This window comes from Bacillus sp. FSL K6-0923, from assembly GCF_038630825.1.
Classification (GTDB): domain Bacteria; phylum Bacillota; class Bacilli; order Bacillales; family Bacillaceae; genus Bacillus; species Bacillus pumilus.
In genome coordinates this window covers 115,343-346,028 of the sequence record NZ_CP152044.1, presented here as the reverse complement: position 1 = coordinate 346,028, position 230,686 = coordinate 115,343, and the positions used below count along the sequence as shown (strand labels likewise).

Below are 230,686 nucleotides of genomic sequence, written 5' to 3'. Positions count from 1 at the left end.
GGCACAAGCAGAGACACTGAATTCCCTGGACACTCCATGGTGATTGATCCACTTGGCCGTATTTTACTTGAAACAAACCATGAGGAAGATATTTATTATGCGGACATTGATCTTCAGCTAGTGGATGAAGTAAGACAGCAGATTCCTGTGATGACAGATCAGCGTCTGGATATTTATTAAAAAGCAGGGTGCTCCCCTGCTTTTTGCATTTAATTAAACGTTTGTTTAAGCTTTTTGATAAAGGTCCATTAGGGCTCGAGCGGCTTTCGTTAAATACCTTTCTTCCACATATGCAAACACAAGTGTACGGGTTGGACATGAATCAATTTTCAAATAAGTGACTTCGTTTCTTTCCTCTTGTGCCAACATTTTCGGCACAACTGTCACACCTAGTCCATTTTTGACCAATGCCTGTGCTGTTTGAATATGACTTGTTTCAAAGGTTATCTTCGGCTGAAAACCATGATGATGACAAAGTTCTGTGACCACTTGTCGAAAGCCATATCCCTCTTTCAGCATAATAAATGCGGCATCTTCCAAAAGGCGAAACGGAACAGTCCCTTTCTGATCTGCTTGATTGATGATATCGTTCAATTCCGCCTGTAACCAAGGTTGAGCAGATGGCGGTACTGCAAGAAGAAGCGGCTCTGTCAGCATGTGTTTCGTTTTCAATGATTCATGCTCGACCGGCATAGATAAAATAGCCAAATCCAGCTGACCAGCCAATAGAAGTTTTTCTAGCTCACGAGGTGATTCTTCTATTAGTTGAACGTGAACATGAGGATACGTTTGGCAAAAGGTTTTTAATAAACCGGGCAAGACATATCCCCCTGTGACGGCTGGCGCCCCAATGTTCAGCTCTTTCCCCACCTCATAAGCTGCTTCTCCCATTTCACGCAGCAAATCATCTCTTTCCTTCAAAATGTTCTCTGCCCTTTTAATGAACCGGCTCCCTTGAGGTGTGGGTGTGACTTGTCCATACTTTCGAATAAATAGGGGTGTGTCTAATTCCTCTTCCAGCTTCTTTATTTGTTGGCTTAAAGAAGGCTGTGCAATGTGAAGCTGGTCCGCTGCTTTTGTAAAACTTTTCTGCCGGTAGACTTCCATGACATATTCCATCATTCGTATATCCACTTTCATCACCTCATAGGTTTTAACTATTCATGCCATATCTTTTATGTCTTAGACAAATAACAAAAGGAATTTTACGATAAAGAGACAACAAAAGGGGGAGAAAAAATTGAATCCATATGCTAAAGCCGAAAACCAATTCTCACAAAATGCCGAGAACTATCGAGATTCACCTATATTTGCAGCCGGAGAAGAGTTGGAATGGATAAAAGAGGCAGCAAATACGAAGGGTCATGAGCATTTACTTGATATCGGCTGCGGAGCAGGGCATACCGTTTTTTCCTTTTCAGACATTATTTCTAAAGGGATCGGCATTGATGTCACGCAAAAAATGATCGAGGTTGCAGCAGCACTTGCAAAAGAACGCCAGCTGGAACATATTACTTTTGAACGGGCAGCCGCAGAAGCATTGCCATTCGCTGATGAATCATTTGATATCGTGACGTGCCGGTTTGCCGCTCACCACTTTCCAAACCTTCCCGCAGCCATGTCTGAAATCAGCCGGGTCTTAAAAAAAGGCGGCGCATTTCTGCTCGTCGACCATTATGCACCTGAGAATGCGGCACAGGATTCATTCATTAATCACTTAAATAGACTCAGAGATCCTTCTCATGTGCGAGAAAGCTCTTTATCAGAATGGGAAGAGCTTTTCGCTGCCAACCAACTAACTCAAAAAGAGATTCGTTTCTGGGATCTGCAAATTGATTATCAGGACTGGATCATACGTGGACGCACACCAGAAAATGTCCAGCAGGAGATCGTTTCCCATCTTCAAGCCGCAGACCCTGATACAAAGCAGCTATTTCAGCTTCAATTCGATGCACAGCAGCAGCCTATTTCCTTCTGCTTAAAAGCTGCACTCATTCAAGGAATCAAGAATTGAACTTATAGAAAAAGTCTACCTTCATCGGTAGACTTTTTATTTCGGATATACATCTTCACTATCTCACAGGTATGGCTTTTCATGTTTCTATTATATGATAAATGAACGGAGATCGGTTAGGCATTTTAAAAATTGTACGTAGATCCTCTGAATAAAAAAGAACCTACCCTCTTTGGAATAAGTTCTTCACTGCGTGCGTCAATCACGGTGCAATATCCTCTAATACTTTCTCGCGCGTTTCGATCATTTTAAAAGCAAGAATTGCTCCCACTATAGTCACACTTGCGAAAAGAATAAAAATAGTTGAAACACCGCTCACCTCTAAAATAAAGCCTATCATAATAGGAGCAATCGCTGAGGCCAGCCTAAGCCAAGCAGTAGCAAATGCCGTTCCAATCACCCTCATACGAGTTGGATAAATTTCAGGTGTATATAAATAGAGAAGAACTGTGATTGTCCCCATCATTCCGTAAGCAGCGGACCCTAAATAGATCACACTTTCTGGAGAACTCGCTCCGCTGATCCATAAAGCAGTTAATAAAGCACCTGTTACAATAAATGCAATGGTTGCCCAGCGCTTTCGTCCTACTTTATCAATCAAAAATGCACAAGCGAATACACCGACAGTCTGTAAAATATTTGTCAGAGAGGCTGCCCTTAATGAATCTCCAACTGGCAAATTGTAAACCGTATTATAAAGACTTGGTAACCAGTTATTTAAACCATTCGATACAAAGTAGGCAGAAAACCATAGTCCCCATACGATCAATGTTCTTTTACGGTAGAAAGTTGAAAAAAGCTCTTTCCAGTCGCCCTTTTCAGTACTATTAGATACTTGTTTTACAGGCATTCGTTTGTCAGTACTAGCTTCAATTTCTACAATAATTCTTTCGGCCTCATCTAATCTGCCTTTCGAAATCAGCCATCGTGGAGATTCACGTAACATAAAAAAGAATACAAAGACGATTAAACCTCCAATACCTCCAATTAAAAACATCCACTTCCACCCAAAACTAGGTACCACAAATGCGCCGATTTGAGCTGAGATCATTAAACCTAAAGGAAAAATCATCTCATAAAGCATAAAAAATCTACCTCTCCCTTGAGCTCGGGATAGCTCATTGATATATGAGGCTGCTACCGGCACCTCTCCTCCTACCCCAATCCCTTGTATAAAACGAAAAATAAACAGTGCCATAAAATTACCTGAAAACACACATGCAATACTCATGACGGACATGAGGAGTACAGTCCACTTTGCACTAAAAACACGGCCACGCCTTTCTGCTAACCACCCAAAGAAAATGGCACCAATCGCTTGTCCTATATAACCAGACCCAATAAGAAGACCAATTTGAGCAGGTGATAAACTCCACATGCCGATGAGAACTGGGAGAACAAACGCTAAAGACAGAGCATCAAAAGCATCAAAAAAGGTGGCAGATCCCATAATGATACGAGGCTTTAAATGCCATCTAGAAAAAGGTACACTTTCCATTCTCGTCAATAGTTGTGAAGCTCTATCAACAACTTGCCCATCATGAGAATTTGAATTTCCGCTGACTTCTAACGTCATGATATCTCCTCCTTATTAGAGGAAATGATGCAAAAGTACATGCCGAAGAGCACTAAAGAAATCGCTTACATTTCAAATCAAGAGACATTCTAAAGCGTTCATACGAGTTTTCAGCATCTATCATTTCTTTTTTGGCGTTCCCGTGGTGCCCCGATCTATATAGTACATAGGGAAGATATGCTCCATTTCCTCTATCAGATCTCCATCTAATACCTGTGTTAATAAAGAAACAGCTTTTCTCCCCATGCCAACTAAATCAACATGAACTGAAGATAAAGAAGGGGTTAGAAAGCTTGCAATGGGCACATCATCGGCACCAACGACAGACAAGTCATGAGGTATAGACACATTTGCGTGATCTGCAGCTTTCATGACCCCCATCGCCAAAAAATCTGAAGAGCAAACAACTCCAGTCATGTGCTGGTTTCCTTGGAGAAATTGAGAAACCACTTCTACTACTTTTCCCCCATCAAATTCATCTAACTCAAACACAAGTTCTTTGTTCATTGTTAACCCTAAATTTTTAAGTGTTCGCTCATATCCATTGTAATACCTGACACTATGCATCGAACTCATTGGACCATTGACCAGCCCAATGGTTCGATGACCTTTCTCAAATAAGGCCGTTACAGATTGACACACACCTTCTTCATCATCTGGTCTGACACATGGGAAAGGAGAATCCTCTAAGTAACTTCCAACAACAATAATGGGAATCGCTAAACTTTTTAACCAATCCATGCTCAATTCTTCATTTCTTGGCGAAAATAAAATCGCACCATCTACAGCTTGCGTTTCAAGTAATCGCTGCTGCTGTATAGATGTAAATGACATCAACATATTGAATTCAGTTTCATCTAACTCTTTCGCTATACCATCTAAAATCGTCGAAAAAAATGGATTATTCAAAATATATGAGCCACGCGGAACCACGACCGCTATATTCCCAGTCTTTCTTTTAACGAGCCCTCTGGCTCCTAGATTAGGACGATAGCCTAACTCATCAATCACTTGTTTGATTCTTTCAGCCGTTTGAGCACCTACTCCTGGTTTACCACTTAATACTCGGGAAACAGAGGCGATAGACACTCCTGCTTTCAATGCGACATCTTTAATACTTACTGACACATTTCATACCTCCGGGAGTCTGTTGTTTTATACACTATTATAACCTGACTCACCTTCATCATGAAATCAATGGTCTGTTATCTACCGACGTTTTCCTTAAGCAAACCAACACTTTGAAGGCCCTGGCGAATTTCTTCTTTTTCCTCATCAGTTAAAGGTAATACCGGCTTCCTAGCAAGCGAGCTGCTGATCAAACCTCGCTGATACATCGCTTCTTTCATGCGCAGATGAGAAGTAGATGAAGGTTCATCCATTTTATACACAGCATGCTTTAATTCAAAGATTCTATCGTAAACTTTATTAGCCGCTACAAGGTCTTTTTCTTCCACACATTTCACAAGTTCAGCGATCAAATCTGGCACGAAACAGCCGAAACCTACAAGTGCTCCATCAATGCCTTGAACCAATGTTGGCAATAAATATTCATCATGACATGTGAGTAACGATACATCTGGTGCATGTTTTTTCAATGCCCGTACATCGACCTCGTATTGTGCCATGTCTCTTTGACCAATTTTAAACGAAACAACATTCTCAATTTCCGACATTTCTAGTAATTGACTGGTTGTATATGAGGTTTTTGTCCATGTTGGATATTGATGGACAATGATTGAAATATCAATCGCTTCTGCAACATCTTTAAAGAATTGGACAGGTGATTCAGGCTGCATACCGAATCTTAGCCATGAATGTGGCGGCATGAGAAGTATACCTTCACCACCAGCTTCTTCAACGGCTTTTGCATGCTGGATCGCTTCAATTGTCCCTTCTGCAGAAACCCCAGAAATGACAGGTACTTCCCCTTTTAATTCGTCGGCTGCAATGCGCACTGCTTCAGCTCGTTCATGTGGCAGTAAAGTCATAATCTCGCCAGTATGTCCATTGACAACGATCCCGTTAATCCCTTTGTGATCCGCTACCCAACGGACAAGCTTACGAAAAGCAGGTTCATCAATTGAATAGTCATCTTTAAAAGGAATTAAGACAGCCGGGAATACACCGCTCCATTTTTCTTTATTTTTCATAAACAAATTCCTCCCCACTCGTTATAGTAAACGTTTACGGTAAGCGTTTACGTAAACAATCATAGAATGATATCGCCGAGGGTGTCAACATTATTTTTTAAAAATTATAATAATTCAAAATACTATTATTGAATTTTAGATACTATTTTATTTTTCCAAAAAATAAAATGAGGGGTATATTTTGTTTACTATATCAACCAAAAAACCTCATCATCATGATTTGGTTGATGATGTATGATCACTTTTTCCAAACAGTCACACACCAAAAAAAGGATAAATAAATTTTACTGTCAAAACATCATCCTATCTACGAAGAAAAAGGCATCAATAGAAAAAAGTCTACCCTAAACGGTAGACTTTTTTATTTCGAATATAAATCCCAGCCAAGCTTGAGTGTGTCCACAATATAATTGGCGACTTCCTCAGCCTCTAAATGATCTGTTTCCACTCTGGAGTTATGAAGAGAATATATCTCACGGCGTTCTTCAAACAACTCTTTCATTTCATCAAGTGACCGGTTGTGAAGAACAGGACGGTTTTCAATTAAAATATCAAGCCGCTGCTTCCAATTCTCCCAAGAAAGGTCAAGGAAAAGAACCGTACAATGCTTCAAGCAGGCACGTTTGATTTCTTCCTGTTTGAATGCACCGCCTCCAAGTGAGACGATCTTGAGCTGTGTATGTTCGCATAAATCGACGATATAATCCTTTTCAGCCTGTCTGAAGAATGCTTCTCCTTTTTGCTGAAACATCTCTGGAATCGTCATGTTGTATTTTTTCTCAATCTCCTGATCGACATCAATAAAATCTCGATATAGCTTTTTGGCAACTAACTGACCAATGGTTGTTTTCCCAACACCCATAAAGCCAATGAGAACAATATTCCGCTGTCTTACAGGGATTTCTCTATTGATTTTCATGATCGTGACACGTCCTCCTTACGACAAGGAATGCTACATAATGTTTCTATTATATGATAAAAAGAGCGCGAAAAGATAGGCAATCTTAAAAATTGTGTTTGACGACGTAGCCGAGCTGTTCAGAAAGCCTTTGTGCCTGTTCTTTCACTTTTTGCTGCAGCTTGGGAATGACTTCTTCAGTAAACCGGTGGGTTGGACCAGATATGGATAAACAAGCCTTCACTTCCCCATGAATGTTAAAGACTGGTGCCGCTACTGCCGCAGAGCCTACCTCTCGTTCATCGATGCTGCAAGAAGTATACGTGTCAAGAATATGTTTACATTCCTTTTGCCAGTCATCTCTCATCACATGATCAGCCTCAGACGCTAATACTTTTTGTTGAAATTCTTCACTTTGAAATGCCAATAATACCTTTCCGCCTGCACCTGCGTACAATGGCAGCTTCTCACCAATTTTGACAAGATGCCGAATCGATTGCAGCCCTTCCGCTTGTTCAATACAAACCCTGCTTGTTGCATCCAGTACATACAGGTTGACGGTTTCTTTTGTTTCATCACGAAGTGCGTACATGAGTGGTTTAGCCAGTTCTCTCAATTTAATGGACTTCCCCGCAATGTATCCAAGGAGATAAAGTCTTTGACCCAACCTATATTTCATTGTGTCTGGATTCTTTTCCACAAAATGATTCATTTCAAGTGCTTTGAGCAGTCTCGTTGTAGTAGACATTGCTAAATTCATCTCTTTTGAAATATCCGTTAGCGTCAGCTCTTGCCGTTCTTCACTAAAACAATAAAGAATATCCAAAGCGCGCTGAACCGTACGCAGTCCTGATTCTTCTTTTGACTTCTTATCAGCCATGTTCACTTTCTCCTTTTCCCCTTTGATTTCTTATCGACACAAACGATCGATTTTGTTATAATCCATTTTAAACGTTCCACTATGAGAAAACAAATTCCGTCAGACGGAATAAAATCAATTGAAGATTTGATGGAGGTGGCATTTGAATGTACCTGCTCGTTTTTACACTTTTGATTAGCTTATCTATTGTTCATCAGCTATTTCCCGCTGCCATACTCTCCTATTTTGTTGGTCTGCTGGCTGCTGCTTCGCTCACCATTTCTTTTAAGAAAGCAAGTGGGCTTTATTTGAAAACAGGTGGTATGTTTCTCATGATTGGCTTGTTCTTATTCTTTTTATCCGACCAGCCATTGCACACTTTTTTTCTTCACTTTCATTCCATGCTAGGCTTGCTTTCTCTATTTTTCATGCTGCCTTTTATTCATTCTCTCATACATGTTGGACATTTCGATACACAATTAAATAAACTGCTTACACTACATACAACGAACACAAACCAGCTATATCGCAAGAGTTCATTTGTCACTCATATTCTTGGCATGTTTTTAAATATCGCGACGATCCCCTTACTATATACATCGCTCAAACCGTCGCTGGAATCCCTAAAAGAACAAGTGAAACAACATCTTTATACACGCAACCTTTTAAGGTCATATGCATTATGTTTAAGCTGGAGTCCTGTTGAAGTGCTCGTAAGCGTCACCATTGATGCAACCAAACTCAAATATTATCAAATTGCACCTGTTACTTTTGGTTTAATGGTCATCGTGCTGGCGACAGATTGGCTGCTCTTTTCTCGTCAAAGCAAACGATTCCCAAACATCATTCAGTCCGCAGAAACAAACTCCAATCCTCGTCGAATTAAGCGAAAAACCCTTCAGCTTGCTTTCATGCTGCTGAGTTTTATGACAGCCGTCTCACTTGTCGATGCATGGATTGGGAAAGGCTATTTATTCGCTGTTGTGCTGACCATTATTCCATTTGCTCTATTATTCTCTTCTGTCATCAAAAAAAGAAAACAATATATAGCCGTCTCTGTCCCTCATTGGAAAGAAAGAACCCGTCAGCTCTCCAACTATATGTGTCTATTTTTAAGTGCTGGCTTCTTTGTCGATATGCTGCTTGCCACAAACAGTATGCAGCCGATTCAAGCATTTATTGTCAGTATATCAGACCATACCATTTTGGTTTATTGTGTCATTGGGTTATATTTTCTGATCACCGCTCTTTGCGGCTTTCACCCGCTCGTTTCGCTTGCTTTGTTAGTCAGCATGATGGCACCTGTCATCCAAGAACTGCCTGCTCTCCCTATTGCCATCATGCTGATCGTTGCTGGAACATCAACTGTCATGTTTAGTCCTTTTAATGTTTCTGTCTCCCTGTTAGCTGATTTGATGAAGGTCAACCCTTACCGTATCACACGCTGGAATATATGGTTTGCTGGCTTTTATATCAGCATGGGTATCGCATGTGCAACGATCATCACCGTTCTTTTTTATTCATAAAAAAGAGAACTCACCTTGGTTTGAGTTCTCTTTTGCTTTCTCACTCTGGTTTTAATTGAATACGTTCTATTTTCCCTACGATAAAAATGTACGACAATGCCCCTCCTAATGCGACTAAACTGACGAATAAAATCCCCCCGTTGTAAGAGCCTGTCGCCGACACGATGAATCCGATAATAAGCGGAGTGATGATCCCAGATAAATTAGCAAAAAAATTAAATACACCGCCAGCCAGCCCAACCATTTCCCTTGGTGCCACTTCAGACAGCATCGTCCAAGAGATATTAGACAGTCCTTGTGCAAATGAAGCGATGGATAAAATGGTCAGCACAAGCGGGATATTCGTTGTAAAGTTTGCTAAAACAATGGTACTCGTCAGAAGCAAGCCAACCACTACCGGCAGCTTCCTCGCTACATTCACTGATACGCCCTTTTTAAGCAGCCAGTCAGACACATAACCTCCAAACAAGACCCCAAAGAATGCAGCAATATAAGGAAGAGAAGCAGCAAAACCTACCTTAAGAAACGCCATATTTTTCGCCTCTGCTAAATAGGTCGGAAACCATGTTAAAAAGAAAAAAAGTGTAGACGCAACAGAGAATTGACCAATATAGAGCCCAATCAATTTACGATATTTTAGAAGGGCGGCAAAGTCTGCCCATTTCAGTTTCTCCTGTGATGCGACTGTCATCCCTTCGCCTTGCCGGATGAATTCTAACTCATCTTCATTCACCTTTGGATGCTCTTTCGGTTCGTGATAATACTTGTACCAAAAGAAAGCAAATATAATACCGAGCGCACCTGCTGTAATAAAGACGGTTCTCCAATCGAAAGTCGTCATGATCCAAAAAAGAAGAGGTGTCGCAAATGCAAGACCCACATACTCTCCAGCAGTATAAACACCTGTTGCAAAAGCCCGTTCCCGCCTTGGAAACCATGTGGTGACAATGCGGTTATTCGCAGGAAATGCGGGAGATTCTGTAATCCCAATAAACAAACGACAGCCGAATAAAAAGGCAAAGCTGTTCGCAAACGCCTGCAGGCCTGTGAAAATAGACCAAGTAATGAGTGATATCCCATACGTTACCTTTGAGCCAAATTTATCGAGAATAAAGCCGCCTGGTATTTGCATCGCTGTATATGTCCAGCTAAATGCTGAAAAGATCAGGCCTAATAAGGCAGGATTTAATTGCAATGAAGATTGAATAGCAGGTGCAACAATGGATACACTGGCTCGATCAATATAATTAATGGCGGTAATAAAAAACAACAGAATCAATATGCCAAAACGGGCTTTCGTTGGCTTCATATAAGCGGGCCGCAATTCATTCCCCTTCAGTTCTGAATGCACTTTCATAACCATCCTCCTTTGTTTCCGCAGCGTGCGGTTCGGTTGAGCGCCTTAAATAACCCCTTTTTCTTCCAATCGTTTGCACTCTTCTTCTGTTAAGCCAAGCATATTTGTTAAAATCTCAAAATTATGTTCGCCTAAATCAGGTGCAATGTGACGGATACTTCCGGGTGTTTTTTCAAACTTCGGAATGATCCCAGGCACCTTTACTTTTCCAAGACGAGGGTGATGTACCTCGACGATATTCTCTCGTGCTTTAAATTGCGGATGCTCAAAAATATCCTGAATACTTAAAATTGGGCTCACAGGAACGCCATGAGTATCTAGAATTTCTAATACGTCATCCCTTGTTTTCGACGCGATCCATTGAGAGACGATCGCATCCATCTCTTTGTTATGCTTCAGCCTAGATGCATTGACCGCGAATTTTTCATTCTCTAATAAATCTAATCGATTCATCGCCTCTGCCAATCGATTGAAGGTCGAATCGGTACTCGTCACAAGAACCAAATAGTGCCCATCCTTTGTCTCATAGGTGCCGGCAGGGCTTGAATGACCGCTTAGCCCCGGTGAACGCTCACGCACCTTCCCAAGCTTGTCATATTCTGCAACCAAAAATTCTAACATACGAAACACAGATTCATAGAGGGCCAAATCCACCATTTGCCCAGTTCCTTCTGGATGTGTATCTCTGTAATACATCGCTGTCACGGTAGCAAACGCCACATATATGCCTGCAATATAATCAGTTAAAGAAAAGGAAGGACTGACTGGATGCCGGTCTGGAAACCCTTGAATATATGTAAAGCCGCTAAACGCCGTCGCAGGTGTTCCAAATCCAGCCTTGTCCTTAAACGGGCCCGTTTGTCCATAACCCGAAACACGAATCATAATTAATTGAGGGTTGATTTCTTTTAATACATCGTATCCTACGCCCCATTTTTCAAGTGTTCCAGGGCGGAAATTTTCAATCAACACATCGACCTGACCTGCAAGCTTTTTAAAAATGTCTTTTGCTTCGTCTTTATGCAGATCGAGTGTGAGAGATTTCTTATTCCGTGAGAGACCTGACCATCTAAGTGGTTCGCCTTCTGCAAAAGGGCCAACATGCCGCAGCGTATCGCCTTTACCAGGAATCTCGACTTTGATGACCTCTGCACCAAAATCCCCTAGAAGCACCGCGCCATAGGGTGCAGCGATCATCGTAGAGACGTCTAATATTTTCATTCCTTCGAGCGGTGTATTCATATTCATTGCTTGACTCCCTTTCATTCAAATGATGAAGGGCTAAATAACTTTCTATTTTAGCCCTTTTCATCTTTCTGATTGACTCGGAAGGCCCTGATAGTTCAAAAGGAGGGCTTACCGGTACAGTTTTTTTAATCCTTCGGAAGCTGCCCTTGCGGTGTGTAAAGCCAAATGAGCCATAAAGGTTCATCTCCTGTATTTACATGCTGATGCGAGACACCATCTGGAATGAACATGAAATCATTTTGTTTAAAGGACTGCCTTTCTCCATCACAAATGACTTCACCAGATCCTTTAATCACATAATCAAATTCCTCTGAACCCGGGTGATTGTGCACTGAACTTGCTTCTCCCGGTTCAAAAATGGTGAGACCCGCCATCATATGCTCTGACCCAACAGTATCTGGTGTAATGGTTTGAAATACCTTTCGAATCATTTGCTCCTCTGGATGATCTAAACCTAACCATAATGGGTTCCCATCTTGAAACGGATTTAATACTTTAATTTTCATTGTTCATTCCTCCTCGTTATGTTTAATTCACGCTGACATGTGAGCGCTTTGAATTTGGTGAATAAATATCATTAATATTCCAATGTCCATCGGTAGGGACAGGATCATTTTTCATTGCTACATCGATGACGCAAGGCTCTTGAGATGCAATGGCTTCAGCTAAAGCTTCTTTGAATTCAGAAGCAGAGGTGATTTTAATCCCCTTCATTCCATAACCTCTTGCAATGGCTGCAAAATCCGGAGAATAGCTTTCTCCACCTTTTCTGAAAACTGTACCGTACGTCGTTTCATAGTGCGCCATTTGCAAGCCGGCTATTGTTCCAAATGCACTGTTATTCATTACAATCCACACAACAGGAATGTTCTCTTCAACGGCTGTTGCGAGAACAGATGGATTTTGACCGAATCCGCCGTCCCCAACGAGTGACACAACGACACGGTCAGGCTGGGCAATCTTTGCCCCAAGCGCAGCAGGGGCTCCAAATCCCATCGTTGCAAAGCCTCCCGGAGTTAGAATGGTCCCTGGCGTGAGCACAGGAAATTGCTGTCCAACCCCATTTTTATTCCAGCCAACATCCGTTGTAATAAAAGCATCTGGCGGCAATACTTCTCGCACTTCCTGCAAAATACGCTGCGGCTTCATTGGGAAAGATTCATCTTGAATGTTCGTCAGGTTGCCCGCCTGAAAATCCTTACGATATGCCGCAATTTCCTTTTTCAATTCAGGTCGATTCAGCCCTTCTGGCAATCTTTCTCTCGCCACTCGATTGAGTACAGTCAAGGCCTGCTTAAGATCGGCTACTGCTCCAATGTCAACCGGATAGTTACGTCCAATTTCATTCGGATCAATGTCAATATGAATGAGCTTGGTTGACGGGAAACGGAACGTATAATCTGATTCCCATGAACTCGCATCAGCTTCAGCAAAACGGGTGCCTAAAGCCAATATATAGTCCGCCGCTTTGCACTGATCATTGATAAATTTTGTCCCCCAAAATCCTGTCATTCCAAGGGTCATTGGGTGATCATCCGGCATGGCTCCTTTCCCCATCAAAGAATGGGCGACAGGGATACTGAGATGGTCAGAAAATGCCTTTAATTCTTCAGCTGCATCAGCTAGTAAAATGCCTCCCCCTACATATAAGAGCGGTTTTTCTGCCTGCAGCAATCGATCTAATATCCGATTGGCTGTTTGATCATCAATTGAAGGTTTTTCAATGGTCTGTGTATGATGGTTGATTTGTTCAAACAAGGACACATCTAGGTCCTTTGAGAACACATCCATTGGAACAGATATCAGCACTGGACCAGGACGGCCGCTTTCAGCTAACTGAAATGCTTTTGATAAAATCTCTGGAAATAATGCTGGAATATCGACTCTCCATGCTCTTTTCACAAACGGCCGGTAAATTTCGTATTGAGAGGCATCGGAATGAAGATTGATCTCTTGATGTGGGTGCTTTCCGTAGTAATGACTTGGGACATCGCCTGCAATAACAACCATTGGAATGGAATCAAGTGCTGCATTCGCTACCCCTGTTGCCGCATTGGTGAGTCCAGGACCTAGATGACTGAGCACAACAGCCGTCTGTTTCTTTGCTCGCGCATAACCATCTGCTGCATGTGCCGCTATCTGTTCATGCCTGACATTTACAAATTGAATCGAGCTTTTTTCAAGCGCTGATAAAAAGGCAATATTCGTATGACCGCAGAGACCAAAAATATGCTCGACTCCCCGATTTTCTAAGTACTGAATAACCTGTGTAGAAATATTCTTCTTCATGTTTCTCTCCTCTCACGGTGCAGCTATGAATCTGCTACTCACTTATTCTTTGAAAAACAATAGATAGAACGGTGTTCAAATCCTGTATCGCCACTTGCCCGGGAGCTGAGCTTTCTTTCCCTACAGCAAAGGTCATGACAGATCCAAAAAGTCCGCCAATCATTCTTGTAAAAGCCCCGTATTCCCCCATTGCCATCGAAATAACGGGAATTGACAGCTGCTTTTTCGCATGGCTGGTCGCTGAGAGCAGTGTTAATGCATCGTCATAGGAATGCGGCATCACTGCGATCTTTGCGATGTCGGCGCCGGCTGATTCTGCATTGACGAATAGCTGCATGAGACGATCTACCTCAGGGGTACGCTGGAAATCGTGATACGACACAATCAAGGTAACCCCATTTCTTTTAGCCGCCTGACTGACTTGCTGTATATATGTCACATCATGCATCAATTCATAATCAACGGCGTCCACAAGCTGAGTGGAACAAAGCTCGGCAAGCAAAGAAACCTTCTCAGATTCCGAGAGTGATATACTTTCGCCGCCCTCCTTTTCAGAACGAATGGTGAATAAAATGGGATGCCCTTTGCCCTTTCTACCATTCCCTTAAGGGTTTCTATCACTTGTTCCTTGTCATGAAGGTGATGAAAAAAATCCGCCCGCCACTCTATCACATCTGGCTTTTTCTCAGTTAATACCTCGACCTCATGAAACAATTCTTCCTTTGTTTGTCCGATGAGCGGCGTACAAATCATTGGCTGAGCGCCTGTCTGCACACTTTTTACCTTTTGCTGAAATGCATTCACATCCAAACGCCCCTTTCACAGACCCTGTGGAAGCACGACCATTTTGGTTTCGGTCATCTCCTCGATGGCGAAACGCGGACCTTCTCTTCCAAGACCGCTTCGCTTAATCCCACCATAAGGCCAATGATCCAGTCTAAAATTCGATGTCCCATTGATGACAACCCCGCCAGTTTCAAGCTCTTTTGCTGCGTGTAACGCCACATCCAGCTGATTCGTAAAGATCCCTGCCTGCAAACCATATCGACTATCATTTGCTTCTTTAATTGCCTCTTCCAGCTCCGCATAAGGGAGAATGCTGACAACTGGGCCAAACACTTCCTCACAGACGACCTTGGCCTGTTTCGGAGGGTTTAGCAAAATAGCCGGTGTGATGCTCGCTCCATTTCTTTTTCCCCCACATAAAAGCTTTGCCCCCATACTCTCTGCCTCTTGTATCCATGCCTCAACTCGCTGCGCGGCCTGTACATCGACCATACAGCCGATATCACTCTCACTGGACAACGGATCTCCAACGACAAGCTGATCTACTTTTTGTTTTAATACCTCAGTAAACGACGGCATAATTTCCTGGTGGACATAAATTCTTTGGACAGAAATACAGCTTTGACCAGAATTACTAAAGCCTGTCTTGGCACAAAGGGATGCGGCTTGTTCAATATCAGCATCGTGATGAACAATCGTCGCGCCATTCCCTCCGAGTTCGAGCAATACTTTTTTTAATCCCGCAGAAGTTGTAATATGTTCTCCTCCGGCAGCCCCGCCGGTAAAAGAGATGAGATTTGTTCTTTCATCAATAACTAACTGTTTCCCAGCGTCGACTCCGCCAATCACAAGCTGCAAACTTGCCTCAGGAAACCCTGCTTCGAGAAGGAGTTTCACAAACGCTGTAGCAACAGCTGAAGTTTGCGGTGCAGGCTTCAAAATAATGACGTTCCCTCCCGCAAAAGCCGGGCCAACTTTGTGACAAATTAAATTGAGCGGTGCATTAAAAGGAGTAATCGCCAGCACAACTCCGACTGGTACTTTAAATGTCATGGCCATTGCTCCCTGTCCACGCGATGATACATTGCCAGGAATGGTCTCACCTATTAATCGATTCGCTTCTTCCGCCGATTGCGCCAGCGTCTCAATTGATCGTGAGACTTCATCTCTTGTATTTTTAAGCGGTTTGCCTAATTCTAACGAAATCAGTTTTGCAAAATGGTCTTTTTGTTCTTCAAGCAAGGCGGCTGCTTTTGTTAGAATCTTTGAGCGTTCAATTGCCGATATTCCCGCTATTTGTTTTTTAGCCTGCTGCGCAATAGAAAGTGCCTGTTCTATGTCTTCTGGTGAGGCGAGATATGATGTACCGATCCTTTCTCCTGAGTAAGGATTTGTGATATCTGTTTTCACACGACCGGAATCCATCCACTCGCCGTTTATATATGATAACGCTTTCAAATGGCTCAAATTTTCTCTCCCTCCTTCAAGTGCCGCGTTCCATGTCCTGCATAACGAACCAATCTTTCTTCGTTCGGACAAGGTCCCTTCACGAGGGCTCCCTTTGTCAGTTCCTCATATGCATGCGCCACGATGCCCATTCCTCTGGATAAGGAAAAAATGCCTTTTGCTGCTTCTGCTGGAATGTTTAATTCACATTGGATGGCAGCAGATACACCGTCTATATTCATCGTGATTTTCTTCCCTTTCAGGTGTTCAAGCTCATGTCTAATCGCTTCGGCTAACCTTAAATATATCCCACTGATAAGACCTTGCTGGACATATGTGTGACTCAACTCATATAGACGTCTCACCCTTGGATCATCATCATGAAGCTGATGGCCGATCCCCGGAATTTTTTCCTTGCGAGTTAACCATGTGTGACATACTTGCTTGGCCGCAGACTGTATATCTTTTTGATCATCGTAGATCGATTTGGCTTCGTATAACATACGCATGGCCTTCTCACCGGCTCCCCCATGAATATCACCTAATAGATTCACCCCTGTTGCAACAGATGAATTAAACGAAATGCCGCAAGTCACCGCCATTCTGGCTGCTGCAATAGATGGCGCTCTTGGTCCATGGTCCGCACCTGCGACAAGAACACTTTCAAAAAGAGCTGCTTTTGATTCATCCAATAATTCACCAACAAGCAGTAAATAAAGCATTTGTGGATACGACAGTTCACCAATCAGTTCTTCAATCGGATAACCTCGAAGTTCAATTGAGTTTTTTTGAATATGACTAATCTCAGTTTCCCACCAAGCGCCTCCCTCTTTGTAAATTTCCAGTGCACTTCGATTTTTCATTGTGTCAATCATTCCTTTAGCTTCTTATTTGGAGTGAACCACCCCTTTATTCCATACAGTGGAATCTAATTTCACTTTTCGGAATGTGTTTTCATTGTAAGCGCATTCTTTTTCTTCGTCAATCATTTTTTCTGAAAATACTGTCAATAGAAGTGAAATTAAGTGAATCGAACTAATGATGTTTGCTTTTTTTAATCAAAAAAATTGATATTTAGTTAAATGGACTTAAGTAGATCGTTCTACTAATTTAATGAATTTTTGGTTGTTTTGTCAAACCCTCTTCGACATAAAAAAAACTCTCCTTCTTCTGGAGAGGTCTCAGTATGATGTGAAATTGAAGTTTCCGACTGATAAGTATCCAGAAACAGCACGAGACATAAAAAATGCTATAAAAAAGGGCGCTTCTGCCGTCTGCACGATTGATAAAGAAGGTGCCGATAAAAATAGAGAAGAATCATTGAAAAACATACCAACAAAAAGGGGATATGATCGAGATGGATTCCCTATGGCTATGTGTGAAGAAGGCGGTGCAGGTGCCGATATAGAATAAATATCTCCTTCAGACAATCGAGGTGCGGGATCTTGGGTGTCCCATCAACTAAATGAATACGAAGATGGAACGGCCGTACTGTTTGTTGTTGATTAGGGTTATGCAACTTTGAATTTGATCGCAGCTTATTCAAAAAATCCCTATCCAATTGGAAGGGATTTTTTCTGAGTGTCTGTTAGTGCATTGGTGTTGTTCCAGAAGAATTTCCAAATAGACAGACCCAAAAGGTCTGCCATTTTTCATGTACCTAATCGAATAGCCAACTCCATAGCAGTCTCGGTATGATTCAGATATGAACCACCAACCAACATCATGATCGCAAGACCAGCTAAAACAAAGCTTTTTCTAATGTTCATACAAACAGTCGCCCCTTCGAATTTGTTTTTGAGCGTACACCATTTGCTGATACAAATATACAGATTCCTCCATACGCTCACATTTAGTATAAAATTCTGCGGACTCTAATGCCAGTTCTTCTAAATATGGATAACCCCTAATGTTATCAAATCGTTTCAAAATATCCTTGAGATCATCAAGATTAAGTGGCTTTATATATAGGTTTACAAGAAAATCGTACAAAGATTCGAATAATTGATCAGGGTTTGATTTTAGATAATCTATGCCACGCTGCAAATATTCCTTGGCCAATTCATCGTTACCCAATTTAAAATGGATCAGAGCCTGCTGATAAAGGATTGCTCGATAAGTTTGATGAACTTGGGTCACTGTTATTCTAGTTTGGAAAAATATCAGTTGGCATTAGATCATTTGGAGGAAGCTGAAATTTATTTGAAACGTCATTCTCACAGAAGCAGCCTAGCTCTTTCTTTTTCGTTTTCGTTCCTCATTAGCTTTGATTAAAAACAAAACTGAAACACCTAGAATGAGTAATCCTATCTCAAACAGGTTTATTCCTACTTCTACCTTCACATGATTTACCTCCGCAGTGACTGGATTTTATCACAAAAAAAATCCGTCAAAATGAAGCACTGAAAAATAAAAGAAATGCTTGCGGACACCGCAAGCAAAATGGAATCTTTCAACAAAAACAAAATATTAAGAAACAAAAAAACAGGCTCTCCAGCCTGTTCATTAGCGATAATTGACAATCTAATTCTTCTCTATTCGAAATTTCTCCTCCCAATTAAAAGAACCTTAATTGCGGACACCGCAACTGAAAAATAAAATTCCCACCATATTACCAATTATAAAGAAATAAATGGTAGCATTGGAATATATCAAAGAAAGTGAGTGATTTTTATAAGCCCATGTCTCTTATGACTCTTTTTGCAACCATTTTTTAGACTCTCTTATGATCCCCCAAAATAGGAACCTGTACAGAACTACAAGCAAGAAAAAAGTATAAACAAACTCAAAGGGAGAGAATGGTTCATAATCAATTATGTATGTATTAATAAACACTATTACCAAAGAAAACAATTCCATCAAAGAATCTATAAATCTGTTTTCTTTGAACACGTCCCTTGTCTTTTTGAAATTAAAGATGTCTTTAATTTCCCCACTGGAAAGTCCTTTGATTAAAGCTAAACCTATCAAGTACACACCAAAAGACATCTCAAAGGAAAAACTCAACATCTGTGTGATTACACAATAAATCAAAGTGAATAAGAATAAATACATTTTATTACTCTCCTTAACCTCTAAGTATTCCACTCCAATAGAAGGAAATATCATGTATGCGTTACCCCAAAAAACAAATAGGAGTGGTACGTATGTTTAAAAAATTTCTAGTAGTGTTATGTGTGCTTACTATTACATTTGGTTTCTCTTCTCCAATGATTAGTCATGCCAGTCAAGGTAATAATGAGACCCCTCCAGTCAGTATAGATAAAAAACAATTGGAATTAGCAGAGAAACTATCTAATTACTTCGAATTAGATAAGGATGGAAATATTCATTTTACAGCTGATAAAGAAACCCTTATGGAAATGGGAATTTCAGAACACGACAGTCTACTAATGACTTCAATGAAATCAGAAGAATTTAGCTTTGAAGAGAATGAGAAAAAAGGTGACATGCAGACATTAGGTTTTGTAGGTTTACACCTCAAATTAGGACCGAAAGTTAGAAGCATGAATGCCATAGTAGCAGGTGGATTTGCAGCCGGATATATCGGTTGGTACACAAGTCGAATTGCTGCTGCTGGACCATGGGGTGCTGGAGCCGCTGCGGCTATTACTGCTGGAACTTCTGGTGCTGTTGCATGGGCAGTTAAAAACAAATATAAGAAAGTTGATGTAGGCGTAAATATTATGTTTGTTGATTTAGCATATACTGTAAAAATACCTTAAAAATTACTGCTAAGCAACAATAAATAAAAAAGGCCTCCCACAGACCTAGCCTAGCTTGGCTTGGTCTGTGGCAATCTTTTTCATGTTCTGGCACGCAGCTGTGAGAAGAACTTGCACACTCACATTCTGTTTTCCCCTCAACCAACAGTAGCGAAGCCCATGCAGTTGTTTTGAATCTGCAAAGCTTCGCTCTATTTTTTCTTTTCTCTTTTTATATAACTTTTTTCCAAAGATAGACAGACGATTTTGTCTAATCTTTTCTTTTTGTTCCTCCCATACATGTCTTGAGATCACATTTTGATGATTTTTCGATCTTGTACAGCCTTCAAGGAAAGGACAAGAAACTCATTTTTAAGGGTCTGATTTATAGTACCTATAACCTTTTCGGTCAGTTGTCGTATATGATAGCTTTTCACCATTTGGGCATATGTAATGATCATGTTCAAAATGATACTGGAATTTCCTCTTGTTCGATGAAAGCGTCTATGTGCGATGACACCAAAAATGCGGCGATCGGATAAATCCTTTACAGATTGATGTTGTCAAATAACCAGAATCAATGGCAACCGCTTCTACTTGAAAATCAAATCGGGTGATTTGGTGATCCAATCGATCAAGATACGGAACGGATACCGTACAGGTATGCGATAAATATCATTTTAAACAAAATAAGTTGATCAAGAGAAGGACGACCTTTATCCTCACTATAATATGGTTTGACTTTGTCTATGATAAATGAAAAATCAATGTACTGATCAATTTTACGAAGCAGGTGATCCTCTTCGACCAGTTGATCTAGTAATACAAATTCGGCTTCGTGCTGAGAAGAATTTCTAGTGTGGAACATAAGAAAAAGTGGACTTATCTCTATTATAAAATTTGGAGATGGAAACTTTAAGGAAAAAAATAAAGCTGTCGAGATTTTTCTCGACAGCCTGAAACCTCTCCATCTTCTGGAAGACCTCCTTTTTATTTCCACCAGTCATCAAACATGGAAGCGGGTACTTGGCGTTTATGCTCTGATTGAACATAGCGCTTTTCAATCGCTTCTGCTGCTTGTTCTGATACGGGCTTACCTTCTAAGTAATCATCAATTTCATTGTACGTAATGCCTAGTTCTGTTTCATCCGTTTGCTGAGGTTTATCATCAAGCAGATCGGCTGTTGGTTTCTTTAAGTATAGGCGCTCTGGTGCTTGCAGCGCTTCTAGCAGCAGCCGGCCTTGGCGTTTCGTCAGACCTGTGAGCGGGAGAACGTCTGCACCGCCGTCACCATACTTCGTGAAGAATCCAGTGACTGCTTCGGCTGCATGATCTGTACCAATGACAAGTAACCCTTCTTCTCCTCCGACAGCATACTGTGCGATCATTCTCATGCGCGCTTTAACATTCCCTTTATTAAAGTCAGACAACGGTCCGCCCATGTCTTTTTGATATTGTTCACTGAATGCCTTCACAGCAGGCGCAATATCATATTTCCACGACTTGTCCGGCTGAATAAATGATAAAGCGAGCTGTGCATCATCTTCATCCTGCTGCACACCATGCGGGAGACGCACCGCAATAAAGACTGCGTCTTCTTTTCCTTCTTGACGCAGTTCAGATGCAGCGAGCTGTGCAAGACGGCCAGCGAGCGTTGAATCCTGTCCGCCGCTAATGCCGAGAACGAATCCTTTCGCACCGGTTTTTTTCAAGTAGTCCTTTAGAAATCCAACCCGTTTTTCAATCTCCTGCTTTGGGTCAATTGAGGGCTGCACATGCAACTCTTGGCTGATCTTTTTTTGCAAACTCATACACTTTTCCTCCTAAGCATCCTCTACATGAAGAGAACAGGTTTTACTCTGAATTCATTGATTTGACAACGTTTTTTGAATCTTCATTATACCATGTTTTCAGGAAGAACATTTTGTTAGACGTTCCCCTATTTCATTCATGATCAAACATTCATAAATGAAAAAGACCATGTCTATATGGACTGGCCCTTTTCTTTTTCAATCAATTTCTACCCGTATCGATGTACAGTTTGCACCATTACACTTCCCAATATCAGCAGGACATGCGGATACGGCCACAATGAGATCCATTTCGGCTCGCAGACGAATGTAATCACCGGGAAGAGATTTTGGCAGCTCCACAGACAGCTTTCCTTTTTCATCAATGACTGTATTCATAAAGGCATTAAAAGGGTAGTACATATCCTCCTTCGGAATCCCAAATGGTTCAAAGGCATTCCGCAAATTATCGTAGCATGTATGCATGACCTCTAAATGCGTCCGTCCATATAAAAGCTGATACATTTCTTGCCGGCAGGCGGGCATGTATAAATCATGGCATTCGACAGTGTCTTCAATGATCGTAAACATCGGTTTGTATAAGTTAGAATAGAGTTTATCGCCTTTTTTCACTTTTGATGAAAATAGGCTGTCCATTGTCGCGCCTTGGTCAAATTTTTCATAAAAATCCTTTTCGTGATAAGCCATCACATCTGCTACTTGCTGACCTTCAACATCAACCACCCGCATACATTGGCCTTTTCCTAAACGAAAGCCGAGTCTGCCCTTTGGTAAAATGACATGTTCTCCGTTCATCACATGCACTCCTTTCCTTGACAGTATGCCCAAAACGTCCTCTTTCTTGATCATGTATAAAAAAAAGAGGCGGTCACAAGCTAATGTCATTGAAACAGAAAGGTGTTGCGCATGCATTGAAAGAAGAACAAACTTTATCTTGGTGGCAGCTTTCTCTCATCGGAGTCGGCTGTACGATTGGCACTGGTTTCTTCCTTGGTTCCAGCATTGCCATTACAAAGTCAGGTTTTTCCGTCTGCATTTCTTTTTTACTTGCTGCGGTTGGAACCTATCTCGTCTTTAAACATTTGGCTGCGATGACAGCTGATAACCCTGATAAAGGGTCGTTTTGCTCCTATGCTCGTAAAGCATATGGACGCTGGGCAGGGTTTAGCAATGGCTGGGTGTATTGGTTTGCAGAAATGCTGATTACAGGAAGTCAGTTAACAGCGATTTCTCTTTTTACCCGCCACTGGTTTCCATCTGTGCCGCTCTGGGTGTTTTCTGCCATTTATTCCGCACTTGCCCTGCTCGTGATAATCATAGGGCTCTCTTCTTTTCAAAAGACAGAAAATGTCCTTGCGGTACTGAAGACAGCGGCGATTTTTCTATTTATGATCCTGGCAGTGCTGGTGTTATTCGGCATTCTGACAGATCATAAACCGACCCTGCATCTGCCAAACAAAGATCACGAATGGATGCCGCTCGGTGCACTTGGTCTTTGGAATGGATTGATTTACGCATTTTATGCATTTGGGGGAATTGAGGTCATGGGGCTGATGGCGGTTCATTTAAAAGACCCGAAGGATGCAGCAAAGTCTGGACGGGTCATGCTGATGATTCTAGCGGTCATCTATATCGTCTCGATCGGACTTGCTCTCTTGCTTGTCCCAGTAACAGCCTTTAACGAGAACAGCAGTCCATTTATTACATCATTAGATCCATTTCATTTATCGATCTTTCTTCATATCTTTAATGGCATTTTCATTATTGCCGGCTTTTCGACATTGGTTGCCTCACTCTATGCAGTCACGACGCTGCTTGGCACGATGTCGGAGCATCAAGATGCACCTGCTTGTTTTAAACAAAAAGACCCTTCTCATGTCGGATGGCCTTCGATTATTTTAACTGCTGCTGGATTAATTGTCTCGATTTTGCTTGCACTCTTTTTGTCCAAACACATCTACGAGCATCTCACAACAGCAGCCGGTCTTACCCTTCTGTACACATGGGTCTTCATTCTGTTCTCAAGTAAAAAACTATCAAAGCCATCCACTCGCCAAACGTGCGAAATGTTTCTTGCGCTTCTCTTGATTGGAGCCGCCATTTCAGGCACTTTAACAGAGGCAAGCGGACGACCTGGCTTTTTTATCAGCCTTGGGATCATTGCAGTGATTGCCATTATGGTGCTATTTATGAGAAGAAAGTGGAAGCAGCAAGATCAGACCGCATCATAATTTCATCATGTTTCTTAATGCAGTAAAAGGACATTTGGCGGAGGCTGGTTTCTCCGCCTCATCATCTGAGAGAAAGTATTGCTTCCATTCATGATTGGTCGGATCACCGTACCATTTTAATGATGGATGAATGCTGACCTCATCATATGCTTTGAGCCGCTTGCGAACGAGCTGGCTCATTTTTTGACCAAACTTGGTCGATCCATTCAATTTCTCAAACACCCATCTAGGCTGAAATGCCATTAAGACATAAGGGAAGTGGCGGCTTTTTCTGAGCTTATGAGCCGGTGTGGAGCATAAAATAAAATATGCTTCCCCGTGAAAGCAATACTCCCACTCATGATGATGAGCATCTAGTGGAATCTCCTCAGGCCATGGCACTTCATCTTTCTGGTGCAGTCGTTGAAGTAATGACCAAAACTGCTGCTCAAACTCTTCAAGCGAACTTTCCTTTAAATCCTGCGGTGTTTCAAAAAAACAAATAAATGATGCATATTGACCCGTTTCTTTCGCACAGCTTTGATATTCTCTCAGCAGCTGCGCTAATTCCTCAACAGCCTCCTCTTCCCTCGGATCACCCACAAACCCATAGCGTAAATGATCGAGAAAAAATCCCTGTCTTCCGGGGACACAAGGGAATGTATCTGCCTCATCTCCTACCATCTCTCCAAATAGCGTAAAAGCATCCTGCTTCCATTCTTCTAGTGATCGTAGATTTTGATCAAGGCAACTTTTTGCATACAACTGGGCCATTTCCTTCCACCTCGTTTTAGCGTCTTCTCCATAGCCTATGAGAAAAAAAGGCTGTGGTGACTGTCCCTAAGCGACTTTCATTGCGCATTCAAGAGGTGGATGTTCTCGTTCAAATTGAGCATGTATGTGTGTCTTTCACGCCATGCTGCTTCTTTTCATAGAGCACTTTTGTATCAACCCTATGATTGGTTCTTCATTAAAAAGACAGAATCGAGCACCCAATAAATGAGGGCTGAGCAAAAGCAAAACAGATAGACTTTGTAGCTAATGAACACAACCAGTCCATAATCAATCCATAACGCTAACGCAGAGCAAATCACCCACGCCGCAAGAAAATAAACAAGTAAGTCACGGCCTCGAAACTTTCTAGGATGCCTGTGTAAAACAAGCTGAATCGGTGTAGCAAACACTACATAAGCAATCAAAATGAGCAGACTTGTCATCTCCACATAACCAAAGCCTGCTTCAGGCGGGATAAATAGCAGGGTATATACGAATGTTGCTGTGATGACTGATAAGATCAGCATGCACAAATAGTTGAAGACTGGAAGAAAAATACGCATGGCAAAGCTCCTTGAATCCATTTTATATCTCACCATTATTCAAGAATGTGTTATGTCTGTCAATCCTTACAAAAAAAGCAGACTGACATGTCAGTCTGCTTTTCTACCCGATCAACGCCATGATCCCTTGATACCCAAAATAGACGCCGAAACCAAGTAAAGATAAGCCTGCAAGAACGGATAAGCCATGTAAGACACGTTCACTTAAATAGCGCCTAAACGAACTAGCCAACAGCGCCATGCTGAAATCCCAGATCAACATGCCGATAAAAATAGCTATGCTGTACATCAGCATTTGAGATGCCCCATACTTTTCGATCGTATTGGCCAAAATACTGCCGTAGATCCCAAGCCAAAATAAAATACTGAGCGGATTGGAAAGAGAAATGAAAAATCCCGTCATGAACGAATGCCCGATCGACGTGTTTCCTCCATCCTTCTTTGGACTTTCCTGCAAGTTGATTTTACGAAGGCTTTCAATTCCGGTATAGGTTAGAACGAAAAAACCGAACAGCCACAAAAAGGTTTTCACAAGAGGTGCAGTCAAAAGCTGGGCGACACCAAAATAGATGAGGAGCATGTAGACAATATCCGCAGCCATTGCCCCCACACCAAAAATCCACGCATGCCAAAAGCCACTTTTAATCCCTCTATCAATTTGGGCAGCATTCACTGGCCCAACAGGCGCTGAAAGTGACAACCCTAAAAAGATATACCCAAAAAACACCGCCACATAGACGTCCTCCTTTTGATGCTGACTTGTACATATTATTCAAACGTTCTATGGTTTAGTACAAGTCCTTTGTCATCTTTTCAGGCGGACTCAAGGGCATTGATATCGCTTATCGATCCGCTTTCAGTGCCGACTGCTGCGGGAGAACGGTTTCTTTTTTCTTCATACGATTCATTTGAATCGCAGCTGCAAATAGGAGAACAGCTAAGAAGGCGAAAACAAAGATGGCACTTGCTGCTCCTGCCCATTCAAGACTAAAGCCGATCAAGAAGGACAAGCAGGCTCCGCCTAAACTTGCGGCTGCAATAAAGTAACTCGTGGCCTCGTCGATGGCATTTTCAATCATTAATGCAGATGCAGTCAGTGCGATTGGGAACATACCAGCTGCGCACAAGCCAATGAAAAAGATGAGAAGCAGCTGAGCGGCAATGTGGGTGGTCAAAGCAAAGACCACGAGCAGCAGAATCATGAGTGCTGCGCTTAGCTTTAAAAAACGCAGCGGGTGCAGCTGGTCTGCTTTTCTCGCAATCACGGTTCTGCCGATGACAATGGCTGTCCAGAAAGTGGAAACTGCAAAGAGACCCCAATTGTCTCCCCCCTTCTCCAGCATGATCGACGGCAAAAAGTTCGCAAAGTTCGTTTCAATCCCTGCGTAGAAAAAGGCAAAGCAAATCATGATTACCACAATGATTCGATTGTTTCGATCAACAAGTAAGGACGGTTTTCTCCCCCCATTGGAAGGAGAAGTCATCTGTCCACGAGGCAATTTGTTCATAAAGGCAAGCCAGAGCATAAGGAAGAAAGTCAGTGCACCGACTTGAAATAAAAACACATAGTGCCACGTCTGTTCATTGACAGTCAGTAAAATCACAAGTGGAAATAACAGCGCTCCTAACCCAAAGAAGACCTCCATGATGCTGATTCGCTTTGCACTGTTTGCCATCGAAATCACATACGCTCCGGCCGTTGTCTCAAGACTGCCTGCACCACTCCCAAGAAAAAAACCTGCAAGCACAAGTGTTGACCAGCCCGGCACCAAAAGCCCAAGCAGAAGTGACCCAATCATCAGCAAAAGACCCATAGTCAGAACAGCGCCATAGCCTTTTTTCCTCACAAGGATGGGGGATAACAGAACCCCTGTCAAAAAACCAATAAACTGAAAAAAAATTAAAGATGATAATTCCCCTGGACCCTTATCGTAACTAGACAGTAAATAAGGAGTTAAACTGCCAAAAAACACATGAATGGTCCCAATAAAAAAATAAAAGACACAGCCAAAATAAAATACTTTTTTCATCTTTTCACTTCCTCTAAAAAGGAGCGGAGTTTTGACATCCTCCGCTCCACCTCTTTAATATGCCCGAGCAGACTCGACAGCCTCTTCCCTCTCGAAGCATGTATTAAGCGCAGCCTGTGCGCGATACCCGTCTACAAAATCAGCAACTTTCATATGAGATGGATATGGATCTGTATTCACCCAGTGCATCAGCTGATCACGGAACGTATCAGACCATCCGTAAAATTCATTTGGTGGATCTGTCAGCAGAGTTTGCGGCATTTGATGACGCTCCACACACAAGCCATCGCTGATCTCATATTCGTTTTTCATGTTCGTATGATATTTGAATACCTTGTCATGACCAACGACTTCTACACTAAATCCGCATTCCTCCGGCTGCGTGCTTTTGGATGTGACCAAATGAAAGAACACTTGATTCTCCATCTGACCGAAAATTTCGGTATGATCATCCACCTGTACCTTTTTCTCTTCCTTTTCCTTTACATGCGTCAGCATCTTGGTATTTAAGGAGTCTTTCTTCATGTCACTGCCAAATAAGTACCAAAGCATATCAATTAAATGAATGCCAAGATCCCCTAATGCACCGCTCGTACGCAGACTCTCCCCGCTGTCTCTCCATGAAAATGTCTTTCTTCTGAGGGCACTGTTTTTCTTAAAATGAGTCCTGACAGTTAAAATCCGACCTAATTCACCATTGGCAATCAAGTTCTTCAAAATATTCACAAAGGATAAATAACGATAGTTAAAGCCCATACTGGCTTCAACCTGGAACTGTTTGGCTGTCTCCACCATTTCCTTCGCTTCCTTCAGCGACACAGCCATCGGCTTTTCACATAAAATGGGCTGTCCTGCTCTTAGTGCTTGAAGGGCATGGTCTTTGTGACAAAAATTCGGGGAAGCAATGATCAACCCATCGGATGCATCTGCTAAAGTTTCGATACTTGAATACACACGTCCGCCATACTGTTTAATGAATCCCTGTGCAACTGACTCGTGTAAATCATAGACACCTGATAACTCTGCACCTTTGATCGTTGATAATGCTCTTGCATGTGCTTTTGCAATATTCCCTGCTCCAACAATTCCAATTTTCTTCATGAATGTGCCTCCTCATGTTTATACATCACTGTTTTCAGTGTTTCATAGATTCCTTTTGCATACCCATGATGACAAATTTGATGATGGTGCCGCTTGGCTTCGGCCGTCGCATTTTGGACGAGGAAACCGTGCGTGACGGATTGAAGCATCCGCAAATCGTTCCCACTATCTCCAAAGGCAAAGCCTTGACCTTTCGATAAATCATATTGCTTCAGCATAAAGCGGACAATTTCATCCTTCCCTGTGCCAACTGGTAAAAAATCGACATCATAGCAATCCGCAGGGTCTCCTGCGAGCGGATTGCATTTGTTGATGTTGACCGCCACCCCGCGCTCTTTGGCAAGTGTTTGGATGAATGATAGATGATGAAGATCTGTCCGCTCATCCTGCTCCTGATAATAGAAATTCTTCTTATACCCTGAGCTGCCCAGCTGCGTTTGCGGTCTGAGTTGAATTCCCTTTTCACGTATGGTTTCGAGGATGTCTTCAATTTTTTCATCTGAAAAGCCCTGTGCATCCAGACGCTTCATCCACTCCGCATCTGGCTGTCCAAAATGAGCATTTGATGTATACACAATCTCAGTCCCTAAGTTCGACGCAATGAAATGCGGGAATTGATGAAAACCGCCTTTTTCCATTTTGCTTGTCACAGAATCAAGGCTGCTCCCTGTCACCCAGCCAAGCATAAGCTCTCCTGCTTCGCTCTTTTCTGCCACAAAGGCCTCCAGCCGCTTGACATCCTCTCGCTGCTCCTCTGTCATTTCGTGAGAATAATAGGTTTCATCAAAATCACAAAAGACGATCCACTTCGGATTTTTCGGCTGATTCAGTAGTTTTTTATTGAATGGAAGACTTGATAACATGTTGAACCCCCTCGATGACCTTCTCCTGATCTTGCAGCGGCATGCCTGGATACAGCGGCAAGTGAAGTAATTGCTGTGCTGCTTTTTCCGTATGTGGAAGTGATGTACGTTTATACTTTTGAGAAACAAGATCTGTTTGATGCTGATGCGATAGGATTGGGTAATAAACATCTGTCTCTATGCCCATTTCCAACAATTTCGCTGCAAGCTCATCTCGTTCTCCCTTCAGCACCCTGATCGGGAACAGATGCCAGACATGATCATCCGTCAGCTTCGGAAGCTTCAAGTATCCTTCATCCTCTAGCGTTTGCAGCTGGTCAATGTAGCGCTTTGCTAAGTAGAAACGTTTAAAGTTTTGTAATCCTAAATACTTCATACGTTCGAGTCCGATCGCTGCCTGCAAATTATCAATTTTCGAATTAAAGCCATAGTCACTGCGTTTGACATTTTTCTTTCCTACTTCAAAGCCGTGATAGCTGATCTCCATGCATTTCTCCGCTAAGGCTTCATCATTTGTTGCAATGGCTCCTGCCTTGCCGCAGACACCAAGATTTTTGTATGGATTAAAGCTGAGAACAAGCCCATCTCCATATGCTCCGAGGCCGGTGCTGCCAATTGCCTGACAGCCATCTTCAATGATTTTCAGCCCATGCTTTTTCGCAATCGCCGAAATGGCCTTCATGTCCGCTTGTTTTCCATATAAATGAACCGGAAGAATGCATGCCGTTTGATCTGTGATATGCTTCTCTATTTCACTCGGTGCCAGGCAGTAAGTATCTGGATCAATATCGGCGTAGACCGGAACAGCCCCAATCGCAAGCACTGCATTTTCTGTTGCAGCAAAGCTATTTGCTGGCAAAATGACCTCATCTCCTGGATGGACGCCTGCTGATATGAGACTGATCATTAGGGCATCTGTTCCACTTGACGTGGCAATGACATATTTCTTCCCTAAGTACTCAGCGAGCTGCTTTTCAAACGCCGGAATATATGGCCCTGAAGTAAAACGGCCAGAGCTCAATACTTCTTTCAGCACCTGCATAATGTCATCGATCTCATCCTCTGAAATCAGTTTATCGACTGGCAGAAACGGTATCTTTTTTTCCTTATTTTGTTTATAATGGAAGAGAATTTTTTCCAAGCCAGTGCGTCTTATATCTTGTTCGAGGAACGTCACCAGCTTTTCATTTGCTAGGTGCTTCTCAACTGAATCAGACTTTACTTGAACACCTTGATTGATCATATCCAGCAAAGGGAGATAATCCTTGCTTTTACCTGATATCTTCGTCAATATTTGCATTCCATTCCCTCCAATTAATCAATTCCATTTGTTAATATTTAACTTGTTTCACATTGTAAATGATGTTATCGATTTCAGAACAATAACTTTGTGTAAAGGATTTGTTAATATGTGTACAATTTATGAAATTGCCAAACGCTGCGGGGTTTCAACCACCACCGTTTCCAGAGTGCTAAATCATCATCCATATGTGTCAGAGGAAAAGCGCCAGCTCATTTTACAGGTGATGAAAGAAATGGAATATACACCGAGTTCAGCAGCTCGCACTCTACGTTCACATCAGACAAAAACCATTGCTGTGTCTGTGCCGGCTGTGGACCATCCTTTTTTTGCACAATTGATTAAAGGCATTTCAAAAGAAGCACTGGATCAAGGCTATAAAGCGATCGTGCTTCAGACGTTTTATCAGGAGTCGTTAGAGCTTGAAGGTCTTCAATTATTAAAAAGAAGAGAAGTAGATGGGGTCATTTTAGGGGCATTAGAAAATCCGTGGGAAAAGATCGAGCCATTTTTAACGAACGGCCCTATTGTCATGGCGAATGAATATCATCAAACAGCAGACATTCCGATTATTGGATACGATGAGCGAGAAGCTGCCTATAAAGCAGTTGACTACTTGATTCAGTCGGGGCGAAAAAAGATCGGGTTTTGCTTTGATACAGAAAGCAGTGAAGCACAGAAACAAAGGAAACAGGGCTATCTTGATGCTCTTTCTGCCCACGGCTTGCCGCTGCATGACGATTGGCTGTTCGGGGAGGCCTTCACCATTGAAGACGGTTTTCGTTTAATGGATGTCATCCATGACATGAAGAATGCACCTGATGCCATTTTCACCGGTAATGATCAAGTCGCAGCAGGGTTCATTAAACAGGCCATTTCATATGGTTATCACATTCCTAAGGATCTAGCGGTGATCGGCTATGACAATCAAGACATTTGCGAGGTGACAGCTCCAACGATCACCACAATTGACATCCCGATCGTAGAGCTTGGCCACCGGTCTGTGCAGCAACTGATTGAGCTCCTGCAAGACCAAAAACCATTACAGCGTGAGCATATCCAGCTGCCTACCCGGCTCGTGACAAGGGAATCGACATAAACAAAAAAAGACTGAGAGCTGTCTCAGTCTTTTTTAAACCTATACAAATTGAGCAAGAATGAATGTCCATATACACACTATGCCGAGCAGGATGAAGCTGTACTTCACAGTCTTTTGGAAGAGCTCAGATTCTTTACCTGTTTCTCCAACTGCTGCTGTAGCAATGGCAATAGATTGTGGAGAGATTAATTTCGCCATGACCCCGCCCGTTGTATTTGCTCCAATTAACAAACCTGCCTGTGAGCCGATTTGAGAAGCAGTGACCGCTTGAAGGTTGCCGAATAAGGCGTTGTTACTCACGACAGATCCTGTAATAAACACCCCGATCCAGCCAAGCACTGGGCTGACAAGCGGGAACAAATCGCCTGTTTTGGCAAGTGCAAGCCCAATGGCTGAACTTAGACCAGCGAAGTTCGCCAAATTGGCAAAGCCCATGACAAAACAAATGGTAAGAACTGGTACCCAAAGCTCTTTCACTGATGCTTTTAAGCAGGCAGCGCCTTCTGTTAATGTAATATGTCTGCTAAACAAACCAGTCAGCATCACCGCAATCAGAATGGCCGTACCCGTTGCACTGATCACATCAATTTTAAAGATCGCATCAATAGGTGTTGCTGTTTGTGCAATTGGTGGTAATTTCACAATTTGCTGATGCAAAAATGGCATTTTCACTAAAATGGTTGTCCAGTTGAGCGGGCCTCCTACAGCAAACAATGCTTTAAATGCTGGCAGACTCCATACCGTAATCACGGCGGTTAAAATATAAAACGGAGACCAAGCTTTTAGCACTTCAACGCCGCGATACGTTTGTTTCTGTTCAATGGCTGGTGCTCCTTCTTCACGATAAATGTGTTTCGGTTGCCATTTTCGAAGAAATAAAGCCAAAATCCCCATACTTGCTAATGCTGAAATAATATTGGCAAGCTCAGGACCCATTGTCACCATTGTGACAGCTTGTAAAATGGCATAGCTTCCACTCACAACAAGCAAGGCAGGGAGCGTTTCTTTAATCCCTTTGAATCCGTCCACAATGAGAATGAGTAGGAACGGAATACAGAATGAAATAAACGGAATCGTAAACACAAGGATTTGAGATAATGCAAGCGGCGTCATATTGCCCATTTGCGCCCCTGTGATGACTGGGATCCCCACCGCACCAAATGCGCCAGACGCAGCATTGGCAATTAAGCAGAGCATAGCAGCTTTCAGCGGTTTAAACCCAAGCTCTGTTAAGAGAGCGGCACTAATCGCAATCGGTACACCAAACCCAGCGGCTCCCTCTAAAAATGCGTTAAAACTAAAACCAATTAATAAGAGCTGAAGACGTTGATCTTGAGAAATTCCTGCAATACTAGAACGAATAACATCGAATTTACCAGATTTCACAGCTATTTTATAGAGCCACACCGCCATGATGACGATATATCCAATCGGCCACAGCCCATTAGATATACCGAGCAGCACAGCAGACAATGCTTTTTCAATTGGCATATGAAAGAAGAAAACCGCTGTTACAAAACTGACGATTAAGGTAAAACAAGCGGCTAAAACACCTTTTAACTTAAATACGGTTAATGCAAGTAGGAAAAACAAAATTGGAAGCATTGCTACCAATGCACTCACGAACTCATTACCAAACGGATTATATATTTGCTGCCACATAGTGATTCATCCTTTTCTGCTCAGATAGATTGCTTTTGATTAAAAATGAGGAGCCAAGATCTCTTTTAACACATTCACACTGTGCGCGAATTGTTCTTTTTCTGTATCATTCAGTGCAAGCTCTATCACTTCTGTTGCGCCATTTCGATTCACAAGGGCAGGTACACCAATGTAGACATCTTCTGCTCCGTACTCTCCATCTAAGTAAGTGCTGACAGTCAAAATACTGTTTTCATTGTGCAGAATCGCTCTTGTTATGCGGGCCAAACTCATCGCTACGCCGTAGTAAGTAGCGCCTTTTTTCTCAATGATTTGATAAGCGGCATGACGGACATTTTCCATCATCTCATCTAAATCTTCTTGTTTGTATTGATCATTTTTCTTCATTAATTCTGTAATCGGTACACTTCCGATATTCGCATGACTCCAAACAGCAAGCTCTGTATCGCCATGCTCTCCAATGATGTACGCATGCACATTGTGTGCCGCTGCGTCAAAGTACTCACTGAGCATGTATCTAAATCTTGCAGTATCAAGTGTAGTTCCACTGCCAATCACTCGTTCTTTTGGCAGTCCACTGAATTTCCAAGTCGCATATGTTAAAATATCAACAGGGTTTGTGGCGACTAAGAAAATACCATCGAATCCACTTTTCATCACATTGTCTACAATGCCTTTAAATATATTTAAATTTTTCTCAACAAGGTCAAGTCTCGTTTCACCTGGCTTTTGATTCGCTCCAGCACAGATACATACAATGTCTGCATCCTTACAATCCTCATAATCTCCATACCATGTGTTCACTGGGTGCGGAGCAAATGCTTTCCCGTGGTTTAAATCCATGACGTCACCCATTGCTTTATCTTGATTCAAATCGATGACAACCAATTCATCTGTGATCACTTGATTTATTAATGTAAAGGCATAACTGCTACCTACAAAACCTGCTCCAATAAGTGCTACTTTGTTTACTTTTTCGTTTGTCATTTATCTCATCCTCCTGAGTAAAACTAGGTTGTTTTTTGTATGTGAAGTATTTCACATTCTTATTGTGCAATACTTCACAAACTTTTGCAAGGGGGTTGCTCAAAAAAAATATGTAGCGAATTTGTGAACACACTTATTGTGCTTTCAAAGCGCTGTCTCCATGCATATTTCCACAAGAAAAAAGCTGCCAAACGATTGTCAGCAGCTTTATACATGTTAATAAGGTCCCCAGTTGATCATCACGCCGATACAAATAAAGACAAGTCCAATGACAAACCAAATGAGCGCAAGCGGCACCATAAAACGAAGCCACTTCACATAAGGAATACCACTTGCAGCGAGCACAGCCATCAACACACCTGATGTCGGATTGATACAGTTAACCACCCCTTCGCCAAGCATAACCGCTTCTACAGCGACCTGTCTTGTGATGCCCATTAAATCAGCCAGCGGCGCAAGAATTGGAATAAAGACAACCGCTTCTCCTGATCCTGATGAAATCAAAAAGTGAAGAAGTGCACTCGCAATATACATCCCGATCGCACCAGCAATTGGGCTAAATCCTGTCAACATACTCGCCAAGCCATTGACCACGGTATCAAGCAGCTTACCGTTTTCCAAAATGACAGAAATGCAGCGTGCCATCCCAACAATGAGTGCGCCGTAAACAAGGCTTTGACAGCCGACGATAAACGTTTTTGCAATATCATTGGCTGCTAATCCGCCAAGTAATCCAGCAGCAATGGCCATAAAAATGAAGACTCCTGCCATTTCCTTATCGGTCCAGCCAAGCTGAAGCGCGCCATATAAGAAGCCCCCAAGAGACAATCCACACACTGCTAAAATCAGCTTATGTCTGCTCGTAAATTCAGGCTTGTCCACAGATTCTGCATCAGATCCGCCAAGTCCCTTCGCAGGAAACCATTCATCTCCAAGAAGACTTCCCTTTTCTTTATTCTTTAAGCGTCTTGTATATAAATAGATGTACACAATACTAGATATAAGAAAACAAAGATAAATAATGACACGAAGACCAATGCCAGAAAAAATCGGCAGTTCTGCAATTGTCTGAGATAACCCCAGTGGAGATGGAGACAAAATGGTCGCGTTAAACCCGGCATAACAGCCAATATAAATGACCGCAGCTCCTGCCACAGCATCCCATTTCAAGGATCTTGCCACAATAATCCCGATTGGAATAAATCCTATAACGGAGTTCACGACAATCCCGGTCGTTCCAAGCACTGAAAATAATCCTCCAACAATACAAATAAACAATAATTGCTTTGTTTGAAATCTGCTGATGACATGGTGAATCATTCCGTTAATGGCACCTGTTTTCTCCAAAATGGCAATGGTTCCGCCAGTAAATAGAATGAGAAAAATAATAGAAGAAGACCCTACCATCCCTTCCTGAATGGCTGTAAAAAAGCCCACTGGACTTACGGGTGATTGATCAATGCGGTGATAGCTGCCAGGAACAGCTGTTGTGATTTCCCCCGATGTCTTTCGGTCAAACTCACCCGCGGGTACAAAATATGTTGCAATGGTACAAATGAGCGCAATGATAAATAAGAGAACATACGCATCTGGCATTTGAAGTTTTCTTTTTTGTTTCTCTGGTGGTGATACTGCTGCTGTTTTCATGTGTCAAAACCCCTTTGTCCCGATCGGAATTTCACTTAATTTTCTGAATAATCAAATGATGTGTTATATTATAAACACTGATGATATTTAAGATCAATATTATTTCACTAAAAGAATATTTTGACAGATTTTCTGTCAGCAAGGAGGCTATTCATGACAACTTTGACAAACGACATGCAGCAAACGGTGAAAGACATCTTTGATCACCTGCACGCTCACCCAGAAATCAGCTGGGAAGAAACGAATACGACGGCTTATCTTGAGAACTTATTAAAGAAAATAGGTTGTCAGACTAGAACATTTGACGACTGTACAGGAGTGATCGGTGAAATTGGAGAAGGTTCACCAGTGGTCGCGGTGAGAGCAGACATTGATGCACTTTGGCAGGAAGTAGATGGGGAATTTCAAGCCAATCATTCATGTGGTCACGATGCACACATGACAATGGCTCTCGGCACCTTCATGGCATTAAAAGAAAAGGAGCTCCCAAACGGCACCATCCGCTTCATTTTTCAGCCTGCTGAGGAAAAAGGCGGCGGTGCGCTGAAAATGATTGAAAAAGGTGTGCTAGCAGACGTTGATTACTTATACGGAGTACATGTTCGCCCAATTCAAGAAACATTAAACGGACGCTGCGCACCTGCGATCTTGCATGGATCGAGTAATCATTACATCGGCACAATTATTGGTGAGGAAGCCCACGGTGCACGCCCGCATCTAGGGGTCAACGTCATTGAAGTGGCTTCTACCCTCGTGCAAAGACTCGCACATATCCATGTCGACCCAAGAGTTGCACATTCTGTGAAAATGACCAACCTACATGCTGGCGGAGGCAGTTCAAACATCATCCCTGGCAAAGCTTCTTTTACACTAGATGTCAGAGCACAAACAAATGAAGTGATGGATAAACTAGAAAAAGAAATTGAAAGAGCCGTACATTCTGTAGCGGATGCCTTTGGCGCTTCCATTACCCTTTCAACTGATCATCGTCTGCCTGCCGCTACCTTGAATGAGGAAGCCGTCCAGATGATGTCTCATGCCATTGAAAAGGTTTTAGGTAAAGAGCAGCTTGATCCTCCGCTCGTAACGACAGGCGGAGAGGATTTTCACTTTTATGCAGCAAAGGTTCCGCATATCAAATCCACGATGCTTGGTTTAGGCTGTGATCTAAAGCCCGGTCTACATCATCCATATATGACATTCGACCGCTCTGCTATGTTTACCGGCATTGAGATTTTGACTGAAGCTGTTTATCAGACTCTTCAGCAGCATTCATCATAAAATAAAAAAACCACCCGTTTTTTTAGCGGGTGGTCTCAGATTGTTGACAAAGGGCTAAAATGATCTTTATTTTAGTCCTTTGTCTCCTTTTCAGCGTGATAGAAAACCTTTGAAGTCTAGGAAGGACGAGTACTGGCGCGAAGCGAATTTGACATTCGTGAGCACCAGCACGCAGGACTGACAACGAATGCGAGGGTTTGTCTACACGCTGAAACCACCCGTTTTTTAGCGGGTGGTCTACTTGATATTATGCATTCAAATCTGTCATGGCTGGGACGTTGATTTCTTTTACACAGGATACCCTTGATAAATGAATCACACATCTCGCAAGCTCTACTATATCCTGCACAGGAATTCTTGTTTCATCATATAGAGCGATGGCTTTTTCGGCTCCATCTTCATATGGAACCTCTGCCGCCAATTCTCCTGGATTGATACAGGTGACGGATATTTTATCTTTTCTCACATGCTCTCTTAGTGCATTCACAATTCCGCGCAGGCCGAACTTAGATGCGACAAAAGAAACTTGCGGCAGGTTTGTATGATCGAGTCCCGCAGTTGAGCCAACCACGATAATTTTTCCATTCTCCGATTTCCTGACATGCGGAAGCAGTGCTTGGATGTATGTAATCGTTGAGGTGACATTCACATTGATTAAACGAGCGATATCCTCTGGCTGATCGTGATCAAATGAATAATCATCTTCAAAGCCTCGTTTTTCCCATAAACCGACGTTGTAGATGAGGACATCAATGGTTTTGTTCCCCAATGCTTCGATCATGTGTGGAATATGAGATTGGCTTGATAAATCAATTTTCAGCCAAATTCTATGTACACCGTCATCTAATTTCAAACTGCTAGGTTCACTTCGAGACACAATCCAAACTGTATCTCCGCTTGAAGGAAGACCTTTCACAAAAGCATCCCCTAATCCTTGACTTGCACCGAATATGATATAGTTTTTACTCATAGCTCCTCCTTCTACGTCTCCTGAGCTTTCAGTCAGACAGCAGCTCATCTGTAAGCGTTTTATACCTCTATCATATCGGTTCTAAGATCTGGCTGCCTCTTTTATGCCTGTCTTTACTTTCGGTTACTTGATTTCCTTTAACTCCACTGGTAACGCACGTTCCTCTATAAAGCATTGAACCATATCCATAAACAGTTCCTTCTTTTCAAACGTAAATGTATGTCCGATAGCCGGAACGATGACACCTGCTGCCTGCGGATGTGAATTCGTTATTTTCTTTGCTGACCGTTTCATAATACCTTTTTCCTTTTCTCCCACTGTGACAAGAATTCGTGCCTTCGCTTGTTGAAACGTGTTTGGGAGCTTGTAATGGAGATTTTCTTGAAACATCGTCAGAAGGGTTTTCTTCTGTAAACTTTTCGAATCAGCCACATAGTGATTGAGTACATCGTTTGGAAGCCCCATCTTTTCAGCTTGGAGCTCGATAAACCAATCTTTCTTTAATAATGGATACGTAAGAGGTAAAAGAGGTCTCACCATCAAGTAAAGCCATGGCAGCGGCATCACAAGTGCGCTGTTGATGACGGCTATGTCTACGATGTCAGGCTCTTTTGATAACACCTCAACGGCAACCTGTGCACCTAGAGAGAAGCCAATAAGTATCACTTTACGTCCATGCGTATGCTCCTTGATCCACGAGATGACTTCAAGAGCACTTTCTCGCATGGAATATGACTGTTCATCTGCTCTTGTCCCGTGACCAATGAGATCAGGCGTATAGCATTCATACGCTTCCTTGAATGTTTTTATCTGTTCCTGCCACATCCAGCTGCTTACTCCTCCGCCATGCAGAAAAATCATGATTGGCTTAACCATCATCGACAACTCGTCCACCTTCCTTATATATAAGAAAAAAGCAGCCGCTTCTTGAGCAGACTGCTTTTTCATATGCTCCCTCCTATTATAAGGGAACTTCATCATAATTGGCTATTTTTTCAAATCCTCAATCGAGTTGACGTTCTTCATATATGTCGGAACAACTAGACCCATGCGAAGACCTTTCATACTTGTGCCTAGATCATCATATTTCCCTTTAAACTTCGCTGCATACGTTTTATGCGTATTTGGCAGCCAAGCAGATAACGAGGCATCCGCACTTCCAGTTGCAATTGCTGTCCACATTGGACCTGCTTCCACCTGAGTCAAGGTCACTTTAAATCCGAGCTCACGCAGTACTTCTGCAGCAACATTGGTACTTGCAATCTCACTATCCCACGCAACGTAGGCAAGATTGACTTTTTCACCATTCGACTTTTTCACGCCTTTTGTCCATTTCGCTACTTGGTCTTTATGTTTTTTCACATATTTAACGGCGGCATCCTTTGGATTGATACCATCTTGGATATCCATCATGACTTCGCCCATGTCATCTTGAGACCATTTAAACTGACCAAGCATTTTGGCTGCATCCGGCTGATCCTTTGCAAACCCTTTACGTGAAATCGTATGAATCTCTTCCGCTTCACCGTAAGATTTCTTTGGATCATCTAAATATTTTAAATCATAACGAGAAAACATCCAGTGTGGATTCCAGCCAGTAATGATGATTGGCTTTTTACGGTCGTAAGATTTTTTGAGCGTTGCAGTCATGGCTGCACTTGATGCAGACACAACCGTCCAATCCTCTAAGCCGTAATCCTTTTTCGCTTGATCCGTGAGCGCCATAATCCCTGAACCCGGATCAATGCCGATAATGGTTTTATTCACCTGCTGTGCTGCACTCGCATTTGAATCTGACTTTGCACCACAAGCGGCTAGTAAAAAGACAAGCAGGGCGGTCATCCCAATGTAGAGAGACTTTTTCCACATTAAGCATTCCCCCTGGTTTTTTTCGTTTTAATGTTTTGTGTAATACGGTCAAGTGTAATTGCCACAATAACAATGGCAATACCCGCTTCAAAACCAATTCCTGTTTTTAGCTGCGTTACCGCACTATATACTTCTGAACCAAGTCCTGGTGCACCTACCATTGCCGCGATGACGACCATTGATAGAGCAAGCATGATACTTTGGTTAATACCAGCTAAGATGGTTTTTGTTGCAAGTGGAAGCTGAACTTTGAACAAACGCTGGAATGTCGTTGAACCAAAGGCTTCTGTTGCTTCAATTAAATCAGATGGTACTTGTTTAATACCGAGAATCGTCATACGAATCGTTGGCGGCATGGAGAAAATAACGGATGCCACAACTCCAGGTACAACGCCAATGTTAAAGAAGAAGATTGCTGGTAATAGATAAACGAATGCAGGCATGGTCTGCATTAAATCTAAGATAGGTGTCACAATTTTACGCACAGTTTCCTTCTGTGATGCCCAAATACCGATCGGAACCCCAATCACGATAGAAATGACCACAGCTGTTAAAACGAGCGCAAGTGTTTGAAGCATTGGCTGCCAGTAGCCTAAATAGTCGATCAGCAAAAATCCAATAAGTGTGAAAAGAGCAATTCCTCTTGTACTGATCCACCAAGCTAGCCCTGCAAAAATAAGTGTCAAAATAATAGATGGAACCACGCCAAGTACTGCAACAATTCCATTTACAGTTCCTGCCAATCCATTTGTGATCCCATCAAAGAAACCACCAAAAGTTAATGTTAACCAGTCAACAAATTGATCGATGTAATCCGCGAACGGAATTCTAGGTAAATCACTCATACTAAACATCTTATTCTACCTCCTGTGCAGAAGGCTCTTGTGTTTTAATTTCCTCAAGCTTGTTAGAAGACATGTTGATATACTCATCATTACCTGATAACGCACCAATTAATGCACCTCTGACCACAATACCCTTCATTCTGTTTTTCTCATCGACAACGGCAATTGGAATATTTGCCGCATCAGACACTGCATCAAAGATTTCTGTTAAATACGTAGACTCCAATACAGTTGTAAATTCTTTATCAAGAACAGTTTCGAGCGACGTATTCGTTTCTGCCGCCTTTTTCGCCGCTTGTGCAGAAATAACACCTAATAAATGCTTTTTCTTATCGACTGCATAGATTGACGAAATTCCAAGGTTTTTCATGAGCGTAAGTGCAACACGAGCCCCTTTGTCGATCTGAACTGTTTCTGCACGTTTCATAATATGACCAGCGGTTAATACTTTAGAAAGGTCAACATCTTCAACGAAACGTTCAACATATTCATTCGATGGGTTCATCAAAATTTCTTCTGGTGTTCCGATTTGAACGATATTTCCGTCCTTCATGAGCACAATGCGGTCGCCAATCCGAAGCGCCTCATCTAGATCATGGGTAATGAAAATGATCGTTTTCCCTACAGATGTATGAAGCTCAAGCAATTCATCCTGCATGTCTTTACGAATTAATGGATCGAGTGCGCTAAATGCTTCATCCATTAATAAAATGTCAGGATCATTTGCTAATGCACGTGCCAATCCAACACGCTGCTGCATCCCACCACTTAATTGGTTTGGATATTGCTCTTCAAAGCCTTCAAGTCCAACAAGCTTTAAAGATTCAAGCGCTTTTGAGTGACGCTCTTCTTTGTCTACACCTTGTAATTCAAGACCATACTCTGTGTTCTCAAGAATGGTGCGGTGCGGGAACAATGCGAAGTTTTGGAAGACCATGCTGATCTTTTTACGTCTAACTTCACGCAATTGATCCTTTGACATATTCGTTATCATATCCCCATCAATATATATTTCTCCGGAGGTTGGTTCGATTAACCTATTTAGCAGCCGCACAAGTGTGGACTTTCCGCTCCCTGATAGCCCCATGATGACAAATATCTCGCCGTCATACACATCAAAATTTGCTCGATTGACACCAACTGTTGCGCCGGTCTCTTTTAGGATCTCTCTTTTTGTTTTCCCTTTTTCAAGCATTTGAGATGCTTTTTTAGCATTTTTACCGAAAATTTTAGATACATTATTTATCTTGATTTTGATATTTCTCTCTTCAGAATTCATATTTTCCCTCCAAATTAGCATCTTAATAACCGTAACATAAGCGTTATGATGCGAACAATCTTTAGAATTCGCTTATTTCCGCACAATATGTATGAATTCCATATAAGAGGTCTGGTGATTAGAGTTTATACGCCGTATTACTCGTAAATCCTATAGAATGCTTCATAAACAACATATTTTACGGGGTATTTCCTCTCATCAGACAATATTTTACTTGAAATTCCTAATTGTGCTAAAAAATAACTCAAATCCTCACCATAGCGGACTTTTTCAAACATGGGTGAACCATTCCCCTGAACAGGATTTACCCGAAAATGGTCACATAGAAACCTTTTTCATTCAAATTTTAATTAAAATATTAAAAAACTGCCTGCAACTTTAGTTACAGACAGCTTATTTTTTAGGACTCTAGTGCAGCTCGCTTAATATTATCTTGCAATTCAAGCATACGCTTTGTTCCATCTTCGCGTAATCGTTTGTTTTCTTCTTCGATCTGTTTCGTCTCTTTCATCCCTTGTACAATCGTATTAAAGGAAGATTCGATCGTTTCAATGTCGATACTTGGACGTCCAGACAATTTGGCAATCTCCACACTTTGGCTTGAGATGTTTTCAGCATTTCGTTTCAGCATTTCATTTGTTCTTCTATCCAGTTCACTCATTGAATCAGCCACAAGCTTTTGTCTCTTCGCTGTCACAGCTTGAATGATGCCATTTTTAAAGATCGGAATCGTGATGATGAACGCTGAGTTGATTTTACCGATTAGTTTCGTATTACCACGCTGCAGCAGGCGAATTTGCGGTGCCGTTTGAAGAGCCACCATCCGTGCCATATCAAGGTCATATACACGCTCTTCCAACGCTTGAATGCCGTTACGAAGTGTATCAAGCTCCATTTGTGCTAGCTGGTTTCCACTAGCTGCTTTTTCTTCATAAGAAGGAACCAATTGCTTTAATTCCTCGATTTTCATTTGACCTGCAACGACATACTTTTCAAGCTCCATATAGTATTGAATGTTATGCTCATACATTTCTTCAAGCGTCACAGTCGATTTGGTCATTTCGTCTTTATATTTACTGATTTCTACATTAATTTTTTCAATCTCTGCACCGAGCGTTTGGTATTTACTGAAAATCTTTTCAATCATGCTGCCGCCGCGCTTAAAGATTTTTGACAGTAAACCACCCTTTGGCTCGTCAAAATCATTTTTATCAAAACGATCCATAATTTTTCCAAGCTGTGTCAGCATCGTTCCTGAGTCAGTGACACTAGTTGAGCGCATCATCGAAAGAATACGATCAGAGAACTTAGAGATTTCAACGGCTGGCTGTTTTCCGTATTCAAGCAGCTCCAGTTGATTTTTCGCATCGATCTGTCTTGCAATATTTTGCACTTCTGGTTCATTTCGAAGCTGAACGCGGATATCGTCTGCCTTCTCAATGGAGATTTCCTCTTTATCAATTGAAATGATGTCATTTCCGTTTGTATTTGTCATAAGCTTTGATCTCCTTATCGGTTTTTAATGGATTGAAATAATTTTCTGACGATGGATGGCTCTTTAAACTCCTGGTTCATGACCATCTCATCAAGCCAATGGGTATCAAATAATTGGTCATCTATATACCGCTCGATACACTGGTATCCCGACGGATGATACACGAAGAGATCCACACCCATTTCATTTAGAAAAATGAGGGCAGCCGCATCAGAACGAGTCAGCTCACCATTATATTCCGTATGATATAAAATCACTTTCGGTACGGTTTGTGCATAATCAAAAGTTTGAATGAGTTCAATGAGCTCCTGGCCGATATGCAGTACCTGTTTGAATAAATAAATACGGACATCTGATTCAGTCTCATTGCCTTCTTTTAATAGCTTCGGATGCTGACAGATTCGAGATACCGCCTCTGCTATCGCACGCTGCGTCCCCTCATATAGATGAGAAAACTGCCACACATTGCTTTTCATTAATAATTCAGGATCAATCTCTCCAGCAGACGAAAGGGCATGCTGATAATGAAATTGATAATTCGAAGACACTTCTTTCGTAAAAGGAAAATGGCGAATGGTCTTCGTCTCTTTCCATTCCATTAACGTGTGGATACGATCCCAGTATTCACGCTTGTCTCGTGTGACCCCCATCATTTTCGCAAAGAGATTCGGAATCTGTATCGTATCACGGTCTGCTTGAAAATTAGGGCGGATAAAGGAGCGTTCCTTTGCAATTAAAAACAGCTCATCATACGTTGTCTTCAGCGTAATAGAATGAGGGGTATGATCTCTGAATTGCCACGGCTTATACAGCATTGAATCTTCCGTATGGAGCACCTCTTCAAGCTCTCTAGTCGAGCGGTACGCCACCGTTGATTTCCTCTCAGGCTTTTCAGTAGGGAACGGTTCCAGCTTTGAAGTCCCCGGATACTGATCAATAAAAGTCAGCTTTTCTTCTGGATCTAGTTCGCGGAATGAATCCTCGCCCTCTGGATGAAATAGCACAACATCACAGCCAATCAGCATGACATAGTAAAGAAAATAAAGCTGACTTTTATTCGCCTCTCCATACCAAATGACAGCCGGCATTTTTTCTTCTATATTGACTTCCTTCAGCCATGGACCTAGATGATTATTTGAGAACTTTACTACATCCAGCAAAACCCGGCGAAAATCGGGATGCTGAAATCCCCCTTCATGCAGCTGTTTGAAATGCTCAAACACCTTAATCAATGAAAGGCGGATATGCCGGTTCATCACAGGATTTGGATGGCGTACAATCAGCTGTTCACCATCTAAGAAAGCCACAAAGCGATTCACAGACAATCCTTTTTCTTCTTGGTTAATCAAATGAATGCGTTGAAGCGCTTGAAAATGCTCCGGCTCAATATGACGATTGAGCGTTTCACTTAAAATATGAATGCCATCTGTTTCATATAATTCATGTAAATAAATAAAATAATCGGTTGCATCATGTGGAGTTCCAAGGACCCGGGCGGCGAGACGCGGCAAGGACAATGTATGCTCGTCCTTTACATAACCGTCTCTTTCAGGGAGCGGCTTTTTCAGCACGTTTTTCCAGGCTTCCTGCTCCGCCCGTGTTTGGTTAATATTGATTTCTTTATAACTCACGCCGCTCCTTCCTTTCTCCTATATTTTCTTGAAAGCTACTACTATCATATCATTCACCCTTCTACTTCTGCTATCGAATCGAAGGCTTTTTTGCGGTTGTCATCTGCTTCATGACACAAGCCGTGATTTCATCTGCTGCTGCCATGCCAGATGCTGCTGTCGGCTCAAGCAATGGATCAAAGTCGAGCACTTCTCCATGCCTTGGGGCAAAGCCTATATCTGCCTGTCGAATGAGTCCTGCATCTAAGAGGGAATCACCCGCACCATATACATATTCAAGCGCCAGACGTTCCTTTAGAAAAGCAACAGCATCCCACTTATTGAGCGGTGCCGGAATAAAATAAAGCTTTCGCCCTTGTAGAGACACCTGCCAGCCTCTCTCCTCGCCCCACTGCTTCAATTCAGCAAGTGGAATGCGAGACAGATACTCATCCTTCATAATCAAATAAAGAAATCTTCCCTCGGCTGTCCGGGTACGCTTCACCCATGCCGCAACTGGCAGTTCGGAGATGGCTCTTAGCATCTCTCTGACTGACATACACGCTTTGAGCCTCTCATCAACAATGACCTGCCAATCCTCAAGCGGCTTGCCGTGATGAAGGATACAGCCCCCATTTGTCGTGACGGCATACTCCGGTTTGATCTCTTGCTGAAAGAAGGTGATCCGTTCATACTGAGCGGTCGTTCTTGTCGTCACTGGAATGAACCAGCCCAATTGATGAATCGTCTGTAAGGACTTCTTCGTTTCAACCGACATATAGGAAAGCGGACGTTCATCTAGCATCTCAACTAATTCATAATCTCCTTCATACTCATATTGATCCAGCACTCGATGTGAGTAAATCAGTGTCCTGTCTAAATCACTGGCAAACGCACTTGTCTTCATGACATCTGCTCCAGCGGACGAATGAGTCCACAGCACGTATAGGACATATTTTCATATTCAATGACAGGAACGCCTCTGTCCTCTGCCAGAAGCAAAATATGCTTTAGCTTCTCCTGAGATCCAGGCTGTATCAAGATTTTCCAAGGGATTCTTCTCAGCAGCACACGGGTCGTCTCACCAACACCGGGCTTAATCAAATGGGTGTTTTCAATTTGAAACTCCTGACCGATCGCTTCAATGGACGCCATCCCCCGCCAATCCGCAGGCATTCCTTGCGTGAGGATGGTCTCTGCTTTCTCTTCTATATTTGGTTCGAGGCTAGAAAAGGCTTCTTCAATTGTATCCACATACAGATTGGACACATCCTCATCAAGCAGCTCTTCATAATATTTTGCCCCATGGAAATCATCGGCATTGATCCAGCGGTTGTTTAGTACCGTCCGACTAACAAGTCCAGATACAGTCGAATTCAGGCAAGCACTAGGAATGAGAAAGTCCTCTCTCGTTCCGTAGACATGTGTACAATAGCCAGGATCAGCGAGTACAGCCAGTTCACTAGAAAGACGAATCCCGTACTTTCTTTCAAAATCAAGCACCGCTTTTTGGAGCTCTCTCGAAATCGCACCTTTTCCGGTCCATCCATCAATAAAGGCAATCTCATAGCCCGGATGTTCCTTGAGCATATAATGCAGCGCATTCTCATCTATTCCTCGATCACGAATGATAGAAATGCTGTAATGAGGCAGTTCAAGACCATATGTCTTTCGAATATATCGTTTGATGAGCACCCCAATCGGCGTTCCCGCTCTAGCCAAACTGCAAAGCACCGTTTGGAAGCCTCGCTTTTTCACAATCTGTTCGGCTACTACAGCTACTGCTTCTGCTACCTTTTCCTTACTTTCTTTCAGAGATTCATAGAATAAATCCATATAAGATTCCGTTGGTTTATATTCAATCGGCAGCATTTCTGAATAATGCGCACCACTCTGAATGGAACGCTCCCGCTCCTCTGTACTTTTCTCCATCTCAATGGATGATAAATCTTTGAGTAAGAAGGTTACATCCTGCTCTGGATAGCTTCCCATTTTTGTATACACATTAGCCATTCACCTTCACCTCGTCTGATAAAGTCACAATATGCACATGCTTCACAAGCCGCTCAGCAAATAAATGAACAAGCGGAAGCAATGCCTCCTGAGAGACCTTTTTCTCAAAGAAGAGAAATACATCATCATATTGACCTTTTGGTATGTTGTACACGTAGTGCTGAATTCGTGCATCCTCTGGACTTACAAAGGTGAACCCATTTTGAACAGCGTAACCATCCTTTTCAACGGGATGAATTGGGCTTCTCGTCGTTGAATGAAAGAGAACGCCCTCTCCCATATATGCAGCCAGTCTCATCGGTACATACATCAGCTCACCTGTTCCTAAACAAAGTGTCTGCTTTCCTTTGCGTTCCTTCTTCAGTTTCAGTCCAGCCTCTGCAGCTGCTTGGTCGATGGCTGCTGTATCTGCTGCGTTTAAACCAAAACGACCCGTTTCATGTATATATGGCGAATGACCAGCCGAATTGGTTGCATGAGAACGTGCATACGGCACTTGCTGAAAGAAAGATTGAAGAGAGTGAAAAGAGAGATTTGGCAGATCCTTTTGCTCAGCAATCTCATACGAATAAGCTGGTTCATCCAGCGTTTTGCCCCGAAAGACCAATTGCCCTTTTAATAAAGACAATGAAGTGATGTGAATACCAAGTTCCTTTTCAAGCTCACACATGGCTTTCTCGTGCTCCTCTGTCCGCCAGTCTAAAATAGACAGAATCGTGTAAGAATGCCGCGGGTGCTTTGCATGAAGATCCCGAATGATATTGATATTCGTACGGCCTGTCGTGACTTCATCATCAACTAGCACGATGGGACGGTCTGTGCGAAGTAATGCTTCGTCTGCATAACAAAGCTGATCCGTTGCATGCGAATGCTCTTCTTCAAATACCAATGAAGGATCAAGATCCAGCAGCTGTTCACGTGTTGTATGAATGTAAGATGCACCTTCTAATACGTCATACACACCGTGCCCAAGAGCTGTGGCTGTTTCTGCAAAGCCGATCACGATCGGCTGTTTTCCTACTGAGAGCTTCTCTTTTTTGAGCGCTTCATAGGCTTTAGTTAATACCGTGTGGTCATCTGTCTTGAGTGCTTCTGCCAAAAGGTCTTGATGTGGAGACGTCTTGCCTGTTTGCTCTTTGGCATACGCCATGGCTAAAAGGCCCGAGACAAGGAGCGGTTTTACTGGATGAACAGGAATGTGCTTACCAAGCACCTTACTAACGAATAAAAAGGCTCTTTTTTTGTTCACCCTTGCAGCCATGTCAAAAAGATGCTCTTTTTCTAGCTGGAGCGCACCTTCTTTGAGATCAAGCTCAACTTCCATATGTTCCAAGATGCTCAGCGTATGCGGCTTCTGCTTCTGTGAGTATGTCGATATAGCTTCTATTTTCATGAAACACCCCGTAAATATCTGACTTCATTAAAATGTGCTCTGCCCACCTGTAATGGGGCTTCGTTTCATTCATTTTATTAGAGAAGGTACTCTTCATTACGCCAACTGTGCCGTCTGCATGTTCAAGAATGCTTAATGCATCCATATACTCTTCCTTCGTTACAACATACATGCTTTGAACCGGTTTGAGATGTGTTGGATGAATGACCGTCTTTCCATGAATGCCGTTAGCCACATCGAGTTTTGTCTCCTTGAGTAAACCTTGTACGTCATCAAATTCAGATGAAGACGATTCACCACTCTTATGAGAAAGTGCCCGTATGAATGGCTTTTGTTCCTTTCGTGTAGGGCCAAAATGCTCCCACACAGCACCTGATACCACAAAGGAACGGCCAAAATAATTGATGATATCTGTGATCAAATCAGCAATCAAATTGATCTCATAAATGGTCGTGTCACGATCACGGCGAATCCCGTACAAACCGCAAAGATCCGTTGCCCCAATGCGAATATTCAAAATATATTCCTCGTCATTCAGCAAGATCTGCTTTAATTCTGACAACACCGTATATCTCGTTTCTTTTTCTAGTAAATCGGGTGTTTCCAAAATGGGCAGCCCATAAAGTGCTGTCTGCGTTTGGGACGATGCCTGTTTCAGACTGTCCAAATAATCCTTCGCATTATGGACCGAGCACTTCGGGAACACAAAACCGGTAAGTAATTGAAGAGAGGAACCGAGCAAGTCTGCCATTTTAAGCAGCTGTTTCGGTGAACGAACGCGAATAAATATAAGAGGCAAATGTGCAGCCGTTTCAGGAGCTTGCGTGACTTTCTCTTTGAGACTGGTCAGTTGTGCCACTAGATTCTGTTCAGCCATGTCCACTTCTTGATCACCGATGGCATCCTCCAAGCAAAATACAACAGAGCAAAGCGCTTCATATTTCTGCGACAGCAGCATATCTGCTATATCTTGTCGTGTCGCAGGCATATACAAAGTAGCACCTAATGCATGCGCAAGTACATGCCTCGGTGTCTGTGAATGCATCGCCCCCGGCCGCTTGAAAAAAAGATCTTGCTGCCTCGCCTCTGATAAAAATCGAAAATACCGCATGCTGTGCCACCTCCTGTTGTTTAGAGAAAATCAATAACCTGATAATTCAAAAAAGGATGGAGCCTGTAGTCAACTCCATTCCTTTTTGATCATCCTATTCTTCTTTTGAAGCCGCAGCTTCGTTTGTCACATCTTGATGTTTCTTCTTATTGATTTTGTGAACAATAAACGTCCCGATAAACGCTAGAATAATAATCGCAAAGAATGCAAGATGCGGAATTTCAATATGTGCAGCACTTAAGCCCATTTTGATGGCAATAATCCCGATGAGAATAAACGCGGTATTCTCAAGCTCTGGAATACGGTCAATAAGGACAAGGAATAACTGTGCCACTGTACGCATCATGAGAATACCAAGCATTCCGCCTAAAAGCAGAATCCATACTTCCTCAGATACTGCGAATGCCGCAAGAATACTGTCTACCGAGAAGGCAAGGTCCATAATTTCCACAGAAATAACGGTTGCCCAGAACACGCCAAATACACGAATCATCCAGCCTTCTTTTTTCAATTCCTTCGCTTCGTCATCGCCGTCACCTAACCAGAAGTGCTTAATGACAAGCCATGCTAAGTAAGCAGCTCCAAGGATTTTCACCCAAGCAAACTTAATAAGCAGCATCCCTACGCCAATGAATAGAAAACGGAAGAAATAAGCGCCAATTAATCCGTAGGTTAATGCCTTTTTACGCTGCTTTTCTGGTAAGTGTTTCACCATGACAGCTAATACAAGTGCGTTATCTGCTGATAACAATCCTTCAAGCACAACAAGGGTCCCAATGAGTCCCCAAGAGACAGGGTTTGTTAATACCTCTGCCCACATATGCCAATCAAAAAACGAGGCATAGGTGTCCAACATATGTTTCAAAATGTCCAACTGGTTTTCCTCCTATAAGTGTAGAAGCATCAGCAGGCTTTCGCCTGCTGTTATTCTTGATCGCTGTTTCTTTCTCACTTTGGAAAAGGTCCTCATATGAGTCATTGGCAGCGCCTCTTGAATCGATTGATTTCTCTCGTTTATACTTCTAACCCATAATTTTGACAAAGAGCTGCAAGTCCGCCAGAGAATCCGCTTCCGATGGCGTTAAACTTCCAATCGCTTCCGTGGCGGTATAGTTCACATACCACAACAGCTGTTTCAATTGAGAAGTCTTCCCCTAAATCAAAGCGAATCAATTCTTCCCCGCCCTCTTCATTTACAACACGAACAAACGCATTTGAGACTTGTCCAAAATTCTGGCTGCGCGTCTCTGCATCATGAATCGTCACTGTAATTCCGATACGATCAATGTTAGCAGGAATTTTCGAGAAATCAACGAGAATTTGCTCGTCATCTCCATCTCCTTCACCCGTACGGTTATCACCTGTATGAGTGACACTGCCGCTTGGATGCTGAAGGTTATTATAGAACACAAAGTCTGTATCTTGCTGACAACGATTGTTTGCATCCACTAAGAAAGCCGAAGCGTCCAAATCAAATTCGGCTCCACCAGAATATTTATTCGTATCCCAGCCAAGTCCGATCATCACCTTTGTCAGCCCTGGATTGGTTTTCGTTAAATCGACACGTTGTCCTTTTGAAAGCTGAATTGCCATATTCGTATCTCTCCTGTCTCCTGAAAATATGAAAACGGGTCGTTACCCGATATCTAAACCGAAGTCTGTTGCAATGCGGGCAAGTCCGCCTTGATAGCCCGATCCAACAGCCGAGAATTTCCATTCTCCGCCATGACGGTATAATTCACCTACAATAATCGCTGTTTCAATTGAAAAGTCTTCCGCCAAATCATAGCGAATGAGCTCTTCATTTGATGCCGCATTTAAAATACGGACGTAAGCGTTAGAAACCTGTCCAAAGTTTTGGCTGCGTGCTTCTGCATCATGGATTGTAATCACGAAGGAGATTTTCTCAATACTCGCTGGTACAGTTGAAAGATCAACATTGACCTGCTCATCATCTCCATCTCCTTCACCTGTACGGTTATCGCCTGTATGTACGATACTTCCGCCACCGCCAGTTGTTTGATTGTAAAAGACAAAATCAGATGGAGAGTTTGCTTTCCCTGCTGCATCTAAAAGGAATACGCTTGCGTCTAGATCAAAGTCATGTCCGCCATCATACTTGTTTACATCCCAGCCAAGACCTACTACCACTTTTGTTAAACCTGGATTCGTTTTTGTTAAATCAATTTTTTGACCTTTCGCTAAAGAAATTCCCACTAGGAATCTCTCCCTTCTGATTAGATATAGTTTCTCGTAATATCGGCAAGCTTCGCATCATTTGTACCGTTTCCAACAGCCGCAAACTTCCAATCATTTTCATGACGATAAAGCTCTCCAACGATTAATGATGTTTTCCCTGCATACTCATCTTTTAAATTATATTTTACTAATTCTTGATTGTTTGAACGATCAACAATGCGAATGTACGCATTTTGAATCATACCAAAATGTTGATTTCTTCTAAGTGCATCATAGATGTTCACAACAAACACCAATTTATTCACATTGCCTGGCACCTTGCTTAAGTTGACGAGGACTTGTTCATCATCTCCGTCTCCTTCACCAGTCAGGTTGTCACCTGTATGCTCGACACTGCCGCATTTGCTTTTCAAGTTGCCAAAATAAATCAAATCTTTATTTTCCGTAAATTTATCATTTTTCAGCATGAGCACTGAAGCATCACAATCAATATCAGCGCCGCCTCCACCGCCAAACAACTTACCTAAAAATCCGCCGCCTTGTGATACAGGGTCCCAGCCAAGTCCAACAAGAATATTCGTCAGCCCTGCTTTGCCTTTTGTTAAATCAATACGTTGACCTTTTTCTAATGTAATCGCCAAATCAATCACTCCTCAAGCATAATAAAAATCTATTTATTAAGCGATGGACTCTATTAAAATCATCATACATGAAAATTCGACAAAATTCATGAAATGACCTTGGAGCCTCTTACTCTTTTTTCTATTTACTAGTATATACGATCTACGTTCAAGATAGGTTTCAAACAGATGATATTTTTTTAACGAAAGATCCATGTTGAAAATAGTTTATGTCGTAAATGAAGTGTTTCATGTGAAACATTGTCGAAAATTCCCGTCCACAGCTCTTGCTGATAAATAACGTATTGATGTGGTTTCATATGTTGATATAGAAAAGTTAAAGCATGAGATCAAAGGATAAACCCTTTCGTTTCCTTCTATTCAAGGATTTCTTTATACTTAAATTCAACGTATTACCGAAAGGATGTTGATGATGCCATCACTTCACATATTAGATCAAGTCGCTATTCCTAATGGTCAGACAGCACAAGAGACATTGATTCACACAACGAAGCTGGCTCAGCTTGCAGAAGCTCTTGGGTATGAGCGTTATTGGTTTGCTGAACACCACAGCACAAGAGGGCTCGCTAGTACAGCACCTGAAATATTAATGGCACATATTGCCGCTCATACATCGACCTTACGTACCGGGTCTGGGGGCATTTTACTTCCGCAGTACAGCCCCTTTAAAGTAGCAGAGGTCACGCGGCAGCTTGAGGCTCTGTATCCTGGACGAATTGAAATCGGTGTCGGCAAATCTCCGGGCGGGATTGAAAGGACGAGACTGGCTTTGACAGACGGCGTGCATAAAGATCTATCTCAGTTTGATCGCCAGCTGAAAGATCTTCTATTTTACTTATCAGACAGCCTGCCTTCTGGACACCCGCATGCTGGGGTCAAAGCTTCTCCGCATATTGATACTCATCCGCCGGTTTGGCTGCTTGGTTTAGGAGAAAATAGTGCCATGCAAGCAGCGGAGCTTGGGATCAACTATATTTTTGGTCACTTTATTCACCCTGCACGCGGCAAACAAGCATTTGAGACGTATCGGTCTCACTTTTCTCCATCTGTCTTTTCCACACAGCCGCACGCAATGTTTGCCGTGTTTGTCATTTGTGGTGAAACCGATGAAGAGGCCGAACGGATCGCCACCAGTACAGATTTATGGCTGCTGCGTGTTGAAAAAGGACTGGACAGCCGCGTACCTTCTATAGAAGAAGCCAGTACCTATCACTACACCTCGCAGGAAAAGAAAAAAGTGTTACTAAACCGCCAGCGGATGATCGTCGGCTCAAAGGCAACGGTGAAAGAGCAATTACTTAGCTTGATGGACCGCTATCAAACGGATGACATCATGATTCTCAACAATTCATTTGATCCGATAGAAAAACAGCGCTCCTTCAAACGAATCGCAGAACTATTTTGAAGCCAATTCCCTTGGCTTCTTTTTTTACATTGTCATAAAAAATGGGAAATGTAACATAGAGATGTTAAAATCCTTCCGCCTGTCATCTAATCGCAAATTTGTCTTCTAATCGTTAGCGAACTGTAAACGCATAAGGGGTGTACCTTTTATATAGTAGAGGTACATATAAAAGAACCGTTTACGACGCTAGAAGGAAGGAGATGACAGGTTATGAATAAGAGACTCGACTGGGTCGATGCGGCTAAAGGGATTGGTATTCTTCTCGTGGTCATGGCGCATGTGCCCATTCCAGATCCGCTCAAGCAATTCATTTACTCTTTTCATATGCCGCTTTTCTTTTTACTATCAGGCATGATGTTTCGATCATCCTCACGCCCTGCTCTGTCATTTATTCAGAAGAAAGCCAAAAGCTTACTCTTGCCCTATCTCTATTTCTCCATCATTACGTATGTTTTCTGGTTCACCGTTACTCGTTTTTTTGCCTTTAAGGGACAAACGGATATTGACCCTTTCGTTCCGTTTACAGGTATTTTTATATCCAATGCAGATGAAGCTAGACTCACACATAACCCAGCCATCTGGTTTTTAACGACGCTCTTTTTAGTGGAAATAATCTTTTTCTTTATGCACCGTCTGACAAAAGGGAAACCTGCTGTCTTGAGCTTACTGACCCTTCTTTGCGGAGGTGCTGGATATGCCTCTACCTTGCTTTTAAACCAAAGTCTGCCGTGGAATGCCAATGTCGCCTTGACGGCTGTTGTGTTTTATTCCATCGGATTTTTGGCAAAGCAATGGTTTGTGGAATTAAAAACAGACCCAACCCTTCTTCTTTGTACAGGTCTGCTTGTACTGACGGCTTACATGCAAAGCTTTAATTCGCGGATCGATATGCGCGTGAATGACTATGGTGATCTTTTTCTTTTCTATGCATGTGCACTGCTCGGTTCAGCTGCTGTGATTTATTTAAGTTTCAAATTCAAAACGTCCCCTATTTTGACGTATCTCGGTCGAAATTCCATTGTTATTCTTGTCTTGCAGTTTGCCGGCATCGATATCATGAAAGCATTTGTTTATTATGGACTTGGCATCAATATTGCAGATACAGCGCAGCTCTCTTGGACTCTCTTTTACACGATTGGGACATTGCTGCTTATGGTGCCGTGTATCTCCTTCCTGAGCAAGTACCCGATGCTGCTCGGCAAACCAGCCAAAGCCGCACACCGCTACGAACAAAAAACATCCGCCGGCTGATCGGGCGGATGTTTTTTGGATTAATCATTGATTTGAGAAGGGTAAAGCGTCATTCCTCCATCTACAAATAAAGTGGTGCCTGTGATATACGAAGCTTCCTTAGATACGAGGAATGCAGCAGCGGACCCAATCTCCTTCGGTTCGCCAAATGCTCTCATTGGAATCTTTTCAAGCTGCTTTTGTTTTTTCTGTTCATCCTGCAAATCATCATTCGATTCGGTCGCCATTGTACCTGGTGCAATCGCATTGATCCGAATACCTGTTTCCGCATAATCAAGAGCCAGCGTTTTTGTCATCATGTTCATTCCGCCTTTGGAAGTGGAATAATGAACATTGAACGGGCGCGGTATTTCCTGATGGACACTGGATATATTTAAAATAGACCCTTTGATGTCATGCTCCATCATATAGGCGATTGCAGCCTTTGCCCCTAAAAAGGCGCCTGTGATATTCACATCAATAACTTTTTGCCATTGCTCGAGCGTCATCTCATGCGGCATCGCTTCTTCACCATTAAAGCCTGAATTATTGACGAACACATCGACTGTACCGAAATGCTCCAGTGCTGTATCCATGATCGCTTGAATTTCTTCCTCTTTGGAGACATCCGCGTGTACTTTCACCGCCTTACCTCCATTCTGTTGAATGGCTTGTACCGTTTCTTCAGCACCCTCTTCATCACCTTTATAGTTCACAACCACATTCATCTGCTCTTGTCCAAATCGTAATGCGATGGCTTGTCCGATTCCTTTTGAAGAACCTGTGACAATGGCTGTTTTTCCTTTTAAATCTTGATACATCTTTATTTCCTCCTATCACGTGCTTCATCTAGTTGATACACAATGGTTACCCATTTTGAAAAAAAGAAAAACACAACCCTCTGCAATCGTTGACTAAGAGGATTGTGCTGTTCATCAAGCTAAAAGGTGTTATAAACATTTTCACATGTTTCAGCGGTTGGCTGATAAAAGCAATGCGACTTATACCTTGCCACAAACGGCTGATTGTACCATGTCGGTGGACAATTACCAGGCGGCTTAAAATACCAAAGGCTGAATTTTGCTGGCCAAAATCGTTCTCCGTTAATATTCCTACGCGCAAGTGTTTTTTCCGTTTCTCGTGCTCGTTGATAAAAATAACCATGTGTGACTGCTTCAAATGCATGCTCTTGATAAATCATTTGTGGAATCGTACGCAGCCCTTTAAAGTCAGAGCAGTTGGCACGCAATCGGTTAATGCCCACATTCCCTACGAGCAGCATCCCTTGCTTCCCTTCACCTTCTGCCTCCGCTCTCAGCAGTCTGGCCATGAGATCAATATCAGAGCTTGTCGCTCTTACCACTGCCATACATCCACCTCCATTCGTTTCTCTTTTATTTTATGTAGGGTTTCTGTGTAGATGACTGCCATTTTGACGGGAAAAGACACATTCAATGTCGAGAGCCTGTCTAAATACCTCAATATTTTGCTGGACATGTGTCTCTCTGGCAACAACACACAAACCAAGTAATCATGCGCATAACAGGAAAAAATATTCATTACTATAGACTCATTTACAAGTCATAAAAATCCTTCTAATTGCTACACCATTATCAAAAACAGTCATTTGAACCTATTCAACAATCCGACTCAAAACCTTAAAATATAAAATGTTGAGTTTTTACAGGAGATATCAAATCATAATTTACAAGTTTCTCCTTTCAACTTAGTGTCATTTTTACTATTTGAAGCTGTGCAACCTAAGAAACGCACTGAAGTATTGACAGTACTTTCGCTTCATTCTACAGTAAAAAACATACAGTATTTTTCTTTTTGTGCAAAAAGAATGATATGAACTAAAGATTTCCAATGAAATTCACCATAAAACCCGAGGAGGAAAACATCTCATGTTTAAAAAGAAATTATCCCTGTTTCTTCTGATTTTGTGTGTCACTGTTGTCGCTGCTGCTTGTAGTGGTGGAAAAGAAAAGTCAGCTGCAAAGGAAAAAGATACAAAATCCCTTGATGCAGCAGAGGTAAAGGTAGAAAGTGCTGAGTACACATTACCACCTCAATACGATACATCTGTACAGGATGATCAGTATGTACTAAAAGTGAACGTATCTGTAAAAAATATCAGCAAAGAGCCTCTAAATGTTGATAAAAGCAACTTCACGCTTTACCAAGATGACTCACAGGTGTCTACGATCTCTCCAGATGACTACAACGAAGTATTATCTTCTAGCTCTCTAAATGCAGGCAAAGTATCAAAAGGCGGTCTTTTCTTTGTTGTTGACAAAGAAAAAGACTATCAGCTTGTGTACAATGAGCCAGGTAGTGGTTCTAAAAAAGATGACAAAACACTAGAATTCGATATTAAAGGTAAAGACTTAATGAAAAAAGCAGAAACACTTCAAGCATCTGCAAAAGCTCTTTCTTCTTATATTGATGTCATGATTTTTGGCAAGAATAACGACGAGTTCGAAAAACTAACAGGTGATAACAAATCAACTGTTGTAAACCAATTTGATAAATCATTCAAACAAGGCTACATCACGTCATCAGGTATTTCTTCTAGCTCAGCGAAGGACGAAAACCTTGATAAGCTTTTAAAAGCTGTAAAAGAAACATTAGCTGAAAAATCAAAAGTATCAACAAAAACAAAAGCCATCAGTGGTGATAAAGCCGTTGTGACTGTAACTCTTACACCAATTGATGCAAGCCCGCTTGTCGATCGTCTAAAAGAAAAAGCGACTGAGTTCTACAGCAAAAACCGTACTGCGTCTTATGATGAAGCACAAAAATATTTACTCTCGATCTACCCAGAAGAGTTCAAAAAATTAGGACCTTCATCTTCTGAAGAAACAGTAGAAGTCAACATGAAGAAAAATGACATCGACCAATGGAAACTTGATTTGAACGATTACAAAACAAGCTCATTAGTTGAAAAGTTCATCAAGAACTAATAAAAACCCCCGGCATCGGGGGTTTTTTCTTATCGTTTTTCGTTTGATAATTACAGCCAAGAAAGTAAGATACGGTCTATTACGAGGGATTTTCTTTTGCTGCTTCATACTCTTTTATCACCTCAACCGGATCAACCGCATCCTCCTCTTGTGCGTATTCCTCTACATAAGGATCCATTAATTTCTCAAACTTTTGCTCATCGTCTACTAAAGCAATATACGTTTCATATCCTTCAAAATCAGATGGATATAAATGTGCAACGGAACTACCCGTTTCTAATGCCTCATCTATCGCTTTTCTTAATTCCAATAATAATTTCCTGTTCCCCAAAATAAACGCTTCAAAATGGTGTGTTTGTTGAGCATATATATTACATAGCTCTAGCACATCATCGTCTTCTGTTTGATAAGACATACACGAATCACCTCTTTTAAAAAATTAGGATAATAATGTAAGTTCCACCTTCCATTATGCCATTCCTTTCACCCGATCGTGAATCTCTTTTATATAAATCTCTGGATATAAAAAACTTGCAGATAAAATCTACAAGTTTTTACTTTCTTTATTTCGCAAGCATCCATTTTTCTTTCATAAACAAGCTTCTCACGATCACAAACAAGATGACGACTGCCAGTGCTGAGGAGCCGAGTGTCAGAGTGATTGACATTGGATCGATGATGCCAAACATCAATTGCTTACAAAGCGCGTGAATATTAAGGAATGGGACAGCAAAGTAATACGTATCTAGCTGCGTAGCACCTGCTCTCATGGTAAAGAACATTGGGATCACACCTAATGTAATGATCATGGACATGTACGATTGTGCTTCTTTTACTGAGCTTGAAACGACACTGAGTAGCAGTTCAATCATCGATACCATGAATGAGAAGATGATAAGCGCCGCAAACATGACGGCGATAATGCTCCACATTTGATCACCAAAGTTCAGTGCTTGTTTTAGCTTTTCTGTAAAGAGCAGCGTGGATAAAAGCAGCATACCGATCGCCACAATCCCACTTAAAATCCCGAACATGGAGACAGCCAGCCATTTTCCGATGAGAATTTGGAGTCTGCTGGCAGGTGTCAGGAACAACGCTTCAATGGATTTTCGGTCTTTTTCACCCGCTACAATATCAAGCGCAGCAGGCAAAGCACCTGAGATAACGGAGGTCACCAAAATCATTGGAAGAAGAATCGACAAAAGCATAGAGGTCATGCCATTTTCTCCTTCTTCGCCCTCTTCTACATCAACGGCCTGCACCTGAAATGGGTGAACAACAGACGTATTGATTTGATCAGCGGCTAAACGCTTTTCTACGACTTGGTTTTGATACTGCTCCAGTAAGGATTGCAGCATTTGAACCGTGATGACCGAATCATCATCTGTTGTATACCCATGAATTTTAATTGCAAATGATTGTTGATGCTGAAGCATGTCGTCTGCCTCTTTCGGCATTTCCAGGTAAGCATTCGCCTTTCCATCTTTGACAGCTTGCTGCGGGTCATCAAATGTTTCAAGTGTGAGGTTTTTGACCTCTTTGACCATTTGATTCATTTCAGTTGGAAGCTTTTCATTCACTGCGACCGTATAGGTTTCATCTCCTGGATCTGCAATCATGCTTTCATAAAAGAACACCAATCCAAGCATCGTCAAAAGAGGAATCAGCACTGTTAAGAGCAGCGTTTTCCGGTCTCTTAGCGCATCTGTCATTTCTTTTTTAAATACGGTTTTCCACATTATGAAATCCCCCTAGCGAGCTTCGACATAAAGATATAGTTCAAGTCATCACTTTGTTCCTGTGTATATAATTCTGGAAGTGTCCCTTTATACACAAGCTCTCCTTGATGAATCATCATGACACTGTCACAAAGCTGGCTGACTTCTTCCATGATGTGGCTTGAAAAAAGGATGGTTTTATTTTGCTGCTTGAGCTGATGAATAAAGTCTCTGAAAATATTACTTGATGTGATATCCAAGCCTGTTGTCGGCTCATCAAATAAAATAATGTCAGGATCATGAATCAAGGTTCTGGCAATCGCCACCTTTTGTTTCATTCCTCTTGAGAATCCTTTCACCTTGCGATCCATGTATTGTCTCATCCCAAAACGCTTTGCCAAATCCTCTATTCTTGCTTTGATTTCATGCTGATCTAAGCCATACAATTTGCCAAAGTATTCAAGGTTTTCTCGTGCCGTCAAACGATCATAAAGTCCCGTCTCACCGCCAAACAAGACACCAATTCGCTTTTTCACTTCTGTTGATTCTTTCACCGTATCAAAGCCTGCGACAGTGACTGTTCCGTGCGTAGGTTCTAATAATGTGGCTACGGCGCGTAATAATGTAGTTTTCCCTGCACCATTTTCTCCTAGGATGCCAACAACTTCCCCTTCCTTCACGGAGAACGTCATATGCTTCATCGCTTTTACGACCTTTTTCTTATCTTTAAACCAGCAGCTGCAATCGCTGAGAGTAATCATGTGGTTCGCCCCTTTCAACTTTCTAAGTCTATGATAGAAAAAATGACGCTTCCTTGACATAAAAATGTCGCGAAACGTCCTTTTTCTGTCTTGAAATGATCTATTTTAAAAAAACAAATGGTAAAATAGACAAATAATAAGAAGAGTCATAGGTGATTTTTATGATAAAAGTAGGTCTCGTTGATGATTACCGAGTAGATTTAGAAAAGCTGCATGCCATTGTAGGCAGAATGGAGGCTGTGGAGATTGTCTTTGTCACACAGTCAGCAGAGGATGCATACGAGAAGGTCAAAAAAGGAGATATTGATCTGTTGTTCGCAGACATTGAAATGCCCGGAATGTCCGGTTATGAATTAGCGGATCTCATTCACTCTCATGCACTGAATGTCGATGTTGTATTTGTGACAGGAAACAGCGGATATGCGGTCCATGCGTTTGATTTAAATGTTCACGATTATATTATGAAGCCCTACCAAGCCGATCGAATTGCCAAATCCTTAGAGCGCTACTTGTCCACCAAGCAGGAGAAAAGCATTCATGGACGGCTTCTCATTAAGCAGCAGTCAGATATTCACGTGCTGCAAAAGAAGGATGTCATTTTTGTTGAGCGAACAGGCAGGTCAACCACCATTGTCACAACAACAGGAGAAATCCAGACATATCAGACACTAAACGAGTTAAAGGGCGATCTAGCTGAAAAAGATTTTATCCGCTCTCACCGATCGTTTATCATCAATATTCATTACATTAAGAACTTCTCGGCGTATGCCAAAAATTCATTTATCGTGTCTTTTGAAGGTACAGATAAAAAAGCCATGATGACCAAGCAGCAATTAGAATACTTTAAGAAATACTATTTTTAAGGAGAACGAACGTGAACGCTTTCTATGTTGGATTCCGCATGTATGCTCTCATATGCCTAGGTCTTGCGTTTCATGCAACAGCTGAAGCTTTTCTGCCGCTATCATCAGGAGTGCTGTGGCTCCTCACTTTTTGTGTGATTTGTCTTTATATATTTTTCATATACAAAAGGTTTTTGCCTCATGTGAGTAGTTATGTGATGTTGGGCGCTTTTGTGCTCTTTACCTGTGCAGGTCTATCCCTTTTTCTGACGCAAGGAAATGGATGGAGCCCTCTTTTGGCTTTTGTGATCATCATCACAACAGATATCCTTGCATTGAAGATGATGCAGACGGAGAGACGATTAAACGGTCGGCTTCAAGAACTGATCAACGCAGAATCAAGAACCAATGAATTGCTGCTTGAGCTGCGCAGTAAACATCATGAAACAGCTAGACATTTAAATGCCTTTTCCGCGTCGAACGACGAGCATGAGATCAAGGATTTGATTCAGCAATACGTGAAACATTTCCCTTGGATTAAAGGAGAAAATGCTTATTTGGCCTCAACCCTGCATTCCTTTTTCCAACGGGCTGAAAAAGAGGACATTGCCCTTTCTCTAGACCTTCAAGCACCTTTTTCATCGCTTCCCTTTTCTAAGGCGGATCAGGTTAGTTTCACTGGAAACTTGCTTGATAATGCCCTAGACGCAGCGATTGAAGCGAAGCAAGCCGGGAAAGAGGGCAGCATCTCGATTGCGACCTCTATTCGGAGCGGGCTCTTTTTAATCCATTGTGAAAACAGCACAAAAGGAATGGAAAAACACGTGTTAGACCATTTGTTCAAAAACTTTGGCCGCTCGACAAAAGGCGGCGATCATCAAGGAATGGGGACGTATATCATTCATCAGCTTGTTGAAAAGGCAGACGGTACTCTTGATTTTACTTACCGTTCTCCACATTTGCGGCTCGTCATCAAAATCCCCCTCACGATGTCATAAAAAAAGGTGCAGCTAAGCACCTTTTTTGATTAAGAGAAAATGTGGTCAATTTGATTGATTTCCTCTTTTGTTAATTGAACTTCGTTTGTTTTTAGGTTTTGCTGAACTTGCTCAGCTCGTTTTGCACCTGGAATAATGGCGTCGATGCCGTCCTGCGCTAAAAGCCAAGCGAGTGCGACGTGTGCCGTTTCGGCGTTCTTTGATTGTGCAATTGCCTTTAGCTTGTCTACTTTTTCGAGGTTTTGAAGGAACGCCTCGCCTTGGAAAAGCGGATCTTTTGCTCGAATATCATCAAATGTCGCATCCTTCGTAAATTTACCAGTCAACAAACCTGACGCCAACGGGAAATAAGGAATAAAGGAAATACGATGCTCGACGCAGTATGGGAGAAGATCCTGCTCTGCCTCACGTTTCAGCAAAGAATACTCTGACTGAAGCACATCTAAGTAGCCATCTCGATTAAAAGCTTGAAGCTGTTCAAAATCAAGGTTAGATGCACCAATAGCCCTGATTTTCCCTTCATCCTTCAATTCCTTTAATGTGCCTGCTACTTCTTCCAGCGGCGTCCGGCCGTCCGGGAAATGCATATAGTATAAATCAATATAATCTGTTTGCAGTCGTTTCAGGCTATGTTCGACCTGCTCTCTTAAAAAGTCCCGGCTGTTATCCAGCTCAATTTGTCCGTTTACTTCTTTATGAGCCCCCTTTGTCGCAAGGACAAGGTTTTCTCTACCGCCTCTTTTGGCAATAATCTCACCGATCAATTCCTCTGAACGGCCCAGCCCATAAATAAAAGCAGAATCTAAGAAATTGACACCTTGATCAAGAGCTGTCTCCACAAGCTCTCGTCCGGCATCTTCACTCAGGTTCGGGAACAAATTATGTCCACCTACCGCATTCGTACCAAGCCCTATCGGATTCACCTGTAAATTAGTTCGTCCAAGCGTTACCTTTTTCAAAAGCTCATCTCCCTTATCTGCTTAATCATCCTTATTTTCCCATGAATCCTTTACAACATTCAAGTATCCTGCTCTCTGAAGCAGTAACACCCTCATTTCAAGATTTTTACCTAAAAAACATTTAAAACTGATAATAAATCTATAAATTAATTCTTATTGACCAGTATATTAGACTTACAAATTTCCTTTTATTAATGATTTTTATGTAAATTACTTTCAAAGATAGGGATTAAAACCTATTCCTCATCATGATTGAATTTCGATAGAATGAAAAGTGCAAATCGTCATAAGGAGATTTTCCCCTGTAACACCCGAATATACCATCCTATCTGTTTCTTTTTTCATAGTCAGATAGCGGGAATGAAATGACGAAAGAAAAGCAAAGGAGCATCAACTGTGAATCTTAAAAAAATAAGTGCACTCCTCATGATTTCGTTCGTGATGATCATCTCTGCAGCTTGCCAGAGCTCAGCAAAATCAAGTAACGCTGATCAAAAATCAACAAAAACAGCAGAGGTAAAAGTCGATAGCTACGAATATACGTTACCAGAAGACTCAACAACTACGCTAAGAGACAATGAATTGGTGCTAAAAGTCAACCTGACGATTACAAACAAAGGTGACAAAGCTCTATCATTATATAGCTCTGACTTCTCCCTTTATCAGGACGATGCCAAAGTATCTGATTTAAAATTTTACGGCAGTAAAGACCGTCTTGACCTCGGTTCATTGAACAAAGGAAAATCTCAAACAGGTGCTCTTTATTTCCTAGTAGACAAAGGGAAAAAATATCAGTTCGTGTACCAAGACAGCATCAAGAAAAACAGTGATTCGATTGAAATCAACCTAGATGGAAACAAAATATTGGATACAGCGAAAAAGCTGGATAACCCTGCAAAAGCGCTATCCGCTTATACGGATATCATTGTATTTGACAAAAAGAACGATCAATTTGCAGATTTAACAGGTGACAACCAATCTGATGTCGTGAATAAATACCACGACATGTTCGTAAAAGACTTCAAAAGAACCGCCGGCATGTATGGCAATGAAGTAAGTGACCGTGATATTCTGTCAATGTACAAACGGATTCAAGACACCATGAAGGATAAAACCAAAGTAGAAACAAGTGTAAAAACCATCTCTAATGACGAGGCGAAGGTTGTCGCTCAAGTAACAGGTATTGATGCCTCTAACTTAAAAGACAAGCTAGACAAGCAAAGAGATGAGTTTTACAACGGCAAGATCCGCTCTAAAGAAGAATTGTATAAGAAAAGCTTAAACTTGTACGCATCTGAATTCGAGAAGCTTCCCCCAGTCTCCAGCCCGGCTGAATACGAAGTGAAAATGAAACGTAATGGGGATGGTCAGTGGAAAATTGACCTTAACGATTATAATACATCACAGTACATGAGCGGTTTTATTAAAACAAGATAATCTTGAACTAAAAAAAGACGCTGGCCCAATGAAGGTGCCGCGTCTTTTCTTATGCTATACCGTCGCCTCTTGCTCTTCTTTCACCGCTTTTTCAATATCTTTAAAACGGCTTGATACAGTAGACGCACTAATGCCATACTTTTTCGCTATTTGCGCTTGAGAAAGCGGGGCATCACTTGCAAGTGAATGAATGTAATATTCGATTCCCGCAGCAAATGATGCTGCTTTACGGATCACAGGTGATTTCTGATCACAATAGGCCTTCCACACGGTTAAAGCGCCATCAGTCAGGCTTTGGTCCCCGTGTTCCTTCATTCCGTCTTCAATCAGCTTAGCTGTTTCCAGTTGAACGTCACTTGCCCAGTCCATGCGATCTGCTGTTAGACCTGTATCGCCTTCTGTTTGAGCAGATGTTTCTAATTCTTCTACTTCTTGCTTCGCAAACAAACACTTCAACACATCAGGGAATGATTCTCTCATAAATGTGCTGCGCGTTCCTCCATTTGCCTCATATGCTTCAACAAGCTGACGAACTTGAAGAAGAAGCGTATCTGTAAACTCTTTCGCAAACATCGTATATTGAATGAAAAACTCTGCTTTTTCTTCAAATTGAACAGGGAATCCAAGTACGAGACTTCCCTTTTCAGGCAGCACTGTTTGATCAGGTTTTACATCTACTTCAACCTTTTCGGCTGTCACCATATTCTCAAAGTAAAGAGACTCGTCCGTTTTTTCATTTAATAAAAGCAAAGATGGCTCCATACCTGTCCATGATTGAACCACTTGTTTTGTTTTCGGACGGGTAATATCTTCCGCTTTCTTTGTCAGGAATTCTTGGAAGATGGTTTCTTTCTGATCGGTTAATGGACGGAAAAAGATGCCCCATACACTCAAATGAAAGACTGAGATTTGTTGCGTTTCTTTATCCATATCTGCAAGAAAAGAAAACTCATTAATGAATTGATTGATGGCTCTCTGATGTTTAGAGAATGCGTAATTCATTAAATCCTTTTGAACTTGTACAGCTTCCTTAAACACAAGCTCAGACGTTTGTTCTCCGCCTGACTTTTGACCACAGCAATGTTTATATTTTTTTCCGCTTCCGCAAGGGCAGAGCGCATTTCGTTTAATTTTTCCCAAAATAAAACCTCCGACATTCTAGTCTAACCTCACTATTTTAACAAACGATTGCACAGGAGAGTTTTATTTTCAAGAAAAAAGAAAAATCAGAATGATCAGTTAAATAATAAAGATACTTGAAGATCTCGATAGATCATAGGAATAGCAGTCTTTTTCTGTTTATTTTCTCCAATCATTCCAATAGATTTTCTTCAGCTCATTCCCTCAAATAACTGCTTTGCTTCAAAATAAAAGATTTGAACAAACTTCTTCGTATTGACTCTGCCAGTTGATCCTGCGGATGAAGAGGTCTTCTGCATTTCTTTCATTCTTTGGCTGACATCGGTAAAGTCAAAAAACTTCGACGCATAGTGCTCAAACTTAGGATTCGAGAAATCTGTTAATCCTAGTGAAGCAAAATGATTCAAGGAATGATGAATAGCGCGTCTAATCCGCTGCTCTGCCGCTTTCACTTCCCTCATCACTTCTACATCGGTTGCCCCATGATCCAGCTTCCTCTCCGCTGTTTTGATAAAGAGCTGTTTTAGCGGCGGGAAATTGACCTCATGAGAATTGGCTGACTGTGTTTCATGTAAATAGATCAGGATCTCTAGTAAATCCTTAGATCCGCTCTCTCCAACAATTCCTAGTTCGGATAAGAGAAATTCCCCCGCCTCTTTCATCGTCCTTTTCTTCAACCCAGCACCCGTCGTATTATGAGAAATCACTGGCTCTAACGGCAGCACATGACGAAGGGAAGCTTGAATATCGTAAATCGATTTCTCAAGCTTAATCCGCTCCATGACTTTTCGAATCACACTGACAATTTCAATTCGATTGACAGGCTTATGAATATAATATTCGATCCCTAATTCATAGGCCTCTGCCATCATTTCTTTCGCCTCTACTTGAGAAATCATCATGATTTTGCCTTTGAATTCAGGGTGAATATGACGTATGGTTTGAATGCCATCTCTAACAGGCATTAAAAGGTCAATCAGAAGGATGTCTATTTTTTTTAGGTTCAATGAATGGGCTTCTAATCCAACTCCATCATCGGCTTCATCCACGACCTCTCCCAAATCTTCATCCTCAATGATTTGTCCTAAAATCGAGCGTATTGCACGATCATCATCTGCAATGAAAAACCGCATACACTCACCCTCTCTGTATTAAATTTTGTATAGGAAGGATTAGCTGAAAAGCTGTTCCCTTTGTTTCTCTTTGTTCGATTTTAATTGTACCGCCAAGCTCTTTAACCAGCTCTTTCACATAGGATAAGCCAATCCCAGTTGATGGTGTTCCATATGCATCAAATTTGGAAGTATAGCCTGGATCAAATACGATGTCTCTCATTTTTTCTGGAATTCCCGGGCCATCATCTTCAATCCGAATCTCTATTTTATCATGACTTCCTTTCAATACGAGTGAGATCATTCCGTCATCCTTTATGGCTTCAACCGCATTTGCCATTAAATTATTAATGAGCGATAAGAAAATGAACACATGGTAATCATGCAAATGAATGCCTTTTATATCAGATGTAAAGGAGATGTTTTTCCCTAGAGAGAGCGCATACTTTTCTTGAATGCGGAGGACAATTTGAACGAGCTCTTCCGCATTCATATAGTCTTGCATATTTTCCTTAGAAATCAGCTTCGAAAGCCCAGCATAAATACGCTGATTGTCCTTTTTCACTTCATGGATTTCTCCTGCGAGCTTCAACAGTTCCTGACTCACTTCCTTGCCTGCTTCATGTTCATGCATTAGACGATAAAGCCTGTATGATTCTTGCGTAATATGCTCTGTATGTTTTAACGTTTTCTTTAAATGAACCGTTTCTTCATATAAATTAGAAATGACCAGCATCATATGTTCATTTTGTTTCATGATCTGCTTCTCTCTAGATTGTGCCTCATACAGCTTCATCATATTAAAAAAGCTGATCACCACAAAACTGTGAGCAAACGCAATGAGAAACATATCACTCAGCTTTGATAGCGTCATCGTCGTATCAAATACTAAATATTGCACAAACAACTCAACAAAATCAGCCACTAATTCAATCTTCAGACCAATGATCCCAATAAAAATAGAGCGCTGTTTAAAACGTCCCGTACGGACGGCAAAGAACAGGAATGCATATGTAAAATAGAAAAAGAAACTTGGGAATTGCTGATAAAATGATGCGGCGAAACCAGCATGATGCTGAATTAGATCTAAGCCTACTCGAAAAAGCACAATGGCTGCGCCTGTTAAAAACCCGGGCAAGAACGGCCTAGATTTCCTTAATAGTAATAAACAAAAGAAAAACGCAGGTGCGCCAAAGCTGATCCGGAACGTCTCATTCACAGGATAAAACTTCAGTTCTCCTGCAAGCGGCACAATTACCACCATAAAAATTAATATGAATGCGTCTTTTTTAACAAGCTGGTTTAAACTCAAATGACTAACATCCCTTCCCCTTTTTGCATAGCCACAGTATACAAGGAGACTCTTTTCTTCACAATGTACAAAAAAATAATTTTCACAGCTCCTTATTTCCCCAAAATCCTTTTTTATGACTATTCACCGAGATGGCATGGTGACCTTTCAGCTATTCAGTATTTTGGTGATTGTCTACAATAATGGGAATTGTTTAGACAATGATCGACAAACTGATTTTTATTTGTAAGTTTTTCTGTAGATTTTCGTCAGATTGTGTAGTTTCCAAGATAAATTGAATGAACAATTTTAGTGAAACTATATGTAAGCGTTTTCTGAATTTTCACTAAAAACCCTTTTTGTTTTTTCGCCGCCAAAGCCTTCATTTGAACATATATTTAGGTGTAAAGGAGTGGTACAAGCAGCGCATGACAAGTTCTTTGAAGATGTGTAACATGTTTTCGTGCCTATTTGATCGCATTTTTTGTCATCCGCCAATTCAATAGGGTACTTTTTGATTTTTGATTGGAGGAATCGTATGAAAACAGCAATTTCTAATAATACACAACACGCATGCCAGTCTTCTGTTGATCAATGGGCAGAAGAAATTCGTCCGTATTACAAAAATGGACAAAACGCTGGCTACATTCCAGCACTCGGAAAAGTGAATTCCTCTCAACTTGGTATCAGCGTGATAGGCCCAGATGGATCATCTGTACGATATGGTGATTGGGACGTTCCCTTTACCCTGCAAAGTATCTCAAAAGTCATCAGCTTTATAGCTGCCTGTTTAGGAAGAGGCGTTCCTTACGTCTTGGACCGGGTAGATGTAGAGCCAACTGGTGATGCATTTAATTCCATCTACCGTCTTGAGATGCATAAACCAGGGAAGCCCTTTAATCCAATGATTAATGCTGGAGCTATTACCGTATCCTCCATCCTTCCCGGAAAGACTTCTACAGAAAAGCTAGCATATATTTTCGATTTAATCGAAAACTTAATAGGAAAGCGTCCATCTGTTAATGAAGAGGTTTATCAATCAGAATGGGCAACTGCGCACCGTAACCGTGCTCTTGCTTATTACTTAAAAGAAACCAATTATTTAGAATCAGATGTCGAAGAGACATTAGAAGTGTACCTAAAGCAATGTTCCATCGAGGTCACAACTGAGGACATCGCCTTGATTGGACTCATTATTTCAAGTGATGGCTACCATCCCTTTAAACAAGTCCAAGTCATCCCAAAAGATATCGCAAGACTAACAAAGGCATTGATGCTGACATGCGGCATGTATAATGCATCTGGTAATTTTGCTGCTTTCGTAGGCGTACCAGCCAAAAGTGGTGTGTCTGGAGGAATTATGGCTTGCGTTCCGCCAAGCGCAAGAAGAGAATTCCCGTTTCAGACAGGCTGTGGAATCGGTATTTATGGTCCCGCCATTGATGATTGTGGTAATAGCATTACCGGTGTCATGATGCTGAAAAAGCTCGCCAAAGAGTGGGATCTCAGTATTTTTTAAAGAAATAGGATGAATTAGAAGAGGTGATGTTATGAATGGTTTATTAACAACAACAAATGGTTTTCTATGGTCATATATTATTGTTGCACTATTAATTATTGTCGGCCTTTATTTCACATTCAGGTCTCGTTTCCTTCAAGTGCGTATGCTGAAGGAAATGGTGATCGTTCTGAAAGAAGGAACAAATAAACAAAAATCTGGCGTATCACCATTCCAGGCCTTTGCTATTAGTATGGCGGCTCGGGTTGGAACTGGGAACATTACTGGGATTGCGATCGCAATTGCCATGGGTGGTCCTGGCGCTATTTTTTGGATGTGGATTCTAGCCATTATTGGTTCTGCGTCAAGCTTTGTTGAAAGTACGCTTGCCCAAGTGTATAAAGTAAAAGATCCATCAGGCTTTCGCGGTGGTCCCGCCTACTATATTGAAAAAGGCTTAAAGAAACGCTGGATGGGGATTTTGTTTGCTGTATTAATCACCATTTCTTTTGGTATTGTCTTTAACGCTGTACAGTCGAACACCATTACCATTGCTTTTGAAAATTCATTTGGCACAAATCGTTTGATCGTAGGCGTGATTATGGCTATTGGATTTAGTATCATCATTTTCGGCGGGGTCAAGACGATTGCCAAGATGGCTGAATACATTGTGGTCTTCTTAGCTGTCGCTTATATTGGTATTGCTCTTTTTGTCATGATTACAAACATTACTGAACTGCCTGGTGTGATCCAGACGATTATTTCACATGCATTCGGTATTGAGCAGTTTGCAGGTGGTACCATGGGTGCCGTCATTATGGAAGGGATCAAACGGGGTCTATTCTCAAACGAAGCTGGGATGGGTAGCGCACCAAACGCTGCTGCAGCTGCCGTGACGAGCCACCCTGTAAAGCAAGGATTGATCCAAGCATTTGGTGTCTTAATTGATACACTGATTATTTGTACAAGTACTGCCTTTATCGTTCTTTTCTCAAGTGCATATAAAACGACAAAATTAACAGGTATTGAGCTTACTCAAGCATCTTTGAGTGAACACATCGGTCCTTGGGCTTCTGGTGTTCTTGCCATTATGGTTTTCTTATTTGCGTTTAGTACGCTGATCGGGAATTATTACTATGGTGAAACGAACATTGAGTTCCTTAAATCAAGCAAAGCCTGGTTGATTGGATACCGTATTGCGGTCATTGCCATGGTTTTATTCGGTGCTGTAGCAAGTGTTCCTTTTGTTTGGAATCTTGCCGATCTGTTTATGGGCTTAATGGTCATCGTCAACCTCATTGCCATTACCATGCTGTCCAAAGTCGCCTTTGCAGCATTAAAGGATTATTCACGGCAGAAAAAAGAGGGGAAAGATCCAGTCTTTTATAAAAATGCCGTTCCAAACAATGAGAACATTGAATGCTGGGACGATGAACCTGCTTCGTTGAAAAAGAATCATATTGGGTAAATCACAAAAGCTCTGGTCCCCTGACCAGAGCTTTTTTCTTTAGTTCAAAAATTCGAGTATGAGTTTGTTCACTACTTCTGGTTTTTCATGATTGATCCAATGAGAAGCATCATCGACAAAAATCAGTTGACCATTAGGGCAAATCTTCATCGTTTCCTTTGCCAGCTTTCTGCTTAAAAACTTGTCTTCCATCCCCCAGATCATGCGAACAGGTACTAAAATACGTTTAGATATCGGCTTTTCAAAGCCGCCCTTTTTGATCGCGCGATACCAATTAAGCATCGAGGTCATGGCACCTGGCTGCGTCCAAGCCAGCTTATAGCTTAATACATCTTCTTTCGAGAACAAATGTGGTCTTGCAGTCAGTCCTATGGCTTCATCCAGCTTTTGAAAGTGATTTTCTTGGAGTGCTGCCTCTGGCACATTCGGAAGCTGAAAGAAAGCGATATAGGAGCTTTTCTTCCACTGTGGCGGATAAAACGGAAGAACCTTCATCATCACCCGCGGATGCGGCATGTTGACAATGATTAGTTTCTCTACATATTGAGAACGTGTGGATGCCAAATGCCAAGCAACTGCCCCGCCCCAATCATGCCCCCCCACAATCGCCTTTTGATTCGGACTAAGGGTCTTAATCAACCCTACGATATCATCCCTCAGTTGATCTAATACATAGGATTCGATTCCTTCTGGCTTATCACTTAGATGGTAGCCTCTTTGATCAGGAACGACGACACGATATCCTGCCTCGGCTAGGGGCATAATTTGGTTCTTCCAGCCGTACCAGAACTCAGGAAATCCATGCAGCAGTATAAGCAGCGGACCATCCTCAGGTCCAGCCATTGCTGTGTGAAGTGTTACACCATTTGTTTGGATTGATTGAAATTCAATTCGCTCCATCGCTTTGCCACCTTCCTCCTTGTTCTTTTATTCTTCCAACATAGCATATTTTCCATTTTTCAGAAAATAAAAGCACTCCCAAAAAAACCTTCACGAAGGTGAAGGTCCAGATTGTTGACAAAAGGCTAAAATGATCTTGATTTTAGCCTTTTGTCTTCTTTTCAGCTTGATAGAAAACCTTTGCAGTCTAGAAAGGACAAGTACTGGCGCGGAGCGAATTTGTCATTCGTGAGCACCAGCACGCAGGACTGACACCGAATGCGAGGGTTTGTCTACACGCTGAACCTTCACGAAGGTGAAGGTCTTGGATTATTTCATATAATTCAGCACCCAGATCAACCCATTTTTGCGGTCCTGTACTTGTCCGTGAAGTGCGCCAAAGAACGTATCCTGTAATTCGACCAATACATCTCCATCAGCTTCCAGCGCTTCATATACAGCCTTTAGTTCTTCTTCATTGTCAAACTGCATAATCAATCTGAGATGTTCAGGCTTTGGTGTGCGGCCAAACGTATCTGAAAAGTGAAGCAGTGATTCTCCAAGGTGCAGTTCTGCATGCAGCACACGGTCTTGATGTTCATTTAAAATATGAATATCCCCGCCAAAAATCCCTTGATAATATTGAAGAGATTCCTTCACATCGTCTACCACAATATAAGGACTAACACTAATCATACCCCTCATCCTCCTCTTGTTCCGTCCATCTTCTCTTTTATAGCTTATCCCAAATCGTATGAAAAAAGGCACAAATCGTCAACGGATTTGCACCTTTTTCTCATGAGGATTTCGCTAATTCACTATGTTTGTTTGAATACGCTGCGTACATGACGACACCGATTAACAGCCAAACACCAAAGTAAAGCCACGTCCGGCCTGGTAAGTTGAGCATAAGGAACAAGCAGCAGCCCATTGAGATAATCGGTAATACCGGCACAAATGGAACCCGGAATCCCCTCTCAAGCTGCTGATGTGTCTTTCTCAAAATAAGCACAGATAAACTCACCATCGCAAACGTCAATAAAGCACCGATATTCGCTAAATTGGACAAGTCCTTTAAATCAATAAACCCTGAAATAACAGCTGTCATGCCGCCAATCATCCATATGCTTGCAACAGGCGTATCGCTTTTGTTTGTTTTCGAAAACATTTTAGGCAAAAGACCGTCTCGTCCCATCGCATACGCAATTCGAGTTGCTGCATAATTATTGGCGAAAATCACAGCCATCAATCCAATGACCGCACCGACAGAAATAATACCGGCTACGCTATTTTGATGTACACTTTGCAGCACATAGGACATAGCCTCTGTGACATTCAGTTTTGTATAGTGCACCATACCTGTCATAATCAAACAAACGACAATGTAAATGATCGTGCAAATGAGTAATGAGCCAATAATGCCAATTGGCAGGTTCCGCTGCGGATTTTTCACCTCTTCCGCAGAAGCAGAAATCGCATCAAATCCTAAGAAGGCAAAAAACACAGCAGCAGCACCGGCAATGACACCTTCTGCACCAAACGGCATGAATGGCTGCCAATTGGCTGGCTGTACATAAAACCCGCCTACTACAATGAAAAGAACAATAATACCGAGCTTCACAAACACCATGATATTATTGAATTTTTTACTTTCCTTCGTTCCTCTAGATAAGATCCACGCAATTAGTAAGGCAATGATAATGGCTGGCAGATTCATATATCCGCCTTGTTCCGGCCCCGCTAAGAATTGATGGGGAATCGAAATTCCAAACCCCTCAAGCAAGCTGTTGAAATAGCTCGACCAGCCACTGGCGACAGCTGAAGCAGTCAGCATATACACGGACAATAACGTCCATCCCATTAGATGACCGACAAGCTCACCCATCGTTGTATATGAATAAATGTACGCACTGCCGAAAACAGGCAGCGCTGAAGCCATTTCTGCATAGCAAAGTGCTGCCAAACTGCACACAATCGCTGCAATGGCAAAGGAAAAAATGACAGCTGGCCCTGCATCCTTAGCCGCTGTAATTCCGGTTAACACCATGACCCCCGTGCCGATCACTGCCCCTATACCAAGGAGCGTGAGATCGAGCCCGCCCAGCGTTTTCTGTACCTTTTGCTGCCTGCTCTGCTCTAACAAATCGTGAATGTGTTTCTTACGAAGAATATGTCGCAAACCCTTTCCCTCCAAAACGTTAGAAAAACAAAAAATCATTCAAATTTCATTATAGCAGAATAGGTACTACGCATTCACAACCAATTCACGTAAATCCTTCTTCATGATTTTACCAAGCTTATTTTTTGGCAGCTCCTGTGTGAAATGAATGGAGGGTACTTTGTAATCTGCCAAACGTTCCTGACAATAGTTCACCACATCTTCTTCGCAAAAATCGGCGGAATCGTCTTTTACGATATACGCACTTGGCACTTCACCATATAATTCGTCCGGTACCCCAATGACAGCTGATTCAATCACACCTGGAATTTGATCAATGACTTCTTCTACTTGGTCAGGATAGATATTATCCCCGCCGTACAGAATCACATCTTTGTATCTGCCTGTGATGAAAAGAAAACCGTCTTCATCTAAATAGCCTGCATCTCCCATATGGAACCAGCCATCTTTGAGTACCTTCTCTGTAGCGTCAGGCTGATGATAGTAGCCTAAGAAATAAAATGGGCTTCTCATGACGACTTCGCCGATTTCTCCAGCTGGCAATGTCTCGTCTGTCTCAGGATGCACGATTTTCACTTCTACATCCGGATCTACTTTACCGGCAGAGCCCATTTTATCCTCGCCCATCGCTGGATGCCACGCACTCACAACCCATGCTTCTGTACTACCGTAGCCATGCATCATCTGAATGCCTACTTCTTTGTAATCTTTAATTAAGCGCACCGGCACCTTCGTACCGCCAGAAATCGCAATTTCAAAAGATGAAAGATCATACGAACCGCGTTTCATTTCTTCTAGCATGTACGTGTAAGCTGATGGAAAAGCCATCATGAACGTAATTCTTTCTTTCTCAATCGTTTCTAAAATGCGCTTCGGTGTTGCATCATGTAAGAAGACAAGTGTATATCCTTCAATTGCAGCTGCGATCAGATGATTAATTGAACTCATATGATACAGAGGATGACTCGCCAAGTATCGTTTTCCTTTCAGATCGAATCCTCGATTCCCACGTCTTGTTAAAAATTGATAGATTCGTCCATGTCCGACCATACAGCCCTTTGGATTGCCCGTTGTCCCAGAGGTGAATAAAATCATCGCTAGATCCTCTTCTGATACCTCTTCAGCAAGGTTACTTCCATCATTTGAAGCTAAAATGTCTTCAAACAGCTGTGTTGTTTTCGCATTGACACCTGATTCCACCATCAGGCAATCTTCTAAAGACACATTCACTGCCGCAATGATGTCACGGAATTCACGATCAAAAAATAAAGCCTTTGGCTCTGCTTTTTTCAAAATACCTTCTAGCTCAAAGGAAGTAAGCTGCCAGCTAAGCGGAACTGCGACTGCACCTGCTTTGATGACTGCCAGCATAATCGTAGGGAAGTGATGATGGTTTTGACTAATAAAGCAAACACGGTCCCCTTTTCGAATCCCCTTTTGGTGTAAGTAATGAGCGAGCTGGTCAATGCGCTTTGCATATTCTTCAAATGTATAAGACACACCCCCGCCAGTTACCGCTTCAATTTGTGATGAGCGTTCCATTCTGTCGTTAAGTAATGCCTGTAGTGTATTCAATATCTTCATCTCCAAACGTTTGATTTACAATAGCCAATTTCCAGTGAATGGGTTGGCAGATTTTATCTCATTCACATTCTAAAATAAAACCAGCTGAAAGTAAAATCATTTCAATTTGGAATTGTTCTTTATATTAATTGATAATATAGGTAATTTTATATCCGTCTTCCATTTTGGTTTAAATGATGATAACTATTATGATAAGATAGACCTAGTAATTGATCGGAAAATGCGAATGCAATAGGAAAAGAGGTATGGAGAATGCAACATTTCGAGCTAGAGGCAAGTTTATTAGACCATGCGCTGACAAAGTATTTAAAGGCGACGAAACAAATAGATGAAGAGAACATCCCGAAAAACGTCACGAATGTGAAAGGGTTTATTTTACGCATCATTTATCGTCATCAATCATGTACTGTGAAAAATATTCTGCAGGAAGTTTCATTATCTCCCTCTGCAACAACAACCGCTCTCAATCACTTAGAAGATGAAGGGCTGATTATCCGCTCTCGAAATAATAATGACCGCCGTACTGTATGGATTGAACTCTCTGAATCTGGTGAACAAATTGCAAAACAAATGATCGACAACCGCCAATTGCTTGTTAATCAACTGTTCAACCATCTTTCAGAAGAAGATAAAAAAACATTTTTTGAATTAATTGAGAAAATGATGGACGAGCACACATTAAAGGCTTAGGAACATTCCTAAGCCTTCTTCTTTACGGCTTTAAGATGACCTTTATACAATCATCCTTCTTATCATTAAATATGTGATACGCATGAGCGGCATCATCTAACGGCAATTGATGTGTGATGATCGCCCTAGGATCAATTTCACCAGTTGTCACTTTTTGATAGAGCTTTGACATGTAGCCTCTAGCCGGAGCCTGACCCATTTTAAGGGTGACGTTTCTTGCGAAAAAGGCACCTAACGGGAACATATTGTATAGACCGCCGTACACACCCGTCATCTGCACCGTTCCACATTTACGGACGGCTTTTGTGGCAATTTGAATCGGTCCGATCGTTCCACCTTGCAGCTTGAGTTTCTGCTCAATTTTTTCAAGCGGCGACTTCTTCCCGTCCATTCCCACACAATCGATCACAACATCGGCACCACCCTTGGTCAGCTCCTTTAACGTTTCTCCCATGTCGGGATCTTCTGTAAAATCAAATACTTCTACGCCGCTCATCCGTTTTGCATGTCGCAGACGGTAATCAATGTAATCGACCGCAATCACACGGTCTGCCCCTTTTTGCCATGCAAATTGCTGCGCCATTAGCCCAACAGGTCCACAGCCTAACACAATGACCGTATCACCTTTTTTCACACCGGCGTGCTCCACACTCCAATAAGCAGTTGGGAGAACATCAGATAAGAACAGCAATTGTTCATCCTCCAGCTCACAATCATCAGGGATCTTAAACGGGGTGTAATTGCCAAAAGGCACGCGTAAATACTCTGCCTGTCCTCCTGGGTAGTTCCCATATTTCTCACTATATCCAAAAAGTCCACCCGAATCGTAGTGCGGGTTTGAGTTGTCGCATTGGCTTTCTAAGTGGTGATGGCAATATTGGCATTGACCACATGCAACGGTAAATGGAATAACGACACGGTCTCCCTTTTTTACTGCCGTGACATCTGGGCCAACTTCCTCCACAATCCCCATTGGCTCATGCCCAATCACATAACCGATTGGAAGCGGGAAATTCCCCTGATACAAATGTAAATCAGATCCACAAATTGCTGTTGATGTAATTCGAATGATCACATCTTCCCGATCTTGAATTGATGGTGCATCTACTTTCTTCACTGCGATGCTATTTTTCCCTTGGTAAGTAACAGCTCTCACATGCATTTCCTCCTTTAGCGAAAATCATCTGTACATAGCTTCACCTTGAGAGGATGGTTCATGCATCAAATCATGAATATGAAAAAACAAAAAAGCCTGTCGATCGGTTCGACAGGCGCTTATTCAATCATGTGTGTAACGCGTTACATCTTTATCCTTTATCGATAAAGACCAAATCATATTGAGAGGAAGTCTCTCGATCGATCATCAAGTTCCCTTCTTGAATAAAATAAGGACATATACTCGGACTTTGTGATTCTTCAAACTGCTCATACAACTGCTCAATCTTTCCAGGGAGCAGCAATAGCAAAAATTTATTAGAATGAGACACGAATTCATAAGAGTGAATTGTATCCGGCGGTATATAGGCAAAGTCACCCGGCATCAGGCATATATCCTCACCGTTCAATTGAAGATTCATTTTTCCCTCAACACAATAGAGTGCTTCTGTATGTACTTGATGATAATGCGGAGGAAAATACTTTCCCTTCGCGCCTTCAATCACAAAATGACTGAACCCGCCTCCAGTTGTTTCTGTTGTTGCGATCAGCTCATGGAGCTGACCATCCACGATATATTGCTTCCCTTCACCAGCCTCTAATACATAGGGCTGCACCGCCTGAGGAAGCTGACTATGAAATAAAACGGAGGGCTTTGTTGTATTTGACAGCTGCCGGATACCATGCATCAAAATGAGATCGCTTTCTTTTTCAGCTTGTTCAAAGCTGGCTGCATCGAAAGCATGATCAGTCATCGGCCATTCGTTCAGCTGAAGCTTTTTCCCGATTTGCTGATAGACATCTGTCATTTGTCCGCCCAACGTATATGAAATAAATCTTGTTTTGTGACTATGCATTCTGTAGCCATGGATCGTTTTGGGCGGAATATGAATATAATCGAAGGCTGTGACCATATATTTTTTACCATCCAAAATCACTTCAAGCTTTCCTTCCAGCACAAAAATGGTTTCAAATAAGTGCTCATGACAGTGAAGTGGAAAATAAGCTCCTTTCCCACCTGTGATTAAGACAAGCTCAAACAGCTGATTCGTTCGAGTTGCTTCTGCCAGCACAAGAACAAGCTGATTTTCCAGCCCATACAGCTTCCCTGAACCAGACAAGGTATAAAAAGAGGTACCTTCGGATTGCTTGATCGATTGCGGTTGCTCCGACATCCCATCACTCCTCATGACGAATTGACTATCTTTATTATATAGACCAATTGATATAATAGATAGACAATATGCGAGAGATTTTACTCTTCTCGCATAAATAAGTGTCTAAGGTAACATTTCACATGTTCTAACGGGGTCGTTTGTTTGAGTGCTGTGGTCATCGATAGACCCCCAATCACCATTGAATGAAGGAGGGAAGCCAGCTCATCCGCTTTGTTTTCTTCATAACCACTGTTCATGAGCTTTTCTTTCACAAGCTTTTGCCAGCGGATCATTTCTTGTTTACATGCAGTATGAAGCTGCGTATGTTCTGGCTTGGATTCTGCCGCCAGCAAGACAATCGGAATCCCTCTTTCATTTTCCTGCTCCGTAAATCCCCGGATGATGTTTGTCATAAAACGGTCGATGGCGATATAAGGATCGTTCGAATAGGCAAAGCTTTCTTCTATTTGATTGATGACCTTTTGACTAATATATTCAACGGCTGCTATGGCTAGCTCTTCTTTTCCGTTTGGAAAATAATAATAAAGAGATCCTTTAGGTGTGCCGCTCTCTCTAATGATTTGATTCAATCCTGTCGCATGATACCCCTGTTTGCGTAAAAGAAGTGCGGCCGTTTGAATAATTCTATCCTTCGTACTCACGTGTGACACTCCTTTCCCTCCATAGACAAATGTCGTTTCAACGTATGAGTTGATTTGTTCCTTTCCAAATCGAGGATGTCTCCATTTCTGCTGCAAGCCGAAGCAGCCAATCCTCTTTCCCCTTAGGTGCTGTAACCTGGACACCTAAAGGCATGCCCTCCTCAGTGAGATGAACAGGAACGCTCATAGAAGGCTGACCCGTTAAGTTGGCAAGCTGTGTAAATGGTGTGTAGGTCAAACTCTTTAAGAACATGTCATAAATGAGATCCTGCTGCGCTTGCATTGAGAGAGATGACACACGTAAAAGTTCAGTGATTTCTTCCTTCGAATGCATCAACTCACCAACCTTAGGAGCTGAATAGGCTGTCGCTGGTGTCACAAAGAGATCATAAGTTTGATGAAATGACGCCATTTGTGCAGCCGCCATATCCCATGCATCAAGACTTTCTGTGTAAGCAGCAGCGGTTACGTTCTTGCCAGCCTCCGCCAACACCCATGCCACGATGTCTGTTTCCTCCGGATTGACTGGACGTCCTAATGAACGAGCCAAGGACGTGAATAATGCAGACATTTCTCCGCTGTTCATGACGTAGTATTGCTGCATCAGATGAACCCCATCGATTGCAGGCCCTGCTTCTTCTACTTGGTGCCCTTGATCACTCAGCCATTTCACTGTTTGCTGCACCGCCTGCTTCGCTTCCTCACTGACCTTCGTACCAACTGGAGATTGTACACTGTAAGCAATTCGCATAGAAGATGTACGTTTCACTAGATCTTCTTGATAGCTGCCGTCGTATAACGGCGTTTGGAAAGCCGCTTCAGGCTGAATGACTTGAAGCAGATCAAGAAGGGCTGCACTGTCCCGCACTGTTTTTGTGAGTGTAAAGTCAATGGATGCCCCTTGCCACTGCCTTCCTGCGCCTGGTCCTACCGGCGTTCTTCCTCTTGTTGGCTTGAGACCAAACAAACCTGTAAAGGATGCTGGAATCCGAATCGACCCTCCACCATCACTTGCTCCTCCAGCAGGCACGATGCCGCTTGCAACAGCTGCTGCCGTCCCGCCGCTTGAACCGCCAGGGGAATAGTCAGGATGCCAAGGGTTCCTCGTTGGACCATGTAAAGCAGGTTCTGTTACATTTCTTAATCCGAATTCTGGTGTGTTTGTATGCCCCATCATGAGAAATCCAGCCTGCTTCAATCGCTGGACAAAGTGGGAGTCCGTTTTTGCCTTTACATCCTTTAACAATGCAGCACCTGCTGTCAGCGGTTCATTTTCCAGCCCTTGCGATATATTTTTCAGTACAAATGGAACGCCTGCAAACGGCTGATTCGTATGTAATGTCTTGATTTCTTTTAATACTTGATCTTGTCTTGTCTGAATCAACGCATTTAATTCAGGATTGACCTCATTCAATCTAGCAAATGCAGCTTGTACAAGCTCGTCTGGCGTTACCTGCTTATTCCGTACAAGTGCTGCCAAGCCTGTCGCATCATACGTCATATACTCTTTTACGTTCATCAGCATATCCTACTTTCTCTTATTATGATATTTCTATTGTCTACTAGATTTGTATGAATTTCAATTTCAGGTTACTTGTAAAAAAACTTTCTGACAAACAATATGATTCTTCTAACCATCCCTCTCATTTCTCCGATATAATAGAGAAAAAAAGACGGAGGTCATCGTATGCAAGGGGCTATCGCCTTGAAAAAGAAAATTGTCGTAGTCATCGCGTTTCTTCTTGCGTTGACAACTGCCTTGCCTTACCATTCGCAGGCAGCTGCACCGCCAAAAGAAACAGATGTCATCATCGTCTATAAAAACCAAAAAGGAAAGCAAACAGCGATTGAAGAAAGTGAAAAAGTGAACGAACAGTACATACATCTTCCCGCTGTCGCTGTGACAGCAGATGAACAAGCGGTCACGTCACTCAAAAAAGACCCCAACATCGCGTATGTTTCAAAAAACATAAAGGTCAAACTCGCTTCTTCTACGATGAAAAAAACCGCTGCCTCTACGAATCAGGATGCATTGGTTCAAAAATCTTACAACCTGCAAAAGCTGAATGTAAAGCAAGCGATAAAAGAAGGCGTCACGGGGAAAAATGTGAAAGTCGCCATTTTAGATACTGGTATTTCTCCACATGAGGATTTAAAGATATCCGGCGGTAAATCATTCGTGAACTATACTTCCTCCTATAAAGATGATGAAGGACACGGCACACATGTCGCAGGAACGATTGGTGCCCTCAATAACGATTACGGCACAGTCGGCGTCGCTTCTGGCGCGAAGCTGTATGCAGTGAAAGTGTTAGATAAAAAGGGAGAAGGCGACTTGTACAGCCTGCTTCGAGGAATCGATTGGGCCATTAGCAACAAGATGGATATTATGAATTTAAGTTTAGGTTTTGAAGACAATATCCCTATTTTGCGCTCAGCAGTGGATGAAGCATATAAAAAAGGTCTGCTTGTGGTCGCTGCAAGCGGGAATGATGGGAAGAAGAATCATATTAGTTACCCTGCCGCTTACGATAGTGTCATTGCCGTTTCTGCAACGACGGACAAAGACAAACTTGCGTCTATCTCAAATACAGGGAAAGGCATTGAATTTTCTGCCCCTGGTCAGAACGTCATCAGCACTTATTTAAAAAATGAATATTGGTATGCAACAGGTACATCACAAGCTACGCCGCATGTCACAGGCATGCTGGCACTGTTGAAACAGCTTCATCCGAAGAAAACAAATGTACAGCTTCGCACCTTATTGCGCAGCTATACAGTGGATCTTGGCACAAAAGGAAAAGATCCACAATTCGGGTATGGCCGCGTGCAATATATACCGCAGTCCACCTTTGTAAAAGCTGCGACCAGCGCTGTTAAAACAGCCGAAACTTCTAAAAAGCAGGCAGATGTCAATCAAGCCAAAACAAGAATTGGCCGACTCACTGCAAGTAAACAAAAAACAGCACTCACTGAACGGGTGAAAAAGGTACAAGGAACCATTGATATCCGCTTGGCACGTGCTAAGGTTCAAACAGCCGAAAAAAGCAAAACACAAGGCGCCATGAAAAGCGCTCAAACAGCCATCAAAAAGCTAAACAAAGGCAAAGAAAAAACAAGCCTGCAAAACCGGCTCGACAAAGTCAAAAAACAGGTAGCCTATCAAAAGAAAGTGACTGACGCCAAACAAAAGGTGAAAAAAGCGGAATCAAAACGAACGAAGAAAACAAAAGCAGCAGCGCAAACCGCTGTCAAACAGCTAAAAGCTTCTAAAACGAAAACCAGTTTACAAAAACGATTAAACCGTATCAAGGTTTAACAGAAAAAACGATTCCTCGCTGAAAGGAATCGTTTTTTTCTATTTTAACAGCGGCGAAAATAAGCTATGATGATATTTCCCTTCAGTATCTGCCCTCACTTGATCAAGTATGCTTTCTAACGAAGCCATCACACCCTCTAATGCTCGGCGCACTGAACCTTGTTCAAAATCCGCTAAACTCTCTGGCAACTCATCTTCATCCAATACAAAAAAATCACCATTCGGTAGAACGAGAAGATCAACAATGAGGTCTTCAAACATGACCAGCTGGCCGTTCAACCATGTATTCCCCACAATATTAAAATAAGAACCTAGTTCCTTCCCTTGATCATCTCTCCAGAAATACATATTGTAAGGACGATCCTTCCAATAGTAGGCGGTCGTATAGCTCCCTTTTGGAATTGTCAGCGTATCATCGCCTGCACTCATCGAAAACGTCTCTTCAATCTTGTGAAAAAGCACAGCTTTCTGTCCCTGTGCATCTAACAGCTGACACGTATGTTCCACAACCTTCTGATCGTATTTGATTTTTCTCTCGATTACTTCATCCCACCGATCCGCATGTAGCGAAAACAACATGTCACAACTCCCTCTTGCATCTAGTTTCTCTCTTTCCAGTATACATCGTTTTTTTATGAAAAAATAAAGGGTTGCTTCATTCACATATGGAAGACCTATGATGAGGTGAAATAAATGAACGGAATCACGATTCTTGAAAACCTTACACAGCTTGGACAAATCATCCTCATTTTTTGCGGCTATGCCCTTTATTGGCGGCTGGTGAAAACGAAGAGAGAACGAAAGCTTTCTCCTTATGAGCGCATGTTAAAATTCTTTGTTATGTTCGGTTTAATCTCGTGGGGATTATCCTATTGGGCGCTTATACTGTGGGCGTAAATTGAAAAAGGAAGAGCTGTCCATAGAGGACGTGCTCTTCCTTTTATTACGCGTGATGTGATGAACCTGCCGGCTGTTCTTTCTGGATGACATATTGATAGCTCTTGACATGCGTCCCATTTTGATTCACAAATTCTTTATCTAGTGCACGCTCAAAGCCCATTCTTTCATAAAGACGAATGGCAGCCTGCATTTTATCAGATGTATGAAGGTACAGAACATTTTCGCCCCATGATTGCGTGAGTTCAATACTTTTACGTAACAATGACTCTGCAATTCCTTTTCCCCTGACATCGGGATCTACTCCTAAAAACCGGACGATGGCTGATGTAATGCCCATTTCGGGTTTGTCATACGCTTGCTCTGATGACCGGAACATTTGAAGCGTCCCCACGACCTTGCCTTCAAGCTCCGCCACAAGCATCAGCTCCATGTTTGGATTATCTACAGCTGCTGCAAGCGCAGCAGAATAATTTTGCCAGCCTTCCTCCGTAAATTGAGGCTCATACTGTGAATAGGATTTGATTAGTACATGTCTGATCGCTTCATGATCTTCTTTGACTGCTTGACGAATGATCAGCTCTTGCTGCTCCATGTCAGCACCTCCTGTTGTTTAATGCTAGATATACGTATCTTGCAAATACTGCATGTCGTTGACCTTGTCCTTTTCTCTACTCATTCAATGTAAAGAGTCTCATTCGAAAGATCAATCATTTTGCACGCAATCCTCTTTGAAAATTTCCATTGAAAAAGAACGCTTGATTCATTATGCTGTTTTGAGGAAGTATACGAGGAGTGTAATGATCATATGAGTTCTTTATCTTATCCCCAAGAATCGAAAAAAAACCGATTTCTCCTTGCCGCATTGCTTGGTTCTTTAACCGCCCTTGCACCGCTTGCAATGGATATGTATTTACCTGCATTGCCTCATATTGCGCGAGATTTTGAAGCAAGCACTGCTTTGTCCCAATTAAGTCTGATGGCTTGTCTTATTGGACTGGCACTTGGACAACTGATTGCAGGGCCTATTAGTGATACGATCGGTAGAAGAAAACCGCTGATGATCGGCTTAATCATTTTTATCGCCGCCTCTCTTTTATGCACGGTGGTCTCGTCGATTTGGATGTTCATCCTCTTAAGATTGATTCAAGGACTCGCTGGTTCAGCAGGCATTGTCATTGCACGAGCCATTGTGCGAGATCATTATGAAGGCTCAGAAATGACGAAATTCTTTGCACTGCTCATGTTGGTCAACGGGGTTGCTCCGGCAGCGGCACCTATTGTGGGCGGACAGATGTTACGCTTTACCACATGGCAGGGTGTATTTGTTCTATTAGGAATTCTCGGGGCTTTGATGTTGCTGAGATCTATTTTTTCACTTCAGGAAAGTTTACCTGCGGAGCGCAGACAAACAGGAGGCTTTCAACAGATTGTTGGCGCCATGAAAATTTTAGCGAGTGATCGTCTCTTTGTAGGATATGCCCTCTCGCAAGGTCTTGTATTCGCAGCGATGTTTGCTTATATTTCTGGCTCACCGTTTGTGCTTCAGGAGCTTTTTCACCTTTCTCCACAAGGATTCAGTGCTGCCTTTGCGGTGAATAGTCTTGGAATCATCACAGCTGGACAAGTATTTGCCCGTGTCGCTGCGAGAATCGGCGAAGAGAAGGTTCTTCGCATTGGATTGCTGACAGCTGCCTTAGGCGGCGTCACCTTATTTTTGATGATCTCCATTGATGCAGGATTGTATGGTATTCTCATTCCGCTCTTTTTTGTGGTATCAAGCGTTGGAATTGTCGGCACCTCTGCCCCGTCTCTTGCGATGCAGCATCACGGCGCACATGCAGGAAGTGCAGCCGCACTCATCGGTGTGGCACAAATGCTGCTAGGCGCCTGCATGACGCCTCTTGTCGGACTAGCCGGAAGCCAAACAGCCTTTCCAATGGGCCTGATCATTATGCTTTGTGAACTAGGTGCACTTTGCTGTTATTTCTTCTTTGTGGTTCGAGCGAAAAAAAGACCCGCATAAGCGGGTCTCAGATTGTTGACAAAGGGCTAAAATGATGTTTATTTTAGCCCTTTGTCTTCTTTTCAGCGTGATAGAAAACCTTTGCAGTCTAGGAAGGACGAGCACCGGAACGGAGCGAATTTGACATTCGTGAGTACCGACGCGCAGGACTGACACCGAATGCGAGGGTTTGTCTACAGGCTAAGACCCGCATAAGCGGATCTTTCATTTATGGCTTGCTCCAATTGATGGTGCGGAACACATTGTTCTGGTCATTGTTGTCATATGCATCTAGGTCAAAGCCTGATAGTCCTAAACCAATTGCCATGACAATTCCTCCGGCAACGGTGAAGATGATCCCCCATTTGATGCATTGCTTTTTTAAATCATTCACGTTCATACTCTCACAACCTTCTTTTTAAACATTCCCATGAATGCCTTAGTGGTTTGAACAGTCATTTGAACAAATAGCTTTGTCAAATACACCGTAGCCATGCCGCATAATAATCCGACACCTAATAGAAGAATACCAACGCCAATCTGCGTCACCACCACATGCAAACCGTCCTGAAAGATAAACGGAGAACCAATGATGCTCCAAAAACCGCCGAGCAGACCAACTAGCGTCATTGTACCTGTCACGAGTGGAATGCACCAAATTACCATATACATAGAAAGAATTAGCAGGAAAACTGTGGCTAGAATACTACCCCATAATGGAAAACCTAAAATGAGGATGGAAAGCCTTGTAGCTTTTTCTCCAAACGTCGGCACCTGAACGGTTTTAATTCCTTGTTCCTTCAAAATTCCTTCAGCGATGATGGCAGGCTGCCCGACTTGATCGACCGCTTCCTGTTCACTGTAGCCATCTTCCTGATAATCCTCGATCATTTCATCATAATACTCGATGAACCGATCACTTTCTTTTTCGCCTAGACGATGCAGGTGCTTCTCTAGGCTAGCTAAAAATTCTTTTTTATTCATTGCCCTGTCCTCCAGAAATAAAGTCGTAAATCGCCATCACTTGATCCCATTCCGCTAAAAACTGCGCCATATGCTCACGGCCGCTTTGTGTCATCCGGTAGTATTTTCTTAATCGACTATTATGTTCCTGGGAATAGGTCTCCACATAATTGTTTTGCTCTAACCGCTTTAATATCGGATATAATGTCGATTCTGAAATCTCAATACAATGGGACATATCTTTAATCATTTGATAACCATAGGAATCGCCTTTCTTTAATACCGCCAGTACACAGAATTCAAGTAAACCCTTTTTTAATTGTGCATTCATAATTACAACTCCTAACCATTTATACTATACATTACATAGTATCATGTGACAAGAGGTATAAAGCATAAAATAAAAAAAAGACCCTTTTGGGGTCTTTCCGTTTTTATATATTCACAAATCCTTCTCCGAACACATCACGCACGTCATGGACAACAACGAATGCGTCTCGATCAATTTTCTTAATGATTTTCTTTAGACGCATAAGCTCTTGTTTTTGAATGACTGCATAAAGAATTTCCTTTGATTCCTTTGAATAATGACCGCGTCCGTTTAAAATCGTCACGCCTCGATCCAAGGTGTGATTGATTTCTTCGGCAATATCATCTTTGCATGAAGAAATGATCGTCACTGCCTTTTTCGTGTTAAGTCCTTCTATCACGAAGTCCATCACCTTTGTTGCCACGTACAGCATCACAATCGTGAACATTAATTTTTCCGCACCAATAATAAAGTAGGAAGCAAATACGACGATCAGATCAAAGAACAAGATGGCGTAGCTCACGTTCCAGTCTAAATACTTATTGGCAATTCTTCCGAGTATGGCAGAACCCGCCGTAGTACCGCCTGCTCTTAGCACAAGACCAATCCCAATTCCGATAATGATTCCTGCGAAAATGGCGCCAATGATCAATTCGTGAACATTCACGACCCATGTTGTGGTCAGGTGTAAGAATAGGGAGTTACTTGCGACGGCAACCACAGTATAAATCGTCGTCTTCTTGTCTAAATATTTATACCCCACAAGCAGCAGGATGGCATTAAACACTAGGTTCGTCAGCCATGGTGCAATTTCAAACAAATAATAAAAAATAATGGACAGCCCCGTTACACCGCCTTCACCAAATTCAAGCGGAATGACAAACATGTTCACTGCGGCGGCAAATAAAAACGAACCAATTAGAATCATTGCGATATCTTTTACACATTTTTTCAATTTCTTCTTTCCCCCTTTTTTAAGCATATAAAAAACCCTCTTTCTGCACGAAAGAAGACAGTCGTTGAACAAAATAAAAATCAAAAGACAGCGCCTTTTGATGAAGCTTTCTGATATGAACCTTTTCATAATATATATCTCTTTTTAGAGGCTGTCAATGACTTGGTTTTCTATTATTTTGACTGCATGTTTATGCATGGAAAACCGCATGTTTTCAGGGTTTTTCAGCCATCACATGCTTTTCCCTCTCCTTGACAAAAACACTTTAGTCATTTAAACTACTGCCTCATATCATATCCATCATTTCCGACTAAAAAGGAGGGTGTTCCATTCCATGAATCCTATTCAAAGCCGCTTACAGGCTCACGCACCTTTAATTTTAGACGGTGCACTTGCAACAGAGCTTGAACGAAAGGGCTGTAATTTAAACGACAGTTTATGGTCCGCCAAAATACTAATTGAACAGCCAGAATTGATTCAGCAAGTACATTTGGATTACTTCCAAGCCGGAGCTGACTGTGCCACAACAGCGAGCTACCAAACGACGATTGATGGCTTCGCTGAAAAAGGCTATTCAAAAGAAGAAGCCATTGACCTAATGAAACGATCTGTCACTTTAGCAAAAGAGGCACGGGACCTTTTTTGGCAGGATGAAGCCAGTCGTAAAGGGCGGACAAAACCATTTGTTGCAGGATCTGTGGGGCCATTCGGCGCTTATTTATCTGATGGTTCAGAATATAAAGGAAATTACGGGCTTACAGAGCAGGCACTCATTGATTTTCATAGACCAAGGATTCAGGCATTAGTAGAAGCTGGTGCAGATATTCTTGCATGTGAAACGATCCCTTGTCTCATTGAAGCAACGGCCATTGCAAAGCTGCTGCAAGATGAATTCAGTGATGTATCTGCTTGGATTACATTCAGTGCGAGGGACGACCTTCATATCAGTGAAGGTGATTTGCTCAGAGAATGTGTACACGCACTAGAACCTTATGAACAGATCGCTGCTGTTGGTGTAAACTGTACGCCGCCGCAATTTATCTCTTCTCTCATTCAAGAGATGAAAAAGGGGACAAGCAAGCCGATTGTCGTGTATCCAAACTCAGGGGAGTTATATGATCCCGAAGAAAAGGTATGGAGCGGAGATACGCCTCAGCATACATTTGGTGAATGTGCGCATCAATGGTATCAAGACGGCGCGCATATCATCGGCGGCTGCTGCCGGACGACCCCAGAAGATATCACGGACATCTTAAGACTTACCACATCATAGCAGCATGAATTATCACACATACTTCTAAGCAAAAGGGCGGGAAGACATGGAACAAGCAAAAGATCAATCACAACAATATCAACGAAAAATGACGAGCCGCCACCTGTTCATGCTTTCTCTAGGCGGGGTCATTGGAACAGGGCTCTTTTTAAGCTCTGGGTATACCATCAATCAAGCAGGACCCGCGGGAACGATCCTTGCCTATCTTGTCGGGGCATTAATTGTGTACCTCGTGATGCTCTGTTTAGGCGAGCTGTCTGTCGCAATGCCGGTTACAGGGGCCTTTCATACGTATGCAACAAAATACATTGGACCTGGCACAGGCTACACAGTTGCTTGGCTGTACTGGCTGACATGGACAGTGGCACTCGGATCGGAATTTACAGCGGCAGGGCTTTTAATGCAGCGCTGGTTTCCAGACACATCGGTTTGGATGTGGAGCGGCGTCTTTGCTCTTCTCATCTTTTTACTCAATGCGTTTACAGTTAAGTTTTTTGCAGAATCAGAGTTTTGGTTTTCCAGCATTAAAGTAATGGCTATTATTCTCTTTATTATCCTTGGCGGAGCTGCGATGTTTGGCTTGATTCCATTAAAGGGCGGTGAGGCCGCTCCGTTCTTTTCTAACTTCACCGGGGAAGGCGGTCTTTTCCCAAACGGCTTTTTACCGATTTTAATGACGATGCTGGCCGTCAATTTCGCTTTTTCAGGTACGGAGTTAATTGGGATTGCTGCGGGTGAAAGCGTCAATCCTGACGAAACCATTCCAAGAGCGATTCGCACTACCGTACTGCGGCTTGTCTTGTTTTTCGTTGGAACAATCGTGGTCTTAGCCGGCTTGATCCCAGTGGAAGAAGCCGGGGTGATCAAAAGTCCATTTGTTGTGGTGTTTGATCGCATCGGGATTCCATATGCCGCAGATTTCATGAATTTTGTCATTTTGACAGCGATCTTATCTGCCGCAAACTCTGGACTATACGCGTCATCCCGTATGCTCTGGTCACTTTCTGAGGAACGGACACTGCCTAAGAAACTGGCGAAGCTGACATCAAAAGGAATCCCTTTGAACGCACTGATTTTAAGTATGATCGGCGGGATTCTTTCTTTGTTATCAAGTGTCATCGCACCAGAAACGGTTTACCTTGTCCTTGTTTCGATCTCAGGACTTGCCGTTGTGATCGTGTGGATGGGGATTGCTGCCTCACAATTTATGTTTCGGAAACGTTTTTTACAGGAAGGCGGACAGCTCCATGATCTTACATTTCGAACCCCTCTCTACCCAGTGGTTCCGATTGCTGCCTTCTTCCTGTGTCTTGCCTCTGTGATCGGCATTGCCTTTGATCCAAATCAGCGGATTGCCCTTATCTGCGGCATTCCCTTCATCGCGCTCTGCTATGCTGCCTATTATGTGACAGCTTGGATTCAGAAAAAACGTGAAGAACCTGGTGTATAACGCCAGGTTTTTTCTATGATAATAGTCTTACAAAAAAGGATATCACTAGTAAAAGAAGCACACTTTGGTATATGATAGGAATCTATGATTTTCAGGATGAACCAAGGGAGTTGTCACTAATATGGAAATGACCATTACAAGAGCATTAAGTGAACTGAAAATGTTAGATAAGAGAATCAACCGAACCGTTGATGAAGCCGTACTTGGTGGATTGATGATCGGGAAACATATACAGCACGGGTTTCAACATCAAGAAGAAATCGAAAAGAAGGCGAAGGCTGATGACCAATCGATTCAAGCATTAATCAAACGCCGGAATGCCATTAAATCAGCCATCGTTGTGTCGAATGCGACAACAACGATTGATGTAGCGGGTGTCAGCATGACAGTGGCAGAAGCGATTGAACGGAAGACATCGATAGAATATGATATTCGTTATTTACGGAAATTGAAAAAGGTATACACAGAGCTAGTAGACAAAGCAGAACAGACCAATGAAGAGGTAAAGAAGAGGCTCGACCAGCATTTAGAAACCTTGTTTGGGAAAGACGGAAAAACACAAGCGGCTGCCAACCAAGAGATCGTCAAGTCGTTCCTCGCTGAAAATGAGGCGACAATCATCGATCCGCTTCATCTTCGAGTGAAGATTGAAAAGCTTTCGACCGACATTGAGGATTTTCAAATGGAAGTTGATTTTTCCTTGTCAGAGAGCAATACACTAACGAAAATACAGATCGATTAATCAATTTTGTTAGTGAGCCGAAAATCGATAGAACTAAACACCTCCGAGGGAAAGGTCCTTCCCTCCTCATCTGATCATCTCTGGATGATCCTTGATAAAAGCTCAAAGCTGAAGGTTCAAGGATCAACGTTCAAGTGTGAAAGTTCTTATCCATCAGAGCTCAGAATTAAAAGTTAAACGCTCGATCGAATCTGGGAGTCACGGCTCATGAGTGTTTGTTTATCGACTCTTTCGGTTGCCGCCCAGCAGGTTTGCTAACAAAAAGAAAAGGATGTCACATGATGACATCCTTTTTTCTATGAAAAAAACGACAAGGCTTCAGCCAGGTCGTCTCCCCCAGCAAATTAGTTACGTACTGTATATGCCAAATGGTACACACTTGTGACATTTGAAGATAGCTTGATGTCGTTTGAAGTGAACGTCACTGGAACGATATCGTAGTAATGTGTAGACCAGCCTGCATTATTGTATGTTTGGTAGCCTGCACCTGCAGGAACTTGAAACGTCAGTGAAAATTGTCCATTCTCGTCTGTTGTGCCTGTCGCTGTTTGAGCATATGATTTAATTGCTGCTTCAAAATAAAGCTGGATCGGCTGATTGGGCATAAGATTTCCACTTGTATCTTTTAGTGTTCCTTTAAACGTAGCTGGATAATAAGAGCCCACGCGATATTTACTGCCATAGCCGTAATTCACTAATCCACTATCGGCTGCTGTAACACTTGTTACTTGTACGGATGCTGGTACTGCTCCTTTTTCCTCAGCATGTGCAAATGTTGGGAATACGAGAAGCAATGATAGAAAGAAAGCAAACATGATTTTTTTCATCGATAAATCCTCCTTTTTTTTCCTACTATATTACTATCGACATTAATTGGTATTTTTCCAGTAACAAACAAAAAAACTTCCCTTTTTTTAGAAAGGGAAGCTCTCCTCTTACTTTTTCACAACAACAATCTTCGCCGCTTTGCTTTCTCTTTTTCTCACATCTGATGCAGTCACATATAAGACTGTTTTGGCTTTTTGCGGTTTTATTTGGGCAGTAAATGCGCCCTTGTTATTTGTTTTTACCGTTTTGATGACTTTCTTTGATTTGTTTTTTACTTTAATGGTCAATCCTGCGCCCGCAGTCCCTTTGATCGTTTTACTTTTGACCGTTACTTTGCCCACTTTCGGCTTAGCTGGTGCTTTGCCTTTTTTGACGACTGTTTTGAGCGTCGTTGCGGCCTTTCCTTTTGAAATCTTAATGTGAAGGACTTTGTTTTTGTTCTGATGCTTGATCTTCACGCTAAAGGTTCCATTTTTGCCCGCTGTGCCTTTTCCAAGCAGAGTTTTGCCTCTATACACAGAAATAGCAGCGCCAGCCTTTGCCTTACCTGTCACCTTTTGATGCTGATCCTCCACTTTGCTGACAGATGCATTTAGTTCGACAGCACTTAAAGCAGCAAATGCATTCAGTCTACCATGTCCTGTCATCCAATCGATCCCTGGAATTTTTGGATCGACAATAGGCTCTTCATTTTCATCATAGAAAACGTCATCTGTTCCATCAACAGATGTAAAAGAGATATTATCGGCTGTGCTTTGCAAGATATTCCTTACTTGATTCGGCTTCAAGGTTGGATTTTTAGAAAGCAGTAATCCTGCTGCTGCTGCCACATATGGTGTCGCCATTGATGTCCCGCTCAGATATGAGACATTCCCATCTGGCATTAAGCTTGGAATATCAGATCCTGGTGCAGACATGCTCAGTCCTTTACCATAGCTTGAGAATTCAGCGGCAATATCCATACGGTTGCTTGCACCAATAGCCATTGCGTACTTTGATGTCGCAGGATAGCCCATTTCTGGAACGCCATCATTTCCACTCGCCACGACCACTAGTACATTTCTTTGAGCTGCGTAGTTCATTGCATATTCAATTACGCGGCTGTAGTAGCCGCCAAGGCTCATGTTGATGACCTTTGCACCTTTATCCACTGCATGCTTGATTCCAAGTGCAATATGCTCTGTATCTCCAAAACCATAGGCATCCAGCACCTTCACCGGAATGATGCCCGTATGTTGGTTGAGACCTGCCATCGAGTAATGATTATCGGCCTTTGCAGCAATGATGCCAGCCACATGCGTACCGTGTCCATTGTCATCAATGGCATCTTTGTTTCGTCCAATGAGATTCGCACCTAAGTCCGTACGAACAGTCCCGCTCAGATCCGTTAAACGACTGTCTACACCTGTATCCACAACAGCAATCAATGTTTGCTTCATTTTGCTTGTGCCAATCAGTGTGTTCATTTGTTCAAACTTCACATCAGCGCCTTTTTTCCCGCTGTTTTGCGCACTGTTTTTCAGGGGCCACTGGTATCCATACTGCACATCATTGCTCAGTGCACGATACGTTTGAACAGGCTCTGCGAATTCAACATTCGGCATGCTGGACAGCTTTCTCGCAGTGCTTTTAATCACAGCTTTGCCTGCTTTTAAAGTCTTTCCAGCTGATTCTTGCCCTGCTGGCACATCATAGACATACATTCCTTTAAACAAAGGACTTACTGACTGCGATGTCACACGGTTTTCTTGGATTCCATAGCTTTTCATCTTCTTTTTCGCAGATTGAAGCGTTTGCCCATCCTTTAGTTTAAAAATGATTTTATTCGTCTTCACTTTCTCTTCTTTTACAAGCTTTTGCTTTTCTAATACATAACCGATCGACTTTCCTTCAAGCTGATTGATGCCAATCTGTTGACTCACTGCTTCTAATTCCTTTTTTAAATAGGCAGGACTTGCTCCTTTGAGCATATCAAAAAGGGAACGGATCGCCTGTTGTTCTTTCTCTGTCACAATATGACCGCTATATGCACCATTTTTCTCTACGTCATTTAGCAGTGACTTTAATGTCAGCAAATGATTGTATACCTTTTGCTGCTCATTTTTTTGTTTGATGAGCTTTGATTTGAGAAATGGCTTTGTTTTTTGAAGCACACGGCTCAGCTTCTGACCATTTGGTGTTTCATTAAAACGTTTATCTTCAATTGTACGAATCGACTGAAGAATTTCGCGCCCGTACTTTTTCTCTATAATAATGATGTCAGGCTCATCGTCTTCAGGGAAAACGGGTTCAGAAGGCGGTAGGTTAGCTCCTTTATACCCGATTGTATATGCTGCATCCTCTTCCTCATCACGGCTGTCTTCCTCCGACCCTAAGTAGAGCACTTTAACATAATAAGGACCTGCCCATGCATGCGGGAAATCGATCTCTGTCTCTCCACTTGCAGTGTCCACACGATATCTCGAATAAGTGTCATCCTTCATCGCTCTGTCTTTACTTGGATAGACCGATACAGATAACACTTGTTTACTTTTGACAGTAACTTTCATATGTGTATCTTTTGCCACCTCTTGTGCAGATGGCGTGATTTGGTACCATGACTCTTCCATTTCATTCTGTAATGTCCCTGAGATGACTTCACCATTTTTTAACCCAATGGCTTCATTGACATTTGTTCCTTTACTGGCAGCTGCTGCCTCGTATCCAGGTAATGCCGCCATACAGAGAATGATGGCCATGAGTACGATTACACAGGATTTGACCTGCTTTTTGAACATGAAAAGACCCCCTTATCTTTTGTAACACCTTGGAAGAATATCACAGAAATGCATTTAATAGAATCTGTTTATTACATAATTAAACTCGTTTTAAGCTAGGATTTGAGATAACAGACTGCAAGACGAATAGCTTCATAAACTTTTTGCCATTTCAAACGGAAAATGATGCTATTTAACCATGCCGAAAAGTACATTACAATCAACTTGTAAGCGCTTAACAAACAAGAGAGAAGGGATCAGCTTGTTCCAAAAAGATCATGTTTTCACACAAGTAAACGGACGATCAAAGAATGAGATTTTACAATACATTGCCGAGAAAGCTGAAGACCTTCAGATTACAAACGATCAGGCGGGGTTATTATCAGATTTGTTGACTCGCGAAGACGAAGTCTCAACAGGACTTCAGCAAGGCTTCGCTATTCCTCATACAAAAAGCTCCGCTGTACAATCGGCTTCACTTCTTTTTTTAGAGCTAGCACAACCGATTGAATGGGGCAGCTTTGACGATTTGCCCACAAGCTATTTATTTACACTGCTCGTTCCATTAGAAGAAGCAAATATCACACACCTGAAATTACTGTCAGGGATTGCGACAAGCCTCATGGAACCGGCTTTCATCGAAAAGATACAACCAGGTCAAGCCGCTGACTATTATTACGAAGTCATTGAACAACAATTGAAAGAGGGGATTACACAATGAAAATTGTCGGTGTCACTTCATGTCCAGCAGGGTTAGCTCATACACCAATGGCAGCAAAGGCGCTAGAGAATGCGGGTAAACAGCTCGGCCACGAGATTAAAATCGAGCAGCAAGGGATTATGGGACAGGTAAATGGCATTACAGCAGAGGAAGCAAAGCAGGCAGACCTCTGCATCATTGCCTCCAATCAGCATATCAACGATGCGGAACGTTTCTCAGGCATTCCCACAGTACGTGTCGAGATTGGACGCGCCTTAAAAAATGCCGAGCAAATCATCACAAAAGCTGTAGCACTTGTTGAAAAGAAAAAATCTGAATCTCAATAAACGTGAGCAATGCCATATAGAAAGGAGCAAAGCAAAATGAAAGCAAAATTAAAAGTCATTGAAGGCCATCTCATGACCGGTATTTCTTATATTCTTCCTGTCATCATCGGCGCCTCCCTTATCGTTGGTTTAGCAAAACTAGTCGGATTAGGATTTGGTGTTTCAGATTTAAACGCCTATAAGGATGCTGGCGGCATACTGCACGGCGCCTATTTAATGGAGCAGGTTGGCTGGACAGGCATTGGCTTAATGAACGTCCTGCTCGCTGGATTTATCGCCTATTCGATTGCGGATAAATCAGGGCTTGCAGCCGGCTTCATCGGCGGTGCCCTTGCCAGCTCAACGAATGCTGGATTTATCGGTGCCGTTATTGCAGGCTTCTTCGCAGGATATGTCGCTCTTTTTGTAAAACGAAAAATTCAAATTCAAGGCTCCGCAGCCGGACTTGTTCCTCTGCTCATCTTACCGCTTATTACCGTTGGCTTAACTGGACTTCTCATGTCCGTTCTGCTAGGCGGGCCATTAGGCGCTTTGAACACGGCTTTAATTGAATGGATCAAAGGTATGGTCGCTGACGGGACAAGCACACTCGCACTCGCTCTGATTTTAGGTGCGATGATTGGCTTTGACCTTGGAGGACCAGTGAATAAATCTGCTTGGATGGCCGGTAACGCGCTCTTCCTATCAGGCGTCTACCTTCCTGCCATTCTCGTCAATATTGCGATTGTCATTCCGCCGCTTGGATACGGGCTTGCGACACTGATTCGAAAACGCAACTTCTCTCCAACCTTTAGAGAAGCAGGACGTGGCGGTCTTGTCATGGGCATTATCGGTATTACAGAAGGGGCGATTCCTTTTACCCTTGTCAATCCATTAAAATTGATTCCGCTCAATGTTGTCGCATGTGCTGCTGGAAGCGGGGTTGCTGCATTATTAGGTGTTCATGACATCATGCCGCCAATTGGCGGGCTATACGGCTTCTTCTCAGTCGGAAACTGGTGGGCCTATTTAATCGGAGCCCTCACTGGCGCACTCGTCATCGGTATTGGTGCCAACCTGCTTGTCAATTTCTCTGAGAAAAAAGAACCAAAAACGCCTGAGCATGATCAGAAGCAGAAAGAAGAAGACGATTTTGACCTTGTACTAGAAGGATAATTTGCACATAGAAAGGTGTCGTTGATCAATGACTGTCAATGTACATGTGATTCCACATACTCACTGGGACCGGGAATGGTATTTCACCACCTCCCGCTCCCGTATCTACTTAATGAAAAGCGTAATGGACATTTTAGACACCCTTGAAACAGATGAAAGGTTCCATTATTTCATGCTCGATGCCCAGGCATCCTTATTGGATGATTACTTGAAATGGCGCCCTGAGGATGAGAATCGAATCAAAAAGCTCGTCACAGCCAAACGTCTCATCATCGGTCCATGGTATACCCAAACCGATCAGCTCGTCATTTCAGGTGAATCCATTGTACGGAACCTGCAATATGGAATTGAACGCTGTCAGCAGTTCGGTCATGTGATGAAAGTCGGCTATGTTCCTGACTCCTTCGGTCAATCCGCGCAAATGCCTCAAATTTACCGCGGATTTGGCATTGTCGATACGGCTTTTTGGCGCGGCGTTTCAGATCATATGACGAATCACACCGAATTCAATTGGAAAGGTGCTGACGGCAGTGAAGTCTTTGCGGTGAACCTGCCATTTGGCTACTACTACGGTGGAAATATTCCTGAAAAGGATGAGGACTTACAAGCCTTTTTATCTGAAAAAATCGGTGCGCTGCAAGCAAAGGCCACCACAAAGAATGTCTATTTCCCAAATGGCTTTGACCAGGCGCCAATCCGCAAAAACCTGCCTGACTTATTAGAAAAAGCCAATGATCTTGACGAGCACCACTATCAAATCAGCAGTTTAGAAGATTACATCGCAGCTGTGAAAAAAGAACGGACATCTTTTGAAACATTAGAAGGTGAGCTCATTCATGCAAAGCATATGCGGATTCACAAATCTATTTTTTCAACACGGGCTGATTTAAAAATCTTAAACAATCAAATTGAAAACTATCTCGTCAATGTGATGGAGCCTATCCTCACGATCAGCTATTCACTCGGTCACGACTATCCGCATGACACGGTTCGTGATATTTGGTATCTCATGTTTGAAAATGCAGCGCATGACAGCATCGGCGGATGTAATAGTGATACGACGAATCAAGACGTCTTCTTCCGCTACAAGCAGGCAAAGGAAATCGCCGAGAACCTTGTGGACCTGCACATGCGTCTCATTGCGATTCGACTGCAAACTGAGCAAGACATCACACTCACGTTATTTAATACATTGCCTTCAAAACGTTCTGAAGTCATTGAAGTCGAAACCTTTATCACCGAACGTCCATTTACACTAAAGGATGCACATGGGAGAACACTTCAGTACACAGTGAAAAGCAAAACCGATGTCACAGATTATGTGCTGGCACAGCAAATTTCTCTTAACCCAAGTAAAGAAGTGTACATGCCAAAGCAGGTATGGAAAGCCGTTTTACTGATCGAAGCCGCCAGCTTACCATCCGTTGGTTATACACAAGTCAGCATGGTTTTCGGTGAATCGAGCGAATCCGCATGGGAACAAACCGAAGGACATGCGGTTGAAAATACGTATTACCGCATTACGGCAAACGACAATGGATCGCTGGACATCACAGATAAACAAACTGGCCAGACATTCTCTGAGCAAATGATCTTTGAAGACAATGGAGACGATGGGGATTCCTACAACTATTCCCCGCCGCGCGAGGATCTGTATGTGTCATCCAAGGAACTTTCTTCGGCAGACATCACAGTGTCTAAAAGCGGCTTGCAAGAAGAGCTCACCATCCAGCTTACTCTCACGGTTCCATATGACTTAGAAGAGCGCTCTCAGCACGCAGTCACGACTTCACTCCCGATTACAGCGAAGGTGGCATTAAACAAAGATGAGCCTGTCATCCGTTTTCATGTCGATGTCGACAATCATGCGTTAGACCATCGTCTGCGTGTCCTCTTTGATACAGGTATCGCATCAAAAGTATCATTGAGCGATCAGCAGTTTGGAACCATCGAACGCCCAACTGAGCTCACGCAAGAGCTTGAATGGTGGAGCAATGAACATTGGGAAGAAAAACCGATCACCATTGAACCGATGCAATCCTTTACTGCACTTCGTGATGAAGCATACGGTGTCGCGCTGTTGACGGACTGCGTGAGAGAATACCAGATCACAGGAGAAGACTACACAACGATCGCGTATACGCTCTTCCGCTGTTTCGGAAAAATGGGGAAAGAAAATCTTCTTTACCGTCCAGGACGCGCATCTGGCGAAAAAATTGTTGAGACACCTGACGCTCAGCTGCAAGGGGCACTGTCGTTTTCATTTGGCATGCACTATAGCAAGGATGCTGTCAGCGAGGGGCACTTAGCGCAGCTTGCCAAGCGGTATACCACCCCAGTTCAATGCTACGAACGGGCAGACTTTTTAAACGGTCGTTTAATTTTCTCTTTCCGAGATGAAAAAGAAGACTTACAATCTACTTATAGCCTGCTTGACATTGAGACAGACGGAGCCATTCTAAGCGCTCTGAAAAAAGAAGAGCATGGAACTGGCATTGTCATCCGTCTCTTCAATCCATATTTAACGCGTCAAACAGCCGCTTCAATCAATAGTTCATCTCTACAACACGGAGAAACAGCGAATTTAGGCGAAACACCTGAAGGACATGTACTCAAAGCACAACATGGATCATTACACATTGAACCGCTCACACCTTGTCAGGTACAAACCTACATTGTAAAGAAAAAATGAACATGTAGGGGCGGGATCCATTTGGATTCCGCCCCTCTTTAACGGAGGGCATTGATCATGCGAATTGGAGGCATTGAAGCAGGCGGAACAAAATTTGTCTGCGGCTACGGAACAACAGACGGAACGATTGAACACATGACTTCCTTTGCAACAGGAAACCCAATTGAAACATGCCGGCAAGTGATCGATTACTTTACAAAGCATCCTGTCGATGCCATTGGCATTGGGGCATTCGGGCCTGTCGATGTAAAAGAGCACAGCCCAAGTTATGGGACGATTTTAGAGACACCCAAAACAGCTTGGCGCCAATTCCCTTTCCTCTCTACCTTAAAACAAGCCCTTGGGCTCCCGATGAAGCTTGATACCGATGTGAACTGTGCAGCACTCGGGGAAGCCCGCTTTTCGGTTGAAGCAGAAAAACCTGCTTCTTTGGTCTATATCACTGTTGGAACTGGGATAGGCGGCGGTGCCTATATTGAACACCGCCTCATTCATGGATTGCTACATCCAGAAATGGGTCATATCACAGTGCAGCGGCACCCCCATGATTCCTACGGTGGATGCTGCCCTATACATCATGATTGTTTAGAGGGACTGGCATCCGGACCTGCCATAGAAGGGCGCTATCATACACTGGCACCCATGCTGCCAGAGGATCATCCTGCCTGGTCACTTCATGCCTACTATCTAGGGCAGATGACCGCCAATTTATTACTCACCCTTTCGCCAGAACGCATCATTCTCGGTGGAGGTGTTATGAAACAGCCCGCTATGCTGCCCCTCATTCTTGAGGAAACAGAAAAGCGGCTTCATGGGTATTTACAGCTGCCAAAGCCTTTACATGAAATTATCACCAAGCCATCCTTTGATGGATTATCAGGTTTAATGGGCGCCATCGCTCTTGGTACTGATGCCTTACAGGCGCAAGGAGCTGCGCAATGATGATGACGGCAGATCCTCGAACCTATCAGCTGATTCAGCGGCTATTTGAAACGAAGGGGTTCGTGAAGCTGGAGGAGCTCACTGCCTCTTTTCACTTATCAGACCGCTCCATCCGTCATTTAATCAAAGAAGCAAATGAGCAATTAAAGGAAGCTGGAGCCAAGATTAAAACGATCCGCGGAAAGGGGTACACCCTATTAACGAGTGACCAAGATGCCTTCCTGCTTTGGCTTCATCAGCAGAAACTTCCTGCTCGCTCTCTCGTCCCCGTCATGCCAGAAGAGCGTGTACGATTTATCATGAGGAAGCTATTGCTTCAAGCGGATTACTTAAAAATTGACGAGCTGGCTGAAGAACTGTTTATCAGCCGCATGACGGTCAGCAGTGATTTAAAAAAAGGGCGAGAGCTGTTAGCCCGTTACGGTATGACCCTTGTGTCAAAGCCTGGGTTTGGCTTAAAAATTGAAGGAGACGAGTTGCAAAAAAGAACATGCTATGCAGACTTACTCCTTGAAGAAGAGCCTGCACTTTCTCATATCACCGAGCGGGAGCAGCTCCATTTTCCCGATATTTCTCTTGAAACCATTCGATCGATTGTCCTGACGAATCTGCATCAAGAGTCATTGCTCATTAAAGACATTGCCTTAAAAAACTTAGTCATTCACTTAGCGATTGCGATTCAGCAGACACGAAAAAACCAGCGAATATCGGCGAATACCACTCGTACACAACGATCACCCGACTTAATGCGAATTGCCAAAAAAATTATACAGCAGGTGAGTGACACCTTTTACGTCACCTTATCAGAGGATGAAACAGATTACTTAGTCATGCATCTATTGGCAAATCAAACGTGGAAAGAAACCGCCCAGCATCAGACGACAGTAGAAGTTCAGCAGGCGGTTACCGTCTTTCTACAGCACATTGAGAAAATGAGCGGACATCGATTTGCAGATGACAACATCCTGCAGCAAGACCTGATGCTTCATATGAAGCCATTATTAAATCGAATCCAATATGGCGTATCCTTACAAAATCCGCTGCTGCATGAAATCAAAGCGTCCTATCCATACCCGTTTGATTTGGCTGTCAGCGGGCTGAATGCCTTACAGCTGGTGCGAACGCCAAATGAAGATGAGGCGGCATATGTTGCCCTGCATATCGCTGCTTCATTTGAAAGAAGTCAGCTTAATACCTCGCAAAAAAAGAAAGCCATTATCGTGTGCGGGTCTGGATTAGGAACGGCAAGACTGCTTGAAATTAAATTGAAGGCATCCTTTCAGCACGAACTGGACATCGTCGAGCTGTATTCCTACCAAGATTATCTCATGAGCACCACCCTGCCCTGTGATGTCATCATTACAACCGTCCCGCTCGCTTCAAAGGGAAAACCAGTCATACAGGTCAGCGCCTTTTTTGAACATCATGATGTACAGCGGGTGAATGAGGTTATTCATTTATTAAATGGACACAGGACTCCGCCGAAAGAACTGATGGCGTTTTTTCAAGAACGATTAACCTTAATGAATGCTGATTTATCCAGTAAGGACGAGGTATTAGACACCCTATGCAGCCGTTTAGAAACGTATCAGCTAGTATCGTCATCTTTTCGGTCCTCGGTGCTTGAGCGGGAGCAAATGTCGTCTACCTATCTTGGAAAAGGAATTGCCATGCCGCACCCGCTCATCACAAATGAAGGCACATCCTGCGTAGCCATCGCACAATTAAAACAGCCAATTGACTGGCAGGGAAACCAAGTATCACTTGTCTTTTTATTAGCCATTCATAAAGATGACGCAGCCTGCATGAATCAATTCTTTGAACAGGCCGTCGATTTACTGGACAATCCAAACCGCATTCACTCCCTGAATCAATCAAAATCATTTGATGAGCTGATGGATGCGTTATTTCAATAAGATCAAACAAAAGGCCGCCCAGCTGTTGATGAGGCGGCCTTTGTTGATTGAGAATCATCAATCGTATATGACATTTTTTCCTTCTTCACTTAATTTCTTTAAAGAGCTCAGCATATGATCGATTTCTTCATCGGAATGTCTTTCCCATGAACCTAATTCTGCGACGATTTTCAACGGGGATTTCGACCGATAAGAACGTGTTGGGTTACCCGGAAATTTTTTATCAGTCAAATTCGGATCATGTTCAAACTCGCCTAACGGTTCTACAAGATAAATTCTCTCTTTCGCATCAGATCTTGCTAATTCAGCACCCCATTTGGCTGCGTTTAATGTTCCGGTGAAATAGATATGGTTTGATTTTTGATCCTGATAATTCGATAAGTACTGCGGTTCAAGCAGATCTCCAATCTTTAATTCTGCTTTCGTCCCATGAAAAAATGGGCCAAGATCTAAAACTTGTTGCTTCTCGTTCATACAGCCACACCCCTTATCGTTTTTGACTTGCGTATAACAGTATACGGCTTGATATGGGCGAGAAACAGTCTATAAATTTAATTAAATTCGGGGTATAATGATAGTAGAGAGTAAGATGTACTGGACTTAAATATTTAAATATTTCCTCTATGGTAAGCCTTTTTCCAAACGACCTCACCCCACAAATTCCAATAATCTCTTTTCAAACTCTTTTGCAAGATATCTATGATTGCTTTGGAGGTTCAAGAAAGTTAATACAGTGATTAATATAAAGGCTCTATGACAAAGGATGTCATAGAGTCTCTTCTTTAGCTGGATATTTTCATAAAGTAGATTGTTACTACGACGATTAATATGGATATTTAAATAGATAGACTCATTGAAACTTCGATTAAGCTCTTTTATCGTCTATCAAAAATTATAATTGTAATTATTTTCTTTATATAGAAGGATTTTATAATTAATAATCGAATTTATTACAATGTTAGTAAAAAAGTTAATTAGGAGTGATTGATAATGTCTATTAAAAAAGTACTAATGACCTCTTCGTTGGCTGTAGCTTTACTTGGAAGTTCTATACCTGCTTTCGCTACTAGTCCAGTTACTGCAAGTTCTAATCAAAAAGCACAAATAACTGATGATACCTCTACTAAGGCAAGTTTCACAAGATATATTTATGGTCAAGATGTGAATGCATTCCCAACTTCATTTACTGAAGACAACTTACTTTGGATTCTTCAGCAAAGAGTAGACATGGGAGATGGATGGTGGCGTGCTGAATATAAAGCAACATTTTAAATAAATATTATTTGAAGAACTCACTAATCTCACATGATTAGTGAGTTTTTTGAAGTTATTTTTCTTTTTAAAGTTCTATAATTGTTATAACTAAGTTTCTTCTTTATTTCCCCACGGTTTTCTCAACCTTCCTTAGGATAGAAAATTAAAATGGACTGTACTTCATACAACAATTCAACGATGCACTCAGAAGAATAGAAACTTCTCATTAACCCCAACAATGACAAAAACAAGAATCCCTTCCACAGCTGACAGAGTCACAATCACGCCATGGTTCATTGGGTGTTCTCTCGCAATCAATTTCTGACCTATATAATTCAAAGCATAAAAAATGAAAAACAATAAGAAAAACAGAAAAAGAATCGTCATCATTTAAACAACCACTCCCTCGCAATGGATAATTAACCATTTTTTACAATATATCATCAGACTATCATTTTAGAACAACTCGAACAATATGCTCTTACCAATAAAGTGAACGAAAAAAGCCAGCCACCCGCATAAGGTGATTGGCTTTTTCATATGTTACTCCCCGATGTTCTCTCCATTTTGCTGAATTAATGTTTCATACCAGTAAGAGCTCTTTTTACGAATTCTCTTTAGGTCTTTTAGGTCAAATTCATCGCGGTTGACGTAGATGAATCCGTAGCGCTTGGAGCAGCCTTGGTGTGTACTGATTAAGTCGATGGCTGACCACGGGCAGTACCCGAATACCTCAACACCGTCTGTGATTGCCCATTTGATTTGTTCGATATGCTTTTCTAAATAGTCAATTCGATAATCATCTTGAATCGATCCATTTTCTTCTAATTTGTCGAAAGCACCCAATCCGTTTTCCGTGATAATAAGGGGCAGCTGATAACGGTCATAAATCTCACGCATCGTTGAACGGAAGCCGACAGGGTCAATCTCCCAGCCAAACGCATTTTTACTTAAGAACGGGTTATTGCCGCCTTTATATACGCCATCTTCACCAGATTTCAAATGCTGATCTCCACCGCGTGCAAATTCATCGTTGCCATCTCCTTTACTCGCTTCAACCGTTTGAGATGTGTAGTAGTTAAAGGCAATGAAGTCTGGCTTCGCACTTTTCAAAATATCCATATCTCCCTCTTCGATGACAGGAAGAATGTCTTTTTCTTTCATGTACGCCCAAGCAAGGTTGTTATAACGGCCGTAGACAGCCATATCAAGATACAGCCAGTTGCGGATCGCATTGTAATTCGCCGCAGCAAGCACATCCTCAGGCTTTGGAGAAGCCGGATAAATGAGCGCAATGTTTGGCGCTGGTCCAATTTTCGCTTCAGGCAGCATTTGATGACAAAGCGTCATGGCTTTTGCCTGAGCGACGAGCATATGATGGTTCTGCTGATACAATTCTTTTTTCGGATTTTCTAAATTTGGATCAAGTGTACCGAGCGCTGATCCATGTAAGATCATCATGTTTTGTTCATTAATGGTCAGCCAATATTTCACCTTCTGACCATACTCCTGAAATAGAACCTCTGCATACCGTTCAAACGCATCTACTGTCGCGCGATTTGACCAACCACCTTTTACTTGAAGTGCATGAGGCAGATCAAAATGATACATCGTCACGATTGGTTCAATATCATAGCGGCGCAATTCATCTATGAGAGAATGATAAAATTCAATCCCCTTTTGATTGATCTCCCCATCTCCATTTGGAATGATCCGTGTCCATGCAATAGAGAAACGATAAGCCTTCAAACCCATTTCTGCAAACATCTTCACATCCTCTTTATAGCGGTGATAGTGATCGCTTGCCACTTTAAAATCTGTTGTCCCTTCAGGGTAACTTGCTCTCATATCAATGACAGATGGTCCTTTGCCATCCTCGTTCCACGCACCTTCTACTTGATAGGCGGAAGTAGATCCGCCCCAGAAAAAGTCCTTTGGAAATGGTGCTAGTGTTGAATATCTCATAATTTCTTCCTCCTCTGCATTAAACGAGATGTAAAAATGATTGTCCTGGTGTGGTTTGTTTTTCTTCTGTTTCTATGATATCGCTAAACTCACCTGAATTGGTAATAATCACTGGTGTTGTGACGGACAGGCCGGAAGCTTGGATGGCTTCAATATCAAACTCCGCAAGCAATTCGCCCTCAGTGATGGCTTGCCCCTGTACGACCTTCGGGGTAAAATGCTGACCGCCTAATTGTACGGTATCGAGTCCAATGTGAATGAGCACTTCTGCTCCGCTTTCAGAAGTAAGACCGTACGCATGGCCTGTTGGGAACACCGTTGTCACGACTCCTGATACTGGTGCAAACAGCTTACCTTCTGATGGAATGATGGCTGCGCCCTTTCCTAGTGCACCAGATGAGAATGCCTTATCCTGTACTTCCTCCAGCTTGATTACCTCACCCTTTAAAGGACTTTTCACATGAGCTGCTTTGACCCCATGTTCGTTTTCCATTGTTGGTGCCGCAGCCGGTGCTGGCGTTTCATCTTCATCTACTGGATCCTTAAATCCAATCAAATAAGTCAAGACGATGGATAGAACAAACGAGACCGAGATTCCGATGATGAACCCTGTAAACCCTTGTCCGTAGAAAATCGGAAGTGTTAGTAAACTTGGAAGTCCTGACGCAATCGCAATACTTTGTGAATAACCGATGATCGCACCGCCGACTCCGGCAGAGATAACGGCTGCAATAAATGGTTTTTTCAAACGAAGTGTGACCCCGTATACAGCTGGCTCTGTGATCCCAAACACGGCAGAAACTGCTGTCGATCCAGCCAATGATTTCAGCTTTTTATTCTTTGTTTTCAGCATAACACCGATGGAAGCACCGGCTTGTGAAAATACAGCTGGCGCAGTCGCCGGCTTGATATGATCTTTTCCATGGACAGCAATATTATTTAAAATGACTGGCACTAGACCCCAGTGGATACCGAAGATCACAAGAACCTGCCATGCCATCGCAATTAAAGCACCTGCAAGTGTAGGACTAAAGGAGAATACTTTCAGCAAGACAGCGGCAATGCCGTCCCCTGCATACACACCAAATGGTCCGAATACAATGAGTGTCAGCGGAACAACCGTGACAAGTAAAATCAGTGGAGTAATAAAGTTTTTGACACTTTCATGAATGACTTTGTTAAAGAAACGTTCGATATATCCCATGACAAACACTGCCAAAATGATTGGAATAACCGTTGATGTATAAGACATTAAGACGACTGGAATACCGAAGAAGGTCACATCTCCGCCGCCTTTTGACAATTCTTGAATGGTTGGGTAAATGAGTGCACCAGCAATCGTCACAGCGACAAATGGATTCGCTTTAAACTTCCTCGCCGAAGTGAATGCAAGCAGTAATGGCAGGAAGTAGAACAAGCTGTCAGACGCAGCAAATAAAATTTGATACGACGTATCTTCAGGTGATAACCATTTTGCATTGATACAGATACCTAATAGACCTTTTAAAATACCAGCACCTGCCATGACACCGAGAAGTGGTGTAAAAATACCAGAGACAATGTCGACAAATTTTCCGAAAAGGCTCGTGCTCTCTCCACCTGATTTTGCAGATGAAGAAGTGGAATCCTCTAATAGATTTGTAAACTCCCCAATCTCTCGATAAACCTCTGGTACAGTATTACCAATGACTACTTGAAATTGACCGCCGCTTTCCATAACGGTCACAACGCCATTTAATTTTTCAATGGCTGCTTTGTCTGCTTTTGATCGGTCATTTAATGTGAAGCGAAGTCTTGTAGCGCAATGGACCAGTGAATGAACGTTTTTCTCTGTGCCAATGTGTTTGATAATGTCTTCTGCTAATTGACGATAACTCATACAAAAACCCCCTTTTTTTCAAAAAAATACGTTTTTGGGCAAAATAAAAACCTAAACGGGCACCAAAAATAGTCACAACTTGCTGTTGCGCTTTTTCAGTGAACGTTTAGGTTTTGCCTGCCGAACAGTCACAATCCTCTAAGACGATCATTGTGAAACCGTATTCTTTTATGTTTATGAGCAAATAGTACCACTCAGCTTTTCTTATGTCAACGCTTTCTTTTAAAAACTACCTTTATTTTTCTCGTTTGATCAATCGATTCAAATGAATGGATAGGTACAGCATCTCCTCTGATGTAAGATCTCGGTGATAGGTTTGATAGACATATTCTGCGATTTTCTTTGCACATTCGTATGCCTTCGGATATTTTACCTTGATCAGCTGATACAAGTCCTGATCTTCACTGACAAGCATTGTTTCGTTAATCAGACGCTGGACGAAAAAGCGTAAATGCGTGAGAAAACGATAAAAGTTGAGTGAGTCTTCATCAAATTCCATATTGAGATGATATTTCACAATGGTGAGAATGGCGTTTACTTCTTTTGTGATATTGACCGTTGTATTCATGTCCTCATTCAGCTCTGCATTAATGATATGCATGGCAATAAAGCCTGCTTCATCCTCAGGCAATTCAATATGAAGACGCTCTTCAATCATATCAAGGCAGTCCTTTGCCACAAGAAATTCATCTTTGTATAACCGTTTAATCTCCCAAATGAGCGAATTCTCAATGAGATGATTTTTCTTCAATCGTTCGATGGCGTAATGAATATGGTCTGCGAGTGATACATGCAGACTTTCGTTTAATCTTCGGTTCAGTTTTGTATGTGCATACTGAATCATTTCTTCGGTCACCTTGACCACATCATACGGAACCTCCAGAAGCAGCATTTTCATCCGCTCATGAACGGAGTGATCCTCCAGGCGGAAGACTTTATCGATTAACGATTCGTCAACCGGGTCCCCGGGCCGCCGCTGGAACGCAATGCCTCTCCCCATGACGACAATTTCTTTTCCTTGTTCATCTATCACACTAATGACATTATTGTTTAGAACTTTTTGTATCTGCAACCCCAAACACCTCCGTCTATAAACCACAATCTTCACTCAAAATATGCTCTCATCTTAACATAACTGTCAAATCACTTGGTGTTTTTATCTGACTTTTGCAATAGATTTCACCATCATTCTACCCCGTCATAGCTGGTCTGATCCTTCAATTGCCTGCATACAATACTCCGAGGAGGTGACCTTCAGTGAAGGCTTTTTTTTGGTCTGCATCATTTCTTTTCATGCTTCTATTCACACTCGTTTTTCTAGGAATCGTGTTTTGGCTTAGTGGACAAGGTATGAATCAGCTTGGGAAGTATGTACTCATCTCATTTGTCACAGCAACCGTTTTACGCGGTGTCACCACTTGGCTGAGGCAGCATGTGATGCATCATTTATCAAAATAAAACGGCTGCCCGTCATATTCAGGCAGCCGTTCCTTTATTCTTTGGAAGATGCAGCTTCTTGCGAAGAAGTACGCAGCTCATCATTGATTTTTTTCGCATCCTCTAGAAATTCTGTTTCAAATCCACTTTTGAGTGCCCACATATAAAACAGCAAAGAAACCACTGTAATAAGAGCCATATCCCAGCCATAATGAATGACGTTATAACCGCCGAATTTGTCACTGCCAAGGCAGGAAATCGTCATCATCACAAGTAAGTACACGACCATCCAAGCACCCGCCTTGAAGTTGCGGCCGAAGCCTTTCCACTTCGCTTTTGCTTGATAGTAAAAATAGATCGGAAGACCAATGAGGATAATGAATAGCACCTGACCTGTTAACGGCCATCTCGCCCAATACAGCGTCAATGACGCAAAGACAAAACCGAGAGGAGCAATGATGCTGAGTCCTTTTATTCTAAGGGGACGATATAAATCTGTCCCTGTCTTTCTCAGTGTCATGACCGTTACTGGACCTGTCAGGTAAGAAATAAGTGTCGCAACAGAAATGATTTCCGCAAGTACACCCCAGCCTCTAAATAAAAACAGAAAGATAAACGAGACGGCTAAGTTAAAAAACATCGCTGGACGAGGCACGCCATAAATAGGGTGCAGACGACCAAGTACACTTGGCATGTATTTGTTTTTTTCCATTCCATAAATCATGCGAGACGTCGTCGCCGTATACGTAATTCCTGTACCAGAAGGTGATACAAACGCATCTGCATATAAAATCAGAACCAGCCAGTTAATCCCAAGTGCAATGGCAAGATCAGCAAATGGCGAGTTAAAATTCAAATGGCCCCATCCATTCACAATCATGGACGGATCGACAGCACCGATAAAAGCGATTTGTAAAAACACATAAATCACAGTCGCAATCAAAATGGATCCAACAATCGCAATCGGAATTGATCGCCCTGGATTTTTCGCCTCCCCCGCCATATTAATCGGGCTTTGGAAGCCATTGAAGGCAAACACAATTCCTGATGTCGCAACAGCTGTCAGCACACTCGCCCAGCCGTTAGGAGCAATACTTGTTCCAGACGTAAAATTCTCACTATGAAAACCTACGAATAAGAGCGCGCCAATGGTTAATCCTGGAATGACAATTTTAAACACGGTAATGAATGTATTTGCTTTTGAAAATAACCCTACTGTCCAATAATTGAGCAGAAAGTAAATCACAAGAAGCACACTGGCGACCATGAGCCCTTCTGTCGTCAACACCCCTTTTGTGACCAAATGGCTTGTCCACTTAGCCCATTCCCAAGGCCATGAACTCATATACTGGACAGAAGCCACCGCCTCAACCGGAATGACGGAGACAATAGCGATCCAGTTTGCCCAAGCTGCAATAAACCCGATAAAGGAGCCATGTGAATATTGCGTATATTTCACCATTCCGCCTGCCTCTGGAAACATCGATCCGAGTTCACTATAAGACAAAGCGATAAATAAAATCACGACCATCCCAATCAACCAGGATAAAATAGCAGCAGGTCCGGCAATTTGAGCAGCACGCCAAGCACCGAATAGCCATCCTGAACCAATGATTGAGCCAAGACCTACCATCATTAAAGCGAAAGTTCCCATTCTACGATGCAAATGATTCATGTTCATAACACCTTTCGATTAAATTACAAAGCATGTGCCCAAGTAAGCACCTTTCTTACATTGCAGCTCACTTTTCATTCAATTGACAAATATTTCTTCAACTAAATCTTTACCCTTGTTCATTTTTTCGCCTGTTTTATTATCTCTCAATTCTCCATTTTCTGAAATAGTCGAACATGCTTATTTCTCAAGAAAGCGCTTTTTCGATGATTCAATCTATTAGACTGAATAACTACCTTTACCCTTATTTTGAAAAAAACAAAACAAAAAAGAAAGAGGAAATGAATCCCTCTTTCTTCTGAGCCCTATCATGTATAGAAAAAAGGATAAAGGGGGTCCCTCTATCCTTGTGAGATTGCTTGTTCTTGTTCAATCACAGCTAGTCTTTCTTGCACTTCTTCTTCAGACAGGTTGTGCTGTTTCACATATAGGTTACGTTCACTCGTACGACATTCATGGCTGCAGCTACGCATATATTTATGCTCGCTTTCTTCTGTTGCAATCATTTTGCGGTTACATGCAGGGTTTGCACAGTTCACATAACGCTCGCAAGGCTCACCAGTGAAGAAATCTTTTCCGACAACCACATGCTCTGTTTGATTCACAGGCACTGTTAAGCGAGTATCAAACACGTAGCATTGACCATCCCAAAGCTTTCCTTTAACTTCTGGATCTTTTCCGTACGTGACTATTCCGCCGTCAAGCTGAGAGACATCTTCAAAGCCTTCACGCTTTAACCAGCCTGAAAATTTCTCACAGCGTACGCCGCCAGTGCAATACGTCAGGATTTTTTTTCCTTCAAGAATCTCTTTATTGTCACGAATCCATTCCGGTAATTCGCGGAATGTCTCAATATCAGGACGAACTGCCCCTCTAAAGTGGCCAACATCAAACTCGTAATCATTACGTGCATCAATCACAACGGTATCAGGTGATTGCATTTGCTCGTAAAATTCAACCGGGCTAAGATGCTTACCTGTTAATTCTAACGGGTTCACATCATCTTCAAGGCTCAGATTCACTAGTTCATTCCGATGGCGGACGTGCATTTTTTTAAACGCATGACCGTCTGCTTCGTCAATTTTGATCGGCATAGACGCAAAGCGCGGATCTTCTTTTAATGCTTGCATGTACTTGTCCGTTTGCTCAATGGTACCAGAAACCGTTCCGTTTATGCCTTCTGCTGAGATAAGGATACGACCTAACAAACCAAGCTCCTTACAGAATGCTAGATGCTCTGCTGTAAACGTTTCTGGGTCCTCGATGGGGACATATTGATAGTAAAGTAAAACGCGATATTGTTTTTCCATATATATAAACACCTCTTAAATTTAATCAAAACATACCGTTCTTTATCATACAGGAAATACATACCTAAAGGCAATGACAGCGGCTCAATTCCATAAAACGGAAGGGTCTTTCTTCTCATATTTGACAGAACTTTCTGTAAAATGAGATGATTTATGAAATATGATGTTGTAAAGGAGTAGAACGCCATGATCCAGCCAGAAGATATCGTCAGAAGCGGTCCAAACCAATTTATTTCTCAAAAAGGCATTTATCATGAACTCGATTCACTTGTTTCTCCATCCTTCCAGTCGCCCGCTGTCGTGACGGGATATGATTCATTTCATGCTTTTTCAAAGTACACAAAGCTTCCGTCTCATTGGCCTGTTGTCCAGCACAAAGGATACAGTTCACCCAATGCAATTACTCGAATTGCAGAAGAACTGCAAGGGGCAGATGTGATCATTGGGATCGGAGGCGGCACGATTTTAGACACCGCCAAGTCAGTAGCAGAGGCTCTTCAAATTGAAGTGATCATGGTTCCAACCATCCCGGGGACATGTGCTGCATCTACACCGCTTAGCGTCATTTATGATGACAAAGGGAATTTCATGACAGTCGATTACCATAAACGGTCCAGCTACCTCACCCTCATTGATCATACATTTTTGCTTTCTTCTCCTCTTTCCTACCTTCAAAGTGGGATTGGAGACACGCTGGCCAAATGGTATGAAGCGGAAGCCATTATTCGAAATGCAAAGAATTCCTTGCCGCTCATGGTGCATGCAGCGCTAAAACAGGCGGTATATGTGAGAGATATTCTTGTTTCCCATAGTGAAGAAGCTGTCCACAGCTTGCAAACGGGTCAGCTTTCGCAAGCATTTGCAGATGTAACGGATACCATTATTACATTAGCCGGCACGGTCGGCGGGTACGGGGGACGCTACGGCAGAATGGCAGGAGCCCACGCCATCCATAACGGATTGACATTTATTGAAGAAACGCATCACGTGTTACATGGTCAAAAAGTGGCCTATGGCATTCTTGTTCAGCTTGCCGCAGAAAATCGAATGAGCGAAGTAGAAGAATTACTTGAGCTTTATGAAACACTCGGATTACCTAGAAATATGCGTGAGCTTGGCATCACAGCTCAGCTGGAAGAAGCCGCAAAAACAGTGGCAAGCCATGCTGCACGTTCAGACGAAACCTTTTGCTTGATTGGAGACTATTCCATAGAGCAAATTGTCGACGCCATTCAAGTCATTGAAAACGTATCAGCCGCAAAAAATCGTTAAATAAAAAAGCACAGGCATGCCACCTGTGCTTTTCTTTCGATTAAAAATCAAAATTATCTGGATCTGGACCTGTGCGCTCATCCTCATTAAGCTGATCGATGACTCCCATCTCATGTGCGGACAGTTCGAAATCGAAGACTTGTGTGTTTTCGATGATTCGGCTCTTTGTCACAGATTTTGGAATGGTGATAATGCCATGCTGTAAGTCCCAGCGAAGAATGACTTGAGCCACGGATTTGTCATGTTTTTTCGCAATATCCTGAAGAACAGGATGGTTCAGAAGCTTCCCGCTGCCTAATGGTGACCATGCTTCTACATGAATCCCTTTCTCCTTGCAGTAGTCTCGTAAAGGCTCCTGCGTCAGTTTTGGATGCAGCTCGATTTGATTGACCATTGGCACAACTTCTGCTTCTTCTAATAGATCATCTAGATGGTGCTGATGGAAGTTACACACACCGATGGCTCGAACGCGTCCATCCTTATACAGCTTCTCTAGTGCTTTCCAAGTTTCTTTATATTTGCCTTCAACTGGCCAATGAATTAAATAAAGGTCTAATACATCTAGCCCAAGCTTGTTCATACTTGTTTCAAAGGCTTCAAGTGTTGATTCATAGCCTTGATCACGATTCCACACCTTTGTCGTAATAAACAGATCATCACGAGAGATACCTGATTGCTGAATGGCTTTGCCTACTCCTTCTTCATTTTGATAGGCTGCTGCTGTATCAATGCTGCGGTAGCCCGCTTCAAGAGCGTCTGTGACTGCATTTACAGCCTCATCCCCATCTTTTACTTGCCATACACCGAAGCCTAGCTTCGGCATTTTTACTCCGTTTGCTAATGTGACTGTATCTGTTAATCCACTCATCAAACAAACCTCCGCTTCATTTTTGCTTACCAAGCACTATACCCGAATTTTCCATTGATCATGCATGAATGTTCGCTGGTGTTATTTGATATATTGTCCTATATCGACTTGATTGGCGTCAACAATTTGGTATTCGTTTGTTTGATCTTTCTTTTTAGAAAAATTATATGTCGTTAGAAATGCCTGATCATAGAAAGTCAGACCGTATGTTTCCTTCTTATTCTCATACACCCTGATCCAATAAGACTCTTTTGAGGCTTTTGTGTCTTCATTGGTTTTCTTTAATGTCATATCTGAAAGTTCCTTCAACAGCTTTTGAATCTCTTCTTTTTTATCCAAAACAACACGTTTATGATCATGCTCAATTTGAATCGAAGTCACCTTATGTTGATCAATCGAGACCACATCATCGAATGAGTACGTTTTGGCATTGATCATAAAATAAATACCAATTCCTATTAAAACTACTACAACTAAACCAATGACCCACTTTTTCAACCTAACTCCTCCTTCTCTCCACGAAACACCTATAGAAACAACGAAATCCAATCGTCCTCCTCAGAGAACACTTGAATCCCGTGCTGTTTCAGCAAAGCGGAAGTCACACCATCTCCCGCTTTTGTCTTACCATTAAACTCTCCCTGGTAAATCATCCGGCTCCCGCATGAAGGGCTGTACTCTTTTAGCACAACCGCTGTTGCTTTCAGAGACTGAACCTGCTCCAGTGTGGCTTTTGCACCTTTTACATACATCTCTGTGACGTCAGTTCCATGAACATCGACAACAGCAGCCTGCCCCCGTAAAACATCATATCCATCTCCGCCAATGATTTCTGCCGGAGGTCTAGGCGTAGAGAAGCCGCCAAGCAGTTCAGGACAAACTGTCACAGCCTTTCCTTCCTGCACAAGCTCTTCAATTCGCTGATCTAATCGATGGCTGCCATTATACCGAACCTTCAACCCAGCAAGACAAGCGCTGACCACAATCACGCCTGTTCCTCTTCTTTATGGATTAAGCGTTTTTTACTGACTTTAAAATAAATACTTAACGGCAAACAGAATATCGTGTACACCAAAGAAGGAAGGGCACAATATAAAGTAGCAGCCCAAATTGATCCTTCAACTCCTGTGATGCCAAAAAAGTAAACAAATAATAGCAAGCTGACAAACAATCCAACGAACGGCATCATAAATACGTACTTCTTAAAATTTTCCATCATTTCTTTCCCCAAAGAAGCTTCCTCCCTTTCAACATGATCATGAATAGCGCCAATATATGTTAATTTTACCATATAAAAAACCGAAATCATCTCCTTTTCTACGATGGTTTCGGTTTTTTAAATCTATATTTTTTCTTTCCATGCCTTCAAAAAGCGCTCAATGACTTGTAATTCATCTTCATGAAACTGCTGTAGAAATTCTAAGTAGGACGCGACAGCTTTCTCATGCAGTTCATCATGCAGCGCCGCCAATTGCGTACCTTTCTCTGTCAATGAATAGTAGACAGATTTTTTATCTCCTTGCCGGTGGCAATAGTCCACCATGCCTTTATCAATTAGTTTTTTTACAGCCTTTGTAATAGCAGGCTTTGATAGTTTCAGTTGTTGAGAAAGAAATGTATTATTTGATTCGTTTGGATTGGCTTGAATCATTGATAAAATATGCAGCTGTGTGAGTGTCCAATCTTGCTTGAGTGTATCAGTCGTGGTAATCAGTGGATCTGTTGGGTCATTCCTTCTCTTTTCCCTATGAATAATCAGATCTTGAATCGCTTTTAAAACAATCTGCTCTTTTGTCTCCATCTGAACCTCCACTCTTAACTGGTTAATAAAATGGTACTAATAATTAAGATAGGAGTCAAAAGAAATGTCAGTGTAATAAAAAGAACAGGCCATCAGACCTGAAAATGGTGTATATACTTTTCTACTAGATGACATATGATGTCACAGCTCCTCTTTCTTTTATTTGCTATAATTCATGGGGGATGTCATCCAATTTTTGATGAAAAAGGTGAGCTAATGAAAATCGAACAACAAATCGCCATTCGACAATTAGAAGAAAAGATACACCTGTTTTCTTCAGCTGTGAACGGAACCTTCCTCGCAACGGACGACTTCGTTCTATCCAATACTCATATATCGACAGACACATTCAATTTGCTATTACCGACATCAGCGCACATCAAAGATCCGCAAAAAGTGAAAACGGCCATCGAACACTTGCAGTCTCAGAAACAATCATTCAGTACATGGGTGGATCATCGTTTGCTTCATCCTGATTGGGCCAATTTACTAAAGGAATATCAGCTTAGAGAGGTTGAACGCAATACGATCATGTTGCTTGAGCAGACAGAAGACATTGACCCAGTTACATCTTCACCGCTTACAATCAAAGAAGCAGTTGATGAGCAGACACTGCTTGATTACAAAAATATCTTTATCGAGCTATTCAAGGAGTCACCGGAGGCCATCGCCTTAGAGGACTATTTCCAGCATTTTTCGCTTGATACTATACAATCACGCGTTCGCATGTTCGTCGGATATGCAGACCACAAACCGGTCACAACAGGCTTATTACTCGAAGCAACTGATAGCTACGGAATTTATGATGTCATCACAAGGGCAGAGCACCGCGGAAAGGGACTTGGCAGTGACATGTTTCATTATCTTCTGACCCAGACAGACAACAAACAAAAGTGCGTCCTGTTACAAGCATCAGCTGACGGCAAAAATATTTACCAACGTGCAGGCTTCCAACCAATCGGCGAAATGGTTGTTTTTGAATAGAATAAAGTAGAACATAAAAAAGCTGCCTATCATTAGGCAGCTATTCAGCACGATGCTGACGATCCATATAAAGTGGTGGTCTTTTCAACGAAATCACCGCACAGCTAAAGGCAATCAGCACAAACACTGCACCGAATTTCGCCAGATCAACAGATGAACCGGTCATCGTAAATAGGACACCGCCAACTGCTGATCCAATTGAGATACCAATTTGCAACGCCGATGTATTTAAGCTTTGCTGAATATCAGACGTCACAGGATCTGTTTGAATCAAATAACTCTGCAAGGCAGGCGTTAATGCCCAGCTAAGCGCTCCCCAAAGGACAACCATGATCATAAAGAGGACAAACACGCCCGATGTATAAGGAATGATAAACATCACAACTGCAAACGCGATTGTCACCAGCAAAATGGCTTTCCCTGAACCCAGCTTGTCACTAAGCCAGCCGCCAAATCCATTCCCGCCAATAGAAGCAAGCCCGAAGACCAAATAACAAATACTAATCCAGAACGGGGTCATATGCAGTACTTCCATTAAAAACGGAGTGAAATAAGAATAAAGCATATAATGACCTGCAAGCATAAACAAACTAATCAAGTGTGCACTAAAAATTTTCGGATGCCCTAAAGAACGTATTTGCTCTCTAAGAGGCGTCACTTTTTCAACAGGCATTTTCTCCAATAGGAAATAGATCAGCACCATTGATATGGCTGATAAAATACTGATTCCTAAAAACATCACTCTCCAGCCAAAGCTCTCTGTAATAAAAATACCGATCGGTACACCGAGAACAAGTGAAGAACTAATCCCAATAAAAATCAGCCCTAATGCCTTCGCACGATGCGCTGGTTCCACCAATTTAGCAGTGATCGTCAGTGACAACACCACCACTAGCGCTGTGCTCATCGCGATCAATACCCTAGAGATCATGACAAGAGCAAAGATCGAACTAAAATATGTGAAGACATTCCCTATCGTAAACACCAATAACGCGATTAAATAAAGACGCTTTCGTTCAATTTTAGCTGTGGCAGTCAGCAGCACAGGTGCTGAAATGGCATACACAATGGCAAATACGGTGATAAGCTGCCCAGCTGTCGCAAGCGATACATTCAAATCCTCTGCAAGGCTTGGCAAAATGCCTCCGACCACAAGCTCAACTAATCCTACTGCAAAAGTAGAAACGGCTAATAAATATACTCTCCAGTTCATGTCTAACATCCCTTCTCTATATCATCGCTTTCACTTTTGATACAGGGTGAAGACAAACAAAAAAACCCTGATTACAAAAAAGGAAAGCACGCTTTTGTAATCAGGATTTATCGGATCCTGGTAGAAACCCTCAAACCATATTATTGAGGTTATACAAGTCTATTTTTTTCTTCAAATATAGTAGCATATGCTTACATAACTGGCAAGCTGTAAAAATAGGAAATGACTGCAAATTCACGATCACACAAAGCACTTAGAACAGCATGAAAAGAAACCCCAGTACAACTTGCTTTCTCATGCATTTACAGGTAAACTGATGAAAAATCAACGAACATTCATCAACGTAGATCTGGAATAGTAGCTTGAATTGACCTTTAACAGAGAGGGAACGGTGCTGAGAAGTTCCTAATGACATCTTCAAGTGAACCTGCCGATTTAGTTCTGTTTCATACAGCGGTTCATACCGTTATCATGATCGAGTGTAAAGCTGTGCTTTAAATTAGGGTGGTACCACCAGGAATGGTCCCTAACTTAAAGCACAGCTTTTTTGTTTTTTAAAAGGAGGAATATGCAATGTCAAAGAAACAATTTGTTGAAAAAATCACAAGCATGGAAGACGACTTTGCCCAGTGGTATACAGATGTTGTCACGAAGGCACGTCTCGTCGATTATTCAAGCGTCAGAGGCAGTATGATCATTCAGCCATACGGCTTTAAAATTTGGGAGAATATTCGCGACGAACTTGACCGCCAAATCAAAGAAACAGGCCATGAGAATGTGTATATGCCGCTCTTTATTCCAGAGAGCCTGCTGCAGCAGGAAAAAGACCATATCGAAGGCTTCGCTCCTGAAGTGGCGTGGGTCACACATGGCGGTGAATCCAAATTACAGGAAAGGCTCTGCGTCAGACCAACCTCTGAAGTACTGTTCGCTGAGCATTACAAAAACATCATTCATTCCTACCGTGATCTACCGAAGCTTTATAATCAATGGGCGAATGTCGTCCGCTGGGAAAAGACCACACGTCCATTCCTTAGAACGCTTGAATTCCTATGGCAGGAAGGACACACATGTCATGAGACAGAGCAAGAAGCGATTGAGGAGACAGAAAGAATGCTTCACATCTACGCTTCTCTTTGCGAAGAGCTCCTTGCCATTCCTGTCATTAAAGGGAGAAAAACAGAGAAGGAAAAATTCGCTGGTGCCCGCTTTACCTATACGGTTGAAAGCTTAATGCATGATGGAAAAGCACTGCAAACGGCCACTTCTCACTTCTTCGGGAACGGATTTGCCAAGGCATTTGGCATCGAATTCTTAAACCGTGAAGGAAAGCTAGAGCATGTCCAGCAAACCTCTTGGGGGTTTACCACAAGAATCATCGGTGCCATGATCATGGTGCATGGTGATGACAGAGGACTCGTCCTTCCGCCAAACATTGCACCAACCCAAGTGCGAATCGTGCCAATCGCCTCTCACAAGGAAGGTGTGCTCGATCATGCCTACGAATTGAAAGATCGACTCGCCCGCATCGCACGTGCTGACATCGATGCAAGCGATAAACAGCCAGGGTGGAAGTTCAACGAATGTGAAATGCAGGGCATCCCTTTACGTGTCGAAGTAGGACCAAAGGACATTGAAAAAGGTCAGGTGATGCTCGCAAGACGAGACAATGGTGAAAAGCAAGCTGTCGCATTAGATGCACTTGAACAAACCATCACATCCACGCTTGAAGATATTCAACGGACGATGTACGAAAAGGCGAAAGAACGATTACATGAAAAAACATCAAAAGCTCACACCATCGAAGAAATTGAGCACATTCTTTCAGAAGAAAACCGATTGATTAAAGCCATGTGGTGTGGTGACGAAGCCTGCGAGAACGACATTAAAGAAAGAACAGGGGCGACCTCACGCTGTATCCCATTTGAACAGGAATCTGTCTCTGATACATGTGTCTGCTGCGGAAAGCCTGCATCTGATATGGTTTTCTGGGCAAAAGCTTATTGAGAATCGAAACGAAAGAGAAGCATCCTTTACGATGCTTCTTTTTTGTTAAAAAGACCCAAACACCCATTGACCTTGTCAGCACGATCCCCTATAATTCATATTAATATAATCGGTTTTCAAGACTTTAAATGGAGTGGTGATATATGAAGCGCTGGCCCTCACTGTTTGCCGAACGCTGCCCTAAATGTAAAACAGCATTAGAAGTCTCTAAGTCCAATGCCCTGCAAGGCAAAGTCGTGAAAACATGTCCCAACCTTCATTATCAAAAAGAGTATCACCCAGCCCTTGAAACATATATCGAGCACGATGACATCAAATAAAAAAGACCAACACGTTTGCTTTGTTGGTCTTTTCTTTATAATAAATCAAGCCAAATTTTGACCGCTGTCGCCGTAATCATCACAGCAAGTGCCCATTGTAAGTAGACGGCGTTGATTTTCTGACCGACCTTAGCACCAATCGGAGCGGCGATTAAACTTGCCAGCATCAGCACAACCGCAGGAACAAGCATAACTTGACCCGTCAATACCTTTCCAGTCGATGCACCGATCGCAGATAAAAACGTAATTGCAAGTGAGGACGCAATCGTCATCCGGACAGGAATTTTTAAAATAGACAGCATCACCGGTACCAATATAAATGCTCCGCCCGCGCCTAGCACACCGGAAACACTACCGATCACAAAGGCAATACCTGCCGCAAGTCCTTTATGAAAAGTGACTTCTCCCTCTGCGTCTGCACGCTGTCCCTTTTTGGGAATCAGCATGAGGATCACAGCCACAATCGCGAGCAATCCATAGACGAGATTCATCCCATTCTCTGGCATAAAGTGAGATACATAACTGCCTAGTAAGCTGCCCGCCAATATACTGCTCCCCATATATACAATCAACGAGCAATGTAAAAATCCGCTTTTACGATAGGCCAATACCCCACCGAGCGTCGAAAAAAGCACTTGAATGGCGCCAATTCCTGATACCTCATGAGCCGATAGTGCCATCACACCGACCAGTGGCGGGATATAAAGCAGCATAGGGTAGTTAATCACAGATCCCCCGATCCCCACCATTCCTGATAAGAAGGAACCAATACATCCGATGATAAAAAGTGTAATCAAAAACGCAAAATCCACGCTGGTCTCCTCCTTTGCAAAAGGAAAAGGGGATCTTCAGCAGATACCCCTACATCCTTTAGGACCCTTTTCTCACCCAGAACTTCAGCACATGTCCTTCTTCCGTCTGCGTGATCAATTCATGTCCGCTTGACTTCGCCCATGCTGCTAAGTCAGCTTTAGCCCCTTTATCTGTTGCATGTATTTCTAATACTTGACCCTCCGTCAAGTCATTCATTTTTTTCTTCGTTCGAATAATCGGCATTGGGCATGCAAGCCCCGTTACGTCTAACATTTGATCTGATGTCATTTGATTGTTCCTCTCCTCTTATTTTATTGGACATTACCGAATCGCACAACGGTTTGGACCAATTTCCATTTCACGCTGCGCTTCTTCGTCTGGGCTCAGCTTCCCCATATTGGTTTGACGAATGTCTTGATAAGCGTTTGGCTGTGCGGGTAGATTCTTCGTGACCATTTCTCTAAATACGGCTTCATCTTCTATGTTCAGTCCATGATTTTCTTCAAATAGAACGCCTAGCTCCTTCCAAACACTTCCGTCTTCATTGATTTCATCCATAATCATGAAATGCGCTGGCAACACAATCAATTCTTTCGAAAGTGCTCCATATCGCTCATAAAGTGTTTCCCTCAAATCACTTACCCAGTCCTCCGCCATTCCAGCAAGGTCAGGTCTTCCAATCGAATCCACGAACAAAATATCACCTGAAAGAAGATATTGATCATCCACGATAAAAGATGTTGAACCGATTGTATGCCCCGGTGAGTAAAGAGGATGAATATCAATGGGAGCCGCTCCAATCGTTATGCGCTGTCCTTCTTCAAGACGGTTATATTCAAAGATCACTTCTTCAGCATCTTTTGGCGGCAGCCAGTAGCTAGCACCAGTCTGTTCAGCCAGCTTCTTCCCGCCAGAAATATGATCTGCATGAAGATGAGTGTCCAACACTTCGGTGATAGAGACATCATGCTTTTTAGCAAAACGGATATAAACATCTGTCATTCTAGCTGCATCTACAATTGCGGCTTCTCCGTTCGACATGATCATATAAGACAGGCATCCCTTGCCCATCCGTACAAATTGATAGAGCTCTCCACCGCCGCTTAAATCACCAATCTTCACTGGCTCCAGATGCTCACTCCACGCCTTCATGCCGCCTTCTAAATAATGGACCGTTCTGCCCGCCTCTGACAGCATCTCCGCGACCATGATAGAGGAGCCTTCCTTGGCACAAACCACCAACACTTCACGATCATGAGGAATGTCATGCAAAATGCCCTCTACTCCTTCAAGGAGATCAAAATAAGGCACATTCATATGAACGATTGCTTCCCCTTCGATCTTCCAATCCTGCACATCCGCTTGATTTCGCACATCTAGTAAAAAGAGCGGCTCCTTGTTCACGATCTTTTTTGTTAACTGTTCTGCAGTCATCGCTTTTACCGTCATGTTTCATTCAGCTCCTATTTTTCAATCGCTCCTGTCCAGCTATTCATGCCTGGTACGATATTCATCAATTGATGAAATCCTTTTTCTTTTAACTTTTGCGCAGCTAATTCACTTCTTCTGCCTGAATGACAGATCAGGTAAATGTCCGTCTCCCGGCTCAATTCCTCCGCACGTTGTTCAACCTCACCAAGAGGAATATGAACAGCTCCTGGAATATGCCCCGCCTCGTATTCATCCAGCTCTCGTACATCTAAAATAAACAAAGATGGATCTTCTTTTACTTTCTGTTGAAAAGTCTCCAAAGACATTTCCGAAATCATGGACTTCCCTTCTTTCTCTTGTTCTCCGCCCTTACGAATCAAATGATGAAGCACCTGGCCTTCTACTTTTGTTCCTAAAAATTCGTGGCCTGCGCTTTTTGACCATGCCGCTAGATCCGCTGCTGATCCTTTATCAGTGGCTTGCACTTCCAGTACGTCTCCTGGCAAGAGCTCATTCATTTGTTTTTTTGTTTTTACAATCGGCATCGGGCATGCCAGTCCTTTTGCATCTAAAATGACAGTTGGTTGCTGCATGTCTTCTCCTCCTTTAAATAGGGATGGGGGTATATTTTATTGCGCATTTAATGCCAAGCATTCATGCCACCCTTGATGTTTGTAATCTGAGTAAATCCCTGCTTCTTCAATATTTTCGCTGCTTGCATACTTCTCATTCCGCTTTGACATATCACATAGACCTCTTCATTTTTCTCAAGCTGAGAAGCTCGTTTCTTCAAATGAGACAACGGGATGTTTTGAAAGCCTTTGATATGATTTGTTTGAAATTCACTGGGGGATCGCACATCAATGAGCTGTTGACCTTTGCTTTTCACCTTCTTTTTCATATGAGCTGCATCCATTTGCTTCACACCTCGTACCGGCAGAAAGCGGCTCACGAGCAATCCAATTACGATGATGAGTAAAATCGTCTGCACCCTGCTTCACCTCACTAGATAAATAAATTCACACGTCCGATTTCAGCCTCTGCTAAATATGCCGCCACACCAGCATATTGAATGTCATCCAATAATTCTTTCTCCTGTAATCCTAAAAGATCCATTGTCATTGTACATGCCACGAGGTTAATATCCTGCTCCTTCGCCATCTCAATGAGCTGCGGCAAGGTCATGGCATTGTGCTTTTTGATCACATGCTTGATCATTTTCGGCCCCATTCCCGCAAAATTCATCTTGGACAGCCCCATGCGATCAGCCCCGCGCGGCATCATCTTGCCGAACATTTTTTCTAAAAATCCTTTTTTCATCGGTACCATCTCATCCTTACGCAAGGCATTCAGTCCCCAAAACGTATGGAAAATGGTCACCTCATGATCATAAGCTGCTGCACCATTGGCAATAATGTAAGCTGCCATCGCTTTATCATAATCTCCACTGAATAACACTATCGTCGTGCGTTTTTTCTGTTCTTCCATTTTGCTCCTCCTTCAATAATTACCTATAGGGGTATATAGAAAATAAAAAATATATACATATACCGGTAAGGGTATATTACATCAAGTAAAAAAATCCGTCAACCTCCAAAGGCTGAGGAATTTCTTACCGGCTTTTCACCAATAGCTCAACTGCCTCTTTCACAAGACCTTCCGTATCCTTGCCTTGTTCAAGACTTTCACGAACACATTGCTCAAGGTTTGTACTCACAATCACACCCATTGCCCGATCAATGGCATTACGTGATGCAGACAGCTGCGTGACCACCTCGCGGCAATCCTTGCCTTGCTCCATCATCGCAAGAACCCCTTTAATCTGCCCTTCAATCCGGCGAAGACGATTCTTCATCTGCTGATTATACTCCATGAATAAGGACTCCTTTCTATTCTTTCTATGACAGATAGTATACCCTAAGAGGTATTTAGTCAAACGACTTGCCCTTTTCTTTTATAGAAAACGAATGTGAAAAGAATTGCACATTCCACCATTTATTGATAAAAAGTAAATAATCAACGAATAAGAAATCATTGAAGAAAAGAGGGCAACCCATGACTTTACAGCATTATATTGGATCAGGCAAAGAACTGCCGCTTGGTACCATTGGTCAAAATCCTACCTATAAACCACTCTCTGAACTCAATATCGAATTGTTTGATAAAATACAAAAAAAGCACAAAACCTATCAAAAAGAAGATCCTTTGATAGAAGTATTTGAAACAGAAGAGGATTTCGAAGGTATTCACATTGATTATCTAGATACTTTCTATGAAGCGGTAAGAAACAAATTCACGCATCCTTTTGTTTATGAATTAGAAATCATTCATTCTCTTCGTGCTCTTTTTCAATTCATTGAAAAAGAGCTGTCAACAGAAGAAACCATCGAAATCTATTCTTGTCTAAATGAACTCGAAACGAAAGAAAAGGATGATCAATTGGATGTAGAAATTGACCTAAGCAAAAAACGGTTTGGAAAACACATCAATTTTAAAGGGATCGATGAACTGATTGATATGTTTGAATTAGAAAACTTACAATATGTGTTGGTGAAGAAGTAGAGGAGAATTGACAAATCACATCAAAATGCTGTGTTATTAGAGATTGTAGAAGCGTAACCTTGGCTAAGCAAAGATCAATTGAAGTTATTAATAGAAAAACGAATAGAAATGTAACAGGTAGTTGAAGGAACCTAAATTCCCTCAATTACCTCTTTGCAGATCATCGTAAACTTTTTCAAAAATCTCTATTGGTATTGAATACTTCGTTGTCTTATCATTACGGTAATTAACCACTATATCGATATGATGTTGCTTTTTTTCAAATTCAATTATTGAATTCTCCCATCTATCTCTAACGGAAATAACACAAAAAGAAGCTAAATGTCATGATTAAGTTTAAAAAGCACGAAATAATTTCTACCATAAATACTTAATTTATTTAAAATATAGCAAATTAAGGAAGTATCCCTCAAATCAATTATACACTCCAAACAATAGCTAGCCTTCGATTAAACGTTTTAACTTTAGCTCCGTTTCAGTATCCTCAACTGGAGTATAGACACTGCATCTTAAATCAGTATCCCCATACACTTGTAATGAAGTGAGATTAAACAACATTTTCCCTACCTTAGCATGACGAAATTCAATTAATACTTCAGGCGCATAGCTGATCTCATTTTCATTCCATATTTTACGAAACTCAGGATATGCCTGCTCCATTTCTTCTATAAATTGCTCATACCAGTCATCAGCAACATACTGTCCATAATACGTTCTAAATATGGCGATATATCCTCTAACAAAATGCTCCCAATTCACGGCTAAACTTTTAAATTCCTTTCTTGCGAATAGTAAGCGTATGATATTCCTTTCTGCCGGGACGATCTGTTCAAAGTCCAAAAAGACATTAGCTGCTGCTTGATTCCACCCCACAATCTGACTTCTTCTATCAGAAATAATCGTTGGGCAATAACGAAGTTCCTGCAACATTTTCACTAAAGCCGGACTGATTTCCTTCTCATCCTCAATGATAAAGGATTGTTTCACTCCTTCCTCTAACGCTAAAGCGTACAAATATCTTCTTTCATCGTTATTTAATTGTAATGCTCGAGAAATAGCATCTAATACCGAAGTAGATACTTTTATATCTCTGCCTTGTTCTAACCATGTATACCAAGTAAGACTCACACCGGCTAGTTGAGCTACTTCTTCTCTTCTAAGTCCTGCTGTTCTTCTTCGGGTTCCTACAGGTAAACCAACCATATGGGGCGTAATTTTCGAACGTTGATTTTTTAGAAATTCTGATAATGCTTGAAGTCTTGTTTCAGGTTTCATTCAGATCTCCCTTTAAAATATTATTAATTATACTAGGATAAACAACAACTTGTAATAGGATAACATAATGGCTAAAGTTAATAATAACAAGGAGGGAATGATCATGAAAAGAGTTGTCATTACTGGAATGGGAATTATTTCTCCACTAGGAAATGATATAGATAGCTTTTGGAATCAACTAGTGAAAGGACAATCGGGAATATCTCTCATTGATTCTTTTGATACGACTGATTATAAAACAAAAATAGCTGGAATCGTTCGTGATTTCGATGCAGATGAAATATTGGGGAGAAAAGAAGCAAAACGATTAGATCGTTTTAGTCAGTTTGCCTTAGCAGCAGCCGAACAAGCATTAAAAAATTCAAAATTACAGTTAGACCATGTTGATCTTGAACGTTTAGGCGTATATGTTGGTTCAGGAATCGGGGGCATCCAATCGCTTGTTGATAACGTGAATGTATTAGATAAACGAGGCCCCTCGAGAGTAAGCCCCAGCCTTGTACCCATGATGATTTCAAATGCAGCTGCTGCCCAAATCAGCATAAAATTAGGGGCACAAGGGCCATCAATGTCACCAGTCACTGCTTGTTCTATTGGGAACACCTCTATCGGTGAAGCTTTCAATGCGATCCGAAATGATGATGCAGATATTATATTTGCCGGTGGAGCAGAAGCTGCCGTCTCACAGATATCTTTAGCTAGTTTTGGAAACGCACATGCACTATCTACTAGAAACCAAGATCCAAGTCGAGCCAGCCGTCCATTCGATACAGATAGAGATGGATTTGTTATGAGTGAAGGTGCAGGTATCTTAGTATTAGAATCATTAGAAAACGCTATTCTTAGAGATGCGCCGATACTATGTGAAGTTGTGGGGTACGGAGCTAGTTCAGATGCTCACCATATGGTAGCATCACACCCAGAAGGTAAGGGGGCCTACTTAGCCATGAAAAAAGCATTGAGAAGTGCAAATATATCAACGGATGAAATCGATGTTATTAGCGCTCATGCAACAAGTACACAAGTAGGGGATCGTTCAGAAGTTCTAGCTATTAAGACATTATTTGGTGAACGTTCCCGTGAAATTCCAACAACGGCGAACAAGTCAATGACTGGGCATATGTTTGGTGCTGCCGGTGGAGTAGAAGCCATTGCTTTAGTGGAAAGTTTGAGACGAGGAATGATTCCACCCACTATTAATGTAGAGAAGCAAGATCCAGATTGCAACTTAGACGTTGTATTAGAAGCGAGACAGCTTCCTTTGAAATACGGGCTATCCAATTCTTTTGGTTTTGGAGGACATAATTCAGCCATCTTGTTAAAACATTACGATTGAAGTAGTTAAAAGATGAAGTAATGAATCTATCAAGGGTTTATAGCCCTTGTTTTTTCATTTTGGGAATACCTCACAGACAAAATATGACGAGCCTCAGCAATCTGATATATTAAATGGAGAAAAGAAAACACGAAAAAACATTTAGAAAGCAGGTGACCCATGCCAAACAACCAAACACCCAACCCACTTCATCACGGAAAAATCACCATACCTCCTTCAACACGCTCACAACCCAGTTCACTGGTACCCGTGGGGGGAAGAAGCCTTCGACGTGAAAATAAACCCGTGCTTGTCAGTATTGGCTATGCCACTTGCCACTTGTGGCATGTCTTTTAAAATAACCATCTGTCTCAATTTTCATTCCAACATTTTTGAAATGGTTAGTTCTCCATGTTTTATCATACAGGACTCCGACTTGCTGAAGTTTTTCTATGATCTGACCTGGCTTTTTATCTTTTCCATTTCTTAATCAACAAAACTCTCGGTTTGTTTCAAAATCCTTTACATTTACATAAATGATCTCAACTTTTGACTGCTTTCTTCATATTCCCCTTAAAATTGAATAATCACTTTCCCTATTGGTCGTCCATTTGCGACTAGTTTTAGCGCTTCATTTACGTTGTCGATGGTAAATAATGTCCGATGAATTGCTGGAACAATGTTGTTTTCTTCAATGATTTTTGTAATCTCTTTAAGTTGTACGCCGTCAGAACGAACGAAAATAAAATGGTATTCCACGTTTTGTTTCTTGGCTTTGCGGTCATACTTTGCACCAGCAAGAGAAAATAATATCTGTTTCCATCTTGGGAAATTTCGATCTTTCCCGAAACGTTTATTCGGACCTGTCCGAAGGGAGAGCAATTTTCCACCCGGTTTGATTATACTCAATTCACGGTCAAATTCTTTAGGTCCCAATGTATCAATTACGTAATTCACATTCGACAACAAGTCAACATAGTTTTCTATTGTATAATCCAAATATTGGACTGCACCCATTTCCAATGTGCGTTCGCGCGCTTCTGAGCTGCCACTAACAATGACATTTAGGCCCATTGCCTTTGCGATTGGTACTGCCATTTGACCAAAGCTGCCTGATCCACCTGGAATAAAAACAGCTTTACCTGTCTGTGCCTCAAGTTCTTCATGTAGACCTTGATACGCTGTGAGTCCAGCCAGTGGTGCAGCAGCGGCTTCCACGTAAGATAAATTTTTTGGCATGGGTGAAATTGCGGCAGCATCAATTGCGGCATATTCCGCAAAAGCACCAATTTTTTCGAGAGGGAGACGTGTATAGATGGCATCTCCTACGTGAAATTCTGTCACATTTTTTCCGACTTTTTCGATAACACCTGTCAATTCATTACCAAGCGTTAATGGGAATTCATAATCTTGAATCAGTTTCACGCTACCTGTAATAATTAACATATCGAGTGGATTGACCGCCGCAGCTTTGACCTTTACCAAGACTTCATTGTCAGCGATCTCTGGAATTGGAATTTCATTAATTTGGACATGGGGTTTTTTTGAATATTTGGTGATCTGAGCTGCTCTCATGAGTGTTTCCATTTTTATTAGCACCCTTCCGTTGAGTTGCTTTAATTAAGTTTCTTTACCTTATTTTTATTATTTTCACTGTCTACTTCATTTTTCTACCCTCAATATAATTCTTTTTATAAAGATCTTATATTATTCCAATCGTTTAGGTGGAGGGAACCTTATTTTAAGATCAACCCACCACCCAAACCTTAAATACTCACAACATTATCTTTTTATTCAATTGGTACTGTTTTTTTAGAACGATCATTCTCAAATAATTAAATTTTTTGAATCGCTACTGCAAAGAACCTATGTTTATCAGCCACCCCCAACACGTTATTTTCTGTTAATACATTAAACGCCTAGTATTGGATAGATTTGATCTCTTAAATTGAAATTGTAGCTTTCATCTACAATACCTACGACTTTATCGTTGTCATAAAGTTCCATCATAAAACCAGCCATTTGCTTAGCTGTGTGATACATTGGCATAAAGTTTTTGTAATCAAATTCTTCTACATCCTGTGCAGTTTTCTCAAATTCTGTTTCAGTCACTGCTGGTGCTAAAACTTTTGCCTTCATTTTTGCACTTTTAAGCTCTAGTTCTTTTGCAAGCCCTTCTGTAAATGCACTAACAAAATATTTAGATGCAGAATAGGTAATACCACCAATATAAGTCGCATATCCAAGTGCGGAGGATACATTAATTAATTGTGTTCCCTCTACATGAGAATAATCTCGCACAAATAGTGTGGAAAGAATCGCCAACGACTCTATATTAAGACGTAACATGGATTCTACTTTCTCTAAATTCTGGTCCGTCACAGAAGAAGATTCACCAAGACCAGCATTATTAATCCACGTCTCAATTTGATACTCCTTTAAACTGTTATACAGTGTGTATGCCTGATCTGTTATCGATAGGTCACTTGTATGAATAATAATATCTAAATCAGGATTTATATTATGAATTACTGATTTAAGCCCTTCTAATTTCTCTAATCTTCTAGCTACAATAATTAAGTTTTTGCCGCGAGCAGCAAATTCCAATGCAGTTTCATATCCTATACCTGAACTTGCTCCTGTAATAACTGTGTATTTCATATCATTCTCTCCTCGAAACCATATTTTTAATTAACTAATCGATATCACAAAATAGATTTAGTCTAGTGTCGACAAAGTGAAATTAATAATACTTTCTAATTTCTCTTTATCATTTGTCGTTTTTGTTAATACTCGTATTCCTACGAGTGAATTATGAATAAATTGAGAAAGCCCTTTGATGTCATTGTGTTTAGGAATTTCACCTTGATCTTGACCATGTTTTAGCAAATCAAATAATAAGGCTTCTGTATTTATAAAAATCTCTGTCGTTTTTTTCGCTACTTCTTCATCAATTAGGGATAACTCAACAGCTGCATTAACAGCTAAACACCCTTTTGGCTGCTGTTGTGTCGAATCAATCACCATTTCAAATAATTTTCGTATCGACTGCTTCACTGTTAATTCTGTTTTCACTTCATTCTTCATTCGGCCTTCCATTATTTCTACATAATGATTTAAGACTCGCATAAATAAAGTATGTTTGTCGCCAAATGTATCATAAATACTTCTGCGGTGAACGCCCATATGATCCACCAAGTCTTGAATGGATGTTTTTTCATAGCCCTGTTCCCAAAAAAGAATCATTGCTTTTCTTAATGCCTTCTTTTCATCAAATTCTTTATTTCTAGCCATATAATCCCACCTTCGAACATATTCAGGGAAAGGACTGAGAATCATTGATGTACTAGAAGCACAATCTTATACATTCATCCCTCCCTCATTCTGAAATAATTAAAGAATGATCATTCTCTTTTGAGTAGCAAAACAGTTAGATCTAACATGTTTGAAGTATATCAAATTTGAGAACGATCGGTAAAGAAATTAGACCTTAATCATGTGCTTTAATTTTTTTTAGCTGACATTTCACGAATATCGTTTCTTTATTTATAAAAGTAAACTTATGAATTTAGATAGAGTTACAGAAGAAGAAATTCACAAACTTAATGATCCAAATGAAAAATTCCAAGGAATAATGAAAATCATTAGTCAAAATTTAAAATATGCTGAACATGATTTAATAAGTCAATTTCATATCACAAGAAATTTCCACCAGTGTGAAAATTGGATACAAGCCAACCACTTGAAATTCATATTATTGTACGAGTTTTGCAAAAACTTTAATAAAATATCTAATGACTTAAAAATAAAAATGCCTGAAATAACAGAAGATATAATATTTCATTTTCACTTTTATCAGATTCTAAATAAGTGCGGTGTTAGTGCAATTGATGACAATCTCTATAATTTTTCTAACTTTGCTATCAGAGTACATGGTAACCGTAGGAAAAAATGTTTTGAGTTGCTTAAATGGATTGAAAACATCGATAATAATTTCCATAGCGTTTTTGCTTTTAGACTGCTTTTTTTCAGTAAATTTTATTGGAATTTTACTTATAGAAGAACTTTCACGAACTTTCACGCTATTAGACATAATATGCAAAGATTTAAGTAAAGAATACCCTCAGGAAAGTTATCGTTGGAATTACTTTATAAAATTAGGAAGATCGCACATAATTGATTAAATAATAATTTTTCTATACGAAAGAAGGTGATCCCATGCCAAACAAAAAAATACCCAACCGATTAATCGCTGAAAAATCCCCCTACCTACTCCAACACGCATATAATCCAGTCAACTGGTACACATGGTCAGATGAAGCATTTAAAAAAGCGAAACTTGAAAACAAACCTGTTTTCGTATCGATTGGGTATGGATAGCCAAAGGAACTTGCCACTGGTGCCACGTCATGGCACACGAAAGCTTCGAAGATCAACAAGTTTCTGACATCTTAAATGAGCATTTCATTTCCATTAAAGTCGATCGTGAGGAGCGTCCAGACATCGACTCTATGTATATGTCTGTTTGTCAGATGATGACGGGACAAGGCGGCTGGCCGCTCAACGTGTTTGTCACGCCTGATCAAAAGCCTTTTTATGCGGGGACGTATTTTCCAAAAAGGAGTGCTTACGGACGTCCTGGCTTTATCGAGGCACTGACACAACTGCTGGATGCGTATCACAACGACCGGGATCATATTGAATCATTGGCTGAGAAAGCGACAAATAACTTGCGGATTAAAGCAGCAGGGCAGACAGAAAACACGCTGTCTCAAGAAGCAATTCACAAAGCCTATTATCAGCTCATGAGCAGCTTTGATACGCTGCACGGCGGATTCGGTTCCGCGCCAAAATTCCCTGCACCTCATATGCTCTCATTTCTGATGTGCTATTACGAATGGACAGGACAGGAGAATGCGCTGTATGCAGTCACGAAAACGTTAGATGGAATGGCAAATGGCGGTATATATGACCATATTGGTTCCGGTTTTTCTCGTTATTCGACGGATGAAAAATGGCTTGTGCCGCATTTTGAAAAGATGCTGTATGATAACGCCTTGCTGATGGAGGCTTACACAGAAGCGTATCAGCTCACTCAACAACCTGCATATGAAAAGCTTGTCCACCGCCTGATTCACTTTATCAAGCGAGATATGATGAATCCGGATGGCTCCTTTTATTCAGCGATAGATGCAGATTCTGAGGGGAAAGAAGGGCAATATTACGTCTGGTCAAAAGATGAGATCATGACTCATTTAGGCGAGGATCTCGGCGCATTATTCTGCGCTGTCTATCACATCACAGATGAGGGGAACTTTGAAGGGGCGAACATCCCTCATACCATTTCCACCTCTTTTGATGACATCAAAGCCTCTTTTTCAATTGATGACCATACGCTTCAGTCTAAGCTGCAAGAAGCTCGGCACATTTTACAATCTGTCAGACAGCAGCGACCTGCACCGCTTATCGATGACAAGGTGCTCACATCCTGGAATGCGCTCATGATCTCATCTCTCGCCAAAGCTGGAAGAGTATTTGATGCAGAGGAAGCGATCGGTATGGCGAAACAGGCGATGTCTTTTCTAGAAACACACCTCGTCCAACATGAGCGGCTCATGGTCCGATATAGAGAAGGTGACGTAAAGCATCTTGGCTTTATCGAGGATTATGCGCATATGCTAAAAGCGTATATGTCATTATACAAAGCGACCTTTGAATTAGCATGGCTGGAAAAGGCGACAGCCATTGCCGAGAACATGTTTGAGCTGTTTTGGGACAAGGAAAAAGGGGGCTTTTTCTTCTCAGGTTCAGATGCGGAAGCGCTCATCGTTCGAGAAAAAGAAGTGTACGACGGCGCCATGCCTTCTGGCAACAGCACCGCACTCAAGCACCTTCTCATGCTAAGCAGATTGACCGGACGTCAGGATTGGCTGGACACATTAGAGTTAATGTTCAAAGCCTTTTATGTCGATATCTCTTCCTATCCAAGCGGGCACACAGCGTTTCTGCAAGGACTCCTTGCTCAATATGCAACGAAAAGAGAAATCATCATTCTCGGAAAAAACGGCGACCCTCAAAAAGAACAGCTTTTACAGGCGCTTCAAAAACGCTTCATGCCATTTGATATCATATTGACTGCCGAAACAGGGGAAGAATTAGCGAAGCTCGCGCCCTTTACAAAAGATTACAAAACAATCGATGGCAAAACCACCGTGTATATTTGTGAAAACTACAGCTGCCGCCAGCCAATCACCAATCTCGACGAAGCGATGGAACAATTATTCCACGATTGAGTTTGTCATGAGATGACTATGAGAAGACAAAATGAGGACAAACAGATAAAAAACATGTCAATCCGCTAACAAATTGTCTGTACGGTTTTATTTTTCCTAAAAAACGGTTAGAATGCGCACTAGATGTTCTCATACCGAAGGGAGAGAAAATGATGAAAAAGGTATCATACACACTCATCGCATGTTTGTTATCTGTTGGGCTTGCAGCCTGCTCGTCAAACGATGCCAAACAAGATAAGCAAAACGATTCAGCCAAAAACAAGGAAACAACACAGGCTGACCAAAAAGAACAGCAAAAGCAAATGGAAGAGATGCAAAAGAAATTAGACGCACAAAAAATCGATGATCAAAAGGTCGTTGCGACCGTCAACCAAGACAAAATCACAGGTAATGAATATAATAGCGCTCTATCAACCATTCAAGGACAGCTTCAGCAATCTGGGCAAGACCCAACATCTAAAGAAGGCGCAAAAGCAGTCAAGAAACAAACCATTGATGCGCTCGTAGGTCAAGAGCTCATCCTGCAAGATGCTGAGAAGAAGGGCATTAAAGCCTCTGACAAACAGGTAGATAAACAGCTAAAAGAAGAAAAGAAACAATTCAAAGACAACGCTCAGTTTGAAGAAGCCCTTAAGAAAAGCGGACTCACCATGGATCAGCTGAAAAGTGACATTGCTGACAGCATCAAATACAGCCAGTATGTCGACAAAGAAATCAAATCAGCGTCCGTCTCTGAAAAGGATGTTAAAGCGTACTATGATCAATACGCAGATGAAATGAAAAAACAAAAGCAAAAAGCACCAGAGTACAAAGAAGTTAAATCACAAATTAAAAAGCAGCTAGAATCCCAAGAAAAGCAGAAAGAAGTTCAAAAAGAAATTGAAAAGCTTAAGAAATCTGCGAAAATTAATGTGTCTCTGTAACAGCTAAGGAAAATCCGCCATGTGCGGATTTTTTTCGTTACTTGATGAACTGTTTTTCCAAAATAATGACAAAAGCCTCATCATAAACGTCTCTTCCATCCGATATGATGGGAGTACAAAAGAAAGCGTTATCAATTCTTTTGTCTCTTAAAAAGTACAAGATCAAACGCCGATCTCGTACTTTTGATTCAGTCAGTCGGACAACGACAAGAGGAGGATCTTTATGTTCAAATGGTTTAAACCCGCTCCGCATATCGACAGGCTCGATGATGCCAAAACAGATGAGACGTATAAGCGGCTGCGGCTTCAAGTCTTTTTAGGCATCTTTATCGGGTATGCGGGCTACTATTTGCTGCGGAAAAATTTCGCTTTTGCTATTCCTTATCTACAAGAAGAAGGGTTCACGAAAAGTGAATTAGGCTTTGTACTCGCAGCTGTGTCTATCGCCTATGGCTTTAGTAAATTCATTATGGGTATGATCTCAGACCGCTGTAACCCAAGATATTTTTTAGCCACCGGACTCTTTCTATCAGCCCTTATCAATATCCTATTTGTCTCATTTCCATGGGTGACGTCAAGTGTATGGATCATGTTCTTATTCATGTTTTTAAACGGCTGGTTCCAAGGCATGGGGTGGCCGCCATGCGGACGGACGATGGCGCATTGGTTTTCGGTTAGTGAACGTGGAACGAAAATGTCCATTTGGAACGTCGCTCACAATATCGGCGGGGGAATTCTGGCACCGCTCATCACCTTAGGGATCGTGCTGTTTGCGACGTGGAAAAGTATCTTTTTCTTCCCTGCCATCATTGCCATTATCGTCTCCTTCGTGATCATTCTTCTCGTCCGGGATACCCCGCAATCCGCTGGTCTTCCGCCAATCGAGGAATATCGCAATGACTATCCGGCACAGCAGTACGAAGATCAAGAAAAAGAATTAACAGTGAAAGAGATTTTATTTAAGTATGTACTCAACAATAAATTCCTTTGGTATATCGCCATTGCCAACGTCTTTGTGTACTTCGTTCGTTACGGTGTCGTGGACTGGGCGCCGACCTACTTAACAGAAGCAAAGGGCTTTTCACCAGAGCATTCACGCTGGTCATATTTTCTTTATGAATATGCAGGCATTCCCGGCACATTATTGTGCGGGTGGATTAGTGACCGATTCTTTAGAAGCCGCCGCGCACCAGCAGGCGTCCTCTTTATGGCTGGTGTGTTAATCGCGGTGCTTGTATACTGGTTAAACCCTGCTGGCAATCCAATGGTCGATAACATCGCCCTCATCAGCATCGGCTTTTTAATTTACGGACCTGTCATGCTCATTGGACTTCAAGCCATTGACCTTGCTCCTAAAAAAGCGGCTGGCACTGCGGCCGGACTCACAGGATTTTTCGGTTATATTGGCGGCTCTGCCTTCGCAAATGCGATGATGGGCGTCGTCGTGGACCATTACGACTGGACAGGAGGCTTTATTTTATTGGTTAGTTCTTGTGTGCTTGCGATTGTCTTCCTAGCGATGACTTGGAATACAGGGAAGCGCGTAGAGCAAGCTTAATGAAAATCACATAAAAGATTCATATCCGCCCAATATGCCCTTTACATCTATTTCTTATGATGAAGGCAGTTACCGTAAAAGGAGGATAAAATATGAAGAAAAGTAGATTACTTGCTTTCGTGTTGCTCTCTTTTGCTTTACTGTCTATTGCATGGGTGCCGGTCACCGTATCGGCACATGAAAACCTTTTATCTCCAGATCGTATTCTAACCGTTGCACATCGCGGAGCATCAGGGTATGCACCAGAGCATACCCTGGCTTCTTACAAACTCGCCACAAAGATGAATGCCGATTACCTCGAACTCGACCTTCAAATGACAAAGGATGGACATCTCATCGTCATGCACGATGAAACCGTTGACCGCACCACAAACGGAACGGGCTGGGTCAAAGACCTCACACTTGCTGAAATCAAACAGCTTGACGCTGGTACTTGGTTTAATGAAGCCAATCCCGACAGACAAAATGTCAACTATATCGGACAGCGAGTCCTCACATTAGATGAAGTACTGCGCTATTTTGGCAAACGAGGAAATTATTATATTGAAACAAAAAAACCAGACATCTATCCGCAAATGGAAGAAAAGCTATTGGCGACCCTAAAAAAACATCATCTTCTCGGGAAACACACAAGAAAAGGGCAGGTCATCATTCAATCCTTTAGCCAAGACAGCCTGCTAAAGCTACAGAAATTAGCTCCGCGCCTTCCAAAAGTACAGCTTTTAGACAGAACCCAAATGACGTCCATCACAGATGATCAGCTCGATTTCATCAAATCTTATGCAGTGGGTGTCGGACCGAATTTCAGAGCATTGACACTTGAAAACGTACAACAGGTCAGAAGCCACGGACTCCTCCTCCACCCCTATACAGTCAACAGTGAAGCAGACATGAATCGTCTACTGCAATACGGCATCACCGGTCTGTTCACCAACTTTCCAGATGTCTTTAACCGTGTAAAAGCTTCACTCTAAACAAAAAAAGCCTTGCGGGATGGACCGCAAGGCCTTTGATTATTTTACCGTTTGATCAGAAGAAGCTGTTTCAATCGGCTTCCGTTTCCCGATCCCAAAAACATAGAAGCTAAGCGCTACTACAATTAAGAACCCAATTGCCACAATCAGAGAAATACGCGTATCCTGATTAATGAGCATAAATACAAGCACCATCAGTAAGAAGCCGATTGTCAGATAATTAGAAAACGGAGCTAGTGGCATCTTGAATGGATGCTGATCAAGCGCAGCTCCCTTCGCCTTTCTAAAACCGATATGACTAATCAAAATCACAAACCATGGCACCATACCAGGAAGTACACTCGCACTATACACATAGACGAAAATGTTTGGTGGCGCAACATAATTGAGGACAACTCCTATTGCTAAACCAATCAGCACAGCGAATGTTCCAAAATACGGCACACCATTCTTCGAAATTTTGGTGAAGAAAGCAGGCGCCTGCCCGTTCACACCTAATGTATAAAGCATACGTCCCGCACTGAAAATCCCACTATTACAGCCGGACATCGCTGCTGTAATGACAACGAAGTTAATAATACCAGCGGCGGCTGTAATCCCAATTTTCGCAAACGTCGCCACAAATGGACTGCCAAGGGTATTCAACTGATCCCAAGGATACACTGTCACAATGACAAAGATCGCACCGATATAGAAAATCAAAATACGCCAGATGATACTTTTGATGGCATTGGTCAGCGTCTTTTCTGGATTTTGCGCTTCACCTGCTGTAATCCCAATCAGCTCTACACCCTGATAGGCAGCAATGACGAGCGACAATGCAAACAAGAATCCGGTAAATCCACCTGTAAAGAACCCGCCGTGCGCCCACAGATTAGACAAGCCAATAGGCGTCCCGCCATTTCCAAATCCAAAGAAAATAATGCCTAGACCTGCAATAATCATTAAAATAATCGTCACAATCTTGATCATTGCAAACCAAAATTCGAACTCACCGAACGATTTAACCGAAATCAAATTGGCAGCTCCCAAAATAATCATCGCAATTAATCCTGGAATCCACGCTGGCAGGTCTGGGAACCAATATTTCATATAAGCGCCTACGGCAATAATTTCCGACATCCCGACAATGACCCACTGGAACCAGTTACTCCAAGCTGTCATATAACCCGCAAGCGGATGAATATATTGATGACCAAATGTAGCAAATGAACCTGTACTTGGTTCAACGTATAACATTTCTCCCATCGCACGCATAATAAAAAAGATAAAGATACCACATACTGCGTACGCGAGAAGAACCGATGGGCCTGTCCATTGAATGGCCTTGGCTGACCCCATAAATAAGCCAACACCAATCGTGCCGCCGAGTGCAATCATTTGAATATGGCGGGCACTTAACCCTCTTTTTAATTCCTTTTGAGCCACTTTTCTTCCCCCTCATCAACAAACAACATAAAAAAAAATGAAAATCAGAATATTCATTCTGATTGAGAAACATCAATCTTTCGATGTATATTATCATAATAAATCTACCCTTAAAAAACAATTGTTTTTTTGAGGGAAACACTATTATCAAAATATTCCGACATAAGAAGATACTCAAATTGTTTTATATTGATATATTGAATCAAAGGATGTAAGTCACTTTAAAGCTGATCACTTAATAGGAACTGACCGCCCCTTATATCAACTTCAAAGGAACACAGTCCATTTTTATGCACCATTTTGTCCTTCTCTCGATGACAAGAAAAGTCATTCCGGAAAGCGCCGGATCTTTTCTTTACATAACAAGTAAATCCATCATTTTCCGGTATCACCACTTTGACATTTGCTCCAGTTGAAGTAGATTTAAGTGAATTTAGCACGTTTGTAGAATGAATCTGCATCCTTCTACCTGTTACATGCAGATCAACGTCCGAAAAGGCACCCGCCAACTCAATTTTTGACGATGTGGCGTGCAGTAATAATCTTTGTACGGTAAGTTCCCGACTAGAAATAAGCCCACCTACAGTCTCTAAATGGAGATGCTTGATGTCACCTGATAGCATCGTTTTTCCAGACGTTAAATGACAAGAGACATGTTCCACCTTCAATCTCTCTGCCTGAAGATTTGCTCCTTTACAACGAATGGAAATGGACTGTAATTGTTGTTTAGGGAGAAAAATAGCGACATCAGTTTTATAAAGTTGAAGCCCAAAGCTGAGTATTTTTTTCCGTCTATCTTGAATGAACAATCGGCCATCTTTTACCTGATGATGCATCAAATAACGCTTTGGAAACACTTGATTGGTCGTTTGACGAATGATGAGATAAGGATGATCATGGTGTTGAATACACACCTCTCCGAGCAACCAATCCAACGATAATTCTACGACCGATTCTTCAATTTGAATCGTATGCTCCATATGTCTCCCTCCTTGTATACTCGCTTATCTCGCTTGAAGCCGGGTCATGCGGCCCCATAATTCCAAGATCACTATGAGGACAGCTATCATCATGACTCCTGACAAAATGACATTCATTTGATCATTTCCATAAACAGCGATTAATACGTTTCCTAAAACAGCACATAGAACAATCGCAGTCAGAATGGTCATGAAAGTAGACCTCTTCATTACCCCCACTCTCATCGCAATCATGCCAATTCCATTGATACAACAAGTAAACACTAGGTACGATTTGATTACAATGAACATGACATCAGCTGTCAGCGCATCTTGAACAATAGGGAAGAACGTTTCAGTGACACTAAACACAACAAATGAAGGAATGATACTACACAGCATGACAATTGTAGAAAAGCACAGCATCCAAACCATTCTCGAAAGGAGGGATGACTTCATACTTAATGAATGAGATTCATGTTCTTTCAATGCGGTCACTATTACTCGACAATACATCATGGCTGTGACGATCGAAAAAAAGATCATCCATACTATACTCGTCAACAAATAGATATTCGGATATTGCTGAAAACCTATTTCCTGTTCAACCTGTGCAACAAACGCGACAAAATAAATAAACACCAGCAGTACAATACTGATAATCATACTAGCTTGAATATAATGTTTCATATGACTTTTTCTTAGCTCAAGTTTTACGAAGTGAAGCATAAGGGATCCTCCTATGAAATGAATTTTGCTTTTGACTCTTTTCTGGCCATTTAGGTTCCAGGCTGATCATATCCACCAATCCCAGCATAATGCGCTGTGACCTTTTGAATAAATAGATCACTCACCACATCCACTCCGAGACCTTTCATCATCTGTTGTAAAAACAGTAAACGTTGACTAGTTTCCTGCTCATCACGAGCAAATAACGTTGGGTTCAGCCATATATTCACGAGAAGCATAAACACTTCTGCCACTTCACCAGGAAATGCAGTTGTCATCGAACCATCATCAATTCCTTCAAGAATCAGCTGTTTGATTTTAAGCGCATCCTGATTGACTCCTGCCTTCATCCCTTCAACCACAAATTGCGGGTTTTTGATCTGGTCAACCAAGATCCCATCAATCGAATGAGATTTTGGATCTGCCACTAGCTGCTCTAAAATACGCTGCAGCTTCTCTTTTGCATGCGCTGCTTCTGTATGCTTAATCAGATCTTCAAGCTTCTCAGTCGCATGACGAAATTGCCTCTCCATCACGGCACGTAATATTTCTTCCTTCGATTTAAAATGATGATAAATAGCCCCTTTAGACATATTCAATTCATGGATGATATCCTGCAAACTCGTCTTTTCAAATCCTTTTTCCTGAAACAGCTTCGTCGACACATCTAAAATTTGCTTGATTGTCTTTTCTGGATATTTATTTCTGGCCAAATAAAACGCCTCCTTTTTACATACCGACTGTTGGTATGTATTTTAATCTACTTCATGATAAACTGTCAATATAGGTTCTGTATATAAAAAAAAGACCGCTCACACGGTCTCTTTTTTAACACGAGAAAATGAAAATATTGTTCAATAAACTTGGGTAACTAGATGATGCCGGGAAGGTATATGACTAACGGTGACTCTCGTTGTTAGTTAGAAATTCTCTAAAATCAGCTGCTATTTCCTTTGATTTCGTATGATGCAAATAATGGCCGCCTTTGAAAGTAACTACTTTTCCGTGATCTACATTTTTCAGGAGATCTTCATGCATTGGTTTCCAGCTTGGTGTTTCTTCTTCCGTTTGATCTGCTAGATAGAAAACAACAGGGAGATTCTTAGGGAAATGTAAGCGCTCTGCGTGTTTAAAATTATTCGTGAAGTTTTCTGCCTCACTAGCTTGGCTTTCATCCAAGAAATTTCGGAAAGTCAGCATTTTAATCTGAGCTTTCGTTTGATCATCTACTTTAGGCATCACCAGTTGATCTGGATTGATTTTCACTATCAATCTGTAAAAGCCGGATTGATGAAGCAGCTGTAAGCTGGAAACTGGCAATTCATCTGCATCCTCCTGCTTAGGAACACTGCTGTCAATTCCAACAAAAGCTTTGACTTCTTTTTCATATTGATTCACATATTCTAATCCATAAATGCCAGAGATCGAATGACCCATCATCGTATACTTTTTAATGTTGAGCTTCTGCAAACATTCATGAATCTCATCTACAATGTTTTGACTTGTCCGTACTTTATCTGTATCGTCACTTAAACCATATCCAAATGGTTCAATCACTACGACTCTATAATAAGGTGATAATTCATCTACTAGAGGCTTGAAATCTAGCACTGGTGAAGCAGTTCCATAGCCTGGGAGAAGAACAATCGTTTCTTTCCCATCACCTTGAATGAGCACATTCATTTGCTTCCCATCCACCAAGACCTTTTGCCCATAAGCTTCTATTTTCCCTTTCTCCCGTTCATTACTAATGAGGTTTACAAAATAAACAGTAGCTAGAAAAACAACCATGACCGTGATAATGGTGCCTATGGAGATCAACATGATTCTCAATATTTTTTTCATTGGTTTTCTCTTCCCTTCATGATGAAGAACTCTAGCTTACATCCATCGATGAAAATTAATATTTTCTTTCACAATAGATGATGCCGATTGTATTTGCGCAAACACTTGATACATACATAAACGTAATCGCTATATAAAACCACTCTGTTGGAGATGAGAATTGATGGACCAAAGATTGAACGACAGCAACCAATATATAGGCTAAAGCCACACCTATAATGGAAAAACTTCCTGCTTTCGCTAAAATAAATTGACCTCGTTCATCATGTTTATATTCACGGTTTTTCTTAAATTGAAAGGCCGTGCTTAAAACAGAAAGGGTAATCAGAGAATAAAGTATGATCGTCGTTATCATTGTTGTTCCTCCTTGTCGACCTCTTGAAATACGTCATACAAATCAACTTCAAATGTCCTAGCAATTTGAAATGCTAATTTTAAAGACAAAGAATATTTACCATTTTCAATCGCTGCCACAGTTTGACGAGTCACACCTAACTTATCTGCCAAATCCTTTTGTGTCCAGTCTCTTTCTGCCCGTAATACCTTAATTCTATTTTTAATCTCCATTTCAAATTCCTTTCTTAAAGGATGATTTATTTAACAATATGTTAAAAATAATTAACATTATGTTAATTAACAATAACCTCTTTTCTTCTGTATGTCAATTTCACCGGATGCAAAAAAAGAATCATCCATTTTGAAAGGCCTACCTCAAAATGAATGATTCTCTATAAATGATGTGATCATCTGATTTAAAACACTTTCCTCTGGTAAATCGCAGTAGAAAGTCCCCAAGACAGCAAGTAGATGAGCATAATCAGTACAGTTGACCCCGTATATACAATAGGGATCGATAAATTCATGATAAAATCAGTGATCCCACTGAATTGCTCTGCTAAATAGAGAACAACAGGCGGTCCCATAGCAGATAATAGAATAAAGCCAATGAGCACTACCGTTGTGATATAACCAGGCTTTAAGATATAAAATAATGGAAAGGTACACGCCGCAAACAATAAAAACAACCCGCTGCCAAGAGCAATATCCGTTATCGAAAACAGCTTCCCAAAACTAAAGAAAGCAGCACTTGTCAGCCCGATCGCAATGACCATATAAAAAACGGCACCAAGATAACGGGATGCAATAATTTCATTCCGTGTATAAGGCAAAGAATTTAAGAGGATATTCGTTTCTGCCTTCTCATCATAAGCATATGTGTTAAATGGAATGAAGACACTAGCGACTAGAAACGTTAATACTGGATGGACATCCATGAAAATAAAAAACAAGATAAACGGAATAAAAATAAGTAACTGCTTCTTTTGCAAAATCACATCACGCTTAATTAAATGAAACATGCGCAATCCCGCCTTTCAAATAAAACATGATATCCTCAAGCGACGCCGGTTCAATCACAACAGCATCCCCAAAAATAAGTTTCACCTCATCAATCCGATCTGTTAATGCTTCAAATCCGGCTGCCGTACGCTGAATATGGATAAACGCCTTTTCTGTGTCTCGATCCAATAAATCCAGGCTCCCCTTCACAAGCGCATAATTCTCCGCTACCTCGTGAATCGACTGTTGAAAGACCAATTTTCCATTTTGTATAAACGCTATATAATCCGCGATGCGATCTAAATCAGTCGTCATATGCGTCGAGAAAAAGATCGTTCGATTTCCATCAATCATCAATTCTTGTAACGTGCCGAGCAGCTCTCTTCTAAAGACCGGATCTAGCCCAGCAGTTGGTTCATCCATAATAATCAGCTCGGCATGATGCGACAGCGCAATCGCAAGTGACGCCTTCATCTGCATCCCTTTCGAAAATGTTTTGATCGCTTTATTCAGCGGCAGACCAAACTGTTCAATATATTGATAAAAAAGCTGGTCATCCCAGCGTTTATAGGCAGGTGCCACAATTCGTTTGATGTCTTTTAAATTCAATCCTGGAAAAAAAACGTTAGCATCGTAAACAAAGCCGATTCGTTCCTTAATCTCTTTTTCATGGGTGCCATAATCTAATCCAAAAATTTTAACCTCACCCGAATCTGGTTTTAACAAATTCATGATCATTTTAATCGTGGTCGACTTACCGGCTCCATTTTCTCCAATAAACCCAGTAACAAAGCCCTTTTTGACCTGTAAATCAAGATTCTGCACAGAAAAGTCTTTGAACCGTTTTGATACTCCTTTGAATTCAATCACATACTCCACTCATCTCACTCCTCATACAAGAACTTTAATAACTGCTGCAATTCATCAAAAGATAAGCCTAATTCCTTGCCGTTTGTCACAACCGCTCCAAGCTGTTCCTCAATCACCTTCAATTTTTTCTCTCTCATGACCTCTAGGTTTTGCTCGGCAACAAATGATCCCTTACCGACAATCGAATAAATAAATCCTGCCTTCTCTAACTCTTCATATGCACGCTTTGTTGTGATGACGCTGATTTGTAAATCCTTCGCCAGCTTTCGAATAGACGGCAGCGCCGCGCCCTCCGCCAGCTCACCCGTTAAAATCATCGATTTAATTTGATTCGTAATTTGCTCATAGATGGGCTCCTTAGAGTGGTTTGAAATCGTAATTTGCATATAAAAACCTCTTTTTTTCTGTACTGGTGTTTGGAACAAAATATTGTATATACACTATATATACATTATATACACACTAGGAGAATAATCAACCATTTTTTGATTGCAATACAACTAAAAAAACCGCACAGCTCTTCAGCTATGCGGCCTTCCCCAAAAAATTTATCTCCAATACACCCATTTTCCCATCATCCACTCCACCGGACCTCTTCTCCATTTTTTCAAATAGAGATAGCTGATGAACAGCTGTGCTGTGTAAAGTCCGACAGCGAGCAGCAGTCCAAACATTGACCCCATCTGTCCAAATAGACCAAGTCCATAAGAATAGAAAATCGTTGTACAAATGATCGACTGCGCCAAATAATTTGATAGGGACAAACGGCCAAGCCCTGCAAGTAGACGTTTGAGGCCTTGGGCTGCCTTCGAATAGTAAAACACAATAAAGGCTTGAATATACCCGATCGCCAGCACATATCCACCGAGAATCATAACGAATTCACTCCAAGGCGCATCAATTAAGGTCGCACATTTAAGCGCAAGCCCGACGACAATCATCCAGACCCAGCCTTTACGATAAGCGATTCCTCGATCTTCTTCTGTTAGATGACCTTTTTTCCCAATGGCCATACCAAGCAGTGCAAATGGACCGATCATGATAGGAGCAAAGAGAAGACCTAAAATTGGCGTCAGAGTAAGAGTTACAATCGCCATAATGATGGAGACGATGACCATATCATCTTCAATTGTAATCCGGCTCAACACAATGTCGCCAAATGTACCAGTCCCATATACATTCGTTAATAAATCAGAATTTCCGTAAATAAAATTCATTAGAGATGGATAAATCACTAAAGATAAGGCACCTAAAATACCCGACCATATAAACACTGTTTTGATTCGACTGTTTATAAACATCATTAGGAAAAACGTACAAGCTCCATAATAGAGAAGAATGTCGCCACTCCAAATGAAGATTAAATGCAGCATCCCAAGCACAATCAGACCAAAGCCGCGGCGAACGACAATAGCATTCGTATTCAGCCCCTTGGCCTTAGTGGATTCAATCAGTTTAATAAAAGAATACCCAAACAAAAAGGAGAAAATCGGATAAAACGACCCCTGGAACAATATCTCCGTCACATATACCCCGAATTCCTGTCCCCATATGCTCGGATCAAACATCTTCTTAAAATCATAATCATATTGAAAATTAAGCATATTCACGATCAAAATACCTAATAAACTAAAACCACGCAAACTATCAATTAACTCAACCCTAGACCCTTTCAACACGACAGCTCCTCCGAATAATATAAAAGCATATATATCCTACCACACTTTCAAAAAATTGGTCTCTACACCCATGTAAAAACATACGTTTTAAGGTAAATTTAATAAAAAAACCTAGAATATACATCCTAGGTATCATACTTATGAATGATGACTCTTTTCTCCCTTCCAAAGCACACGTTTCACATAAAACAAAATCCCCAATCCAAACAAAATCAAAGGCAACTCCCAGTCTGCAGAAATCGGCAGTCATTTCAGCATCATGAGAATTAGCAAAACAGCCCCCACACCTTCGAAAGAAATGGCGTTTCTTTTTAATCCTTTATTTGATAAGAACTACACGCTCTCCTCCCTGATACTTACTAACTATTGAATGTTTTTTACGATGACATGTAAATGTAATGAGATCGGCTCGATATCCACCCTGACAAGAACCCTTAAAACCTCACAAAACAAAAAAGATTGAGCATCAACCACCCAATCTTTTACCAATTAAAACTCCCGACAAGCTCACGCATCTACCTCGACCTTTAAAGCAGGTGAAGCCAATACCACCACATAAATCATCGTCATACAAGGCAGATGATCGCCTAAAAACTGCCCCATGATTCGTTGTCTGCTCTCCGCATCGAACACTCCTACGAGATAAAATACTAGTTTCGTGATGCCCTCCACCGTCATATCTGCCGCTTCTACGTTTCGTTTCACATTCTCTAACGCTAATTCGAGCTACTCTAATGGACTCTCTGGAATTGTTCCATTCGCCTCCATCCCTACTTGACCTGATAGAGTTAACTACCGCTGTGGTCCTGTTGTTTCTATATCTGATGAATATAGGTTACAACTTGGGGATGAACCGTCTCAGGATTACGTGATGTTCGCACTGATAAACCCCTTTTCAAATACAATCAATTTATATCCTTCATATCAAAATTTATTTTCCTGCTCAGATTGACGTGCTTCTAGTGAACTCAAATAAATAAGGCGTTTCAAAAAGAAAAGACGTGACCAGTTGGAATGGATAAACATGACTTAAGCTGTCCCATCACGTAGGATAGCAGACAAGAACTGGCTATTGGCAACTGTCCCGTATAATACTACAAAGATTTATTTTCATTTGCATGATATCTAAGAGAATACAGCAATGCTTATTTTTTACGTTTTCTTTCACAAATTTTTACTGAACATTCATTTTATATCTAACTAGGTGATAACCAAATGAATTATGTGTTTGTACATTATCAGAATCTAATGTGAACCCATTCTGTTCCGCTACTTTTCTGCTTCTAAAATTATTCTCTGGACATATGATTTCATAAGTTTTTAGTTCATAATAATTTAATGATATTATATAATTAACTACTTTACTAATAAATCCTTTCCCTTCATATTCTTCACAAATCCAATATCCTATATTTCCTATATTTCCTTTTAGAGTAAGTCTAAAAACTCCCACAAGTTCATCATTGATCATAATCCCAACTTCAAATCCATTGTTTGTCATGAATAATTCATTTGCTTTTTTTATAAAGTTTTCTGTGTGAGAAATTTGATTATTGGAATAAACCCAAGGCAACCATTTACCAAGATGTTCTTTATTATTTTCAATTAATATATTTAGAAAAGGAGCATCTTTGTATATTAAAATTTTGAGTGATAAATCACTTTCAATTTCTATCCTAAACATTTTTACAATTCTCCTTTATATTTATGAATAATTTATTTAATTAAATTCATTTTTTCTAATAATCTACACAAATCACATAAACTATCAGCAATGTGCATATTAGAATCAACTTTATATGAATCATTGAAAGTACTGTGACAGTTTTCACACTTTTTATAATCCAATGAGATATTATGATATTCAGTTTCTTTCTGATGACCTTTAAACAATTGATAAGCAGAACCTGGGAAAATAGTTGTTAAAGTATCAGCTAATAAATAGTAGATATCTCTATCTAGGGCTCCCCGATCAAATTGTGTTGGGCTTCCTTGAGTGTTGTGTTCTGGAACTATAGCCTCCAAATATAAAGTAAGTTCCTTTTTTGTAATTGACCATAGAGGATAAATTAATTCGAATTCGCCCCATTTCCTTTTAAAAGGTCCTAGGAAAGGTGATCCTATAAACTTAGATTTCAATATTGAAGTTACTATATCCTCACACATTAACCCAAAAGCAATTTTATTAATCCCGTTTACTTTTGAATAGTACTCGACTACTCCTCGCATAATTGCATGTGCTGTTCCAATTGAATAAGCCTTATTATAATCATACTTTACTTTTTCCATAACCTCATATGTTGGTATTTTAAAATTAAAAATATTTCTAACCTCATTTTCTGAAATATTTCTATGTGAATATCCAAATTTTTGAGCTATTTCAGCTGCAAAACTTGTTTCTTTTTCTTTTGAGAAAGTACTTACATGTATTGATGAAACTGAAAAACTAGGTAGAGATTCTCTGGTATTATTTAAAAGATATCCTAATGCAAGGCTATCTCTGCCCCCAGATATCGCCAAAGAAATATGCTCGTTTTCATCAATTAATGTTTCCCTCTTAACACCATCTGCAAAAAGATTCTCTATATATGCTACAAAATCTCGCTTATTAAACGTCGACTGCGTAGATTTATAATCACCATTTTGACTATCGTGTAAAAAATGTCGCCTTGTATAGTAGGCATGATCATCAGCTTTTATCGGTTGTTGATATATATTTGTATCCCACAACCTTAATAAAGATAAAAAATCAGGTAGATGATAAGCTCTTACCATCTCAATTATATAATTATCTTTAGGAGAATACCTCATAAGCCAATCATCAATCACTTCTCCATTTCTTCTAACTATCACGGCATCCAAAGGAATATGATTTCTATTTAGTATAGATGAAAATAATTCGTTTGGCTTGGCTTCTATATAAAATTTCCTATCTAAACGATCTGTCAAAAGAATTTTATTTGAATTCTTTTTATAATCTGCTGTTTTTTTCATTATCATTGCCTCCATAAATTATAAAAGGGAGCCATAAGCTCCCTATTCCAAATTAAAAACTTTGATTAGAGATGTGCATTAACATCACACGTGCATCGCGCATAGAATTTTTGATGTTCAAATAATTCATCGATATTATCAATCATTTGATCTAACGTTGGTGCTTTTTCGTTTTTAGATACCTGAATTACAGGTGTAATTACAGATTCTGCATCAGAAAAATCACGTATTTCAACATGTGCAAAATTCCCCATTATATTCACCTCCTTTAATTAAAAACAAATTATTTAACTTCACATCATTCTAATTTAAGGAAATTTTTCTTTCCTCCCTTAAATGCAGTTAAAAATAATATTATAGACAACATTCCGAGTACAGATAGTATATTTGAAGTTCCAATATATTTAGCAAAGTAACCAGAAAACACAGCGAATAATGGAGTTAGAGTTGAAATTATTATCCAGTAAAAACTTTCTACACGCCCAATTAAGTCTTTATCAATATTTTTCATAATTAAGGTTCTTCTAGATACCGCCTCAAACATGGTAGTAACCCCCAACAAAAATAGACCTACTAGACTCATGTAGAAGTTTAATGAAAAACCTATAATAAATAAACTCAATCCAATACCCAGAAAAGAATAGTTATAAATAATATTTTCCACTTTATCTTTTTTAATAAAAGTAACTACATATATCCCTATCAAAACGCTTCCTAGTGCAAAAGTTGCATCTAAAAGACCATACTCTTTTGCTCCTAAATCTAAATCTTTAACAGTATAATCACTTAACAGAGAGTTAATTACATCAAAAATAACTTTTGGTAGAAAGCCCATTAAATATAAAAACATTAAAGTTTTTTTTGAAATTAAATAGTGAATGCCTATTTTGAAATCTTTGATAAAATCAATTCTTTCATTTTCTTTTCCCATTATAGAGAGGGTATCTCTTTGTAATTGTATAAACGAAATTAAAATAGCTGATAAAAAGAAAGTTAAAGCGTCAATAAAGAATACAGTATATGGGGAGTATATTGAGATTAAAAAACCAGATAAGCCTGCACCCAAAATAGTCCCCATTTGAAGTGCAGTAGAATTAGCTGTAACAACTCTCAGAAAGTCATCTTCAGGAATAGCTTCTTTTAATATCCCTTTTAATGCGGGAAAGAAGAAATTGCTCGCTGCAGTGATTAAAATTGTAGCTATGAATAAATGCCAAATTTCCACTTTTGAAAAATAGTTAATAGTGAAAAGTATAAAAACAATAATCCCCCTGAAAATGTCCATATATAACATTATTTTCTTTCTATTGAATTTGTCTGAAATTGTACCTGCAAAAAAAGATGTGAAAATACCAGGGATAACGGACAATGCCACAAGAACACTAACATATAATGGATTTTCAGTAATATCATAAACAAGCCATGATATAGCTATAAAATGCATGCCATTACCAACAAAACTGAAAAATGTAGCAATTATAATGATAAGCGGGTTTTTTTTTAGCATTACAAACTCCTTAAAAATCGAAATAATCTGATAAACAAAATTATAATTTACAATAAATAGGTTGTAAACCTTTATTGTTTATTTTTTGATTTTTAGGTAAAATATACTAAAAACAATAATTTACTATTCTTTTTTAAGATATACTCCACTTCGATATTTTCCCCATTAATTCTATAATTCTTGTCTTCTAAAAAGAAACCATCCAATGAGAAAAAAGAAACCAATCAATACCGATACACCTAGAAAGCTTGTAAGTGCCTGATCCGAATAAGTCCCTCTATGAATCATCTCCTCAGCCGCACTTGTGACGCCTTTCGGTGCAAACTTCCCTAATGTATCCTCATAAAATGAAGGAACGGTAAATAAAATAAGGTTGATCAAAAGCGACACACCGCCAGCTGTGACGGAACGCGTAAAGAATGCCGAAGCACAAATGGTCGACACGACAATCAGCAATAAATTGGGATAATAAAGAAGTGTTCCTTTTACGACATTGACCCAATCCACATGCCCAAATTGAATATCCACATAATAAACGGACACAAGCACTGCCACTACCAAACTAAACAAAGTCAAACAAGAATAGGCACAAATTTTCGAGACATAATAACTCATTCGACTGATCGGCTTCACCATAATCATGGCCGTCACACCAGAGGCACGCTCTCCAGCGATCGTCCCCATCACGATCATAATCAGGATGAACACGCCGAGTGTATCAAATTTACTCAATGCACTCGCTAAAGCCTCACCAGCGCTAGGCTCTGGTATATAAAATGTGGAGCCTTCAGGTAAATTCGCTGATTTCGACAATAGATCTGGCAGCATTTTGAGTGTAATAGGTTGTGTGATCATTAAAATCGTAAAAATGATTGGTACAAACAACATTTTATAACTAGTGAATAACTCCCTAAATTCCTTTTTCAACATCATCATGCCGTCACAACCTTCATGAAAATATCTTCAAGCGTCAGCTTAGATAGGCGATAATGGAGGAGAACACCGCCAGATTCAGTGATCAGACGAGGCAACTCCTTCAATGCCCTTTGTTGATTGTTCACTCGCACCTGATAAGCCTCTCCTGTCTCAAAGCATTCCTCCACCCAATCCCGCTCTTTTAACAAAGCCACTAATTTCGTATTCTGTTGTTCTAATTGAAATTCAATCACTGGCTGGATATAGTCTTCTTTGATCTGTTTCATCGAAGAGGACATCTCAATTTTGCCGCTGTTGATCATGATAATATGATCCGCCACCCGCTCAATATCATCTAAAATATGGGTCGACATAAAGATCAGCATCTCATGCTTTAGACGCTCAATCAAAATCAGGACGTCTTTTCTCCCCATAGGATCAAGTGCCGACACAGGTTCATCCAAGATGAGAACCTTCGGGCTGTTGATCAGTGCCTGCGCAATGGCAAGCCTCTGCTTCATGCCTCCGCTATAGCTGCCAATGGCACGATCCTTCGCCTCGTATATGCGGCAAAGTTTCAACAATTCATCTGTTTTGGAACGAATGATGTTTTTCTCTAAATGAAATAATCCGCCAACCCAATGCATCCACTCCTGCCCCGTCATATCTTGATAAAATGCAGGCTGCTGCGGACAATAGCCAATCACATGACTGATGTCATCCATGTCCTTCGTCACATCCATACCCGCCACCTTCACGACACCAGTCGTAGGACGAGCAAGCCCCGTCAAAATTCGAATCGTCGTAGTCTTACCAGCTCCATTGGCTCCTAAAAAGCCGACACATCCAACCTCCCCAACAGAAAACGAAACATCTTTTAACACTTCATGCCGACCATACGATTTCGTCAGTTCATGACACTCCAGCATATTCAAGCGAATTCCCCCTTTTAAGATTGTTTACGGCCAAAAATGAAATACGCAATAGGACCGGCACTCGCCACAAAAACAATCACCAAAGCCCAAACCCACTTCACCTCTCCCCTGATTCTCGATGGATCTCTTTTCAGCAAATCAAACAATCCAATCACCATTAAAATGGCTTGCAGCAAAATGAGAGGTAAAATCATCTTCATGTCCATCACGCCACTCCCTTTTCAAACGCCAATTTGTTTTTGATATCACTTCTTTTGACGACACGAAGAGGGAATTCGTTCAAATGGATTTTATTTTTATTGGTCGAATGGTCTATAAATATAAAAAAGCCCAGTGAAGGTTATTCACTGGGCTTGCTTGTGATGGTCATGATGAACCTCGCAAAATTTTTTCCATCGTCTTTCCTTTCGCTAACTCATCAATCAGCTTATCTAGATACCGAATATTTTTCATGGTTTCTTCCTCAATGTCTTCTACTCGAACACCACAAATGACTCCTTTGATTAAACTGCGAGAAGGATGAAGCTCTGGAGCCTCCGCAAAGAAGTTTTCAACATCTATCTTTTGATCCACCCGTTCCTCCAGCTCTTCCGGACTGTACCCTGTTAACCAACAAATAATAGTATCGACTTCAGCCTTTGTTCGTCCTTTTCTCTCTGCCTTTGCGATATAGAGAGGATAGACTTTTGCAAAGCTCATTGTATAGATTTTAGGTTTGGTCATGTGTTTTTCTCGCTTTCTTTTTAAAATATTCAAGCTGTATGGCCTTCTCTATATGCTGCTCTCTTAGTATGCCTATTCCCTTTTTATTACCTGCATCTTTTTTGAAGGCTCTATATTTATGAAATTGAACGAAACAGAATCCTAGAAATACACAAATCGGTCCTTCCACGGTAGCAGGCCCGCCAATCAACAAATAAGAGCTTATAAACAATGCAATATAAACGATGAAGAAAAAAATAATTCCCCGTTTCTCCTTTTTTAAATATTCACTCATAACGATTCTGCTCCCTTGAACATGTAAGATCTTATCGAATCTATCTTTCATTTCATTTAGTTCTTTAGACACAAAAATACCCCTTTAGATAATTATATCTAAAGGGGTTTAAAAAATCAGATTTTATTTAAAACCTACTCCACCGTCACACTCTTCGCAAGGTTACGTGGTTTATCCACATCACACCCGCGGTGAAGGGCTGCGTAGTAAGCGATCAGCTGTAATGGGACAACAGATGCAAGTGGTGCAAGTGCTGGGTGTACAGCTGGAAGGACGAAACGGTCGCCTTCGTCTTCTAGGCCTTTTAGTGAGATGACACATGGGTTTGCACCACGTGCAACGACTTCTTTGACGTTCCCGCGAATGCTGAGGTTCACGTGCTCTTGTGTTGCAAGGGCAATGACCGGTGTGCCTTCTTCAATTAAAGCAATTGTGCCGTGTTTGAGTTCTCCGCCAGCAAATCCTTCTGCTTGGATGTAAGAGATCTCTTTTAGTTTTAGTGAGCCTTCAAGGCACACATAGTAATCAAGTCCTCTTCCGATAAAGAATGCGTTACGTGTCACTGTGAAGAAGTCACGAGCGATTTGTTCCATTTCATCCTTTTGATCGACAAGGGCTTCCATTGCATTTGCCACAATCCCAAGCTCTTTCACAAGATCAAAGTCAAGAGATTGACCATTTAATTCAGCTGCAACGGATGCAAGGATCGCAAGAACAGCGATTTGCGCTGTGTAGGCTTTTGTTGAAGCCACTGCGATTTCTGGTCCTGCATGAAGAAGCAATGTGAAGTCCGCTTCACGAGAAAGCGTAGATCCTGGTACGTTTGTGATCGTTAATGCTTTATGACCAAGCTCTTTGACTTGAACAAGGACAGCACGGCTGTCCGCAGTCTCCCCAGATTGAGAAAGGAAGATGAACAACGGCTTTTTCGATAGAAGCGGCATGTTGTAAGAGAATTCACTTGCTACATGGACTTCTACAGGTACTTTTGCCCAGTCTTCAATATATTGTTTACCAACAAGCCCTGCATGGTAGCTCGTTCCACAAGCCACGATGTAAATGCGGTCTGCTTCTGCTACTGCGCTTGCAATATCGCCAGCGACTGACAGCTTGCCGTTTTCGTCTTGATATTCTTGGATGATTTTGCGCATGACAAGCGGCTGCTCATCCGTTTCTTTTAACATGTAGTGAGGATATGTGCCTTTCTCGATGTCGCTTGCATCTAGCTCAGCGATATAAGAAGGACGTGTCATGATATCACCGTCAAGGTTTTTGATGATAACCTCGTCTTTTGTGACAATGACCATTTCTTTATCCATTAATTCCGCATATTCGTTTGTTACTTGAAGCATCGCCATTGCGTCAGAAGCGACAACGTTGAAATCTTCTCCGAAACCAACCAATAATGGGCTTTTGTTTTTCGCCACATAGATTGTTTCTTTGTTTTCGTTATCGAAAAGAGCAATTGCGTAAGAGCCTTTTAGTTGAAGAAGCGTTTGACGGAAAGCTTCCTCTGTATCAAGACCTCTGTTCACAAATTGTTCGATGACTTGAACAACAACCTCTGTATCTGTGTCGCTTTTTAGTGTGACGTCTTGTAAATATTCGCGTGTCAATTGTACATAGTTCTCGATGACACCGTTATGAACAAGCGTAAAACGGCCAGAAGCACTTTGATGCGGATGCGCATTTAGATGGCTTGGTACACCGTGTGTTGCCCAGCGTGTATGTCCGATTCCAGCTGAAGATGCTACGTTTGCATCAACAACTTCACGAAGCTCAGCGATACGTCCTTTTTCTTTGAACACATGCACGCCTTCTTCGTTTGCCACAGCGATACCAGCTGAGTCATACCCACGGTACTCAAGCTTCTCTAAACCCTTTAATAAGATTTCCTTCGCATCATTCTGACCAATATAACCTACGATTCCACACATAAATATTCTTCCTCCCGATCATGTAAAAGGGACAAAGAAAGCCTACTACAATAGAAGGGACATTTCTTCGTCCCTCTCTACATGTTTAATTTGGGAGATCATGTGTATTCCCTTTGTACAAAGAGTCACCTCTTTGCTTTAAAGAAACACTTACGGCTGTGATCTCTTTTTTGATCAGCCGGGAGGCATCCGCCGAAAATTCGATAACCTCCATCCTCGTCAACTAAGCATCTTTCGTCCGATCGCTTAGTTCGGGCGCTATAATTATAAGAGAGTTTCTGAACATCTACCCTGCCTTTCCTGATAGAATAAAAATCCAGTAACACAAGGATGATTGTACTATAAGGTCTGACCTCCGTCAATCACAATGTAGCGGGTGATCCCTTTCAAGAAAGTAAGACCTCCATACAATATATGCGATGAGGCTTGTCTCGTTCTACCTTTGATGTGCTCTCTTATGTATGAAGACAACAGTGAATTGCCCTCGCATATAAGATTCGTACAAATCCATCCATTTATGACGTTTATTCGAAAAAAAAGCAAACCGCTGCTAGCGATTTGCTTTGCTATCTATTACTCAATACCCATTTCTTCCTTCACAACAGCGGTAATTCTAGTCACATATTCATCACATAGCTCTTTTGTTTTCGCCTCTGCCATGACACGTACAAGCGGCTCTGTTCCAGATGGACGAACAAGAATACGGCCGTCACCGTTCATCTCTTTTTCAACCTCTTGAATCACTGCTTTTACTTTTTCATTTTCTTCTACTTTATATTTATCAGACACTTTCACATTCACTAGAAGCTGCGGGAATTTCTCCATTTCAGCTGCTAGCTCTGACAATGTTTTTCCTGTTGCTTTGAGTGTATTGACAAGCATGATCGCAGAAAGCATGCCATCACCTGTCGTATTGTAATCAAGGAAAATCAAGTGGCCTGATTGCTCACCACCGACATTATACCCATCCTTTTTCATCGCTTCAACCACATAACGGTCACCAACAGCGGTTTGGATGCTCTTAATGCCTTGTTTCTCGAGCGCTTTATAGAAACCTAGGTTACTCATGACCGTGGAAACAACAGTGTCATCCTTTAATCGGCCTTCGCCCTTCAAATAACGTGCACATATGTACATAATTTGATCGCCGTCTACAATATCACCTTTTTCATCGACCGCAATTAAACGGTCGCCGTCACCATCAAACGCAAGACCAATATCTGCACCCTTCTCCCTTACAAAAGCAGAAAGCGCCTCTGGATGAGTTGAGCCTACACCATCATTGATATTCAATCCGTTTGGTGATGTTCCCATTGTGGACACATCCGCATCTAAATCCGCAAATAAATGTGTCGCTAGAGAAGAGGTTGCACCATGTGCACAGTCAAGCGATACGTGAATACCTGTGAAATCCTCGTCTGCTGTCTGCTTCAAGAATTGTAAGTATTTCTGACCGCCTTCAAAGTAGTCATTCACCGTTCCAAGATCCGCTCCAACTGGGCGTGGCAATTGATCGACCGGCTGATCCATCAGCTGCTCGATTTCATTCTCCTGTTCATCAGACAGCTTAAAGCCGTCACCGCCAAAGAATTTAATCCCGTTGTCTTGAACTGGGTTGTGAGAAGCAGAGATCATGACACCCGCTTCTGCATCCATTGCTTTCGTCAAATAAGACACGCCAGGTGTTGAGATCACACCTAAACGCATCACTTCAGCCCCAATTGAAAGTAAGCCTGCAACGAGCGCTCCTTCTAGCATATGACCGGATACACGTGTGTCTCGCCCAACGAGTACCTTTGGACGTTCTTTATCCTTCGTGAGCACATAGCCGCCAAATCTCCCAATTTTAAATGCGAGCTCTGGCGTTAATTCGCTATTCGCCACACCCCTTACACCATCAGTTCCAAAGTACTTGCCCATGTTTCAATCGCTCCTTTTTTACCATTCAAGAGGACGCTTCGTCCTCTTTTTTATCTTCTTTGATCCGCTGTCTTTGACTTGATTCTTTCTTTGCTTTATCTTGCGTGGTTTCTTCTTTACTCTTCTCTACCTGATCACCGTCATCAGAAGATGGCTTCTTCTGATCATTTGTAGACGCTGGCTGATCTTCTGTCTCAGTAGAAGTCAGTTTCACTTTGACCTTTGATCTCGATAATGTCCACGTCACATTTTGAGGACCGTTCACTTGAACTGTGACCTCATGTGTTCCTTCGTTCAAGTCCCCGACATTGATATAGGCTTCAACATCTGAAGCCTTTAGTTTATCAATCGCACTCTTTGATCCCTTTGCTGTTAATGTGAGCCGTCCAGAAGATGGGGTCACAAAATCAGAGGTGAGATCCTTGCTCAGACCTACGACAGAGATTGGTACATTATCGATCTTTTTTTCTTGCGCTGTTGCAACCTTCACTTTGATCTTCACTGTTTCGGGCGATACCTTTTTCACACCATCTGGCAGGGGAATGTCGGCATCAATCTCCGTATCATCTTTGATCTTGCTTAGGTCCAGCTTGACGCCATCAATAAAATCAAGCGAATCCAGCACTTTTTGAGAGCCGTACACTGTGACCTCACTCGGGCTTGTCTCAATACTTGAGATACTGATCCCATCCGGCAAACTGCCAGTCCGCTCTATTTTAAACGGAACCTTTTTGCTTGGACTTGAGATGGGAACTGTAATATTCACCACAGACGGACTCAATTCGACTGGCAGCTCGTTCCCGCTGCTATCATACACAGTGAGCTTCGCTTCCTTTTCAATTTGCTGATCGACATCCTCCAGGTTCACAAATGCTTTAATGACAGAAATTTTGTCGATCACGTCCTTAGAACCAGTGACTGTGACTTTTTTCGGGTTCACAATAGGCTGTTCAGGTGAATAGCCGTCTTTGATTTTATTTTGATTATAAAATTCGGTTTCAACAGGAAATTCTGCTGTTGTTTTTTCTTGTATCGTCACCGTCGTCACAGATGGATTGATCGATAGCGTGAGTCCTTTTGATACATCTCTTGCCTTCAGCTCCACTTTATGGGTACCAGTGGATAAATTCTGCATATCTGCATATATTTCAAAATTCTTTGTTTGTCTTGCTGTTTTCACAGCACTCGTTGACCCTTTAATCGTCACATTAACTGTTTGCGGCACACCAGTGACGACGTACTTCTCATCATCATAATACGCTTTAACAGGAATGTCAGTCAGGGTTGCTTCATCTGTCGTCGATGTTGGGAAAAAGGATTCACCGATTTTTTTCGGCGTGGGCGCTTGCGCTGAATTGACTGCACCATACAGCAATAAAGCGAAGACCAATGCAAGAAGCTTTACGGCCCAGCGATTATTCAAAATCTTATCCATTTTTCTTGCCCCTCCAATACCATTTGGTCGAGGAAGCATCTTTGCTGTTCTTACTAAATTCAGCAACCAGCATTTCTTCAAGCGCTTCTTCTGTCAATTCTCGGTGGAGATCACCATTTCTTGCGACAGAAATGCCGCCTGTCTCCTCAGAAACGATGACGGTCAAGCTGTCTGTCACTTCGCTAATTCCGACTGCCGCCCTATGACGCGTCCCTAGTTCCTTTGAGATAAAAGGACTTTCTGACAGCGGTAAATAACAAGCCGCAGCTGCAATTTCATCACGCTTCATAATGACAGCACCGTCATGAAGCGGTGTATTTGGAATGAAAATATTAATGAGCAGCTCTGAACTCACCTTTGCATTCAAAGGAATTCCAGTCTCTATGTAATCATTCATCCCAGTATCACGCTCAATTGTCAGCAGCGCGCCGATTCTGCGTTTTGCCATATAGTTAATTGCTTTTGTAATTGCCTCGATCGTTTTCTGCTGCTGTTCCTCTACAGGTGTCCCGCTTCTTGAGAAGAAACGGCCGCGCCCAAGCTGCTCAAGCGCTCTCCTTAGCTCTGGCTGAAAAATAATAATGATCGCAAGGAATCCCCACGTAATCGCTTGATCCATCAGCCATTGAAGTGTGTTAAGACCGAGATACGCACTTCCCATCCTGACGAGAACAATGACCACAATTCCCTTTAAAAGCTGAACCGCTTTTGTTCCGCGGATGACCATCATTAATTTATATATCACATACCAAACAACGAGAATATCAACAGCATTACCGAGGTACTGCAAAAAAGGAATATCCCCTAAAGCCATTTCCTCGTCCTCCAGAATTTTCAGTTATTCTTCGTTTGATGCATTTTTAATAAAAAAGAGCCTATGTGTAAATACATAGCGTGGCTATTATATCACATTTTGTTTCAGCAAGGAAAACAGTTGCCATATATGGCTGGCGTGCTAGTTCGCATACATTCTGACCTATTATATAGAAAAAGAGCAGTCCCTAAAGAGACTGCTCTCGACCCGTATGATTACTTTTGCTCCTCTGGTCCAATGACCCGCATCACATTTTGTGCTGTGGATTTCATTTTGTACCAAATCCAATCAAACACTTCATTAATTTCATTAATTTGACCAGTGACTTGTCCGGCAGAAGCAGTCAGCTGTTCCCCATTGACGACGGTGACATTTCCATCAACCTTGCCTTCTACAATCAGCTTGCCATTTTTGACAGTGACATCACCTTTTACGGTTTCCCCTTTAGGTACGGTCACTGTATCATTTACAACGACGAGATTCGGCTGCTTCGACACACTGAAATTATGATCGGTATTCCAGCTTGTAAACAAACTGCCTCCCATCAAAATGAGAAAGAGGGCAGCGGCCACCATCAGCGGATGAGCTTTGATCCACCTTTGAATCGACACACGCTTTTTTTCCTTTGGAAGACCTGCCATCACCTTTGCAGTGAAATCAGTTGGTGCTTCTATATGAGATGTACTCTGCACAAGCGCGATGGATTTCTCAATTTGTTGAAAATGAGTACGGCACTCCTCACACGATTGCAGGTGGCTTTTTAATTCTTTTTCGTCTTGGGGCTCAATGTCCCCGTCTAAATACTGATGCATAAGCAGGACGATTTTTTCCTGACAACTCATCAAAATCACCTCACTCAAAGGTCTCTCAACTGTTTCCGGAGAGCCTCTCTACCCCTGTGTATTCTCGTTTTCACCGTACCAACTGGTATATTTAGAATCTCACTAATTTCTTTTAACGAGAGTTCATCAATATACTTTAATACGATGACCGAACGATATTTATCGGGTAATCTTAGAATTTTTTGCTGAATGGTACTCGATAATTCAAGAGACACCACCTCTTCCTCTGGCAAAATGCCATCAGCAGCAATTTGAGAATACATATTCAATCCTTCTGTTCCTGCCACCTCTGCATCTAAATAATAATCCGGCTTTTTTTTGCGAATACGATCGATGGTCAGGTTGGTTGCAATGCGGTACAGCCACGTAGAAAACTTACGATTCACATCAAAGCTTTCAATATTCACATAGGCACGAATAAACGCCTCCTGTGCAATATCCTCTGCTTCGTGTGCATTCCCAAGCATACGATAGCACAGCTGATAAATTTTGTCTTTATACAGGTCTACGATGTCTGCAAATGCGTTCTGGTCGCCTTTTTTCAATTGCTTAATTCTCTTTTTAATCATTGTGTCCATAGTATATTCAACCTCTGCCTTCACCGGTCTTTATGTATACGAACCTCTTTCCAAAAGGTTTCATTCTCCTCTAAAAAATAGTGTAACAAATTTTTGACAGCGTGTTACGCATATCCACCAGTAAAAACCTTAATATATCCTTAAATTTATCCAAAACAAAAAAGAACGGGAACAAGTCCCGCTCTACAATAGCTTTTCGCCCATTAACGAACCAATCAACGCAACAGCTGCCTCGGCTGTTTTATTTTTTTCATCCAAAACCGGATTCACCTCAACAAATTCAGCGGAAGTCAAAATACCCGCTTCCTCTAAAAGCTCCATAGCAAGATGACTCTCCCGATAACTAATGCCGCCCGCCACAGGAGTTCCTACACCAGGACACTCCGCTGGATCTAATCCATCTAAATCAAGCGACAGGTGGACACCATCCGTTCTTTCCTTTAAATATGAAATGGCTTCCTCCATCACCCTTGTCATTCCTAAACGATCTATTTCATGCATCGTATACACTTTAATACCTTTCTCTCTTATCAATGCCCGCTCTCCTTCATCTAAGGATCGAGCACCAATTAAAACAACATTCTCAGGCTTCAATTTTGGAGAATAACCGCCAATGTTCGTTAAATCAGCATGGCCAAGGCCGAGACTGACTGCAAGCGGCATACCATGTATATTTCCAGAAGGAGAGGTTTCCTCTGTATTTAAATCACCGTGTGCATCATACCAAATGACACCTAAGTTTTCATAATGCTTGGATACACCTGCAAGTGTGCCAATGGCAATGCTATGATCACCGCCTAAAATGAGCGGGAATGAACCTGATTGCACAATACTGTCAACCTTCTCAGCGAGCAGCTGATTCGCACCAGCATTCTCCGTTAAATTTTTTAGCTTTTCACTTGTATATAAACCCTTTTCATCATCTCTTTGTTCAACCGGAATATCTCCGAGATCCTCCACATCAAATGAAAGCGATTCCAATTTTTCTTTTACGCCTGCACACCGAATCGCACTCGGTCCCATGTCGACGCCCCTTCTCATTTGCCCTAAATCCATCGGCACCCCGATAATCGTGACCTTCTTTTGATCTCCCATATGTACATCCCCTTTCCGTTCATGCTTATAGTTTACTTTCTTGATGCCTTCTGACTCAACTCAACAATATTTTGAATAGTTATACATTCCGCCTGCCAACATAAAAAAAAGACACCTTTTTAAAAAAGGTGTCTTAACTGGGCTAGCTGGATTCGAACCAACGCATGACGGAGTCAAAGTCCGTTGCCTTACCGCTTGGCTATAGCCCAAAAATGGTGGAGGGGGGCGGATTCGAACCGCCGAACCCGGAGGGAGCGGATTTACAGTCCGCCGCGTTTAGCCACTTCGCTACCCCTCCACATATGGAATTGATAAAGAAAAAACAGTGCCGGCAAGAGGACTTGAACCCCCAACCTACTGATTACAAGTCAGTTGCTCTACCAGTTGAGCTACACCGGCATATGGTGGAGGATGACGGGCTCGAACCGCCGACCCTCTGCTTGTAAGGCAGATGCTCTCCCAGCTGAGCTAATCCTCCACATCATGGTGACCCGTACGGGATTCGAACCCGTGTTACCGCCGTGAAAGGGCGGTGTCTTAACCGCTTGACCAACGGGCCAATTTGTCAAGTTTGACTGTTTCCGTGAAGCTGACAAAAGTTATTATATACAGGTTGTCCCCCTTTTGTAAAGGGGATTTTTATTTTTTTTATTTTCTAACTATTTACCTTCAATTAGCACTACTTTTTGTTTGAAATATAATTTCAGTATTTAAATATAATGTTGAAATTTCATATCATACTGAATATACTGAAAATGAAGAAATAAGGAGGAATGTCGCATGCAGCCATCTCAATTGCGTTCTTTGACAACAGAATCAAGAAATCCTAACACAATAGGAATATCACAAGCAGATCCGCTTGAAATACTCCAGATGATCAATGAAGAAGATATGAAGGTCGCTCAAGCTGTGAACCGTGTCCTACCACATGTCAAAACAGCAAGTGACTTCGCCTATGAATCCATTTCAAATGGGGGCAGACTCGTTTATTTAGGGGCCGGGACAAGCGGCAGACTTGGCGTGATGGATGCTGTCGAATGTCCTCCTACCTATAGCGTCTCACCTGATGTGATTGTCGGCATCATGGCAGGCGGAGACTCTGCTTTTTCACATGCTGCCGAAGATGTGGAAGACAGTGAAGAAGCCGGCAAACAGGATTTAGTACACATTCACCTAACATCAAAAGATACAGTCGTCGGTATCGCCGCAAGCGGCAGGACACCCTACATCATTGGCGCTTTAAACTATGCTAAATCCATCCGCGCAAAAACAGTAGCCCTCAGCTGTAATGAACAGGCAAAAATTAGCGAACTGGCAGACTGCGCCATTGAAGTCGTTGTAGGACCAGAAGCTATCACAGGGTCAACACGAATGAAAGCCGCATCCGCTCATAAAATGATTTTAAATATGCTTTCCACCTCTGTCATGATCAGACAAGGGAAAGTATATGAAAACTTGATGGTTGATGTAAAAGTCAGCAATCATAAATTAAAAGAACGCGCTATCACCATCATTCAACATGTGACAAACGCTTCCTACGAACAAGCCGTAAAAACGCTTGATTCGGCAGACTTAGAAGTCAAAACTGCCATCGTCATGCTCCAAACAAACACAGACAAGAAAGCAGCCAAGGATTTACTCAACAAAACGAATGGTCATATCGACAAAGCCATCGCACATCATCAATCCTAAAGGAGGCAGAGCTCATGTCAGCAGGTGGACTCACCCTACTACACACAATGAAAGCAAAGCTCCCCCAATCTGAAAAAATCATTGCAGACTATATCCTTGCCCATCCTGACAAAGTCATTAAAAGCACAGTACACGAGATCAGTCAGGCAGCCGGTGCAAGCAGCTCTGCAGTCATCCGCCTTTGTAAATCTCTCGGGCTGGATGGCTATCACGATTTAAAAATGCGGATCGCAGGCGACTTGATGCATAGCGATAAACAAGGCTACCGTGATATTGAACAAGATGAACCGATTGAATCCATTATTCAAAAAACAGCAGGAAACTCGATTCAATCGATTAAGGACACTGCTTCTATTTTAAATGCAGATGCGTTAGAAAAAGCTGTTCAATTACTGCTGCATGCAAACCAAATCCATTTTATCGGCGTCGGTGCATCTGGCATCGTCGCAGCGGATGCCCAGCAGAAATTTCTCAGAATCAATTATGCAGCGACTGCCTTCACTGACATGCACATCGCATCAACGGTCATCGCAAATGCAGGAAAGAATGACATCGTGTTCGGTATATCCTTTTCAGGAGAAACGTTAGACATCATTCAAGCCCTTCAGCTCGCAAAAGACAATCAAGTGAAAACCATTGCCTTGACGCATCCAGGTCAAACAAGCGTTTCTGCCTTATGTGACGTTCATCTATCGACGTCCGGTTCCAATGAAGCACCTTTTCGCAGTGCAGCCACTTCCTCTAGAATGGCACAGCTCTACTTAATTGATGTCTTGTTCCTCAGCTTAGCTTCCCGTCAATATGAAGAGACAGCGCAATATATTGACAAAACAAGACATGCCACCCGCTCCATGAAACGAAAAACAAAGGGGGATTCAACATGAGTCATCAAACGAAATATCAGCAGTTGGCGAAAGACATTCTTTCTCTCTGTGGTGGTTCTGAAAACATTTCTTCCCATACACATTGTATGACGCGTCTCCGAATTACACCGATTGACAATGAACAAGTTCAGATCAATGCAATCAAAGAACTCGATGGCGTCATTGGAGTCGTCGAGGCAGAAACGCTGCAAATTATCTTAGGTACTGGTGTTGTCAACCAAGTATCAAGTGCATTTGAACAACTGCTAAATGCCTCTGGATCCTATGATTTAAACAACGAAGCACAAAAAAACAAGCAAGCCATTTCACAAAAGAACCGCACACCGTTCAAGCTGTTCTTACGACGAATTGCCAGCATTTTTATTCCTATCATTCCAGCACTTGTTGCATCAGGTCTTATTACTGGGATTACAAAAGCTATCGTGCAAGCGGGCTGGCTTGATGAAAAATCTCAAGCGGCGATCATTTTAACCGTTATTGGTTCAGGGTTGTTCGCATATCTCGGTATATTAGTCGGAACAAATGCCGCAAAGGAGTTTGGGGGCTCTCCTGCATTAGGCGCATTAGCTGGAATCCTCATTATTAACCCAGCCTCCGCAGACATAATGCTATTTGGCACAAATATTCTACCAGGCAGAGGCGGACTTATCGGTGTTCTTCTAGCCGCCATCTTTATGGCACTTGTGGAAACAAGAATCAGACGCTTCGTCCCGCAATCACTTGATATCATCGTCACACCAACCATCACACTACTTATTACAGGCATTTTTACGTACGTTGTCTTCATGCCAGTCGGCGGATTTATATCGGATGCCATTACCTCAGGATTAACTTATCTATTAAATATGGGCGGAATCTTCGCTGGATTTGTTCTTGGTGCGACCTTCCTTCCACTTGTTGTAACAGGACTTCACCAAGGACTGACACCGATTCATATGGAACTCATCAATTCCATAGGAGATGACCCGCTTTTGCCGATTCTCGCTATGGGCGGTGCCGGACAGGTAGGTGCCGCATTCGCCATTTATATGAAAACAAAAAAGAAAAAACTCAAAAGAGCTATCGCCGGTGGACTTCCTTCAGGGATGCTCGGCATTGGTGAACCACTCATTTTCGGTGTCACACTCCCGCTGGGACGACCATTTCTCACCGCTTGTCTTGGCGCTGGAATCGGCGGAGCATTTCAAGCCTACTTTCAAATTGCAACCAAAGCGATTGGTGTATCAGGTCTTCCATTAACCTTTATTGTTCACACACATCAAATGCTTCTTTACTTAATCGGACTCTTCATTGCATATGTCGCTGGATTTATTTTCACATACTTATTTGGTTTTCATGATGATATGGCTGTTGAATTTGAGGAAAAATAAGCAATAGGAGGTCTAACTCTTGAAGAAATACTTTCTCTTAATAACAAGTCTGCTCATGCTCCTTGGATTACCAGCACAAACATTTGCAACTAGCTCCCATCCTGTATCGTCTTTGTCTAAAACAGCACCTGAAGAATATCCCGTCTTAAAAAAGGCAAAACGACCGGAACAAGTTGGTTTTTCTTCTAGGCAGCTTAGGAAGGTTGATCACATGATTCAAAACGATATCAAAGCAGGTTTTCCAGGAGCTGCACTCATCATTATCAAAGACGGAAAAATCGTTCATCAAAAAGCCTATGGCTACAGGCAAAAATACGAAGGCACAACGGAACTCAAATCCTATAAGAAAATGAAAAAGAATACTCTGTTCGACTTAGCATCCAATACCAAAATGTATGCGACCAACTATGCCCTGCAAAAGCTTGTCTACGAGAAAAAACTGAATGTGAACGAAAAAATACAAGCCATCCTGCCAGATTTTAAAGATGAACCAGATGCAAAGGTAACCGGCAAAGATCAGCTCCGTGTAAAAGATCTTCTGACCCATTCTGCCGGACTCCCTTCCAGTGTCTTATTTTATAGCAAAGAAGCAGCCGGCACCTTTTACTCTCAAGATAGAAAGACAACGATGAAATGGCTGCCGAAGGTGCCTCTACAATACAAACCAGGCACCCAGCACATTTATAGTGACATTGATTACATGCTGTTAGGCATGATCATTGAGAAAAAAACAGGTATGCCTCTTGATCAATATGTAGAATCGACAATCTATCGGCCGCTAGGTCTCAAACACACAATGTTCAATCCACTGCAAAAAGGATTCAAACCGAAGCATTTTGCAGCAACCGAACGTTTAGGTAATTCGCGAGATGGTGTCATTGATTTTGAAAACATTCGCAGGTACACCCTGCTAGGCGAAGTCCACGATGAGAAAGCATATTACTCAATGGCAGGGATTTCTGGTCATGCTGGACTTTTCTCTAACATATCCGATATGGCCGTGCTGCTCCAGCTCATGCTGAACAAAGGAGGCTATGGAAAAACCACCATCTTTGATCAAGCTTCTATCGATCTCTTTACAGCCTCTTCTGATACAAACCCAACATACGGGCTAGGCTGGCGTAAAAACGGTCATACTGACATGGAATGGATGTTTGGAAAATATGCTAGTAACGAAGCCTATGGACATACTGGCTGGACCGGAACCATGACTTTGATTGATCCAAAACATAATCTAGGTATCGTCTTACTGACAAATAAGAAACATTCGCCTGTCGTTTCACCTGAAACCAACCCAAATCAATTTGAAGGTGACCTTTTCCCAACTGGCACTTACGGAAGCATCATGACCGCCATCTACGAATCTTTTAAGTAAAAGGAGGAATTCGATGTTAAAAGCACTTTTCCCCGCTGCTTTGGTTTTAGCTCTGCTAACCTCTTCCATTCCAACGGAAAAGGTTAGCTCTGCGCCTCTTCCAACCGCAAAACAAATGGTACAAAACATGTCTTTGGATGAAAAGATAGGTCAAATGCTTATGCCAGACTTTCGTAATTGGCAGACAAAAGATGAATCCGCACCTACAGGCTTAACAAAGATGAATAAAGAAGTATCCCATCTTGTAGAAAAATATCATCTGGGCGGTGTCATCTTATTTGCGGAGAATGTCGTTGATACGAAACAAACCGTCAAACTCACCCATGAATTTCAAAAAGCATCACCAAAGATTCCATTACTCATTTCAATTGATCAAGAAGGTGGAATCGTCACAAGATTACAAAAGGGAACACATTTCCCAGGAAATATGTCGATTGGTGCCTCAAGAAGCAAGAAAAACGCATACGACACAGGAAAAATCATCGGTAAAGAATTAAACGCACTAGGGATCAATACAAACTTCTCTCCTGTGCTAGATGTGAATAATAACCCAAACAACCCCGTCATTGGTGTCCGTTCCTTTAGCTCCGATCCTGCTCTTGTCACAAGGCTTGGTCTTCAAACCATGAAGGGACTTCAAAAGGAAAAGACCATTTCGACACTTAAGCATTTCCCGGGACATGGTGATACAGCCGTCGATAGTCACTACGGCTTGCCGCTCGTAGAACATGATCTCGATCGTCTTAAAAAGGTGGAGCTGTATCCGTTTCAACAAGCGATCAACGCTGGTGCGGATATGGTCATGACCGCTCATGTTCAATTTCCTGCTATTGATAATACAACGTATAAAAGCAAAAAAGATGGCGAGGACATCATGGTTCCAGCAACCTTATCCAAAAAAGTCATCACAAACTTATTAAAAGAAGAGATGGGCTTTCAAGGAGTTGTCGTAACAGATGCCCTAAATATGAAAGCGATTGCAGATAACTTCGGACAGGAAGAAGCCGTAGTGATGGCCATTAAGGCTGGCGTCGACATCGCCCTCATGCCAGCACCAGTCACTTCTCTTAAAACAGAGAAAAACCTTGAGAATGTGTTCAATGCTGTAAAACAGGCAATTGTAAAGAAAGAAATTCCGATGTCTCAAATCAACGAATCTGTTGAAAAAACCCTTCAATTGAAGATCAAACGAGGCATCATCTCTTCCAAAAAACCCATCACCCTTGAGAAAAAAATCAAAAAAGCCACTCAAGTCGTTGGGAAAAAGTCGCACCGGAACGCAGAACAAAAAATGGCACGTGAAGGGATCACCCTGCTTAAAAACAACAATAAGACCCTCCCTTTCAAGCCTAAAAAGAATGACAAAATCTTGGTCATGGCACCTTACGAAGATCAGACAAAAGCTATGTCTGTCACAATTGACTCTCTGATCAAACAAAAAAAGATCAAGCCTGTACGTATCCAATCATATGCTTTTGCGGAAAAGACCTTCACCAAAGAAACAGCCAAACTCATACAAGGTGCTGAATATGTGATTACTGGCTCTTACGTTGTCCAAAATGACCCAGCTGTGAATGATGGTGTAATTGATGACAATGTACAGGACCCGAAAAAATGGGCGACGGCTTTCCCGCGTGCTGTCATGAAAGAAGCTGCAGCACAAAACAAAAAAATGGTCATCATGAGCCTAAGAAACCCTTACGATGCGGCAAATTTTGAGGAGGCGGATGCCTTACTAGCTGTTTACGGTTTTAAAGGCTACTCAAACGGACAATTTAACCAGCCAAATATTCCTGCTGGGTTAGAAGTCATATTTGGCACTGCATCACCTAAAGGCAAACTGCCTGTAGATATCCCATCTGTCACTCATCAAAATCAAATCCTGTATCCATTCGGCTATGGACTTAACTTGAAAGGGAAACAGATCAAATAGGAGGGATTCTCTTGAAAAAAACAGCAAGCTTCATACTCGCAAGCATTCTCATAATGAGTACATTGACTGCCGCCTCCCCCGCAAACCAAGAACGAACAGATACAAAAGGAAAAAAAGCAACAGTTAAAACAGGGATTGAAACACTGCTCTCAGGCAATCTTTCATGGTTAAAAGGGAAAAGGGTCGGCCTCATTACGAACCCAACTGGTATTGATGCAAATATGAAAAGCAGTGTCGATCTCCTATTTGAGCATCCAAATATCAAGCTTACTGCTCTATATGGACCTGAACATGGTGTGCGCGGAGATGCACAAGCAGGAGAAGGCGTCGAATCCTATACCGATGAAAAAACAGGTCTTCCTGTATACTCTCTCTATGGAAAAACAAGAAAACCAACGCCTGACATGCTTAAAAATGTAGATGTCTTGCTGTTTGATATCCAAGATGTTGGCGCTCGTTATTACACCTATATTTACACGATGGCCTATGCGATGGAGGCTGCGAAAGAAAACAACATTCCCTTTGTTGTCCTAGACCGTCCAAACCCCATTGGCGGACTAAAAGTAGAAGGCCCTGTCTTAGAACCTGAGCACGCTTCTTTTGTAGGGCTCTATCCAATACCATTAAGACATGGGATGACAACTGGTGAACTAGCAACATTCTTTAACAAAGAGTTTCATATCAATGCTGATGTCACAGTCATTAAAATGAAAAATTGGAAGCGTTCCATGACGTTTGAAGACACGAAGCTGCCGTTCGTCCTTCCTTCACCTAATATGCCGACAGTGGATAGTACCTTTGTATATCCCGCCACAGGATTAATTGAAGGCACAAATGTCTCTGAAGGAAGAGGAACAACAAAACCGTTCGAGCTCATTGGCGCTCCATATATCAATAGCAATGAGCTAGCAGATCATTTAAATCAATTAAAACTAAAGGGTGTAAAATTTAGACCTGTATCATTCACCCCCACTTTTTCTAAACATGCAGGGAAGCTATCACACGGTGTGCAGCTATACGTCACAGACCGCTCTTCATTCGAAGCGGTAAAAACAGGGTTATCCATCCTCAAAGCCATACATGATTTATATCCAAAAGACTTTCAGTTCCTTCAAACTGGCAGCTTTGATAAACTCATCGGAAATGGTTGGATCAAAGAAGAAATCAATCAAGGTACTTCTGTCAAACACATCATGAAGCGCTATCATCATGACCTCAAATCATTCGAAAAGAAACGGAAGAAATATCTCATCTATTAATTCGCAAAAAGACCTCCATCTCATAGGATGGAGGTCTTTTCATGATAAAGATTTAGTCACAGCAGGTGCTTTCAGCTCAAAGCGATTGAGTAAGAAACCAAACAAGGCAGCAAGTACTTGCTGAAACAGCATACCAATCACAACAGGGACCGCAACAGCAGGCGGGAAAAAGCTAATAGCAAGCACAGCTCCCGCACTAATATTTCTCATGCCGCCTGTATACACAATGGCCACAATCTCTCCTTGAGTACATTTCATTACCTTTCCAATCAACCACGCAAAAGCATACCCACTCATCGCAATGAAAAAGACAGTCGCTGCTTTGCTAAAAAATGCAGCATCCAGTTCACGCAAATATGGGGCGACAACAGAACTGTTAATCGATACGACAACAAACAAGCCTAATTTTGAAAAGGGAGCCAAGGTCTGACTCAATGTTTTCGTCACCGATGGCTTTGCATACTGACGAACGAGCATCCCTAAAATAGAGGGCAGCACCACCATACCGAACAGCCCTTTCATGATTGCAAACATGTCCATATGGACCTGTGTACCAACGAAGAGTGACAAGCTTACTGGCACAATCAATGGCGAAAGCAACGTATCAATTAAAATAATAGATAACGTTAACCCGACATTTCCTTTATACATCGCCGCCCATATTAAACTAGACACACCTGTCGGAATCACCATCGCAAGCGTCAAACCGGTGATCGTCATGGAATCACCCGCAAAGATCAAATGCCCCGCTGACCATGCATAAAGAGGCATCAGCACATGCAAAATCATAAACGATAAAATCAAAGGCAATGGATGCATCACCGTATGTTTTAAAGATGAAAAAGTAGACGATAAGCTCCCTGAAAATGTCATAATGGCAAATACCCAAGGCACCATAAACGTAAAATCCTTTAAATAAGCCGCTAATAAAACACCAAGTAACACACTAATGGGCGTAATAAGCGGCATCATCCGGCCGAGCACTTGGTTCAAACGCACAAGCATGCCGGCCACCCCCATCCTTCACTTTCTTACCTTTTCTATTGTAACAAACAGAAAGAACTTATTATGAACCATTTACCTGATTCACAAGTTTTCGACTTTGTGTATCCATTCCAACGATGTCTACTTGTACGCCAGCTGCTTGATACTTCTCCTTTATACGTTCTATCGCTGCCACGCCAGATTCATCCCATATACGCGCTTCAGATAAATCAATCACAACGGCTTGGAGATCTGTCCCCTGATGAAACGCCTGAATGAAATCAGTGACAGATGCAAAGAAAATTTGACCTTTAATTCGATAAACCCAAGTCCCTGCTTGTCTTTCTGTAGAGGTAATATGAAGCTTCGATATTTTGGCCACAAAGAATACCGCACTAAGCAGCACACCTGCAAAAACACCTTTTGATAAATCATGAGTTAACACCACCGTCACCACCGTGACAATCATCACAATAGAATCTGTTTTCGGATTCTTTTTTAGCTGCTGAAAGGAACTCCAATCGAATGTCCCAACGGAGACCATGATCATCACAGCCACAAGAGCAGCCATTGGAATTTGAACCACCACATCTCCGAGTACAAAAATCAGTACCATTAGAAATGCACCTGCCACAAAGGTAGAAAGACGGCCACGCCCGCCTGCCTTCGTGTTAATCACTGATTGACCAATCATCGCACAACCAGCCATACCACCAAAGAACCCTGCAACCACATTAGCAATCCCTTGTCCTCTCGCTTCCTTGTTCTTACGACTAGACGTCTCTGTCATATCATCGACAATCTGTGCAGTTAAAAGAGACTCAAGTAAACCAACCATCGCTAGCGCTAAAGAATAAGGAAAAATGATAGCAAGTGTCTCCCAGCTAAACGGTACTTGAGGAATCAGAAAAGCAGGCAAAGAACTAGGAAGCTCTCCCATATCTCCAACCGTTCTCACATCAATATGTCCAAATACAGCAATGATCGTCATGACAATAATGGCAATGAGAGGAGAAGGTATCACTTTTATCACCATCGGCAATAAATAAATAATTAGCAAAGCACCACCCGTCATGATATACATAGCCATAGATTCCCCAACGAAATGCGGAAGCTGAGCCATAAAGATCATAATAGCCAACGCATTCACAAAACCAACCATCACGGACCTCGGAATAAATTTCATCAGACGAGACACTCGGCAAAGTCCAAACACTATTTGAATCAGACCTGTTAAAATTGTAGCCGCAAACAAATACTGCAGTCCGTGATCGGCTACCAAATTAACCATAACTAGAGCCATAGCCCCTGTAGCGGCCGAAATCATACCAGGTCGTCCACCAACAAACGAAATCACAATGGCAATACAAAACGAAGCATACAACCCAATCTTCGGATCAACGCCCGCAATAATCGAAAACGCAATCGCCTCAGGAATTAAAGCGAGAGCCACTAAAATACCCGCAAGCACATCCTGACGCACAAGCCCAAACCATTCTTGCTTTACAAATAAATCTTTCAAACCATCTACTCCTTTTTATATACATACCGTACACGGAAAAGAAGATCAATCAAACCTGGGATGAAGAAAGGAAAATAAAAAATGCTTCACTTTCGGGGAAAAAGAGGAACGTACAGAGTCTTTTGTTAGAGAGGATATCATCACTTTAGTAAGAATATAAGAAAGGAACTAAGGAATCAAGAACAAAAAGAAGGAATGCGTAGAAAATTGATACAAAGCTTCCTTATCAATCGATTTATTCCATTTTCATGAGTCTACTTGTCACTGAGCAAGTTCAACATTTTTAAAACAAACAAAAAAAGCCTTCTCATCATCGAGAAACCTTAAACATTCATCATTATAATTTAGAGGAAAGCTTCCAAGCGGGCTCGAACCGCTGACCTCTTCCTTACCATGGAAGTGCTCTACCTACTGAGCTATGGAAGCATGGCTCCGCAGGTAGGACTCGAACCTACGACCGATCGGTTAACAGCCGATAGCTCTACCACTGAGCTACTGCGGAATGATAAAGTAACTTCTTCCATTGGAAGGATATAAACAAAAAGCTTGGCGGCGTCCTACTCTCACAGGGGGAGACCCCCAACTACCATCGGCGCTGAAGAGCTTAACTTCCGTGTTCGGTATGGGAACGGGTGTGACCTCTTCGCTATCGCCACCAAACCTGATGGAGAGAATGTTCTCTCAAAACTAGATAACAATGTTCAAACTTCACATTAGAATAAAGGTTAAGTCCTCGATCTATTAGTATCTGTCAGCTCCACGTGTCACCACGCTTCCACCTCAGACCTATCAACCTGATCATCTTTCAGGGATCTTACTTCCTTGCGGAATGGGAAATCTCATCTTGAGGGGGGCTTCATGCTTAGATGCTTTCAGCACTTATCCCGTCCGCACATAGCTACCCAGCGATGCCCTTGGCAGAACAACTGGTACACCAGCGGTGCGTCCATCCCGGTCCTCTCGTACTAAGGACAGCTCCTCTCAAATTTCCTGCGCCCGCGACGGATAGGGACCGAACTGTCTCACGACGTTCTGAACCCAGCTCGCGTACCGCTTTAATGGGCGAACAGCCCAACCCTTGGGACCGACTACAGCCCCAGGATGCGATGAGCCGACATCGAGGTGCCAAACCTCCCCGTCGATGTGGACTCTTGGGGGAGATAAGCCTGTTATCCCCGGGGTAGCTTTTATCCGTTGAGCGATGGCCCTTCCATGCGGAACCACCGGATCACTAAGCCCGACTTTCGTCCCTGCTCGACTTGTAGGTCTCGCAGTCAAGCTCCCTTGTGCCTTTACACTCTGCGAATGATTTCCAACCATTCTGAGGGAACCTTTGGGCGCCTCCGTTACATTTTAGGAGGCGACCGCCCCAGTCAAACTGCCCACCTGACACTGTCTCCCTGCCCGATAAGGGCAGCGGGTTAGAAGGTCAATACAGCCAGGGTAGTATCCCACCGATGCCTCCACCGAAGCTAGCGCTCCGGTTTCCAAGGCTCCTACCTATCCTGTACAAGCTGTACCAACATTCAATATCAGGCTGCAGTAAAGCTCCACGGGGTCTTTCCGTCCTGTCGCGGGTAACCTGCATCTTCACAGGTACTATAATTTCACCGAGTCTCTCGTTGAGACAGTGCCCAGATCGTTGCGCCTTTCGTGCGGGTCGGAACTTACCCGACAAGGAATTTCGCTACCTTAGGACCGTTATAGTTACGGCCGCCGTTTACTGGGGCTTCAATTCGCACCTTCGCTTACGCTAAGCGCTCCTCTTAACCTTCCAGCACCGGGCAGGCGTCAGCCCCTATACTTCGCCTTACGGCTTCGCAGAGACCTGTGTTTTTGCTAAACAGTCGCCTGGGCCTATTCACTGCGGCTTCTCGGGGCTTTAACACCCTAAGAAGCACCCCTTCTCCCGAAGTTACGGGGTCATTTTGCCGAGTTCCTTAACGAGAGTTCTCTCGATCACCTTAGGATTCTCTCCTCGCCTACCTGTGTCGGTTTGCGGTACGGGCACCTCTCACCTCGCTAGAGGCTTTTCTTGGCAGTGTGGAATCAGGAACTTCGCTACTAAATTTCGCTCGCCATCACAGCTCAGCCTTCACGGGAAACGGATTTGCCTATTTCCCAGCCTAACTGCTTGGACGCGGATATCCAATACCGCGCTTACCCTATCCTCCTGCGTCCCCCCATTGCTCAAATGGTGAGGAGGTGGTACAGGAATATCAACCTGTTGTCCATCGCCTACGCCTTTCGGCCTCGGCTTAGGTCCCGACTAACCCTGAGCGGACGAGCCTTCCTCAGGAAACCTTAGGCATTCGGTGGACGGGATTCTCACCCGTCTTTCGCTACTCATACCGGCATTCTCACTTCTAAGCGCTCCACCAGTCCTTCCGGTCTGACTTCACAGCACTTAGAACGCTCTCCTACCACTGTTCGTAAGAACAGTCCGCAGCTTCGGTGATACGTTTAGCCCCGGTACATTTTCGGCGCAGAGTCACTCGACCAGTGAGCTATTACGCACTCTTTAAATGGTGGCTGCTTCTAAGCCAACATCCTGGTTGTCTAAGCAACTCCACATCCTTTTCCACTTAACGTATACTTTGGGACCTTAGCTGGCGGTCTGGGCTGTTTCCCTTTCGACTACGGATCTTATCACTCGCAGTCTGACTCCCAAGGATAAGTCATCGGCATTCGGAGTTTGACTGAATTCGGTAACCCGGTAGGGGCCCCTAGTCCAATCAGTGCTCTACCTCCGAGACTCTTACCTTGAGGCTAGCCCTAAAGCTATTTCGGAGAGAACCAGCTATCTCCAGGTTCGATTGGCATTTCACCCCTACCCACACCTCATCCCCGCACTTTTCAACGTGCGTGGGTTCGGGCCTCCATTCAGTGTTACCTGAACTTCACCCTGGACATGGGTAGATCACCTGGTTTCGGGTCTACGACCACGTACTCATGCGCCCTATTCAGACTCGCTTTCGCTGCGGCTCCGCATCTTCTGCTTAACCTTGCACGGGATCGTAACTCGCCGGTTCATTCTACAAAAGGCACGCCATCACCCTTTAACGGGCTCTGACTACTTGTAGGCACACGGTTTCAGGATCTATTTCACTCCCCTTCCGGGGTGCTTTTCACCTTTCCCTCACGGTACTGGTTCACTATCGGTCACTAGGGAGTATTTAGCCTTGGGAGATGGTCCTCCCGGATTCCGACGGAATTTCACGTGTTCCGCCGTACTCAGGATCCACTCTGGAGAGAACAACATTTCAGTTACAGGGCTGTTACCTTCTTTGGCGGGCCTTTCCAGACCTCTTCGCTTATATCGTTCCTTTGTAACTCCGTATAGAGTGTCCTACAACCCCAAGAGGCAAGCCTCTTGGTTTGGGCTGTTCCCGTTTCGCTCGCCGCTACTCAGGGAATCGCATTTGCTTTCTCTTCCTCCGGGTACTTAGATGTTTCAGTTCCCCGGGTATGCCTTCTCATACTCTATGTATTCAAGTATGGATACTACTCCATTACGAGCAGTGGGTTTCCCCATTCGGAAATCTCCGGATCAAAGCTTGCTTACAGCTCCCCGAAGCATATCGGTGTTCGTCCCGTCCTTCATCGGCTCCTAGTGCCAAGGCATCCACCGTGCGCCCTTTCTAACTTAACCATTTCTTACTTTAGAAAGAATCACTATGTGTGATGAACTTTGCATTGCATTCAATGTGAATGTATTACTTATTGTTATCTAGTTTTCAAAGAACAATCCTGTCTCGCTAGAGACATGTTTTGAAGGAATGATCCTTCAAAACTAAACAAGACGAAAACGCACGCTGCTCCATATATCCTTAGAAAGGAGGTGATCCAGCCGCACCTTCCGATACGGCTACCTTGTTACGACTTCACCCCAATCATCTGCCCCACCTTCGGCGGCTGGCTCCATAAAGGTTACCTCACCGACTTCGGGTGTTGCAAACTCTCGTGGTGTGACGGGCGGTGTGTACAAGGCCCGGGAACGTATTCACCGCGGCATGCTGATCCGCGATTACTAGCGATTCCAGCTTCACGCAGTCGAGTTGCAGACTGCGATCCGAACTGAGAACAGATTTATGGGATTGGCTAAACCTTGCGGTCTCGCAGCCCTTTGTTCTGTCCATTGTAGCACGTGTGTAGCCCAGGTCATAAGGGGCATGATGATTTGACGTCATCCCCACCTTCCTCCGGTTTGTCACCGGCAGTCACCTTAGAGTGCCCAACTAAATGCTGGCAACTAAGATCAAGGGTTGCGCTCGTTGCGGGACTTAACCCAACATCTCACGACACGAGCTGACGACAACCATGCACCACCTGTCACTCTGTCCCCGAAGGGAAAGCCCTATCTCTAGGGTTGTCAGAGGATGTCAAGACCTGGTAAGGTTCTTCGCGTTGCTTCGAATTAAACCACATGCTCCACCGCTTGTGCGGGCCCCCGTCAATTCCTTTGAGTTTCAGTCTTGCGACCGTACTCCCCAGGCGGAGTGCTTAATGCGTTAGCTGCAGCACTAAGGGGCGGAAACCCCCTAACACTTAGCACTCATCGTTTACGGCGTGGACTACCAGGGTATCTAATCCTGTTCGCTCCCCACGCTTTCGCTCCTCAGCGTCAGTTACAGACCAGAGAGTCGCCTTCGCCACTGGTGTTCCTCCACATCTCTACGCATTTCACCGCTACACGTGGAATTCCACTCTCCTCTTCTGCACTCAAGTTTCCCAGTTTCCAATGACCCTCCCCGGTTGAGCCGGGGGCTTTCACATCAGACTTAAGAAACCGCCTGCGAGCCCTTTACGCCCAATAATTCCGGACAACGCTTGCCACCTACGTATTACCGCGGCTGCTGGCACGTAGTTAGCCGTGGCTTTCTGGTTAGGTACCGTCAAGGTGCGAGCAGTTACTCTCGCACTTGTTCTTCCCTAACAACAGAGCTTTACGATCCGAAAACCTTCATCACTCACGCGGCGTTGCTCCGTCAGACTTTCGTCCATTGCGGAAGATTCCCTACTGCTGCCTCCCGTAGGAGTCTGGGCCGTGTCTCAGTCCCAGTGTGGCCGATCACCCTCTCAGGTCGGCTACGCATCGTCGCCTTGGTGAGCCATTACCCCACCAACTAGCTAATGCGCCGCGGGTCCATCTGTAAGTGACAGCCGAAACCGTCTTTCATCCTTGAACCATGCGGTTCAAGGAACTATCCGGTATTAGCTCCGGTTTCCCGGAGTTATCCCAGTCTTACAGGCAGGTTACCCACGTGTTACTCACCCGTCCGCCGCTAACATCCGGGAGCAAGCTCCCTTCTGTTCGCTCGACTTGCATGTATTAGGCACGCCGCCAGCGTTCGTCCTGAGCCAGGATCAAACTCTCCGAAAAAGTACAAAACCGAAGTTTTGTTTTTCGTCAGCGTTTGACTGACTACCTATGATATTTCATAGGATTTTTTTATAAAAACTCGAATTAACAGGTACGTTTTGTCTTGTTTAGTTTTCAAAGATCATCTTCGCCGTTCTTAGCGGCTTTAATAATATAACATTTCGCTTCATTTTATGTCAACAACTTTTTTCAAGTTTATTTCCCGAAGCGTTTTGTGTTTGTCACTGTGTGTCAGCGACGATTAATAATATATCACGAAAACATTCTATCGGTCAACGCCTTTTCAAAACTTTTTTTGAAATAGTTTTATTGTGCATCTCAAACCCTTGTCCTGCATACAATCAAGTAACAATCTCGGACAAGTCAGGAGTGTTTGAATTGAGTCGATTATATGTGTTGCCAATTAAACGGCTGAAGCAAGTTGTCATTATTCTTGTAGCAGCCCTTGCAGCTGCAACCTTTTTTTATGTACAAAAGGCACCGCCGCTGTCGGTATTTAAAACAGAACATGGGCCCCGAGCCATTTATAAAGGCGAGACTTCCTCAAAACATGTCTCCCTGACTTTTAATATCGGCTGGGGAGATGAGAAGGCAGTCCCAATTTTAAATGTCCTTCGAGAGCACGATATAAAGAACGCTACTTTCTTTCTGTCTGCTTCTTGGGCCGAGCGTCATCCTGATATCGTCAAACAAATTAGAGAGGACGGCCACCAAATCGGCAGCCTTGGCTATGCTTATAAAAATTATAGCCAGCTTGAAGATAGTGAAATCAAGCAAGATCTTGTCCGGGCACAAAATTCATTTCAAAAGCTTGGACTAGATGACATTCAACTATTAAGACCGCCAACTGGGCAATTTAACGAAAAAGCATTAAAAATTGCCACACAGTACGGTTATACCGTTATCCATTACAGCGTCAATTCACAGGATTGGCTGAATCCAGGCATCGATCAGATTGTTCGGAATGTAAATGATCGAATGAAAAGCGGAGACATTGTTCTCTTCCATGCCTCAGATTCAGCAACCCAAACCGCTCAAGCCTTACCCGCTATTTTGAAACAAATCAAAGAGAAGAATTTAAAAAATGTGACGGTTGGCGAACTGATCTCCAATACCAAAACAAGGTCATCGGAAGTTAAGTAGCTTTCGCCTTTGAAAACCGCGGCATAGCTAATAACTGAAACGCATTACAGCCTAATAGCGGGAATAGCATTAAATACAGCCAGTCCTCTTCGTTAACTCTAAGCGCCGGGAACCATTCTAGCGACGTGATGACAACCATGAGAAACATTGCGGAAACAAATGTTTTCTTAGAGGACTGCTGCTGTTTAAAGTAAGCCACGATCAATGCGAACACACCGATAAAGACAGGCAGCCATAGGTATGGAAGAAATGATTCATTCTCCCCGAAAAGCAAAAACCGCAAGTAAGCTAAATCAAACAGCACAAAGATCACCAGAAACAGCTGAATGGTATTCCATAAAGAATGCGACCGGAAAATCTCTAACGCAAACCGGTGCACCGTCAAAAAGACAACAAACCCCATCTGGCTAATGACACTAAAAATCATCCCCACACCAATGAACCAAAACAACACAGATGCGATTTCTAGAATGTCAAACGATATAAAAAGCTTCTGATATTTCCCCCACTCCAGCGCAAAGCCTACCACGCTTGTAATGACCGCTCCAACAGCTAGCACAGAGAAGAAAAAACGAACTAAATCCCGACTTTTCATTGAATTGATCCAACCCCTATTTTTGTTATGTATAAATTTACGTGAAACATTCATATTAAAAGTAAGACATGTATCGAAAGGAGCCACAGTATGTCAAAAGGCATCTTGCGTATAATGAGCTGTTTTCTCCTTTTATCTCTAACAGCTTGTGCTCCCAAAACCCAATCCTCATCTAATATGGACTATGACGAAACAAAGAAAATGGTCGTCGATATATTGAAGACAGATGACGGTAAAAAGGCCATTCAACAGTTATTAAATGACGAGGCAATGAATGAAGCTTTGGTAATGGATGAACAAACTGTGAAAAAAACGATAGAGAAAACACTGACTTCTGATAAAGGCAAAGAGTTCTGGAAGAAGGTCTTTGAGGATTCTAAATTTGCCGAGACTTTCGCAAAATCCATGCAGCAACAGCATGAAAAGATGTTAAAACAGTTAATGAAGGACCCTGACTATCAGCAATTGATGATGGATATTCTCAAGGATCCCGAAATGGAAAAGAAATACGGTGAACTGGTCAAAAGCAAAGAGTTCAGAAAGCACTTAGAAAAAGTTATTACGGAAACATTAAGCAGTCCTCTCTATAAGAAGAAATTCGAAGATGAGCTGAAAAAAGCAGCATCTGAAAGCAGCAGTGATTCCGGTTCACAAGGAAGCGGCAGTTAAACATCACCCGAGTGGCACAAGGTCCACTCGGGCTTTCATTATGCTTTTACTGCTAATTGTTCAATAACTTTATTCGCAATGTGTTGATACACTTCTCCCGTTGGATGACTCGCATCATAGACGGATGGAGCAAAATCATCTTCATTCCAATCAGGCTGTCTTAAAGGGATCTGACCAAGGACTGATACTCGCAGCTCCTCCGCCAGCTTGTCCCCGCCGCCCTTTCCAAAAACATATTCCTTCTCACCTGTTTTCTTGCTTTCATAGTAGCTCATATTCTCAACGACCCCCAGCACCTCGTGATCTGTTTGCAGTGCCATTGCGCCTGCTCTAGCAGCAACGAAAGCAGCTGTTGGATGCGGTGTTGTAACAATGATTTCTTTACAGCTTGGAAGCATTGTATGAATATCAAGCGCCACATCTCCCGTTCCAGGTGGAAGGTCTAATAGTAAGTAATCTAATTCTCCCCACTCGACTTCGTGGAAGAAGTTATTTAGCATTTTACCAAGCATCGGCCCTCTCCAAATGACCGGTGCATTTTCTTCAACAAAAAAGCCCATTGAAATCACTTTGACACCAAAGCGTTCCACAGGAATAATTTTTTCCCCTTTAACCGTTGGTCTGACGGTGATTCCCATCATATCCGGTACACTAAAGCCATAAATATCTGCATCAATCAGGCCGACTTTTTTCCCTAGACGGGCCAGTGCTACAGCAAGATTGACAGACACGGTGGATTTCCCAACGCCGCCCTTTCCACTCGCAATCGCTAAGAACTCAGGCGGATTTTTAGAGTTGAGCAGGTTTTCTTCCTCATCTTGTGATGGCATAAACCTTTCAAGAGTTTCCTGAGGCAGTTCTTCAAAACGAAGCCCTACTGTGTTAGCGCCCTCTGCTTTCAAAGCTTGTACGATGTCTTGCTGAAGCTTCATCTGCTCAGCAGTGCCCGTTTTGGCAATAGCCACCTTTAAGCTCACATGTTCTTTTTCAGGTTTTAGGCTGATTTCCTTGATGGCATCCAGCTCACCAAGCGGTATATGAAGGAAAGGTTCGTCCATCTTCCCAACTAGTTTTCTCACATCATCTTGTCCGATCATAGCAGAACCTCACCCTTTATTGAATTCGTTTACAATCCAAGTATATCATACATATCCTTACAATGTCTGTCCTGTTTGCCTGCGTTCAAAAGGAAAAAGCCCCTTATTCAGGCGGCTCTTTTTGCTCTGTTAAATATCTTAAAATGCCTTTATAAATGGAGGCGGCTATTTGATCTTGATATTTAGGTGTTGCCAGCTGACCGGCCTCTTTCGGATTGGAGAGAAATCCAATCTCCACAAGAGCTCCTGGCTTTGTGACATTTTGCATTAAATAGATGCCATTGATACGCTTCGCCTTTCGATCTGTGTTTTCAAGATTATTGCGTAATTCATCTTGTATGAACTTCGCTGCCTTTTCATTCTCTTCATATTTTCCGTAAAAAAACGTCTGTGCGCCGCTCCATTTGTTCGATGGGATCGCATTTAAATGAATACTTAAATAGAGATCCGCTTCAGACTCATTGATGGCTTTTACACGGTTTCTTAAATCCTCCGCTTTCTTCCGCGCATATCCCTTTGTATTCTTTGATGATAAATCAGAATCATCCTCGCGGGTCATAAGAACAAGTGCTCCCTGCTCCTGCAAATAGTCACGTATCTTCTTGGATACATCCAGTGCAATCTCTTTTTCAAGCAGTTCTCCTCCTACAGCCCCGCCATCTGGACCGCCATGACCCGGATCTAAATAGATGATCTTGCCGCTCAGAGGCAAGTTCCACGATTTCCACGAATCATCATTTAGAAATTGAAACCTGAATAAGAATAAGAGGACAATAAACCCGATTAAAAACCCTGTCCATTTCAGCTTTCTTTTCATCCCTGTCCCTCCCATACACCATTATTTTATAGATATGGGACAAGGGCTGGAAATATGCTTAGTGCAGCCGAAGCTTATGCCTTTTTTCTGATTCTCGAAAGCCTTCCTGCCACCACATGCTTAAAAAATCCTTCGCAAATGGATACAGACATGACATCTTCCGCTCCATTCGGAACATATTCGCCCACGATTGCAAACACCCTGCTAGCTCCTCAGCCAGCTCATCTTCTTCTTGAACTGATCGCTTCTTTATATCATCGAACGATTCACCGTACTTGCTTGACTCACCGTATCTCCCACCAGCTAAAAAAGCTTCAATGGCGAAATCGATACAGCCATCACTCATAATCCCAGCTGGATCATCTGCAAATGGGAACAGCTTCTTCGTGAATTTCTCAGAAGCGACCGTCACCTGTTGAAGAGACAATGTACGCAACAGCTTCTTTTCAAGCGTGACATCTCGTTTTGTTTTCAATTGATAAAATGAAAGAACCTCTGCCATAGACTGAACTCCTTTTTTCTTTGTATTGTTCGTTGGTTTGAACAAAACATGCAGTTCAGTAAATGGAAATCAATGAGCTAATGGGTTGGAAAATTGTGATAAAATGAACACTTATATAGAAAGAATGAAAAAGGGGCAAAATTCATGAAGAAGTGGATGTATATCCTATTGCTATTAACAGTCGTGTTATCTGGATGCAACAGTAAGGCGACCGAGCAGAAGAGCGACATAAAAGGAATAGAAGACATATCATTAAAACAGCTTTCCAAATACAAAAATTCCTATATTGGAGACAACCGAGCAATTGGCGCTATTTTATCAAATCTTCCAGGTAACGTGATTCGCGAGTATGAAATCATAGATGAAAAAGAGCTAAAAGTGACATATGGCTTGAAAGAAAATGGCAATTATACAGAAGAACAATTTGATACATTTTGGTTTGACAAGAAGGATACCATTGAAAAGAACTACTTATATAACGCATTGGCACTTTTTATTCTTATCGATAATGCTGAGCAAGTGACACTCAAGATAAACTCTAACGACAAACAATCCGTCACGTTTAAAAGACAAGAGCTAGAAAAAAGGCTCCCTCACTCCTTTAAAGAGTACCAAGACGATGTAGCGCTTTGGCAGAAGGAACTGGTTGATGGAGTTGTGAAGTCAAAAGAGAAACGCCAAGATGTATACAAATCGTTTCCCATGCAAAATAAATAAAACAGAGGGCTGTCTCCCTCTGTTTTTTTTTTGATTATTTAGTAAAAGCTTGAATCAATCGTTGTCGAAAGTTTTGATCCACTGCTGCAGTCAGTATAAATTCATTGAATACTTCTCCAACCCAGTGAGAATGATTCGCTTTCGGATCATTGATAAAAAAAGAAATGGATATTGATGATGTATCTGTTTTTCGATATAAAGCACCTGTAAAAACAAACAACGTTGCTCCGCCTTTATACCAAAAATATTGATCTGTTTCCTTTTTCAATGTTTCTCCCAGTACGATTTGACTAAAAAGACTCTTTTCTTCTGTTGTTAACAGCTCGTCATGAAGACGTTTCATAAAATGTGTATATTCATTGGTTGTAGACTTTGTCATCTTTTGCGTCAGTAATGATTGTATACGCCAGCTTAATAAGTTCTTTTTTTTCATTTTTTCTTCTAACGCCTTTTTATGCTTTGGGTCATTTTTCATGATATTAAAAATCTCATTCATTAGAGATTTGTATTGTTCTTCGGATACACCGCTCATTTTCTTGTATGCATCCCGCCGACGATCAGATACATAAGCGGACCACAAAAGCATTGGCGTCAGCGGCATGAGTTCATCATGTTCTGTAAGACCTGCTTGTTTCATCTGATCATTGATCCTTTCTAAATCGAGCAAGTCAATCAAATAATCCGTACAAGCATTCGAACTGAATTGCATCATCCCTTTGGCAACATCTAGTAAAGTTGCATGCTCAGAAAAATCATTGACCTCAAGCCAGTACGTGTGTGCACCACCATCTGTTCTATCAATAAAAAACTTCTCTATATCAGACAATGCCACTTTTTCATCTAGCTTGATGTCACCGCTAGAGACAGTTTTAACAAAATGAAGCAAAACCATTAATTTCACCGTACTTGCAAGTGGTGTTTTTTGATCACCATTCCAATCTAATACCACATCTTCATTTTCAATCATTGTCGCTGATACGTCCTTTTTGTTTTTCGTGACAAATGTCAAAAGATCTTCCTTTGTTTTATTCATTTCTCTTTTATACAGCCAGATTTGAACCACCACGTAAAGTATGACTGCAACTATGACAACTAGACCAACTTTGAGTAACATGTTTCTCCTTTCCAAATAACAGAGGTTTTATATATTTAATATAACAAATATTTGAAATAAAGGCACAAAAAAACAAAGGATTATGAATACCTTTGCTTCTTTGTGTGTTTATTGACGATGAATTTGCAGCTTCATCCCATCATGCGTAGCTTCAAAGCCCAACTTTTCGTAAAAACGGCGTGCATCTGGTCTCTGTTTGTCTGTTGTTAGCTGAATCAGATGACAGCCGCGGTCGCTTGCATGTTGAATAGTCTTTTTTATCAACATCGTGCCAATTCCTTTTCCTCTATGAGTCGAGGCCGTACGAACTCCTTCTATTGAAGCTCTCCATCCTCCTTGATGTGTAAGAAATGGCGTCATGGTCAATTGAAGAACACCGACAGCTTCTTCCTGATCACACGCAACAATGAGTTCAATATTTGGATCAGCATCTATTGAATGAAAGGCTTCAATATAGTTTTCTAATAATGGTTGCGTGTAACGCTCTCTTTTTTGACCTAACATATCATCCGCGAGCATGAAGACGATTTTGTCGAGATCATCCAGCTTGGCTTCTCTGAACGTCAGTTGACTGAACCCCATTGAACACACCTCCTATGAAATTATTGACCAAAATACCATTGGTGTGCGTTCTTATATAAGATGTGATCAGCTGCCTTTTCATCAAAGAGCTGTTGAATCAACTCAACATCACCGTATTCAAATGGACGCTTTGCTCTAGTGGATGGAAGGTCTGTACCAAACATCAGTGCATCAGGATTCGTTTGATAAATGGACGTCAATGCATGTTCAACGTTTAAATCGACTCGTCCAAAACCAGTTGCTTTTACCCGAACCCCTTTATCAACCAGCTTGAGCAAATGCGGCAAACCTTCTTCCGACAAGCCTAAATGATCAATCGAAACGGCTGGCAGCTGTTCAAGCGTAGATGAGATGTCAGGGAGATGCTTAGCGTCTATGTAGAGCTCACTATGCCATCCCGCCAGCTCATACACCCTTCTCGCAAAATAATCGAGCTTCGAAATATCCTCCGAACCGCCCCGCTTCACATTAAAACGTAAAGCCTTCGCCCCATGTTGATCCAAAAGAACAATCTCATCATCAGTTGCCGTAAAAGGTAATTGAGTCACACCGCAAAAAGCTGGACCCAGTTCATCCAGCGCCTTCAACAAATAGCCTTGATCAAAGCCTTGAAATGACCCTGAGACGATGGCTCCACCTACAATCCCCAGATCAGCCGTCTCTCTCCTATAATCATTCACCACATAACTAGGCGGTGTATACCCTTGGTTTTCTTGAATGGGAAAATCAAAATCAATGATATGAAAATGTGCATCAAAGATCCTCATGCGCGCGCCCCTCTTCTGCTTATTTGATCTGATTATATCAATAGCGAAAGCCAAGGGATATTTGGAATGACGAATTACTTCATATCATGAATACTTATCAAGCTTTCCATTCCTCTCGTAAGATGGCATAGTAAAACTCATCCCACCACTCATTTCCTTGTGGTATACATTTTTTAAAATATCCCTCTCTTCTCATCCCCATTTTCTCCATCACTCTCCACGATGGCACATTTTCAGGCTGACAAGTGGCAATGATTCGATGCAAATTCATTGTGCGAAAACCATGATGTAGGACAGCATAAGCCGCTTCAGATGCATAGCCTTTGTTTTGATATGCAGGATTGAAGACCCAGCCAATTTCATATGTGTGCTCACCAAAGTAAGGATGAAATGCGATATGCCCGATACATGTATGATCTTCTTTTAAAAGGACAGCAACATACTTAGCATCTTCATGAGAATTATTTTTGACAAATTCCTTCGCATCTCCTTTAGAAAATACATCTTCCGGAATATACTTCATCACGACCGGATCAGATGTATATGCATAAACATCCTGCCAATCATCATCCGTAAATGGTCGAATGAGACATCTTTCTGTCGTTAGATTCATAGGACAACCTCCATCTTTTTTAACAGAAAACTTCTATACTCATATTTTATACGTATTCAAGAGGAAGAGACCAGTCATGATCTATCACATAAAAAGCACAAAAAAAAGCACCAGCACGAAGCTGATGCTTTTTTTATAAGGTTTGTCTGTAACAAACCTTTGTAAAACGTCCATACAATATAAAATTGATTAACGTTTTGAGAACTGAGGAGCTCTACGTGCGCCTTTAAGACCGTATTTCTTACGCTCTTTCATACGAGGGTCACGAGTAAGAAGTCCAGCACGTTTAAGTGATGTACGGTACTCAGGATCTACTTCTAGAAGAGCACGAGAGATACCGTGACGAATTGCTCCAGCTTGACCAGAGAATCCACCACCGTGAACAGTTACAAGAACATCGTAGCTGTTAGCTGTTTCTGTGATGTTCAAAGGTTGTTTCACGTCTTCGATTAAAGCAGCGAATGGAATGTATTCAGTAATTTCACGATTATTAACGACGATACGGCCTTCACCTGGAACTAAGCGAACGCGCGCTACAGAACTTTTACGACGACCTGTACCGTAATATTGAACCTGTGCCAAATTGTTAACCTCCCTTATAATTAACCGCGAAGTTCGTAAACTTCAGGTTGTTGTGCTTGATGTGGATGCTCAGAACCACGGTACACATTTAATTTTTTGAACATTTGACGGCCTAATGGACCCTTTGGAAGCATACCTTTGATAGCAAGCTCCAACATTTTTTCAGGGTAGTTTGTACGCATCTCAAGAGCAGTTCTTTGTTTCAAACCACCTGGGTGCATTGTGTGACGGTAGTAAATTTTGTCCGTCAATTTCTTACCTGTTAGTTCGATTTTCTCAGCATTGATGATGATGACATGATCACCTGTATCAACGTGTGGTGTATAAGTTGGTTTGTGCTTACCGCGCAAAAGTGATGCTACTTCAGTAGAAAGACGACCTAGAGTCTTGCCTGCCGCATCAACAACTAGCCATTTGCGCTCAATTGTGCTTGCGTTCGCCATTGGTGTTGTACGCATGAGTTTCCCTCCTAAATAAATCAATGAATTTTCCTTGAATCAAATGCTACGTTCTATTTCAAAACACAAGATAAGTCTTCCGGGGCTTATTTGTGGGGTTGAAATACATACCATATGATATCTTATAACTTTCTGCTTCCTGTGTCAAGAACATGTTACACCTGGTTTAGTTGTCATAGAAAACTTCCCATAAATACAGTCCGTGACTAGGCGCAGTCTTGCCTGCCGCTTCGCGATTTCGGGCGGCAAGCATGGCTTTTATCTCATCAGGGTGGAATTTACCAGATCCGATTTCAAGTAACGTTCCAGCGATAATTCGCACCATGTTGTATAAAAAGCCATTTCCTCTCACACGCATTTCAAGCCCGTCTGAGACGTTTTCCCACTCAAGGGTGTAAATCTCCCTCACCTTGTCCTGAACCTCTGTATTGGCCGCACAAAAGCTTGTGAAATCGTGTGTGCCAATGAGGCGCCCAGCAGCTTCTCTCATTTTGACTGCATCCAGCCGGTAAGGAAAGTGGCAGGCATACTGTCTCGTGAACACATTTTGGTGCGTTTCCGTTGAGACCTTATAACGATACTCCTTCGAAACGACACTAAAACGTGCATGAAACGATTCATCCACTTCCTCAGCCTTTAGAACCCTGATGTCATCCGGCAGGAGACTATTGAGGGCAAAAGGCCATCTTTCCATCGGGATCGAGAGCGGCGTGTCGAAATGGATGACCTGCCCCTTCGCATGGACGCCGCTGTCCGTCCGGCCAGAAGCCACAATCGGAATTAGTTCATCCTGTTTATGCATTCTTGCAAGAGCCGACTCGATCTCCGTCTGTACAGTTCGCTGCCCAGGCTGCACCTGATAGCCTTTAAAATGTGTCCCATCGTAGGATACGGTACATTTGACCTTCATCTAGGAATCACCTAATTTCTCAGAAGCACAAGGAGTGCTGTTAACAGGATGAATAAGAGCAGTGTGAACGTGTCTTTCATGCCCCAGACAAGCTGACGGTATTTCGTCCGCCCCTCTCCTCCGCGGTAGCCTCTCGCTTCCATAGCGGTCGCCAGTTCCTCTGCACGCTTAAACGCACTGACGAAAAGTGGAACAAGTAAAGGAACGATGGCTTTCATGCGATCTTTAAGAGGTCCGCTTGTAAAATCAACACCTCTTGCCATTTGTGCCTTCATGATTTTGTCCGTCTCTTCTAGTAAAGTTGGAATAAACCGAAGAGAGATGGACATCATGAGAGCAAGTTCATGAACAGGCAGTTTGATTTTACGGAATGGGTGAAGCAGCTTTTCCATACCGTCTGTCACTTCTATAGGCGTTGTGGTTAACGTCAGAAGTGTCGTCATCATGATGAGATAGACAAAACGGAGAGAAATGAAAATCCCCTGCTTTAGACCTTCTTCATAAATATTTAAAAAACCAAAGTGAAATAGCAAAGCGCCATCCTTAGTCATAAAAATATGCAGAATAAAGGTAAACAGGACAATCCATAGGATCGGCTTCATTCCCTTTAGAATAAAGTATAGCGGCACCTGAGAAACCATCACCACAAGGAGGGTAAAGACACCTAAAAGCCCGTAAGTGATGTAATTATTAGCAAAAAAGACAATAAAGACAAAAAAGAAAATTGATAACAGCTTTGTCCTTGGATCAAGACGATGGACAAAGGATGTACCTGGCACATATTTGCCGATAATCATACTATCCATCATGATGTCGTGTCCTCCTGATAAAGAGCTGTTAAGGCTTCTGCCATTTCATCCATGGTCAGAAGCGGCCTTGGAAACGTAATACCCAGCTTTTCTTCTACAGTCTGCTGGAATTTAATCGTTTCTGGGAGGTCGAGACCAAACGAAGACATGTCTGTACGATTGGCAAACAATTCTCTCGGCGTACCTGTCGCCTTCACCGTTCCTTTATGCATCACAATCATTTGATCCGCATAATGAGCAGCATCCTCCATACTGTGTGTAACCAGAATCGTGGTGAGGTTTGCCTTTTGATGAAGCTCATAGAACATGTCCATGATTTCCTTACGTCCGCGTGGATCTAACCCTGCAGTCGGCTCATCCAGCACAAGCACTTCCGGTTCCATCGCTAGAACACCTGCAATCGCCACACGTCTCATTTGACCGCCGCTTAGTTCAAAGGGAGATCGAGATAATAAGGATTCAGGAAGACCAACCAGCTTCAGCATTTCCTTCGCCTTTGCTTCTGCCTTTTCCTGAGGAACACCGAAATTCATTGGTCCAAAGCAGATATCCTTAAGGATCGTTTCTTCAAAGAGCTGATGCTCAGGAAACTGAAACACGATGCCTACTTTTTTCCGGAGGGACTTTAAATCCTTCTGCTTTTTATTGGCTTGTAAGACGGTATCCCCAAGCGCAATGCTCCCCTTCGTTGGTTTGAGCAAGCCATTTAAATGCTGCAGCAACGTGGACTTGCCAGAGCCTGTATGACCAATGACAGCAACATAGCTGCCCTCTTGGATGGAAGCATTGACATCATACAAAGCGAGACGCTCAAACGGCGTTTTCATTTGATAACGATGCTCTAATTCTTTGATCGTAATGTCCATAGCTCTTTCACCAATCCTTCTTGTGTCAAATGGGCATTTGCAAGCGGTACACCTTGCTGCTTCAATTGTTTGCTCAACCGATAGGAGAATGGCAGATCAAGTCCAATTTGAACTAGCTGTTCGTCTAATTCAAAAACTTCCTCTGGGGTTCCCTCGGCAAATTTTTTCCCGCCATTCATGACAATGACCCGGTCTGCCTTGGCGGCCTCGTCTAAATCATGTGTGATGGAAATGACTGTGACCGTTCCTTGTTCCTTCAGTAGTCTAACAGTCTCTAACACTTCTTCACGGCCAATCGGATCAAGCATCGATGTTGCTTCATCCAAGATCATGATGTCAGGGCTTGCGGCAAGTACGCCTGCAATGGCGACTCTCTGCTTTTGCCCGCCTGATAGATGGTGCGGCTCTTGATCAAGAAACTCCTGCATATTGACCTGTTTGACAGCCCAATCTACACGTTCTATCATCAATTCCCGCTCAACCCCGTTATTTTCTAAACCAAAAGCCACATCATCACGAACCGTTGAGCCAACGAATTGGTTATCTGGGTTTTGAAAGACCATTCCGACCTTTTTGCGGATATCCCAGACACTCTCTTCTTTCAGCTCAATCTCTCCAACCTTGACCGTTCCAGCATCCGGTAAAATGAGCCCATTCAGTACACGGGCAAGTGTGGATTTACCTGAACCGTTATGACCAACAATGGCGAGCCATTCATTTTGATTCACATGCAATGACACTTGATCTAAAGCGGGCTTGTCCGCATCCTTGTGATAACGAAATACAATGTCCTTTACGTCAATTAATGTCTTCCCCATCTCTACCGGACCTCCTCTCAGCTCAACCTCTTCTTTGCTTCTTGCTAAAAAGCCGTAGTATCTAAAAAAGGGCATAGATCCAGTTATGAACTGTCCCGCCCTTTCTTAGATACACGCTATGTGATTAAACTAATTCAATGACAGCCATTGGTGCGCCATCGCCGCGACGAGGTCCAAGCTTCATGATACGAGTGTATCCACCTTGGCGATCTTCGTAGCGAGTTGCAACGTCAGCGAATAATTTTTGAAGTGCATCTTGGTTTGTTTCAGCGTTAGCTACTTCATTACGAATGTAAGCTGCAGCTTGACGGCGAGCATGAAGATCTCCGCGTTTGCCAAGAGTGATCATTTTTTCAACTACAGAGCGAAGTTCTTTCGCACGTGTTTCAGTTGTTTCGATGCGTTCGTTGATGATCAAATCAGTCGTTAGGTCACGAAGCATTGCTTTACGTTGTGCACTAGTGCGTCCTAGCTTTCTGTATGCCATGTGATGTCCCCTCCTTAGTTAGAGAATGCTGTATGAATAAAAAACACACGAAAATCCTAGTTCACAATGAAACTAGTCAATCGTCTTTACGAAGACCCAGTCCAAGTTCTTCTAGTTTCGCTTTCACTTCTTCAAGAGATTTACGTCCAAGGTTACGAACTTTCATCATATCCTCTTCTGTCTTGTTAGCAAGCTCTTGAACAGTATTAATACCCGCACGCTTCAAACAGTTGTAAGAACGAACAGAAAGATCAAGCTCTTCAATTGTCATTTCAAGCACTTTTTCTTTTTGGTCTTCTTCTTTCTCAACCATAATTTCAGCATGCTGAGCTTCGTCAGTTAACCCAACGAAAATATTCAGGTGTTCAGTTAAAATCTTAGAACCTAGAGCGATCGCTTCTTTCGGTCCTGTGCTTCCATCAGTCCATACATCTAGTGTTAATTTATCATAGTTTGTGATTTGCCCAACACGGGTGTTCTCCACTTGATAAGTCACACGAGATACAGGTGTATAGATTGAGTCGATCGGAATCACACCGATTGGCTGATCGTCTCTTTTGTTTGCATCAGCAGGATTATACCCGCGACCTCTTTGTGCAGTTAAGCGAACACGGAAGCTCGCATTCTTGCCAAGAGTTGCGATGTGGAGATCTGGATTTAAGATTTCAATATCGCTGTCGTGTGTAATATCAGCAGCTGTTACAGTACCTTCATCTTGTACATCAATTTCAAGCGTCTTCTCTTCTTCAGAGTAGATTTTGAGTGCAAGCTTTTTAATGTTTAAGATAATCGTTGTAACATCTTCAACCACGCCTTCGATCGTTGAGAATTCGTGTAAGACACCATCTATCTGGATCGATGTTACAGCTGCACCAGGAAGTGAGGATAAAAGGATACGACGAAGGGAGTTCCCTAAAGTGGTACCATATCCACGCTCAAGTGGCTCTACGACAAACTTGCCATACTTGGCATCGTCGCTGATTTCAACCGTTTCGATTTTTGGTTTTTCAATTTCGATCATCTAATAAAACCCTCCTTCAAAACGTCGAAACCTCGAATAGAATCATATGAGATTCCATCCGAAATTCCTCATTGTTTAGTCCCGTATGTGCTCAGGCAACGAGTCGTGTATTCGTCTCATAAATAACTGTATCATAACCCATTATTGACAGGGACACAAAATCTATACAAACAAATTACACGCGGCGACGTTTTGGTGGACGGCATCCGTTATGAGGAACTGGAGTTACGTCTCTGATTGCAGTAACTTCAAGACCTGCAGCTTGAAGTGCACGAATTGCAGCTTCACGACCAGAACCAGGACCTTTAACAGTTACTTCAAGTGTTTTAAGACCATGTTCGATAGAACCTTTAGCAGCAGTTTCAGCAGCCATTTGTGCAGCGAAAGGAGTAGATTTACGAGAACCTCTGAATCCTAATGCACCAGCACTTGACCAAGAAATTGCGTTTCCATGAACATCAGTAATCGTTACAATCGTGTTGTTGAAAGTGGAACGGATATGAGCGATTCCAGCTTCAATATTCTTTTTCACGCGACGTTTACGCGTATTTTGTTTACGAGCAGCAGCCATTCTTTAACTACCTCCTTTACTTATTTTTTCTTGTTAGCTACAGTACGACGCGGACCTTTACGAGTACGCGCGTTGTTTTTTGTGTTTTGTCCACGAACAGGAAGTCCTCTACGATGACGGATTCCGCGGTAGCTTCCGATTTCAATTAGACGCTTAATGTTAAGTGAAACTTCACGACGAAGGTCACCTTCTACTTTAAGTTTGTCAATGATATCACGGATTTTACCAAGTTCGTCTTCAGTTAGATCGCGAACGCGAGTGTCTTCAGAAACACCTGCTTCTTTAAGGACTTGTTGCGCAGTCGTACGACCAATTCCAAAAACATATGTTAAAGAAATGACAACACGTTTATCACGTGGAATATCTACACCAGCAATACGAGCCATGATTTGGGCACCTCCTTGTTATTAGCCTTGTTTTTGTTTATGTTTTGGGTTTTCACAGATCACCATTACTTTTCCTTTTCTGCGAATAACCTTACATTTTTCACAGATAGGTTTAACAGATGGTCTCACTTTCATGTGTTTCCAACCTCCTTCTTCCGGAGTTGCTTTATTTGTAACGGTACGTAATTCTACCACGAGTTAAGTCATATGGAGATAATTCTACCGTAACTTTGTCTCCAGGTAAAATGCGAATGAAGTGCATACGGATTTTTCCTGATACATGAGCCAAAACTGTATGACCATTCTCTAGTTCAACTTTGAACATTGCATTTGGCAAAGTTTCTGCTACAGTACCTTCCACTTCAATTACATCGTCTTTCGCCATTCAAGTGTTCTCCCTTCTTCAAATCAGTAACTTGCTCTCTGACAAATGTCCAAATGAGTTCATCTCAATTGTCCATCTATCACCCGACCTGTTTTGAATATACTGTTCTGAACTTCCGGAGATACGCAACCATAAAGGTTATATGATTGATATTTTTTCTTAGGAGAATGAAATTTACGCTTTTCTCCGTCTGCGATTAGTACATGGCAGCCACCGAACATGCCGATGACACCTGTATACTGATCTTGTTCTTTCCTTTGGACTATACAGACAACCTGCCCGATTTGGGCCTGAAAGGCTTCAGTGAAGACCTAAATCTTAGTCAGTATATCAAAACCTGTATCTGTAATCGCAATCGTATGCTCAAAGTGAGCACACTTTTTCCCATCAACCGTTACAACCGTCCAGTTATCAGCCAATGTTTTCACATATCGGCTGCCTGCGTTCACCATCGGTTCGATGGCCAACACCATTCCAGGTTTTAGCCGCGGGCCTTTGTTGGGCGGACCATAATGAGGAATTTGAGGGTCCTCATGAAGATCCTGTCCGACCCCATGTCCAACATATTCTCTAACAACTGAGAAATTCTCGTTTTCTACATACGTTTGTATGGCATGGGAAATGTTCGACAGACGTTCGCCTGGCTTTGCTTCCTGTAAGCCTTTATATAGAGATTCCTCTGTGACTTCCAGTAGTTTGCGGTCTTCATCGCTGATTACCCCAACTGGATAAGTCCAAGCAGAGTCACCATGATAGCCATTTAACTTCGCGCCAATATCGATACTAATGATGTCACCATCACGTAAAACCCGTTTACCAGGAATACCGTGAACGAGTTCTTCATTCACCGAAACGCAAATGCTCCCGCGAAAACCATTATACCCTTTAAAAGATGGGATTGCACCCTGCTTTGTAATAAAACGTTCGGCAATTTGATCCAATTCTTTTGTCGAAATACCTGGTTTTATATGTTTCTTCAGCTCTTCATGAGTCAGTGCGACAATGCGTCCAGCTTCTCTCATAATCTCAAGCTCGCGAGGAGTTTTACAGATAATCATTTATTTAATCCCCCAAGCAGGTCCTTGATATCTGCATATACATCGTTAATGTGTTTTGCACCATCAATGTTTGCAAGATATCCTTTTTCTGAATAGAAGTTCAGTAAAGGTTCAGTCTGCTTTAAGTTTACTTCAAGTCTAGTCGAAACGGTTTCTGCATTATCATCTGCACGTTGATAAAGCTCGCCTCCACACTTATCGCAAACATTTTCTTTCGCAGGTGGATTGAATACTAAATGATATGTTGCTCCGCAATTTTTGCAAATTCTTCGGCCAGTCAGACGCTCCATCAAAGCATCTTTATCGACTTTAATATTAATGACATAATCAATCGTTCTGCCAAGGTCCTTTAGAATGTCTTCTAAAGCTTCAGCCTGAGCGACTGTTCGCGGAAATCCGTCCAGAAGAAAACCTTGCTCACAATCATTTTTGCCAAGTCTTTCTCTAACAATACCGATTGTGACCTCATCAGGAACAAGCTCTCCTTTATCGATAAAGGATTTTGCTTCGAGCCCAAGTTGTGTCTCCTCTTTCATAGCAGCGCGGAACATATCTCCTGTTGAGATATGAGGGATCCCATAATCATCAACAATTCGTTCTGCCTGAGTACCTTTACCAGCACCCGGAAGCCCCATTAAGACTAAGTTCATTTCGGATTTCCCCTTCCTTACTTAGAGAGGTTGGGCAGGAGCCCAGCCCTCTGTTTTATTTCATAAATCCACGGTAGTTTCGTTTCACTAATTGGCTTTCAAGCTGTTTCATTGTTTCAAGTGCAACACCTACAACAATGAGAAGACTTGTGCCGCCAATTTGTGCAGCGGAAGGTAATCCAGCGAATTGAATGAAAAAGATAGGAAGTATTGAAATCACGGCTAAGAAAATGGCGCCCACAAACGTGAGTCGGTACAAAATGCTCGTAATTCTATCTTGAGTCATTTTCCCTGGACGAACTCCCGGGATATAGCCACCCTGCTTTTGCAGATTTTCAGCCATTTGTTCAGGATTCACTTGGACAAAGGCATAAAAATATGTGAAAGCAACAATCAGTGCTACATAAATCGTCATACCGATTGGCTTAGTATAGTCAAAGTTGTTGGTTATCCAAGTTGTCACATTATTAGTTCCGAAGAACGATGCGACCGTCTGCGGAGTAATAATGAATGAAACGGCAAAGATGACTGGAATCACCCCTGCTGGATTCACTTTCAATGGAAGGTGCGTTGCTTGACTAGCAGACATTTGTGCACGGCCAGTTCCTTTTGAATATTGAATCGCAATCTTTCTCACTGCCATTTGAATGTAAATAACACCGATAACAATGACAAGGATAGCAATGACAATAAGGGCAATTTTCAGGATTTGCATGAACAGCTGTCCATCTCCACCTACAAACTGCTGAGCGTACACTTGTTTTAATGTTTGAGGGATACCTGCGATGATACCGGCAAAGATAATAATCGAAATACCGTTACCAACGCCGTGAGCAGTAATCTGCTCTCCCAGCCACATTAAAAATGCTGTTCCCGCAGTGAGTACGACCGCAATTAAGAGGTACGTTGAAACACCTGGGTTTTCAATCAGCATGCCTCCTGCCATATTATTGAATCCATATGACATTCCTAACGCCTGGATAAAACCTAGAACAATTGTAAAATACCTTGTGAATTGTGCTAATTTTCGGCGGCCAACCTCTCCTTGCTTTGACCACTCAGTGAACTTCGGAACAACATCCATCTGCAAGAGCTGAATGATGATCGAAGCAGTGATATACGGCATAATCCCCATTGCAAGAATGGAGAATTGGAAAAGTGCCCCGCCCCCAAACGTGTTGAGGATCCCGAAAACACTCATTTGATCCTGTGCCTGGAGAACTTCGGCGTTCACATTAGGCACAGGGATGAAAGCACCTATACGAAAGACGATTAACATTAAAAGAGTGAATATAATCTTATTCCGTATATCTTTCACGCGCATAAAATTGGAGATTGTCTTAAACAAGTTAGATCACCTCGGCTGTACCGCCAGCAGCTTCAATCGCTTCTTTAGCAGAAGCAGAGAATTTATTGGCTTTTACAGTTAATTTTTTTTCTAATTTACCGTTGCCAAGAATTTTTACTCCTGCTTTTAACTTGCTTATTGCACCAGTCTCTAGAAGAAGTTCAGGAGTTACTTCCGTTCCTTCGTCAAAACTGTTTAATCTGTCTAAGTTGATTACCGCGTAATCTTTACGGTTGATGTTTGTAAAACCACGTTTTGGAAGACGTTGGAATAAAGGCATCTGACCACCTTCGAAACCAGGGCGTACACCGCCGCCAGAACGAGCGTTTTGACCTTTATGACCTTTACCAGAAGTTTTACCGTTACCTGATCCAATACCACGACCAACACGGTTGCGTTCTTTACGTGAACCTTCTGAAGGCTTCAATTCATGAAGTTTCATTTGGGCACCTCCTTATCGATTAAAAATGTTTTATTGTTCTTTAACAGAAACTAAATGAGACACCTTGTTAATCATGCCGCGGATCGCTGCATTGTCTTCATGAACGACTGTTTGGTTTGTTTTCTTTAGACCAAGAGTACGAACAGTGACACGCTGATCTTCTGGGCGACCGATTACACTGCGTTTGAGGGTAATTTCTAATTTATTTGCCATTATTGTTCCCTCCTTATCCTAACAGGTCTTCTACAGATTTTCCACGAAGCTTCGCAACGTCTTCAGCACGTTTAAGTTCACTTAAACCCTGAAGTGTTGCGCGGATCATGTTGATCGGTGTATTAGAACCTAGAGATTTAGAAAGGATATCAGCTAGACCAGCAAGCTCAAGAACCGCACGCACTGGGCCTCCAGCGATAACTCCTGTACCTTCTGAAGCAGGCTTCAATAGAACGTTTCCTGCACCGAATCGACCGATGATTTCATGTGGAATTGTAGTTCCAACCATTGGTACTTCAATTAAATTCTTTTTCGCATCTTCAACAGCTTTGCGGATCGCTTCTGGTACTTCTTGTGCTTTACCAGTACCGAAACCTACATGACCGTTTTTGTCACCGACAACAACTAAAGCTGCAAAACGGAAACGACGTCCACCTTTAACAACTTTCGCTACGCGGTTAACCGTAACTAAGCGTTCTTCTAACTCTAATTTGCTTTGGTCAATACGACTCATTCGGATGTGTCCCTCCTTCTTTTATTAAAATTTAAGTCCAGCCTCACGAGCAGCTTCAGCTAGAGCTTTTACACGTCCATGATATAAGTATCCTCCGCGGTCAAATACCACGTTAGAAATTCCTTTTTCAACAGCACGTTTTGCAACAAGTTCGCCAACTTTAGTAGCAGCTGCAGCGTCAGAACTATTCTCGATCTTTAACTCTTTATCAAGAGTAGAAGCACTTACAAGTGTTACACCGTTAACATCATCAATTACTTGAGCGTAGATGTTCTTGTTAGAACGGAAAACGTTAAGGCGAGGTCTTTCAGCAGTACCTGAAAGTTTCGCACGAACACGAGCGTGTCTTTTAAGACGAGTAGCGTTTTTGCTAGTTTTCGTAATCATCCGAGTCACTCCTTTCTTCACATTAAGCGATCTTACTTACCAGTTTTTCCTTCTTTACGGCGAACGAATTCACCTTCGTAACGAATTCCTTTACCTTTGTAAGGCTCTGGAGAACGGACAGCGCGGATGTTAGAAGCTAGAGCTCCCACACGCTCTTTATCGATACCTTTAACGACTACTTTCGTTTGAGATGGAACTTCGACTTCAACTCCAGCCTCAGGAACGATTTCAACTGGATGAGAGTATCCAACGTTAAGAACAAGTTTGTTTCCAGATTTAGCTGCACGGTAACCGACACCGATAAGTTCTAAACCTCTTTCGAAACCTTTAGATACACCTTCAACCATGTTTGCAATTAAGCTACGTGTTGTACCATGTAAAGCACGGTGTTCTTTATGATCAGACGGACGGCTTACAGTTAAGACGCTGTCCTCAATTTTAATTTCCATATCAGGGTGAAATGTACGAGTTAGTTCACCTTTTGGTCCCTTTACTGTCACTGTGTTATCGTTGTTTGTCACAGTAACTCCTGAAGGGATCTCGATTAGTTTTTTACCTATACGAGACATACCAAGCACCTCCATTCATCTTAAACTTTTTTTACCATACGTAAGCAAGTACTTCTCCACCAGCTTGTTTAGCACGGGCTTCTTTGTCCGATAAAACACCTTGTGATGTAGAAATAATTGCGATTCCAAGTCCGTTAAGTACACGTGGTACTTCATTTGATTTCGCATATACACGTAAACCAGGTTTACTGATTCTTTTTAGACCAGTGATAACACGTTCGTTGTTTTGGCCATATTTAAGGAACATACGGATAATTCCTTGTTTGCTGTCTTCAACATATTCAACGTCACGGATAAAACCTTCACGCTTTAAGATTTCAGCAATTTCTCTTTTGATTTTTGAAGCCGGTACTTCTAGCTTCTCATGACGTACCATGTTCGCATTGCGAATACGAGTCAGCAAATCTGCAATCGGATCTGTCATAACCATTATTTAATAACCTCCTTCCCATTTATGGGGATTACCAGCTGGCTTTTTTAACGCCAGGAATTTGTCCTTTATATGCAAGTTCGCGGAAACAAATACGGCAAAGTTTAAACTTGCGAATTACTGAATGTGGACGTCCACAACGTTCGCAGCGCGTATACTCTTGAACTTTAAACTTTTGTTTGCGTTGTTGTTTCGCAATCATAGACTTTTTAGCCACGATTTCGCCTCCCTTTCATTGATTATTTCTGGAACGGCATACCTACTTGAGTTAATAACTCACGTGCTTCTTCGTCCGTATTGGCAGTCGTAACGATAACGATATCCATACCGCGGACTTTTGTTACTTTATCGTAATCAATTTCTGGGAAGATTAACTGTTCTTTAATACCAAGCGTGTAGTTTCCACGACCGTCGAAAGATTTCTTAGAAATCCCGCGGAAGTCACGTACACGTGGTAAAGATACAGAAATAAGTTTATCAAGGAAATCGTACATGCGCTCTCCGCGAAGTGTTACTTTCGCACCGATTGGCATTCCTTCACGTAGACGGAATCCAGCAATAGACTTCTTCGCACGAGTAACGACAGGTTTTTGACCAGCGATAAACGTTAATTCTTCAACAGCAGTATCGATTGCTTTAGCGTTTTGAACGGCGTCACCAACACCCATGTTGATCACGATTTTTTCGATTTTTGGCACTTGCATTACTGATTTGTATTCAAACTTAGAAACTAATGCAGGTGTAATTTCTTTTACATACTTTTCTTTAAGGCGGTTCATGAGAAAGACCTCCCTTCCTTATTTACTATTTATCTAGAACTTGCCCAGATTTTTTCGCTACACGGACTTTCTTTCCGTCCTCAACTTTATACCCAACACGTGTCACTTCACCCGTTTTAGGATCAAGCGGCATAACGTTTGATACGTGGATCGGCGCTTCTTGTTCAGAAATTCCGCCCTGAGGGTTAGCTTGGGTTGGTTTAGAGTGTTTTTTCACAAGGTTAATACCTTCTACTAAAACACGGTCATTCTTAGGGAAAGCAGCAAGGATGACTCCTTGTTTACCTTTATCTTTACCAGAGATAACCACTACTTTATCGCCCTTTTTAACATGCATTTAATCGCACCTCCTTGAGTCGCGGATTGTATTCATTAAAGTACTTCTGGTGCTAGAGAAACAATTTTCATATAGTTGTTTTCACGAAGTTCACGTGCTACTGGTCCGAAGATACGAGTTCCACGTGGGCTCTTGTCGTCACGGATAATGACACATGCATTTTCATCAAAGCTGATGTAAGATCCATCGTTTCTGCGAGCTCCGCTCTTTGTACGAACGATAACTGCTTTCACAACTTCACCTTTTTTGACAACGCCTCCTGGTGTTGCTTGTTTAACCGTACAAACAATGACATCACCGATGTTAGCCGTCTTACGTCCAGAGCCACCAAGAACTTTAATCGTTAGTACTTCGCGTGCGCCAGAGTTGTCAGCTACTTTTAAACGAGTCTCCTGTTGAATCATTAATGTTACCTCCTTTCGGAAAAAGAAATCCGAACTTTATTAGATAATAACGGCTTCTTCGACAACTTCAACTAGACGAAAGCGTTTAGTCGCAGATAAAGGACGAGTTTCCATCACCTTTACGATGTCTCCGATTTTTGCTTGGTTGTTTTCATCATGTGCTTTTAACTTTTTAGAGTATCTTACACGTTTGCCATAAAGTGAATGCTTTTTGTATGTTTCAACTACAACAGTGATGGTTTTATCCATTTTGTCAGAAACAACACGACCTTGATACACTTTACGTTGGTTACGTTCGCTCATGTTTGCGGGGCCTCCCCTCTAATTATTATTTATTAGCAGCGATTTCTCTTTGACGAATCACAGTTTTCATGCGTGCGATTGATTTACGCACTTCACGAATGCGAGCAGTGTTTTCAAGCTGCCCAGTCGCTAATTGGAAACGAAGATTGAAAAGTTCTTCTTTAAGAGACTTTACTTTTTGTTCAATTTCAGCAGTGGTAAGGTCACGAATTTCATTAGCTTTCATTTGATTCACCACCAATTTCTTCACGTTTTACGAACTTCGTTTTAATTGGCAATTTGTGAGATGCAAGACGAAGAGCTTCACGAGCAACTTCTTCAGACACACCAGAAATTTCAAATAAAACTTTGCCCGGTTTTACTACAGCTACCCATCCTTCTGGAGCACCTTTACCGGAACCCATGCGGACTTCTAGAGGTTTTGCTGTGTATGGCTTAGAAGGGAAAATTTTAATCCAAACTTTACCGCCACGTTTCATGTAACGAGTCATAGCAATACGAGCAGCTTCGATTTGACGGTTTGTGATCCAAGAAGCTTCTAGAGCTTGGATACCGTACTCACCGAAATGTACTTCAGTACCACCTTTTGCACGACCACGCATTTTTCCACGATGTTCTCTGCGATACTTCACGCGTTTTGGCAATAACATATTATTTTCCTCCTTCCGCAGTATTCTTCTTAGTTGGAAGGACTTCTCCACGATAGATCCATACTTTTACGCCAAGCTTACCATAAGTAGTGTCAGCTTCAGCAGTAGCATAGTCGATGTCAGCACGAAGTGTGTGCAACGGAACAGTACCTTCACTGTAATATTCAGAACGAGCAATATCTGCACCGCCAAGACGACCAGAAACCATTGTTTTGATTCCTTGTGCTCCAGCACGCATTGTGCGTTGGATTGTTTGTTTTTGTGCACGACGGAATGAAATACGATTTTCAAGTTGACGAGCGATGTTTTCAGCAACTAGCTGAGCATCAAGATCTGCTCTTTTGATTTCAAGGATGTTGATGTGTACACGTTTGCCAGTTAGGCTGTTAAGAGCTTTACGAAGTGCTTCAACTTCAGATCCGCCTTTACCAATTACCATACCTGGTTTAGCCGTGTGGATTGTGATATTTACGCGGTTTGCAGCACGTTCGATTTCTACTTTAGAAACAGACGCGTCAGACAAACGCTTGCTGATGAATTCACGGATTTTCAAGTCTTCATGTAAGAAGTCAGCGTAATCTTTTCCTGCGAACCATTTAGATTCCCAATCACGAATGACGCCAATACGAAGACCTACTGGATTTACCTTTTGACCCACGGATTATCCCTCCTTCTTTTCTGATACAACGATTGTAATGTGGCTAGTACGTTTGTTAATTGCGCTCGCACGACCCATAGCACGTGGACGGAATCTCTTAAGTGTTGGACCTTCGTCAACGAATGCTTGTGAAATCACTAGGCTGTTAGCGTCCAACTCGTAGTTGTGCTCAGCGTTTGCGATAGCAGATTTTAATACTTTTTCAATAATTGGTGAAGCAGCCTTAGGTGTAAGGTTTAAGATAGAAACTGCTTCTCCTACTTGCTTACCTCGGATCAGGTCCATTACTAGACGTGCTTTACGAGGAGCAATACGGACTGTTCTTGCGACAGCTTTAGCTTGCATTTAAAAGCCTCCTCTCATTAGCGTCTTGTTTTTTTATCGTCACTAGCATGACCTTTGTAAGTACGGCTTGGTGCGAATTCGCCCAATTTGTGACCTACCATATCTTCAGAAATGAAAACAGGTACATGTTTGCGTCCATCATAGACAGCGATTGTGTGACCGATGAATTGTGGGAAAATTGTAGAACGACGAGACCAAGTTTTTACGACTTGCTTTTTGTCAGTTTCATTCAATTTCTCGACTTTAGCCATCAAATGATCATCAACAAATGGTCCTTTTTTTAAGCTGCGAGCCATTGTGGAACCTCCCTTCGTGATTGAACTACGGTCCTAAATGAACCGTAGACAACCCCGTTACTTGTTTTTACGACGACGTACAATGAATTTATCAGACTTGTTGGTTTTCTTACGAGTCTTGAATCCAAGAGTCGGTTTGCCCCATGGAGACATTGGTGATTTACGTCCGATTGGAGCGCGTCCTTCACCACCACCGTGTGGGTGATCGTTAGGGTTCATTACAGAACCACGAACTGTTGGGCGTACGCCTTTCCAGCGTGAACGTCCAGCTTTACCGATGTTAATTAATTCGTGTTGCTCGTTTCCAACTTGACCGATAGTCGCACGGCAAGCAGAAAGAATCATACGAACTTCTCCTGAGTTCAAACGTACAAGAACGTATTTACCTTCTTTACCAAGAACTTGAGCAGAAGTACCAGCAGAACGAACTAATTGTCCACCTTTACCTGGTTTTAATTCAATGTTATGCACAACTGTACCAACTGGGATGTTGATAAGTGGAAGAGCGTTACCTGGTTTGATGTCAGATTCTGGTCCAGAAGTAACTTCAGTACCAACTTGGATTCCTTTCGGAGCAAGAATGTAACGTTTCTCACCATCTGCATAGTTTACAAGAGCGATGTTCGCTGAACGGTTTGGATCATACTCGATTGTAGCAACGCGTCCAGGTATACCGTCTTTATCACGCTTAAAGTCGATGATACGGTATTGACGTTTATGACCGCCACCTTGATGACGAACAGTCATTCTACCTTGGTTGTTACGTCCGCCTTTTCTGTGAAGCGGCGCAAGCAACGATTTTTCTGGTTTGTCAGTCGTGATTTCAGCAAAATCTGAAGTAGTCATGCCACGACGACCATTACTGGTTGGTTTATACTTTTTAATCGCCATTTTGAATTTCCCTCCTTCTTTTTAAGATTTACGCTTCAAAAATTTCGATTTCTTTGCTGTCAGCAGTTAATTTCACGATCGCTTTTCTGCGACGGCTAGTCATACCAGTGTAGCGTCCAACGCGTTTAGATTTTCCTTTGTAGTTTTGAACGTTGACTTTCTCAACTTTCACTCCAAAGATTTCTTCAACAGCATCTTTCACTTCTGTTTTGTTAGCTCTGACATCAACTTCGAACGTGTACTTCTTCTCTGTCATTAGATCAGCAGAACGTTCAGTAATGATAGGGCGCTTTAGAACATCACGAGGATCTTTCATTATGCAAGTCCCTCCTCTACTTTTTCAACCGCTGCTTTAGTGATCAGAAGTTTCTCGTGGTTGACAACGTCAAGAACGTTGATACCGTTAGCTTCAACAACTGTTACTCCAGGGATGTTACGAGCAGATAAAGCAACTGTTTCGTTTGCATCCGCAGTGACGATCAACGCTTTCTTCTCGACAGATAATCCTTTAAGGATGCCTGCGAATTCTTTCGTTTTCACTGCATCAAGAGTCAGATCTTCAAGAACGATGATGTTGTTGTCGATTACTTTAGAAGACAATACTGACTTGATAGCCAAGCGGCGAACTTTTTTAGGTAATTTATAAGAATAGCTGCGTGGTGTTGGACCGAATACGATACCGCCTCCGCGCCATTGTGGTGAACGGATAGAACCTTGACGAGCACGACCAGTACCCTTCTGTCTCCAAGGCTTACGACCTCCGCCACGTACTTCAGAACGAGTTTTTACTTTGTGAGTTCCTTGACGTAAGGAAGCTCTTTGCATAAGAATAGCATCGAATACTACGCTTTCGTTTGGCTCAATTCCAAACACAGAAGCGTTTAATTCGATTTCACCGTTAGTAGAACCGTTTTGGTTAAATAATGCTACTTTTGGCATGACTTGTTTCCTCCTTTCCTAAGAGAGTTATTTAGATTTAACTGCACTCTTTACAGTTACTAGAGATTTTTTAGCTCCTGGTACATTTCCTTTGATCAATAGAAGATTGCGTTCTGCATCAACTTTAACGATCTCAAGGTTTTGGACAGTGATTTGCTCTCCGCCCATACGACCTGGAAGAAGTTTACCTTTGAATACTCGGTTTGGATCAACAGGTCCCATTGAACCAGGACGACGGTGATAACGTGAACCGTGAGTCATTGGTCCGCGTGATTGTCCGTGGCGCTTGATAGCCCCTTGGAATCCTTTACCTTTTGATGTTCCTGTTACATCTACGATATCTCCATTTGCGAAAATATCAACTTTGACTTCCTGACCAACTTCATACGCATCTAACTCCGCACCGCGTAATTCTTTTACGAAGCGCTTAGGAGCAGTTTCCGCTTTAGCAACGTGGCCCTTCTCTGGTTTGTTAGAAAGCTTTTCACGTTTGTCGTCAAAACCGATTTGGATTGCTTCATAGCCATCCGTGTCAGTAGTCTTCTTTTGAAGAACAACGTTAGCAGCAGCCTCAACAACAGTTACTGGGATAAGATCACCGTTTTCTGCGAATACTTGCGTCATACCAATTTTTCTACCTAAGATTCCTTTGGTCATTAGTCACACCTCCTATAATATGTGTTTTCTATTTGAATTAAAGTTTGATTTCGATATCTACACCAGATGGTAAATCTAAACGCATAAGTGCATCAACTGTTTGTGGAGTTGGATTCACGATGTCGATTAGACGTTTGTGAGTACGCATCTCAAATTGCTCGCGAGAATCTTTGTACTTATGCACCGCACGAAGGATTGTGTAAACTGATTTTTCAGTTGGAAGCGGAATTGGACCAGATACACTAGCACCAGAACGCTTAGCCGTTTCAACAATCTTCTCAGCAGATTGATCAAGAATTCTATGATCATATGCTTTTAAACGAATACGAATTTTTTGTTTTGCCATTATTTTCCCTCCTTTTCGCCTACTTACGTTAGACAGTTCTCCGTGAGAAAAACCTGATCACCTTGCCATGGCAAAGCGGCCGGGTGTGTCAGCAACCTCTCACTTCATCGCAGTCAAAGACCAACATGCACTATTGTATCAAATTGGCCTGCGTGTTGCAATAATAAATCGGATAAATTTATGATTTGCACACTTTTCATATTATACAGGGGTTGAGCCTATAAATCAAGCTTTCCCTGAAGATGATGTACAGCAGTCTTTTTTATGGTACGAATAAATTCTTCTGGTTCTTCTAGATGCGGGGAATGTGCAGATTCTTTAAAGGTGAACCATTCTTTGATTGGTGCTGTTAATTTCTCAACATATGGTTTTGATACAGCAGCTGGTGTAATCATGTCATATTCACCAACGATAAAGTAACAGGGTATTAATATAGTAGAAACTCGGTATTCAATGCTCTCATTCATCAATTCATCCCATAGCATGTCCTGACTAAGCTTCTGTCCTTTCAGGAAATTCCACTTATCTTTGAGCTGATATGTCTTACTAAAAAGAAACCCGCGCAGCATTTGAATCAGCGGCCTCCACTTGTGTGTGAAACCTACGCTTCCGAGCTCTTTATATAGAGAGAACAGAGCATGAGCTGATATTCGTTTCCACGGAGGAGGCGTCAGTAATCGCAAACACCATGTAAACAACCGATTACGATGGTATTTCTTCAAAAGAAGCTCGTACGACACAATATCCTCTTTTAATACATCTACTACCTGACTAATTCCATAATAAGCATGATATAAATCTGGGCGCTTATGTACTGCTTGTATGGCGATTAATGACCCCCATGAATATCCGGCGATGTACAGTTTTGATTGACCTAGATATGAAAGGACCTTCTCTGTGAGTTCAATCGTATCTTCAATAAATTGCTGAATGGTCATGGAGCTATCGGGGAGATTCTTTTGATAGGAAAGTCCCGCACCTCGCTGATCCCAATGAACCACTGTAAAATCCCGATTAAGCCCCTCATGAAACGAATCAATATAACTGATTTGAGCGGAGCCGGGCCCACCGTGTACAAATAATAGAACAGGCTTCGTTTCACTTGTGTGATCTTCTTTGATCATAATCCATTGGTCAACTCCGCCGATTAACCATTTCTTCAAATATGTCTTCGCCATTCCAGTGATCCTCTCGGTTCCATTTAGATTCTATAGCTAATAGTAGCCGTTCTGATCTGGAAAAGCAAAAAAAGAGACCCTTTTGCAAGGAGTCTCTTTTATATGTTTTATTACTTAATGATAGTTGAAACGACGCCAGAACCTACAGTACGTCCACCCTCACGGATAGAGAAACGAGTTCCTTCTTCGATAGCGATAGTAGAGATAAGTTCAACTTCCATCTCAGTGTTATCGCCAGGCATTACCATTTCAGTACCTTCTGGAAGATGTACGATACCAGTTACGTCAGTTGTACGGAAGTAGAACTGCGGACGGTAGTTAGCGAAGAATGGAGTATGACGTCCACCCTCTTCTTTAGAAAGTACATAAACTTCAGCTTTGAAACGGCTATGTGGAGTGATTGTACCTGGTTTAGCAAGTACTTGACCACGTTGGATATCTTCACGAGATACACCACGAAGTAATGCACCGATGTTGTCACCAGCTTCAGCATAGTCAAGAAGCTTACGGAACATTTCAACACCTGTAACAGTTGTTTTACCATTGTCTTCTTGAAGACCGATGATTTCAACTTCGTCGCCGACTTTAACTTGTCCACGCTCAACACGACCAGTAGCAACTGTTCCACGACCAGTGATTGAGAATACGTCCTCAACTGGCATCATGAATGGCTTGTCAGTGTCACGCTCTGGAGTTGGGATGTACTCATCAACCGCGTCCATAAGTTCAAAGATTTTTGCTTCGTAATCAGCATCTCCTTCAAGAGCTTTAAGAGCAGAACCTTTGATAACTGGAACATCGTCACCAGGGAAGTCATAGTCAGAAAGAAGGTCACGAACTTCCATTTCAACAAGTTCAAGTAACTCTTCATCGTCAACCATGTCACATTTGTTAAGGAATACTACGATGTATGGTACACCTACGTTACGAGAAAGTAGGATGTGCTCACGTGTTTGTGGCATTGGACCATCAGCAGCAGATACTACTAAGATCGCGCCGTCCATTTGAGCAGCACCAGTGATCATGTTTTTAACGTAGTCAGCGTGTCCTGGGCAGTCTACGTGTGCATAGTGACGAGTGTCTGTTTCATACTCGACGTGTGAAGTTGAGATTGTGATTCCACGCTCGCGCTCTTCTGGAGCACCATCGATTTGGTCATATCCCATAGCTGATCCTTTACCAGACTTCTTATGAAGAACTGTTGAGATAGCAGCAGTTAGAGTTGTTTTACCATGGTCAACGTGTCCAATTGTACCAATGTTAGCATGCGATTTGGAACGGTCGAATTTTTCTTTAGCCATTCTAAAAATCCTCCTTAAAGGTTCATTGTATTTGGTATAGAGTGATAGAAAGTGAAGAGTTACCTCTCACTTTCTGATCTTCAATAGTAGTTATACTTTAGTTTAAAGGCAAAATCAATTATTCACCTTTATTTTTTTTGATGATTTCTTCACTAATGCTCTTAGGCACTTCTTCGTAGTGATCCATGTGCATAGTGAAAGTACCGCGTCCTTGTGTGTTAGAACGGAGTGAAGTTGCATATCCGAACATTTCAGAAAGTGGAACCATTGCGCGAACAACTTGAGCGTTACCGCGAGCTTCCATACCTTCTACACGTCCACGACGAGATGTGATATCACCCATGATGTCTCCCATGTATTCTTCAGGGATAACGACTTCCACTTTCATCATTGGCTCAAGTAGAACTGGGTTACATTTGCTAACAGCATTTTTCAATGCCATAGATGCAGCAATTTTAAACGCCATTTCGTTCGAGTCAACATCGTGGTAAGATCCATCAAATAATTTAGCTTTGATGTCGATTAATGGGAATCCAGCTAATACACCATTTTCAAGTGAATCTTCAAGACCTGCTTGAATAGCTGGAATGTATTCACGAGGAACAACCCCACCGACGATTGCATTTTGGAATTCGAAGCCTGCGCCTTCTTCGTTTGGTTCGAATTCGATCCAAACGTGTCCGAACTGACCACGTCCACCAGACTGACGTACGAATTTACCTTCAACTTTTGCACCAGAACGGAATGTTTCACGGTACGCAACTTGAGGAGCTCCTACGTTAGCTTCAACCTTGAACTCACGCTTCATACGGTCAACAATGATATCAAGGTGAAGCTCACCCATACCAGAGATGATCGTTTGACCAGTTTCAGGGTTTGTTTGTGTACGGAATGTAGGATCCTCTTCAGCTAGTTTAGCTAAAGCGATACCCATTTTATCTTGGTCAGCCTTTGATTTAGGCTCGATTGCTACATCGATAACTGGCTCTGGGAATTCCATAGACTCAAGGATAACAGTATCTTTCTCGTCACAAAGAGTGTCACCAGTAGATGTATCTTTAAGACCAACAGCTGCTGCGATATCCCCTGCATATACAGTAGAGATTTCTTCACGGCTGTTTGCGTGCATTTGAAGGATACGTCCAACACGCTCACGCTTGTTCTTAGAAGAGTTCTTCACGTATGAACCTGAAGCAAGTGTTCCAGAGTATACGCGGAAGAAAGTTAGTTTCCCAACATAAGGGTCAGTCATAACTTTAAATGCAAGAGCTGCGAATGGTGCGTCATCAGTAGACTCACGAACAACCTCTTCATTTGAATCTGGCAAGATACCTTTGATTGCAGCAACATCAGTTGGTGCAGGAAGGTAATCAAGCACAGCATCAAGTACAAGCTGAACACCTTTGTTTTTGAAAGCAGATCCAACAAGAACTGGGTAGAATTCAACATTCAACGTTCCTTTACGGATTGCAGCTTTCAATTCAGGAATTGTAATTTCTTCACCCTCAAGGTATTTTTCCATAAGCTCTTCATCAAGCTCAGCGACAGCTTCAATAAGGCTGTTGCGAAGCTCTTCAGCTTTGTCTTTATACTCAGCAGGGATTTCTTGTGCATCAGAGCGAGTTCCAAGGTCATCTTCGTAGAAGTATGCTACGTTATCTACAAGGTCGATGATTCCTTCGAATTGATCTTCAGCGCCGATCGGCAATTGAATTGCATGAGCGTTCGCTTGAAGACGATCTCTTAATGTGCTTACAGAGTAAAGGAAGTCCGCACCGGTTTTATCCATTTTGTTAACGAATACGATACGAGGTACTCCGTAAGTTGTTGCTTGGCGCCAAACTGTTTCAGTTTGTGGCTCTACACCTGATTGTGCATCAAGAACTGCTACCGCACCATCAAGTACACGTAAAGAACGTTCAACTTCAACAGTGAAGTCTACGTGTCCTGGTGTATCGATGATGTTTACACGGTAACCTTTCCATTGTGCTGTAGTAGCAGCAGAAGTGATTGTAATACCACGCTCTTGCTCCTGCTCCATCCAGTCCATTTGGGAAGCTCCTTCGTGAGTTTCACCAATTTTATGGATACGACCAGTGTAGTATAAGATACGCTCAGTCGTTGTCGTTTTACCGGCATCGATGTGAGCCATGATACCAATATTACGAGTTTTGTCTAAGGAGAACTCTCTTGCCATTGGGTAATTTCTCCTTCCTTATTAGGGAATAGTTTTTTTAGTTTGGTATAAATCCTACCAGCGGTAGTGAGCGAATGCTTTGTTCGCTTCTGCCATTTTGTGTGTATCTTCACGTTTCTTAACAGCAGCACCAGTGTTGTTAGCTGCGTCAAGGATTTCGTTAGCAAGACGCTCTTCCATCGTTTTTTCTCCACGAAGACGAGCGTAGTTTACTAACCAGCGAAGACCTAAAGTAGTACGACGGTCTGGGCGAACTTCTACAGGAACTTGGTAGTTAGCTCCACCTACACGACGTGCTTTAACTTCAAGAACTGGCATGATGTTTTTCAAGGCTTGTTCGAAAACCTCCATCGCTTCATTACCAGTACGTTCTTTGATGATATCAAATGACTTGTAGAGAATTGTTTGTGACTTTCCTCTTTTACCGTCGATCATCATTTTGTTGATCAAACGAGATACAAGTTTAGAATTGTAAATTGGATCTGGCAATACGTCTCTTTTTGCTACAGGACCTTTACGTGGCATCTGATAGCCTCCCTTCTCATTTAAAAGGATTTCTATCTGTCTCTCATCTCAATATCATTGTCAGCTGCCTGACTCCACTGATCTGATATCAACTTCTAAAAACCCTTATGTTTGTTTGTATTATTTGCTTTGTTTAGGGCGTTTTGTTCCGTATTTAGAACGTCCTTGCATACGACCGTCAACTCCGGCAGTATCAAGCGCACCACGAACGATGTGGTAACGTACACCCGGTAAGTCTTTTACACGTCCGCCACGGATAAGTACTACACTGTGCTCTTGTAGATTATGTCCGATACCAGGAATGTAAGCTGTTACCTCAATCAGGTTAGACAAACGTACACGAGCATATTTACGTAGTGCTGAGTTTGGTTTTTTCGGTGTCATTGTACCGACACGAGTACAAACCCCGCGCTTCTGTGGAGATGTTACGTTAGTGTGCTCTTTTTTGAAACTGTTGTATCCTTTGTTAAGTGCAGGAGACTTTGAGTTTTCAACTTTACTCACGCGTCCTTTGCGTATTAGCTGATTAATTGTAGGCATGTTGTTATTCCTCCCTTCGTTGCTTTTTTTATAACCCACATACCCAGGTGGTTCATTAAAAGGCAAAAAACAATGCTTTTGCATTTACACATGCAAAAACAAAACAAGTACGCTATAACATAATGGCAACAGCTGCTGCCCCAACTTCAATTCCGCAGGCTTTGCCGAGCTTTTTCATGGAATCTACCACTAGAATGTCTACACCCTTCTCTTGCGCTAGTTTTGTTACACTAGCTGTTAAAGCAGGATCAGCATCTTTCGCTACGACGATTTCCTTTACTGAATCTTGTTTCAGAGCTTTTACTGTTTGCTTCGTACCAATAATAATGGATTGGGCCTGTGATACTTTATCATAAGACATCGAATATCCTCCAAAGTAACAGGTTTTATTTTGAGCACCTTGGTTATATTATCATCATGGCAGAAGGATGTCAATATCATATGACAGATTATCTTGACATCCTTCACCATTTTTTGATGATTTTATAGGAATCTCACGAGAAAGATTACTCTACAGGAACCATATCGTCAGACGGCTGCACTTGTGAAACCGGCTTAACTTTACGGTAGTTTGGCATTCCTGTTCCAGCTGGAACAAGTTTACCGATGATAACATTCTCTTTCAAGCCAAGCAGTTCATCACGTTTTCCTTTGATCGCCGCATCTGTTAGGACACGAGTCGTTTCTTGGAAGGATGCTGCAGACAAGAATGAGTCTGTTTCAAGCGATGCTTTTGTAATACCAAGAAGAACTGGGCGGCCTGTTGCAGGGCGCTTGCCTTCGAATAGTACTTTTTTGTTCGCATCAGTGAATTGATGTACATCAAGAAGTGTGCCTGGTAATACATCTGTATCCCCTGCATCAGCGACACGCACTTTACGAAGCATTTGGCGAACCATTACCTCAACGTGCTTATCTCCGATTTCTACCCCTTGCATACGGTATACTTTTTGTACTTCATGAAGCAGATATTCTTGAACAGCTGTCATGTCAGTCACTTTAAGAAGTTCTTTCGGATCGATCGAACCTTCTGTCAGTACTTGACCACGAGTGACTTTGTCACCTTCAACAACTTTCAGACGTGCATTGTAAGGAGCTGTGTAAGAACGAGTTTCAACGTCGCCTTGAACCACAATTTCCTGCTGCTTGTCACGAACATCGTTAATTTCAGCAACGACACCATCAATTTCAGAAATGGTCGCTTGCCCTTTCGGATTACGCGCTTCAAATAGCTCTTGGATACGAGGTAAACCTTGTGTGATATCGTCTCCTGCTACCCCACCGGTGTGGAACGTACGCATTGTAAGCTGTGTTCCTGGCTCACCGATTGATTGAGCAGCGATGATTCCAACTGCTTCACCGACTTCAACGTCAGTACCAGTTGCAAGGTTACGGCCGTAGCATCGTTTACATACACCATGAGGCGTGTTACATGTAAATGCAGAACGGATCCATACTTCCTCAATTCCTGCTTCAACTACTTCAAGTGCTTTATCTTCATCAATTAGTTCGTTTTCGCCAACAATGACTTCGCCCGTTTCAGGATGAACAATTGGTTTTCTTGCAAAACGTCCAATTAGACGTTCTTCAAGTTTCTCAATAATTTCATTTCCTTCTCTAATGGACTTCGCCAAGATACCACGGTCTGTACCGCAATCTGTTTCACGGATGATAACATCCTGTGCAACGTCGACGAGACGACGCGTGAGGTAACCTGAGTCAGCTGTTTTAAGGGCTGTATCGGCAAGACCTTTACGCGCTCCGTGAGTGGAAATAAAGTATTCCAATACGGTTAAACCTTCACGGAAACTAGATTTGATCGGAAGTTCGATAATACGTCCAGCCGGGTTGGCCATCAGACCACGCATACCAGCCAGCTGAGTGAAGTTAGATGCGTTACCACGCGCTCCAGAGTCACTCATCATGTAGATTGGGTTGACTTCATCAAGGGACTTCATCAGTTTACCTTGGATGACATCTTTAGAAGAACTCCAGATCGAAATGACTCTCTCGTAACGCTCTTCTTCAGTAATCAAACCACGTCTGAATTGCTTCATGACGTTATCTACTTTTGCTTGCGCTTCTTCGAGGATCTTCTGTTTATCATCTAATACGACGATATCAGACACCCCAACCGTAATACCCGCTTTAGTAGAGTATTTGAAACCAAGATTTTTCATGCGGTCAAGCATTTTAGATGTCTCAGTGATATGGAATCTCTTAAAGATTTCCGCAATGATTTTACCTAAAATACCTTTTTTGAACGGCGCATTGATTTCTTGTTTCTCGATCGCCGCTTTGACATCTTCACCTTTTTCAAGGAAGAAGCGGTCAGGCGTTTTTTCTTCAATATTGCTCTTTGTCGGCTCATTCATGTAAGGGAATGATTCCGGTAAGATTTCGTTAAAGATCAGTTTTCCAACTGTTGTAATCAACAATTTAGAACGCTGTTCATCAGTGAATGTCACATTCTTCAACGAGTTAGCTGCAACAGCTACACGTGTATGAAGATGCACATACCCATTTTGATAAGCTAGAAGGGCTTCGTTCGTATCTTTGAAAACCATACCTTCTCCGATAGCACCTTTACGCTCAAGTGTAAGGTAGTAGTTACCAAGCACCATATCCTGAGATGGCGTAACAACAGGTTTTCCATCTTTCGGGTTCAAAATGTTTTGAGCAGCAAGCATTAAGATACGAGCTTCAGCTTGAGCCTCAGCAGATAATGGTACGTGAACCGCCATTTGGTCACCGTCAAAGTCAGCGTTGTAGGCTGTACATACAAGTGGATGCAGACGAATTGCGCGTCCTTCCACAAGTGTAGGTTCAAACGCTTGAATACCAAGTCTGTGAAGAGTCGGTGCACGGTTTAGTAAGACTGGGTGCTCGCGAATCACTGATTCTAAAACATCCCATACTTCCGGCTGCACGCGCTCAATTTTACGCTTCGCACTCTTGATGTTGTGAGCTAAACCTTTTTCAACAAGCTCCTTCATCACGAATGGTTTGAATAATTCAAGAGCCATTTCTTTCGGAAGTCCACACTGATACATTTTCAAATGTGGTCCTACGACGATAACGGAACGTCCAGAATAGTCAACACGTTTACCAAGCAAGTTTTGGCGGAAACGTCCTTGTTTCCCTTTCAACATATGAGAAAGAGATTTCAATGGTCTGTTTCCTGGTCCTGTTACTGGTCGGCCTCTACGTCCATTATCAATCAAGGCATCGACAGCTTCTTGAAGCATACGCTTCTCGTTCTGAACGATGATGCTTGGCGCGCCAAGATCTAATAAACGTTTCAGACGATTGTTACGGTTGATGACACGACGATAAAGGTCGTTTAAGTCAGAAGTAGCAAAACGTCCACCATCAAGCTGAACCATTGGACGTAATTCTGGCGGAATAACCGGAAGTACATCAAGAATCATCCATGATGGTTTGTTTCCTGAGTTACGGAAGGCTTCTAGCACTTCAAGGCGTTTAATCGCACGTGTACGACGCTGTCCTTGAGCAGTTTTCAGCTCTTCTTTCAGTGTATCTACTTCTTTGACAAGATCGATATCTTGAAGAAGTTTATTGATTGCTTCTGCACCCATAGCTGCTGAGAATGTATTACCGTATTTATCTAAATAAGCACGGAATTCCTTCTCAGAAAGAAGTTGTTTCTTCTCAAGCGGTGTGTTGCCCGGATCTGTCACAACGTAAGAAGCAAAGTAAATCACTTCTTCTAACGCACGTGGTGACATATCAAGAACAAGACCCATACGGCTTGGGATACCTTTGAAATACCAAATGTGGGAAACTGGGGCAGCCAGTTCAATATGCCCCATTCTCTCACGACGGACTTTTGCCCGTGTTACTTCTACACCACAACGGTCACACACAACACCCTTATAACGAACGCGTTTATACTTTCCACAATGACATTCCCAGTCTTTTTGCGGTCCGAAGATACGTTCACAAAAGAGACCATCTTTTTCAGGTTTCAGTGTACGATAGTTAATCGTTTCAGGCTTTTTCACTTCACCAAAAGACCAAGAACGGATTTTATCAGGTGATGCGAGACCGATGTTCATATACTCAAAATTGTTCACATCTAGCAAGGGGCCTACCTCCCTTTTAATCTTCGGGTTATACCCTAGTCACTTGCTCTAATCGTTTCTGCTATTCTTTTGTGACTGCGTCACGTTCAAGATCGACAGGTGCGAGGTCTGCAGCATCTTCGTCATTAGATAACGCTAATCCGTCTGCTTTCTTCGTTTCCTCATCGTCTTCTAAATCTCTCATTTCTATCTCTTCTTCATCGCCAGATAGGATTTTGACATCCATACCTAAACTTTGAAGTTCTTTGATTAACACTTTGAATGATTCAGGGACACCTGGTTCAGGGACGTTATCCCCTTTGACGATGGCTTCGTATGTTTTCACACGACCCACAACGTCATCCGATTTAACTGTTAAGATCTCTTGAAGTGTGTATGCTGCACCGTAAGCTTCAAGTGCCCATACTTCCATCTCTCCGAAACGCTGACCACCAAACTGTGCTTTACCGCCAAGTGGCTGCTGCGTAACAAGTGAGTATGGACCAGTTGAACGTGCGTGAAGTTTATCGTCAACCATGTGAGCCAGTTTGATCATGTACATGATTCCGACTGATACACGGTTATCGAATGGTTCACCAGTTCGACCGTCATAAAGGACTGTTTTCGCATCACGGGACATACCTGCTTCTTCAAGCGTTTCCCAAACATCTTCCTCACGCGCACCATCAAATACTGGTGACGCAATGTGGATGCCAAGGTAACGTGCAGCCATACCCATATGAAGCTCAAGTACCTGACCGATGTTCATACGAGATGGTACCCCTAGAGGGTTTAACATGATATCAATCGGTGTTCCATCTGGAAGATACGGCATATCTTCTTCTGGAAGGATTTTAGAGATAACCCCTTTGTTACCATGTCGTCCGGCCATTTTGTCACCTTCAGAAATTTTACGCTTCTGAACGATGTATACGCGGACTAACTGGTTAACACCCGGAGGTAATTCATCTCCATCTTCACGGTTAAAGACTTTGACGTCGTGGATAATTCCGCCGCCGCCGTGTGGAACACGTAGAGACGTATCACGTACTTCACGAGCCTTTTCACCGAAGATTGCATGTAATAGACGTTCTTCAGCTGTTAGTTCGGTTACACCTTTAGGCGTTACTTTCCCTACAAGAAGGTCTCCGTCTTTTACTTCTGCACCGATACGGATGATTCCACGCTCGTCAAGGTTGCGTAAAGCATCTTCCCCAACGTTTGGAATATCACGAGTGATTTCTTCCGGTCCAAGCTTTGTATCACGAGCTTCTGATTCATATTCTTCAATATGAATCGACGTGTAGACGTCATCTTTTACAAGGCGCTCACTCATGATGATCGCATCCTCGTAGTTATAACCGTCCCAAGTCATGAAGCCGACCATGACGTTACGTCCTAGAGCCAATTCACCTTTTTCCATTGAAGGACCGTCTGCAAGGATTTCTCCTTTTACGACTTCATCTCCAACACTTACGATTGGACGCTGGTTGTAGCAAGTCCCTTGGTTAGAGCGGACAAATTTCAGCAAGCTGTATTTGTCTAGGTTTCCTTTGACTTGTTGTCCGTCGACATCTTCATAGCGGCGAACCCAAATATTTTTTGCTTCAACACGTTCTACAACACCTGGGTAGCGGCAGATGACAGCAGCACCAGAGTCTTTACCTGATACATACTCCATACCTGTACCAACAATCGGTGATTCCGGCTGCATCAAAGGCACAGCCTGACGTTGCATGTTCGCTCCCATTAGAGCACGGTTAGAGTCATCGTTTTCTAAGAATGGAATACATGCTGTCGCTGCAGAAACAACCTGCTTTGGCGAAACGTCCATGTAGTCAACGCGGTTTCGAGGAACAACGGTGTTTTCCCCTCTGAAACGAGCAATGATATTATCATCGATAAACGAACCATCATCAGCTAGAAGAGCGTTCGCTTGTGCTACTACGTAGTTATCCTCTTCATCAGCAGTTAAGTAGTCGATTCTCGGTGTCACTTTACCTGTTTCAGGATCAACCCTGCGGTAAGGTGTTTCAATAAAGCCGAAACGATTCACTTTTGCAAATGAAGATAGAGAGTTGATCAAACCAATGTTTGGACCCTCTGGTGTTTCAATCGGACACATACGACCATAGTGAGAGTAGTGAACGTCACGAACTTCCATTCCTGCACGCTCACGTGTCAAACCACCAGGCCCAAGCGCTGACAGACGACGTTTGTGCGTCAATTCAGCAAGCGGGTTTGTTTGATCCATGAACTGAGAAAGCTGAGAACTACCAAAGAACTCTTTGATAGAAGCGATCACAGGACGAATATTGATCAGTTGCTGAGGTGTGATCGTGTTTGTGTCTTGGATCGACATTCTTTCACGAACAACACGCTCCATTCTGCTTAAACCAATACGGAATTGGTTTTGCAGAAGCTCACCTACAGAACGCAGGCGACGGTTACCAAGGTGATCGATATCATCTGTGTCACCTACACCATGAAGAAGGTTGAAGAAGTAACTGATCGATGCAATGATGTCAGAAGGCGTGATGTTTTTCACAGCTTCCTCTACGTATGCATTCCCGATCACGTTGATCACTTGCTCGCCTTCTTGATCAGACGGTGCATAAATCTTAATAGATTGAAGTTCTACTTCATCTTCTACTACGCCACCATTTGGATATAGCTTTCTAAATCCGATGCCGTTTTCTAAGTATGGAAGAACTTTATCAAGAACTCTTCTGTCTAAAATTTGACCTTTTTCTGCTAGAATTTCACCTGTTTCAGGGTCAACTAACGTCTCAGCCAATTTTTGATTGAACAGTCTATTTTTAATATGAAGCTTTTTATTAATCTTGTAGCGTCCAACATTTGCCAGGTCATATCTCTTCGGATCGAAGAAGCGAGAGTCTAGCAGGCTTTTCGCATTTTCAACAGTTGGCGGCTCTCCAGGACGGAGGCGCTCGTAGATTTCGAGAAGTGCTTTATCCGCATTCTCTGTATTGTCTTTTTCCAGCGTGTTGCGTAAGTATTCATTCTCGCCAATGAGGTCAAGAATCTCTTGATCAGAGCTGAAGCCGAGAGCACGCAAAAGAACCGTAACCGGCAACTTACGTGTGCGATCGATGCGTACATAGACTACATCCTTCGCATCAGTTTCGTATTCTAACCATGCGCCACGGTTTGGAATGACAGTCGCAGTAAAACCTTTTTTACCGTTTTTGTCTACTTTACCACTGAAATATACACTTGGAGAACGTACTAACTGAGAAACGATTACACGTTCCGCACCGTTAATGATAAAAGTACCTGTGTCTGTCATGATTGGGAAATCACCCATGAACACATCTTGGTCTTTTACTTCTCCAGTTTCTTTGTTAATTAAACGAACTTTTACTCTTAGTGGAGCAGAGTAAGTTACATCACGTTCTTTTGATTCTGCTACAGGATACTTAGGATCCCCTAGGCTGTAATCAATGAATTCAAGAGAAAGGTTACCAGTAAAATCCTCAATTGGGGATATATCTTGAAACATCTCTCTAAGACCCTCATCAAGAAACCACTGATAAGAAGAGGTTTGAATTTCAATGAGATTTGGTAATTCTAACACTTCGCTTATGCGTGCGTAGCTTCTGCGCTGGCGGTGTCGTCCATACTGAACTAGTTGACCTGTCAACTGATTCACCCCTCAAATCATGCGTATTATATGTGTAAAAAGTATTTCAGCCTTTCAAATGTCAGTAAAGAAATACTTTTACAAGACAAAAGAAAAAAGGGTTTCTAAAATAAGAAAACCACATCCAAAAACAAATACCGATTTTATTAGTTTTCCCAAGTATGCATAATTTATACAAAATAGTTGTTTTTTAAGCCTATCAAGCAAAATATACACATTGGCATTTTATAATGTTAACACAGCTAGGAAACTGCGTCAAACTTTTTTAGCTTTGATAATATAGTAGCCCTTTTTTTTCAATACAACTTCGACTTCTCCAAAGAGCTGTTCTAATTTCTCAATCGCAGATGGTCCGCCCTGCTTTTTCTGAATAACCACCCACAACTCACCTTCCGGCAATAAATGATCAGCACTTTTTTCAAAGATTGCATGTACAACTTTCTTCCCTGCCCGTATTGGGGGATTGGTCAGTATAGAGGCAAAAGCAGCTGATGAATGAACATTCGAGAACAAATCACTTTGATAGATGCGGACATTATCAATGCGATTATGTTTAGCGTTTTCCTTTGAAAGTTCGACTGCTCTTTCGTTCACATCAATCATATGAATGGTGCGGCTCGTCATTTCGTTTGCTAACGATAAGCCAATCGGTCCATAACCGCAACCGACATCTAAGACATCGCCACCCACGTCAGGTTCTTTAAAAGCTTCAATTAAAAGCCTCGAACCAAAGTCGACTTCTTTCTTAGAAAACACTCCACTGTCACTTGTAAAAGTATAGGTACGGTTTCTCAAGGTGAAGTCCCATGTCTGTTTATTGCTTTTCACTGATGGCTTTTCCGTATAATAGTGGTCACTCATGGTGAATTGGACCTCCTCTGGATTCAATCGTTTCAGGAGAATAGAAAAGAAAAAGCCCGCCAGTAAAAGCGAGCTTTCCCAAAAGATTAGGCGAAGATTACTTAACTTCTACAGAAGCGCCAACTTCTTCAAGCTTAGCTTTAAGTTCTTCAGCTTCTTCTTTAGCAATACCTTCTTTAAGTGGTTTTGGAGTGTTGTCAACAAGTTCTTTAGCTTCTTTCAAGCCAAGACCAGTGATTTCACGAACCACTTTGATAACTTTGATTTTTTGATCTCCAGCACCAGCAAGTACTAGATCAAAATCAGTTTTTTCTTCAGCAGCAGCACCGCCACCAGCAGCTACAGCTACAGGAGCAGCAGCAGTTACGCCAAATTCTTCTTCGATTGCTTTTACTAAGTCGTTTAACTCAAGTACAGTTGCTTCTTTAACTGAAGCAATGATTTCTTCGATATTTAAAGCCATTTGTAATTCCTCCATTTTAAGTTTTTTACGTCAAGTACGCATTAAGCGCCTTGTTCTTCTTTTTGATCTGCAACTGCTTTAGTAGCAAGAGCAAGGTTACGAACTGGAGCTTGAAGAACGCTAAGCAACATAGATAGTAAGCCTTCGCGAGACGGAAGTTCCGCAAGAGCCTTCACTTCTTCTACAGTCGCTACGTTTCCTTCGATGACACCAGCTTTGATTTCTAAAGCTTCGTGGCTTTTCGCAAATTCGTTGATGATTTTCGCAGGTGCGATAACATCTTCGTTACTGAATGCGATAGCGTTTGGACCTGTTAAGAAATCGTTTAAACCCGTTAGTTCAACTTGTTCAACTGCACGGCGAGTCAAAGTATTTTTGTAAACTTTGAATTCTACGCCAGCGTCACGAAGCTGTTTACGAAGTTCAGTCACTTCAGAAACTGAAAGACCGCGGTAATCTACAATGACAGTAGACATACTATCTTTAAATTTAGAAGTAATTTCATCAACGACAACTTTTTTTGTATCGATTGCATTGCTCATGGTTACACCTCCTGTACATTGTTTGTGTAACACTTATACCGATCAGGCCATCACGTTCCTAACGAACGGTTCTCCATATAAAAAGCCTCCATTAAGACATGGAGGCTGTATATACAAGCATACGTTAACGTAAGACTGTGACATATACACCTCGGCGGGTTAATTAAGCCATAAGGCCCCTGCTGTCTACGGTATAAATGGACATATTCTATTTTACAACATTTTGATATTATCAAAATGATTGTGATAAGTCAAGTTTTATTTTGCAGAGAAAGAAGATGGATCCACTTTCACGCCAGGGCCCATAGTAGATGTAACAGAAACGTTTTTCACGTATACACCTTTAGCCGCTGCAGGTTTTGCTTTAAGGATTGTGTCATAGATTGTTGCAAAGTTCTCAACAAGCTTTTCGTCCTCGAAAGAAACCTTTCCGATTGGCGCGTGGATGTTACCAGCTTTATCAACGCGGTATTCTACTTTACCAGCTTTGATTTCATTGATTGCTTTTTCTACTTCGAATGTAACAGTTCCTGTTTTAGGGTTTGGCATAAGACCTTTTGGTCCAAGTACACGACCGATCTTACCAACTTCACCCATCATGTCAGGTGTCGCAACGATTACATCGAATTCAAACCAACCTTGTTGGATTTTAGTGATGTAATCAGAATCTCCAACGTAGTCTGCTCCAGCAGCTTCTGCTTCTTTTGCTTTTTCGCCTTTAGCGAACACAAGAACGCGTTGAGTTTTACCAGTTCCGTTAGGAAGTACAACTGCACCGCGGATTTGTTGATCGTTTTTACGAGGGTCTACGCCCAAACGAAAAGCAACTTCTACAGTCGCATCAAATTTCGCTGTATTTGCTTTTTTTGTAAGAGAAACAGCTTCAGCTACATCATACGCTTTAGTACGTTCGATCAGCTTAGCAGCTTCTACATACTTTTTACCTTTTTTAGCCATTATAAAAATCCTCCTTATGTGGTTTTAGCGGAATAACCTCCCACGAATAAGGGTTGCGAACTTGTCAAAACCAAACTCGCAACCCAACAAGACAATAAATTAATCTTCGATGACAATACCCATACTGCGTGCAGTACCTTCAACCATGCGCATAGCTGATTCAACGCTAGCAGCGTTTAAGTCAGGCATTTTTGTTTCCGCGATTTCGCGTACTTTATCACGCTTAACAGTTGCCACTTTATTACGGTTAGGTTCACCAGAACCAGACTCAATACCAGCTGCTTTTTTAAGTAAAACTGCAGCAGGTGGAGTTTTAGTAATAAATGTAAATGAACGGTCTTCAAAAACCGAAATTTCAACAGGAATGATAAGACCAGCTTGGTCAGCTGTACGAGCATTAAACTCCTTACAGAATCCCATGATATTAACACCGGCTTGACCTAGTGCAGGTCCAACTGGTGGAGCTGGGTTAGCTTTTCCAGCAGGAATTTGCAATTTAACAACTTTAACTACTTTTTTAGCCACGAGACACACCTCCTTAAAGTCCGTGATGTGGTAATAGGGGAATCCCCCTCCCACTCAACAACTTCATTCTTTATATGAATGACGAAATAACTAGCTAGCGATCTTGAGCGAACTCAAGACGTACCTTTGCTATATTACCACTTCTATACACTCATTTCAAGCTCTTTTGAATTACAATTTATCGATCTGCGTGAACTCAAGTTCCACGGGTGTTTCTCTACCAAACATATTAACGAATACTTTGACTTTGCTTTTATCGTAATCAATCTCTTCAATAGAGCCTGTGAAGTTAGCAAATGGTCCGTCGATGACCTTGACTGTTTCTTTCAATTCAAAGTCGATTTCTGTTTTGCGTTCTTCAAGGCCCATTCTCTTCAGAATGGTTTCAGCTTCGCCTGGCAGCAGCGCTGTCGGCTTCGAGCCTGATCCAGCTGATCCAACGAATCCTGTGACACCTGGTGTATTACGAACAACATACCAAGAGTCGTCAGTCATCACGATTTCCACTAGAACATAGCCAGGGAATACTTTCTTTTTGACAACTTTTTTCTTACCATTTTTAATATCTGTTTCTTCTTCTTCTGGTACGACAACGCGGAAGATCTTATCTTGCATGCCCATTGATTCAACACGCTTTTCCAAGTTCGCTTTTACTTTGTTTTCATAGCCAGAGTACGTATGCACAACATACCAATTCTTTTCCATTTCGTTCAGGACTATTCAGTCCTTCCCTCCCCACATTTCGTAATGTCTATTTGACGAATCTCGAGTACCGGTAAATATTTTCAAGCAATTGAAAAAACCCGTAAAACGGGTTTTTTGGCAAGTCATATTATGATCTATTATAGCACGTTCAGCAGACCATTATTCAAGTATTAATGAATTAATTCGATTAATTGTGAGATTCCTATATCAAGAAAAGAGAAAAAGATTGCAAAGAATACGACTGTTAAAATAACAGTGATTGTGTAACGAATCATTTCGTTTTTCTTTGGCCAGCTGACCTTCTTCATTTCTTTTCCGACACTTTTTAAGAAACTGATAATACGCATTGTAAAAGACCTCCACAGATTAAAGAACGCAAATCTTACTTCGTTTCTAAATGTGTTTTATGTGAATTACAAGTCTTGCAATATTTCTTAACTTCTAATCTTTCAGCTGCTGAAGCATCACTTTTCATTGTCGTATAATTGCGGCTTCCGCAGTCTTTACAGGCTAGAGTAATCTTTTTCCTCATATTTACACCTATTTTCTCGACATCATTTCCTTAGTACCTTATCACAGTGTCGAAAAAGCTGTCAATATAGGTTTGATTAGAGACTAATCTCGCGAAGCTCTAAATATTTCTCTAATTTTCTCTTTACTCTTTGGAGTGCGTTATCAATTGATTTCACATGACGGTTTAAATCTTCAGAAATCTCTTGATAGGATCTGCCATCAAGGTAAAGCACAAGAACCTTTCTTTCCAGCTCGCTTAGTAGTTCACCCATCTTCATTTCGATATCATCAAATTCTTCTTTGCTAATGATTAAATCTTCTGGGTTAAGCGCTTTAGCACCGGAAATGACGTCCAACAATGTTCTGTCTGATTCTTCATCATATATTGGCTTATCTAATGATACATAGGAATTTAACGGGATATGTTTTTGGCGAGTAGCTGTTTTAATTGCGGTGATAATTTGGCGGGTAATACATAATTCTGCAAAAGCCTTAAATGAAGTAAGCTTGTCCTCTCTGAAATCGCGGATAGACTTATAAAGTCCGATCATCCCTTCTTGGACAATATCCTCTCGATCCGCTCCAATCAAGAAATAAGATCTTGCTTTTGCACGTACAAAATTGCGGTATTTCGTTATTAAGTAATCTAGCGCATCACTATCTCCGACATGAACCCTTTCAATGACTTGTTCATCTTCCAACTGGCAAAATTGCTCTCTGATGGATTTATCCTTGCTGTTGTTTAGATTCACTTCGATCCCCCCGACCGCACCTAGATAGAAATATTATACATTAATGGTTGAAATATCGTCAAGCTATTCTAGATTCCCACGCCGCCATTTTTCAAACGTTTTCAATACATCTTCTGACAATTCAATCTTGGATGCTGGTTTATCAGAAGTAATCTTTTTGACTCTCGTTTCAATCTTTCGTTCGATCACTTCAATCTCTCTTAAAAGCTCTCGAGCCGACTTCCGAAGAGCTCCTTGTCCAAAGATTGCCCATTGTTCTGTAAAGTCTGAGGTCGCCACATGAATCTGCGTCCGAATATTATTCAAATCCTGGGCAAGCTTTTCAATCCGCTCATCAGCTGTTTCATTCTCTCTCGTAAAGATGACCTCTACCCGGTGATTGATCCGCTTTTTTTCGATTCCTTTGACCATATGGGCATCGAATACGACAATGACTCGATACCCTGTGTATGCTTGATATTCTGCTAAATTTTGAATCAGTATGTCTCTGGCTTCTTCAAAGCTGTTTTCCTTTAAGTGCTGCAGCCGCGGCCATGCACCTATCATGTTGTATCCATCGACTAAGAGGATGTCCATCTCTATTCTCCTAACGGATAACGTTTTCGATACACTTCATACATCAATAGACTAGCAGCAACTGACGCGTTTAACGAAGTGACCTTTCCGGCCATAGGCAGCTTAATCAGAAAATCACACTTTTCTTTGATCAATCGGCCAATCCCTTTCCCTTCACTGCCAATCACGAGAGCAAGCGGCATCGTGCCATCAAATTGTCTGTAATCCTGTTTGGCAGACGCATCTGTTCCCGCGACCCAGATTCCTCTTTCTTTCATCTCATCAAGAGCTCTTGAAAGATTGGTGACTTTGGCAACAGGAATATGTTCAATTGCTCCAGTGGATGCTTTGGCAACAGTTGTCGTTAAGCCGACCGCTCTCCTTTTCGGAATGACAATCCCGTGTGCACCTACAGCATCTGCTGTACGCATAATGGAACCTAAATTATGTGGGTCTTCAATTTCATCTAAGATCAGAAAGAACGGCTGTTCATTCCGCTGTTCAGCGATTTGATATAAATCGTCTAATTCTGCATATTCATATGCTGCTACTTGTGCAACGATTCCCTGGTGCTGACCTGTAACCATTTGATCAAGCTTTTTCCTCGGAACATACTGAATGGTGATATTTTGTTTTTTTGCGAGTTCAATGACCTGCTGTGCTTGTCCTTTTACAGTGTTTTCTGCCATCCAGAGCTTGTATAACTCCCGATCTGACTTCAGTGTTTCAATCACTGCATTTTTCCCAATCACATAATCATGTTGCTGACTCATTTGTCTTCCTCCCTGACGTTCCGATTTCAATCGCCTGACTAATCAGCTCTTCTAAGCGTTCGTCCTGCTTTTCAATAAATAAATAACCCATGAGCGCTTCAAACGCCGTACTATAACGATACGTTTGAACGTCTGTGTTTTTAGGCACTGTGCCTGATTTTGCATTTCTTCCTCTTTTCAACACCGCTTCTTCTGCTTCAGTGAAAAAGCCTTGCTGCTGAAGCGTAAATAAAATAGCTGCCTGAGATTTAGCTGAAACAATTTTGCTTGCTCGTTTGTGCAGCTCATTTGGTTTTGTCGCCCCCGTTTGGAGGAGGTGATGCCTCACGTAGACTTCAAAAATGGCATCACCCATATAAGCAAGCGCAAGTCCGTTCAATTGTTTACCGTCTTTCAGCTTTTCAAAATTCAACATGACCTATTCTCCTCTTTTCCAGCGAGTACCTTGAGGAGTATCCTCCAATACAATATTCATGCTCTTTAACTGGTCACGAATTTGATCAGATAGCGCAAAATCACGATTTCTTCTAGCCTCATTGCGTTTTTCAATTAACGCTTCTACTTCTTCGTCAAGCGTATGCTTTTCTTCTAATGAGAAGCCAAGGACAGAGGTGATTTCTTGGAACAAGCCGATAAATGCCTTGATCACTTCCTCCGAAGTATGATCATTTTCCATATAATAATTCGCCTGTTTCGCAAGTTCGAATAAAACAGAGATCGCATTTGCCGTATTGAAGTCATCATTCATTTCAGAAATAAACGTCGCTCGCTGCTCTTCAACCTTCGCCAGCCATTCAGCATTATCTTCTGTGATATTCGTGCTGCTTTCAAGGCGATGATGTAAATTAGCATACGACGTTTTGAGCCGGTTAAACGCACTCTTTGTACTCTCTAGTAAGTCCATTGAGTAGTTAATTGGATGACGGTAGTGAACCGACAACATAAAGAATCGAAGTACGTCAGGATCTTGTTCTTTCACAATGTCATGCACGAGCACAAAGTTGCCTAGTGATTTTGACATTTTTTCATTCTCAATATTAATATATCCGTTATGCATCCAATACTTTGCAAAAGGTTTGCCTGTCAAAGCCTCAGATTGAGCGATTTCATTTTCATGGTGAGGGAAGGTTAAATCCTGTCCGCCTGCATGAATATCGATCGTATCACCTAAATATTTTTTAACCATGGCTGAGCATTCGATATGCCAGCCTGGGCGTCCTTCGCCCCACGGGCTATCCCATGAGATTTCTTGGTCCTTTGCGGCCTTCCATAAAGCAAAGTCCAGCGCATCTCGTTTCTTCTCACCTACACGAATACGGGCACCTGTCTTTAGTTCATCAATCGACTGGTGAGAAAGCTTTCCGTAGCCGTCAAATGAGCGTGTGCTGTAATACACGTCACCATCTGCTTCATAGGCGTAGCCCTTTTCAATCAATGTCGCAATAAATGCAATGATATCATCCATATTTTCCGTCACTCGCGGGTGAAGGTCGGCTTTTTTGCAGCCTAGTGCACTGACGTCTTCAAAGTAGGCTTGGATAAAACGGTCAGCAATCGTCGGAACATCTTCTCCGAGTTCATTGGCTGCTTTGATGAGTTTATCATCCACATCTGTAAAGTTTGAGACAAAGTTCACATCATAGCCACTGTATTCTAAATACTTACGTACAGTGTCATAAACAATAGCAGGTCTTGCATTCCCGATATGAATGTAGTTATAAACGGTTGGTCCGCACACATACATCTTGACCTTTCCTGGTTCAAGCGGGACGAATTCTTCTTTCTTACGTGTCAATGTATTATAAATATTGATTGTCATGATTGTTCTTCCTTTCTGCTCAATGAAGCCAGCTCACCTTTTAGCTTTTCCATTTCTCGTTCCAATTCTTTGAAACGATCGGAAATTGGATCTGGCAAATCTTGATGATTGAGATCACGATTAATTTTCTTACCATTTTGAACGACGACTCGCCCAGGTATACCGACAACGGTGGAATGGTCTGGTACGTCCTTTAACACGACCGACCCCGCTCCAATCTTGGCTCCTTTTCCGACAGTAATGGAACCGAGCACTTTTGCACCTGTCGCAATGAGCGCATCGTCTAAAATGGTCGGGTGCCGCTTTCCCTTTTCTTTCCCTGTTCCCCCTAATGTCACGCCTTGGAAAACAGTGACGTTGTCTCCAATTTCACATGTTTCCCCAATCACCACTCCCATACCGTGGTCAATGAAGAAGCGCCTGCCAATGGTTGCCGCAGGGTGAATTTCCACCCCTGTGAAAAACCGGCTGACCTGAGAAATGATTCGAGCAAGAAAGTACAGCTTCCGCTTATAAAATGCATGCGCGATACGATGAGCCCAAATCGCATGAAGCCCTGAATAGGTTAGCACTACTTCAATATAGCTTCTAGCAGCAGGATCTTGATCAAACACAGTATCAATGTCTTCTTTCAGCATTTTGAAAAACACATGCTTCCCCCCGTTCTTCCCCATCAATCTCTCTTCGGACTTGCTCTCTTTTTTGGACAAATAAAAAACGCCTCTGCCATATGACAGAGACGTTTTGAAAACGCGGTTCCACTCTGTTTAGAAAGCCCTCATTTCGCAGCCTTCTCAACTTAATCCCATAACGGAGGGTACCGCCCTTGCATACAAACGTACTCGTGTTCCTCAAGGGTCTTGAGGGTGCATTTCCAACGTCTGCCCATAAGTCTCTTTCAGCCGGTGAAGACTCTTTCTGTGATGGACGAAAACATTGTACTTCTCCCTCGCAACGATTTCCTTATATTTGTTTAATGCGGTTTAATACCGTTTCTTTTCCTAGTAGTTCAATACTTTGCGGAAGTTCTGGGCCATGCGTTTGTCCTGTGACAGCCACACGAATTGGCATGAAGAGTTTCTTGCCTTTATGCCCTGTTTCTTTTTGTACCGCTTTAATAGCAGCCTTGATTTCATCAGGTGTGAAAGATTCAAGTCGTTCAAGCTGACCAGCAAAAGATGCCATGACTTCTGGTACTTGCTCCTCTGCTAGAACTTCCTTCGCCTCTTGATTATACTCAATTTGCTCCTTAAAGAACAACTCTGTT

Annotated in this window: 233 protein-coding genes, 7 tRNA genes, 3 rRNA genes, 7 pseudogenes, 1 riboswitch and 2 other annotated features (2 of these 253 cut by a window edge); of the genes and pseudogenes, 53 read left to right on the top strand and 197 right to left on the bottom strand. The window is 42.1% G+C overall.

The window, feature by feature from the left end; genetic code table 11:
• Window positions 1-180, top strand: partial view of a carbon-nitrogen family hydrolase gene (locus MHI16_RS01860; protein WP_061406700.1) — the 3' end only. Its footprint begins 606 nt before the window's first position; only the last 180 of its 786 coding nucleotides appear in the window; the start codon falls outside the window, past its left edge; the stop codon is at window positions 178-180.
• A 45-nt stretch (window positions 181-225) separates the two neighbouring features.
• Here the strand turns inward: MHI16_RS01860 and MHI16_RS01855 are convergent, their stop codons facing one another.
• Window positions 226-1,122, bottom strand: a complete 897-nt coding sequence (locus tag MHI16_RS01855; protein ID WP_061406698.1) for a LysR substrate-binding domain-containing protein — start codon at window positions 1,120-1,122, stop codon at window positions 226-228.
• A 118-nt stretch (window positions 1,123-1,240) separates the two neighbouring features.
• Here MHI16_RS01855 and MHI16_RS01850 point away from each other — a divergent pair, with 118 nt between their 5' ends.
• On the top strand, window positions 1,241-2,014 hold the full coding sequence (locus tag MHI16_RS01850; RefSeq protein ID WP_061406696.1) for a class I SAM-dependent methyltransferase: 774 nt from the start codon (window positions 1,241-1,243) through the stop codon (window positions 2,012-2,014).
• A gap of 202 nt (window positions 2,015-2,216) precedes the next feature.
• Here MHI16_RS01850 and MHI16_RS01845 read toward each other — a convergent pair whose 3' ends face one another.
• The 5 genes from MHI16_RS01845 to MHI16_RS01825 form a co-directional block, all read right to left on the bottom strand.
• Window positions 2,217-3,590, bottom strand: a complete 1,374-nt coding sequence (locus MHI16_RS01845) for an MFS transporter (protein WP_058015271.1) — start codon at window positions 3,588-3,590, stop codon at window positions 2,217-2,219.
• A gap of 120 nt (window positions 3,591-3,710) precedes the next feature.
• Window positions 3,711-4,718 (bottom strand): LacI family DNA-binding transcriptional regulator, encoded by a 1,008-nt coding sequence (locus MHI16_RS01840; RefSeq protein ID WP_058015270.1) that lies wholly within the window; start codon window positions 4,716-4,718, stop codon window positions 3,711-3,713.
• A gap of 77 nt (window positions 4,719-4,795) precedes the next feature.
• The gene (locus tag MHI16_RS01835; RefSeq protein WP_003213849.1) at window positions 4,796-5,743 is read right to left on the bottom strand and encodes a dihydrodipicolinate synthase family protein; all 948 of its coding nucleotides are present in this window, start codon (window positions 5,741-5,743) and stop codon (window positions 4,796-4,798) included.
• A gap of 361 nt (window positions 5,744-6,104) precedes the next feature.
• Entirely contained in the window at window positions 6,105-6,662 is a 558-nt protein-coding gene (locus MHI16_RS01830; protein WP_050943259.1) for a shikimate kinase, read from the bottom strand.
• Between the two features lie 85 nt (window positions 6,663-6,747).
• Window positions 6,748-7,521, bottom strand: a complete 774-nt coding sequence (locus tag MHI16_RS01825; RefSeq protein ID WP_058015269.1) for an IclR family transcriptional regulator — start codon at window positions 7,519-7,521, stop codon at window positions 6,748-6,750.
• Between the two features lie 146 nt (window positions 7,522-7,667).
• On the opposite strand from MHI16_RS01825, the gene MHI16_RS01820 reads away from it, so the two are divergent.
• The gene (locus MHI16_RS01820; protein WP_058015268.1) at window positions 7,668-9,026 is read left to right on the top strand and encodes a hypothetical protein; all 1,359 of its coding nucleotides are present in this window, start codon (window positions 7,668-7,670) and stop codon (window positions 9,024-9,026) included.
• Window positions 9,027-9,066: 40 nt separating this feature from the next.
• Here MHI16_RS01820 and MHI16_RS01815 read toward each other — a convergent pair whose 3' ends face one another.
• The 7 genes and pseudogenes from MHI16_RS01815 to MHI16_RS01785 all read right to left on the bottom strand — a co-directional run bounded on the left by MHI16_RS01815 (window position 9,067) and on the right by MHI16_RS01785 (window position 17,027).
• Window positions 9,067-10,383, bottom strand: coding sequence for an MFS transporter (locus tag MHI16_RS01815; RefSeq protein WP_061406694.1), 1,317 nt, complete (start codon window positions 10,381-10,383; stop codon window positions 9,067-9,069).
• Window positions 10,384-10,428: 45 nt separating this feature from the next.
• Window positions 10,429-11,631 (bottom strand): CoA transferase, encoded by a 1,203-nt coding sequence (locus tag MHI16_RS01810; RefSeq protein ID WP_081106419.1) that lies wholly within the window; start codon window positions 11,629-11,631, stop codon window positions 10,429-10,431.
• A 125-nt stretch (window positions 11,632-11,756) separates the two neighbouring features.
• A complete protein-coding gene (locus tag MHI16_RS01805; protein WP_003216877.1) occupies window positions 11,757-12,137 on the bottom strand; it encodes a cupin domain-containing protein in 381 nt (126 codons plus the stop codon).
• A gap of 22 nt (window positions 12,138-12,159) precedes the next feature.
• On the bottom strand, window positions 12,160-13,920 hold the full coding sequence (locus MHI16_RS01800) for a thiamine pyrophosphate-binding protein (RefSeq protein WP_268467747.1): 1,761 nt from the start codon (window positions 13,918-13,920) through the stop codon (window positions 12,160-12,162).
• A gap of 34 nt (window positions 13,921-13,954) precedes the next feature.
• Window positions 13,955-14,673: pseudogene (gene aroD / locus MHI16_RS01795) on the bottom strand (type I 3-dehydroquinate dehydratase).
• Window positions 14,674-14,739: 66 nt separating this feature from the next.
• On the bottom strand, window positions 14,740-16,173 hold the full coding sequence (locus tag MHI16_RS01790; RefSeq protein ID WP_058015265.1) for an aldehyde dehydrogenase family protein: 1,434 nt from the start codon (window positions 16,171-16,173) through the stop codon (window positions 14,740-14,742).
• Complete coding sequence (locus MHI16_RS01785; RefSeq protein WP_081042334.1) at window positions 16,170-17,027, bottom strand: citryl-CoA lyase; 858 nt, start codon at window positions 17,025-17,027, stop codon at window positions 16,170-16,172. The genes MHI16_RS01790 and MHI16_RS01785 overlap by 4 nt, the downstream gene beginning before the upstream one ends.
• Window positions 17,028-17,334: 307 nt before the next feature.
• Here MHI16_RS01785 and MHI16_RS01780 point away from each other — a divergent pair.
• Window positions 17,335-17,661: pseudogene (locus MHI16_RS01780) on the top strand (NucA/NucB deoxyribonuclease domain-containing protein); the annotation flags it as partial.
• A gap of 1,637 nt (window positions 17,662-19,298) precedes the next feature.
• Window positions 19,299-19,877 (top strand): hypothetical protein, encoded by a 579-nt coding sequence (locus MHI16_RS01775; protein ID WP_144463144.1) that lies wholly within the window; start codon window positions 19,299-19,301, stop codon window positions 19,875-19,877.
• A gap of 45 nt (window positions 19,878-19,922) precedes the next feature.
• On the opposite strand, the pseudogene MHI16_RS01770 reads toward MHI16_RS01775, so the two are convergent.
• The 3 genes and pseudogenes from MHI16_RS01770 to MHI16_RS01760 all read right to left on the bottom strand — a co-directional run bounded on the left by MHI16_RS01770 (window position 19,923) and on the right by MHI16_RS01760 (window position 22,463).
• A pseudogene (locus tag MHI16_RS01770) lies at window positions 19,923-20,724 on the bottom strand (transposase).
• 122 nt (window positions 20,725-20,846) lie between these two features.
• Window positions 20,847-21,668: an ammonia-dependent NAD(+) synthetase gene (nadE, locus tag MHI16_RS01765; RefSeq protein WP_061406684.1), complete on the bottom strand. Its 822-nt coding sequence runs from the start codon at window positions 21,666-21,668 to the stop codon at window positions 20,847-20,849.
• Window positions 21,669-21,866: 198 nt separating this feature from the next.
• The gene (locus MHI16_RS01760) at window positions 21,867-22,463 is read right to left on the bottom strand and encodes an urea carboxylase-associated family protein (RefSeq protein WP_061406682.1); all 597 of its coding nucleotides are present in this window, start codon (window positions 22,461-22,463) and stop codon (window positions 21,867-21,869) included.
• Between the two features lie 83 nt (window positions 22,464-22,546).
• On the opposite strand from MHI16_RS01760, the gene MHI16_RS01755 reads away from it, so the two are divergent.
• Window positions 22,547-23,899 carry an amino acid permease gene (locus tag MHI16_RS01755; RefSeq protein ID WP_061406680.1) on the top strand — a complete coding sequence of 451 codons (1,353 nt, stop codon included), beginning with the start codon at window positions 22,547-22,549 and terminating at the stop codon, window positions 23,897-23,899.
• Here MHI16_RS01755 and MHI16_RS01750 read toward each other — a convergent pair.
• The 7 genes from MHI16_RS01750 to MHI16_RS01720 form a co-directional block, all read right to left on the bottom strand.
• Entirely contained in the window at window positions 23,894-24,652 is a 759-nt protein-coding gene (locus MHI16_RS01750; protein ID WP_061406678.1) for a YqcI/YcgG family protein, read from the bottom strand. The two genes, MHI16_RS01755 and MHI16_RS01750, sit on opposite strands and share 6 nt — an antisense overlap.
• A 179-nt stretch (window positions 24,653-24,831) precedes the next feature.
• Window positions 24,832-25,215, bottom strand: coding sequence for a UPF0715 family protein (locus tag MHI16_RS01745; protein WP_061406675.1), 384 nt, complete (start codon window positions 25,213-25,215; stop codon window positions 24,832-24,834).
• Between the two features lie 103 nt (window positions 25,216-25,318).
• Window positions 25,319-25,948 carry a LysE family translocator gene (locus MHI16_RS01740; protein WP_058015253.1) on the bottom strand — a complete coding sequence of 210 codons (630 nt, stop codon included), beginning with the start codon at window positions 25,946-25,948 and terminating at the stop codon, window positions 25,319-25,321.
• A 109-nt stretch (window positions 25,949-26,057) separates the two neighbouring features.
• The gene (locus MHI16_RS01735) at window positions 26,058-27,245 is read right to left on the bottom strand and encodes an MFS transporter (RefSeq protein ID WP_058015252.1); all 1,188 of its coding nucleotides are present in this window, start codon (window positions 27,243-27,245) and stop codon (window positions 26,058-26,060) included.
• A 54-nt stretch (window positions 27,246-27,299) separates the two neighbouring features.
• Window positions 27,300-28,346, bottom strand: a complete 1,047-nt coding sequence (locus MHI16_RS01730; protein WP_061406674.1) for a Gfo/Idh/MocA family oxidoreductase — start codon at window positions 28,344-28,346, stop codon at window positions 27,300-27,302.
• A complete protein-coding gene (locus tag MHI16_RS01725; RefSeq protein WP_061406671.1) occupies window positions 28,343-29,209 on the bottom strand; it encodes an HAD-IIB family hydrolase in 867 nt (288 codons plus the stop codon). The genes MHI16_RS01730 and MHI16_RS01725 overlap by 4 nt, the downstream gene beginning before the upstream one ends.
• Window positions 29,184-30,509: a DegT/DnrJ/EryC1/StrS family aminotransferase gene (locus MHI16_RS01720; RefSeq protein WP_061406669.1), complete on the bottom strand. Its 1,326-nt coding sequence runs from the start codon at window positions 30,507-30,509 to the stop codon at window positions 29,184-29,186. The genes MHI16_RS01725 and MHI16_RS01720 overlap by 26 nt, the downstream gene beginning before the upstream one ends.
• 109 nt (window positions 30,510-30,618) lie before the next feature.
• On the opposite strand from MHI16_RS01720, the gene MHI16_RS01715 reads away from it, so the two are divergent.
• Window positions 30,619-31,608 (top strand): LacI family DNA-binding transcriptional regulator, encoded by a 990-nt coding sequence (locus MHI16_RS01715; RefSeq protein ID WP_061406667.1) that lies wholly within the window; start codon window positions 30,619-30,621, stop codon window positions 31,606-31,608.
• 39 nt (window positions 31,609-31,647) lie between these two features.
• Here the strand turns inward: MHI16_RS01715 and MHI16_RS01710 are convergent, their stop codons facing one another.
• From MHI16_RS01710 to MHI16_RS01700, 3 genes are all read right to left on the bottom strand, one after another.
• Window positions 31,648-33,270 (bottom strand): L-lactate permease, encoded by a 1,623-nt coding sequence (locus MHI16_RS01710; RefSeq protein WP_061406665.1) that lies wholly within the window; start codon window positions 33,268-33,270, stop codon window positions 31,648-31,650.
• A gap of 39 nt (window positions 33,271-33,309) precedes the next feature.
• Window positions 33,310-34,257 carry an L-lactate dehydrogenase gene (locus tag MHI16_RS01705; protein WP_003217251.1) on the bottom strand — a complete coding sequence of 316 codons (948 nt, stop codon included), beginning with the start codon at window positions 34,255-34,257 and terminating at the stop codon, window positions 33,310-33,312.
• A 216-nt stretch (window positions 34,258-34,473) separates the two neighbouring features.
• Entirely contained in the window at window positions 34,474-35,904 is a 1,431-nt protein-coding gene (locus MHI16_RS01700) for a YfcC family protein (protein ID WP_061406663.1), read from the bottom strand.
• Window positions 35,905-36,057: 153 nt separating this feature from the next.
• Here MHI16_RS01700 and MHI16_RS01695 point away from each other — a divergent pair, with 153 nt between their 5' ends.
• A complete protein-coding gene (locus tag MHI16_RS01695) occupies window positions 36,058-37,185 on the top strand; it encodes a M20 peptidase aminoacylase family protein (protein ID WP_061406659.1) in 1,128 nt (375 codons plus the stop codon).
• A gap of 247 nt (window positions 37,186-37,432) precedes the next feature.
• Here the strand turns inward: MHI16_RS01695 and MHI16_RS01690 are convergent, their stop codons facing one another.
• The 15 genes from MHI16_RS01690 to MHI16_RS01620 form a co-directional block, all read right to left on the bottom strand.
• Window positions 37,433-38,155 (bottom strand): SDR family oxidoreductase, encoded by a 723-nt coding sequence (locus tag MHI16_RS01690; protein ID WP_058015244.1) that lies wholly within the window; start codon window positions 38,153-38,155, stop codon window positions 37,433-37,435.
• Window positions 38,156-38,278: 123 nt separating this feature from the next.
• Window positions 38,279-39,103: an alpha/beta hydrolase gene (locus MHI16_RS01685; RefSeq protein ID WP_061406657.1), complete on the bottom strand. Its 825-nt coding sequence runs from the start codon at window positions 39,101-39,103 to the stop codon at window positions 38,279-38,281.
• A 39-nt stretch (window positions 39,104-39,142) separates the two neighbouring features.
• Window positions 39,143-40,024 (bottom strand): glycine betaine ABC transporter substrate-binding protein, encoded by an 882-nt coding sequence (locus MHI16_RS01680; protein ID WP_058015242.1) that lies wholly within the window; start codon window positions 40,022-40,024, stop codon window positions 39,143-39,145.
• On the bottom strand, window positions 40,024-40,869 hold the full coding sequence (opuAB, locus tag MHI16_RS01675) for a glycine/proline betaine ABC transporter permease subunit OpuAB (RefSeq protein ID WP_058015301.1): 846 nt from the start codon (window positions 40,867-40,869) through the stop codon (window positions 40,024-40,026). The genes MHI16_RS01680 and opuAB overlap by 1 nt, the downstream gene beginning before the upstream one ends.
• 10 nt (window positions 40,870-40,879) lie before the next feature.
• Window positions 40,880-42,148, bottom strand: a complete 1,269-nt coding sequence (gene opuAA / locus MHI16_RS01670; protein ID WP_058015241.1) for a glycine/proline betaine ABC transporter ATP-binding protein OpuAA — start codon at window positions 42,146-42,148, stop codon at window positions 40,880-40,882.
• A gap of 400 nt (window positions 42,149-42,548) precedes the next feature.
• Entirely contained in the window at window positions 42,549-43,643 is a 1,095-nt protein-coding gene (locus MHI16_RS01665; RefSeq protein ID WP_003217200.1) for a toxic anion resistance protein, read from the bottom strand.
• 14 nt (window positions 43,644-43,657) lie between these two features.
• Window positions 43,658-45,274: a YceG family protein gene (locus MHI16_RS01660; protein ID WP_058015240.1), complete on the bottom strand. Its 1,617-nt coding sequence runs from the start codon at window positions 45,272-45,274 to the stop codon at window positions 43,658-43,660.
• A gap of 70 nt (window positions 45,275-45,344) precedes the next feature.
• Window positions 45,345-46,160, bottom strand: a complete 816-nt coding sequence (locus MHI16_RS01655; RefSeq protein WP_058015239.1) for an HAD family hydrolase — start codon at window positions 46,158-46,160, stop codon at window positions 45,345-45,347.
• Window positions 46,157-47,266, bottom strand: a complete 1,110-nt coding sequence (locus tag MHI16_RS01650) for a cysteine protease StiP family protein (RefSeq protein ID WP_058015238.1) — start codon at window positions 47,264-47,266, stop codon at window positions 46,157-46,159. The genes MHI16_RS01655 and MHI16_RS01650 overlap by 4 nt, the downstream gene beginning before the upstream one ends.
• Entirely contained in the window at window positions 47,259-48,590 is a 1,332-nt protein-coding gene (locus tag MHI16_RS01645) for a phosphoribosyltransferase family protein (protein WP_058015237.1), read from the bottom strand. The genes MHI16_RS01650 and MHI16_RS01645 overlap by 8 nt, the downstream gene beginning before the upstream one ends.
• Complete coding sequence (locus tag MHI16_RS01640) at window positions 48,580-49,770, bottom strand: HpcH/HpaI aldolase/citrate lyase family protein (RefSeq protein ID WP_058015236.1); 1,191 nt, start codon at window positions 49,768-49,770, stop codon at window positions 48,580-48,582. The genes MHI16_RS01645 and MHI16_RS01640 overlap by 11 nt, the downstream gene beginning before the upstream one ends.
• Window positions 49,771-49,864: 94 nt before the next feature.
• Window positions 49,865-50,644, bottom strand: coding sequence for a TerC family protein (locus MHI16_RS01635; protein WP_058015235.1), 780 nt, complete (start codon window positions 50,642-50,644; stop codon window positions 49,865-49,867).
• A gap of 140 nt (window positions 50,645-50,784) precedes the next feature.
• Complete coding sequence (locus MHI16_RS01630; protein WP_034664245.1) at window positions 50,785-51,363, bottom strand: TerD family protein; 579 nt, start codon at window positions 51,361-51,363, stop codon at window positions 50,785-50,787.
• Window positions 51,364-51,405: 42 nt separating this feature from the next.
• The gene (locus tag MHI16_RS01625) at window positions 51,406-51,987 is read right to left on the bottom strand and encodes a TerD family protein (RefSeq protein WP_008342133.1); all 582 of its coding nucleotides are present in this window, start codon (window positions 51,985-51,987) and stop codon (window positions 51,406-51,408) included.
• A 20-nt stretch (window positions 51,988-52,007) separates the two neighbouring features.
• Window positions 52,008-52,610, bottom strand: a complete 603-nt coding sequence (locus MHI16_RS01620; RefSeq protein ID WP_058015234.1) for a TerD family protein — start codon at window positions 52,608-52,610, stop codon at window positions 52,008-52,010.
• 412 nt (window positions 52,611-53,022) lie between these two features.
• Here MHI16_RS01620 and MHI16_RS01615 point away from each other — a divergent pair, with 412 nt between their 5' ends.
• Together MHI16_RS01615 and MHI16_RS01610 are read left to right on the top strand one after the other, a co-directional pair.
• Window positions 53,023-54,015: an LLM class flavin-dependent oxidoreductase gene (locus tag MHI16_RS01615; RefSeq protein ID WP_058015233.1), complete on the top strand. Its 993-nt coding sequence runs from the start codon at window positions 53,023-53,025 to the stop codon at window positions 54,013-54,015.
• Between the two features lie 210 nt (window positions 54,016-54,225).
• The gene (locus tag MHI16_RS01610) at window positions 54,226-55,266 is read left to right on the top strand and encodes an acyltransferase family protein (protein ID WP_058015232.1); all 1,041 of its coding nucleotides are present in this window, start codon (window positions 54,226-54,228) and stop codon (window positions 55,264-55,266) included.
• A 20-nt stretch (window positions 55,267-55,286) separates the two neighbouring features.
• Here MHI16_RS01610 and MHI16_RS01605 read toward each other — a convergent pair whose 3' ends face one another.
• Both MHI16_RS01605 and MHI16_RS01600 read right to left on the bottom strand, forming a co-directional pair.
• Window positions 55,287-56,066 carry a glucose 1-dehydrogenase gene (locus tag MHI16_RS01605; RefSeq protein ID WP_058015231.1) on the bottom strand — a complete coding sequence of 260 codons (780 nt, stop codon included), beginning with the start codon at window positions 56,064-56,066 and terminating at the stop codon, window positions 55,287-55,289.
• 119 nt (window positions 56,067-56,185) lie between these two features.
• A complete protein-coding gene (locus MHI16_RS01600; RefSeq protein WP_003217242.1) occupies window positions 56,186-56,614 on the bottom strand; it encodes a cell wall hydrolase in 429 nt (142 codons plus the stop codon).
• Window positions 56,615-57,152: 538 nt separating this feature from the next.
• On the opposite strand from MHI16_RS01600, the gene MHI16_RS01595 reads away from it, so the two are divergent.
• A complete protein-coding gene (locus MHI16_RS01595; RefSeq protein WP_058015230.1) occupies window positions 57,153-58,211 on the top strand; it encodes a DUF4352 domain-containing protein in 1,059 nt (352 codons plus the stop codon).
• A gap of 79 nt (window positions 58,212-58,290) precedes the next feature.
• On the opposite strand, the gene MHI16_RS01590 is transcribed toward MHI16_RS01595, so the two are convergent.
• The 3 genes from MHI16_RS01590 to MHI16_RS01580 all read right to left on the bottom strand — a co-directional run bounded on the left by MHI16_RS01590 (window position 58,291) and on the right by MHI16_RS01580 (window position 60,690).
• The gene (locus MHI16_RS01590; RefSeq protein WP_058015229.1) at window positions 58,291-58,626 is read right to left on the bottom strand and encodes a hypothetical protein; all 336 of its coding nucleotides are present in this window, start codon (window positions 58,624-58,626) and stop codon (window positions 58,291-58,293) included.
• Window positions 58,627-58,774: 148 nt separating this feature from the next.
• Entirely contained in the window at window positions 58,775-59,950 is a 1,176-nt protein-coding gene (locus MHI16_RS01585; protein WP_058015228.1) for an ABC transporter permease, read from the bottom strand.
• A complete protein-coding gene (locus tag MHI16_RS01580; RefSeq protein ID WP_044139233.1) occupies window positions 59,950-60,690 on the bottom strand; it encodes an ATP-binding cassette domain-containing protein in 741 nt (246 codons plus the stop codon). Before MHI16_RS01580 ends, MHI16_RS01585 begins: the two co-directional genes overlap by 1 nt.
• A 161-nt stretch (window positions 60,691-60,851) precedes the next feature.
• Here MHI16_RS01580 and MHI16_RS01575 point away from each other — a divergent pair, with 161 nt between their 5' ends.
• Window positions 60,852-61,553 (top strand): LytTR family DNA-binding domain-containing protein, encoded by a 702-nt coding sequence (locus MHI16_RS01575; RefSeq protein WP_058015227.1) that lies wholly within the window; start codon window positions 60,852-60,854, stop codon window positions 61,551-61,553.
• A gap of 284 nt (window positions 61,554-61,837) precedes the next feature.
• Window positions 61,838-62,530: a GHKL domain-containing protein gene (locus tag MHI16_RS01570; protein ID WP_235567071.1), complete on the top strand. Its 693-nt coding sequence runs from the start codon at window positions 61,838-61,840 to the stop codon at window positions 62,528-62,530.
• A gap of 29 nt (window positions 62,531-62,559) precedes the next feature.
• Here the strand turns inward: MHI16_RS01570 and MHI16_RS01565 are convergent, their stop codons facing one another.
• The gene (locus MHI16_RS01565; protein WP_044139230.1) at window positions 62,560-63,489 is read right to left on the bottom strand and encodes an aldo/keto reductase; all 930 of its coding nucleotides are present in this window, start codon (window positions 63,487-63,489) and stop codon (window positions 62,560-62,562) included.
• Window positions 63,490-63,885: 396 nt separating this feature from the next.
• Here MHI16_RS01565 and MHI16_RS01560 point away from each other — a divergent pair, with 396 nt between their 5' ends.
• Window positions 63,886-64,926 carry a DUF4352 domain-containing protein gene (locus MHI16_RS01560; protein ID WP_058015225.1) on the top strand — a complete coding sequence of 347 codons (1,041 nt, stop codon included), beginning with the start codon at window positions 63,886-63,888 and terminating at the stop codon, window positions 64,924-64,926.
• A 54-nt stretch (window positions 64,927-64,980) separates the two neighbouring features.
• Here MHI16_RS01560 and MHI16_RS01555 read toward each other — a convergent pair whose 3' ends face one another.
• The 3 genes from MHI16_RS01555 to MHI16_RS01545 form a co-directional block, all read right to left on the bottom strand.
• Window positions 64,981-66,066, bottom strand: coding sequence for an SEC-C metal-binding domain-containing protein (locus tag MHI16_RS01555; RefSeq protein WP_058015224.1), 1,086 nt, complete (start codon window positions 66,064-66,066; stop codon window positions 64,981-64,983).
• 191 nt (window positions 66,067-66,257) lie between these two features.
• A complete protein-coding gene (locus MHI16_RS01550; protein ID WP_058015223.1) occupies window positions 66,258-67,199 on the bottom strand; it encodes a response regulator in 942 nt (313 codons plus the stop codon).
• A gap of 4 nt (window positions 67,200-67,203) precedes the next feature.
• The gene (locus MHI16_RS01545; RefSeq protein ID WP_058015222.1) at window positions 67,204-68,490 is read right to left on the bottom strand and encodes a sensor histidine kinase; all 1,287 of its coding nucleotides are present in this window, start codon (window positions 68,488-68,490) and stop codon (window positions 67,204-67,206) included.
• Between the two features lie 517 nt (window positions 68,491-69,007).
• On the opposite strand from MHI16_RS01545, the gene MHI16_RS01540 reads away from it, so the two are divergent.
• Complete coding sequence (locus MHI16_RS01540) at window positions 69,008-69,988, top strand: glutaminase (protein ID WP_012008818.1); 981 nt, start codon at window positions 69,008-69,010, stop codon at window positions 69,986-69,988.
• Window positions 69,989-70,019: 31 nt separating this feature from the next.
• A complete protein-coding gene (locus tag MHI16_RS01535; RefSeq protein ID WP_058015221.1) occupies window positions 70,020-71,435 on the top strand; it encodes an alanine/glycine:cation symporter family protein in 1,416 nt (471 codons plus the stop codon).
• Window positions 71,436-71,474: 39 nt separating this feature from the next.
• Here MHI16_RS01535 and MHI16_RS01530 read toward each other — a convergent pair whose 3' ends face one another.
• The 4 genes from MHI16_RS01530 to MHI16_RS01515 form a co-directional block, all read right to left on the bottom strand.
• Entirely contained in the window at window positions 71,475-72,335 is an 861-nt protein-coding gene (locus tag MHI16_RS01530) for an alpha/beta hydrolase (RefSeq protein WP_058015220.1), read from the bottom strand.
• Between the two features lie 309 nt (window positions 72,336-72,644).
• Window positions 72,645-73,010 carry a VOC family protein gene (locus tag MHI16_RS01525; RefSeq protein WP_058015219.1) on the bottom strand — a complete coding sequence of 122 codons (366 nt, stop codon included), beginning with the start codon at window positions 73,008-73,010 and terminating at the stop codon, window positions 72,645-72,647.
• 100 nt (window positions 73,011-73,110) lie between these two features.
• Window positions 73,111-74,493 carry an amino acid permease gene (locus MHI16_RS01520; protein WP_058015218.1) on the bottom strand — a complete coding sequence of 461 codons (1,383 nt, stop codon included), beginning with the start codon at window positions 74,491-74,493 and terminating at the stop codon, window positions 73,111-73,113.
• A gap of 66 nt (window positions 74,494-74,559) precedes the next feature.
• Window positions 74,560-76,068, bottom strand: coding sequence for an AMP-binding protein (locus tag MHI16_RS01515; RefSeq protein ID WP_058015217.1), 1,509 nt, complete (start codon window positions 76,066-76,068; stop codon window positions 74,560-74,562).
• A 261-nt stretch (window positions 76,069-76,329) separates the two neighbouring features.
• Here MHI16_RS01515 and MHI16_RS01510 point away from each other — a divergent pair, with 261 nt between their 5' ends.
• The gene (locus tag MHI16_RS01510) at window positions 76,330-76,767 is read left to right on the top strand and encodes a MarR family transcriptional regulator (protein WP_012008812.1); all 438 of its coding nucleotides are present in this window, start codon (window positions 76,330-76,332) and stop codon (window positions 76,765-76,767) included.
• 22 nt (window positions 76,768-76,789) lie between these two features.
• On the opposite strand, the gene MHI16_RS01505 is transcribed toward MHI16_RS01510, so the two are convergent.
• From MHI16_RS01505 to MHI16_RS01490, 4 genes are all read right to left on the bottom strand, one after another.
• A complete protein-coding gene (locus MHI16_RS01505) occupies window positions 76,790-77,923 on the bottom strand; it encodes a zinc-dependent alcohol dehydrogenase (protein WP_061406647.1) in 1,134 nt (377 codons plus the stop codon).
• Between the two features lie 151 nt (window positions 77,924-78,074).
• A complete protein-coding gene (locus MHI16_RS01500) occupies window positions 78,075-79,097 on the bottom strand; it encodes a quercetin 2,3-dioxygenase (RefSeq protein ID WP_342498046.1) in 1,023 nt (340 codons plus the stop codon).
• 80 nt (window positions 79,098-79,177) lie between these two features.
• Entirely contained in the window at window positions 79,178-79,741 is a 564-nt protein-coding gene (locus tag MHI16_RS01495) for a TetR/AcrR family transcriptional regulator (protein ID WP_144463160.1), read from the bottom strand.
• Between the two features lie 37 nt (window positions 79,742-79,778).
• Window positions 79,779-81,260, bottom strand: coding sequence for an amidase (locus MHI16_RS01490; protein ID WP_342498045.1), 1,482 nt, complete (start codon window positions 81,258-81,260; stop codon window positions 79,779-79,781).
• 186 nt (window positions 81,261-81,446) lie between these two features.
• On the opposite strand from MHI16_RS01490, the gene MHI16_RS01485 reads away from it, so the two are divergent.
• On the top strand, window positions 81,447-83,060 hold the full coding sequence (locus tag MHI16_RS01485) for a S8 family serine peptidase (RefSeq protein ID WP_342498044.1): 1,614 nt from the start codon (window positions 81,447-81,449) through the stop codon (window positions 83,058-83,060).
• 39 nt (window positions 83,061-83,099) lie between these two features.
• Here MHI16_RS01485 and MHI16_RS01480 read toward each other — a convergent pair whose 3' ends face one another.
• A complete protein-coding gene (locus tag MHI16_RS01480) occupies window positions 83,100-83,639 on the bottom strand; it encodes a DUF402 domain-containing protein (RefSeq protein WP_342498043.1) in 540 nt (179 codons plus the stop codon).
• Between the two features lie 114 nt (window positions 83,640-83,753).
• Between MHI16_RS01480 and MHI16_RS01475 the strand changes: the two genes are divergently transcribed.
• Complete coding sequence (locus MHI16_RS01475; RefSeq protein ID WP_058015211.1) at window positions 83,754-83,957, top strand: hypothetical protein; 204 nt, start codon at window positions 83,754-83,756, stop codon at window positions 83,955-83,957.
• Between the two features lie 46 nt (window positions 83,958-84,003).
• Here MHI16_RS01475 and MHI16_RS01470 read toward each other — a convergent pair whose 3' ends face one another.
• Entirely contained in the window at window positions 84,004-84,552 is a 549-nt protein-coding gene (locus tag MHI16_RS01470) for a GNAT family N-acetyltransferase (protein WP_058015210.1), read from the bottom strand.
• Between the two features lie 213 nt (window positions 84,553-84,765).
• Between MHI16_RS01470 and MHI16_RS01465 the strand changes: the two genes are divergently transcribed.
• Window positions 84,766-85,983: a multidrug effflux MFS transporter gene (locus MHI16_RS01465; protein WP_058015209.1), complete on the top strand. Its 1,218-nt coding sequence runs from the start codon at window positions 84,766-84,768 to the stop codon at window positions 85,981-85,983.
• 208 nt (window positions 85,984-86,191) lie between these two features.
• Here MHI16_RS01465 and MHI16_RS01460 read toward each other — a convergent pair whose 3' ends face one another.
• The 4 genes from MHI16_RS01460 to MHI16_RS01445 form a co-directional block, all read right to left on the bottom strand.
• A complete protein-coding gene (locus MHI16_RS01460) occupies window positions 86,192-86,362 on the bottom strand; it encodes a hypothetical protein (RefSeq protein ID WP_167550604.1) in 171 nt (56 codons plus the stop codon).
• Window positions 86,359-86,946, bottom strand: coding sequence for a DUF1700 domain-containing protein (locus MHI16_RS01455; protein WP_144463168.1), 588 nt, complete (start codon window positions 86,944-86,946; stop codon window positions 86,359-86,361). The genes MHI16_RS01460 and MHI16_RS01455 overlap by 4 nt, the downstream gene beginning before the upstream one ends.
• Window positions 86,939-87,256 carry a PadR family transcriptional regulator gene (locus MHI16_RS01450; RefSeq protein ID WP_012008800.1) on the bottom strand — a complete coding sequence of 106 codons (318 nt, stop codon included), beginning with the start codon at window positions 87,254-87,256 and terminating at the stop codon, window positions 86,939-86,941. The genes MHI16_RS01455 and MHI16_RS01450 overlap by 8 nt, the downstream gene beginning before the upstream one ends.
• A gap of 103 nt (window positions 87,257-87,359) precedes the next feature.
• Window positions 87,360-88,190, bottom strand: a complete 831-nt coding sequence (locus MHI16_RS01445; protein ID WP_034320763.1) for a YitT family protein — start codon at window positions 88,188-88,190, stop codon at window positions 87,360-87,362.
• A gap of 334 nt (window positions 88,191-88,524) precedes the next feature.
• Between MHI16_RS01445 and mmuM the strand changes: the two genes are divergently transcribed.
• The 3 genes from mmuM (at window position 88,525) to MHI16_RS01430 (ending at window position 91,655) form a co-directional block, all read left to right on the top strand.
• Window positions 88,525-89,463, top strand: a complete 939-nt coding sequence (gene mmuM / locus MHI16_RS01440; RefSeq protein ID WP_058015207.1) for a homocysteine S-methyltransferase — start codon at window positions 88,525-88,527, stop codon at window positions 89,461-89,463.
• A 46-nt stretch (window positions 89,464-89,509) separates the two neighbouring features.
• Window positions 89,510-90,913 carry an S-methylmethionine permease gene (gene mmuP / locus MHI16_RS01435; protein WP_061406635.1) on the top strand — a complete coding sequence of 468 codons (1,404 nt, stop codon included), beginning with the start codon at window positions 89,510-89,512 and terminating at the stop codon, window positions 90,911-90,913.
• Window positions 90,914-91,034: 121 nt separating this feature from the next.
• Entirely contained in the window at window positions 91,035-91,655 is a 621-nt protein-coding gene (locus MHI16_RS01430) for a hypothetical protein (RefSeq protein ID WP_058015205.1), read from the top strand.
• 344 nt (window positions 91,656-91,999) lie between these two features.
• Here MHI16_RS01430 and MHI16_RS01425 read toward each other — a convergent pair whose 3' ends face one another.
• Together MHI16_RS01425 and MHI16_RS01420 are read right to left on the bottom strand one after the other, a co-directional pair.
• Window positions 92,000-92,482: a hypothetical protein gene (locus tag MHI16_RS01425; protein ID WP_144463172.1), complete on the bottom strand. Its 483-nt coding sequence runs from the start codon at window positions 92,480-92,482 to the stop codon at window positions 92,000-92,002.
• A gap of 108 nt (window positions 92,483-92,590) precedes the next feature.
• Entirely contained in the window at window positions 92,591-95,260 is a 2,670-nt protein-coding gene (locus MHI16_RS01420) for a S8 family peptidase (RefSeq protein WP_144463174.1), read from the bottom strand.
• Between the two features lie 241 nt (window positions 95,261-95,501).
• On the opposite strand from MHI16_RS01420, the gene MHI16_RS01415 reads away from it, so the two are divergent.
• The 6 genes from MHI16_RS01415 to MHI16_RS01390 are packed head-to-tail and all read left to right on the top strand — an operon-like array spanning window position 95,502 to window position 102,991.
• Window positions 95,502-95,960: a PTS sugar transporter subunit IIA gene (locus MHI16_RS01415; protein WP_058015202.1), complete on the top strand. Its 459-nt coding sequence runs from the start codon at window positions 95,502-95,504 to the stop codon at window positions 95,958-95,960.
• Entirely contained in the window at window positions 95,957-96,286 is a 330-nt protein-coding gene (locus tag MHI16_RS01410) for a fructose PTS transporter subunit IIB (protein ID WP_007498438.1), read from the top strand. Before MHI16_RS01415 ends, MHI16_RS01410 begins: the two co-directional genes overlap by 4 nt.
• A gap of 36 nt (window positions 96,287-96,322) precedes the next feature.
• Window positions 96,323-97,441, top strand: coding sequence for a PTS fructose transporter subunit IIC (locus tag MHI16_RS01405; protein WP_034664325.1), 1,119 nt, complete (start codon window positions 96,323-96,325; stop codon window positions 97,439-97,441).
• Window positions 97,442-97,469: 28 nt separating this feature from the next.
• Complete coding sequence (gene mngB, locus MHI16_RS01400) at window positions 97,470-100,133, top strand: mannosylglycerate hydrolase (protein ID WP_058015201.1); 2,664 nt, start codon at window positions 97,470-97,472, stop codon at window positions 100,131-100,133.
• A 57-nt stretch (window positions 100,134-100,190) separates the two neighbouring features.
• Entirely contained in the window at window positions 100,191-101,075 is an 885-nt protein-coding gene (locus MHI16_RS01395; RefSeq protein ID WP_058015200.1) for an ROK family protein, read from the top strand.
• Window positions 101,072-102,991, top strand: a complete 1,920-nt coding sequence (locus MHI16_RS01390; RefSeq protein WP_061406622.1) for a BglG family transcription antiterminator — start codon at window positions 101,072-101,074, stop codon at window positions 102,989-102,991. The genes MHI16_RS01395 and MHI16_RS01390 overlap by 4 nt, the downstream gene beginning before the upstream one ends.
• 57 nt (window positions 102,992-103,048) lie before the next feature.
• Here MHI16_RS01390 and arr read toward each other — a convergent pair whose 3' ends face one another.
• Window positions 103,049-103,465, bottom strand: coding sequence for an NAD(+)--rifampin ADP-ribosyltransferase (gene arr / locus MHI16_RS01385; protein ID WP_058015199.1), 417 nt, complete (start codon window positions 103,463-103,465; stop codon window positions 103,049-103,051).
• 516 nt (window positions 103,466-103,981) lie between these two features.
• Here arr and MHI16_RS01380 point away from each other — a divergent pair.
• A complete protein-coding gene (locus MHI16_RS01380; protein WP_058015198.1) occupies window positions 103,982-104,263 on the top strand; it encodes a hypothetical protein in 282 nt (93 codons plus the stop codon).
• A gap of 525 nt (window positions 104,264-104,788) precedes the next feature.
• Here MHI16_RS01380 and MHI16_RS01375 read toward each other — a convergent pair.
• The 3 genes from MHI16_RS01375 to MHI16_RS01365 form a co-directional block, all read right to left on the bottom strand.
• Window positions 104,789-106,210 (bottom strand): glycoside hydrolase family 1 protein, encoded by a 1,422-nt coding sequence (locus MHI16_RS01375; RefSeq protein ID WP_058015196.1) that lies wholly within the window; start codon window positions 106,208-106,210, stop codon window positions 104,789-104,791.
• A 19-nt stretch (window positions 106,211-106,229) separates the two neighbouring features.
• Window positions 106,230-108,089 (bottom strand): beta-glucoside-specific PTS transporter subunit IIABC, encoded by a 1,860-nt coding sequence (locus MHI16_RS01370; RefSeq protein ID WP_058015195.1) that lies wholly within the window; start codon window positions 108,087-108,089, stop codon window positions 106,230-106,232.
• A gap of 235 nt (window positions 108,090-108,324) precedes the next feature.
• Window positions 108,325-109,161: a PRD domain-containing protein gene (locus tag MHI16_RS01365; protein ID WP_058015194.1), complete on the bottom strand. Its 837-nt coding sequence runs from the start codon at window positions 109,159-109,161 to the stop codon at window positions 108,325-108,327.
• Between the two features lie 185 nt (window positions 109,162-109,346).
• Here MHI16_RS01365 and MHI16_RS01360 point away from each other — a divergent pair, with 185 nt between their 5' ends.
• Window positions 109,347-109,547 (top strand): hypothetical protein, encoded by a 201-nt coding sequence (locus tag MHI16_RS01360; protein WP_058015193.1) that lies wholly within the window; start codon window positions 109,347-109,349, stop codon window positions 109,545-109,547.
• A 34-nt stretch (window positions 109,548-109,581) separates the two neighbouring features.
• Here the strand turns inward: MHI16_RS01360 and MHI16_RS01355 are convergent, their stop codons facing one another.
• Window positions 109,582-111,201 carry an APC family permease gene (locus MHI16_RS01355; RefSeq protein ID WP_058015192.1) on the bottom strand — a complete coding sequence of 540 codons (1,620 nt, stop codon included), beginning with the start codon at window positions 111,199-111,201 and terminating at the stop codon, window positions 109,582-109,584.
• A 341-nt stretch (window positions 111,202-111,542) separates the two neighbouring features.
• Window positions 111,543-112,511 (bottom strand): rhodanese-related sulfurtransferase, encoded by a 969-nt coding sequence (locus MHI16_RS01350; protein WP_058015191.1) that lies wholly within the window; start codon window positions 112,509-112,511, stop codon window positions 111,543-111,545.
• Window positions 112,512-112,700: 189 nt separating this feature from the next.
• On the opposite strand from MHI16_RS01350, the gene MHI16_RS01345 reads away from it, so the two are divergent.
• On the top strand, window positions 112,701-113,783 hold the full coding sequence (locus MHI16_RS01345; RefSeq protein ID WP_058015299.1) for an iron-containing alcohol dehydrogenase family protein: 1,083 nt from the start codon (window positions 112,701-112,703) through the stop codon (window positions 113,781-113,783).
• Window positions 113,784-113,823: 40 nt separating this feature from the next.
• On the opposite strand, the gene MHI16_RS01340 is transcribed toward MHI16_RS01345, so the two are convergent.
• From MHI16_RS01340 to MHI16_RS01320, 5 genes are all read right to left on the bottom strand, one after another.
• On the bottom strand, window positions 113,824-114,651 hold the full coding sequence (locus MHI16_RS01340) for an aldo/keto reductase (protein ID WP_012008778.1): 828 nt from the start codon (window positions 114,649-114,651) through the stop codon (window positions 113,824-113,826).
• Window positions 114,652-114,732: 81 nt separating this feature from the next.
• Window positions 114,733-115,149 carry a DUF5301 domain-containing protein gene (locus MHI16_RS01335; protein ID WP_058015190.1) on the bottom strand — a complete coding sequence of 139 codons (417 nt, stop codon included), beginning with the start codon at window positions 115,147-115,149 and terminating at the stop codon, window positions 114,733-114,735.
• A gap of 29 nt (window positions 115,150-115,178) precedes the next feature.
• Window positions 115,179-115,640: a DUF523 domain-containing protein gene (locus MHI16_RS01330; protein ID WP_058015189.1), complete on the bottom strand. Its 462-nt coding sequence runs from the start codon at window positions 115,638-115,640 to the stop codon at window positions 115,179-115,181.
• Window positions 115,637-115,882, bottom strand: a complete 246-nt coding sequence (locus MHI16_RS01325; protein ID WP_058015298.1) for a hypothetical protein — start codon at window positions 115,880-115,882, stop codon at window positions 115,637-115,639. Before MHI16_RS01325 ends, MHI16_RS01330 begins: the two co-directional genes overlap by 4 nt.
• A gap of 111 nt (window positions 115,883-115,993) precedes the next feature.
• Entirely contained in the window at window positions 115,994-116,452 is a 459-nt protein-coding gene (locus MHI16_RS01320) for a MarR family transcriptional regulator (protein WP_003216997.1), read from the bottom strand.
• Between the two features lie 216 nt (window positions 116,453-116,668).
• Between MHI16_RS01320 and MHI16_RS01315 the strand changes: the two genes are divergently transcribed.
• Complete coding sequence (locus tag MHI16_RS01315) at window positions 116,669-117,436, top strand: GNAT family N-acetyltransferase (protein ID WP_058015297.1); 768 nt, start codon at window positions 116,669-116,671, stop codon at window positions 117,434-117,436.
• A 40-nt stretch (window positions 117,437-117,476) separates the two neighbouring features.
• Here the strand turns inward: MHI16_RS01315 and MHI16_RS01310 are convergent, their stop codons facing one another.
• On the bottom strand, window positions 117,477-118,649 hold the full coding sequence (locus tag MHI16_RS01310; RefSeq protein WP_058015188.1) for an MFS transporter: 1,173 nt from the start codon (window positions 118,647-118,649) through the stop codon (window positions 117,477-117,479).
• A 77-nt stretch (window positions 118,650-118,726) separates the two neighbouring features.
• A riboswitch (purine riboswitch) is annotated at window positions 118,727-118,826 on the bottom strand.
• Between the two features lie 396 nt (window positions 118,827-119,222).
• On the opposite strand from MHI16_RS01310, the gene proS reads away from it, so the two are divergent.
• The gene (gene proS / locus MHI16_RS01305) at window positions 119,223-120,656 is read left to right on the top strand and encodes a proline--tRNA ligase (protein ID WP_058015187.1); all 1,434 of its coding nucleotides are present in this window, start codon (window positions 119,223-119,225) and stop codon (window positions 120,654-120,656) included.
• 143 nt (window positions 120,657-120,799) lie between these two features.
• A complete protein-coding gene (locus MHI16_RS01300) occupies window positions 120,800-120,976 on the top strand; it encodes a hypothetical protein (RefSeq protein WP_012008772.1) in 177 nt (58 codons plus the stop codon).
• A 35-nt stretch (window positions 120,977-121,011) separates the two neighbouring features.
• Here the strand turns inward: MHI16_RS01300 and MHI16_RS01295 are convergent, their stop codons facing one another.
• From MHI16_RS01295 to MHI16_RS01265, 7 genes are all read right to left on the bottom strand, one after another.
• Window positions 121,012-121,788 carry a sulfite exporter TauE/SafE family protein gene (locus MHI16_RS01295; RefSeq protein ID WP_342498042.1) on the bottom strand — a complete coding sequence of 259 codons (777 nt, stop codon included), beginning with the start codon at window positions 121,786-121,788 and terminating at the stop codon, window positions 121,012-121,014.
• Window positions 121,789-121,846: 58 nt separating this feature from the next.
• Window positions 121,847-122,077 carry a sulfurtransferase TusA family protein gene (locus tag MHI16_RS01290; protein WP_058015185.1) on the bottom strand — a complete coding sequence of 77 codons (231 nt, stop codon included), beginning with the start codon at window positions 122,075-122,077 and terminating at the stop codon, window positions 121,847-121,849.
• A 33-nt stretch (window positions 122,078-122,110) separates the two neighbouring features.
• Complete coding sequence (locus tag MHI16_RS01285) at window positions 122,111-123,238, bottom strand: MBL fold metallo-hydrolase (protein ID WP_058015184.1); 1,128 nt, start codon at window positions 123,236-123,238, stop codon at window positions 122,111-122,113.
• A 14-nt stretch (window positions 123,239-123,252) separates the two neighbouring features.
• Window positions 123,253-123,813, bottom strand: coding sequence for a sulfurtransferase TusA family protein (locus MHI16_RS01280; RefSeq protein WP_058015183.1), 561 nt, complete (start codon window positions 123,811-123,813; stop codon window positions 123,253-123,255).
• Between the two features lie 47 nt (window positions 123,814-123,860).
• Complete coding sequence (locus tag MHI16_RS01275) at window positions 123,861-124,211, bottom strand: rhodanese-like domain-containing protein (RefSeq protein WP_058015182.1); 351 nt, start codon at window positions 124,209-124,211, stop codon at window positions 123,861-123,863.
• A gap of 14 nt (window positions 124,212-124,225) precedes the next feature.
• The gene (locus MHI16_RS01270) at window positions 124,226-124,708 is read right to left on the bottom strand and encodes a DsrE/DsrF/DrsH-like family protein (RefSeq protein ID WP_003216959.1); all 483 of its coding nucleotides are present in this window, start codon (window positions 124,706-124,708) and stop codon (window positions 124,226-124,228) included.
• Window positions 124,709-124,832: 124 nt separating this feature from the next.
• Window positions 124,833-125,093 carry a metal-sensitive transcriptional regulator gene (locus MHI16_RS01265; RefSeq protein WP_003217059.1) on the bottom strand — a complete coding sequence of 87 codons (261 nt, stop codon included), beginning with the start codon at window positions 125,091-125,093 and terminating at the stop codon, window positions 124,833-124,835.
• A gap of 182 nt (window positions 125,094-125,275) precedes the next feature.
• Between MHI16_RS01265 and MHI16_RS01260 the strand changes: the two genes are divergently transcribed.
• On the top strand, window positions 125,276-125,782 hold the full coding sequence (locus tag MHI16_RS01260) for a hypothetical protein (RefSeq protein WP_342498041.1): 507 nt from the start codon (window positions 125,276-125,278) through the stop codon (window positions 125,780-125,782).
• Window positions 125,783-126,220: 438 nt separating this feature from the next.
• On the opposite strand, the gene MHI16_RS01255 is transcribed toward MHI16_RS01260, so the two are convergent.
• On the bottom strand, window positions 126,221-127,057 hold the full coding sequence (locus MHI16_RS01255) for a helix-turn-helix transcriptional regulator (RefSeq protein WP_342498040.1): 837 nt from the start codon (window positions 127,055-127,057) through the stop codon (window positions 126,221-126,223).
• A 103-nt stretch (window positions 127,058-127,160) separates the two neighbouring features.
• On the opposite strand from MHI16_RS01255, the gene fabF reads away from it, so the two are divergent.
• Complete coding sequence (fabF, locus tag MHI16_RS01250) at window positions 127,161-128,393, top strand: beta-ketoacyl-ACP synthase II (protein WP_058015178.1); 1,233 nt, start codon at window positions 127,161-127,163, stop codon at window positions 128,391-128,393.
• Window positions 128,394-128,583: 190 nt separating this feature from the next.
• Window positions 128,584-128,717: pseudogene (locus MHI16_RS01245) on the top strand (DUF255 domain-containing protein); the annotation flags it as partial.
• A gap of 228 nt (window positions 128,718-128,945) precedes the next feature.
• Here the strand turns inward: MHI16_RS01245 and MHI16_RS01240 are convergent.
• From MHI16_RS01240 to MHI16_RS01230, 3 genes are all read right to left on the bottom strand, one after another.
• Window positions 128,946-129,959, bottom strand: coding sequence for an NADP-dependent oxidoreductase (locus MHI16_RS01240; protein ID WP_342498039.1), 1,014 nt, complete (start codon window positions 129,957-129,959; stop codon window positions 128,946-128,948).
• A 324-nt stretch (window positions 129,960-130,283) separates the two neighbouring features.
• The gene (locus tag MHI16_RS01235; RefSeq protein WP_058015175.1) at window positions 130,284-131,033 is read right to left on the bottom strand and encodes an SDR family NAD(P)-dependent oxidoreductase; all 750 of its coding nucleotides are present in this window, start codon (window positions 131,031-131,033) and stop codon (window positions 130,284-130,286) included.
• 57 nt (window positions 131,034-131,090) lie between these two features.
• A complete protein-coding gene (locus MHI16_RS01230; protein ID WP_058015174.1) occupies window positions 131,091-131,666 on the bottom strand; it encodes a TetR/AcrR family transcriptional regulator in 576 nt (191 codons plus the stop codon).
• Between the two features lie 268 nt (window positions 131,667-131,934).
• On the opposite strand from MHI16_RS01230, the gene MHI16_RS01225 reads away from it, so the two are divergent.
• The 6 genes and pseudogenes from MHI16_RS01225 (at window position 131,935) to MHI16_RS01200 (ending at window position 138,120) form a co-directional block, all read left to right on the top strand.
• The gene (locus MHI16_RS01225) at window positions 131,935-132,486 is read left to right on the top strand and encodes a hypothetical protein (RefSeq protein ID WP_061406585.1); all 552 of its coding nucleotides are present in this window, start codon (window positions 131,935-131,937) and stop codon (window positions 132,484-132,486) included.
• Between the two features lie 104 nt (window positions 132,487-132,590).
• A pseudogene (locus tag MHI16_RS01220) lies at window positions 132,591-132,746 on the top strand (DUF255 domain-containing protein); the annotation flags it as partial.
• Window positions 132,747-132,781: 35 nt separating this feature from the next.
• Window positions 132,782-134,665 carry a thioredoxin domain-containing protein gene (locus MHI16_RS01215; RefSeq protein WP_144463196.1) on the top strand — a complete coding sequence of 628 codons (1,884 nt, stop codon included), beginning with the start codon at window positions 132,782-132,784 and terminating at the stop codon, window positions 134,663-134,665.
• A gap of 152 nt (window positions 134,666-134,817) precedes the next feature.
• Window positions 134,818-135,588, top strand: a complete 771-nt coding sequence (locus MHI16_RS01210; RefSeq protein ID WP_061406581.1) for a SurA N-terminal domain-containing protein — start codon at window positions 134,818-134,820, stop codon at window positions 135,586-135,588.
• A gap of 223 nt (window positions 135,589-135,811) precedes the next feature.
• Window positions 135,812-137,146 (top strand): glycerol-3-phosphate transporter, encoded by a 1,335-nt coding sequence (gene glpT, locus MHI16_RS01205; protein ID WP_061406579.1) that lies wholly within the window; start codon window positions 135,812-135,814, stop codon window positions 137,144-137,146.
• A gap of 92 nt (window positions 137,147-137,238) precedes the next feature.
• Window positions 137,239-138,120 (top strand): glycerophosphodiester phosphodiesterase, encoded by an 882-nt coding sequence (locus MHI16_RS01200; protein WP_058015169.1) that lies wholly within the window; start codon window positions 137,239-137,241, stop codon window positions 138,118-138,120.
• 39 nt (window positions 138,121-138,159) lie between these two features.
• Here MHI16_RS01200 and MHI16_RS01195 read toward each other — a convergent pair whose 3' ends face one another.
• The 33 genes and pseudogenes from MHI16_RS01195 to MHI16_RS01035 form a co-directional block, all read right to left on the bottom strand.
• Window positions 138,160-139,548, bottom strand: coding sequence for an amino acid permease (locus MHI16_RS01195; RefSeq protein ID WP_058015168.1), 1,389 nt, complete (start codon window positions 139,546-139,548; stop codon window positions 138,160-138,162).
• Between the two features lie 221 nt (window positions 139,549-139,769).
• Complete coding sequence (locus MHI16_RS01190; protein ID WP_342498038.1) at window positions 139,770-140,528, bottom strand: DUF4097 family beta strand repeat-containing protein; 759 nt, start codon at window positions 140,526-140,528, stop codon at window positions 139,770-139,772.
• Between the two features lie 24 nt (window positions 140,529-140,552).
• Entirely contained in the window at window positions 140,553-141,236 is a 684-nt protein-coding gene (locus MHI16_RS01185; protein WP_342498037.1) for a bacitracin ABC transporter permease, read from the bottom strand.
• Window positions 141,237-141,286: 50 nt separating this feature from the next.
• Window positions 141,287-141,919 (bottom strand): TetR/AcrR family transcriptional regulator, encoded by a 633-nt coding sequence (locus MHI16_RS01180; RefSeq protein WP_342498170.1) that lies wholly within the window; start codon window positions 141,917-141,919, stop codon window positions 141,287-141,289.
• Between the two features lie 214 nt (window positions 141,920-142,133).
• Complete coding sequence (locus MHI16_RS01175; protein WP_342498036.1) at window positions 142,134-143,081, bottom strand: alpha/beta hydrolase; 948 nt, start codon at window positions 143,079-143,081, stop codon at window positions 142,134-142,136.
• A 55-nt stretch (window positions 143,082-143,136) separates the two neighbouring features.
• Window positions 143,137-143,436 carry a hypothetical protein gene (locus MHI16_RS01170; protein ID WP_144472485.1) on the bottom strand — a complete coding sequence of 100 codons (300 nt, stop codon included), beginning with the start codon at window positions 143,434-143,436 and terminating at the stop codon, window positions 143,137-143,139.
• Window positions 143,433-143,648 (bottom strand): helix-turn-helix transcriptional regulator, encoded by a 216-nt coding sequence (locus tag MHI16_RS01165; RefSeq protein ID WP_342498035.1) that lies wholly within the window; start codon window positions 143,646-143,648, stop codon window positions 143,433-143,435. The genes MHI16_RS01170 and MHI16_RS01165 overlap by 4 nt, the downstream gene beginning before the upstream one ends.
• A 185-nt stretch (window positions 143,649-143,833) precedes the next feature.
• On the bottom strand, window positions 143,834-144,439 hold the full coding sequence (locus MHI16_RS01160; RefSeq protein WP_058015162.1) for an ABC-2 transporter permease: 606 nt from the start codon (window positions 144,437-144,439) through the stop codon (window positions 143,834-143,836).
• Window positions 144,423-145,298, bottom strand: coding sequence for an ABC transporter ATP-binding protein (locus MHI16_RS01155; protein WP_342498034.1), 876 nt, complete (start codon window positions 145,296-145,298; stop codon window positions 144,423-144,425). The genes MHI16_RS01160 and MHI16_RS01155 overlap by 17 nt, the downstream gene beginning before the upstream one ends.
• Window positions 145,299-145,303: 5 nt before the next feature.
• Window positions 145,304-145,675 carry a GntR family transcriptional regulator gene (locus MHI16_RS01150; RefSeq protein WP_003217079.1) on the bottom strand — a complete coding sequence of 124 codons (372 nt, stop codon included), beginning with the start codon at window positions 145,673-145,675 and terminating at the stop codon, window positions 145,304-145,306.
• 162 nt (window positions 145,676-145,837) lie between these two features.
• Window positions 145,838-146,965: a DUF418 domain-containing protein gene (locus MHI16_RS01145; RefSeq protein ID WP_058015161.1), complete on the bottom strand. Its 1,128-nt coding sequence runs from the start codon at window positions 146,963-146,965 to the stop codon at window positions 145,838-145,840.
• Between the two features lie 510 nt (window positions 146,966-147,475).
• Window positions 147,476-147,849: pseudogene (locus MHI16_RS01140) on the bottom strand (RidA family protein).
• A gap of 293 nt (window positions 147,850-148,142) precedes the next feature.
• On the bottom strand, window positions 148,143-148,652 hold the full coding sequence (locus tag MHI16_RS01135; protein ID WP_058015160.1) for a GNAT family N-acetyltransferase: 510 nt from the start codon (window positions 148,650-148,652) through the stop codon (window positions 148,143-148,145).
• A 32-nt stretch (window positions 148,653-148,684) separates the two neighbouring features.
• Window positions 148,685-149,962 carry an asparagine synthase-related protein gene (locus tag MHI16_RS01130; RefSeq protein ID WP_058015159.1) on the bottom strand — a complete coding sequence of 426 codons (1,278 nt, stop codon included), beginning with the start codon at window positions 149,960-149,962 and terminating at the stop codon, window positions 148,685-148,687.
• 65 nt (window positions 149,963-150,027) lie between these two features.
• Window positions 150,028-150,216, bottom strand: coding sequence for a hypothetical protein (locus tag MHI16_RS01125; protein WP_058015158.1), 189 nt, complete (start codon window positions 150,214-150,216; stop codon window positions 150,028-150,030).
• Window positions 150,217-150,260: 44 nt separating this feature from the next.
• The gene (locus tag MHI16_RS01120) at window positions 150,261-151,469 is read right to left on the bottom strand and encodes an MFS transporter (RefSeq protein WP_058015157.1); all 1,209 of its coding nucleotides are present in this window, start codon (window positions 151,467-151,469) and stop codon (window positions 150,261-150,263) included.
• A 171-nt stretch (window positions 151,470-151,640) separates the two neighbouring features.
• The gene (locus MHI16_RS01115) at window positions 151,641-152,405 is read right to left on the bottom strand and encodes an ABC transporter permease subunit (RefSeq protein WP_058015156.1); all 765 of its coding nucleotides are present in this window, start codon (window positions 152,403-152,405) and stop codon (window positions 151,641-151,643) included.
• Window positions 152,402-153,319 (bottom strand): ABC transporter ATP-binding protein, encoded by a 918-nt coding sequence (locus tag MHI16_RS01110; protein WP_058015155.1) that lies wholly within the window; start codon window positions 153,317-153,319, stop codon window positions 152,402-152,404. Before MHI16_RS01110 ends, MHI16_RS01115 begins: the two co-directional genes overlap by 4 nt.
• A 14-nt stretch (window positions 153,320-153,333) precedes the next feature.
• Window positions 153,334-153,525: a PLD nuclease N-terminal domain-containing protein gene (locus tag MHI16_RS01105; protein WP_003217265.1), complete on the bottom strand. Its 192-nt coding sequence runs from the start codon at window positions 153,523-153,525 to the stop codon at window positions 153,334-153,336.
• A gap of 160 nt (window positions 153,526-153,685) precedes the next feature.
• Entirely contained in the window at window positions 153,686-154,042 is a 357-nt protein-coding gene (locus MHI16_RS01100; RefSeq protein ID WP_058015296.1) for a DUF2200 domain-containing protein, read from the bottom strand.
• Window positions 154,029-154,388: a hypothetical protein gene (locus MHI16_RS01095; RefSeq protein ID WP_058015154.1), complete on the bottom strand. Its 360-nt coding sequence runs from the start codon at window positions 154,386-154,388 to the stop codon at window positions 154,029-154,031. The genes MHI16_RS01100 and MHI16_RS01095 overlap by 14 nt, the downstream gene beginning before the upstream one ends.
• Before the next feature lie 62 nt (window positions 154,389-154,450).
• On the bottom strand, window positions 154,451-156,253 hold the full coding sequence (gene glmS, locus MHI16_RS01090; RefSeq protein WP_008360582.1) for a glutamine--fructose-6-phosphate transaminase (isomerizing): 1,803 nt from the start codon (window positions 156,251-156,253) through the stop codon (window positions 154,451-154,453).
• 573 nt (window positions 156,254-156,826) lie between these two features.
• A complete protein-coding gene (glmM, locus tag MHI16_RS01085; protein WP_058015153.1) occupies window positions 156,827-158,173 on the bottom strand; it encodes a phosphoglucosamine mutase in 1,347 nt (448 codons plus the stop codon).
• A gap of 25 nt (window positions 158,174-158,198) precedes the next feature.
• A complete protein-coding gene (locus MHI16_RS01080) occupies window positions 158,199-159,608 on the bottom strand; it encodes a YbbR-like domain-containing protein (RefSeq protein WP_268467778.1) in 1,410 nt (469 codons plus the stop codon).
• Window positions 159,601-160,422: a diadenylate cyclase CdaA gene (gene cdaA, locus MHI16_RS01075; RefSeq protein ID WP_008360587.1), complete on the bottom strand. Its 822-nt coding sequence runs from the start codon at window positions 160,420-160,422 to the stop codon at window positions 159,601-159,603. The genes MHI16_RS01080 and cdaA overlap by 8 nt, the downstream gene beginning before the upstream one ends.
• Window positions 160,423-160,637: 215 nt before the next feature.
• Complete coding sequence (gene rsiW / locus MHI16_RS01070; protein ID WP_044139276.1) at window positions 160,638-161,264, bottom strand: anti-sigma-W factor RsiW; 627 nt, start codon at window positions 161,262-161,264, stop codon at window positions 160,638-160,640.
• A 14-nt stretch (window positions 161,265-161,278) separates the two neighbouring features.
• Window positions 161,279-161,842 (bottom strand): RNA polymerase sigma factor SigW, encoded by a 564-nt coding sequence (sigW, locus tag MHI16_RS01065; protein WP_003217112.1) that lies wholly within the window; start codon window positions 161,840-161,842, stop codon window positions 161,279-161,281.
• A gap of 183 nt (window positions 161,843-162,025) precedes the next feature.
• Window positions 162,026-162,937, bottom strand: coding sequence for an arginase (gene rocF, locus MHI16_RS01060; RefSeq protein WP_058015150.1), 912 nt, complete (start codon window positions 162,935-162,937; stop codon window positions 162,026-162,028).
• A gap of 137 nt (window positions 162,938-163,074) precedes the next feature.
• Window positions 163,075-163,146: transfer RNA gene (locus MHI16_RS01055), tRNA-Gln, on the bottom strand.
• A 4-nt stretch (window positions 163,147-163,150) separates the two neighbouring features.
• A tRNA-Tyr gene (locus tag MHI16_RS01050) sits at window positions 163,151-163,235 on the bottom strand.
• 28 nt (window positions 163,236-163,263) lie between these two features.
• A tRNA-Thr gene (locus tag MHI16_RS01045) sits at window positions 163,264-163,336 on the bottom strand.
• Window positions 163,337-163,339: 3 nt separating this feature from the next.
• A tRNA-Val gene (locus tag MHI16_RS01040) sits at window positions 163,340-163,415 on the bottom strand.
• 6 nt (window positions 163,416-163,421) lie between these two features.
• Window positions 163,422-163,496: transfer RNA gene (locus MHI16_RS01035), tRNA-Glu, on the bottom strand.
• 221 nt (window positions 163,497-163,717) lie between these two features.
• Between MHI16_RS01035 and murQ the strand changes: the two genes are divergently transcribed.
• The 6 genes from murQ to MHI16_RS01005 are packed head-to-tail and all read left to right on the top strand — an operon-like array spanning window position 163,718 to window position 171,450.
• Window positions 163,718-164,629, top strand: a complete 912-nt coding sequence (gene murQ / locus MHI16_RS01030; RefSeq protein WP_058015149.1) for an N-acetylmuramic acid 6-phosphate etherase — start codon at window positions 163,718-163,720, stop codon at window positions 164,627-164,629.
• Between the two features lie 14 nt (window positions 164,630-164,643).
• On the top strand, window positions 164,644-165,513 hold the full coding sequence (locus MHI16_RS01025; protein ID WP_058015148.1) for a MurR/RpiR family transcriptional regulator: 870 nt from the start codon (window positions 164,644-164,646) through the stop codon (window positions 165,511-165,513).
• Window positions 165,510-166,883 (top strand): PTS transporter subunit EIIC, encoded by a 1,374-nt coding sequence (locus MHI16_RS01020; RefSeq protein WP_058015147.1) that lies wholly within the window; start codon window positions 165,510-165,512, stop codon window positions 166,881-166,883. The genes MHI16_RS01025 and MHI16_RS01020 overlap by 4 nt, the downstream gene beginning before the upstream one ends.
• Before the next feature lie 19 nt (window positions 166,884-166,902).
• Window positions 166,903-168,258, top strand: a complete 1,356-nt coding sequence (gene pbp4b, locus MHI16_RS01015; protein ID WP_058015146.1) for a penicillin binding protein PBP4B — start codon at window positions 166,903-166,905, stop codon at window positions 168,256-168,258.
• A 13-nt stretch (window positions 168,259-168,271) separates the two neighbouring features.
• The gene (locus MHI16_RS01010; RefSeq protein WP_058015145.1) at window positions 168,272-170,191 is read left to right on the top strand and encodes a glycoside hydrolase family 3 protein; all 1,920 of its coding nucleotides are present in this window, start codon (window positions 168,272-168,274) and stop codon (window positions 170,189-170,191) included.
• A gap of 11 nt (window positions 170,192-170,202) precedes the next feature.
• Window positions 170,203-171,450: a DUF1343 domain-containing protein gene (locus tag MHI16_RS01005; RefSeq protein WP_268467784.1), complete on the top strand. Its 1,248-nt coding sequence runs from the start codon at window positions 170,203-170,205 to the stop codon at window positions 171,448-171,450.
• Window positions 171,451-171,489: 39 nt separating this feature from the next.
• Here MHI16_RS01005 and MHI16_RS01000 read toward each other — a convergent pair whose 3' ends face one another.
• The 7 genes from MHI16_RS01000 to MHI16_RS00970 form a co-directional block, all read right to left on the bottom strand.
• Window positions 171,490-172,455, bottom strand: a complete 966-nt coding sequence (locus MHI16_RS01000) for a bile acid:sodium symporter family protein (RefSeq protein WP_058015143.1) — start codon at window positions 172,453-172,455, stop codon at window positions 171,490-171,492.
• A gap of 61 nt (window positions 172,456-172,516) precedes the next feature.
• Entirely contained in the window at window positions 172,517-173,956 is a 1,440-nt protein-coding gene (locus tag MHI16_RS00995) for a SulP family inorganic anion transporter (RefSeq protein WP_058015142.1), read from the bottom strand.
• 353 nt (window positions 173,957-174,309) lie between these two features.
• Window positions 174,310-174,382: transfer RNA gene (locus MHI16_RS00990), tRNA-Thr, on the bottom strand.
• Window position 174,383: 1 nt separating this feature from the next.
• A tRNA-Asn gene (locus tag MHI16_RS00985) sits at window positions 174,384-174,458 on the bottom strand.
• Window positions 174,459-174,500: 42 nt separating this feature from the next.
• Window positions 174,501-174,616, bottom strand: a 5S ribosomal RNA gene (gene rrf, locus MHI16_RS00980).
• A gap of 61 nt (window positions 174,617-174,677) precedes the next feature.
• A 23S ribosomal RNA gene (locus MHI16_RS00975) occupies window positions 174,678-177,608 on the bottom strand.
• 182 nt (window positions 177,609-177,790) lie between these two features.
• Window positions 177,791-179,339, bottom strand: a 16S ribosomal RNA gene (locus MHI16_RS00970).
• Together the 16S, 23S and 5S rRNA genes with 2 tRNA genes alongside form the textbook arrangement of a ribosomal RNA operon.
• Window positions 179,340-179,717: 378 nt before the next feature.
• Between MHI16_RS00970 and pdaB the strand changes: the two genes are divergently transcribed.
• Window positions 179,718-180,482, top strand: coding sequence for a polysaccharide deacetylase family sporulation protein PdaB (pdaB, locus tag MHI16_RS00965; RefSeq protein WP_058015821.1), 765 nt, complete (start codon window positions 179,718-179,720; stop codon window positions 180,480-180,482).
• Here the strand turns inward: pdaB and MHI16_RS00960 are convergent.
• Window positions 180,475-181,077 carry a KinB-signaling pathway activation protein gene (locus tag MHI16_RS00960; RefSeq protein ID WP_058015820.1) on the bottom strand — a complete coding sequence of 201 codons (603 nt, stop codon included), beginning with the start codon at window positions 181,075-181,077 and terminating at the stop codon, window positions 180,475-180,477. The genes pdaB and MHI16_RS00960 overlap by 8 nt on opposite strands.
• 90 nt (window positions 181,078-181,167) lie before the next feature.
• Between MHI16_RS00960 and gerD the strand changes: the two genes are divergently transcribed.
• Window positions 181,168-181,746 (top strand): spore germination lipoprotein GerD, encoded by a 579-nt coding sequence (gene gerD, locus MHI16_RS00955; protein ID WP_058015819.1) that lies wholly within the window; start codon window positions 181,168-181,170, stop codon window positions 181,744-181,746.
• Between the two features lie 38 nt (window positions 181,747-181,784).
• Here the strand turns inward: gerD and MHI16_RS00950 are convergent, their stop codons facing one another.
• The 3 genes from MHI16_RS00950 to MHI16_RS00940 all read right to left on the bottom strand — a co-directional run bounded on the left by MHI16_RS00950 (window position 181,785) and on the right by MHI16_RS00940 (window position 184,162).
• On the bottom strand, window positions 181,785-182,843 hold the full coding sequence (locus MHI16_RS00950) for an Mrp/NBP35 family ATP-binding protein (RefSeq protein ID WP_058015818.1): 1,059 nt from the start codon (window positions 182,841-182,843) through the stop codon (window positions 181,785-181,787).
• 103 nt (window positions 182,844-182,946) lie between these two features.
• On the bottom strand, window positions 182,947-183,660 hold the full coding sequence (gene cwlD, locus MHI16_RS00945; RefSeq protein ID WP_058015817.1) for an N-acetylmuramoyl-L-alanine amidase CwlD: 714 nt from the start codon (window positions 183,658-183,660) through the stop codon (window positions 182,947-182,949).
• Between the two features lie 58 nt (window positions 183,661-183,718).
• Window positions 183,719-184,162, bottom strand: coding sequence for a DUF2521 family protein (locus MHI16_RS00940; protein ID WP_058015816.1), 444 nt, complete (start codon window positions 184,160-184,162; stop codon window positions 183,719-183,721).
• Between the two features lie 144 nt (window positions 184,163-184,306).
• Here MHI16_RS00940 and MHI16_RS00935 point away from each other — a divergent pair, with 144 nt between their 5' ends.
• A complete protein-coding gene (locus MHI16_RS00935) occupies window positions 184,307-184,879 on the top strand; it encodes a DUF4825 domain-containing protein (RefSeq protein ID WP_058015815.1) in 573 nt (190 codons plus the stop codon).
• A 34-nt stretch (window positions 184,880-184,913) separates the two neighbouring features.
• On the opposite strand, the gene MHI16_RS00930 is transcribed toward MHI16_RS00935, so the two are convergent.
• The 64 genes and pseudogenes from MHI16_RS00930 to gltX form a co-directional block, all read right to left on the bottom strand.
• Window positions 184,914-185,993: a serine hydrolase gene (locus tag MHI16_RS00930; RefSeq protein WP_268467636.1), complete on the bottom strand. Its 1,080-nt coding sequence runs from the start codon at window positions 185,991-185,993 to the stop codon at window positions 184,914-184,916.
• 108 nt (window positions 185,994-186,101) lie between these two features.
• Window positions 186,102-186,575, bottom strand: coding sequence for a GNAT family N-acetyltransferase (locus tag MHI16_RS00925; RefSeq protein ID WP_058015814.1), 474 nt, complete (start codon window positions 186,573-186,575; stop codon window positions 186,102-186,104).
• 20 nt (window positions 186,576-186,595) lie between these two features.
• Entirely contained in the window at window positions 186,596-187,342 is a 747-nt protein-coding gene (locus tag MHI16_RS00920; RefSeq protein ID WP_058015813.1) for an amidohydrolase family protein, read from the bottom strand.
• Between the two features lie 97 nt (window positions 187,343-187,439).
• Window positions 187,440-187,955 (bottom strand): GNAT family protein, encoded by a 516-nt coding sequence (locus MHI16_RS00915; RefSeq protein ID WP_058015812.1) that lies wholly within the window; start codon window positions 187,953-187,955, stop codon window positions 187,440-187,442.
• Between the two features lie 189 nt (window positions 187,956-188,144).
• The gene (gene rpsI / locus MHI16_RS00910) at window positions 188,145-188,537 is read right to left on the bottom strand and encodes a 30S ribosomal protein S9 (RefSeq protein ID WP_003217273.1); all 393 of its coding nucleotides are present in this window, start codon (window positions 188,535-188,537) and stop codon (window positions 188,145-188,147) included.
• Between the two features lie 20 nt (window positions 188,538-188,557).
• Complete coding sequence (gene rplM, locus MHI16_RS00905; RefSeq protein ID WP_003217042.1) at window positions 188,558-188,995, bottom strand: 50S ribosomal protein L13; 438 nt, start codon at window positions 188,993-188,995, stop codon at window positions 188,558-188,560.
• A 166-nt stretch (window positions 188,996-189,161) separates the two neighbouring features.
• Window positions 189,162-189,905: a tRNA pseudouridine(38-40) synthase TruA gene (gene truA, locus MHI16_RS00900; RefSeq protein ID WP_342498033.1), complete on the bottom strand. Its 744-nt coding sequence runs from the start codon at window positions 189,903-189,905 to the stop codon at window positions 189,162-189,164.
• Window positions 189,906-189,916: 11 nt separating this feature from the next.
• Entirely contained in the window at window positions 189,917-190,714 is a 798-nt protein-coding gene (locus tag MHI16_RS00895) for an energy-coupling factor transporter transmembrane protein EcfT (RefSeq protein ID WP_058015810.1), read from the bottom strand.
• On the bottom strand, window positions 190,711-191,580 hold the full coding sequence (locus MHI16_RS00890; protein WP_044139648.1) for an energy-coupling factor ABC transporter ATP-binding protein: 870 nt from the start codon (window positions 191,578-191,580) through the stop codon (window positions 190,711-190,713). Before MHI16_RS00890 ends, MHI16_RS00895 begins: the two co-directional genes overlap by 4 nt.
• A complete protein-coding gene (locus MHI16_RS00885; protein ID WP_008356549.1) occupies window positions 191,556-192,398 on the bottom strand; it encodes an energy-coupling factor ABC transporter ATP-binding protein in 843 nt (280 codons plus the stop codon). Before MHI16_RS00885 ends, MHI16_RS00890 begins: the two co-directional genes overlap by 25 nt.
• A 124-nt stretch (window positions 192,399-192,522) precedes the next feature.
• On the bottom strand, window positions 192,523-192,885 hold the full coding sequence (rplQ, locus tag MHI16_RS00880; protein ID WP_003216944.1) for a 50S ribosomal protein L17: 363 nt from the start codon (window positions 192,883-192,885) through the stop codon (window positions 192,523-192,525).
• Between the two features lie 76 nt (window positions 192,886-192,961).
• Window positions 192,962-193,906 (bottom strand): DNA-directed RNA polymerase subunit alpha, encoded by a 945-nt coding sequence (locus MHI16_RS00875; protein WP_003217009.1) that lies wholly within the window; start codon window positions 193,904-193,906, stop codon window positions 192,962-192,964.
• A gap of 175 nt (window positions 193,907-194,081) precedes the next feature.
• Window positions 194,082-194,477 carry a 30S ribosomal protein S11 gene (rpsK, locus tag MHI16_RS00870; RefSeq protein ID WP_003217231.1) on the bottom strand — a complete coding sequence of 132 codons (396 nt, stop codon included), beginning with the start codon at window positions 194,475-194,477 and terminating at the stop codon, window positions 194,082-194,084.
• 20 nt (window positions 194,478-194,497) lie between these two features.
• Window positions 194,498-194,863 carry a 30S ribosomal protein S13 gene (rpsM, locus tag MHI16_RS00865; RefSeq protein WP_003217023.1) on the bottom strand — a complete coding sequence of 122 codons (366 nt, stop codon included), beginning with the start codon at window positions 194,861-194,863 and terminating at the stop codon, window positions 194,498-194,500.
• 21 nt (window positions 194,864-194,884) lie between these two features.
• Window positions 194,885-194,998, bottom strand: coding sequence for a 50S ribosomal protein L36 (gene rpmJ, locus MHI16_RS00860; RefSeq protein WP_003156543.1), 114 nt, complete (start codon window positions 194,996-194,998; stop codon window positions 194,885-194,887).
• 31 nt (window positions 194,999-195,029) lie between these two features.
• Window positions 195,030-195,248: a translation initiation factor IF-1 gene (gene infA / locus MHI16_RS00855; protein ID WP_003217190.1), complete on the bottom strand. Its 219-nt coding sequence runs from the start codon at window positions 195,246-195,248 to the stop codon at window positions 195,030-195,032.
• Window positions 195,226-195,532: pseudogene (locus tag MHI16_RS00850) on the bottom strand (RNA-binding protein). The gene infA and the pseudogene MHI16_RS00850 overlap by 23 nt, the downstream one beginning before the upstream one ends.
• Before the next feature lie 27 nt (window positions 195,533-195,559).
• On the bottom strand, window positions 195,560-196,306 hold the full coding sequence (gene map / locus MHI16_RS00845) for a type I methionyl aminopeptidase (RefSeq protein WP_003217210.1): 747 nt from the start codon (window positions 196,304-196,306) through the stop codon (window positions 195,560-195,562).
• Complete coding sequence (locus tag MHI16_RS00840) at window positions 196,303-196,956, bottom strand: adenylate kinase (RefSeq protein ID WP_012008711.1); 654 nt, start codon at window positions 196,954-196,956, stop codon at window positions 196,303-196,305. Before MHI16_RS00840 ends, map begins: the two co-directional genes overlap by 4 nt.
• A 55-nt stretch (window positions 196,957-197,011) precedes the next feature.
• Window positions 197,012-198,304, bottom strand: a complete 1,293-nt coding sequence (gene secY, locus MHI16_RS00835) for a preprotein translocase subunit SecY (RefSeq protein ID WP_012008710.1) — start codon at window positions 198,302-198,304, stop codon at window positions 197,012-197,014.
• Window position 198,305: 1 nt separating this feature from the next.
• Window positions 198,306-198,746, bottom strand: a complete 441-nt coding sequence (rplO, locus tag MHI16_RS00830; RefSeq protein ID WP_012008709.1) for a 50S ribosomal protein L15 — start codon at window positions 198,744-198,746, stop codon at window positions 198,306-198,308.
• A 30-nt stretch (window positions 198,747-198,776) separates the two neighbouring features.
• Entirely contained in the window at window positions 198,777-198,959 is a 183-nt protein-coding gene (gene rpmD / locus MHI16_RS00825; RefSeq protein WP_003217067.1) for a 50S ribosomal protein L30, read from the bottom strand.
• Window positions 198,960-198,972: 13 nt separating this feature from the next.
• Window positions 198,973-199,473, bottom strand: coding sequence for a 30S ribosomal protein S5 (gene rpsE, locus MHI16_RS00820; protein ID WP_003217179.1), 501 nt, complete (start codon window positions 199,471-199,473; stop codon window positions 198,973-198,975).
• Between the two features lie 24 nt (window positions 199,474-199,497).
• Entirely contained in the window at window positions 199,498-199,860 is a 363-nt protein-coding gene (gene rplR, locus MHI16_RS00815) for a 50S ribosomal protein L18 (protein ID WP_003216951.1), read from the bottom strand.
• 32 nt (window positions 199,861-199,892) lie between these two features.
• A complete protein-coding gene (gene rplF, locus MHI16_RS00810; RefSeq protein ID WP_058015807.1) occupies window positions 199,893-200,429 on the bottom strand; it encodes a 50S ribosomal protein L6 in 537 nt (178 codons plus the stop codon).
• 31 nt (window positions 200,430-200,460) lie between these two features.
• Window positions 200,461-200,859 (bottom strand): 30S ribosomal protein S8, encoded by a 399-nt coding sequence (rpsH, locus tag MHI16_RS00805; protein ID WP_003217040.1) that lies wholly within the window; start codon window positions 200,857-200,859, stop codon window positions 200,461-200,463.
• A gap of 31 nt (window positions 200,860-200,890) precedes the next feature.
• Window positions 200,891-201,076 (bottom strand): 30S ribosomal protein S14, encoded by a 186-nt coding sequence (rpsN, locus tag MHI16_RS00800; RefSeq protein ID WP_008356542.1) that lies wholly within the window; start codon window positions 201,074-201,076, stop codon window positions 200,891-200,893.
• Window positions 201,077-201,098: 22 nt separating this feature from the next.
• Entirely contained in the window at window positions 201,099-201,638 is a 540-nt protein-coding gene (gene rplE, locus MHI16_RS00795) for a 50S ribosomal protein L5 (protein WP_003217159.1), read from the bottom strand.
• A 25-nt stretch (window positions 201,639-201,663) separates the two neighbouring features.
• Window positions 201,664-201,975, bottom strand: coding sequence for a 50S ribosomal protein L24 (rplX, locus tag MHI16_RS00790; RefSeq protein WP_003217151.1), 312 nt, complete (start codon window positions 201,973-201,975; stop codon window positions 201,664-201,666).
• 35 nt (window positions 201,976-202,010) lie between these two features.
• Window positions 202,011-202,379, bottom strand: a complete 369-nt coding sequence (gene rplN, locus MHI16_RS00785; protein ID WP_003216882.1) for a 50S ribosomal protein L14 — start codon at window positions 202,377-202,379, stop codon at window positions 202,011-202,013.
• Between the two features lie 39 nt (window positions 202,380-202,418).
• Window positions 202,419-202,682, bottom strand: a complete 264-nt coding sequence (gene rpsQ, locus MHI16_RS00780) for a 30S ribosomal protein S17 (protein ID WP_012008705.1) — start codon at window positions 202,680-202,682, stop codon at window positions 202,419-202,421.
• Between the two features lie 25 nt (window positions 202,683-202,707).
• Window positions 202,708-202,908, bottom strand: coding sequence for a 50S ribosomal protein L29 (rpmC, locus tag MHI16_RS00775; RefSeq protein ID WP_003217155.1), 201 nt, complete (start codon window positions 202,906-202,908; stop codon window positions 202,708-202,710).
• Complete coding sequence (gene rplP, locus MHI16_RS00770) at window positions 202,898-203,332, bottom strand: 50S ribosomal protein L16 (protein ID WP_003156478.1); 435 nt, start codon at window positions 203,330-203,332, stop codon at window positions 202,898-202,900. Before rplP ends, rpmC begins: the two co-directional genes overlap by 11 nt.
• A 1-nt stretch (window position 203,333) precedes the next feature.
• A complete protein-coding gene (rpsC, locus tag MHI16_RS00765; protein WP_003217241.1) occupies window positions 203,334-203,990 on the bottom strand; it encodes a 30S ribosomal protein S3 in 657 nt (218 codons plus the stop codon).
• A 3-nt stretch (window positions 203,991-203,993) separates the two neighbouring features.
• Window positions 203,994-204,335, bottom strand: a complete 342-nt coding sequence (gene rplV / locus MHI16_RS00760; protein ID WP_058015806.1) for a 50S ribosomal protein L22 — start codon at window positions 204,333-204,335, stop codon at window positions 203,994-203,996.
• A 17-nt stretch (window positions 204,336-204,352) separates the two neighbouring features.
• On the bottom strand, window positions 204,353-204,631 hold the full coding sequence (gene rpsS / locus MHI16_RS00755; RefSeq protein ID WP_003216920.1) for a 30S ribosomal protein S19: 279 nt from the start codon (window positions 204,629-204,631) through the stop codon (window positions 204,353-204,355).
• A 57-nt stretch (window positions 204,632-204,688) separates the two neighbouring features.
• Window positions 204,689-205,522 carry a 50S ribosomal protein L2 gene (rplB, locus tag MHI16_RS00750; protein WP_003217065.1) on the bottom strand — a complete coding sequence of 278 codons (834 nt, stop codon included), beginning with the start codon at window positions 205,520-205,522 and terminating at the stop codon, window positions 204,689-204,691.
• Window positions 205,523-205,550: 28 nt separating this feature from the next.
• Window positions 205,551-205,838, bottom strand: a complete 288-nt coding sequence (gene rplW, locus MHI16_RS00745; RefSeq protein ID WP_003217016.1) for a 50S ribosomal protein L23 — start codon at window positions 205,836-205,838, stop codon at window positions 205,551-205,553.
• Window positions 205,838-206,461: a 50S ribosomal protein L4 gene (gene rplD / locus MHI16_RS00740; protein WP_003217216.1), complete on the bottom strand. Its 624-nt coding sequence runs from the start codon at window positions 206,459-206,461 to the stop codon at window positions 205,838-205,840. Before rplD ends, rplW begins: the two co-directional genes overlap by 1 nt.
• Window positions 206,462-206,488: 27 nt before the next feature.
• Complete coding sequence (gene rplC / locus MHI16_RS00735) at window positions 206,489-207,118, bottom strand: 50S ribosomal protein L3 (protein WP_012008703.1); 630 nt, start codon at window positions 207,116-207,118, stop codon at window positions 206,489-206,491.
• A gap of 37 nt (window positions 207,119-207,155) precedes the next feature.
• Window positions 207,156-207,464 carry a 30S ribosomal protein S10 gene (rpsJ, locus tag MHI16_RS00730; protein WP_003156464.1) on the bottom strand — a complete coding sequence of 103 codons (309 nt, stop codon included), beginning with the start codon at window positions 207,462-207,464 and terminating at the stop codon, window positions 207,156-207,158.
• A 218-nt stretch (window positions 207,465-207,682) separates the two neighbouring features.
• Window positions 207,683-208,642, bottom strand: a complete 960-nt coding sequence (locus MHI16_RS00725; RefSeq protein ID WP_058015805.1) for an alpha/beta hydrolase — start codon at window positions 208,640-208,642, stop codon at window positions 207,683-207,685.
• 110 nt (window positions 208,643-208,752) lie between these two features.
• Entirely contained in the window at window positions 208,753-209,943 is a 1,191-nt protein-coding gene (gene tuf / locus MHI16_RS00720) for an elongation factor Tu (RefSeq protein ID WP_058015804.1), read from the bottom strand.
• 118 nt (window positions 209,944-210,061) lie between these two features.
• Entirely contained in the window at window positions 210,062-212,140 is a 2,079-nt protein-coding gene (gene fusA, locus MHI16_RS00715; RefSeq protein ID WP_058015803.1) for an elongation factor G, read from the bottom strand.
• A 54-nt stretch (window positions 212,141-212,194) separates the two neighbouring features.
• A complete protein-coding gene (rpsG, locus tag MHI16_RS00710) occupies window positions 212,195-212,665 on the bottom strand; it encodes a 30S ribosomal protein S7 (RefSeq protein ID WP_003216884.1) in 471 nt (156 codons plus the stop codon).
• A 120-nt stretch (window positions 212,666-212,785) separates the two neighbouring features.
• Entirely contained in the window at window positions 212,786-213,205 is a 420-nt protein-coding gene (gene rpsL / locus MHI16_RS00705; RefSeq protein WP_003216962.1) for a 30S ribosomal protein S12, read from the bottom strand.
• A gap of 112 nt (window positions 213,206-213,317) precedes the next feature.
• The gene (locus MHI16_RS00700) at window positions 213,318-213,566 is read right to left on the bottom strand and encodes a 50S ribosomal protein L7ae-like protein (RefSeq protein WP_058015802.1); all 249 of its coding nucleotides are present in this window, start codon (window positions 213,564-213,566) and stop codon (window positions 213,318-213,320) included.
• 145 nt (window positions 213,567-213,711) lie between these two features.
• Entirely contained in the window at window positions 213,712-217,311 is a 3,600-nt protein-coding gene (gene rpoC / locus MHI16_RS00695; protein WP_058015801.1) for a DNA-directed RNA polymerase subunit beta', read from the bottom strand.
• 61 nt (window positions 217,312-217,372) lie between these two features.
• Window positions 217,373-220,954: a DNA-directed RNA polymerase subunit beta gene (rpoB, locus tag MHI16_RS00690; RefSeq protein ID WP_041815109.1), complete on the bottom strand. Its 3,582-nt coding sequence runs from the start codon at window positions 220,952-220,954 to the stop codon at window positions 217,373-217,375.
• 255 nt (window positions 220,955-221,209) lie between these two features.
• Window positions 221,210-221,815, bottom strand: coding sequence for a class I SAM-dependent methyltransferase (locus MHI16_RS00685; protein ID WP_058015800.1), 606 nt, complete (start codon window positions 221,813-221,815; stop codon window positions 221,210-221,212).
• 97 nt (window positions 221,816-221,912) lie between these two features.
• The gene (gene rplL / locus MHI16_RS00680) at window positions 221,913-222,278 is read right to left on the bottom strand and encodes a 50S ribosomal protein L7/L12 (RefSeq protein WP_008345418.1); all 366 of its coding nucleotides are present in this window, start codon (window positions 222,276-222,278) and stop codon (window positions 221,913-221,915) included.
• Window positions 222,279-222,319: 41 nt separating this feature from the next.
• On the bottom strand, window positions 222,320-222,820 hold the full coding sequence (gene rplJ, locus MHI16_RS00675; protein WP_003217048.1) for a 50S ribosomal protein L10: 501 nt from the start codon (window positions 222,818-222,820) through the stop codon (window positions 222,320-222,322).
• Window positions 222,821-222,889: 69 nt separating this feature from the next.
• Window positions 222,890-223,030: a sequence feature (ribosomal protein L10 leader region), on the bottom strand.
• Window positions 223,031-223,078: 48 nt separating this feature from the next.
• Window positions 223,079-223,777 (bottom strand): 50S ribosomal protein L1, encoded by a 699-nt coding sequence (gene rplA / locus MHI16_RS00670; RefSeq protein ID WP_007496292.1) that lies wholly within the window; start codon window positions 223,775-223,777, stop codon window positions 223,079-223,081.
• Between the two features lie 99 nt (window positions 223,778-223,876).
• On the bottom strand, window positions 223,877-224,302 hold the full coding sequence (rplK, locus tag MHI16_RS00665; protein WP_003216956.1) for a 50S ribosomal protein L11: 426 nt from the start codon (window positions 224,300-224,302) through the stop codon (window positions 223,877-223,879).
• Between the two features lie 171 nt (window positions 224,303-224,473).
• Complete coding sequence (gene nusG / locus MHI16_RS00660; RefSeq protein ID WP_003217197.1) at window positions 224,474-225,007, bottom strand: transcription termination/antitermination protein NusG; 534 nt, start codon at window positions 225,005-225,007, stop codon at window positions 224,474-224,476.
• A gap of 170 nt (window positions 225,008-225,177) precedes the next feature.
• Entirely contained in the window at window positions 225,178-225,354 is a 177-nt protein-coding gene (gene secE / locus MHI16_RS00655) for a preprotein translocase subunit SecE (protein ID WP_003216942.1), read from the bottom strand.
• Window positions 225,355-225,389: 35 nt separating this feature from the next.
• On the bottom strand, window positions 225,390-225,539 hold the full coding sequence (rpmG, locus tag MHI16_RS00650) for a 50S ribosomal protein L33 (RefSeq protein ID WP_012008694.1): 150 nt from the start codon (window positions 225,537-225,539) through the stop codon (window positions 225,390-225,392).
• A gap of 76 nt (window positions 225,540-225,615) precedes the next feature.
• On the bottom strand, window positions 225,616-226,272 hold the full coding sequence (gene sigH, locus MHI16_RS00645; protein WP_003217132.1) for an RNA polymerase sporulation sigma factor SigH: 657 nt from the start codon (window positions 226,270-226,272) through the stop codon (window positions 225,616-225,618).
• A 63-nt stretch (window positions 226,273-226,335) separates the two neighbouring features.
• Complete coding sequence (gene rae1 / locus MHI16_RS00640; protein WP_003216949.1) at window positions 226,336-226,848, bottom strand: ribosome-dependent mRNA decay endonuclease Rae1/YacP; 513 nt, start codon at window positions 226,846-226,848, stop codon at window positions 226,336-226,338.
• A 2-nt stretch (window positions 226,849-226,850) separates the two neighbouring features.
• The gene (gene rlmB / locus MHI16_RS00635; RefSeq protein ID WP_003217141.1) at window positions 226,851-227,600 is read right to left on the bottom strand and encodes a 23S rRNA (guanosine(2251)-2'-O)-methyltransferase RlmB; all 750 of its coding nucleotides are present in this window, start codon (window positions 227,598-227,600) and stop codon (window positions 226,851-226,853) included.
• Window positions 227,584-228,015, bottom strand: coding sequence for a Mini-ribonuclease 3 (locus MHI16_RS00630; protein WP_003217007.1), 432 nt, complete (start codon window positions 228,013-228,015; stop codon window positions 227,584-227,586). The genes rlmB and MHI16_RS00630 overlap by 17 nt, the downstream gene beginning before the upstream one ends.
• Before the next feature lie 3 nt (window positions 228,016-228,018).
• Window positions 228,019-229,419, bottom strand: coding sequence for a cysteine--tRNA ligase (gene cysS / locus MHI16_RS00625; protein WP_058015799.1), 1,401 nt, complete (start codon window positions 229,417-229,419; stop codon window positions 228,019-228,021).
• Window positions 229,416-230,069, bottom strand: coding sequence for a serine O-acetyltransferase (gene cysE / locus MHI16_RS00620; RefSeq protein ID WP_012008691.1), 654 nt, complete (start codon window positions 230,067-230,069; stop codon window positions 229,416-229,418). Before cysE ends, cysS begins: the two co-directional genes overlap by 4 nt.
• A gap of 82 nt (window positions 230,070-230,151) precedes the next feature.
• Window positions 230,152-230,383, bottom strand: a binding site (T-box leader).
• Window positions 230,383-230,686: the 3' end of a glutamate--tRNA ligase gene (gltX, locus tag MHI16_RS00615; RefSeq protein ID WP_058015798.1), read on the bottom strand. The gene runs 1,148 nt beyond the window's last position; 304 of the gene's 1,452 nt are visible here — the last part of the coding sequence; its start codon lies beyond the right edge, outside the window; it ends in the stop codon at window positions 230,383-230,385. Its footprint overlaps the feature before it by 1 nt.

Excerpts from the sequence above, each read along its gene's own strand:
- MHI16_RS01410 (WP_007498438.1), top strand. The coding sequence starts at position 95,957 with ATGAAAATTGTCGGTGTCACTTCATGTCCAGCAGGGTTAGCTCATACA.
- MHI16_RS01535 (WP_058015221.1), top strand. The coding sequence starts at position 70,020 with ATGAATGGTTTATTAACAACAACAAATGGTTTTCTATGGTCATATATT.
- MHI16_RS01730 (WP_061406674.1), bottom strand. The coding sequence starts at position 28,346 with ATGAAGAAAATTGGAATTGTTGGAGCAGGGAATATTGCAAAAGCACAT.
- cwlD (WP_058015817.1), bottom strand. The coding sequence starts at position 183,660 with ATGAAAAGAAAGCTGAAATGGACAGGGTTTTTAATCGGGTTTATTGTC.
- MHI16_RS01510 (WP_012008812.1), top strand. The coding sequence starts at position 76,330 with ATGCAACATTTCGAGCTAGAGGCAAGTTTATTAGACCATGCGCTGACA.
- MHI16_RS01185 (WP_342498037.1), bottom strand. The coding sequence starts at position 141,236 with ATGCTTCACTTCGTAAAACTTGAGCTAAGAAAAAGTCATATGAAACAT.
- MHI16_RS01710 (WP_061406665.1), bottom strand. The coding sequence starts at position 33,270 with ATGTGGCAGCAAATATATAATCCGTTTGGTAATGAGTTCGTGAGTGCA.
- MHI16_RS00920 (WP_058015813.1), bottom strand. The coding sequence starts at position 187,342 with ATGAGGATCTTTGATGCACATTTTCATATCATTGATTTTGATTTTCCC.
- rplX (WP_003217151.1), bottom strand. The coding sequence starts at position 201,975 with ATGCATGTTAAAAAGGGCGATAAAGTAGTGGTTATCTCTGGTAAAGAT.
- MHI16_RS00895 (WP_058015810.1), bottom strand. The coding sequence starts at position 190,714 with ATGATGGATAGTATGATTATCGGCAAATATGTGCCAGGTACATCCTTT.
- MHI16_RS01750 (WP_061406678.1), bottom strand. The coding sequence starts at position 24,652 with ATGGCCCAGTTGTATGCAAAAAGTTGCCTTGATCAAAATCTACGATCA.
- MHI16_RS01800 (WP_268467747.1), bottom strand. The coding sequence starts at position 13,920 with ATGAAGAAGAATATTTCTACACAGGTTATTCAGTACTTAGAAAATCGG.
- MHI16_RS01165 (WP_342498035.1), bottom strand. The coding sequence starts at position 143,648 with ATGGAGATTAAAAATAGAATTAAGGTATTACGGGCAGAAAGAGACTGG.
- MHI16_RS00930 (WP_268467636.1), bottom strand. The coding sequence starts at position 185,993 with ATGTTACTCAAAGTTGGTCTAGTTGTCATAGTTGCAGTCATACTTTAC.
- MHI16_RS01760 (WP_061406682.1), bottom strand. The coding sequence starts at position 22,463 with ATGAACGGAGAACATGTCATTTTACCAAAGGGCAGACTCGGCTTTCGT.
- MHI16_RS01830 (WP_050943259.1), bottom strand. The coding sequence starts at position 6,662 with ATGAAAATCAATAGAGAAATCCCTGTAAGACAGCGGAATATTGTTCTC.
- sigW (WP_003217112.1), bottom strand. The coding sequence starts at position 161,842 with ATGGACACAATGATTAAAAAGAGAATTAAGCAATTGAAAAAAGGCGAC.
- MHI16_RS01315 (WP_058015297.1), top strand. The coding sequence starts at position 116,669 with ATGAAAATCGAACAACAAATCGCCATTCGACAATTAGAAGAAAAGATA.
- MHI16_RS01420 (WP_144463174.1), bottom strand. The coding sequence starts at position 95,260 with ATGTTCAAAAAGCAGGTCAAATCCTGTGTAATCGTACTCATGGCCATC.
- gerD (WP_058015819.1), top strand. The coding sequence starts at position 181,168 with ATGTCAAAAGGCATCTTGCGTATAATGAGCTGTTTTCTCCTTTTATCT.
- MHI16_RS00960 (WP_058015820.1), bottom strand. The coding sequence starts at position 181,077 with ATGAAAAGTCGGGATTTAGTTCGTTTTTTCTTCTCTGTGCTAGCTGTT.
- MHI16_RS01665 (WP_003217200.1), bottom strand. The coding sequence starts at position 43,643 with ATGACAAATACAAACGGAAATGACATCATTTCAATTGATAAAGAGGAA.
- rpmG (WP_012008694.1), bottom strand. The coding sequence starts at position 225,539 with ATGAGGAAAAAGATTACTCTAGCCTGTAAAGACTGCGGAAGCCGCAAT.
- MHI16_RS01170 (WP_144472485.1), bottom strand. The coding sequence starts at position 143,436 with ATGATAACGACGATCATACTTTATTCTCTGATTACCCTTTCTGTTTTA.
- MHI16_RS01285 (WP_058015184.1), bottom strand. The coding sequence starts at position 123,238 with ATGACGGTAAAAGCGATGACTGCAGAACAGTTAACAAAAAAGATCGTG.
- MHI16_RS01845 (WP_058015271.1), bottom strand. The coding sequence starts at position 3,590 with ATGACGTTAGAAGTCAGCGGAAATTCAAATTCTCATGATGGGCAAGTT.
- MHI16_RS01280 (WP_058015183.1), bottom strand. The coding sequence starts at position 123,813 with ATGCAGCAACCAACTGTCATTTTAGATGCAAAAGGACTGGCATGCCCG.
- rsiW (WP_044139276.1), bottom strand. The coding sequence starts at position 161,264 with ATGAGTTGTCAGGAAAAAATCGTCCTGCTTATGCATCAGTATTTAGAC.
- MHI16_RS00875 (WP_003217009.1), bottom strand. The coding sequence starts at position 193,906 with ATGATCGAAATTGAAAAACCAAAAATCGAAACGGTTGAAATCAGCGAC.
- MHI16_RS00940 (WP_058015816.1), bottom strand. The coding sequence starts at position 184,162 with ATGGCAGAGGTTCTTTCATTTTATCAATTGAAAACAAAACGAGATGTC.
- MHI16_RS01380 (WP_058015198.1), top strand. The coding sequence starts at position 103,982 with ATGTCTATTAAAAAAGTACTAATGACCTCTTCGTTGGCTGTAGCTTTA.
- rplV (WP_058015806.1), bottom strand. The coding sequence starts at position 204,335 with ATGCAAGCTAAAGCTGTCGCAAGAACAGTCCGTATTGCTCCTCGTAAA.
- MHI16_RS01000 (WP_058015143.1), bottom strand. The coding sequence starts at position 172,455 with ATGCTTGTGCGTTTGAACCAAGTGCTCGGCCGGATGATGCCGCTTATT.
- nusG (WP_003217197.1), bottom strand. The coding sequence starts at position 225,007 with ATGGAAAAGAATTGGTATGTTGTGCATACGTACTCTGGCTATGAAAAC.
- MHI16_RS01025 (WP_058015148.1), top strand. The coding sequence starts at position 164,644 with ATGTCAGCAGGTGGACTCACCCTACTACACACAATGAAAGCAAAGCTC.
- MHI16_RS01210 (WP_061406581.1), top strand. The coding sequence starts at position 134,818 with ATGAAAAAGGTATCATACACACTCATCGCATGTTTGTTATCTGTTGGG.
- rplF (WP_058015807.1), bottom strand. The coding sequence starts at position 200,429 with ATGTCTCGTATAGGTAAAAAACTAATCGAGATCCCTTCAGGAGTTACT.
- MHI16_RS01720 (WP_061406669.1), bottom strand. The coding sequence starts at position 30,509 with ATGCAAATATTGACGAAGATATCAGGTAAAAGCAAGGATTATCTCCCT.
- MHI16_RS01470 (WP_058015210.1), bottom strand. The coding sequence starts at position 84,552 with ATGGAGCAGCAAGAGCTGATCATTCGTCAAGCAGTCAAAGAAGATCAT.
- MHI16_RS01575 (WP_058015227.1), top strand. The coding sequence starts at position 60,852 with ATGATAAAAGTAGGTCTCGTTGATGATTACCGAGTAGATTTAGAAAAG.
- opuAA (WP_058015241.1), bottom strand. The coding sequence starts at position 42,148 with ATGAATTCTGAAGAGAGAAATATCAAAATCAAGATAAATAATGTATCT.
- MHI16_RS01785 (WP_081042334.1), bottom strand. The coding sequence starts at position 17,027 with ATGATTGACACAATGAAAAATCGAAGTGCACTGGAAATTTACAAAGAG.
- MHI16_RS01530 (WP_058015220.1), bottom strand. The coding sequence starts at position 72,335 with ATGGAGCGAATTGAATTTCAATCAATCCAAACAAATGGTGTAACACTT.
- rocF (WP_058015150.1), bottom strand. The coding sequence starts at position 162,937 with ATGGGAGATCAAAAGAAGGTCACGATTATCGGGGTGCCGATGGATTTA.
- rpsS (WP_003216920.1), bottom strand. The coding sequence starts at position 204,631 with ATGGCTCGCAGCTTAAAAAAAGGACCATTTGTTGATGATCATTTGATG.
- MHI16_RS01450 (WP_012008800.1), bottom strand. The coding sequence starts at position 87,256 with ATGAATGCACAATTAAAAAAGGGTTTACTTGAATTCTGTGTACTGGCG.
- MHI16_RS01190 (WP_342498038.1), bottom strand. The coding sequence starts at position 140,528 with ATGGAGCATACGATTCAAATTGAAGAATCGGTCGTAGAATTATCGTTG.
- MHI16_RS01755 (WP_061406680.1), top strand. The coding sequence starts at position 22,547 with ATGTCATTGAAACAGAAAGGTGTTGCGCATGCATTGAAAGAAGAACAA.
- MHI16_RS01355 (WP_058015192.1), bottom strand. The coding sequence starts at position 111,201 with ATGAATCATTTGCATCGTAGAATGGGAACTTTCGCTTTAATGATGGTA.
- rplB (WP_003217065.1), bottom strand. The coding sequence starts at position 205,522 with ATGGCGATTAAAAAGTATAAACCAACCAGTAATGGTCGTCGTGGCATG.
- nadE (WP_061406684.1), bottom strand. The coding sequence starts at position 21,668 with ATGAGTTTGCAAAAAAAGATCAGCCAAGAGTTGCATGTGCAGCCCTCA.
- MHI16_RS01655 (WP_058015239.1), bottom strand. The coding sequence starts at position 46,160 with ATGAAGACAAGTGCGTTTGCCAGTGATTTAGACAGGACACTGATTTAC.
- MHI16_RS01590 (WP_058015229.1), bottom strand. The coding sequence starts at position 58,626 with ATGTCTTATCAAACAGAAGACGATGATGTGCTAGAGCTATGTAATATA.
- MHI16_RS01255 (WP_342498040.1), bottom strand. The coding sequence starts at position 127,057 with ATGAAACCTGAAACAAGACTTCAAGCATTATCAGAATTTCTAAAAAAT.
- MHI16_RS01735 (WP_058015252.1), bottom strand. The coding sequence starts at position 27,245 with ATGAAAAAAGTATTTTATTTTGGCTGTGTCTTTTATTTTTTTATTGGG.
- glpT (WP_061406579.1), top strand. The coding sequence starts at position 135,812 with ATGTTCAAATGGTTTAAACCCGCTCCGCATATCGACAGGCTCGATGAT.
- map (WP_003217210.1), bottom strand. The coding sequence starts at position 196,306 with ATGATTATCTGTAAAACTCCTCGCGAGCTTGAGATTATGAGAGAAGCT.
- MHI16_RS01815 (WP_061406694.1), bottom strand. The coding sequence starts at position 10,383 with ATGAAAGTGCATTCAGAACTGAAGGGGAATGAATTGCGGCCCGCTTAT.
- MHI16_RS01350 (WP_058015191.1), bottom strand. The coding sequence starts at position 112,511 with ATGGAAAAACAATATCGCGTTTTACTTTACTATCAATATGTCCCCATC.
- rpsG (WP_003216884.1), bottom strand. The coding sequence starts at position 212,665 with ATGCCACGTAAAGGTCCTGTAGCAAAAAGAGACGTATTGCCAGATCCA.
- MHI16_RS01700 (WP_061406663.1), bottom strand. The coding sequence starts at position 35,904 with ATGAAAACAGCAGCAGTATCACCACCAGAGAAACAAAAAAGAAAACTT.
- MHI16_RS01715 (WP_061406667.1), top strand. The coding sequence starts at position 30,619 with ATGTGTACAATTTATGAAATTGCCAAACGCTGCGGGGTTTCAACCACC.
- rplO (WP_012008709.1), bottom strand. The coding sequence starts at position 198,746 with ATGAAACTTCATGAATTGAAGCCTTCAGAAGGTTCACGTAAAGAACGC.
- fusA (WP_058015803.1), bottom strand. The coding sequence starts at position 212,140 with ATGGCAAGAGAGTTCTCCTTAGACAAAACTCGTAATATTGGTATCATG.
- rplN (WP_003216882.1), bottom strand. The coding sequence starts at position 202,379 with ATGATTCAACAGGAGACTCGTTTAAAAGTAGCTGACAACTCTGGCGCA.
- rlmB (WP_003217141.1), bottom strand. The coding sequence starts at position 227,600 with ATGAGTCAGCAACATGATTATGTGATTGGGAAAAATGCAGTGATTGAA.
- MHI16_RS01270 (WP_003216959.1), bottom strand. The coding sequence starts at position 124,708 with ATGGAAGAACAGAAAAAACGCACGACGATAGTGTTATTCAGTGGAGAT.
- MHI16_RS01130 (WP_058015159.1), bottom strand. The coding sequence starts at position 149,962 with ATGAAAAAAACAGCAGATTATAAAAAGAATTCAAATAAAATTCTTTTG.
- MHI16_RS01680 (WP_058015242.1), bottom strand. The coding sequence starts at position 40,024 with ATGTGGAAAAAGTCTCTCTACATTGGGATGACCGCCCTGCTTGTCTTT.
- glmM (WP_058015153.1), bottom strand. The coding sequence starts at position 158,173 with ATGGGCAAGTACTTTGGAACTGATGGTGTAAGGGGTGTGGCGAATAGC.
- MHI16_RS00885 (WP_008356549.1), bottom strand. The coding sequence starts at position 192,398 with ATGGGGAAGACATTAATTGACGTAAAGGACATTGTATTTCGTTATCAC.
- MHI16_RS00915 (WP_058015812.1), bottom strand. The coding sequence starts at position 187,955 with ATGAATCTAACGACAGAAAGATGTCTCATTCGACCATTTACGGATGAT.
- MHI16_RS01430 (WP_058015205.1), top strand. The coding sequence starts at position 91,035 with ATGGAAATGACCATTACAAGAGCATTAAGTGAACTGAAAATGTTAGAT.
- murQ (WP_058015149.1), top strand. The coding sequence starts at position 163,718 with ATGCAGCCATCTCAATTGCGTTCTTTGACAACAGAATCAAGAAATCCT.
- MHI16_RS00725 (WP_058015805.1), bottom strand. The coding sequence starts at position 208,642 with ATGGCGAAGACATATTTGAAGAAATGGTTAATCGGCGGAGTTGACCAA.
- rpsH (WP_003217040.1), bottom strand. The coding sequence starts at position 200,859 with ATGGTTATGACAGATCCGATTGCAGATTTGCTGACTCGTATTCGCAAT.
- rplP (WP_003156478.1), bottom strand. The coding sequence starts at position 203,332 with ATGTTATTGCCAAAACGCGTGAAGTATCGCAGAGAACATCGTGGAAAA.
- MHI16_RS01540 (WP_012008818.1), top strand. The coding sequence starts at position 69,008 with ATGAAAACAGCAATTTCTAATAATACACAACACGCATGCCAGTCTTCT.
- MHI16_RS01200 (WP_058015169.1), top strand. The coding sequence starts at position 137,239 with ATGAAGAAAAGTAGATTACTTGCTTTCGTGTTGCTCTCTTTTGCTTTA.
- rpmD (WP_003217067.1), bottom strand. The coding sequence starts at position 198,959 with ATGGCAAATAAATTAGAAATTACCCTCAAACGCAGTGTAATCGGTCGC.
- MHI16_RS01690 (WP_058015244.1), bottom strand. The coding sequence starts at position 38,155 with ATGAGTAAAAACTATATCATATTCGGTGCAAGTCAAGGATTAGGGGAT.
- MHI16_RS01240 (WP_342498039.1), bottom strand. The coding sequence starts at position 129,959 with ATGGAAACACTCATGAGAGCAGCTCAGATCACCAAATATTCAAAAAAA.
- tuf (WP_058015804.1), bottom strand. The coding sequence starts at position 209,943 with ATGGCTAAAGAAAAATTCGACCGTTCCAAATCGCATGCTAACATTGGT.
- mmuP (WP_061406635.1), top strand. The coding sequence starts at position 89,510 with ATGGAACAAGCAAAAGATCAATCACAACAATATCAACGAAAAATGACG.
- MHI16_RS01105 (WP_003217265.1), bottom strand. The coding sequence starts at position 153,525 with ATGGACATGAAGATGATTTTACCTCTCATTTTGCTGCAAGCCATTTTA.
- MHI16_RS01230 (WP_058015174.1), bottom strand. The coding sequence starts at position 131,666 with ATGGCTAGAAATAAAGAATTTGATGAAAAGAAGGCATTAAGAAAAGCA.
- MHI16_RS00935 (WP_058015815.1), top strand. The coding sequence starts at position 184,307 with ATGAAGAAGTGGATGTATATCCTATTGCTATTAACAGTCGTGTTATCT.
- MHI16_RS01695 (WP_061406659.1), top strand. The coding sequence starts at position 36,058 with ATGACAACTTTGACAAACGACATGCAGCAAACGGTGAAAGACATCTTT.
- MHI16_RS01585 (WP_058015228.1), bottom strand. The coding sequence starts at position 59,950 with ATGTGGAAAACCGTATTTAAAAAAGAAATGACAGATGCGCTAAGAGAC.
- rpsE (WP_003217179.1), bottom strand. The coding sequence starts at position 199,473 with ATGAGTCGTATTGACCAAAGCAAATTAGAGTTAGAAGAACGCTTAGTT.
- rplQ (WP_003216944.1), bottom strand. The coding sequence starts at position 192,885 with ATGGCATACAGAAAGCTAGGACGCACTAGTGCACAACGTAAAGCAATG.
- MHI16_RS01370 (WP_058015195.1), bottom strand. The coding sequence starts at position 108,089 with ATGAGTTATCGTCAATTAGCAGAAGACATTATCAAACACATTGGCACA.
- fabF (WP_058015178.1), top strand. The coding sequence starts at position 127,161 with ATGAAAAGAGTTGTCATTACTGGAATGGGAATTATTTCTCCACTAGGA.
- MHI16_RS01455 (WP_144463168.1), bottom strand. The coding sequence starts at position 86,946 with ATGAATAAAAAAGAATTTTTAGCTAGCCTAGAGAAGCACCTGCATCGT.
- MHI16_RS01135 (WP_058015160.1), bottom strand. The coding sequence starts at position 148,652 with ATGTTTAGGATAGAAATTGAAAGTGATTTATCACTCAAAATTTTAATA.
- MHI16_RS01645 (WP_058015237.1), bottom strand. The coding sequence starts at position 48,590 with ATGGAAGTTGAGCTTGATCTCAAAGAAGGTGCGCTCCAGCTAGAAAAA.
- MHI16_RS01020 (WP_058015147.1), top strand. The coding sequence starts at position 165,510 with ATGAGTCATCAAACGAAATATCAGCAGTTGGCGAAAGACATTCTTTCT.
- MHI16_RS01475 (WP_058015211.1), top strand. The coding sequence starts at position 83,754 with ATGAACGGAATCACGATTCTTGAAAACCTTACACAGCTTGGACAAATC.
- MHI16_RS01465 (WP_058015209.1), top strand. The coding sequence starts at position 84,766 with ATGAGTTCTTTATCTTATCCCCAAGAATCGAAAAAAAACCGATTTCTC.
- MHI16_RS01160 (WP_058015162.1), bottom strand. The coding sequence starts at position 144,439 with ATGTTTCATTTAATTAAGCGTGATGTGATTTTGCAAAAGAAGCAGTTA.
- rplC (WP_012008703.1), bottom strand. The coding sequence starts at position 207,118 with ATGACCAAAGGAATCTTAGGTAGAAAAATTGGTATGACGCAAGTATTC.
- rpsM (WP_003217023.1), bottom strand. The coding sequence starts at position 194,863 with ATGGCTCGTATTGCTGGTGTAGATATTCCACGTGATAAACGTGTTGTC.
- truA (WP_342498033.1), bottom strand. The coding sequence starts at position 189,905 with ATGAAGGTCAAATGTACCGTATCCTACGATGGGACACATTTTAAAGGC.
- infA (WP_003217190.1), bottom strand. The coding sequence starts at position 195,248 with ATGGCGAAAGACGATGTAATTGAAGTGGAAGGTACTGTAGCAGAAACT.
- MHI16_RS01630 (WP_034664245.1), bottom strand. The coding sequence starts at position 51,363 with ATGGCAATTCAGCTTTCAAAAGGACAACGTGTCGATTTAACGAAAACC.
- rplW (WP_003217016.1), bottom strand. The coding sequence starts at position 205,838 with ATGAAAGATCCTCGTGATGTTCTAAAGCGCCCTATCATTACTGAACGT.
- MHI16_RS01820 (WP_058015268.1), top strand. The coding sequence starts at position 7,668 with ATGTACCTGCTCGTTTTTACACTTTTGATTAGCTTATCTATTGTTCAT.
- MHI16_RS01480 (WP_342498043.1), bottom strand. The coding sequence starts at position 83,639 with ATGTTGTTTTCGCTACATGCGGATCGGTGGGATGAAGTAATCGAGAGA.
- cdaA (WP_008360587.1), bottom strand. The coding sequence starts at position 160,422 with ATGGCTTTAGGGGATATTCCTTTTTTGCAGTACCTCGGTAATGCTGTT.
- MHI16_RS01290 (WP_058015185.1), bottom strand. The coding sequence starts at position 122,077 with ATGACATCAGATCAAATGTTAGACGTAACGGGGCTTGCATGCCCAATG.
- MHI16_RS01650 (WP_058015238.1), bottom strand. The coding sequence starts at position 47,266 with ATGGCTAATGTGTATACAAAAATGGGAAGCTATCCAGAGCAGGATGTA.
- MHI16_RS01610 (WP_058015232.1), top strand. The coding sequence starts at position 54,226 with ATGAATAAGAGACTCGACTGGGTCGATGCGGCTAAAGGGATTGGTATT.
- rpsL (WP_003216962.1), bottom strand. The coding sequence starts at position 213,205 with ATGCCTACAATTAATCAGCTAATACGCAAAGGACGCGTGAGTAAAGTT.
- MHI16_RS01265 (WP_003217059.1), bottom strand. The coding sequence starts at position 125,093 with ATGGAGTATAATCAGCAGATGAAGAATCGTCTTCGCCGGATTGAAGGG.
- proS (WP_058015187.1), top strand. The coding sequence starts at position 119,223 with ATGTCAAAGAAACAATTTGTTGAAAAAATCACAAGCATGGAAGACGAC.
- MHI16_RS01260 (WP_342498041.1), top strand. The coding sequence starts at position 125,276 with ATGACTTTACAGCATTATATTGGATCAGGCAAAGAACTGCCGCTTGGT.
- MHI16_RS01580 (WP_044139233.1), bottom strand. The coding sequence starts at position 60,690 with ATGATTACTCTCAGCGATTGCAGCTGCTGGTTTAAAGATAAGAAAAAG.
- MHI16_RS00685 (WP_058015800.1), bottom strand. The coding sequence starts at position 221,815 with ATGAGTGACCACTATTATACGGAAAAGCCATCAGTGAAAAGCAATAAA.
- MHI16_RS01600 (WP_003217242.1), bottom strand. The coding sequence starts at position 56,614 with ATGGCAGTGGTAAGAGCGACAAGCTCTGATATTGATCTCATGGCCAGA.
- MHI16_RS01500 (WP_342498046.1), bottom strand. The coding sequence starts at position 79,097 with ATGTCGGAGCAACCGCAATCGATCAAGCAATCCGAAGGTACCTCTTTT.
- MHI16_RS01390 (WP_061406622.1), top strand. The coding sequence starts at position 101,072 with ATGATGATGACGGCAGATCCTCGAACCTATCAGCTGATTCAGCGGCTA.
- MHI16_RS01080 (WP_268467778.1), bottom strand. The coding sequence starts at position 159,608 with ATGGATAAGATTTTGAATAATCGCTGGGCCGTAAAGCTTCTTGCATTG.
- MHI16_RS01375 (WP_058015196.1), bottom strand. The coding sequence starts at position 106,210 with ATGAGATATTCAACACTAGCACCATTTCCAAAGGACTTTTTCTGGGGC.
- rplL (WP_008345418.1), bottom strand. The coding sequence starts at position 222,278 with ATGGCTTTAAATATCGAAGAAATCATTGCTTCAGTTAAAGAAGCAACT.
- MHI16_RS00630 (WP_003217007.1), bottom strand. The coding sequence starts at position 228,015 with ATGTTGAATTTTGAAAAGCTGAAAGACGGTAAACAATTGAACGGACTT.
- MHI16_RS00925 (WP_058015814.1), bottom strand. The coding sequence starts at position 186,575 with ATGGGGTTCAGTCAACTGACGTTCAGAGAAGCCAAGCTGGATGATCTC.
- MHI16_RS01595 (WP_058015230.1), top strand. The coding sequence starts at position 57,153 with ATGTTTAAAAAGAAATTATCCCTGTTTCTTCTGATTTTGTGTGTCACT.
- rpsJ (WP_003156464.1), bottom strand. The coding sequence starts at position 207,464 with ATGGCAAAACAAAAAATTCGTATTCGTTTAAAAGCATATGATCATAGA.
- MHI16_RS01825 (WP_058015269.1), bottom strand. The coding sequence starts at position 7,521 with ATGGCTGATAAGAAGTCAAAAGAAGAATCAGGACTGCGTACGGTTCAG.
- MHI16_RS01835 (WP_003213849.1), bottom strand. The coding sequence starts at position 5,743 with ATGAAAAATAAAGAAAAATGGAGCGGTGTATTCCCGGCTGTCTTAATT.
- MHI16_RS01775 (WP_144463144.1), top strand. The coding sequence starts at position 19,299 with ATGTTTAAAAAATTTCTAGTAGTGTTATGTGTGCTTACTATTACATTT.
- MHI16_RS01615 (WP_058015233.1), top strand. The coding sequence starts at position 53,023 with ATGCCATCACTTCACATATTAGATCAAGTCGCTATTCCTAATGGTCAG.
- MHI16_RS01425 (WP_144463172.1), bottom strand. The coding sequence starts at position 92,482 with ATGAAAAAAATCATGTTTGCTTTCTTTCTATCATTGCTTCTCGTATTC.
- MHI16_RS01150 (WP_003217079.1), bottom strand. The coding sequence starts at position 145,675 with ATGCAAATTACGATTTCAAACCACTCTAAGGAGCCCATCTATGAGCAA.
- MHI16_RS01125 (WP_058015158.1), bottom strand. The coding sequence starts at position 150,216 with ATGGGGAATTTTGCACATGTTGAAATACGTGATTTTTCTGATGCAGAA.
- MHI16_RS01805 (WP_003216877.1), bottom strand. The coding sequence starts at position 12,137 with ATGAAAATTAAAGTATTAAATCCGTTTCAAGATGGGAACCCATTATGG.
- MHI16_RS01640 (WP_058015236.1), bottom strand. The coding sequence starts at position 49,770 with ATGCGGTATTTTCGATTTTTATCAGAGGCGAGGCAGCAAGATCTTTTT.
- rplJ (WP_003217048.1), bottom strand. The coding sequence starts at position 222,820 with ATGAGCAATGCAATCGATACAAAAAAAGTTGTCGTTGATGAAATTACT.
- MHI16_RS01115 (WP_058015156.1), bottom strand. The coding sequence starts at position 152,405 with ATGATGATGTTGAAAAAGGAATTTAGGGAGTTATTCACTAGTTATAAA.
- cysS (WP_058015799.1), bottom strand. The coding sequence starts at position 229,419 with ATGACAATCAATATTTATAATACATTGACACGTAAGAAAGAAGAATTC.
- MHI16_RS01225 (WP_061406585.1), top strand. The coding sequence starts at position 131,935 with ATGAATTTAGATAGAGTTACAGAAGAAGAAATTCACAAACTTAATGAT.
- MHI16_RS01460 (WP_167550604.1), bottom strand. The coding sequence starts at position 86,362 with ATGAACGTGAATGATTTAAAAAAGCAATGCATCAAATGGGGGATCATC.
- MHI16_RS00950 (WP_058015818.1), bottom strand. The coding sequence starts at position 182,843 with ATGATCGGACAAGATGATGTGAGAAAACTAGTTGGGAAGATGGACGAA.
- rpmC (WP_003217155.1), bottom strand. The coding sequence starts at position 202,908 with ATGAAAGCTAATGAAATTCGTGACCTTACCACTGCTGAAATTGAACAA.
- MHI16_RS01395 (WP_058015200.1), top strand. The coding sequence starts at position 100,191 with ATGCGAATTGGAGGCATTGAAGCAGGCGGAACAAAATTTGTCTGCGGC.
- MHI16_RS01010 (WP_058015145.1), top strand. The coding sequence starts at position 168,272 with ATGTTAAAAGCACTTTTCCCCGCTGCTTTGGTTTTAGCTCTGCTAACC.
- MHI16_RS01550 (WP_058015223.1), bottom strand. The coding sequence starts at position 67,199 with ATGCGGTTTTTCATTGCAGATGATGATCGTGCAATACGCTCGATTTTA.
- rplR (WP_003216951.1), bottom strand. The coding sequence starts at position 199,860 with ATGATTACGAAAACTAGCAAAAACGCTACTCGTCTTAAAAGACACGCT.
- MHI16_RS00890 (WP_044139648.1), bottom strand. The coding sequence starts at position 191,580 with ATGGACATTACGATCAAAGAATTAGAGCATCGTTATCAAATGAAAACG.
- rplD (WP_003217216.1), bottom strand. The coding sequence starts at position 206,461 with ATGCCAAAAGTAGCATTATTTAACCAAAACGGTTCTACTAACGGTGAA.
- MHI16_RS01855 (WP_061406698.1), bottom strand. The coding sequence starts at position 1,122 with ATGATGGAATATGTCATGGAAGTCTACCGGCAGAAAAGTTTTACAAAA.
- MHI16_RS01235 (WP_058015175.1), bottom strand. The coding sequence starts at position 131,033 with ATGAAATACACAGTTATTACAGGAGCAAGTTCAGGTATAGGATATGAA.
- MHI16_RS01215 (WP_144463196.1), top strand. The coding sequence starts at position 132,782 with ATGGCACACGAAAGCTTCGAAGATCAACAAGTTTCTGACATCTTAAAT.
- MHI16_RS01120 (WP_058015157.1), bottom strand. The coding sequence starts at position 151,469 with ATGCTAAAAAAAAACCCGCTTATCATTATAATTGCTACATTTTTCAGT.
- rplE (WP_003217159.1), bottom strand. The coding sequence starts at position 201,638 with ATGAACCGCCTTAAAGAAAAGTATGTAAAAGAAATTACACCTGCATTA.
- MHI16_RS01490 (WP_342498045.1), bottom strand. The coding sequence starts at position 81,260 with ATGAACGTAAAAGAGTATATGACGTATGATGCGACAGGCTTGGCAGCA.
- MHI16_RS01405 (WP_034664325.1), top strand. The coding sequence starts at position 96,323 with ATGAAAGCAAAATTAAAAGTCATTGAAGGCCATCTCATGACCGGTATT.
- MHI16_RS01175 (WP_342498036.1), bottom strand. The coding sequence starts at position 143,081 with ATGAAAAAAATATTGAGAATCATGTTGATCTCCATAGGCACCATTATC.
- MHI16_RS01685 (WP_061406657.1), bottom strand. The coding sequence starts at position 39,103 with ATGAAAAAGCAGTCTGCTCAAGAAGCGGCTGCTTTTTTCTTATATATA.
- MHI16_RS01725 (WP_061406671.1), bottom strand. The coding sequence starts at position 29,209 with ATGTTATCAAGTCTTCCATTCAATAAAAAACTACTGAATCAGCCGAAA.
- MHI16_RS01705 (WP_003217251.1), bottom strand. The coding sequence starts at position 34,257 with ATGACAAACGAAAAAGTAAACAAAGTAGCACTTATTGGAGCAGGTTTT.
- MHI16_RS01310 (WP_058015188.1), bottom strand. The coding sequence starts at position 118,649 with ATGAACTGGAGAGTATATTTATTAGCCGTTTCTACTTTTGCAGTAGGA.
- rpmJ (WP_003156543.1), bottom strand. The coding sequence starts at position 194,998 with ATGAAAGTGAGACCATCTGTTAAACCTATCTGTGAAAAATGTAAGGTT.
- rplA (WP_007496292.1), bottom strand. The coding sequence starts at position 223,777 with ATGGCTAAAAAAGGTAAAAAGTATGTAGAAGCTGCTAAGCTGATCGAA.
- MHI16_RS01100 (WP_058015296.1), bottom strand. The coding sequence starts at position 154,042 with ATGACCAAACCTAAAATCTATACAATGAGCTTTGCAAAAGTCTATCCT.
- MHI16_RS01340 (WP_012008778.1), bottom strand. The coding sequence starts at position 114,651 with ATGAGTGGATTAACAGATACAGTCACATTAGCAAACGGAGTAAAAATG.
- secE (WP_003216942.1), bottom strand. The coding sequence starts at position 225,354 with ATGCGTATTATCAGTTTCTTAAAAAGTGTCGGAAAAGAAATGAAGAAG.
- MHI16_RS01320 (WP_003216997.1), bottom strand. The coding sequence starts at position 116,452 with ATGGAGACAAAAGAGCAGATTGTTTTAAAAGCGATTCAAGATCTGATT.
- MHI16_RS00840 (WP_012008711.1), bottom strand. The coding sequence starts at position 196,956 with ATGAACTTAGTCTTAATGGGGCTTCCGGGTGCTGGTAAAGGTACTCAG.
- glmS (WP_008360582.1), bottom strand. The coding sequence starts at position 156,253 with ATGTGTGGAATCGTAGGTTATATTGGTCAGAATGATGCGAAGGAAATC.
- rae1 (WP_003216949.1), bottom strand. The coding sequence starts at position 226,848 with ATGGACATCCTCTTAGTCGATGGATACAACATGATAGGTGCATGGCCG.
- rplM (WP_003217042.1), bottom strand. The coding sequence starts at position 188,995 with ATGCGTACAACACCAATGGCGAACGCAAGCACAATTGAGCGCAAATGG.
- arr (WP_058015199.1), bottom strand. The coding sequence starts at position 103,465 with ATGAACGAGAAGCAACAAGTTTTAGATCTTGGCCCATTTTTTCATGGG.
- MHI16_RS01525 (WP_058015219.1), bottom strand. The coding sequence starts at position 73,010 with ATGATTAGTGTTAGTCCTTATATTGTGGTAGACGATGTGAAGGAATCT.
- rpsK (WP_003217231.1), bottom strand. The coding sequence starts at position 194,477 with ATGGCTGCTGCTCGTAAACAAAATACGCGTAAACGTCGCGTGAAAAAG.
- MHI16_RS01810 (WP_081106419.1), bottom strand. The coding sequence starts at position 11,631 with ATGAATATGAATACACCGCTCGAAGGAATGAAAATATTAGACGTCTCT.
- MHI16_RS01605 (WP_058015231.1), bottom strand. The coding sequence starts at position 56,066 with ATGTATCAAGATTTAAAAGGAAAAACAGCCATTGTCACAGGTTCTTCA.
- mmuM (WP_058015207.1), top strand. The coding sequence starts at position 88,525 with ATGAATCCTATTCAAAGCCGCTTACAGGCTCACGCACCTTTAATTTTA.
- MHI16_RS01300 (WP_012008772.1), top strand. The coding sequence starts at position 120,800 with ATGAAGCGCTGGCCCTCACTGTTTGCCGAACGCTGCCCTAAATGTAAA.
- rpsQ (WP_012008705.1), bottom strand. The coding sequence starts at position 202,682 with ATGAGCGAACGTAACCAACGTAAAGTGTATCAAGGTCGTGTTGTTTCT.
- opuAB (WP_058015301.1), bottom strand. The coding sequence starts at position 40,869 with ATGAGTGATTTACCTAGAATTCCGTTCGCGGATTACATCGATCAATTT.
- MHI16_RS00700 (WP_058015802.1), bottom strand. The coding sequence starts at position 213,566 with ATGTCTTATGATAAAGTATCACAGGCCCAATCCATTATTATTGGTACG.
- MHI16_RS01745 (WP_061406675.1), bottom strand. The coding sequence starts at position 25,215 with ATGCGTATTTTTCTTCCAGTCTTCAACTATTTGTGCATGCTGATCTTA.
- mngB (WP_058015201.1), top strand. The coding sequence starts at position 97,470 with ATGACTGTCAATGTACATGTGATTCCACATACTCACTGGGACCGGGAA.